The 228,300-nt window shown below is 67.4% G+C and carries 217 protein-coding genes and 1 pseudogene (2 of these 218 cut by a window edge); 81 read left to right on the forward strand and 137 right to left on the reverse strand.

The features are described 5' to 3' along the window. The 4 genes in view from ACWW1C_RS16625 to ACWW1C_RS16640 are tightly spaced (at most 43 nt apart) and all read right to left on the reverse strand, a layout consistent with a single transcriptional unit that may run on beyond the window. A protein-coding gene (locus tag ACWW1C_RS16625; protein WP_455979405.1) for a 5-oxoprolinase/urea amidolyase family protein crosses the window boundary here: on the reverse strand, positions 1 to 725 show its start. 1,417 nt of this gene lie to the left of the window's left edge; only the first 725 of its 2,142 coding nucleotides appear in the window; its start codon is at positions 723 to 725; the stop codon falls past the left edge of the window. 43 nt (positions 726 to 768) lie between these two features. Beyond that, the gene (locus ACWW1C_RS16630; RefSeq protein ID WP_455984320.1) at positions 769 to 1,413 is read right to left on the reverse strand and encodes an urea amidolyase associated protein UAAP2; all 645 of its coding nucleotides are present in this window, start codon (positions 1,411 to 1,413) and stop codon (positions 769 to 771) included. An 8-nt stretch (positions 1,414 to 1,421) separates the two neighbouring features. After that, positions 1,422 to 2,291, reverse strand: a complete 870-nt coding sequence (locus ACWW1C_RS16635; protein ID WP_455979406.1) for an urea amidolyase associated protein UAAP1 — start codon at positions 2,289 to 2,291, stop codon at positions 1,422 to 1,424. A gap of 34 nt (positions 2,292 to 2,325) precedes the next feature. Next, complete coding sequence (locus tag ACWW1C_RS16640) at positions 2,326 to 3,834, reverse strand: amino acid permease (RefSeq protein WP_455979407.1); 1,509 nt, start codon at positions 3,832 to 3,834, stop codon at positions 2,326 to 2,328. Positions 3,835 to 3,996: 162 nt separating this feature from the next. Here ACWW1C_RS16640 and ACWW1C_RS16645 point away from each other — a divergent pair, with 162 nt between their 5' ends. Next, positions 3,997 to 4,662 carry a TetR/AcrR family transcriptional regulator gene (locus tag ACWW1C_RS16645; RefSeq protein ID WP_455979408.1) on the forward strand — a complete coding sequence of 222 codons (666 nt, stop codon included), beginning with the start codon at positions 3,997 to 3,999 and terminating at the stop codon, positions 4,660 to 4,662. On the opposite strand, the gene hisI is transcribed toward ACWW1C_RS16645, so the two are convergent. From hisI to hisD, 8 genes are all read right to left on the reverse strand, one after another. Then, a complete protein-coding gene (gene hisI / locus ACWW1C_RS16650) occupies positions 4,659 to 5,009 on the reverse strand; it encodes a phosphoribosyl-AMP cyclohydrolase (protein ID WP_455979409.1) in 351 nt (116 codons plus the stop codon). The two genes, ACWW1C_RS16645 and hisI, sit on opposite strands and share 4 nt — an antisense overlap. A 110-nt stretch (positions 5,010 to 5,119) precedes the next feature. Further along, positions 5,120 to 5,929, reverse strand: a complete 810-nt coding sequence (gene hisF / locus ACWW1C_RS16655; protein ID WP_455984321.1) for an imidazole glycerol phosphate synthase subunit HisF — start codon at positions 5,927 to 5,929, stop codon at positions 5,120 to 5,122. Beyond that, on the reverse strand, positions 5,899 to 6,714 hold the full coding sequence (locus tag ACWW1C_RS16660) for an inositol monophosphatase family protein (protein WP_455979410.1): 816 nt from the start codon (positions 6,712 to 6,714) through the stop codon (positions 5,899 to 5,901). The genes hisF and ACWW1C_RS16660 overlap by 31 nt, the downstream gene beginning before the upstream one ends. Continuing rightward, complete coding sequence (gene priA, locus ACWW1C_RS16665) at positions 6,711 to 7,442, reverse strand: bifunctional 1-(5-phosphoribosyl)-5-((5-phosphoribosylamino)methylideneamino)imidazole-4-carboxamide isomerase/phosphoribosylanthranilate isomerase PriA (RefSeq protein ID WP_455979411.1); 732 nt, start codon at positions 7,440 to 7,442, stop codon at positions 6,711 to 6,713. Before priA ends, ACWW1C_RS16660 begins: the two co-directional genes overlap by 4 nt. After that, the gene (gene hisH / locus ACWW1C_RS16670) at positions 7,439 to 8,083 is read right to left on the reverse strand and encodes an imidazole glycerol phosphate synthase subunit HisH (RefSeq protein ID WP_455979412.1); all 645 of its coding nucleotides are present in this window, start codon (positions 8,081 to 8,083) and stop codon (positions 7,439 to 7,441) included. The genes priA and hisH overlap by 4 nt, the downstream gene beginning before the upstream one ends. Further along, a complete protein-coding gene (gene hisB, locus ACWW1C_RS16675) occupies positions 8,080 to 8,688 on the reverse strand; it encodes an imidazoleglycerol-phosphate dehydratase HisB (protein WP_020103224.1) in 609 nt (202 codons plus the stop codon). Before hisB ends, hisH begins: the two co-directional genes overlap by 4 nt. Continuing rightward, positions 8,685 to 9,803, reverse strand: a complete 1,119-nt coding sequence (locus ACWW1C_RS16680) for a histidinol-phosphate transaminase (protein ID WP_455979413.1) — start codon at positions 9,801 to 9,803, stop codon at positions 8,685 to 8,687. The genes hisB and ACWW1C_RS16680 overlap by 4 nt, the downstream gene beginning before the upstream one ends. Further along, complete coding sequence (hisD, locus tag ACWW1C_RS16685) at positions 9,800 to 11,119, reverse strand: histidinol dehydrogenase (RefSeq protein WP_455984322.1); 1,320 nt, start codon at positions 11,117 to 11,119, stop codon at positions 9,800 to 9,802. Before hisD ends, ACWW1C_RS16680 begins: the two co-directional genes overlap by 4 nt. Positions 11,120 to 11,176: 57 nt before the next feature. Here hisD and ACWW1C_RS16690 point away from each other — a divergent pair, with 57 nt between their 5' ends. After that, positions 11,177 to 11,593, forward strand: a complete 417-nt coding sequence (locus ACWW1C_RS16690; protein WP_455979414.1) for a nitroreductase family deazaflavin-dependent oxidoreductase — start codon at positions 11,177 to 11,179, stop codon at positions 11,591 to 11,593. Between the two features lie 50 nt (positions 11,594 to 11,643). On the opposite strand, the gene ACWW1C_RS16695 is transcribed toward ACWW1C_RS16690, so the two are convergent. Genes ACWW1C_RS16695 through nadA form a run of 4 tightly spaced genes read right to left on the reverse strand, consistent with a single transcriptional unit; the run spans position 11,644 to position 15,704 of the window. Then, positions 11,644 to 12,192, reverse strand: a complete 549-nt coding sequence (locus ACWW1C_RS16695; RefSeq protein ID WP_455979415.1) for a hypothetical protein — start codon at positions 12,190 to 12,192, stop codon at positions 11,644 to 11,646. 22 nt (positions 12,193 to 12,214) lie between these two features. Continuing rightward, a complete protein-coding gene (gene nadC, locus ACWW1C_RS16700; protein ID WP_455979416.1) occupies positions 12,215 to 13,072 on the reverse strand; it encodes a carboxylating nicotinate-nucleotide diphosphorylase in 858 nt (285 codons plus the stop codon). Further along, complete coding sequence (locus tag ACWW1C_RS16705; protein WP_455979417.1) at positions 13,072 to 14,670, reverse strand: L-aspartate oxidase; 1,599 nt, start codon at positions 14,668 to 14,670, stop codon at positions 13,072 to 13,074. The genes nadC and ACWW1C_RS16705 overlap by 1 nt, the downstream gene beginning before the upstream one ends. A 2-nt stretch (positions 14,671 to 14,672) precedes the next feature. Next, positions 14,673 to 15,704, reverse strand: a complete 1,032-nt coding sequence (nadA, locus tag ACWW1C_RS16710; protein WP_455979418.1) for a quinolinate synthase NadA — start codon at positions 15,702 to 15,704, stop codon at positions 14,673 to 14,675. A gap of 48 nt (positions 15,705 to 15,752) precedes the next feature. On the opposite strand from nadA, the gene ACWW1C_RS16715 reads away from it, so the two are divergent. Then, positions 15,753 to 15,914, forward strand: a complete 162-nt coding sequence (locus ACWW1C_RS16715; RefSeq protein WP_455979419.1) for a hypothetical protein — start codon at positions 15,753 to 15,755, stop codon at positions 15,912 to 15,914. A 3-nt stretch (positions 15,915 to 15,917) separates the two neighbouring features. Here the strand turns inward: ACWW1C_RS16715 and ACWW1C_RS16720 are convergent, their stop codons facing one another. Further along, complete coding sequence (locus ACWW1C_RS16720) at positions 15,918 to 16,601, reverse strand: hypothetical protein (RefSeq protein WP_455979420.1); 684 nt, start codon at positions 16,599 to 16,601, stop codon at positions 15,918 to 15,920. A gap of 269 nt (positions 16,602 to 16,870) precedes the next feature. Beyond that, on the reverse strand, positions 16,871 to 17,725 hold the full coding sequence (locus tag ACWW1C_RS16725) for an ATP-grasp fold amidoligase family protein (RefSeq protein ID WP_455979421.1): 855 nt from the start codon (positions 17,723 to 17,725) through the stop codon (positions 16,871 to 16,873). Between the two features lie 332 nt (positions 17,726 to 18,057). Between ACWW1C_RS16725 and ACWW1C_RS16730 the strand changes: the two genes are divergently transcribed. Continuing rightward, on the forward strand, positions 18,058 to 18,750 hold the full coding sequence (locus ACWW1C_RS16730; RefSeq protein WP_455979422.1) for an NUDIX hydrolase: 693 nt from the start codon (positions 18,058 to 18,060) through the stop codon (positions 18,748 to 18,750). Positions 18,751 to 18,837: 87 nt separating this feature from the next. Then, complete coding sequence (locus ACWW1C_RS16735; protein WP_455979423.1) at positions 18,838 to 20,166, forward strand: lipase family protein; 1,329 nt, start codon at positions 18,838 to 18,840, stop codon at positions 20,164 to 20,166. Here the strand turns inward: ACWW1C_RS16735 and ACWW1C_RS16740 are convergent. From ACWW1C_RS16740 to bioB, 3 genes are read right to left on the reverse strand one after another with little or no spacing between them, the layout of a single operon-like run. Then, positions 20,123 to 20,803: a DUF2567 domain-containing protein gene (locus ACWW1C_RS16740; RefSeq protein WP_455979424.1), complete on the reverse strand. Its 681-nt coding sequence runs from the start codon at positions 20,801 to 20,803 to the stop codon at positions 20,123 to 20,125. The genes ACWW1C_RS16735 and ACWW1C_RS16740 overlap by 44 nt on opposite strands. After that, a complete protein-coding gene (gene bsaP / locus ACWW1C_RS16745) occupies positions 20,800 to 21,039 on the reverse strand; it encodes a biotin synthase auxiliary protein BsaP (protein ID WP_020103208.1) in 240 nt (79 codons plus the stop codon). The genes ACWW1C_RS16740 and bsaP overlap by 4 nt, the downstream gene beginning before the upstream one ends. Before the next feature lie 11 nt (positions 21,040 to 21,050). Continuing rightward, positions 21,051 to 22,058, reverse strand: a complete 1,008-nt coding sequence (bioB, locus tag ACWW1C_RS16750) for a biotin synthase BioB (RefSeq protein WP_455979425.1) — start codon at positions 22,056 to 22,058, stop codon at positions 21,051 to 21,053. A gap of 61 nt (positions 22,059 to 22,119) precedes the next feature. On the opposite strand from bioB, the gene ACWW1C_RS16755 reads away from it, so the two are divergent. Further along, positions 22,120 to 22,707: a TetR family transcriptional regulator gene (locus ACWW1C_RS16755; protein ID WP_455979426.1), complete on the forward strand. Its 588-nt coding sequence runs from the start codon at positions 22,120 to 22,122 to the stop codon at positions 22,705 to 22,707. 183 nt (positions 22,708 to 22,890) lie between these two features. On the opposite strand, the gene ACWW1C_RS16760 is transcribed toward ACWW1C_RS16755, so the two are convergent. Genes ACWW1C_RS16760 through ACWW1C_RS16775 form a run of 4 tightly spaced genes read right to left on the reverse strand, consistent with a single transcriptional unit; the run spans position 22,891 to position 26,571 of the window. After that, a complete protein-coding gene (locus tag ACWW1C_RS16760; RefSeq protein WP_455979427.1) occupies positions 22,891 to 23,400 on the reverse strand; it encodes a 2'-5' RNA ligase family protein in 510 nt (169 codons plus the stop codon). A 1-nt stretch (position 23,401) separates the two neighbouring features. After that, positions 23,402 to 24,094, reverse strand: coding sequence for a dethiobiotin synthase (gene bioD / locus ACWW1C_RS16765; RefSeq protein WP_455979428.1), 693 nt, complete (start codon positions 24,092 to 24,094; stop codon positions 23,402 to 23,404). Next, complete coding sequence (locus ACWW1C_RS16770; protein ID WP_455979429.1) at positions 24,091 to 25,233, reverse strand: 8-amino-7-oxononanoate synthase; 1,143 nt, start codon at positions 25,231 to 25,233, stop codon at positions 24,091 to 24,093. The genes bioD and ACWW1C_RS16770 overlap by 4 nt, the downstream gene beginning before the upstream one ends. A 36-nt stretch (positions 25,234 to 25,269) precedes the next feature. After that, on the reverse strand, positions 25,270 to 26,571 hold the full coding sequence (locus ACWW1C_RS16775) for an adenosylmethionine--8-amino-7-oxononanoate transaminase (RefSeq protein WP_455979430.1): 1,302 nt from the start codon (positions 26,569 to 26,571) through the stop codon (positions 25,270 to 25,272). Between the two features lie 112 nt (positions 26,572 to 26,683). Here ACWW1C_RS16775 and ACWW1C_RS16780 point away from each other — a divergent pair, with 112 nt between their 5' ends. Genes ACWW1C_RS16780 through treZ form a run of 4 tightly spaced genes read left to right on the forward strand, consistent with a single transcriptional unit; the run spans position 26,684 to position 34,957 of the window. Continuing rightward, a complete protein-coding gene (locus ACWW1C_RS16780) occupies positions 26,684 to 28,843 on the forward strand; it encodes an acyltransferase family protein (protein WP_455979431.1) in 2,160 nt (719 codons plus the stop codon). A gap of 9 nt (positions 28,844 to 28,852) precedes the next feature. Beyond that, entirely contained in the window at positions 28,853 to 30,976 is a 2,124-nt protein-coding gene (gene glgX, locus ACWW1C_RS16785; protein ID WP_455979432.1) for a glycogen debranching protein GlgX, read from the forward strand. 5 nt (positions 30,977 to 30,981) lie between these two features. Next, positions 30,982 to 33,249: a malto-oligosyltrehalose synthase gene (gene treY, locus ACWW1C_RS16790; protein ID WP_455979433.1), complete on the forward strand. Its 2,268-nt coding sequence runs from the start codon at positions 30,982 to 30,984 to the stop codon at positions 33,247 to 33,249. Next, positions 33,242 to 34,957 carry a malto-oligosyltrehalose trehalohydrolase gene (treZ, locus tag ACWW1C_RS16795; RefSeq protein WP_455979434.1) on the forward strand — a complete coding sequence of 572 codons (1,716 nt, stop codon included), beginning with the start codon at positions 33,242 to 33,244 and terminating at the stop codon, positions 34,955 to 34,957. Before treY ends, treZ begins: the two co-directional genes overlap by 8 nt. Here the strand turns inward: treZ and ilvA are convergent. Continuing rightward, a complete protein-coding gene (ilvA, locus tag ACWW1C_RS16800; protein WP_455979435.1) occupies positions 34,954 to 36,237 on the reverse strand; it encodes a threonine ammonia-lyase IlvA in 1,284 nt (427 codons plus the stop codon). The genes treZ and ilvA overlap by 4 nt on opposite strands. 36 nt (positions 36,238 to 36,273) lie before the next feature. Here ilvA and ACWW1C_RS16805 point away from each other — a divergent pair. After that, positions 36,274 to 37,017: pseudogene (locus ACWW1C_RS16805) on the forward strand (hypothetical protein). Between the two features lie 28 nt (positions 37,018 to 37,045). On the opposite strand, the gene ACWW1C_RS16810 reads toward ACWW1C_RS16805, so the two are convergent. The 4 genes from ACWW1C_RS16810 to ACWW1C_RS16825 all read right to left on the reverse strand — a co-directional run bounded on the left by ACWW1C_RS16810 (position 37,046) and on the right by ACWW1C_RS16825 (position 40,679). Continuing rightward, complete coding sequence (locus ACWW1C_RS16810) at positions 37,046 to 37,897, reverse strand: patatin-like phospholipase family protein (RefSeq protein WP_455979436.1); 852 nt, start codon at positions 37,895 to 37,897, stop codon at positions 37,046 to 37,048. Beyond that, positions 37,894 to 39,354, reverse strand: a complete 1,461-nt coding sequence (locus ACWW1C_RS16815; protein ID WP_455979437.1) for an ATP-binding protein — start codon at positions 39,352 to 39,354, stop codon at positions 37,894 to 37,896. The genes ACWW1C_RS16810 and ACWW1C_RS16815 overlap by 4 nt, the downstream gene beginning before the upstream one ends. Before the next feature lie 299 nt (positions 39,355 to 39,653). Next, entirely contained in the window at positions 39,654 to 40,292 is a 639-nt protein-coding gene (locus ACWW1C_RS16820; protein WP_455979438.1) for a DNA-directed RNA polymerase subunit beta, read from the reverse strand. A 60-nt stretch (positions 40,293 to 40,352) separates the two neighbouring features. After that, on the reverse strand, positions 40,353 to 40,679 hold the full coding sequence (locus tag ACWW1C_RS16825; protein WP_455979439.1) for a hypothetical protein: 327 nt from the start codon (positions 40,677 to 40,679) through the stop codon (positions 40,353 to 40,355). A gap of 128 nt (positions 40,680 to 40,807) precedes the next feature. On the opposite strand from ACWW1C_RS16825, the gene ACWW1C_RS16830 reads away from it, so the two are divergent. Beyond that, entirely contained in the window at positions 40,808 to 41,143 is a 336-nt protein-coding gene (locus ACWW1C_RS16830) for an RNA polymerase-binding protein RbpA (protein ID WP_043400890.1), read from the forward strand. A gap of 65 nt (positions 41,144 to 41,208) precedes the next feature. On the opposite strand, the gene ACWW1C_RS16835 is transcribed toward ACWW1C_RS16830, so the two are convergent. From ACWW1C_RS16835 to cobN, 8 genes are all read right to left on the reverse strand, one after another. Further along, positions 41,209 to 41,970: a polyprenol monophosphomannose synthase gene (locus ACWW1C_RS16835; protein ID WP_455979440.1), complete on the reverse strand. Its 762-nt coding sequence runs from the start codon at positions 41,968 to 41,970 to the stop codon at positions 41,209 to 41,211. After that, a complete protein-coding gene (lnt, locus tag ACWW1C_RS16840) occupies positions 41,970 to 43,754 on the reverse strand; it encodes an apolipoprotein N-acyltransferase (protein WP_455979441.1) in 1,785 nt (594 codons plus the stop codon). The genes ACWW1C_RS16835 and lnt overlap by 1 nt, the downstream gene beginning before the upstream one ends. Further along, positions 43,747 to 45,363, reverse strand: a complete 1,617-nt coding sequence (locus ACWW1C_RS16845; RefSeq protein WP_455979442.1) for an amidohydrolase — start codon at positions 45,361 to 45,363, stop codon at positions 43,747 to 43,749. The genes lnt and ACWW1C_RS16845 overlap by 8 nt, the downstream gene beginning before the upstream one ends. A 21-nt stretch (positions 45,364 to 45,384) precedes the next feature. Continuing rightward, entirely contained in the window at positions 45,385 to 45,873 is a 489-nt protein-coding gene (locus ACWW1C_RS16850) for an FxsA family protein (RefSeq protein ID WP_455979443.1), read from the reverse strand. Between the two features lie 34 nt (positions 45,874 to 45,907). Continuing rightward, positions 45,908 to 46,300: a PPOX class F420-dependent oxidoreductase gene (locus ACWW1C_RS16855; protein ID WP_455979444.1), complete on the reverse strand. Its 393-nt coding sequence runs from the start codon at positions 46,298 to 46,300 to the stop codon at positions 45,908 to 45,910. A 4-nt stretch (positions 46,301 to 46,304) separates the two neighbouring features. Beyond that, positions 46,305 to 47,195 (reverse strand): formyltetrahydrofolate deformylase, encoded by an 891-nt coding sequence (purU, locus tag ACWW1C_RS16860; protein ID WP_455979445.1) that lies wholly within the window; start codon positions 47,193 to 47,195, stop codon positions 46,305 to 46,307. Continuing rightward, a complete protein-coding gene (locus ACWW1C_RS16865) occupies positions 47,192 to 47,572 on the reverse strand; it encodes a PPOX class F420-dependent oxidoreductase (protein ID WP_133760383.1) in 381 nt (126 codons plus the stop codon). The genes purU and ACWW1C_RS16865 overlap by 4 nt, the downstream gene beginning before the upstream one ends. Positions 47,573 to 47,637: 65 nt before the next feature. Further along, a complete protein-coding gene (gene cobN, locus ACWW1C_RS16870) occupies positions 47,638 to 51,222 on the reverse strand; it encodes a cobaltochelatase subunit CobN (RefSeq protein ID WP_455979446.1) in 3,585 nt (1,194 codons plus the stop codon). Positions 51,223 to 51,617: 395 nt separating this feature from the next. On the opposite strand from cobN, the gene cobG reads away from it, so the two are divergent. Genes cobG through ACWW1C_RS16890 form a run of 4 tightly spaced genes read left to right on the forward strand, consistent with a single transcriptional unit; the run spans position 51,618 to position 55,978 of the window. Beyond that, complete coding sequence (gene cobG, locus ACWW1C_RS16875) at positions 51,618 to 52,739, forward strand: precorrin-3B synthase (protein WP_455979447.1); 1,122 nt, start codon at positions 51,618 to 51,620, stop codon at positions 52,737 to 52,739. A 9-nt stretch (positions 52,740 to 52,748) separates the two neighbouring features. Further along, positions 52,749 to 53,375 (forward strand): precorrin-8X methylmutase, encoded by a 627-nt coding sequence (locus tag ACWW1C_RS16880; RefSeq protein WP_455979448.1) that lies wholly within the window; start codon positions 52,749 to 52,751, stop codon positions 53,373 to 53,375. Between the two features lie 28 nt (positions 53,376 to 53,403). Further along, positions 53,404 to 54,879 carry a precorrin-2 C(20)-methyltransferase gene (locus ACWW1C_RS16885; protein WP_455979449.1) on the forward strand — a complete coding sequence of 492 codons (1,476 nt, stop codon included), beginning with the start codon at positions 53,404 to 53,406 and terminating at the stop codon, positions 54,877 to 54,879. Positions 54,880 to 54,913: 34 nt separating this feature from the next. Then, positions 54,914 to 55,978, forward strand: a complete 1,065-nt coding sequence (locus ACWW1C_RS16890; protein WP_455979450.1) for a phosphotransferase family protein — start codon at positions 54,914 to 54,916, stop codon at positions 55,976 to 55,978. Here the strand turns inward: ACWW1C_RS16890 and ACWW1C_RS16895 are convergent. From ACWW1C_RS16895 to ACWW1C_RS16910, 4 genes are read right to left on the reverse strand one after another with little or no spacing between them, the layout of a single operon-like run. Beyond that, positions 55,965 to 56,687 carry a cobalt-precorrin-6A reductase gene (locus ACWW1C_RS16895; protein ID WP_455984323.1) on the reverse strand — a complete coding sequence of 241 codons (723 nt, stop codon included), beginning with the start codon at positions 56,685 to 56,687 and terminating at the stop codon, positions 55,965 to 55,967. The genes ACWW1C_RS16890 and ACWW1C_RS16895 overlap by 14 nt on opposite strands. A gap of 53 nt (positions 56,688 to 56,740) precedes the next feature. After that, positions 56,741 to 57,496, reverse strand: a complete 756-nt coding sequence (gene cobM, locus ACWW1C_RS16900) for a precorrin-4 C(11)-methyltransferase (protein WP_455979451.1) — start codon at positions 57,494 to 57,496, stop codon at positions 56,741 to 56,743. Next, positions 57,493 to 58,629, reverse strand: coding sequence for a precorrin-6y C5,15-methyltransferase (decarboxylating) subunit CbiE (gene cbiE / locus ACWW1C_RS16905; RefSeq protein WP_455984324.1), 1,137 nt, complete (start codon positions 58,627 to 58,629; stop codon positions 57,493 to 57,495). The genes cobM and cbiE overlap by 4 nt, the downstream gene beginning before the upstream one ends. 47 nt (positions 58,630 to 58,676) lie before the next feature. After that, entirely contained in the window at positions 58,677 to 59,435 is a 759-nt protein-coding gene (locus ACWW1C_RS16910) for an SDR family NAD(P)-dependent oxidoreductase (protein WP_455979452.1), read from the reverse strand. Between the two features lie 32 nt (positions 59,436 to 59,467). Between ACWW1C_RS16910 and ACWW1C_RS16915 the strand changes: the two genes are divergently transcribed. Beyond that, on the forward strand, positions 59,468 to 59,884 hold the full coding sequence (locus ACWW1C_RS16915; protein ID WP_073694168.1) for a F420-dependent biliverdin reductase: 417 nt from the start codon (positions 59,468 to 59,470) through the stop codon (positions 59,882 to 59,884). Positions 59,885 to 60,107: 223 nt separating this feature from the next. On the opposite strand, the gene ACWW1C_RS16920 is transcribed toward ACWW1C_RS16915, so the two are convergent. Further along, complete coding sequence (locus ACWW1C_RS16920) at positions 60,108 to 61,505, reverse strand: DUF222 domain-containing protein (RefSeq protein WP_455979453.1); 1,398 nt, start codon at positions 61,503 to 61,505, stop codon at positions 60,108 to 60,110. Positions 61,506 to 61,789: 284 nt separating this feature from the next. Here ACWW1C_RS16920 and ACWW1C_RS16925 point away from each other — a divergent pair, with 284 nt between their 5' ends. From ACWW1C_RS16925 to ACWW1C_RS16945, 5 genes are all read left to right on the forward strand, one after another. Then, entirely contained in the window at positions 61,790 to 62,686 is an 897-nt protein-coding gene (locus ACWW1C_RS16925) for a helix-turn-helix domain-containing protein (protein ID WP_455979454.1), read from the forward strand. A gap of 161 nt (positions 62,687 to 62,847) precedes the next feature. Then, on the forward strand, positions 62,848 to 65,346 hold the full coding sequence (locus ACWW1C_RS16930; RefSeq protein WP_455979455.1) for an Ig-like domain-containing protein: 2,499 nt from the start codon (positions 62,848 to 62,850) through the stop codon (positions 65,344 to 65,346). Further along, positions 65,343 to 66,554, forward strand: a complete 1,212-nt coding sequence (locus ACWW1C_RS16935; protein ID WP_455979456.1) for a cytochrome P450 — start codon at positions 65,343 to 65,345, stop codon at positions 66,552 to 66,554. The genes ACWW1C_RS16930 and ACWW1C_RS16935 overlap by 4 nt, the downstream gene beginning before the upstream one ends. Continuing rightward, positions 66,551 to 66,745 (forward strand): ferredoxin, encoded by a 195-nt coding sequence (locus ACWW1C_RS16940; RefSeq protein ID WP_455979457.1) that lies wholly within the window; start codon positions 66,551 to 66,553, stop codon positions 66,743 to 66,745. Before ACWW1C_RS16935 ends, ACWW1C_RS16940 begins: the two co-directional genes overlap by 4 nt. An 81-nt stretch (positions 66,746 to 66,826) precedes the next feature. Continuing rightward, positions 66,827 to 68,446, forward strand: coding sequence for an AMP-binding protein (locus tag ACWW1C_RS16945; RefSeq protein ID WP_455979458.1), 1,620 nt, complete (start codon positions 66,827 to 66,829; stop codon positions 68,444 to 68,446). On the opposite strand, the gene ACWW1C_RS16950 is transcribed toward ACWW1C_RS16945, so the two are convergent. The 8 genes from ACWW1C_RS16950 to ACWW1C_RS16985 all read right to left on the reverse strand — a co-directional run bounded on the left by ACWW1C_RS16950 (position 68,443) and on the right by ACWW1C_RS16985 (position 75,162). After that, positions 68,443 to 69,123 (reverse strand): hypothetical protein, encoded by a 681-nt coding sequence (locus ACWW1C_RS16950; protein ID WP_455979459.1) that lies wholly within the window; start codon positions 69,121 to 69,123, stop codon positions 68,443 to 68,445. The two genes, ACWW1C_RS16945 and ACWW1C_RS16950, sit on opposite strands and share 4 nt — an antisense overlap. 124 nt (positions 69,124 to 69,247) lie before the next feature. Further along, a complete protein-coding gene (locus ACWW1C_RS16955) occupies positions 69,248 to 70,258 on the reverse strand; it encodes a methionine synthase (RefSeq protein ID WP_455979460.1) in 1,011 nt (336 codons plus the stop codon). A gap of 10 nt (positions 70,259 to 70,268) precedes the next feature. Further along, positions 70,269 to 70,613: an ArsR/SmtB family transcription factor gene (locus tag ACWW1C_RS16960; RefSeq protein ID WP_455979461.1), complete on the reverse strand. Its 345-nt coding sequence runs from the start codon at positions 70,611 to 70,613 to the stop codon at positions 70,269 to 70,271. Continuing rightward, a complete protein-coding gene (locus tag ACWW1C_RS16965) occupies positions 70,610 to 71,098 on the reverse strand; it encodes an SRPBCC family protein (protein ID WP_455979462.1) in 489 nt (162 codons plus the stop codon). The genes ACWW1C_RS16960 and ACWW1C_RS16965 overlap by 4 nt, the downstream gene beginning before the upstream one ends. A gap of 76 nt (positions 71,099 to 71,174) precedes the next feature. Next, on the reverse strand, positions 71,175 to 72,242 hold the full coding sequence (gene mnmA, locus ACWW1C_RS16970) for a tRNA 2-thiouridine(34) synthase MnmA (protein ID WP_455979463.1): 1,068 nt from the start codon (positions 72,240 to 72,242) through the stop codon (positions 71,175 to 71,177). 2 nt (positions 72,243 to 72,244) lie between these two features. Further along, entirely contained in the window at positions 72,245 to 73,432 is a 1,188-nt protein-coding gene (locus ACWW1C_RS16975) for a cysteine desulfurase family protein (RefSeq protein ID WP_455979464.1), read from the reverse strand. Between the two features lie 33 nt (positions 73,433 to 73,465). Further along, on the reverse strand, positions 73,466 to 74,320 hold the full coding sequence (locus ACWW1C_RS16980; RefSeq protein WP_455984325.1) for a lysophospholipid acyltransferase family protein: 855 nt from the start codon (positions 74,318 to 74,320) through the stop codon (positions 73,466 to 73,468). An 8-nt stretch (positions 74,321 to 74,328) separates the two neighbouring features. Continuing rightward, positions 74,329 to 75,162 carry a GNAT family N-acetyltransferase gene (locus tag ACWW1C_RS16985; RefSeq protein ID WP_455979465.1) on the reverse strand — a complete coding sequence of 278 codons (834 nt, stop codon included), beginning with the start codon at positions 75,160 to 75,162 and terminating at the stop codon, positions 74,329 to 74,331. A gap of 108 nt (positions 75,163 to 75,270) precedes the next feature. Here ACWW1C_RS16985 and ACWW1C_RS16990 point away from each other — a divergent pair, with 108 nt between their 5' ends. Continuing rightward, positions 75,271 to 76,410 (forward strand): NDMA-dependent alcohol dehydrogenase, encoded by a 1,140-nt coding sequence (locus tag ACWW1C_RS16990; protein WP_455979466.1) that lies wholly within the window; start codon positions 75,271 to 75,273, stop codon positions 76,408 to 76,410. Positions 76,411 to 76,559: 149 nt separating this feature from the next. Here the strand turns inward: ACWW1C_RS16990 and ACWW1C_RS16995 are convergent, their stop codons facing one another. The 3 genes from ACWW1C_RS16995 to ACWW1C_RS17005 are packed head-to-tail and all read right to left on the reverse strand — an operon-like array spanning position 76,560 to position 80,371. Next, the gene (locus ACWW1C_RS16995; RefSeq protein WP_455979467.1) at positions 76,560 to 78,020 is read right to left on the reverse strand and encodes an aldehyde dehydrogenase; all 1,461 of its coding nucleotides are present in this window, start codon (positions 78,018 to 78,020) and stop codon (positions 76,560 to 76,562) included. Further along, a complete protein-coding gene (locus ACWW1C_RS17000) occupies positions 78,017 to 79,783 on the reverse strand; it encodes a flavin-containing monooxygenase (RefSeq protein WP_455979468.1) in 1,767 nt (588 codons plus the stop codon). The genes ACWW1C_RS16995 and ACWW1C_RS17000 overlap by 4 nt, the downstream gene beginning before the upstream one ends. Before the next feature lie 39 nt (positions 79,784 to 79,822). After that, a complete protein-coding gene (locus tag ACWW1C_RS17005) occupies positions 79,823 to 80,371 on the reverse strand; it encodes a sigma-70 family RNA polymerase sigma factor (RefSeq protein ID WP_455979469.1) in 549 nt (182 codons plus the stop codon). Between the two features lie 212 nt (positions 80,372 to 80,583). On the opposite strand from ACWW1C_RS17005, the gene ACWW1C_RS17010 reads away from it, so the two are divergent. Further along, positions 80,584 to 81,498, forward strand: coding sequence for an MBL fold metallo-hydrolase (locus ACWW1C_RS17010; protein ID WP_455979470.1), 915 nt, complete (start codon positions 80,584 to 80,586; stop codon positions 81,496 to 81,498). A gap of 65 nt (positions 81,499 to 81,563) precedes the next feature. On the opposite strand, the gene ACWW1C_RS17015 is transcribed toward ACWW1C_RS17010, so the two are convergent. The 9 genes from ACWW1C_RS17015 to ACWW1C_RS17055 form a co-directional block, all read right to left on the reverse strand. Then, positions 81,564 to 82,283 carry an SDR family NAD(P)-dependent oxidoreductase gene (locus ACWW1C_RS17015; RefSeq protein WP_455979471.1) on the reverse strand — a complete coding sequence of 240 codons (720 nt, stop codon included), beginning with the start codon at positions 82,281 to 82,283 and terminating at the stop codon, positions 81,564 to 81,566. Then, the gene (locus ACWW1C_RS17020) at positions 82,280 to 83,023 is read right to left on the reverse strand and encodes an SDR family oxidoreductase (protein ID WP_455979472.1); all 744 of its coding nucleotides are present in this window, start codon (positions 83,021 to 83,023) and stop codon (positions 82,280 to 82,282) included. Before ACWW1C_RS17020 ends, ACWW1C_RS17015 begins: the two co-directional genes overlap by 4 nt. A 96-nt stretch (positions 83,024 to 83,119) precedes the next feature. Continuing rightward, positions 83,120 to 83,779 (reverse strand): nitroreductase, encoded by a 660-nt coding sequence (locus tag ACWW1C_RS17025; protein WP_455979473.1) that lies wholly within the window; start codon positions 83,777 to 83,779, stop codon positions 83,120 to 83,122. Beyond that, positions 83,776 to 84,174 carry a cupin domain-containing protein gene (locus tag ACWW1C_RS17030; RefSeq protein WP_455979474.1) on the reverse strand — a complete coding sequence of 133 codons (399 nt, stop codon included), beginning with the start codon at positions 84,172 to 84,174 and terminating at the stop codon, positions 83,776 to 83,778. Before ACWW1C_RS17030 ends, ACWW1C_RS17025 begins: the two co-directional genes overlap by 4 nt. A 44-nt stretch (positions 84,175 to 84,218) precedes the next feature. Beyond that, positions 84,219 to 85,145, reverse strand: a complete 927-nt coding sequence (locus tag ACWW1C_RS17035) for an MBL fold metallo-hydrolase (RefSeq protein ID WP_455979475.1) — start codon at positions 85,143 to 85,145, stop codon at positions 84,219 to 84,221. 50 nt (positions 85,146 to 85,195) lie between these two features. Next, positions 85,196 to 86,086, reverse strand: coding sequence for a hypothetical protein (locus tag ACWW1C_RS17040; protein WP_455984326.1), 891 nt, complete (start codon positions 86,084 to 86,086; stop codon positions 85,196 to 85,198). A gap of 98 nt (positions 86,087 to 86,184) precedes the next feature. Then, positions 86,185 to 88,974, reverse strand: coding sequence for a helix-turn-helix transcriptional regulator (locus tag ACWW1C_RS17045; protein ID WP_455979476.1), 2,790 nt, complete (start codon positions 88,972 to 88,974; stop codon positions 86,185 to 86,187). Between the two features lie 93 nt (positions 88,975 to 89,067). Continuing rightward, positions 89,068 to 90,024: an electron transfer flavoprotein subunit alpha/FixB family protein gene (locus ACWW1C_RS17050; RefSeq protein WP_455979477.1), complete on the reverse strand. Its 957-nt coding sequence runs from the start codon at positions 90,022 to 90,024 to the stop codon at positions 89,068 to 89,070. Positions 90,025 to 90,071: 47 nt separating this feature from the next. After that, positions 90,072 to 90,872: an electron transfer flavoprotein subunit beta/FixA family protein gene (locus tag ACWW1C_RS17055; RefSeq protein ID WP_455979478.1), complete on the reverse strand. Its 801-nt coding sequence runs from the start codon at positions 90,870 to 90,872 to the stop codon at positions 90,072 to 90,074. Between the two features lie 332 nt (positions 90,873 to 91,204). On the opposite strand from ACWW1C_RS17055, the gene ACWW1C_RS17060 reads away from it, so the two are divergent. The 4 genes from ACWW1C_RS17060 to ACWW1C_RS17075 all read left to right on the forward strand — a co-directional run bounded on the left by ACWW1C_RS17060 (position 91,205) and on the right by ACWW1C_RS17075 (position 96,401). Beyond that, on the forward strand, positions 91,205 to 91,945 hold the full coding sequence (locus ACWW1C_RS17060; RefSeq protein ID WP_455984327.1) for a class I SAM-dependent methyltransferase: 741 nt from the start codon (positions 91,205 to 91,207) through the stop codon (positions 91,943 to 91,945). Between the two features lie 26 nt (positions 91,946 to 91,971). After that, on the forward strand, positions 91,972 to 93,504 hold the full coding sequence (locus ACWW1C_RS17065) for a 1,4-alpha-glucan branching protein domain-containing protein (protein WP_455984328.1): 1,533 nt from the start codon (positions 91,972 to 91,974) through the stop codon (positions 93,502 to 93,504). A gap of 92 nt (positions 93,505 to 93,596) precedes the next feature. Then, complete coding sequence (locus ACWW1C_RS17070; protein WP_455979479.1) at positions 93,597 to 94,826, forward strand: glycosyltransferase family 4 protein; 1,230 nt, start codon at positions 93,597 to 93,599, stop codon at positions 94,824 to 94,826. Positions 94,827 to 94,895: 69 nt separating this feature from the next. Then, positions 94,896 to 96,401 (forward strand): multicopper oxidase family protein, encoded by a 1,506-nt coding sequence (locus ACWW1C_RS17075; protein WP_455979480.1) that lies wholly within the window; start codon positions 94,896 to 94,898, stop codon positions 96,399 to 96,401. Positions 96,402 to 96,419: 18 nt separating this feature from the next. Here the strand turns inward: ACWW1C_RS17075 and ACWW1C_RS17080 are convergent, their stop codons facing one another. Continuing rightward, on the reverse strand, positions 96,420 to 97,157 hold the full coding sequence (locus ACWW1C_RS17080) for an acyltransferase (protein WP_455979481.1): 738 nt from the start codon (positions 97,155 to 97,157) through the stop codon (positions 96,420 to 96,422). 64 nt (positions 97,158 to 97,221) lie between these two features. Between ACWW1C_RS17080 and ACWW1C_RS17085 the strand changes: the two genes are divergently transcribed. After that, complete coding sequence (locus tag ACWW1C_RS17085) at positions 97,222 to 98,529, forward strand: outer membrane protein assembly factor BamB family protein (RefSeq protein WP_455979482.1); 1,308 nt, start codon at positions 97,222 to 97,224, stop codon at positions 98,527 to 98,529. Here ACWW1C_RS17085 and ACWW1C_RS17090 read toward each other — a convergent pair whose 3' ends face one another. The 8 genes from ACWW1C_RS17090 to ACWW1C_RS17125 form a co-directional block, all read right to left on the reverse strand. Further along, positions 98,530 to 99,225, reverse strand: a complete 696-nt coding sequence (locus ACWW1C_RS17090) for an esterase (protein ID WP_455979483.1) — start codon at positions 99,223 to 99,225, stop codon at positions 98,530 to 98,532. It abuts the gene before it with no gap. A gap of 102 nt (positions 99,226 to 99,327) precedes the next feature. After that, positions 99,328 to 100,533, reverse strand: a complete 1,206-nt coding sequence (locus ACWW1C_RS17095; RefSeq protein ID WP_455979484.1) for a THUMP-like domain-containing protein — start codon at positions 100,531 to 100,533, stop codon at positions 99,328 to 99,330. A 19-nt stretch (positions 100,534 to 100,552) separates the two neighbouring features. Next, positions 100,553 to 101,587 (reverse strand): class I SAM-dependent methyltransferase, encoded by a 1,035-nt coding sequence (locus tag ACWW1C_RS17100; RefSeq protein WP_455979485.1) that lies wholly within the window; start codon positions 101,585 to 101,587, stop codon positions 100,553 to 100,555. 70 nt (positions 101,588 to 101,657) lie between these two features. Beyond that, the gene (locus ACWW1C_RS17105; RefSeq protein ID WP_455979486.1) at positions 101,658 to 102,320 is read right to left on the reverse strand and encodes an enoyl-CoA hydratase; all 663 of its coding nucleotides are present in this window, start codon (positions 102,318 to 102,320) and stop codon (positions 101,658 to 101,660) included. Continuing rightward, complete coding sequence (locus tag ACWW1C_RS17110) at positions 102,320 to 103,147, reverse strand: NUDIX hydrolase (protein ID WP_455979487.1); 828 nt, start codon at positions 103,145 to 103,147, stop codon at positions 102,320 to 102,322. Before ACWW1C_RS17110 ends, ACWW1C_RS17105 begins: the two co-directional genes overlap by 1 nt. Then, positions 103,144 to 104,007 (reverse strand): ABC transporter ATP-binding protein, encoded by an 864-nt coding sequence (locus ACWW1C_RS17115; RefSeq protein ID WP_455979488.1) that lies wholly within the window; start codon positions 104,005 to 104,007, stop codon positions 103,144 to 103,146. Before ACWW1C_RS17115 ends, ACWW1C_RS17110 begins: the two co-directional genes overlap by 4 nt. Continuing rightward, entirely contained in the window at positions 103,944 to 104,609 is a 666-nt protein-coding gene (gene yczE, locus ACWW1C_RS17120; protein WP_455984329.1) for a membrane protein YczE, read from the reverse strand. Before yczE ends, ACWW1C_RS17115 begins: the two co-directional genes overlap by 64 nt. 65 nt (positions 104,610 to 104,674) lie before the next feature. After that, positions 104,675 to 104,818: a hypothetical protein gene (locus ACWW1C_RS17125; RefSeq protein WP_455979490.1), complete on the reverse strand. Its 144-nt coding sequence runs from the start codon at positions 104,816 to 104,818 to the stop codon at positions 104,675 to 104,677. A 62-nt stretch (positions 104,819 to 104,880) separates the two neighbouring features. Here ACWW1C_RS17125 and yczR point away from each other — a divergent pair, with 62 nt between their 5' ends. Then, entirely contained in the window at positions 104,881 to 106,332 is a 1,452-nt protein-coding gene (gene yczR, locus ACWW1C_RS17130) for a MocR-like transcription factor YczR (RefSeq protein ID WP_455979491.1), read from the forward strand. A 14-nt stretch (positions 106,333 to 106,346) separates the two neighbouring features. Here the strand turns inward: yczR and ACWW1C_RS17135 are convergent, their stop codons facing one another. The 3 genes from ACWW1C_RS17135 to ctaD all read right to left on the reverse strand — a co-directional run bounded on the left by ACWW1C_RS17135 (position 106,347) and on the right by ctaD (position 109,749). Then, positions 106,347 to 106,658: a hypothetical protein gene (locus ACWW1C_RS17135; protein WP_043987817.1), complete on the reverse strand. Its 312-nt coding sequence runs from the start codon at positions 106,656 to 106,658 to the stop codon at positions 106,347 to 106,349. A 94-nt stretch (positions 106,659 to 106,752) separates the two neighbouring features. Continuing rightward, on the reverse strand, positions 106,753 to 107,976 hold the full coding sequence (serB, locus tag ACWW1C_RS17140) for a phosphoserine phosphatase SerB (RefSeq protein WP_455979492.1): 1,224 nt from the start codon (positions 107,974 to 107,976) through the stop codon (positions 106,753 to 106,755). 75 nt (positions 107,977 to 108,051) lie between these two features. Beyond that, the gene (gene ctaD, locus ACWW1C_RS17145) at positions 108,052 to 109,749 is read right to left on the reverse strand and encodes an aa3-type cytochrome oxidase subunit I (RefSeq protein ID WP_071287776.1); all 1,698 of its coding nucleotides are present in this window, start codon (positions 109,747 to 109,749) and stop codon (positions 108,052 to 108,054) included. A 211-nt stretch (positions 109,750 to 109,960) separates the two neighbouring features. Between ctaD and ACWW1C_RS17150 the strand changes: the two genes are divergently transcribed. Beyond that, entirely contained in the window at positions 109,961 to 111,076 is a 1,116-nt protein-coding gene (locus tag ACWW1C_RS17150) for an iron-siderophore ABC transporter substrate-binding protein (RefSeq protein WP_455979493.1), read from the forward strand. Here the strand turns inward: ACWW1C_RS17150 and ACWW1C_RS17155 are convergent, their stop codons facing one another. From ACWW1C_RS17155 to ACWW1C_RS17205, 11 genes are read right to left on the reverse strand one after another with little or no spacing between them, the layout of a single operon-like run. Next, positions 111,077 to 112,114, reverse strand: a complete 1,038-nt coding sequence (locus ACWW1C_RS17155; protein WP_455979494.1) for an isopenicillin N synthase family dioxygenase — start codon at positions 112,112 to 112,114, stop codon at positions 111,077 to 111,079. It lies immediately after the preceding gene. Further along, complete coding sequence (locus ACWW1C_RS17160; protein WP_455979495.1) at positions 112,111 to 112,656, reverse strand: hypothetical protein; 546 nt, start codon at positions 112,654 to 112,656, stop codon at positions 112,111 to 112,113. The genes ACWW1C_RS17155 and ACWW1C_RS17160 overlap by 4 nt, the downstream gene beginning before the upstream one ends. After that, positions 112,653 to 113,666: an allantoicase gene (gene alc, locus ACWW1C_RS17165; RefSeq protein ID WP_455979496.1), complete on the reverse strand. Its 1,014-nt coding sequence runs from the start codon at positions 113,664 to 113,666 to the stop codon at positions 112,653 to 112,655. The genes ACWW1C_RS17160 and alc overlap by 4 nt, the downstream gene beginning before the upstream one ends. After that, a complete protein-coding gene (locus ACWW1C_RS17170; RefSeq protein ID WP_455979497.1) occupies positions 113,663 to 114,442 on the reverse strand; it encodes an aspartate/glutamate racemase family protein in 780 nt (259 codons plus the stop codon). Before ACWW1C_RS17170 ends, alc begins: the two co-directional genes overlap by 4 nt. After that, positions 114,439 to 115,731, reverse strand: coding sequence for an allantoinase AllB (gene allB / locus ACWW1C_RS17175; protein WP_455979498.1), 1,293 nt, complete (start codon positions 115,729 to 115,731; stop codon positions 114,439 to 114,441). Before allB ends, ACWW1C_RS17170 begins: the two co-directional genes overlap by 4 nt. Beyond that, positions 115,731 to 116,561 (reverse strand): N-acyl homoserine lactonase family protein, encoded by an 831-nt coding sequence (locus ACWW1C_RS17180; protein WP_455979499.1) that lies wholly within the window; start codon positions 116,559 to 116,561, stop codon positions 115,731 to 115,733. The genes allB and ACWW1C_RS17180 overlap by 1 nt, the downstream gene beginning before the upstream one ends. Beyond that, on the reverse strand, positions 116,561 to 118,165 hold the full coding sequence (locus ACWW1C_RS17185; RefSeq protein ID WP_455984330.1) for an ABC transporter substrate-binding protein: 1,605 nt from the start codon (positions 118,163 to 118,165) through the stop codon (positions 116,561 to 116,563). The genes ACWW1C_RS17180 and ACWW1C_RS17185 overlap by 1 nt, the downstream gene beginning before the upstream one ends. Next, positions 118,165 to 118,821, reverse strand: coding sequence for a cysteine hydrolase family protein (locus ACWW1C_RS17190; protein ID WP_455979500.1), 657 nt, complete (start codon positions 118,819 to 118,821; stop codon positions 118,165 to 118,167). Before ACWW1C_RS17190 ends, ACWW1C_RS17185 begins: the two co-directional genes overlap by 1 nt. Beyond that, complete coding sequence (locus tag ACWW1C_RS17195; protein ID WP_455979501.1) at positions 118,822 to 119,826, reverse strand: ABC transporter permease; 1,005 nt, start codon at positions 119,824 to 119,826, stop codon at positions 118,822 to 118,824. A gap of 50 nt (positions 119,827 to 119,876) precedes the next feature. Beyond that, complete coding sequence (locus ACWW1C_RS17200) at positions 119,877 to 120,746, reverse strand: ABC transporter permease (RefSeq protein ID WP_455979502.1); 870 nt, start codon at positions 120,744 to 120,746, stop codon at positions 119,877 to 119,879. Then, complete coding sequence (locus ACWW1C_RS17205) at positions 120,746 to 122,731, reverse strand: dipeptide ABC transporter ATP-binding protein (RefSeq protein ID WP_455979503.1); 1,986 nt, start codon at positions 122,729 to 122,731, stop codon at positions 120,746 to 120,748. Before ACWW1C_RS17205 ends, ACWW1C_RS17200 begins: the two co-directional genes overlap by 1 nt. 223 nt (positions 122,732 to 122,954) lie before the next feature. On the opposite strand from ACWW1C_RS17205, the gene ACWW1C_RS17210 reads away from it, so the two are divergent. The 3 genes from ACWW1C_RS17210 to ACWW1C_RS17220 all read left to right on the forward strand — a co-directional run bounded on the left by ACWW1C_RS17210 (position 122,955) and on the right by ACWW1C_RS17220 (position 125,123). Further along, positions 122,955 to 123,632, forward strand: a complete 678-nt coding sequence (locus ACWW1C_RS17210) for a TetR/AcrR family transcriptional regulator (protein ID WP_455979504.1) — start codon at positions 122,955 to 122,957, stop codon at positions 123,630 to 123,632. Between the two features lie 9 nt (positions 123,633 to 123,641). Further along, the gene (locus ACWW1C_RS17215) at positions 123,642 to 123,917 is read left to right on the forward strand and encodes a YciI family protein (protein ID WP_455979505.1); all 276 of its coding nucleotides are present in this window, start codon (positions 123,642 to 123,644) and stop codon (positions 123,915 to 123,917) included. Between the two features lie 156 nt (positions 123,918 to 124,073). After that, positions 124,074 to 125,123 carry an NAD(P)-dependent alcohol dehydrogenase gene (locus tag ACWW1C_RS17220; RefSeq protein ID WP_455979506.1) on the forward strand — a complete coding sequence of 350 codons (1,050 nt, stop codon included), beginning with the start codon at positions 124,074 to 124,076 and terminating at the stop codon, positions 125,121 to 125,123. Positions 125,124 to 125,190: 67 nt separating this feature from the next. On the opposite strand, the gene ACWW1C_RS17225 is transcribed toward ACWW1C_RS17220, so the two are convergent. Further along, complete coding sequence (locus ACWW1C_RS17225) at positions 125,191 to 125,541, reverse strand: DUF3349 domain-containing protein (protein ID WP_455979507.1); 351 nt, start codon at positions 125,539 to 125,541, stop codon at positions 125,191 to 125,193. Positions 125,542 to 125,662: 121 nt separating this feature from the next. Between ACWW1C_RS17225 and ACWW1C_RS17230 the strand changes: the two genes are divergently transcribed. The 3 genes from ACWW1C_RS17230 to ACWW1C_RS17240 all read left to right on the forward strand — a co-directional run bounded on the left by ACWW1C_RS17230 (position 125,663) and on the right by ACWW1C_RS17240 (position 127,917). Continuing rightward, positions 125,663 to 127,114 carry an LLM class flavin-dependent oxidoreductase gene (locus ACWW1C_RS17230; protein WP_455979508.1) on the forward strand — a complete coding sequence of 484 codons (1,452 nt, stop codon included), beginning with the start codon at positions 125,663 to 125,665 and terminating at the stop codon, positions 127,112 to 127,114. An 82-nt stretch (positions 127,115 to 127,196) separates the two neighbouring features. Beyond that, positions 127,197 to 127,391 (forward strand): hypothetical protein, encoded by a 195-nt coding sequence (locus ACWW1C_RS17235; protein ID WP_455979509.1) that lies wholly within the window; start codon positions 127,197 to 127,199, stop codon positions 127,389 to 127,391. Positions 127,392 to 127,437: 46 nt separating this feature from the next. Continuing rightward, the gene (locus tag ACWW1C_RS17240; RefSeq protein ID WP_455979510.1) at positions 127,438 to 127,917 is read left to right on the forward strand and encodes a hypothetical protein; all 480 of its coding nucleotides are present in this window, start codon (positions 127,438 to 127,440) and stop codon (positions 127,915 to 127,917) included. A 100-nt stretch (positions 127,918 to 128,017) separates the two neighbouring features. Here ACWW1C_RS17240 and nrdF read toward each other — a convergent pair whose 3' ends face one another. The 3 genes from nrdF to ACWW1C_RS17255 form a co-directional block, all read right to left on the reverse strand. Continuing rightward, positions 128,018 to 128,980 carry a class 1b ribonucleoside-diphosphate reductase subunit beta gene (gene nrdF, locus ACWW1C_RS17245; RefSeq protein ID WP_138231230.1) on the reverse strand — a complete coding sequence of 321 codons (963 nt, stop codon included), beginning with the start codon at positions 128,978 to 128,980 and terminating at the stop codon, positions 128,018 to 128,020. A gap of 135 nt (positions 128,981 to 129,115) precedes the next feature. Further along, entirely contained in the window at positions 129,116 to 130,627 is a 1,512-nt protein-coding gene (locus ACWW1C_RS17250; protein ID WP_455979511.1) for a flavin-containing monooxygenase, read from the reverse strand. 95 nt (positions 130,628 to 130,722) lie between these two features. Next, entirely contained in the window at positions 130,723 to 131,457 is a 735-nt protein-coding gene (locus ACWW1C_RS17255; RefSeq protein WP_455984331.1) for a TetR/AcrR family transcriptional regulator, read from the reverse strand. Between the two features lie 254 nt (positions 131,458 to 131,711). On the opposite strand from ACWW1C_RS17255, the gene ACWW1C_RS17260 reads away from it, so the two are divergent. Continuing rightward, complete coding sequence (locus ACWW1C_RS17260) at positions 131,712 to 132,890, forward strand: NAD(P)/FAD-dependent oxidoreductase (RefSeq protein WP_455979512.1); 1,179 nt, start codon at positions 131,712 to 131,714, stop codon at positions 132,888 to 132,890. Here the strand turns inward: ACWW1C_RS17260 and ACWW1C_RS17265 are convergent, their stop codons facing one another. The 3 genes from ACWW1C_RS17265 to ACWW1C_RS17275 all read right to left on the reverse strand — a co-directional run bounded on the left by ACWW1C_RS17265 (position 132,891) and on the right by ACWW1C_RS17275 (position 136,272). Beyond that, positions 132,891 to 134,603 (reverse strand): PE-PPE domain-containing protein, encoded by a 1,713-nt coding sequence (locus ACWW1C_RS17265; RefSeq protein ID WP_455979513.1) that lies wholly within the window; start codon positions 134,601 to 134,603, stop codon positions 132,891 to 132,893. A gap of 169 nt (positions 134,604 to 134,772) precedes the next feature. Next, on the reverse strand, positions 134,773 to 135,486 hold the full coding sequence (locus tag ACWW1C_RS17270; RefSeq protein WP_455979514.1) for a TetR/AcrR family transcriptional regulator: 714 nt from the start codon (positions 135,484 to 135,486) through the stop codon (positions 134,773 to 134,775). A 48-nt stretch (positions 135,487 to 135,534) separates the two neighbouring features. Further along, positions 135,535 to 136,272: a LysR family substrate-binding domain-containing protein gene (locus tag ACWW1C_RS17275; protein ID WP_455979515.1), complete on the reverse strand. Its 738-nt coding sequence runs from the start codon at positions 136,270 to 136,272 to the stop codon at positions 135,535 to 135,537. 290 nt (positions 136,273 to 136,562) lie between these two features. Here ACWW1C_RS17275 and ACWW1C_RS17280 point away from each other — a divergent pair, with 290 nt between their 5' ends. Further along, positions 136,563 to 136,949: a DUF5997 family protein gene (locus ACWW1C_RS17280; RefSeq protein ID WP_455979516.1), complete on the forward strand. Its 387-nt coding sequence runs from the start codon at positions 136,563 to 136,565 to the stop codon at positions 136,947 to 136,949. Positions 136,950 to 136,989: 40 nt separating this feature from the next. Here ACWW1C_RS17280 and ACWW1C_RS17285 read toward each other — a convergent pair whose 3' ends face one another. Further along, positions 136,990 to 137,196: a hypothetical protein gene (locus ACWW1C_RS17285; RefSeq protein WP_455979517.1), complete on the reverse strand. Its 207-nt coding sequence runs from the start codon at positions 137,194 to 137,196 to the stop codon at positions 136,990 to 136,992. Between the two features lie 441 nt (positions 137,197 to 137,637). Between ACWW1C_RS17285 and ACWW1C_RS17290 the strand changes: the two genes are divergently transcribed. Continuing rightward, entirely contained in the window at positions 137,638 to 138,519 is an 882-nt protein-coding gene (locus ACWW1C_RS17290; protein ID WP_455979518.1) for an exodeoxyribonuclease III, read from the forward strand. Positions 138,520 to 138,642: 123 nt separating this feature from the next. Beyond that, complete coding sequence (locus ACWW1C_RS17295; protein WP_455979519.1) at positions 138,643 to 139,038, forward strand: VOC family protein; 396 nt, start codon at positions 138,643 to 138,645, stop codon at positions 139,036 to 139,038. A gap of 13 nt (positions 139,039 to 139,051) precedes the next feature. On the opposite strand, the gene ACWW1C_RS17300 is transcribed toward ACWW1C_RS17295, so the two are convergent. The 8 genes from ACWW1C_RS17300 to ACWW1C_RS17335 form a co-directional block, all read right to left on the reverse strand. Further along, the gene (locus ACWW1C_RS17300) at positions 139,052 to 140,284 is read right to left on the reverse strand and encodes a PucR family transcriptional regulator (RefSeq protein WP_455984332.1); all 1,233 of its coding nucleotides are present in this window, start codon (positions 140,282 to 140,284) and stop codon (positions 139,052 to 139,054) included. A gap of 103 nt (positions 140,285 to 140,387) precedes the next feature. Beyond that, positions 140,388 to 141,248 (reverse strand): phytanoyl-CoA dioxygenase family protein, encoded by an 861-nt coding sequence (locus ACWW1C_RS17305; protein ID WP_455979520.1) that lies wholly within the window; start codon positions 141,246 to 141,248, stop codon positions 140,388 to 140,390. Between the two features lie 104 nt (positions 141,249 to 141,352). Then, positions 141,353 to 142,432 carry a Gfo/Idh/MocA family oxidoreductase gene (locus tag ACWW1C_RS17310; RefSeq protein WP_455979522.1) on the reverse strand — a complete coding sequence of 360 codons (1,080 nt, stop codon included), beginning with the start codon at positions 142,430 to 142,432 and terminating at the stop codon, positions 141,353 to 141,355. A 42-nt stretch (positions 142,433 to 142,474) separates the two neighbouring features. Beyond that, entirely contained in the window at positions 142,475 to 143,902 is a 1,428-nt protein-coding gene (locus ACWW1C_RS17315; protein WP_455979523.1) for an APC family permease, read from the reverse strand. Positions 143,903 to 143,904: 2 nt separating this feature from the next. After that, the gene (locus ACWW1C_RS17320) at positions 143,905 to 145,020 is read right to left on the reverse strand and encodes a Zn-dependent alcohol dehydrogenase (protein WP_455979525.1); all 1,116 of its coding nucleotides are present in this window, start codon (positions 145,018 to 145,020) and stop codon (positions 143,905 to 143,907) included. A gap of 60 nt (positions 145,021 to 145,080) precedes the next feature. After that, positions 145,081 to 146,436 carry an NAD-dependent succinate-semialdehyde dehydrogenase gene (locus ACWW1C_RS17325; protein ID WP_455979526.1) on the reverse strand — a complete coding sequence of 452 codons (1,356 nt, stop codon included), beginning with the start codon at positions 146,434 to 146,436 and terminating at the stop codon, positions 145,081 to 145,083. Then, positions 146,433 to 147,890: a class I adenylate-forming enzyme family protein gene (locus tag ACWW1C_RS17330; protein ID WP_455979527.1), complete on the reverse strand. Its 1,458-nt coding sequence runs from the start codon at positions 147,888 to 147,890 to the stop codon at positions 146,433 to 146,435. Before ACWW1C_RS17330 ends, ACWW1C_RS17325 begins: the two co-directional genes overlap by 4 nt. 101 nt (positions 147,891 to 147,991) lie before the next feature. Further along, on the reverse strand, positions 147,992 to 149,137 hold the full coding sequence (locus ACWW1C_RS17335; protein ID WP_455979529.1) for a saccharopine dehydrogenase family protein: 1,146 nt from the start codon (positions 149,135 to 149,137) through the stop codon (positions 147,992 to 147,994). Between the two features lie 257 nt (positions 149,138 to 149,394). Here ACWW1C_RS17335 and ACWW1C_RS17340 point away from each other — a divergent pair, with 257 nt between their 5' ends. From ACWW1C_RS17340 to ACWW1C_RS17365, 6 genes are all read left to right on the forward strand, one after another. Then, entirely contained in the window at positions 149,395 to 150,081 is a 687-nt protein-coding gene (locus ACWW1C_RS17340) for a TetR/AcrR family transcriptional regulator (protein ID WP_455979530.1), read from the forward strand. 458 nt (positions 150,082 to 150,539) lie between these two features. Next, the gene (locus tag ACWW1C_RS17345; RefSeq protein WP_455979532.1) at positions 150,540 to 151,766 is read left to right on the forward strand and encodes an MFS transporter; all 1,227 of its coding nucleotides are present in this window, start codon (positions 150,540 to 150,542) and stop codon (positions 151,764 to 151,766) included. 218 nt (positions 151,767 to 151,984) lie between these two features. Then, on the forward strand, positions 151,985 to 152,689 hold the full coding sequence (locus ACWW1C_RS17350; protein WP_455979533.1) for a transporter: 705 nt from the start codon (positions 151,985 to 151,987) through the stop codon (positions 152,687 to 152,689). 100 nt (positions 152,690 to 152,789) lie between these two features. Beyond that, positions 152,790 to 153,356, forward strand: coding sequence for an MspA family porin (locus ACWW1C_RS17355; protein ID WP_455984333.1), 567 nt, complete (start codon positions 152,790 to 152,792; stop codon positions 153,354 to 153,356). Positions 153,357 to 153,380: 24 nt separating this feature from the next. Beyond that, positions 153,381 to 153,956, forward strand: a complete 576-nt coding sequence (locus ACWW1C_RS17360; RefSeq protein WP_455979534.1) for a hypothetical protein — start codon at positions 153,381 to 153,383, stop codon at positions 153,954 to 153,956. A gap of 494 nt (positions 153,957 to 154,450) precedes the next feature. Next, on the forward strand, positions 154,451 to 155,839 hold the full coding sequence (locus tag ACWW1C_RS17365; RefSeq protein ID WP_455984334.1) for a flavin monoamine oxidase family protein: 1,389 nt from the start codon (positions 154,451 to 154,453) through the stop codon (positions 155,837 to 155,839). 100 nt (positions 155,840 to 155,939) lie between these two features. On the opposite strand, the gene ACWW1C_RS17370 is transcribed toward ACWW1C_RS17365, so the two are convergent. After that, entirely contained in the window at positions 155,940 to 156,920 is a 981-nt protein-coding gene (locus ACWW1C_RS17370) for an SGNH/GDSL hydrolase family protein (protein ID WP_455979535.1), read from the reverse strand. A 212-nt stretch (positions 156,921 to 157,132) separates the two neighbouring features. On the opposite strand from ACWW1C_RS17370, the gene ACWW1C_RS17375 reads away from it, so the two are divergent. From ACWW1C_RS17375 to ACWW1C_RS17395, 5 genes are all read left to right on the forward strand, one after another. Continuing rightward, entirely contained in the window at positions 157,133 to 158,704 is a 1,572-nt protein-coding gene (locus ACWW1C_RS17375) for a flavin-containing monooxygenase (RefSeq protein ID WP_455979536.1), read from the forward strand. Next, entirely contained in the window at positions 158,701 to 159,765 is a 1,065-nt protein-coding gene (locus ACWW1C_RS17380; RefSeq protein WP_455979537.1) for an alpha/beta hydrolase, read from the forward strand. Before ACWW1C_RS17375 ends, ACWW1C_RS17380 begins: the two co-directional genes overlap by 4 nt. A 135-nt stretch (positions 159,766 to 159,900) precedes the next feature. Continuing rightward, positions 159,901 to 161,253, forward strand: coding sequence for a CitMHS family transporter (locus tag ACWW1C_RS17385; RefSeq protein WP_455979538.1), 1,353 nt, complete (start codon positions 159,901 to 159,903; stop codon positions 161,251 to 161,253). A gap of 50 nt (positions 161,254 to 161,303) precedes the next feature. Next, positions 161,304 to 162,947: an ATP-binding protein gene (locus ACWW1C_RS17390; RefSeq protein WP_455979539.1), complete on the forward strand. Its 1,644-nt coding sequence runs from the start codon at positions 161,304 to 161,306 to the stop codon at positions 162,945 to 162,947. Beyond that, on the forward strand, positions 162,937 to 163,611 hold the full coding sequence (locus ACWW1C_RS17395) for a response regulator (RefSeq protein ID WP_455979540.1): 675 nt from the start codon (positions 162,937 to 162,939) through the stop codon (positions 163,609 to 163,611). Before ACWW1C_RS17390 ends, ACWW1C_RS17395 begins: the two co-directional genes overlap by 11 nt. On the opposite strand, the gene ACWW1C_RS17400 is transcribed toward ACWW1C_RS17395, so the two are convergent. The 5 genes from ACWW1C_RS17400 to nrdH are packed head-to-tail and all read right to left on the reverse strand — an operon-like array spanning position 163,550 to position 168,358. Next, positions 163,550 to 164,722 (reverse strand): threonine synthase, encoded by a 1,173-nt coding sequence (locus ACWW1C_RS17400; protein WP_455979541.1) that lies wholly within the window; start codon positions 164,720 to 164,722, stop codon positions 163,550 to 163,552. The two genes, ACWW1C_RS17395 and ACWW1C_RS17400, sit on opposite strands and share 62 nt — an antisense overlap. Then, positions 164,719 to 165,474: an NUMOD3 domain-containing DNA-binding protein gene (locus ACWW1C_RS17405; RefSeq protein WP_455979542.1), complete on the reverse strand. Its 756-nt coding sequence runs from the start codon at positions 165,472 to 165,474 to the stop codon at positions 164,719 to 164,721. The genes ACWW1C_RS17400 and ACWW1C_RS17405 overlap by 4 nt, the downstream gene beginning before the upstream one ends. 25 nt (positions 165,475 to 165,499) lie before the next feature. Beyond that, on the reverse strand, positions 165,500 to 167,668 hold the full coding sequence (gene nrdE, locus ACWW1C_RS17410; RefSeq protein WP_455979543.1) for a class 1b ribonucleoside-diphosphate reductase subunit alpha: 2,169 nt from the start codon (positions 167,666 to 167,668) through the stop codon (positions 165,500 to 165,502). Continuing rightward, on the reverse strand, positions 167,635 to 168,087 hold the full coding sequence (gene nrdI, locus ACWW1C_RS17415; RefSeq protein ID WP_138249859.1) for a class Ib ribonucleoside-diphosphate reductase assembly flavoprotein NrdI: 453 nt from the start codon (positions 168,085 to 168,087) through the stop codon (positions 167,635 to 167,637). Before nrdI ends, nrdE begins: the two co-directional genes overlap by 34 nt. Before the next feature lie 31 nt (positions 168,088 to 168,118). After that, positions 168,119 to 168,358, reverse strand: coding sequence for a glutaredoxin-like protein NrdH (gene nrdH, locus ACWW1C_RS17420; RefSeq protein ID WP_020104016.1), 240 nt, complete (start codon positions 168,356 to 168,358; stop codon positions 168,119 to 168,121). An 897-nt stretch (positions 168,359 to 169,255) separates the two neighbouring features. On the opposite strand from nrdH, the gene ACWW1C_RS17425 reads away from it, so the two are divergent. Then, on the forward strand, positions 169,256 to 169,915 hold the full coding sequence (locus ACWW1C_RS17425; RefSeq protein WP_455984335.1) for a cutinase family protein: 660 nt from the start codon (positions 169,256 to 169,258) through the stop codon (positions 169,913 to 169,915). 19 nt (positions 169,916 to 169,934) lie between these two features. On the opposite strand, the gene ACWW1C_RS17430 is transcribed toward ACWW1C_RS17425, so the two are convergent. The 7 genes from ACWW1C_RS17430 to ACWW1C_RS17460 all read right to left on the reverse strand — a co-directional run bounded on the left by ACWW1C_RS17430 (position 169,935) and on the right by ACWW1C_RS17460 (position 175,133). Further along, a complete protein-coding gene (locus tag ACWW1C_RS17430; RefSeq protein WP_455979544.1) occupies positions 169,935 to 170,312 on the reverse strand; it encodes a hypothetical protein in 378 nt (125 codons plus the stop codon). Continuing rightward, on the reverse strand, positions 170,309 to 171,241 hold the full coding sequence (locus tag ACWW1C_RS17435; RefSeq protein ID WP_455979545.1) for a metallophosphoesterase family protein: 933 nt from the start codon (positions 171,239 to 171,241) through the stop codon (positions 170,309 to 170,311). The genes ACWW1C_RS17430 and ACWW1C_RS17435 overlap by 4 nt, the downstream gene beginning before the upstream one ends. Further along, positions 171,238 to 171,576, reverse strand: a complete 339-nt coding sequence (locus tag ACWW1C_RS17440) for a cupredoxin domain-containing protein (protein ID WP_455984336.1) — start codon at positions 171,574 to 171,576, stop codon at positions 171,238 to 171,240. The genes ACWW1C_RS17435 and ACWW1C_RS17440 overlap by 4 nt, the downstream gene beginning before the upstream one ends. A 198-nt stretch (positions 171,577 to 171,774) precedes the next feature. Continuing rightward, positions 171,775 to 172,482, reverse strand: coding sequence for a Rieske (2Fe-2S) protein (locus ACWW1C_RS17445; RefSeq protein ID WP_455979546.1), 708 nt, complete (start codon positions 172,480 to 172,482; stop codon positions 171,775 to 171,777). Continuing rightward, positions 172,479 to 173,024: an RNA polymerase sigma factor gene (locus tag ACWW1C_RS17450; protein WP_455979547.1), complete on the reverse strand. Its 546-nt coding sequence runs from the start codon at positions 173,022 to 173,024 to the stop codon at positions 172,479 to 172,481. Before ACWW1C_RS17450 ends, ACWW1C_RS17445 begins: the two co-directional genes overlap by 4 nt. 108 nt (positions 173,025 to 173,132) lie before the next feature. Then, the gene (locus ACWW1C_RS17455; RefSeq protein ID WP_455979548.1) at positions 173,133 to 174,416 is read right to left on the reverse strand and encodes a PucR family transcriptional regulator; all 1,284 of its coding nucleotides are present in this window, start codon (positions 174,414 to 174,416) and stop codon (positions 173,133 to 173,135) included. A 177-nt stretch (positions 174,417 to 174,593) separates the two neighbouring features. Further along, positions 174,594 to 175,133 carry an NADPH-dependent FMN reductase gene (locus ACWW1C_RS17460; protein ID WP_455979549.1) on the reverse strand — a complete coding sequence of 180 codons (540 nt, stop codon included), beginning with the start codon at positions 175,131 to 175,133 and terminating at the stop codon, positions 174,594 to 174,596. Between the two features lie 147 nt (positions 175,134 to 175,280). On the opposite strand from ACWW1C_RS17460, the gene ACWW1C_RS17465 reads away from it, so the two are divergent. The 3 genes from ACWW1C_RS17465 to ACWW1C_RS17475 are packed head-to-tail and all read left to right on the forward strand — an operon-like array spanning position 175,281 to position 178,061. Next, entirely contained in the window at positions 175,281 to 175,871 is a 591-nt protein-coding gene (locus ACWW1C_RS17465; RefSeq protein ID WP_455984337.1) for a TetR/AcrR family transcriptional regulator, read from the forward strand. Between the two features lies 1 nt (position 175,872). Next, positions 175,873 to 176,907 (forward strand): DNA polymerase IV, encoded by a 1,035-nt coding sequence (locus tag ACWW1C_RS17470; protein WP_455979550.1) that lies wholly within the window; start codon positions 175,873 to 175,875, stop codon positions 176,905 to 176,907. Then, positions 176,901 to 178,061, forward strand: a complete 1,161-nt coding sequence (locus ACWW1C_RS17475; protein WP_455979551.1) for an AAA family ATPase — start codon at positions 176,901 to 176,903, stop codon at positions 178,059 to 178,061. The genes ACWW1C_RS17470 and ACWW1C_RS17475 overlap by 7 nt, the downstream gene beginning before the upstream one ends. A 3-nt stretch (positions 178,062 to 178,064) precedes the next feature. Here the strand turns inward: ACWW1C_RS17475 and ACWW1C_RS17480 are convergent, their stop codons facing one another. Together ACWW1C_RS17480 and ACWW1C_RS17485 are read right to left on the reverse strand one after the other, a co-directional pair. Further along, positions 178,065 to 178,937 carry an SDR family oxidoreductase gene (locus ACWW1C_RS17480; RefSeq protein WP_455979552.1) on the reverse strand — a complete coding sequence of 291 codons (873 nt, stop codon included), beginning with the start codon at positions 178,935 to 178,937 and terminating at the stop codon, positions 178,065 to 178,067. Positions 178,938 to 178,946: 9 nt separating this feature from the next. Next, on the reverse strand, positions 178,947 to 179,579 hold the full coding sequence (locus ACWW1C_RS17485; RefSeq protein WP_455979553.1) for a TetR/AcrR family transcriptional regulator: 633 nt from the start codon (positions 179,577 to 179,579) through the stop codon (positions 178,947 to 178,949). A 127-nt stretch (positions 179,580 to 179,706) separates the two neighbouring features. On the opposite strand from ACWW1C_RS17485, the gene ACWW1C_RS17490 reads away from it, so the two are divergent. Continuing rightward, positions 179,707 to 181,188 (forward strand): cytochrome P450, encoded by a 1,482-nt coding sequence (locus tag ACWW1C_RS17490; RefSeq protein ID WP_455979554.1) that lies wholly within the window; start codon positions 179,707 to 179,709, stop codon positions 181,186 to 181,188. 14 nt (positions 181,189 to 181,202) lie between these two features. On the opposite strand, the gene ACWW1C_RS17495 is transcribed toward ACWW1C_RS17490, so the two are convergent. The 3 genes from ACWW1C_RS17495 to ACWW1C_RS17505 all read right to left on the reverse strand — a co-directional run bounded on the left by ACWW1C_RS17495 (position 181,203) and on the right by ACWW1C_RS17505 (position 183,623). Further along, positions 181,203 to 181,685 carry a homocitrate synthase gene (locus ACWW1C_RS17495; protein ID WP_455979555.1) on the reverse strand — a complete coding sequence of 161 codons (483 nt, stop codon included), beginning with the start codon at positions 181,683 to 181,685 and terminating at the stop codon, positions 181,203 to 181,205. 154 nt (positions 181,686 to 181,839) lie between these two features. Further along, complete coding sequence (locus ACWW1C_RS17500; protein ID WP_455979556.1) at positions 181,840 to 182,643, reverse strand: Fic/DOC family protein; 804 nt, start codon at positions 182,641 to 182,643, stop codon at positions 181,840 to 181,842. Next, a complete protein-coding gene (locus ACWW1C_RS17505; RefSeq protein ID WP_455979557.1) occupies positions 182,643 to 183,623 on the reverse strand; it encodes a putative nucleotidyltransferase substrate binding domain-containing protein in 981 nt (326 codons plus the stop codon). Before ACWW1C_RS17505 ends, ACWW1C_RS17500 begins: the two co-directional genes overlap by 1 nt. Before the next feature lie 106 nt (positions 183,624 to 183,729). Between ACWW1C_RS17505 and ACWW1C_RS17510 the strand changes: the two genes are divergently transcribed. Beyond that, a complete protein-coding gene (locus ACWW1C_RS17510; RefSeq protein ID WP_455979558.1) occupies positions 183,730 to 184,479 on the forward strand; it encodes a sulfite exporter TauE/SafE family protein in 750 nt (249 codons plus the stop codon). On the opposite strand, the gene ACWW1C_RS17515 is transcribed toward ACWW1C_RS17510, so the two are convergent. Continuing rightward, on the reverse strand, positions 184,470 to 185,522 hold the full coding sequence (locus tag ACWW1C_RS17515) for a phosphotransferase family protein (protein ID WP_455979559.1): 1,053 nt from the start codon (positions 185,520 to 185,522) through the stop codon (positions 184,470 to 184,472). The genes ACWW1C_RS17510 and ACWW1C_RS17515 overlap by 10 nt on opposite strands. A gap of 101 nt (positions 185,523 to 185,623) precedes the next feature. On the opposite strand from ACWW1C_RS17515, the gene ACWW1C_RS17520 reads away from it, so the two are divergent. The 7 genes from ACWW1C_RS17520 (at position 185,624) to ACWW1C_RS17550 (ending at position 194,655) form a co-directional block, all read left to right on the forward strand. Then, the gene (locus ACWW1C_RS17520; protein ID WP_455979560.1) at positions 185,624 to 187,168 is read left to right on the forward strand and encodes a molybdopterin-dependent oxidoreductase; all 1,545 of its coding nucleotides are present in this window, start codon (positions 185,624 to 185,626) and stop codon (positions 187,166 to 187,168) included. A gap of 55 nt (positions 187,169 to 187,223) precedes the next feature. Continuing rightward, positions 187,224 to 187,586, forward strand: a complete 363-nt coding sequence (locus ACWW1C_RS17525) for a GatB/YqeY (RefSeq protein ID WP_455979561.1) — start codon at positions 187,224 to 187,226, stop codon at positions 187,584 to 187,586. A gap of 35 nt (positions 187,587 to 187,621) precedes the next feature. Beyond that, positions 187,622 to 189,145 (forward strand): ATP-dependent DNA ligase, encoded by a 1,524-nt coding sequence (locus ACWW1C_RS17530; RefSeq protein WP_455979562.1) that lies wholly within the window; start codon positions 187,622 to 187,624, stop codon positions 189,143 to 189,145. 44 nt (positions 189,146 to 189,189) lie between these two features. Continuing rightward, positions 189,190 to 191,472, forward strand: coding sequence for a carbon starvation CstA family protein (locus ACWW1C_RS17535; RefSeq protein ID WP_455979563.1), 2,283 nt, complete (start codon positions 189,190 to 189,192; stop codon positions 191,470 to 191,472). Then, the gene (locus tag ACWW1C_RS17540; protein WP_455979564.1) at positions 191,472 to 191,609 is read left to right on the forward strand and encodes a CstA-like transporter-associated (seleno)protein; all 138 of its coding nucleotides are present in this window, start codon (positions 191,472 to 191,474) and stop codon (positions 191,607 to 191,609) included. Before ACWW1C_RS17535 ends, ACWW1C_RS17540 begins: the two co-directional genes overlap by 1 nt. A 94-nt stretch (positions 191,610 to 191,703) precedes the next feature. After that, positions 191,704 to 192,816, forward strand: coding sequence for a DUF2235 domain-containing protein (locus tag ACWW1C_RS17545; RefSeq protein ID WP_455979565.1), 1,113 nt, complete (start codon positions 191,704 to 191,706; stop codon positions 192,814 to 192,816). A gap of 156 nt (positions 192,817 to 192,972) precedes the next feature. Next, positions 192,973 to 194,655, forward strand: a complete 1,683-nt coding sequence (locus ACWW1C_RS17550) for an acyl-CoA synthetase (protein ID WP_455979566.1) — start codon at positions 192,973 to 192,975, stop codon at positions 194,653 to 194,655. On the opposite strand, the gene ACWW1C_RS17555 is transcribed toward ACWW1C_RS17550, so the two are convergent. Both ACWW1C_RS17555 and sigI read right to left on the reverse strand, forming a co-directional pair. Continuing rightward, positions 194,656 to 195,024, reverse strand: a complete 369-nt coding sequence (locus tag ACWW1C_RS17555; protein ID WP_455979567.1) for an STAS/SEC14 domain-containing protein — start codon at positions 195,022 to 195,024, stop codon at positions 194,656 to 194,658. Between the two features lie 97 nt (positions 195,025 to 195,121). Beyond that, complete coding sequence (gene sigI / locus ACWW1C_RS17560) at positions 195,122 to 195,970, reverse strand: RNA polymerase sigma factor SigI (RefSeq protein WP_455979568.1); 849 nt, start codon at positions 195,968 to 195,970, stop codon at positions 195,122 to 195,124. 92 nt (positions 195,971 to 196,062) lie between these two features. On the opposite strand from sigI, the gene ACWW1C_RS17565 reads away from it, so the two are divergent. Then, a complete protein-coding gene (locus ACWW1C_RS17565) occupies positions 196,063 to 196,914 on the forward strand; it encodes an NmrA family NAD(P)-binding protein (RefSeq protein WP_455979569.1) in 852 nt (283 codons plus the stop codon). Between the two features lie 13 nt (positions 196,915 to 196,927). After that, the gene (locus ACWW1C_RS17570) at positions 196,928 to 197,371 is read left to right on the forward strand and encodes a nitroreductase/quinone reductase family protein (protein ID WP_455979570.1); all 444 of its coding nucleotides are present in this window, start codon (positions 196,928 to 196,930) and stop codon (positions 197,369 to 197,371) included. A gap of 25 nt (positions 197,372 to 197,396) precedes the next feature. Here ACWW1C_RS17570 and ACWW1C_RS17575 read toward each other — a convergent pair whose 3' ends face one another. The 5 genes from ACWW1C_RS17575 to fabG all read right to left on the reverse strand — a co-directional run bounded on the left by ACWW1C_RS17575 (position 197,397) and on the right by fabG (position 202,696). Next, positions 197,397 to 198,740, reverse strand: coding sequence for an MFS transporter (locus ACWW1C_RS17575; RefSeq protein WP_455979571.1), 1,344 nt, complete (start codon positions 198,738 to 198,740; stop codon positions 197,397 to 197,399). 88 nt (positions 198,741 to 198,828) lie between these two features. Then, positions 198,829 to 199,521 carry a GntR family transcriptional regulator gene (locus ACWW1C_RS17580; protein ID WP_455979572.1) on the reverse strand — a complete coding sequence of 231 codons (693 nt, stop codon included), beginning with the start codon at positions 199,519 to 199,521 and terminating at the stop codon, positions 198,829 to 198,831. Continuing rightward, complete coding sequence (locus ACWW1C_RS17585; protein WP_455979573.1) at positions 199,505 to 200,698, reverse strand: acyl-CoA dehydrogenase family protein; 1,194 nt, start codon at positions 200,696 to 200,698, stop codon at positions 199,505 to 199,507. The genes ACWW1C_RS17580 and ACWW1C_RS17585 overlap by 17 nt, the downstream gene beginning before the upstream one ends. 30 nt (positions 200,699 to 200,728) lie before the next feature. Next, on the reverse strand, positions 200,729 to 201,949 hold the full coding sequence (locus ACWW1C_RS17590) for an acetyl-CoA C-acetyltransferase (protein WP_455979574.1): 1,221 nt from the start codon (positions 201,947 to 201,949) through the stop codon (positions 200,729 to 200,731). Beyond that, a complete protein-coding gene (gene fabG / locus ACWW1C_RS17595; protein WP_455979575.1) occupies positions 201,950 to 202,696 on the reverse strand; it encodes a 3-oxoacyl-ACP reductase FabG in 747 nt (248 codons plus the stop codon). A 136-nt stretch (positions 202,697 to 202,832) separates the two neighbouring features. Here fabG and ACWW1C_RS17600 point away from each other — a divergent pair, with 136 nt between their 5' ends. Continuing rightward, a complete protein-coding gene (locus ACWW1C_RS17600; RefSeq protein WP_455979576.1) occupies positions 202,833 to 204,029 on the forward strand; it encodes an acyl-CoA dehydrogenase family protein in 1,197 nt (398 codons plus the stop codon). A gap of 12 nt (positions 204,030 to 204,041) precedes the next feature. On the opposite strand, the gene ACWW1C_RS17605 is transcribed toward ACWW1C_RS17600, so the two are convergent. After that, the gene (locus ACWW1C_RS17605) at positions 204,042 to 204,494 is read right to left on the reverse strand and encodes a MaoC family dehydratase (RefSeq protein WP_455979577.1); all 453 of its coding nucleotides are present in this window, start codon (positions 204,492 to 204,494) and stop codon (positions 204,042 to 204,044) included. Between the two features lie 379 nt (positions 204,495 to 204,873). Between ACWW1C_RS17605 and ACWW1C_RS17610 the strand changes: the two genes are divergently transcribed. Genes ACWW1C_RS17610 through ACWW1C_RS17620 form a run of 3 tightly spaced genes read left to right on the forward strand, consistent with a single transcriptional unit; the run spans position 204,874 to position 209,618 of the window. Next, complete coding sequence (locus ACWW1C_RS17610; protein WP_455979578.1) at positions 204,874 to 205,590, forward strand: hypothetical protein; 717 nt, start codon at positions 204,874 to 204,876, stop codon at positions 205,588 to 205,590. Further along, on the forward strand, positions 205,590 to 207,716 hold the full coding sequence (locus ACWW1C_RS17615) for an Rv1355c family protein (RefSeq protein WP_455979579.1): 2,127 nt from the start codon (positions 205,590 to 205,592) through the stop codon (positions 207,714 to 207,716). Before ACWW1C_RS17610 ends, ACWW1C_RS17615 begins: the two co-directional genes overlap by 1 nt. Before the next feature lie 12 nt (positions 207,717 to 207,728). Beyond that, positions 207,729 to 209,618: a putative bifunctional diguanylate cyclase/phosphodiesterase gene (locus ACWW1C_RS17620; protein ID WP_455979580.1), complete on the forward strand. Its 1,890-nt coding sequence runs from the start codon at positions 207,729 to 207,731 to the stop codon at positions 209,616 to 209,618. Between the two features lie 12 nt (positions 209,619 to 209,630). Here the strand turns inward: ACWW1C_RS17620 and ACWW1C_RS17625 are convergent, their stop codons facing one another. After that, a complete protein-coding gene (locus ACWW1C_RS17625) occupies positions 209,631 to 210,545 on the reverse strand; it encodes a hypothetical protein (RefSeq protein ID WP_455979581.1) in 915 nt (304 codons plus the stop codon). Between the two features lie 184 nt (positions 210,546 to 210,729). Between ACWW1C_RS17625 and ACWW1C_RS17630 the strand changes: the two genes are divergently transcribed. The 3 genes from ACWW1C_RS17630 to ACWW1C_RS17640 all read left to right on the forward strand — a co-directional run bounded on the left by ACWW1C_RS17630 (position 210,730) and on the right by ACWW1C_RS17640 (position 213,825). Next, positions 210,730 to 211,395: a ScbR family autoregulator-binding transcription factor gene (locus ACWW1C_RS17630; RefSeq protein WP_455979582.1), complete on the forward strand. Its 666-nt coding sequence runs from the start codon at positions 210,730 to 210,732 to the stop codon at positions 211,393 to 211,395. Between the two features lie 72 nt (positions 211,396 to 211,467). Further along, positions 211,468 to 212,700, forward strand: coding sequence for an acyl-CoA dehydrogenase family protein (locus ACWW1C_RS17635; RefSeq protein ID WP_455979583.1), 1,233 nt, complete (start codon positions 211,468 to 211,470; stop codon positions 212,698 to 212,700). Next, positions 212,701 to 213,825, forward strand: coding sequence for an acyl-CoA dehydrogenase family protein (locus tag ACWW1C_RS17640; RefSeq protein WP_455979584.1), 1,125 nt, complete (start codon positions 212,701 to 212,703; stop codon positions 213,823 to 213,825). It begins immediately after the preceding gene. A gap of 17 nt (positions 213,826 to 213,842) precedes the next feature. On the opposite strand, the gene ACWW1C_RS17645 is transcribed toward ACWW1C_RS17640, so the two are convergent. Then, positions 213,843 to 215,105, reverse strand: a complete 1,263-nt coding sequence (locus ACWW1C_RS17645) for an amidohydrolase family protein (RefSeq protein WP_455979585.1) — start codon at positions 215,103 to 215,105, stop codon at positions 213,843 to 213,845. Between the two features lie 24 nt (positions 215,106 to 215,129). On the opposite strand from ACWW1C_RS17645, the gene ACWW1C_RS17650 reads away from it, so the two are divergent. Next, positions 215,130 to 215,990, forward strand: a complete 861-nt coding sequence (locus ACWW1C_RS17650) for an AraC family transcriptional regulator (RefSeq protein WP_455979586.1) — start codon at positions 215,130 to 215,132, stop codon at positions 215,988 to 215,990. Between the two features lie 9 nt (positions 215,991 to 215,999). Here the strand turns inward: ACWW1C_RS17650 and ACWW1C_RS17655 are convergent, their stop codons facing one another. From ACWW1C_RS17655 to ACWW1C_RS17670, 4 genes are all read right to left on the reverse strand, one after another. Continuing rightward, positions 216,000 to 216,641, reverse strand: coding sequence for a nucleoside/nucleotide kinase family protein (locus ACWW1C_RS17655; RefSeq protein ID WP_455979587.1), 642 nt, complete (start codon positions 216,639 to 216,641; stop codon positions 216,000 to 216,002). Between the two features lie 64 nt (positions 216,642 to 216,705). Further along, positions 216,706 to 217,680: a hypothetical protein gene (locus tag ACWW1C_RS17660; protein ID WP_455979588.1), complete on the reverse strand. Its 975-nt coding sequence runs from the start codon at positions 217,678 to 217,680 to the stop codon at positions 216,706 to 216,708. A gap of 32 nt (positions 217,681 to 217,712) precedes the next feature. Continuing rightward, entirely contained in the window at positions 217,713 to 218,894 is a 1,182-nt protein-coding gene (locus ACWW1C_RS17665) for a type VII secretion target (RefSeq protein WP_455979589.1), read from the reverse strand. Continuing rightward, on the reverse strand, positions 218,891 to 219,508 hold the full coding sequence (locus tag ACWW1C_RS17670; RefSeq protein WP_455979590.1) for a WXG100 family type VII secretion target: 618 nt from the start codon (positions 219,506 to 219,508) through the stop codon (positions 218,891 to 218,893). The genes ACWW1C_RS17665 and ACWW1C_RS17670 overlap by 4 nt, the downstream gene beginning before the upstream one ends. A 93-nt stretch (positions 219,509 to 219,601) precedes the next feature. Between ACWW1C_RS17670 and ACWW1C_RS17675 the strand changes: the two genes are divergently transcribed. Both ACWW1C_RS17675 and ACWW1C_RS17680 read left to right on the forward strand, forming a co-directional pair. After that, complete coding sequence (locus ACWW1C_RS17675) at positions 219,602 to 220,576, forward strand: NADP-dependent oxidoreductase (protein ID WP_455979591.1); 975 nt, start codon at positions 219,602 to 219,604, stop codon at positions 220,574 to 220,576. Between the two features lie 92 nt (positions 220,577 to 220,668). Continuing rightward, positions 220,669 to 222,138 (forward strand): AMP-binding protein, encoded by a 1,470-nt coding sequence (locus ACWW1C_RS17680; RefSeq protein ID WP_455979592.1) that lies wholly within the window; start codon positions 220,669 to 220,671, stop codon positions 222,136 to 222,138. 14 nt (positions 222,139 to 222,152) lie between these two features. On the opposite strand, the gene ACWW1C_RS17685 is transcribed toward ACWW1C_RS17680, so the two are convergent. Further along, positions 222,153 to 222,920, reverse strand: a complete 768-nt coding sequence (locus tag ACWW1C_RS17685; RefSeq protein ID WP_455979593.1) for a DUF2127 domain-containing protein — start codon at positions 222,918 to 222,920, stop codon at positions 222,153 to 222,155. 81 nt (positions 222,921 to 223,001) lie between these two features. Here ACWW1C_RS17685 and ACWW1C_RS17690 point away from each other — a divergent pair, with 81 nt between their 5' ends. The 4 genes from ACWW1C_RS17690 to ACWW1C_RS17705 all read left to right on the forward strand — a co-directional run bounded on the left by ACWW1C_RS17690 (position 223,002) and on the right by ACWW1C_RS17705 (position 227,869). Further along, positions 223,002 to 224,372: a cryptochrome/photolyase family protein gene (locus ACWW1C_RS17690; protein WP_455979594.1), complete on the forward strand. Its 1,371-nt coding sequence runs from the start codon at positions 223,002 to 223,004 to the stop codon at positions 224,370 to 224,372. Between the two features lie 81 nt (positions 224,373 to 224,453). Further along, entirely contained in the window at positions 224,454 to 224,816 is a 363-nt protein-coding gene (locus ACWW1C_RS17695) for a GerW family sporulation protein (protein WP_455979595.1), read from the forward strand. Between the two features lie 135 nt (positions 224,817 to 224,951). Then, entirely contained in the window at positions 224,952 to 225,365 is a 414-nt protein-coding gene (locus ACWW1C_RS17700) for a hypothetical protein (RefSeq protein WP_455979596.1), read from the forward strand. 191 nt (positions 225,366 to 225,556) lie between these two features. Further along, the gene (locus tag ACWW1C_RS17705; protein ID WP_455979597.1) at positions 225,557 to 227,869 is read left to right on the forward strand and encodes an alkaline phosphatase family protein; all 2,313 of its coding nucleotides are present in this window, start codon (positions 225,557 to 225,559) and stop codon (positions 227,867 to 227,869) included. 69 nt (positions 227,870 to 227,938) lie between these two features. Here ACWW1C_RS17705 and ACWW1C_RS17710 read toward each other — a convergent pair whose 3' ends face one another. Further along, positions 227,939 to 228,300 carry the final stretch of an acyl-CoA dehydrogenase gene (locus tag ACWW1C_RS17710; RefSeq protein WP_455984338.1) on the reverse strand. The gene runs 1,402 nt beyond the window's last position, so the window shows 362 of its 1,764 coding nt (coding positions 1,403-1,764); its start codon lies beyond the right edge, outside the window; the stop codon is at positions 227,939 to 227,941.

Raw genomic sequence — 228,300 nt, forward strand, 5'->3', positions numbered from 1 at the left:
CCCGCCTCACCGCCGTCGGGCCGGGCCCACTGCGGCTTCGGGCCGACGAGGCGGATACCGGTGCGGTCCAGGTTGTGGTCCACCAGATAGGTGGCCTCATAGAGGCTTTCGATGTCGGCGCGGGTGAAGAACTCCGGCGCACCGTGCGGTCCCTCCGTGACCGCCAGGCGCCACTCGTGGCCGATCGACGGCACCTCCTCTTCGGTGAGCCGCCGCGGCCGTCCCACCGTGGCACCCAGATCCAGGCGGTCGCCGGCCGCGAGGGCCCGGCCACCGGCACCGAATCCGCCGAGCGTGAACGTCGAGCGGGAACCGAGGTACGCCTCTGCTTCGATGCCGCCGGCCACTGCGATGTAGATCCGCATCCCGACACCCTGCACGGCGCCGATCTCGAGCACGCCCCCGTCCGGGACCGCGATGGGTGCCCACTGCCGCGCCGGAACGCCGTCGAGCGTCACCGACACCGGTGCGCCGGTGACGCAGACGACGGTCGCCTCGTCGAATCCCAGTGTCGGACCGGCCATCGTCGCCTCGAGGCCCGGCGCCCCTTCGGAATTGCCGACGGCGAGGTTGGCCAGCCGCAGGGACAGATCGTCCATCGGACCCGACGGGGGCACTCCCACCTGCCAGTATCCGATGCGGCCCGGCCAGTCCTGAACGGTGGTGCTCGGCCCGGGCCGCAGCACGGTGAGGGTCCGGAGGCCGGTGGTCGTCGGTAGCGCCATGCGCGAATTCCTTTGTTCGAGAACGCGGTACGAGAGACCTGGATCAGGACGGGCGGGTGACGACCATCCGCACCGGCGTGGGATCGAAGCCGTTGCACGGGTTGTTGATCTGCGGGCAGTTGGAGACCAGGACGAGGACGTCGGTGTCGGCGCGCAGCGCTACCCGCAATCCCGGTGCCGACAGCCCGTCGACGATGCCCAGCGTGCCGTCGGCCTCCACCGGCACGTTCATGAAGAAGTTGAGATTCGGTGCCAGATCACGCTTTCCGAGGCCGTACCGGGCGCCTTCGATGAGAAAGTTCTCGACGCAGGCGTGCTGGTGACGGGTGTGGTGGCCATAGCGCAGCGTGTTGGATTCCTGCGAGCAGGCACCGCCGACGGTGTCGTGATTACCGACCTCGTCGGCCACCACGGTCATCAGTGCCGCGCCGTCACTGTCCCGCAACACCGTGCCGGTGCTGACGAACAGCGAGCGCTGCGCCGTGATGGTCGTCTGGGCGCTGTAGCGGCGGGAGGTGTCGTGGGCCCCATAGATCAGGGTGTCCACGGCCTGGTTGCCGTGCAGGTCGACGATGGTCAGGACGTCGCCTGCCGCGACGACCGCGGACCAGGGCCCGCGGGCCTCGACCATCTCGTCGAGGATGGTCGCGCCGGGCACCAGCGCGGGGACGGTGGTGATGGTGCTCATGCCCGTGCTCATCGGCCGGCTCCTTCGGTGAGATGCAGTGCGGTCCAGACGTCTTCGGTGTTGCGGTGTGCGCGTTCGTATTCGGGCCCGATCGTGTCGGCGCGGGCCGCCAGCTCGTCGAGGTCGGCGGGAGCCGACCAGGCCAGCACCTCCAGATCGGAAGTGTCGAACGTCGGCGCTTCGTCGAGCGGGTGTGCGGTGTTGGCGATCGCCACGATCACCGGAAAGTGCATGAGCAGTTCGATCGTCGCGCCGGCTCCGGCCGAACCGGTCGAGACGAGCCGGCCCGCGTCGTCGGCTCGGACACCGTGGAAGAACGACACGCCCGGGCCGACGTCGCGCGGACCCAGTCCGTATTTGAGCGCGGCGAGCACCAGCAGTTCCCGGCCCGCCGGGCTGTCGGAGTGCGCGGTGCCGGCCCCGTAGCAGGCTTCGTTCTGCGACCGGGTCGTGGTGCCGCACAGTGCATCGTGGTGTCCCGAGGTGTCGGCGACGATGGTCGCCAGGACTCTCCCCTGGTCATCCAGCAGCGGATGGCCGGTCCCGAGGTAGGCCTGCCACGGCACCTTGACGGTGTCGGCGGTGTTGAGCCGCTCCCAGGGCGCGTCGGCGCGCCACAGCAGCAGGTGCGCACACGCACGGCCGTCGATGTCGGTGAGCCGCAACCGGGTTCCGCGATCCAGCACCTTGTGGGTGTAGCGCCCGCCCGGCACCGTCTCGGCCCAGGTCAGACGTTCGGCTTCGACGCCGGCGGGCGGGGCCGGCCACAGCGATGCCGGTACGACGGGCATGGCCGCGGTGTGTGCGCCCGCCTGTGCGCGGGCGTGCGCGCGGGCGGCTGCGGTGGTCGACGTGGTCGAGGTGGACGAAGAACTCATGAGAATCCTTTCGGCAGTGGCTGATTGGTAGAGATCAGAGTGTTCCGACGGGGTTCGGATGGGCCCGGCGATATGGGAAACACAGCGCACCGAGTGCGACGATCGCGACGATGGTGAAGGGCCCGGCCCAGACCAGCAGCGGCATCGTGCCCGTCGGGTCGTAGATTTCCGGCCGTGGCCAGGCCAGGTTGATCACCATCGCCACGCCGTAGGCCACCGCGAAGATGTTGACCGGCAGTCCCCAACGGCCCAGCGAGAACAGTGGCCGACCGCCGGCGTCGGTAGCCGATGCGTCCCAACGCATTCCACGCAGCCGATGCGCCAGCAGGGGCGCGGTCACCAGTAGGTAGGCGATGTAGATCGCGATGATGCACACGCTGGCGAGGGTCGCGAAGATCGCGGAGTTGCCGACGTTCACCAAGAGCACACCGACACACGCGACACCGACCACGATCGCCGGCGGAATGGGCGTACCGGTAGCCGGATTGACGCGGGACAGGATCGACGAGAACGGCAGCCGCTGATCACGCGCCATCGAGAACATCAGCCGGGTGGCTGCGGTCTGGATCGCCAAGGTGCAGATGAAGATCGCGATCGCCACGTCGACGAGGAGCAGCGTCCCCCACGGCGAGGACAGCACGGCACCCAGCACGTAGGGCAAGCCCTCGGTTGCGAGCCGACCGTCGGTCAGGCTCGGCGCCGCCATCAGTGCGCCGATGATCATCAGACCGCCGCCGAGCGCCGACACGGTGAGTGCCGAGCGGATGGTGCGCGGCGCCACGCGGCGTGCGTCGCGCGTCTCTTCTGCGAGTTCACCGGCAGAGCCGAAGCCCACCATCACGTACGCGGCCATCAATCCGGAGGCGATCCAGGCCCAGCCATAACCCGGACCCGTTGCGCCGGTGTCGAACACGACCTGGGGACCACGCTGTGCGTGGGTGAAGAAGACCCCGACGACCGCGATGACACCGACGATCTCGCAGCAGACACCGATGGTCGCGACGCGCGACATCCAACGGACCCCGATGCAGTTGATCGTGGTCGTGAGCACGAGCAGCGCGGTACCCAGCAGCACGGCGTTGGCCGCACCGTCAGCAGAGGTCAGGGCGGTATCGGTGCCGATGATCTGGAATCCCGACCAGACCGACGGCAACACGACCTGCAGCGCGATGGCCGCGGCGGATGCCGTGATGATCTGGGCGACGATCATGAACCAGCCGCCGAACCAACCGACCACCTCACCGCCGAGGCGGCGGGCCCATTGGTAGATGGCTCCGGAGATCGGGTAGCGGGCCGCGAGTTCGGCGAAGCACAGGGCCACCGCGAACTGTCCGATGAACACGACCGGCCAGGTCCAGAAGAAGGCCGGCCCGCCGAAACTGTATCCGAGGCCGAACAATTGGAAGATCGTGGTCAGGATCGAGACGAACGAGAAGCCGGCCGCGAACGACGCGAACTTCCCCAGCGAGCGGTGCAGCTGTTGGTCGTAGCCGAACTCGGCAAGATCGTCGTGATCTGCCGGCGACGTGTTGGTCAATGTCATCCGATCCCGATTCTGGAGAGGCTAATACCTGTCAACTGACAGAATTGGGTGTGCCCATGACGCGGATGGGTCACCAACGTTTCCGGTGTGGGTCGCGGTGTAACAGTTGGGTTTCGCGCGAGCCGACCGTGCGCGAATGAGCGCAGATGGCACAGTGATGGCATGAGCCGCCCAGGCCGCCCCCGCCATCGCGACGCCCTCCGCCCCGGCAGTACCGCTGCCGAGCAGATTCTCGACGCCGCAGGCGAACTGTTCGTGACCAAAGGCTTCACGGTGACCTCGACGCGGTCGATCGCCGAGGCGGTCGGCATCCGTCAGGCGTCGCTGTACCACCACTTCCCCAACAAGGAAGCCATTCTCGAAGCTCTGCTCGACGCGACGGTGGTGCCGTCGCTGGAGTTCGCGCGGCGTGTGACGCGGTCTGTCGACGATCCGCGGACGGCCCTGTGGGCCGTGACGGCCGGCGACGCGGCCAAGCTGTTGTCCGTGCCGTGGAACCTGGGCCGGCTCTATCTGCTGCCGGAGGTCGACGGCATCGAGGGCTTTCATCGCCGCCGCCGCGAGCTGCATGCCGTGTACCGCGAATTGGCGGTCGACATCGTGGGCGGCGTCGACGACTTCCGCTGCAGCCTGCCGGTGCGCCTGACCGAGACCGTCATCGCGCAGCGCGTCGACGACCCGGACATCTCCGGCGACGAAGTGGCCGGAGAAAGAGTGGCAGAAGCCATCGCCGATGCCGCGCTGCGGGTACTTGGCGTCGACGTAGACGAGGCGCTACGGGCCGAGGGCCGGGCCCTGGTCGAGCGGCACCTGCTCGCGCCGAGTTAGGCCTCGGGGGCGAGCAACTGGTCGGCGTCGAAGCAGCTGTGGTCGCCGGTGTGGCACGCCCCGCCGACCTGATCGACCTCGAGCAGCACGGCATCGCCGTCGCAGTCCAGCCGCACCGAGTGCACGTGCTGCGTGTGGCCCGACGTCAGGCCCTTGACCCACTGTTCGCCGCGGGAGCGGGAAAAGTACGTCGCCTCACGGGTTTCCAGGGTGCGGGCCAGCGCGTCGTCGTCCATCCAGGCGACCATCAGTACGTCACCGGTGCCACGCTGCTGCACCACGGCGGTGAACAGCCCGGCCTCGTTGCGCTTGATGCGGGCAGCGATTCCAGGATCCAAAGCACTCATCGGATCGGACCTCCATTCGCCGATGTCGCTTCGCTCATCGAACGGGACCTCCATTCGCCGATGTCGCTTCGCTCATCGAACGGGACCTCCATTCGCCGATGTCGCTTCGCTCATCGAACGGTGATCCCTTCGGCCGCCATCGCTGCCTTCACCTGACCGATGGTCAGCTCGCGGAAATGGAACACACTGGCCGCCAGCACCGCATCGGCCCCGGCCTGCACCGCGGGTGCGAAGTGGTCGACGGCGCCGGCTCCCCCGCTGGCGATCACGGGCACGCTCACCGCGGCCCGCACCGCCCGCAGCATCGCCAGGTCGAACCCGGCCTTGGTGCCGTCGGCATCCATGGAATTCAGCAGGATCTCCCCGACCCCGAGTTCGGCTCCGCGCGTTGCCCATTCGACGGCGTCGATGCCGGTACCGCGACGACCACCGTGGGTCGTCACCTCCCATCCGGACGGGGTCGGCGCAGAGCCTTCCGCACCCTCGGGCACGGTCCGGGCGTCGACCGACAGCACGATGCACTGCGAACCGAACTGCCGCGACAGCTCCGACAGCAGCTCGGGCCGGGCGATGGCCGCGGTGTTGACCGACACCTTGTCGGCGCCGGCCCGCAGCAAGGTGTCGACGTCCTCGACCGAGCGGACCCCGCCACCGACGGTCAGCGGGATGAACACCTGCTCGGCGGTGCGGCGCACCACCTCGAGCATGGTCGAGCGGCCCGACGACGACGCGGTCACGTCGAGGAACGTCAGCTCGTCGGCGCCCTCCGCGTCATACGCGGCGGCCAGCTCGACGGGATCACCGGCGTCCCTGAGGTTCTCGAAGTTGACGCCCTTGACCACCCGGCCGCCGTCGACGTCCAGGCACGGGATGACTCGGGTTGCCAGGCTCACAGGTAATCCTCCGGAACCCCAACGGATTTCACGATCTCCAGCATCCTCTCGTGCACGCCGGGCGCGGCGGCCAACGCCGACTTCGACTCCACTGTCCAGGGCGCCCCGGCGAGGTCTGTGACGATTCCGCCGGCGGCCCGCACCAGCGCCACGCCCGCGGCGTGGTCCCAGATGTGGTGGCCGAAACTGATGGCGCCGCCGAGAATGCCGGCGCCGACATAGGCCAGGTCGAGGCCGGTGGCGCCGTGCATCCGCACCCGCGAACATTCCCGCGTCAGACTCGACAGGACCGCGTTGCGCCACCGCCCCGGGAACCGGCCCTTCGAATCGATGTTGAACGTCTGGATTCCGATGATCGAGTCGGCCAGTGTGCTCGGCGCCAACGGCGGCAACACCGCCTCCCCGTCACGGACCGGCCCATCCACGGTGGCGACGTACCGCTGGCCCATGAACGGCAGCCACGTCAGCCCCGCGACGGGCGTCCCCCGCCACAGCAGGCCCAGCAGGATCGCCGCCATGGGCGAACCAGCCGCGTAGTTGAAGGTGCCGTCGATCGGGTCGAGCACCCACACCAGTTCGGAATCGATGGGCTCGCCGCCGAATTCCTCGCCGTGCACACCGATCCCGGTCGCCGACGTCAGCGCCGCGACGACCTGGCGCTCGATGGCGAGGTCGATCTCGGTGGCGAAGTCGTTGCCCTTCTTCCGAACTGCCGCATCGGCCTGGTGGCCGGCGATGAACGGAGCGACAGCGTCGTCGAGGACGCCGGTCGCGGTCGCGACCAGCTCTGCCAACTTCGCCGATTCGATCACTTCACCGCGGCCAGGGCCTCGGGCAGCGTGAACCGCTCTGCGTACAAGGCCTTTCCGACGATGGCGCCCTCGACGCCCTGCCCGGTCAGCGTCGCGATCGCCCGCAGGTCGTCCAGGCTCGACACCCCGCCCGACGCGATGATCGGTGCCTTGGTGCGGCCGGCGACGGTGCTCAGCAGGTCCAGGTTCGGGCCGGTCAGCGTGCCATCCTTGGTGACGTCGGTGACGACGTAGCGCGAACACCCCTCACCATCAAGGCGTTCCAGCACCTCCCACAGGTCGCCGCCGTCGGTCTCCCAGCCGCGGCCGCGCAGGCGCCAGCTGCCGTTCTCGAACTGCACGTCGAGACCGACCGCCACCCGGTCGCCGTATTCACCGATGGCGCGCTTGCACCATTCGGGGCTCTCCAGCGCGGCGGTGCCGATGTTCACGCGGGCGCAGCCGGTGTCCATGGCCGCCTTGAGCGAGGCGTCATCGCGGATGCCGCCGGAAAGCTCCACCGCCACATCGAGTTTGCCGACCACCTCGGCCAGCAGTTCCCGGTTGCTGCCCCGCCCGAACGCGGCGTCCAGATCGACCAGGTGCACCCACTCGGCGCCGTCGCGCTGCCAGGTCTGTGCCGCTTCCAGCGCCGAGCCGTAATCGGTCTCGCTGCCGGCCTTGCCCTGCACCAGCCGCACTGCCTTGCCGTCGACCACGTCAACGGCCGGCAACAAAATCAAACTCATAGCCCCTCAACCCAATTCGCCAACAGCGTCGCACCTGCGTCGCCGCTCTTCTCCGGATGAAACTGTGTCGCCGACAACGCGCCGTCCTCGACGGCAGCGATGAACGGCACGTGATGCGTGGCCCACGTGACCTTCGCATCGGCATGGCCGCCCCACTGCTGGGCGGCGTAAGAATGCACGAAATAGAACCGGGTGCCCGCATCAAGCCCCTTGAACAGCGTGCTGTCGGCCGCGGCGTCGACGGTGTTCCAGCCCATGTGCGGGATCACCGGCGCATCAAGCCGGGTGACCTCGCCGGGCCACTGCCCGCAGCCCTCGGTCTGCACGCCGAACTCCACGCCCTTCGAGAACAGAATCTGCATACCGACGCACACGCCCAGCACCGGGTGACCCGCGGCGAGGCGATCGGCGATGATCTTCTCCCCGCCGATCGCACGCAGACCGGTCATGCAGGCCTCGTAGGCACCGACGCCAGGCACCACCAGTCCGTCCGCGGCGGCGGCGGCGGCCGCGTCGGACGTCACCTCGACGTCAGCGCCCACCCGCTCGAGGGCACGCTGCGCCGACCGAAGATTGCCCGAACCGTAGTCCAGCACAACGAGCTGCTTCCGGCGGAGCCGGACAGAAGGCTGCGGTGTCACAACGTGCCCTTGGTCGACGGCACCCCGGCCACCCGCGGATCGGGCTCGACGGCCTGGCGCAGCGCCCGGGCCACGGCCTTGTACTGCGCCTCGGTGATGTGGTGCGGGTCGCGGCCGTACAGCGTGCGCACGTGCAGCGCGATCTTGGCGTTGAAGGCCAGCGACTCGAACACGTGCCGGTTGATGACAGTGTGGTACGGCACCGACGAACCCGCGATGGTGAAGGACACCATCGACTCGGGCTCACCGGTGTGCACAAAGTATGGGCGGCCCGAAACGTCAACGGCCGCATGGGCCAGCGTCTCGTCCATCGGGATGAACGCGTCGCCGAACCGCCGGATGCCCTTCTTGTCGCCGAGGGCTTGGCCGAGCGCCTGACCCAGGACGATCGCGGTGTCCTCGACCGTGTGGTGGCCCTCGATCTCGACGTCACCCTTGGCGTGCACCGTCAGATCGAAGCTGGCGTGCGTGCCCAAGGAGGTCAGCATGTGATCGAAGAACGGCACCCCGGTGCTGATGTCGACCTGGCCGGTGCCGTCGAGATCGATCTCGACGACGATGCTGGATTCCTTGGTGGTGCGTTCGACGCGGGCGCGGCGGGTCATGAAACTCCTTGTGGGGCTGGTTCCGATGCGGCGAGCTTGGCGCTGACTTCCAGCAGGGCATCGTTCTCCGACGCCAGACCGACGGTGGTGCGCAGGAATCCGGGAATCCCGACGTCGCGGATCAGCACGCCGGCATCCAGGTAGCGCTGCCAGGTCGCCGCGGCATCCGCGAACTCCCCGAACAGGATGAAGTTGGCATCGCTGGGGATCACCCGGAAACCCAAGTCGGACAACGCCGCTGCCACCCGGTCCCGCTCGGCCGCCAAGGTGGCGACGCTGCTCAGCGTCTCGTCTGCATGCCGCAGCGCCGCGCGTGCGGCCGCCTGGGTGAGAACCGACAGGTGGTACGGCAACCGCACCAGCAGCATCGCGTCGATCACCGCGGGGTCCGCCACCAGGTAGCCCAACCGCCCACCGGCGAAGGCGAACGCCTTGCTCATGGTGCGGCTGATGATCAGTTTGGCCGGGTATTCAGCCAGCAGCTCGACACCGCTGGGCTGCGACGAGAACTCGCCGTACGCCTCGTCCAGGATCAGGACACCCGGAGTGACATCCAGCAGCCGCCGCAGGTCGTCGAGCGGCACGCTCTGCCCGGTCGGGTTGTTCGGGCTGGTCACGAACACCACGTCGGGCTGCTGGTCTCGGATCGCCGCGACGGCCACATCCACGTCCAGTCCGAAGTCGGTGGCCCGGGTCGCCGACAGCCACTCGGTCTGGGTGCCGTCGGAGATGATCGGGTGCATCGAGTACGACGGCACGAAACCGATGGCACTGCGGCCCGGCCCGCCGAACGCCTGCAACAGCTGCTGCAGGATTTCGTTGGAACCGTTTGCCGCCCACAGGTTTTCCGCCGTGAGCGCGACACCCGTCTGCGCCTGCATGTACGCAGCCAGATCGGTGCGCAGCGCCATGGCGTCGCGGTCCGGGTACCGGTGCAATTCAGCAGCGGCCTCGGCGACCGAGGCGGCGACGTCATCGATCAACGCCTGGGTCGGCGGGTGCGGGTTCTCGTTGGTGTTGAGCCGCACCGGCACCACCAATTGCGGTGCGCCGTACGGCGACTTGCCGCGCAGGTTCTCCCGCAGTGGGAGGTCTGCCAGGGAAATCTTCGTCACCTTTCGAACCTCCGACGCACAGCCTCACCGTGCGCGGGCAGATTCTCGGCATTGGCCAGCGTGATCACATGCCCCGCAACGTCTTTCAGGGCCGCCTCGGTGTAGTCGACGACATGGATGCCACGCAGGAACGTCTGCACCGACAGGCCGCTGGAGTGCCGGGCGCAGCCGGCGGTGGGCAGTACGTGGTTGGACCCGGCGCAGTAGTCGCCGAGGCTCACGGGCGACCAGGCGCCGACGAAAATGGCACCCGCCGAACGGATTCGGCCCGCGATCTCAGAGGCGTCGACGGTCTGGATCTCCAGGTGCTCGGCGGCATAGGCGTTCACCACCCGTACCCCGGCGTCGAGGTCGTCGACCAGCACGATGGCCGACTGCTTGCCGTTAAGCGCAACCGTCACGCGGTCGCGGTGCAGCGTCGTGGCAACCTGCGCGGCCACTTCGACATCGGTGGCGTCGGCCAGCTTCTCGCTGGTGGTGACCAGCACGCTGGCCGCCATCTCATCGTGCTCGGCCTGGCTGATCAGATCGGCGGCGATGTGCACCGCGTCAGCCGAGTGGTCGGCCAGGATGGCGATCTCCGTCGGGCCGGCTTCGGCGTCGATGCCCACCTGCGAGCGGCAGATGCGCTTGGCAGCGGTGACGAAGATGTTGCCCGGCCCGGTGATCATGTCGACCGGCGCCAACTCCTCGCCCGTGGTGTCCACGCCGCCGTAGGCCAGCAGCGCGATGCCCTGGGCACCGCCGACGGCCCACACCTCCTCGACCCCGAGGAGGGCCGCCGCCGCCAGGATGGTCGGGTGCGGCAGACCGCCGTGGTCCTTCTGCGGCGGGCTGGCAATCACCAGGGAGTCGACGCCGGCGGTCTGGGCCGGGACGACGTTCATCACGACGCTCGACGGGTAGACGGCGTTGCCGCCCGGAACGTACAGCCCGACGCGCTCCACGGGCACCCACCGCTCGGTGACGGTCGCGCCCGGTGCCAGGGTCGTCGTGGTATCGGTGCGGCGCTGGTCGGCGTGCACGGCGCGGGTCCGCTCGATCGCGACCTCGAGCGCCACCCGTACGTCGGCGGGCAACCGGGTCAGCGCGGCATCCAGCTCTGCCCTGGGGACGCGCACGGCCGCCGGCCGCACGCCGTCGAACGACTCGCCGTACTCCAGTGCCGCCACCGCGCCGCGTTCGACCACGGCGTCGACGATCGGGCGTACCTTGGGCAGCACCGAATCCACGTCGACACCGCCTCGGGGCAGCACCGCTCGCAATTGCGCCGCGGACAGCTGCTGACCTCGCAAATCGATACGCGCGAGCTTCACTGCACTGTTCACCCCACTATTCTCCCAGAGCAAGCCAAATCGAATACGGAGGCGTCAATGTCAAGCCGTCAGGACCACCCCAACAACGCCGCCGGCGTGCCGATGATCTTCCCGGTGTGGCTGGAGAACTTCCAGATCAAGTACATCAACCCGGCTCTGCGCCCATTGTCCAAGAAGCTCCCCGGGTTCTCGGTCATCAAGCACCGTGGCCGCACGTCGGGCAAGCAATTCGAGACGATCGTCACCTCGTACCGCAAGGGCGATGTGCTGGCGGTCGCGCTGGCCCATGGCAAGACCAACTGGGTCAAGAACGTGCTGGCCGCCGGCGAGGCCGACATCCATGTCTCGCGCAAAGACCTGCACCTCGTCAACCCCCGTGTGCTTCCCGCGGGCACCGATGACCCGTCGCTGCCGCGGATCGCCCGGATCGCGGCCAAGCGCACCGGCGTGTTCGTCGCCGATATCGCCCACTGACAAACCGGGGGCCACGCTGAAGCTCAGCGTGGCCCCCGGTCCGTCGACGGCTACTTGCAGATGTCGTTGATCTGCTTGCTGTCGGCGCCCGCGTCGTCCAGGCGCACCTTCTGCTGCGGGTCGTCGGTCTGAGAGCCGGATGTCGCCGCGGCCCCGATGTCCAGCAGGGTGTTCGCGTACTTGCGCGCCGCCGTCGCGAGGTCGGCCGGGGCGGCCGGATCGATCCGGTTCAACAGGTACTGGCCACCGGTGATGAGCGCCAGGCGGGCGTTGGCCGCCACTGCGAGGGCACCCGTCGTGTCGTCGGGGCCGCCGGGGACCGCCAGGTTGGTGTTGATCGCGATGCCCTTGCTGACGGTCTTCATGGCGTCACAGAGCGCGATCTTGGCCGTGTCCTGCTCGGCCTCGGTGTACGTCTTGGCCTGGTGCTTGACCTCGTACAGGGCGTAGCCGCCGATGGCGGCGGCGATCAGGCCGATGACCACGGCCGCAATCGCGATGATCTGGGTGACGGACGTCGAACCCGACGTCTCGTCGGTGTCTTTTGCGGCTTTGCTCAGCGTGGTGGTCTTGTCTTCGGTCTTCTCGTCTTCCGCCATGCTCGTGATAGTAGCGGCCGAGTCAGGTATCGAGGCCGACGTCGAGCACCCGCACCGAATGCGTCAGCGCACCGATGGCGAGGAAGTCCACCCCGGTCGAGGCATAGGCCGCGGCCGAATCCAGGCTCAGCCCACCCGAAGATTCCAGCTTGGTGCCGGGTGCCCGGGCGTCGCGGCGCTGTACCGCGATCTGTGTCTGCCAGACCGGGAAGTTGTCGAGCAGCACCAATTCGACGTTCTCACCGAGGATTTCGTCGAGCTGCTCCAGCGAATCCACCTCGACCTCGCACGGCAGATCCGGCGCGACCGCCCGGACTGCCTGCAGTGCCGCGAGTACCGACCCGGCGGCCGCGACATGGTTGTCCTTGATCAGCGCGGCATCGCCCAATCCCAGCCGATGGTTGACGCCGCCGCCGACGCGCACCGCGTACTTCTGCAGTAACCGCAATCCTGGCAACGTCTTTCGGGTGTCCCGGATGGCCGTGTCGGTACCGGTCACCTCCTGCACCCAACGGGCGGTTTCTGACGCAATACCCGACAGGTGGCAAACAATGTTGAGCATCGTGCGTTCGGCCGTCAGCAGGGACCGTGTCGGGGCTTCGACGGTCAGCACGGCATCGCCGGGCTTGACCTCGGCGCCGTCCTCGGCGCGGTCGAGGATCCGATAGGCGCCCTCGCCGATCACCTTGTCCAGCACCAGAACCGCGATGTCCAGGCCGGCGATGACGCCGGGCTGCCGGGACACCATCGATGCGACGGTGGTGGCGTCGGCGGGCACCGTCGCCACTGAGGTGACGTCGGGCCCGTACCGCAGGTCCTCATCGAGCGCGCGGTCGATGATCGCGTGCGCGTCGGCCAATTCTGCTGCTGTCAATGCCATCAGTTACATACTCCTATCGGCAGGGCGGCCACTGCGCGCCCGGCGGCGTCCAGCCGCACATCGATCGACACCCCGAGCGCCGGATCGCGGTCCGGTCGGTCGCCGCGGTGGTGGCAGCCGCGTGATTCGGCCCGCGCAGCCGCCGCCGCGGCCACCGCGGACGCCGTCACGGTCAGGGCCGCGTCCTCGACGGCAGTGCGGGCCGACATGGCGGTATCGCGGGCCCCGGTGAGCATCTCGCGCAGCTGCCCCAGTCCCGCGGCGTCGCGCACCACCGATGCGTACTTCGTCATACCGCGTTGCAGTGCATCCCGATCCAATGCGGGCCGCTTGCCCAGATCCGGTTCCGGTACGCGGTTTCCACCCGCTTCGCGGGCCTGCTCCGCCGCCGCGCGACCGGCCCGGCCACCGACCACCAGGCCTTCCAGCAGGCTGTTGGAGGCCAGGCGGTTACCGCCGTGCATACCGGTGCGTCCGACCTCACCGGCCGCGTACAGGCCGGCCATCTCGGTGCGGCCGTATACGTCCGTCACCACCCCACCGCAGCTGTAATGCGCGCCGGGCACCACCGGAATCGGTTGGCGCGCAGGGTCGATACCGGCGGCCAGGCAGGCGGCGGTAACCGTCGGGAACCGGGCGGCGACGTCGGGTACGCCGCGGGCATCGAGATAGACGAAGTCGTCGCCGGTGGCCGCGAGGCGGGCGTCGATGGCGGCGGCCACGACGTCGCGCGGTGCCAGGTCCCCCATCGGGTGCACGCCGTCGGTCACGGAGTCACCACGGAGGTCACGCAGGATGGCTCCTTCGCCACGCAGCGCTTCGGTGATCAACGGGCACCGGCCGCCGGCCGCGCCGGTGTACAGCATGGTGGGGTGGAACTGGATGAATTCGATGTCACGGAGCGGCAATCCGGCGCGCAGCGCGAGGGCGATGCCGTCGCCGGTCGAACCGTCCGGGTTGGTCGTCGCGGTGTACAGCTGCCCCAGTCCACCGGTCGCCAGGATGACCGACGGCGCCGTCAGCACACCGGGTCCTTCGGGACTCAGGACCAGCAGCCCGCTGACCGCTCCGTCGTGGTGCAGCACCTGCAGCGCAACGTGATTGGGCCGGATATCCAGCGTCTGGGTCGCAGCGGCCAGGGCCCGCTGAACCTCGGCGCCGGTGGCGTCGCCGCCGGCGTGGATGATGCGGCGGCGGCTGTGCCCACCCTCGCGGGTCAGGGACCAGTCACCGGGCCGGACCTCATCGAAAGCTGCACCGGCACCGACCAATTCGCGAACCGCGGCGTAGCCGTCGGCGACGATCGAGGTGACCGCGTCGACATCGCACAGGCCGGCCCCGGCCGCGACGGTATCGGCGACGTGCGCCTGCACCGAGTCGTCGGTATCGGGGATGACGACCGCGATGCCACCCTGTGCATAGGCGGTCGCCGTCTCGCCGGACTTGCCGACGACCACGACCCGGCTGCCGGCCGACTGCGCCGCGCGCGCCGCCGCCAGGCCGGCCACCCCTGTGCCGACGACGATGACGTCAGCCCGTTGGCGCCAGTAGCCACGGCCACCGCAGGCGGCCAGCCTCCTGGACGTGGAGGCACTCACCGCTACTCCCCGCCGCCGGGCTGCCCGATCCCGATCATGCGCTGCACGCTCAACCGAGCTGCGGCCGCGACATCTTCGTCGACGTGAACTTCGTCGGCACCGTCGCGCAGGCAGCGCAGCAGCGCGGCCGGTGTGATCATCTTCATGTAGGGGCAGGAGGCCCGATCGTTGACGGCGAGAAACTCGGTTTCCGGTGCGGCACGGCGCAACTGGTGCAGCATGCCGATCTCGGTGGCGACCAGGACCTGCTTGGCCTGGGTCGCGCGGGCGGCGTCGAGCATGCCGCCGGTCGACAGGATCTTGACCCGGTCGTCGGGCACGGCACCCTCGCCCGCCAGATACAGCGCCGAGGTGGCGCAACCGCATTCGGGGTGCACGAACAGTTCGGCGTCGGGGTGCGAGCGGGCCTGGTCGGCGAGTTCGTCACCGTTGATGCCGGCGTGCACGTGGCATTCCCCGGCCCAGATGTGCAGGTTGTCCCGTCCGGTCATCCGGCGTACGTGCGCGCCGAGGAACTGGTCCGGGCAGAACAGCACGGTCTTGTCCGCGGGGATCGAGGCGACGACCTCGACGGCGTTGGACGACGTGCAGCAGATGTCGGTCAGTGCTTTGACGGCCGCGGTGGTGTTCACGTAGGACACCACGACCGCGTCCGGGTAGTCGGCCTTCCAGGCCCGCAGGTCGTCGGCGGTGATCGAATCGGCCAGCGAGCAGCCCGCCCGCTGGTCCGGGATCAGCACGGTCTTGGCCGGCGAGAGGATTTTGGCGGTCTCGGCCATGAAATGCACGCCGCAGAACACGATCGTGTCCTCGGCGGCGTCCGCGGCGATGCGCGACAGCGCCAGCGAGTCGCCCACGTGGTCGGCGATGTCCTGAATCTCGGGCAGCTGGTAATTGTGCGCGAGGATTGTGGCGTTGCGTTCCTTGGCAAGGCGGCGCACTTCGTCCGCCCACTGCGCGTCGGCGACCACGTTGCCGTACGCGGCAATCCAGTCCGAGCCTTCGGGCTCGATGGTGCGGTCCAGAACCGTCATGGCCGTCTCCTTTGAACCTGGCCAGGTTTTCGACTTATGATCGAAAACATGCCACATACTAGCACTGCACACGAAATGTTCACCTTCGTGTACCGCAGGCAAAGGCGCAGTGCGTGGCTGCCGGCCCGCTTCGAGCCGCACTCCCATGGCCAGGTGATCACCACGCCGACCCGCTCGACCAGCAAAGACGGCGGCGACCGGCCCGGCTGAACCTCACTCAGCGGCGGACTCGGAGCGATTCCGGTAGTTCTGCCAGGTCTGTCGCGTCCGGACGGCGATGGCGTCATTCGCGGTTCCGCTGCCGTCCCACAGTCCCCGACTGGCGACCAGCACGATGGGCCAGAAGTACGCCGCGACGTCGCGCACCTGGCGGACCGGGATTCCCATGGACACGGCGGCGTAGTGCAGCCAGTAATCGTCCGCGCGGGGGCACACCTGAGCGAACGCTTCGCCCCGGTCCCGTAGCGCCCCAAGCAGTTCCGGCGGGTAGGCGACGCCCGATACGCCCGTCGCAAACACCGTTTCAGAGGCCTCGGTCGTGGTGCACATCGGCCAGGTGCGGTACGGGCCGTCGCCGCGGATACGCGCACGGAAAGCGGTGACCTCGCCGGGCCGGTGTGCGGCGAGCAGCTCGGCGAGCCAGGTGGGCGGGTAGTAGACGTCATCGTCCGCCGTGACCAGAGTGCGGGCGGGTTCGTCCGGCAGTATCTCGCTGAGATACGGGAAGTACTTCTTGTGCGGTCCGTAGTCGCGGCAATAACGAATTTCCAGCCCGCGTGCTTGCAATCGTCTCAATGTTGCCGGCGGATCGAGGTACGCGTCGTGGTCATCCAGCCACAGGATCAGCCGGCGCGGCTTGACGGTACCGGCACCGATGGTCTCGATTGTTTGCCACACCGTGGAAATCCGCTTGCCGTAACTCGTCAACGACACGTTTGCGGCAGCAGCGCCGACGACCAGCTCATCTGACCTGAGGTTTCTCACAAGTAGTCGCGGAGCAAGTGCGCCCAGCTCCGCGAGGGTGCATACCCACCCGAGCGGATCCGTTGGCAGAATGCCCATATTGCGCATGACGCCCACCGGCCTTTCCCCGCGGGACGAACACGAAGAGTTGCTGCATTCGAGCGTGAGTCTAACGGCGGGGCGGACTTTCTTCCTGCCGACGCCTACGGGCGACCGGGCTGAACCTCGTCCAGCGTCGGCAATTTCCAGAGCATGCCCTGCTCGAGATCGAAACTCATGGGCTTGTATGGCAACAGTCCACTGCCGGGATAGGGCGTGTATTCCCCGAACCACACATCGCCATCGACGGCGTAGAGGTCAATGCGAATGAAATCCCAGCCCGCGCCGAGGGCACGGGCGATATCAGACATCTTTTCCAGCTCCTGGGGGCGCGGCTCATCGACGACCAGTCGGTCGCCTTGGCGCACCGGAAACTGTCGCCACTCGGCGTCCAGGAAGGTGGCGGTCAGATTCTTGCCGAATCGGCCGCGATTGACCTGAATCAGCTCGATCCGGCCGTCGAAAACGAAGAACTTGTAGTCCGTCGGTGGCTTGCCGTCCGATGTCGGAATGCGTTCCTCGATGAGCAGCGAAGGACGGGCTTGGCTGTAGCCCCATTCCCCGAGCTCCATCGGCGTCTCGTGCAGCCAGGTTTCCGTGTTCTTCAGGAGCTCAGGCAGATTCACGGCCGAGTCCGGACCGAACAATGCATGTCCGCTGCTGTGGTTGGGTTTGAGCACCCACGGCGGCAGCGTCGCCAGGTCGGGGGCGTCCCGCAGGTCGGTGCCCGACCACAAGGTCTTCGCGATGCGCAAATCCGCGCCCCGGTACGCCTCCCGGGCCATCTCCTTCATCCACATCTTGTCGCAGGCTTTGACGATTCGATCCCGCCTGTCGTGCAGGATGCGCCAGTTCACCTTCTCGTTGAATGTCTGCGGATCGGCGAAGTTGCCGGTTGTCCCCATCACTGTCCGATACAGCACGCGGCGCATCAGCCGCTTCGGAATCATGTCGATCATCCAGCGACGAGCGGGCACCAACCACGCGGGCGTCCTCCTGTACCTAAGCGCCATTCCAGTTCCTACCCCCGACAATATATTTTCGTTGCTACCTGTCAGCAGAATGAGAGAGCGGCCAGTGCGAAACCGCCCCGCGACGGCGATTCATGCCTCGTGATCAGTACTTTCAGGTAAGTCACAGCAATATAGCAGTATTGTTTTAACCTGTTTGACACTTTCAATAGTTTGCTGCAATTCATCCGTTCGACCGACAGCAATCCCCGACGACCTGCAATCCACTTCCCCCGCCGGCCGCTTTTGATCTCCCACGTTTTCGACTTAAAATCGAAAACGTGACGGATGTGGGTACTGCACACGAAGTGCTCGCCGTCGTGTTCCAGGTGCGAGCCCTCGACAGCAAAAGACCGCAGCTCAGCGTCCTACTCTGGGAACGCGCCATGGAGCCGCAACGTGGCGCATGGTCCCTGCCGGGCGGTCAGCTACGGCACGACGAAGACATGGTCAGTTCGGTCCGGCGCCAACTGGCCGAGAAAGTCGACCTGCGTCAGCTGACCCATCTCGAACAGCTCGCCGTCTTCTCCGAACCCAAACGTGTGCCCGGCCCGCGCACCATCGCTTCGACCTTCCTGGGCCTGGTGCCCTCCCCGGCGACACCCGAGCTGCCGAGCGACACCCGCTGGCATCCGGTGTCGGCGCTGCCGCCCATGGCCTTCGACCACGGCCCGATGATCACCCATGCCCACACCCGGCTGGTGGCCAAGATGTCGTACACCAACATCGGATTCGCCCTGGCGCCAAAGGAATTCACTCTCACCACCCTGCGGGACATCTATGCCGCCACGTTGGGACACCAGGTGGACCCGACCAATCTGCAGCGCGTGCTCGCCCGGCGCGGCGTCATCACCCCGACCGGCACGACGGCCCGCTCCGGACGCAGCGGCGGTCGCCCCGCCGCGCTCTACCGATTCACCGACTCGACATACCGGGTTACGGACGAGTTCGCCGCGCTACGCCCACCTGGTTAACCTACGGGCCGTGACGTAGGTCACTTTCCGGCCACATTTTGCGAGCCAGAATTGGTTTTTAAGGGTTCCTTAAGACATGATTTCCCGATGACCATGGGCAATGCAGCCAGGGCGTTCGACGCCGAGTGGATCGGCCAGCCGTACCACGAGGAACTCCGATCCGGCATCCGCCCACTGCGGCCCAGCGAGGACACGTTCTACGTGCCGCCCGTCGGCTTCGAACTGACCGCACCCGGCACCGTCCTGCGGTCACGCGACGTCGAACTCGGGTTCATGGGCGCCATCCCCCAGGGCGTCACCGCCACCCAGTTGCTCTATCGCAGCACCGACCTCAACGGGAGCGCGCAAGCCGCGGTGACCACGGTCCTGCTGCCCGTCGGCCACACCCCGGACACCCGCTGCCCCATCGTGTCCTATCAGTGCGCCATCGACGCGGTCTCCGACGCCTGCTTCCCGTCCTACGCGCTGCGGCGCCGCGCCCGGGCCCTCGGCTCGGTCGCACAGCTCGAATACGTGCTCGTGGCCGCCGTCCTCGCGCAGGGCTGGGCCGTGTCCATCCCGGATCACGAAGGCACCGACGGCATCTGGGGCGCCCCGCACGAGCCCGGGTACCACATCCTCGATGGCCTGCGCGCCGCCATCAACACCGAGTCCCTCGGCCTCTACGCCGACGCGCCGATCGGCCTGTGGGGCTACTCGGGCGGCGGACTCGCCAGCGCCTGGGCGGCTGAGGAGTGCGCCAACTACGCACCCGAGCTCAACGTCGTCGGTGCTGCTCTCGGCTCCCCCGTCGGCGACCTGGCCGAGGTGTTCCGCCAGCTCAACGGCACCGCCAAGGCAGGCCTGCCCGCCACCGTGATCGCGGCGCTCATGCACATCTACCCCGGCCTCAAGCGCGTCATCCATGAGCACGCCACCGAAGCCGGTAAAGCCATGCTGCGCAACATCGAGGGCATGACGACCGCCGAGGCAGTCTTCCGGCACGCCGGACTGGACTTCGACAGCCTGCTGAAGTCGCCGTTGCAGGAGGTGCTGGACACCCCGGAGGTGCAGCACGTCTTCGAGAGCATCAAGCTCGGCAAGACCGCGCCGACCCCGCCGCTGCTGATCATGCAGGCCGTGTACGACCAGATCATCGCCGTCGGGAACATCGATGAACTCACCGACACCTACGTCATGGGTGGCTCGCATGTGACCTACCACCGCGACATCCTCAGCGAGCACATCGCGCTGCACCCGCTGGCTGCGCCGATGGCGCTGAACTGGCTCGCCGAGCGATTCGACGGCAAGCCGCTCGGCCCGACCGTACGTACCTCGTGGCCGGCCCTGCTGAACCCGGCGACCTACCTCGGCTTGCTCAAGCTGGGCGTGGTCAGCACGAAGGTTCTGCTGGGACTTCCGATTGGACGTCGGTAGCCGCAGGAGCGACGGTGGCCGGTAGCCGGACAGGCGCCGGCTCCACCCGTGGCCACGCACCGAGATCGTCGCGCCTGGTCGCCAGCGTGCAGAACAGATACACCAGCGCGGCGATGCCGGCCGGAAAGCACAATGTCGTCGCGATGATCCACGGCGAATGGCCGAAGAACACCGGCGGCGCCTCGACGAGGTAGCCCACCCGGTGCTCGGGAGACAGCGGCGCACCCGCGAGATCGGGCGTCCCGTAACGCCAATGAGCGACGACGGCGCCGACGCCGGCGAATGCGCCCGCGGCGGCCACATTGCCGAGCGCCAGCGCGCCGGCCAGGACCGGTCCGCGATGCGCCCGCCACTGCCACACCGCCGTCGCGGACACCACGGCGATCACCGTCAGCAGGCCGACGGCCAGCGCACCGCCCAGGAAAACCCGGTCCGACTCGTCGCCGAAGTACCCGTGAATGCGCTGACCCTTCTTGGTCAACGCGACGACCGCATCGACGGGCGGGGCGAGAAACGCCCACAGCACGCCACCGAGCGCGCCCGTCAGCGTCAGGCCGACGACGACCCGCAGCGCCGCGGCACCACGCGAAAGCTTCGGCCGCTCAAGAGTTTTGGCGCGTTCGACGCCGTCAGTCACCGCTGGGTCTCCAGGTCCTTCGAGTCCACCACCCCGTGCCGCGAGCACTTGGCCCACCAACCGTCGGGGCGCACCTGCACCACCATGCGCCGGCCGCATTCGGCGCACCACCGGGGTGCCTCCAGACCGAGCTGCGCCGTGGTCGGCATGACGGCGCCGTCGACGGCGTCGGCCGCGACACCGGTGTACACGTTGAACTTGCCGGCACTGACAGGTGCGGGCAATTCTCTGGTCATCACGTTCAGTTCTACAGGGTGGCGTTCAGAGCCTTGATCGGCATCTGCAGATCGTCCAGCAGTTCCAGATCGGACTCCGCGGGGCGACCCAGCGTCGTCAGGTAGTTGCCGACGATGACGGCGTTGATGCCACCGAGGATGCCCTGCTTGGCGCCGAGGTCGCCGAGGGTGATCTCGCGACCACCGGCGAACCGGAGCATGGTGCGCGGCATGGCCAGACGGAACGCGGCGACGGCGCGCAGCGCGTCGGCGGCCGGCAGCACCTCGAGGTCACCGAACGGGGTGCCCGGGCGCGGGTTGAGGAAGTTCAGGGGCACCTCGTGCGGGTTGAGCTCGGCCAGGTTGGCGGCGAACTCCGCACGCTGCTCCAAGGTCTCGCCCATGCCGAGGATGCCGCCGCAGCAGACCTCCATGCCGGCCTCGCGGACCATTTCCAGCGTCTTCCAGCGCTCTTCCCAGGTGTGGGTGGTGACGACGTTGGGGAAGTACGACTTCGAGGTCTCCAGGTTGTGGTTGTAGCGGTGCACACCCATGGCCTTGAGCCGGTCGACCTGCTCCTGGTCGAGCATGCCCAGCGAGCACGCGATCTGGATGTCGACCTCATTGCGGATGGCTTCGATGCCGGCGGCCACCTGGGCGAGCAGACGCTCGTCGGGCCCGCGCACCGCGGCGACGATGCAGAACTCGGTGGCACCGGTCTTGGCGGTCTGCTTCGCGGCCTCGACGAGGCTCGGGACATCCAGCCAGGCGCTGCGCACCGGCGAGGCGAAAAGTCCCGACTGCGAACAGAAGTGGCAGTCCTCGGGGCAGCCGCCGGTCTTGAGGCTGATGATGCCCTCAACCTCGACCTCGGGACCGCACCACTTCATGCGCACGTCGTGCGCGAGGGCCAGCAGGTCTTCCAGTCGGTCGTCGGGCAGCTGCAGAACCTCGAGCACCTGTTCCTGGGTGAGGCCTTCGCCACGCTCGAGCACCTGCTCGCGGGCTACACCCAATACATCGGTCGTGGCCTGAGTCATCGGCACTCCTTACTCCAGGCCGACTGCGGCCTACAACTTGAACGGTGTTTAGGATACAGACGTGCAACTGCACCGAAGCGACGTGGTGGCCAAGGCCGCCGAGATCCTGGACAACTACGGGATCGCCGACCTGACCATGCGCAGGCTGGCGCGTGAACTGAGCGTCAGCCCCGGCGCGCTGTACTGGCATTTCGCCGACAAGCAAGAGCTCCTGGGCGCTGTCGCCGATCGGCTGCTGGCGACCGCCGCCGCCGTCACGGTCACCGGCGCGTGGCCCGACCGCATCGTGGCCCTGTGCTCGTCGTTGCGCGACGCGCTGCTGTCCGCGACCGACGGCGCCGAACTGGTCTCAGCGAGTTTCTCCGCCGGCCGATCAGCCGAGCTGAGCCGCATCGTGGCGGCCCTCACCGACGCGTGCGTCGAATCGGGACTCACCGCGCACGATGCCGACCTCGCGGCTCGCACCATCGTCTACTACGTATTGGGCTTCACCGCCGACGAGCAATCCCGCATCCAATGGGACGCGGCCGGCGCGAAAGTCGCCGGTGGCGACACCGTGTGGACCGAAAATGCCGGCGGCCGTTTCACTTTCGGCCTGGACCTGCTGGTCGACGGGCTCGCGGCGCACGCCATCAGCCGGCGCGACTGAGTGACGCGCCCCAGCAAGTACGTGGTTGCGATCACGGTACGGATGTGGCGATGGTTTTTGCACTCAGGGACGCCTGACAGCCTGCTACAGTCCCTGGCTTCAATAAGTGTGGGTGCCGATGCCCCGTGATGAACCCAGGGAGATCCAGGCCAGGCCTGTGCTCTCTGCACCAACGGGGGCGAGTCAGCTGAGCTGAATCTCTGTGCGCTCGTTACCGTTCCACAGTCGCAGCCCACTGGCGGTCGCGCTGATCTCGGCAGGCCGGCCGGCGACGCCGAATGCGCGGGCGAGCCGGTCCGCCGGGACATGGCGCGCCAGGGTGACGTGTGGCGTCCAGTCGCCCGGTTCGGTGTGCGGCATGGGGCCCGGCCGCAGGTACGGCGCACTGAGCCGGCAGACCTCGGCGTGCAGGTCGAGCAATTCGATGCTGGGCACCACCAGGCGGGTCAGGATCGCGGCTTTTCGTCCGAACACCAGGGCCGCCCCGACGTGGACCCGGAACGGAAACCGCCCGGCGAGACCGGCCAGCGCAGGCAGAACGGCGTCATCGATCTGGTCCGCGACGGTCAAGGTGGCGTGCGGGCGCGCCGAGGGCGGTGGAGCGGCAATTCCGTTGTCGCGCAACTCGTCCCAGGCGCGTCTGATCAAGGCCTCGGTGTCGAGGTCGAACAGCAGCTCGACCGAGTGCACCATGTCAGCCGACCAGGCTCGAAACCCATTGCGGATCAAACGCTTTCGCACTCATGGTGGCGAAATCCCGGGGCGAGAAGCGACCGGCGCCGTCCGGCAGCACGGCGCGCACGGCGGCGATGTCCTCGAGCGCACCCCGATTGGACGTCTCCGCGAGCCCGGGCTCCTGCGGCCAGCTGCCGATCACCAGTCCGGCGCACGCGATGCCGTGCGCCGCCAGCGACTCGACCGTCAGGCCCGTGTGGTTGAGGGTGCCCAGACCCGGCGCGACGACGACCAGGACCTCCGCCCCGAGTTCGACGGCCAGGTCCCGCAGCGTCGTACCGTCGGCGCCGAGCTGGACGAGCAGTCCCCCGGCACCTTCCACCAGGGTCAGCTGGCCGGCGCGATCGACATTCCGGATCAGACCGAGCAAGTCGTCGCGCGACGGCAGCGTCATCCCGGCGAGTTCGGCCGCCGCGACGGGCGCCAGCGGCTCGGGATAGCGCCAGCCCGGCACGAGCGAATCGACGCTTGCCAGGCGTCCCACCTCGGCCAGATCGTCGTCACCGTGGCCGGCAGCCGGCGAGATGCCGGTCTGCACCGCCTTGCACACCGTGACGTCCAGACCGGCCTGCCGCGCGGCGCAGGCCAGCGCCGCGGTGGCGATGGTCTTGCCGACGCCGGTATCAGTCCCGGCGACCAGCAGCAGCGTCACGACTGCACCAGCGCGAGCACCTCGCCGAGAACCCGCCCGGCCAAATCCAATTCGGTGTCGTCGAGTGACGCGCGCGCCGTCAGGCGCAAACGCGACGTGCCGGCCGGCACCGACGGGGGCCGGAAGCAACCGACACGAACCCCGCGGTCCAGGCAGGCCGACGCCGCGGCCAGCGCGATCTCGGGGTCACCCAAGATCACCGACACGACAGCGGAATCAGGCGTGTCGACGGCGCCGCCGAACCGCGCCAGCGTCGCAGCGTGGGTCAGCACGGCCTGCGCCCGCCACGGCTCGGCGATGAGGACCTGCAGCGCAGCTTGAGCGGCGCCGACGGCAGCAGGAGCCAGACCGGTATCGAAGATGAAAGTGCGTGCGGCATCGATGAGGTGGGCGCGCACCGCGGCGGGGCCGAGCACCGCACCACCCTGGCTGCCGAGCGACTTGGACAACGTCGTCGTCACCACGATGTCGGGTTCGCCGGCCAGACCGACCTCGTGCACCAGGCCGCGGCCACCGGTACCGCGCACACCCAGGCCGTGGGCCTCGTCGACGATCAGCAGCGCGCCGTGCCGGCGGCACACCTCGTGCAGGGCGCGCAGCGGGGCCAGGGCACCGTCGGTGGAGAACACCGAATCGGTGATCACCACGGCGCGTTCCTCGGACCGGCTGACGAGCGCGGTCTCGACGGCGCCGACGTCGTTGTGCGGGGACACCACCACGCGCGCCCTGGACAGGCGACAGGCGTCCACCAGCGAGGCGTGGCTGTAGGCGTCGGACACGACCAGCGAGCCCGGCCCCGACAGCGCGGCCACCGCACCGATGTTGGCGGTGTAGCCGGACGAGAACACCAGCGCCGACTCGGCGCCCATGAAGCCGGCCAGCTCGGCCTCGAAGTCCTCGTGCAGTTCGGTGTTGCCGGTTACCAGGCGCGAACCGCCGGAGCCCGCGCCCCAGGTGTGCAGCGCCGTCACGCCGCCCGCGATGACGTCGGGATGCTGCGAGAGGCCGAGATAGTCGTTGGACGCCAGGTCCAGTTCGGTGGCCACCGCGGGCCGGACCCGTAGTGACCGGCGCAGGCCCGCGGCCCGGCGCTTGCGTTCGACATCGGCGAGCCAGGCCAGCGGCGAGTGATCCGTCATCGGCGCGCTCCTGACTCCAAGGCTATTGAACGGTGTTCAGGTTAACGCACGGGCGACGGCGACCACACCAGAGGTGATCCGGTCGATCTCTGCCGGTGTGCAGATGAACGGCGGCATGACGTACACCAGCTTGCCGAAGGGGCGCAGCCACAGCCCGTGTTCGATCGCGGTGACGGTGGCAGTGGACATGCCGGCCATGTTCAAGGGCTCCTTCATCTCGACGACGCCGATGGCGCCCAGCACCCGCACGTCGGCCACCGACGGCAGCTCCGCCGCCGGCGCCAGCCCGCGCCGCAGCCCGTCCGAGATGGCCGCCACCTGTGCTTTCCAGTTCCCACTCAGCAGCAGTTCGACGGCCGCCACCGACACCGCGCACGCCAGCGCGTTGGCCATGAACGTCGGCCCGTGCATGAGCGCGCCCGGCTCGCCGGAACTGATCACCCGCGCGATCTCGGCGGTGCACAGGGTCGCCGCCAGCGTCACATAACCGCCGGTCAGCGCCTTGCCGACACACATGATGTCGGGGCTGACGCCGGCGTGGTCCGCGGCGAACAGCTCGCCCGTCCGCCCGAAACCGGTCGCGATCTCGTCGAAGATCAGCAGCACGTCATGACGGGTACAGATGTCACGCAGCGCCGTCAGGTAACGCGGGTCGTGGAACCGCATACCCCCCGCGCCCTGGACCACAGGCTCGACGATGACGGCCGCGAGCTCGTCGACGTGCGCGGCCAGCTGCGCCTCGAAAGCCTCGACATAGGCCGGGTCGAATTCCGTCGGTACGCGCGGCGCGAAGATCTGGGGCATCAGGACGTCGGTCCAGATCGAGTGCATGCCGCCGTCGGGATCGCAGACGCTCATCGGGGTGAAAGTGTCGCCGTGATAGCCGCCGCGCCACGTCATCAGCTTGTGCCGGCCGGGACGGCCGAGGCTGCGCTGGTACTGCAGCGCCATCTTCGCGGCGACCTCGACCGAGACCGAACCGGAGTCCGAGAAGAAGACCGTATCCAGGCCGGCCGGGGTGATCTCCACGAGCAGCTGCGCCAACCGTGCCGCGGGCTCGTGGGTGAGGCCGCCGAACATGACGTGGTTCATCCGGCTCAGCTGTCGCGTGATCGCGGCGTCGAGCACCGGATGTCCATGCCCGTGCACCGCCGTCCACCACGAACTCATCGCGTCGATGACCTGCACCGGTCGACCCTCATGGATGAGGGTCAACATGATGCCGTGCGCCTCGGTGGCAACCACCGCCGGCAAAGCCTCCACGCCGATTGTGCTGTACGGATGCCAGATGTGGGCGGTGTCGATCGCCGAGATTTCGGCAGGGTTGAGCGCTGGCACGATGACCGAGCCTAATCGGCGTCCCACCCCGCCGGAACCGGCGTACTCAGCACGCGGACGACTCGCCGCTACATGAACGCGGCTTGGATCTTGGGTAGATTGACAGCCGACCATGACGACTCTTGCAGCACCGCGGCCGGCGTCGCCGCCCGGGTCGGGCAACGCCGCGCGCGTCACCGACGGCGGTGCGGACGCCGCTGCGCGCAACGCGCCGAACGCGTTCTACCGCCACGACCTGGATGGTCTGCGCGGCATCGCCATCGCCATGGTCGCCGCATTTCACGTCTGGTACGGCCGGGTCTCCGGCGGCGTCGACGTCTTCCTGGCGCTGTCCGGATTCTTCTTCGGCGGCAAACTCCTCCGGATCGCGCTGACGCCGGACGCGCCGCTGTCCCCCGGGCCGCAGCTGCGACGCCTGGTCCGTCGTCTGCTGCCCGCCCTGATCGTGGTCCTCGCCGCGGGTGCGGTGCTGACCATCGTGATCCAGCCCGAAACACGCTGGGAGACCTTCGCCGACCAGAGCCTGGCCAGCCTCGGCTATTACCAGAACTGGGAGCTCGCCGAGACGGCGTCGAACTACCTGCGGGCGGGCGAATCCGTCAGTCCGCTGCAGCACCTGTGGTCGATGTCGGTTCAGGGGCAGTTCTACGTCGCATTCCTGGCGCTGATCTTCGGCTTCGCTTACCTCTGCCGGCGCCGGCTGGGCAATCGGCTGCGACCCGCGTTCATCGCGCTGCTCAGCGTGCTGACCGTCGCCTCGTTCGTCTACGCGATCTTCGCGCACCAGGCCGACCAGGTCAGCGCCTACTACAACAGCTTCGCGCGCGCCTGGGAGCTGCTGCTGGGCGCCCTCGTCGGGGCGGTGGTGCCGTCCGTCCGGTGGCCGATGTGGCTGCGCAACGTGGTGTCGATGGTCGCGCTGGCAGCCATCCTGTCGTGTGGCGCCCTGATCGACGGTGTGCGGGAATTCCCCGGGCCGTGGGCGCTGGTTCCGGTCGGCGCGACGATGCTGTTCATCCTCAGTGCCGCGAATCACACCGACCGGCTACCGGCACCCAACCGGCTGCTGGCCACGGGGCCGTTCCTGTCGCTCGGCACCATGTCGTACTCGCTGTATCTCTGGCACTGGCCGCTGCTGATCTTCTGGCTTGCCTACAGCGGCCACAGCCGAGCCCACTTCGTCGACGGCGCCGCCGTGCTGCTGGTCTCCGGGGTGCTGGCCTGGCTCACCACCCGCTACGTCGAGAACCCGCTGCGCCGGCCGTCGAAGGCCGGATCCGGTGCTGCCGGGTGGGCGGTGCTGCGGCGGCCGACCGCGGTGCTGGGCACGCTCGTCGCCTTGATGGGTGTGACGCTCACCGCCACCGCGTTCACCTGGCGCGAGCACATGAACATCGAGCGGGCCAACGGCAAGGAGCTCGCCACCCTCAACCCCGTCGACTATCCGGGTGCGCGCTCGCTGCTTCGGCACCTGAAGGTGCCGAAGCTACCGTTCCGCCCGACAGTGCTCGAGGCCAAGGACGACGTGCCGGCCACGACGGCCGACAGCTGTATCGCGGACTTCGACGACCTGTCCATTCGCAACTGCTCGTACGGCGACACCGCCGCCGCCCGCACCATCGCGCTGGCCGGCGGCTCGCACGCCGAACACTGGATCACCGCGCTCGACATCCTCGGCAAGCGCTACCACTTCAAGGTCGTCACCTATCTGAAGATGGGTTGCCCGCTGTCGACCGAGCCCAACCCACTGGTGATGGGCGACAACCGGCCCTACCCGAAGTGCTACGAGTGGAACGAGCTGGTCATGCCGAAGCTGGTGGCCGACCGCCCGAGCTTCGTCTTCACCACCTCCACGCGACCCTGGAACATCAAGTCCGGTGACGTCATGCCCGGCACGTACATCGGCATCTGGCAGCGACTGTCCGATGCGAACATCCCGATACTGGCCATGCGCGACACCCCGTGGCTGGTGCGGGACGGTAAACCGTTCTTCCCCGCCGACTGCCTTGCCAGCGGCGGAAATTCAACGTCCTGCGGTATCGCCCGCTCCGAGGTACTGTCCGACCACAACCCGACCCTCGATTTCGTCGCGCAGTTCCCACTGTTGAAACCGCTCGACATGAGTGACGCGGTGTGCCGCCCTGACATCTGCCGCGCTGTGGAGGGAAATGTGTTGCTGTACCACGACTCTCATCATCTGTCCGCCACCTACATGCGCACCATGACCGCCGAACTCGGCCGCCAGGTCGGGGCTGCCACCGGCTGGTGGTGAGCTGCCTTCATGGTTGTTGGCGTCTGGCCGGGTAGCGCCTATCCCCTCGGTGCGACCTATGACGGTTCCGGCACCAATTTCTCGCTGTTCTCCGAAGTCGCCGAGCGCGTCGAACTGTGCCTGATCGCAAAGGACGGCAGTGAGGAACGAGTAAACCTCGACGAGGTCGACAGCTACGTCTGGCACTGCTACCTGCCTGCGGTGACGCCCGGACAACGGTACGGATTCCGGGTTTACGGCCCGTGGGACCCGGCGGGCGGGCACCGCTGCGATCCGAGCAAGCTGCTGCTCGATCCCTACGGCAAGTCCTTTCACGGCGACTTCGACTTCACCCAGGCGCTGTACTCCTACGACATGTCGGCGCCGTCCGCCACCGGCGAGCCGCCCGGGGTCGATTCGTTGGGGCACACCATGACCAGCGTCGTCATCAACCCGTTCTTCAACTGGGACAACGACCGGGTGCTGCGCACGCCGTACCACGAGACGGTCATCTACGAGGCTCACGTCAAGGGCATGACGCAGACGCACCCGGCGATCCCCGAGGAGCTGCGCGGCACCTACGCCGGACTCGCCCATCCGGCGATCATCGAGCATCTGCGATCCCTCGGCGTCACCGCGATCGAGCTGATGCCGGTGCACCAGTTCCTGCACGACCACCGGCTGCTGGACCTCGGCCTGCGAAACTACTGGGGCTACAACACGTTCGGCTTCTTCGCACCGCATTACCAGTACTCGTGGAACCAGCACGCCGGCAGCGCCGTCGCCGAATTCAAGACCATGGTGAAGTCGTTCCACGAAGCCGGCATCGAAGTCATCCTGGATGTCGTCTACAACCACACCGCCGAAGGCAACCACCTCGGCCCGACGCTGAACTTCCGCGGCATCGACAACGCCGCGTACTACCGGCTCGATGACGACGACCCGTCGCTCTACAAGGATTTCACCGGGACCGGCAACAGCCTCAACGCCCGTCATCCCCACACCCTGCAGCTGATCATGGATTCGCTGCGGTACTGGGTTCTGGAGATGCACGTCGACGGCTTCCGCTTCGACCTCGCGTCGACGCTCGCCCGCGAGTTCTACGACGTGGACCGGCTCTCGGCATTTTTCGATCTCGTGCAACAGGATCCGGTGATCAGCCAGGTGAAGCTCATCGCCGAGCCGTGGGATGTCGGCGAGGGCGGCTACCAGGTCGGCAATTTCCCAGGTTTGTGGACCGAGTGGAACGGGAAATACCGCGACACTGTGCGCGATTACTGGCGGGGCGAGCCCGCAACCCTGGGCGAATTCGCCTCCCGGCTGACCGGCTCCTCGGATTTGTACGAGGCCACCGGCCGGCGGCCGAGCGCGAGCATCAACTTCGTCACCTGCCACGACGGCTTCACGCTGACCGACCTGGTGTCGTACAACGAGAAGCACAACGAAGCCAACGGCGAGGACAACCGGGACGGCGAGAGCCACAACCGGTCGTGGAACTGCGGCGTCGAAGGCCCGACCGACGATCCCGAGATCATCGAACTGCGGGAACGACAGCGGCGCAACATTTTTGCCACGCTGATGTTGTCGCAAGGTACCCCGATGATCAGCCACGGCGACGAGATCGGCCGCACCCAGCAGGGCAACAACAACGCGTACTGCCAGGACAACCCGCTGGCGTGGATGGACTGGAGCAGTTGCGACGCCAACGCGGCACTCCTGGAATTCACCCGCACCGTGGTGGCGTTCCGGCGAAAGCATCCCGTTTTCCGGCGGCGCCGGTTCCTGGCCGGGCAGCCGGTTCGCAGCAGTGGGCAGGTCCGCGACATCGCGTGGCTGACCCCCGCGGGCGAAGAGATGACGCTGGAGGACTGGGATTCCGGTTTCGGCAAGAGCATCTCGGTGTTCCTGAACGGCGACGCGATACCCGAACCCAACGCGCGCGGTGAGCGGGTCACCGACGACTCGTTCCTGTTGTGTTTCAACGCCCACGACGAGGCGCTCGACTTCGTGATCCCCGGCCCGGACTACGGCGCGAGTTGGGCGGCGGCCCTGGACACCGCGGACCCGCACGGCCACACCGAACAGTTGGCCGCAGCCGGCGAGACGATCTCGCTGCAGGCCCGTTCGCTGCTGGTGTTGCGTAAGACGGCGTGAACACGATGCCGGTCTTGCCTGTTATCTCCACGTACAGATTGCAAATGCGCAGCGACGGAATGACGTTCGACGACGCGCTGGCGCTGCTGCCCTACCTCGACGAGCTGGGTGTCTCGCACCTCTACCTGTCGCCGGTGCTGACCGCGGCGGCCGGATCGACGCACGGCTACGACGTCACCGACCCGACGGCGATCTCGGCGGAGCTGGGCGGGCCGGAGGGCTTTGCCCGGCTGTCGGCGGCGGCGCGGGCGCGCGGCATGGGGCTGGTCATCGACATCGTGCCGAACCACGTCGGCGTCGAACACCCCGAGCAGAATCCGTGGTGGTGGGACGTCCTGACCTACGGCCGGGCATCGCGGTTCGGCAGCTTCTTCGACATCGACTGGGACCTGGACCCCGACGGCCGAATCGTGTTGCCGGTGCTGGGTTCCGACTCCGACGTCGACGATCTCGCCGTCGACGGTGACGTGCTGCGGCTGGGTGATCGGACCTGGCCGATCCGGCCCGGCACCGCCGCGGGCACGGCCGCCGAGGTCTACGCCCGGCAGGCATACCGATTGACCGGCTGGCAGTCCGGTTTCTGCGGCTACCGGCGGTTCTTCTCCATCACCTCACTGGCGGCGGTGCGCCAGGAGGATCCCGACGTGTTCGACGCCAGCCACGCCGAGATCGGGCGCTGGTTCCGTGAGGGCCGGGTGGACGGGTTGCGGGTCGACCACATCGACGGGCTGACCGATCCGGCAGGCTATGTCGCCCGGCTGCGCGAGTTGGCCGGGCCCGGCGCCTGGATCGTCGCCGAGAAGATCCTGGCCGCCGACGAGCCGCTGGACCCCGGTCTGCCCATTGCGGGCACCACCGGTTACGACGTGCTTCGGGAGATCGGCGGGCTCTTCGTCGACCCCGACGGGGCCGCCGCACTGACCAACCTGGCCCGCGAAACCCGCTGCGACGAACGGGAACTCAAGATCAAGGTCGTTACCGAGACGCTGGCCAGCGAGCTGGCCCGGCTGTGTCGTGCGATCGCGCGGGCCGCCGGGGGCGACGATCCCGCGCTCCCGACCGCCGTCGCCCAACTGCTCAGCCGCGTCGGCGTGTACCGCACCGACTACGCCGTCCTGTCCGCGGCGCTGCCCGAAGCCATCAACGAAACCATCAGCGCGGCACCAGAACTGGCATCGGCTCTGCAGCTGATCGTGACGGCCCTGGAGCAGCCCGAACCCGCGTCCCGGTTGCAGCAGTTGTGCGGTGCGATGACGGCCAAGGCGATCGAGGACACCCTGTTCTACCGCGACGCCCGCCTGGTGTCGCTGAACGAGGTCGGCGGCACTCCGGAACGCTTCGGTATGAGCACCGCCGAGTTCCACCAGCGCGCCGCCGCACGCGCACGGGACTGGCCCGCCGCCATGGTGACGCTGTCCACCCACGACACCAAGCGCGGCGAGGATGTGCGGGCCCGGATCACGGTGCTGTCGCAGTGCGCCGAGCTGTGGGCGCAGCGCGTCCGCCGCTGGAACACGGTGTGTGTACCACCTGACGAGGGCACCGGATTGTTCCTGTGGCAGAACATCATCGGCGTGTGGCCGGCCGCCGGCGATGTCGACGACACCGTCCGCGCACGGCTGCACGCCTATGCCGAGAAGGCGATCCGCGAAGCCGAGCTGCGCACCGACTGGGAGCAGCCGAACCGGGAATTCGAAGATGCGGTCCGCGACTGGATCGACGCCCTGCTCGACGGGCCGGTGGCCAATGAGGTGACCGCGTTCGTCGGACAGCTCGACGAGGCCGCGCGGTGCGATGCGGTGGCTCAGAAGCTGCTGGCCCTCACAGTGCCGGGCATACCCGACATCTACCAGGGCACCGAGCTGTTCGACGACAGCCTGGTGGACCCGGACAACCGTCGACCGGTTGATTTCGTACTCCGCCAGGGCGAGCTCGACGCCCTGAGCCACCCCAAGATCCGGGTGGTCGCGGCAGCGCTGCGGTCACGCCGGGAACGGCCCGACACGTACCTGTCAGGTGACTACACACCCGTTATCGCCGACGGACCTGCCGCCGACCACGTGATCGCGTTCCGGCGCGGCAGCGATGTGCTGGTGGTCGTGCCCCGGTGGACGTTGAAGCTCGACGAATCCGCTTGCGCCGTCACGGCCATCCCACTGCCCGATGGCGACTGGACCGACCGGCTGACGGGGCGAACCTGGTCTGGGACCGTGACCGCCGATGCGCTGTTCGCCGAATTGCCCGGTGTGCTGCTGGAGAAAACCCGTGCCTGACCACGAATTCTCGGTCTGGGCGCCCACTCCGCACGACGTCGCTCTCGAAGCCGACGGGCGCAGATACCCGATGACCCGCGCCCGCGACGGCTGGTGGCGCGTCACCGCCGACGTACCGGCCGATGCCTGGTACGGCTACGTCCTGGACGGCTCCCAACCGCTGCCCGACCCCCGTTCGCCGCGGCAACCCGATGGCGTGCACGGGCTTTCGCAGCTGTGGCCGTCCAACCCGCCGGCCCCCTGGAGCGGCCGTGCCATCGACGGCGCAGTGATCTACGAACTGCACGTCGGCACGTTCACCGCGGCCGGCACCTTCGACGCCGCCATCGAGCGACTGGACCACCTGATCGACCTCGGTGTCGACTTCGTGGAACTGATGCCGGTCAACGCCTTCAGCGGGGATCACGGCTGGGGCTACGACGGTGTGCTGTGGTACGCGGTGCACGAACCCTACGGCGGCCCTTCGGGTCTGGTGCGTTTCGTCGATGGCTGCCACCGGCGGGGCCTGGGTGTGCTGCTCGACGCGGTGTTCAACCACCTTGGCCCGTCAGGGAATTATCTGCCCAAGTTCGGGCCGTACCTGACGGTGGGCCGGACCCCGTGGGGCGAGGCGATCAACATCGCCGCCGCCGACTCCGACCCCGTGCGCCGGTACATCATCGACTGTGCCCTGCGCTGGATGCGGGATTTCGGCATCGACGGCCTGCGGTTGGACGCGGTGCACGCGCTGGTCGACACCACGGCCGTGCACCTACTGGAAGAGCTGGCCACCGAAACCGACGCCTTGGCAACCGAACTCGGCCGGCCGTTGTCGCTGATCGCCGAGAGCGACCTCAACGACCCGCGCCTGGTCACCCCGCGCGATCACGGCGGGTACGGCCTCGCCGCCCAATGGGACGACGACATCCACCATGCCATCCACACCGCGGTCTCCGGCGAACGACAGGGCTACTACGCCGATTTCGGCTCGATGCAGACGCTCGCCACCACGCTCGCCCGCGGCTTCTTCCACGCCGGCACTTACTCGTCGTTCCGGCGCCGCCGGCATGGCCGGCCGCTGGATACCACGCAGATTCCGGCCACCCGATTGCTCGCGTATACCTGCACGCACGATCAGGTGGGCAACCGCGCGATCGGCGACCGGCCGTCACAGAACCTCGATTTCGGACAGCTTGCCGTCAAAGCTGCGCTGGTCCTCGGATCGCCTTATACAGCAATGCTTTTCATGGGCGAGGAATGGGGCGCTTCGACGCCGTTCCAGTTCTTCAGCGCACATCCCGAACCCGAACTGGCGCGCGCGACGGCGGAGGGCCGCAAGGCCGAGTTCGCCGACCACGGCTGGGCCGCCGACGACATCCCCGATCCCCAAGACCCCGCCACGTTCCAGCGCTCCAAACTCAATTGGGACGAGGCCGGCAGGGGCGAGCACGCCCGGCTGTTGCAGCTGTACCGCGACCTGATTGCGTTGCGGCGCACCGAACCCGACTTCGCCGACGCGCGGCTGGACCACCTACACGTCGAGTTCGACGAAGCCGACCGCTGGATCGTCATGCACCGCGGGGCATTCGCCGTGGCGTGCAATCTCGGCGAGCAGCCCGTCGCGGTACCCGTCACCGGCGAGATGGTGCTGTCGTCGGCCGAGCCGCAGATCGGAACGGGCGCCACAACACTGCCCGGCCACAGCTTCGCGGTGCTACGCCGGATCTAGGTCAAGTACCGGTACGCCGGCGACCCCGGCTCCAAGGGCTCGACGTGGATGCCCGAATCGCGCATCCGGTCCAGCAGCCCATCGAAGCCCGCGGCCGAACCGAGTTCGATGCCGACCAGCGCCGCGCCGGTCTCCCGGTTGTTGCGCTTCACGTATTCGAACAAGGTGATGTCGTCGTTGGGCCCGAGCACCTCGTCCAGGAACCGCCGCAGCGCGCCGGGCTCCTGCGGGAAGTCCACCAGGAAGTAGTGCTTGAGGCCCAGGTGCACCAGCGACCGCTCGAGCACCTCGCCGTAGCGCGAGACGTCGTTGTTGCCGCCCGAGATCAGGCAGACGACCGTCGACCCGGCCTCGACACCGTTCTCCATCAACGCCGCGACCGACAGTGCGCCCGCAGGCTCGGCGATGATGCCCTCGTTCTGGTACAGGTCGAGCATCGCGGTGCACACCGCGCCCTCATCGACCGTCGTCACCGACACCATGTCGCCGGCCGCCGCGAGCGCCGCGTAGGTCAGCGCCCCGGCCTGCGCCACCGCAGCGCCGTCGACGAACTGGTCGACATGCTCGAGCGTCACCGGCTCGCCCTTGGCGAGTGCCGCGATCATCGACGCCGCACCGGCGGGCTCGGCACCGAGCACGGCAGTCGCCTTGGTGTGCGCGGTGAGGTAGGTGGTGATGCCGCTGATGCAGCCGCCACCGCCCACCGGCACGATGACGAGGTCGGGTTCGACGTCCAGCTGATCGAGGATCTCGACCGCGATGGTGCCCTGTCCGGCCATGGTGCGCAGGTCGTCGTACGGCGGCACCAGGGTGGCGCCGGTGCGTGCGACGTCTTCGAGCGCCGCGGCGGCAGCCAGGTCGTACGTGGCGCCGCCGACGATCAGCTCGATGAAGTCGCCGCCGTGGTAGCGGATACGGTCGCGCTTCTGCTTGGGCGTCTTCGCCGGGACGTACACGCGGCCGTGCACTCCCATCGAGCGGCAGGCCAGCGCGAATCCCTGGGCATGGTTGCCCGCCGACGAGCACACCACGCCGGCGGCCTTCTCCTCGTCGGAGAGCTGCATCAGCAGGTTGTAGGCGCCGCGCAGCTTGTAGGACCGCACCGCCTGCAGGTCTTCACGCTTGAGGTAGACCTGGGCGCCGGTCAGCGCCGACAACCGATCGCTGTACTGCAGCGGCGTGCGGGTCACCACCGAGGAAATTCGCCGGGCAGCCGCATCGATGTCAGCCGCGGCAAGCGGCGACGTCCTGTGGGTTCCCTGGCTCAGCTCGGCAGACACCGTCTAATGGTGTCATCTCGGTGCAAAACTGAGCGCATGGACCCCACTCCACAACCGTTGCCCCCGGCGGTCAGGTCATTCGTCGAGCGGGCTCAGCGTCTGACGCACAGTGCCGAACACCACGTGCCGTCGTGGCTGCGGCCCGGCGCCCCGGAGAACCGGCTGCCCGTGATCTTCGCGATCCTGGGCGCGGTGACACTGCAGTGGGCGGTCCCCGAGCAGTACACCGTGGTGCCCCGATGGCCGCTGATCGGCCTGGAACTCCTGCTCGTGGTGGTGCTGGTGATCATCAACCCGTTGCGGATGTCGCGCGAGACCACCGTCGGCAAATGGGCGATGAGACTGCTCACCGCGGCCATCACCGCCGACAACACGACGTCGGCGATCGTGCTCGACATCCACATCTTGTCCGGCCAGGTCTCCAACAATGCCGGGCTACTGCTGGGCAGTGGCGCGGCGATCTTCATCACCAACGTGATCGTGTTCGGCATCTGGTTCTAGGAGCTGGACCGCGGCGGGCCGTTCGCCCGGCGGGCCGGCGAGGACCCGTATCCGGACTTCCAGTTCCCCCAGATGAGCGATCCGCAGAACGCCGAACCCGGTTGGCGCCCAACGTTCGTCGACTACCTGTACGTGAGCTACACCAACGTCGTGGCGTTCTCCCCCACCGACACCATGCCGCTGACGCGGTGGGCCAAGATGATGATGACGCTGCAGTCGATGGTGTCGATCTCGACGACCGCACTCGTCATCGCCCGCGCCGTCAACGTACTGAAGTAGGCCCGCACACGCGAGGCGCACGGCGGATTCAGCTGCAGTCGCGATGCGGTTCCAGCAACTCGGCCTGCCCGACCTCGGGACGGGCGGTCGGCAACCAACGTCGCGTCGACTCGAGGGACCGTTCGATCAGGTCGCCCGAGTGGGAGAAGTCGACCGGCGACACCCGCACCGGACACAGCGGCGGGACCACATGCAGTTCGACCAATCCTTCGAACCGTTCCACGTCGGTGGCGAGCCGCCGGTTGATCGCCAGGGTGAACGCGTGCATCGCCATGGCCAACGCGGCCCGCGGTGGTTGTGGCATGGCGCACGAGTAGCCCGTCGGCAGGACCCACACCTCGGTCGCGCCGAGTTCCACCGCATACGACAGCGGTGTGTTGTTCACCACGCCGCCGTCGACCAGATCGCGTCCGCCGATCCGGACCGGCGGCAGGACCGCCGGGATGGCGGCGCTGGCGACGATCGCGTCGACGGCGTCACCCGAAGACAGCAGGACGTCCTGCCCGGACAGCACGTCGGTGGCCACCACGTGCAGCGGTGTCGGCGCGTCCTGTAGTCGCCGGAAACGCAGATTCTGCTGCAACAGACTGCGGATCCCGAGGTCGGAAACCAGATGCGGCCGACGCCCCAGAAACCCGAGCAGCCCCATACTCGGGCTGGTCGGGAACACTTTGCGACGGGACAGGGTCCGCCACAGATCGGCCAGCGCCAGGGCCCCGTCGTGGTCGGACCGCCCGGCGATCCACCCGCCGTTGAGGGCACCGACAGAGGTGCCGACGATCAGATCCGGCTTGATGCCCGCCTCGGCCAGACCCAGCAGCATGCCCACCTGGATGGACCCCAGGCTGCCGCCACCGGACAGCACGAACGCCGTCGTCATGGTCGTTCGCCGTCCTCCGGCGCGGGTCGTAGCGGAAGCCGCATGACAAAGGTGGTGTCGCGCGGCTGAGAGACCGCGAACAACTCCCCGCCGTGCCTGTTGACGACGATCTGCCGGGCCAGATGCAGGCCCAGGCCGGTACCTTCACCGAGCGGTTTGGTGGTGAAGAACGGGTCGAAGATGCGGCCGCTGACGTCGGCGGCAATCCCGGTGCCGGTGTCACTGATCTCGATCCGGACCGCATCGTCCTCGAAACGGCTGCGCACCGTGAGCGTCCCGGGGCCGGCCGGTCGCATCGCGTCGATCGCGTTCTCGATGATGTGCGTCCACGCCTGATTGAGTTCGGCCGGATAACAGAGCAATTCGGGTGTCGACGGATCGAAGTCTGTGATCACTTCTACCGGAGTACCCGCGCCGATCCGTCCGGCGAACATTCGCAGGGTACTGGTCAGCAGGGCGTCGACCGCCGCGAACTGGAACGGCGCGCTGTTCAGCTGGGTGTACTGCTTGACGTCGGCGACCAGGCCCGAAATCCGCTGTGCGGCATCATTGACCTGATGCGTCAGCAGTTCGGCCTCGGCCCGGTGCCGTAGCCACTTCATGGCACGGGGCACCCAGTCCGGCTGCTGGTCACCCGGCAGTAGCTGTCCGAGCCAGGCACAATCCAGTCCGATCTCGACGAACGTCGGCGCCATGTCCCAGGCGTCCGCGATACCTCGACTGGACAACCATTCACAGACCTCGTCCTCCAGGTCGCTCGCCCGCATCGCCGACAGCGGCCGCTCGGGCGCGGCGGCCACCTTCGCGACCACGTCGGCCTGCGCCGCCGCCAGGAAAGTCAGTGCCGCGCTGTCGAATTCGCCGTCCATCAGCGGCACCGTGAGAGCATCCAAGCGGCTGCGCAGGTCGGTCGCGGCACGGACAACGGCTGCCACCGGGTTGTTGAGTTCGTGCGTCAGTCCGGCTGAGAGCTGTCCGAGTGCCAGCATCCGGTCCCGTTCGTCGGCGACCCGGTGCTGCTTCTCCGCGGTCTCCGCCAGCCCATCGATGAGGTGGACCGCCATCGGGAACTGGGTCTTGACGAAGTCGCCGAACTCGCCGGCAGGCATGACGAAAAACCGACTCGGTCGCGTGGCCCGCACCGAGAACCGGTTCCGGTCGTGCCCGACGGGACTAAACGCCGACCGAGCACCGAAATAGACGCCGGGCTGCGACGTTCGATCGATCTCGAGTTCCCTGCCACCGGCACGCTTCGAGAGCACCAGTTCGCCGTCGATGAGGACCCGTAGCGGCGTGACGGGGTCACCTTCGGTGATGACCGAGCCCGGGCCGAAGACCTCGATGTGGCCGGCGTGACAGAGCTGCGCCAGCTGCTCATCCGTCAACGACTCGAAGAGGAACAGTGCCTTCAGTTCCTCTGGTGAGCACTGCTGCAGGCCACCGCCGACGTTTCCCACGCCGACACACTAAGCCCCGCCGAGCCGATGTGCTGCGGTCATACGGGTCAATCCGCGTACGAGTTCTCCAGCACCACAGCGATGTGCCCTGCCCCTACACCAACAGGTGGCATCGACGCCCGTGCCGCCCGTCACTGAATTGCTCGCCACCCCAGAACATCGGCTAGAGTGAAGACCGCCAGGCCGCAGTAACCCCGGGCCCCAAATTTCGCCGCCACGAGCGGCCTACCGCCGAGAGGCGTTCTGCGGTCTGGCTTTAACTTCTCAGGTGCATTCCGCCGACATCGTCGGCGACAGCATCAATCCAGCGAATTGCTGCGCCACAACCCGGCCGCGGCATGCAGCTCGTTGGCGATCCGGGTAAAGGTCACAGCGCGGTCGGTCAACTCCGCGGCACGCTCCGGCGCCGTCGTCGTCGCATCCTCGGCCAAGCTCGTGCAGCCGGCGGCACTCACCCGGCAGTACGCCGCCGCCCGCTCCAGCGCGACGGCGAAATCCCCTTCGAAAACGCCGCGCAGGATGCGATCGGCCAGTTCGCGGATCTCGGTCGGCCCGACGGGCGTCTCCGCACCGGCAACCACGGGGTCGATCGAGTGCAGCACCTCCGTGCCACGGCCGAACATCAGACTGGCCGAATACGGGTCGTCGCGGATCGACAGCCGCAGCAGATAGACCCGCCACAGGGCACCGGGCAGACTGCGCGCGCCGGCGCCCGCCCACAACTCGGCGATGGTCTCGATGCCGTGCTCGTCGGTGTACGCCACCAGCCGCGACACCACGTCCGGATCCGGGTAACTCCGGACCCGCTCCAGCAGCGCCGCGGCGGTCTCGTGGGCGATGCGGCTGTCCTGCACAGGATCCTCGACATCGTGGAACGCCTCGAAGCCGCGGCCGAGGAACTTGGTCGGCTTGTGAATCCGCCGACGGTCGTCAGTCATACACCAGTTCTTTCCCGTCGCTGCGCGCGCCGTCAGCCCTGTCGAGTCGCCGCGCTCGCCCTAACGCCAACCATCGGCGTCTTTCGCGGCCTGCAGCAGCACATCACACAGCTCTTTCAGTTCGGTCGGACCGGCGCCTTCGGCGACAGCCGTCGCGACGTCCTCGGCCGCACACCGTACCTGATAAACGCGGTCGGAGAGCGCCGCCGCTTCGTCGGCGCTGAGCACCACCGAGTCCTCGGCGAGGTTGGTCCCTTTGACCATCGCCCGCTGCTCATAGGCCCGCTGCCGGCACGACTGACGGCAGTACTGGCGACGACGACCCATCCCCGCGTCGGCCACCTCCCGGCCGCACCACCGGCACGGCTGCGCCTTCGAGCGCCTCATGTCCGCCTCACGGTCGTGACTGTATCCGGCGACGGTCAGAACCCCGGTATCATGGACAATCGAGTCGGGAACTTCACGGCGCTGGCCTGCGTTGATTCCCTGTCGCTATACCAAGGGAGTGATTGACGATGGCTGATCGTGTCCTGCGAGGCAGTCGCCTCGGAGCTGTGAGCTACGAGACCGACCGTAACCATGACCTGGCGCCGCGGCAGGTGGCCCGCTACCGCACCGACAACGGCGAGGAATTCGAAGTTCCGTTCGCCGACGACGCGGAGATCCCCGGCACCTGGGCGTGCAAGAACGGCATGGAAGGCACCCTGCTCGAGGGTGACGTTCCGGAGCCCAAGAAGGTCAAGCCGCCGCGTACCCACTGGGACATGCTGCTCGAGCGTCGTTCCGTCGAGGAGCTCGAAGAGCTGCTCAAGGAGCGGCTGGAGCTGATCAAGACCCGCCGCCGCGGCTGATCGCCTGAGCTACGAGAAAAGCCCCGTGCAGTGCACGGGGCTTTTCTGTTGCCTGCGAGCGGTGACTAACGGACGACGCCGCGGGCCCGGTCCAGCCGGCCGCGAATGCCCCACTTCGCCACCTGCGACATGGCCTCACGGATGTTCGAACCGCTCATCTTCGACACACCAAGTTCGCGCTCGGTGAACGTGATGGGCACCTCGACGACGGTGAACCCGGCGTTGATGGCGCGCCAGGTCAGGTCGATCTGGAAGCAGTAGCCCTTCGAATCGACATCGTCGAGGCCGATCTTCTCCAGCACGTCGTGACGGTAGGCGCGGTAACCGGCCGTGATGTCGTGAATCTTGACGCCCAGCAGCACCCGGGCATAGGTGTTCGCGGTGCGCGACAGGACGAGCCGGCGCCGGGGCCAGTTACGGATCGCGCCGCCGGGGACGTAACGCGAACCGATGGCCAGGTCGGCACCGTTGTCGACGGCGTCGAGCAGGCGGTACAGCTCTTCGGGCGCGTGGCTGCCGTCGGCGTCCATCTCGACCAGGACGCTGTAGCCGCGGCCCAGGCCCCAGGCGAACCCGGCGAGGTACGCGGCGCCGAGACCGCCCTTGCCGGCCCGGTGCATGACGTGCAGGCGGTCGGGATCGGCGAGCGCCAGCTCGTCGGCCAGCTGACCGGTGCCGTCGGGGCTGTCGTCGTCGACGACGAGCACGTGGACGTCCGGACGGGCGGCGTGCACCCGGCCGACGATCAACGGCAGGTTCTCGCGCTCGTTGTAGGTCGGAATGATGACCAGCGTGCGCTGACTCGGACGGTCCTCGCCCATGGTCATTACCCCTGTTCGTTCGCGGTGTCGGTGTCGGTGTCAGACCCGGCTGCGCTGCCGTCCTGATGCCCTGTCGCCGCCTGGCGGCGGCGCACGAGCTTCCTATTGTGCAACATGGCTGCCAGAAGAGCCGAAACGCCGACCCCGATCAGCACGCTGTTGATGACCGGCCCCCACCTCGTCGCGAGGGTCAGATCGGTTTTCAACCGCACCTGACGGTCCAGATAACCGGGCTGGAAGAACTCGGTGCGCTCGAGGACTTGGCCGTTCGGAGCGACCACCGCACTGATCCCGGTGGTTCCCGCGACGACGACGTAGCGGTCGTGTTCGACGGCGCGCAGCCGGGCGAACGCCAACTGCTGGACGCTCATCGGTTCGTCGAAGGTCGCGTTGTTCGCGGGCACCGCCAGCAACTGCGCACCGTTCAGTACCGACAGCCGGGCGGCGCGGTCGAAAATGACCTCCCAGCAGGTCGTCACCCCGATCGGTACACCTGCGGCGGTGACGACGCCGGTGCCGTGGCCCGGTACGAAGTAGCCGGCCCGATCGGCATACGGCGACAGCATCCGGAAGAAGCTGCGCCAGGGCAGGTACTCACCGAACGGCTGGACGATGGCCTTGTCGTGGCGCTCCCCCGGTCCATCCGTCCCGTTCCAGACGATCACCGAGTTGGTGGTCACCGGGTGCTCTGGCGTGTACTCCGGCGCTGTCAGCACGGTGCCCACCAGGATCGGCGCGTGGATCGCGGCGGACGCGGCCGAGATCAGTTCCGCGGCGTCGGCGTTGACCAGCGGGTCGATGTCCGACGAGTTCTCCGGCCAGATCACCACCGTCGGTTGTGGTGCGCGGCCGGCGCGGACTTCCTCGGCCAGTTGTTTGGTTTCGCGCACGTGGTTGTCGAGCACGGCGCGGCGCTGGGCGTTGAAGTCCAGTCCGAGGCGCGGCACGTTGCCCTGGATGGCGGCGACGTTGATCGCGGGGTCATCACCCGCACCGGCACCGGCCTTGCGGACATGCGGCCAGGCCAGCACGGTGAGCAGCAGGACCACGGCGATGCAGATGCCCGGGATGAAGACCTCCGGCGGGGCGGCGGCACCCGTGCGGTGGTCGTGACGCCAGTGCCTGACCGCCTCGAGCACAATGGCTGTTGCGCTGAAACCGATGAGCGCCACCGCGAACGACACCAGCGGCGCACCGCCGAGCTGCGCGAGCGGCAGCAGCGGGCCGTCGGTCTGGCCGAAGGCGACGACGCCCCATGGGAAGCCGCCGAACGGCACCGTCGACTTGAGCCATTCGGCAGACACCCAGAGTGCGGCGAACCACAGCGGCCAGCCGGGCAGGCGCCGGACGATGACCGCGGTGAGACCGAACACACCGGTGAAGAACGCCTCCAGGGCGGCGAGCATCAGCCACGGAAACGGCCCGACGAAATTGCTGATCCACGGCAGCAGCAGCGCGTAGAACACCATCCCGGCCAGCATGCCGTAGCCGAAACCGCCTGCGGGCGTGGTGCGTTCGTCGACCAGCACCCAGGCCAGCAGCGCCAGCGCGACGAGCGACAAGTACCAGAGGTCGAACGGCGGGAAGCTCGCGCACAGCAGCAGGCCGGCCACGACGGCGGCCGCCAGCCGGATCAATCGCGGCTCGAAGAACAGACGCAGACCCATGAGGATCCGTGCACCGCGCCCGGGTCCCTGCGGCTCGCCGGGTGCTTCGGGCGTGTCCGGCTCGGCCTCGGCCTGGGCTTCGTCCGGCACTTCGTCCTGTACCTCTTCGGTGCCCTCAGCCATGGATCAGCTCACCGCGGTGCACGGTCTGCAGACAGGTCGGCAGCTCGTCATCGGGCGCCAGTGCCGGCAGCGCCGGGACCCGCGACCGCGGATCGGTCGACCAGCGCTGCACGGCGTCGGCGGGGGCGGTGACGTCCAATGTCGAGGCACCTCCCGGCAGTTTCCATACGGCGTACGACGCGACGGCCCCCGGCACCAGTGTGCCGGTCATGCCATCCCGGACGCCGCCGGCCCGCCAGGCGCCGCGGGTGGCCGCCAGGAACGCCGACCGGGCCGAGATGGCACTCCCGGCCGTCCGGTGGCTGGTGGCCGCGCGCACGGATTCCCACGGATTGATGCTGGTGACAGGACTGTCCGAACCGAAGGCGAGGGGCACGCCTTGCGATGCTAACAGCGCGAACGGGTTCAAACCCTGCGCTCGATCGACCCCGAGACGCTGGGCGTACATGCCGTCGGCGCCGCCCCACAGGGCATCGAAATTCGGCTGCATGCTGGCGACCACACCCCACGAGCCGAGCTTGCGCGCTTGTTCGGCGTCCACCATCTCGAGGTGCTCCAGGCGGTGACCGCAGCGCGCCACCGCGGGCGCCCCGAAAGCCGCCACGGTCCGGTCCAGGGCGTCGACGGCAGCGGCAACGGCTGCGTCACCGATGACGTGGAATCCCGCGGTGATGCCGGCCTCGGTGCAGGCCAGCAGATGGGCGGTGACGGCGTCGGCATCCAGGTAGGTGTTGCCGCAGCAGCCCGGCGCATCGGTGTACGGGTCGTGCAGCCAGGCGGTGCGGGAGCCCAGCGCGCCGTCGATGAAGAGGTCACCGGCCAATCCGTGGGCGCCGGTCTGGGCCATCAGATCGCGCGCGGCAGCAGCACTGCTCACGGCCTCGCCCCAGTAGCCGACGATCTCGACGCCGTGATCGGTCGTGCGCAGGTCGGCCCAGTCGTCGAGGCCGCCGATCTCGGGACCCGCGCACTCGTGCACCGCGACGATGCCGTTGCGCGCCGCGAGGTCGAGCGCGGCGCGTTGGGCGTCGCGGCGTTGCGTGGCACTGAGCAGGTTGCGGGCCGCGGCCCGTACCCGGTGGTGGGCGTCGGCGGTCAGCGGCCCCTGCGCGGAGAAGCCCGCCGAGTCGGCAAGGCCGGGCACCAGCTGCCGCAGGCCGGTCGTCGCGATGGCCGAGTGCACGTCGACCCGGGCCAGGTACGCAGGCCGTCCGCCGAGCACTCCGTCGAGGTCCGTGGTGGTCGGGATGGCGCGCTCGGGCCAGCCTGATTCGTCCCAGCCGTGGCCCCAGATGACGCCGTCGGGGTGCCGCGCGGCGTGGTCGGCCAGCAGGGTCAGCAGGTGCGGCAGCGACGTCGCGGTGCGCAGGTCCAGTCCGACCACCGTGAGCCCGGTCGCCGTCAGGTGCACATGACTGTCGACGAACGCCGGCGCCACGAACGCGCCCTCGAGATCGACGACGGTGGCGTCCGGGTGCAGCGCCCTGCCGATGTCATCGGAACCGAGCCAGGCCACCACACCGTCGCGGATCGCGATCGCGGTGGCGTCGGGCGCGGCCGGGCTATGGATACGACCGCCCAGCAGCAGCGTCGTCGCAAAGGTCGTCACGAGGGTGACAGGTTAGTCCGTTCAGCCCGCCTGACGGTGCACAGCGACCGGTGAGCTGTCGATGACCTCGATCACTTCCCCGTCGATGTACTCACCGCGGCCGCGGTAGCGCTCATCGTGGTTGATGTAGATCACTTGGGTCGGGAAGTCCATCGGGGTCAGCTGCCGGCTGAACAGTGCCTTGGCCGCCGGCCGCACCGCACGCCGCGTGAACGGCACCAGCATGAGCGCCCCCAGCACCGAGCTGGCCAGCCCGGGAAGGACGACCAGGACGGTACCGAGAGCCACCAGCAGACTGTCCGTGGCCAGCGTGGGATCGGCGGATCGAGCGCTCAGCGCTTCCGCCAACCTGCTGAAATGCCGGGTGATCTGGGTACCCGCGATGGCCAGGCCCACAACGAATGTGGCCAGCAGCGCAAGTAACGTCCACGCCACACCGATGGTCGACGCCAGGGCGGCCAGCACCGCGACCTCGACCAAGGCATAAACGAGAAATAGTCGCATCGCCATGCACTGGACAACGCCGAAACGCCGGAATTGGTTCCTAAGCGCCGGGAACCGGCTCCACCTCGATGGCGGCGTGCACCTTCTCGACGCCGCCGCGGATGATGGCCTGCGGAATCCACCACCAGGCATGCCACCAGTAGCGCCTGGTCACCATGTCGAAGACGCGCTTGGTCTCGGACTTCGGCAGGTTGCGGGCGATGGCCTCGACCGGTTCCCCCTTGACCTTGCCCAGCGCACCGCATTTCCGGATGGTGACCCGCGGCGTGTTCTTGATGCGCTTGGTCTTCCACGAGCCGTCGTCGGTGCTGATCAGCAGCTTGCCCTCGTGCGGCACGCCCCAGACCGGAGTCGGCTTGGGCCGCCCGTCCTTCGTGAAGGTCGTCAGCAGCAGGTATTTCTCGCGGTACACGTCTTCGAACGTCGGAGCCATGGCTCTAGAAGACCACGGTTTCGTTGCCGTGGCGCAGGATCCGGTCCTGGCAGTGCCACAGCACGGCTCGGGACAGCACGGCCCGTTCCACGTCGGCGCCGAGACGCACCAACTCCTCGACGCTGTGGGTGTGGTCGACGCGGACCACGTCCTGCTCGATGATCGGACCCTCGTCCAGGTCCGCCGTCACGTAATGCGCCGTGGCGCCGACGAGCTTCACGCCACGCTCCTTGGCCCGCCGGTACGGCGTCGCGCCGACGAACGCCGGCAGGAACGAGTGATGGATGTTGATCAACGGGCACCCGATGGCGTCGAGGAACTCCGGCGTGATGATCTGCATGTACCGGGCCAGCACCACCAGATCGACGTTGTCCTTGAGCAGATCGAGCTGACGCTGCTCGGCCTGCTCCCGGATGTCCCGGGTGGCCGGGATGTGCACGAACGGCACCCCGAAGGCCCGGACCTGCTCGGCCAGGTCGGCGTGGTTGGAGATCACCATCACCACGGTCATGTCGAGTTCGCCGCGGCGGTTCCGCCACAACAGGTCGAGCAGGCAGTGGTCGGCCGTCGACGCCATGATCGCCACGCGTTTGGGTTTGGACGCATCGGTGAACCGGTAGTCCATGTCGAATTCCTGTGCCACTACCTGGAATTCGCGTTCCAGTTCGGGCTGGGCGGCGGCCAGGCCCGGCAGATGGAAGACGGTGCGCTGCAGGAAGACGCCGTCTTCCGGGGCCGTTGAGTGCTGGTCCAGCGAGATGATGTTGGCGCCCGAGCGGGTCAGGAACGTCGACACCGCGGCGATGACGCCGCGCCGGTCCGGGCAGTTCAAGAGCAGCCGGCCGATGTCCTTGTGGCGCGGCAACTTTGGCGCGCCGGCAGGGAATTGACTCACGCCGCCCGCAGCTCCAGCGCGACGTTGTTCTCCATGCCGCCGCGCAGCTTGGAGAAGAAGTTGAAGGCCTTGCCGATCAACCCGTAGCGCTTGCCGATGCCGTCGTAGACGGCGCCGACCTGCGACTGGTCCAGGATCGCCGCCTTGGCCTCGACGGCCTCGCTCTTCGGGTTGCCGCGCATGTCGCACTTGGCGACCGTCACGCGCGGGGTGTTCCGAATCCGCTTGACCTTCCAGGCCTTGGCTTCGGAGATGACCAGTAGCCGGTCCCCGTCGGGCACGGCCCAGACGGCGGTGGGCTTCGGGCGACCGTCCTTGGTGAAAGTGGTCAGCAGGATGTAGTTCGCGGTGGCGACATCGGCGAAGGTGAGGGCCATGGCGATCAGGCTAGTCCGGCGTCGGGTGCCCAGCGCTCTGAGATGGTTCGCCGGCCGCGAAACGCCTAGCCCTCCAGCTCGCCTTCGGTCTCCAACAGCACCTGCTTGAGCCCGTCCAGGGTCTCGGCCTCCGGCGCCGACCACATGCCGCGACCCGCTGCCTCCAGGAGCCGCTCGGCCATGCCGTGCAGCGCCCACGGGTTGGACTCGGACATGAACTTGCGGTTCTCCGGGTCCAGCACGTAGCTCTGCGTCAGCTGCTCGTACATCCAGTCCGCCATGACACCCGCGGTGGCGTCGTACCCGAACAGATAGTCGACGGTGGCCGCCATCTCGAAGGCGCCCTTGTACCCATGCCGGCGCATGGCGGTCATCCAGCGCGGGTTGACCACCCGGGCCCGGAACACGCGGGTGGTCTCCTCGGACAGCGTGCGGGTGCGCACGGCATCGGGCCGGGTGTTGTCGCCGATGTAGGCGGCCGGGTCCTTGCCGGTCAGCGCCCGTACGGTCGCGACCATGCCGCCGTGATACTGGAAGTAGTCGTCGGAGTCGGCGATGTCGTGCTCGCGGGTGTCGGTGTTCTTGGCCGCCACCGAGATTCGCCGGTAGGCCCGGTTCATGTCGTCGGTCGCCGGCGCGCCGTCGAGGCCGCGGCCGTACGCGAAGCCGCCCCACGCGGTGTACACCTGGGCCAGGTCGGCGTCGTCGCGCCAGTTCCGGCTGTCGATGAGCTGCAGCAGGCCGGCGCCGTAGGTTCCGGGCTTGGACCCGAAAATCCTTGTGGTGGAGCGCCTCTGGTCGCCGTGGTCGGCGATGTCCGTTTGCGAGTGGGCCCGGACGTAGTTGTCCTCGGCCGACTCGTCGAGCGCGGCGACCAACTGGACGGCGTCGTCGAGCATGGTCACCACATGCGGGAAGGCGTCGCGGAAGAAGCCGGAGATGCGGACGGTGACGTCGATGCGCGGACGGCCGAGCTCAGTCAGTGCGATCGGCTCCAGCCCGACCACGCGGCGTGACGCGTCGTCCCAGATGGGCCGAACACCCAGCAGCGCAAGCACTTCGGCAATGTCGTCGCCGGCGGTGCGCATGGCCGAGGTGCCCCAGACCGAGAGCCCGACCGACTCGGGCCAGCGGCCGTAGTCGGTGCGGTAGCGCTCGATGAGTGAATCCGCCATCGCCACACCGGTTTCCCACGCCAGCTTCGACGGGACGGCCTTGGGGTCGACGGAGTAGAAGTTGCGGCCCGTCGGCAGCACGTTGACCAGGCCGCGCAGCGGTGAGCCCGATGGGCCGGCCGCGATGAACCCGCCGGCGAGGGCGTGCAGGATCTGATCGATCTCGCGATTCGTCGCGCGCAGCCGCGGCACCACCTCGGTGGCGGCGAACCGCAACACCGCGGCGACCTCGGCGTTGTTGATGCCGTCCACCGCTTCGGCACATATGCGGTCCACGGCAGAAGCGTCCCAACCGGACGACTGCAGCGCGGCAACCAGTTCGCGGGCCTTCGCCTCGGCGGTGTCGACAGCTTCGCGCTCGGCACTGCCGTCTTCGGCCAGGCCCAGCGCCTCACGCAGCCCCGGCACCGACTGCTCGCCACCGAACAGCTGGCGGGCCCGCAGGATGGCCAGCACGAGGTCCAGCTCGGCCTCGCCGTCAGGCGCCTGACCCAGGATGTGCAGGCCGTCGCGAATCTGGACGTCTTTGATCTCGCACAACCAGCCGTCGACGTGCAACAGCATGTCGTCGAATACGTCCTCGTCGGGCCGGTCTTCCAGCCCCAGGTCGTGGTCCATCTTGGCGGCGCGCATCAGGGTCCAGATCTGCTGGCGGATGGCCGGCAGCTTGCCGGGGTCCAGTGCCGAGATGTTGGAGTGCTCGTCGAGCAGCTGCTCGAGTCGGGCGATGTCACCGTACGTCTCGGCACGAGCCATCGGCGGGATCAGGTGGTCGACCAGGACGGCGTGCGCCCGGCGCTTGGCCTGGGTGCCCTCGCCGGGGTCGTTGACCAGGAACGGGTATACCAGCGGCAGGTCGCCGAGGGCCGCGTCCGTGCCGCACGCCGCCGACATGCCCAGGGTCTTGCCGGGCAGCCATTCCAGGTTGCCGTGCTTACCCAGGTGGATCATCACGTCGGCACCGAAGTGCTTGTTGATCCAGTGGTAGGCGGCCAGGTAGTGGTGACTCGGCGGCAGGTCGGGGTCGTGGTAGATCGCGACGGGATTCTCACCGAATCCGCGCGGCGGCTGGACGATCAGCACAATGTTGCCGGAAACCATTGCGGCGATGACGATTTCACCGTCCGGGTCCTGCGAGCGGTCGACGAACAACTCCCCAGGGGCCGCACCCCAGTGCTCGGTCACGGCATCGGTCAGCTCGGCCGGCAGGGTGGCGAACCAGGCACGGTAGTCCTTGGCCGACACCCGGACGGGGTTGGCTTCCAGCGCTTCGGTGCTGAGCCAGTCGGGATCCTGGCCGCCCTTTTCGATCATGGCGTGGATCAGGGCGTCACCGTCGCCGGCGTCGACGCCGGGGATGTCGCCGATGCGGTAGCCGGCGTCGCGCATGGCGCGCAACAGCGCCACGGCGCTGGCCGGGGTGTCGAGGCCGACGGCGTTGCCGATGCGGGCGTGCTTGGTCGGGTACGCCGAGAACACCAGGGCGACGCGCTTGTCGGCGGGCTCGATGTACTTCAGGCGGGCATGCCGGACGGCGAGCCGGGCGACCCGCTCGCAGCGCTCGGGGTCGGCGACGTACGAGATCAGGCCCTCGCTGTCGATCTCCTTGAACGAGAACGGGACGGTGATGATGCGCCCGTCGAACTCCGGCACCGCCACCTGCGACGCGACGTCGAGCGGCGTCAGCCCGTCGTCGTTCTCGTCCCACTGAGCGCGCGAGCTGGTGAGGCACAGGCCCTGGAGGATCGGGATGTCGAGCGCGGCCAAGTGTGCGACGTTCCAGTTGTCGTCGTCGCCACCGGCACTGGCCGTGGCCGGTGTGGCGCCGCCGGCCGCCAGCACGGTGGTGATCAGGGCGTCGGCGGTCCCCAGTAGCTCGATGAGTTCGGGTTCGGCGGTGCGCAGTGAGGCGCAGAAGATCGGTAACGGACGGCTGCCTGCGTCTTCCAGGGCCCGGCACAGCGCGTCGATGTAGGCGGTGTTGCCGGCCAGCTGCTGGGCCCGGTAGTAGAGCACCGCGACGGTCGGTCCGGTCGCCTCGGTTTGCCGGTCCAGCAGCCCCCAGCTCGGGGCTGATTCGGGTTCACCGAATCCGAACCCGGTCATGAGGACGGTGTCCGACAGGAAGGAATGCAGATTCACCAGGTTGCTCACGCCACCCTGCGCCAGATAGACGTGTGCCTGCAGCGCGACGCCGGCCGGGACGGTCGAGTGACTCATGAGGTCGGCGTCGGGCGCCTGCTCCCCCGACAGCACCACCGTGGGGATGCCGCTGGCGACGACGGCGTCGATGTCGTCCTGCCAGGTGCGGTAGCCGCCCAGTACCCGAACGATCGCCAGGTCCGCGCCGGCCAGCAGTTCCTGCAGTTCACCGGCGATCAGCCGGGACGGATTGGCCCATCGGTAGTCAGCCCCGCTGGCGCGGGCGGTGATCAGATCGGTGTCGGACGTCGAGAGCAGCAGTACGGTCGGCACCGACTATTCGTACCGCACGGGCAGGGTCGCGCGGTCCCGGCCCTTGCCTGGACGGAAAAAGCGCAACGGGGCGGGTTGCTGTGCAACCCGCCCCGTCGGCGGTCTTCAACTACGGCGCTGGATCAGCGCTCGGTGGTCTGCCAGCGCGAGTACCACGTCTTGCCCTGGTAAGGCAGTCCGGCGGCCACGATGAGCGCGAAGACGCCACCAGCGTAGAGAGCGAAATCGGACATTGCGTCCCTCCTTATGTCATCCGAATGCGATGTAGCAAACGGAAGTTCGCGTTCCACGGTACGGACCCAGGCGGCCAACACAAGGGACTTGTAAGGCACGGAACAGCCCGGAAACGACAGTGACCCATCTCATAATCTGCGGTACAACGTAACGTGGACAAGGTGATTCGCACGCGTGACGACGACGCCTGCCCCGGTGCCCTGCAGGTGCACCAGGCGGCCGACGGTGGGCTGGCCCGCATCCGCCTGGCCGGCGGCATGATCACCGCTGCGCAACTGGAGGCACTGGCCCATGCGGCCGCCGAATTCGGTTCGCCGGCAATGGAACTGACTTCCCGCGGCAACATCCAGGTGCGCGGCATCCACGACGCCGCGGGGCTGGCCACGGCGGTCGAATCGGCGGGCCTGCTGCCCTCGCCCACCCACGAGCGCGTCCGCAACATCGTGGCGTCCCCGCTGTCGGGCCGCAGTGGCGGCCTGGGTGACATCCGTGACGTCGTGCGTGACCTCGATTCCGGTCTGCAAAAACGCCCTGACCTGGCCGAATTGCCCGGGCGGTTCTGGTTCGGGGTCGACGACGGCCGCGGCGACATCTCGGGCCTGGCCACCGATGTGAGCACCCATCTCACCTCTGCGGACACCGCCGCCGTGCTGGTGGCGGGCCGCGACACCGGCGTGCGGATTCCCGCCCCCCAGGCCGCCGACACGCTGCTGGACCTGGCCGGCACGTTCCTGAGAATACGCGGGAACCGTTGGCGGACAAGCGAACTGGACAACCCCGACGAGCTGCTGGCCACCACCGGGCTCCGTCCCACCGAACCGTCGGGTGCCACGTGGGCACCGGTCGACACCCCGCCGGTCGGCTGGATCACGCAGGACGACGGCCGGATCACGTTGGGCGCGGCTGTCCCCTTGGGTGTGCTGCAGGCCCGCACCGCCGAGTTTGTGGCCGCCATCACCGCACCGATCGTGGTCACTCCATGGCGCTCGTTACTCATCTGTGACCTCGACGAGGGCATTGCCGACACCGCGCTGCGGGTCCTGGCGCCCTTGGGTCTGATTTTCGACGAGCACTCCCCCTGGCTCGCGATCAGCGCCTGCACCGGCAGCCCGGGGTGCGCCAAGTCACTGGCCGATGTCCGCAGTGACGCCGCGGCGGCCGCCGAGACCGGCGAGCCCGCCGGGCGCCGGCATTTCGTCGGCTGCGAGCGCGCGTGCGGCAGTCCGCCGATCGGCGAGGTGCTGGTAGCGACCAATTCGGGGTACGAACCGCGCCACCCGTAGGGTTAGCGCGTGCTCGACTACGTCCGCGACGCTGCGGAGATCTACCGGCAGTCGTTCGCCACCATCCGCGCCGAGGCGGATCTGGCGCGATTTCCCGACGACGTCTCCCGCGTCGTCGTGCGCCTGATCCACACCTGCGGCCAGGTCGACGTCACCGAGCACGTCGCCTATACCGACGATGTGGTGGCGCGCACGCACGCCGCACTCGCCGCCGGAGCCCCGATCCTGTGCGACTCGTCGATGGTGGCGGCGGGCATCACGCGCTCCCGGCTGCCCGCGCACAACGAAGTGGTGTCGCTGGTCGCCGATCCGCGCGCGCCGGAATTGGCGGCGAAACTGGGCAGCACCCGGTCCGCGGCCGCCGTCGATCTGTGGGCGGACCGGCTCGGTGGTGCCGTGCTGGCCATCGGCAATGCGCCGACCGCCCTGTTCCGGCTGCTGGAGCTGCTGGACGAGGGTGCCCCGGTCCCCGCGACGGTCCTGGGCGGTCCGGTCGGGTTCGTCGGCTCGGCACAGTCGAAGGACGAACTGGTCGCGCGGCCGCGCGGTATGGACTATCTGGTGGTGACGGGGCGGCGTGGCGGTAGCGCCATGGCCGCTGCCGCGGTGAACGCGATTGCGAGTGAGCGCGAGTGAGGCTTGCCGAAAGAGCAGAAGGTAGACGATGACAGCAGGAGTTCTTTACGGCGTCGGCCTCGGCCCCGGTGACCCGGAACTGGTGACGGTCAAGGCCGCGCGGCTGATCGGTGAGGCCGACGTGGTGGCGTACCACAGCGCACGGCACGGCCACAGCATCGCGCGCCGCATCGCCGAACCGTATCTGCGTCCCGGCCAGATCGAGGAGCACCTCGTCTACCCGGTGACGACCGAGACCACATCGCACCCGGGTGGGTACGACGGCGCGATCGAGGACTTCTACGCCGAGGCCGCCGAGCGGATCGCCACCCACCTGGCCGCGGGCCGCAACGTCGCCCTGCTGGCTGAGGGCGACCCCCTGTTCTACAGCTCCTACATGCACATGCACACGCGGCTGACCGAACGGTTCGACGCCGTCATCGTGCCGGGCGTGACCTCCGTCAGCGCCGCGTCGGCGGCGATCTCGACGCCGTTGGTGCAGGGCGAGCAGGTACTCACCATCCTGCCCGGCACCCTGCCCGCCGGCGAGCTGCAGCGCCGTCTGGCCGACACCGACGCGGCCGTGGTGATGAAGCTGGGCCGTTCGTACCCGGCTGTGCGGCAGGCACTTTCGTCGGCCGGGCGGCTGGACGAGGCGTTCTACGTGGAGCGCGCAAGCACCGAGGCGCAGCGGGTACTGCCGGCCGCCGACGTCGACGACGCGTCGGTGCCGTACTTCTCGATCGCGATCCTGCCGGGCGTCCGACGCGAGGCCGATAGCGCCGGCAGTGTTCGGGTGGTCGGCCTCGGCCCGGGCGACCCGGAGTGGACGACGACCCAGACCCGTCGGGAACTGGCGGCCGCCACCGACCTGATCGGCTACGGCCCGTACCTGGACCGGGTGCCCGAGCGACCCGGTCAGCAGCGCCACCCCAGCGACAACACCGACGAGCGCGCCCGCGCCGAGCTGGCCTGCAAGCTGGCCCAGGAGGGCCGGACGGTCGCCGTGGTGTCCTCCGGCGATCCGGGCGTGTTCGCGATGGCGACCGCGGTGCTCGAGGAGGCCCGGCAGTGGCCGGGGGTCGACGTCCGGGTGATCCCGGCGATGACGGCCGCGCAGGCCGTGGCCAGCCGCGTCGGCGCTCCCCTCGGTCACGACTACGCGGTGATCTCGCTGTCCGACCGGCTCAAGCCGTGGGACATCATCGCCGAGCGGCTCACCGCGGCCGCCCGCGCCGACCTGGTGCTCGCGATCTACAACCCGGCATCGAAGACCCGAACCTGGCAGGTCGCCGCCATGCAGGACCTCCTGCTGGAGTACCGCGACCCGAACACCCCCGTGGTCATCGGCCGCGACGTCGCCGGACCGAAGGAATCGGTGCGGGTGGTGCGCCTGGCCGAGCTCGACCCGGCCGAGATCGACATGCGCTGCATGCTGATCGTCGGGTCGTCGCAGACGGTGTGGCATGCCACACCCGACGGCGACCGGGTGTTCACACCGCGGACGTACCCCAGCAGTCATTGACGCGTTACAACACGAGGGGCTAGCGTAACGCGCGATGACGGCCGTGGTTCCCATCCCGCGCAGCCCCGAGGACGTGACTGCACTCTGGCTCAGGCATGCGCTGGGCGTCGAGGTCGACGACGTCGCGATCAGCCCGATCGGCACCGGCCAGACCGGGGCCACCTACCGGGTGACGGTGCAGTACCGCCAAAGTTGCTCTCTTCCGGGAACTTTCGCGATCAAACTGCCGTCGCAGGATGAATCGGTGCGGGATCGGGTCGCCATCGGGTACCGCTCGGAGCATGCGTTCTACACCGAAATGGCGAAGCACGTCGCCATCCCCGTCCCGGTCTGCCACTACTGCGAGATCGACAACGACGGCGCCGACTTCGCGCTGTTGCTCGGCGACCTGGCACCGGCCGAGCAGGGCGACCAGTTGGCTGGGTGCACTGTCGAAGAAGCCGTGCTCGCGGTCCGGGCACTGGCCGGCTTGCACGGGCCCAGCTGGTGCGAACCGAAATGGGCCGACTTCCCGGGCATCTCGATGCCGAAGGCCACTCAGGATTTCGCCGACGGGCTAGGCGAAGTCGCGAAGATGGCCACCGAGATCACGCTCGAAAAACTCGGTGCCCGCATGTCGGACGCGGATCGGGACACCCTGCGCACGTCGATGTCGATGGTCACGCCGTGGCTGATGACCGAGCCCCATCGCCATGCGCTGCTGCACGGCGACTACCGGCTGGACAACATGCTGTTCAACCCCGGCCGTACCGAGGTCACGATCGTCGACTGGCAGACCATCGGCAACGGGTTGCCGGCCCGCGACCTGGCTTACTTCACCGCGACGAGCCTGACACCGGAGGTACGCGCGGCGGCGGAGCGCCAGTTGGTCGACGCCTATCACGACGAGTTGATGAGTTACGGGATAACCGATTACGACCGGGAAACCTGCTGGCACGACTACCGACTGGGTCTGCTCCAGGCGCCATTGTTGATCGTGTTGGGCACCGCGTTCGCGAATTCGACCGAGCGCGGTGACGACATGATGCTGGTGATGACGGCCCGCAGCTGTCAGGCGATCCGGGAGCTCGGGGCCATGGAACTGGTCAGCGCGCTCTGACCCACTCCGCGGCGTCGTCGACGGTGGCGACCGTCGCCACCCCGGCGGGCAGCGGCGGCCGGTCCACCATGATCACCGGAATCTTCAGCGCCGCAGCAGCGTCCAACTTGGCGCGCGTCATGCTGCCACCGCTGTTCTTGGTCACCAGGGCGTCGATGCGGTGATCACGCAGCAGCGCGAGCTCGTTGTCGTAGCCGTACGGTCCGCGGGACAGCAGGATTTCGTGGTGGGGCGGCAGGGTTTCGGGCTCCGGCGGGGTGACGGCGCGGATCAGGAACCAGGCGTCCGAGGTGCGGAAGGCCGTGGTGCCCGAACGTCCCGTGGTGAGGAAGACTCGTTGGTAGCCATGGTCTTTGACGGTCTGCGCGGCGTGCCGGTCGTCGGCGACGACGATCGCGTCACCGTGCGGCCACGCCGGCCGGGCCAGAACCAGGTGCGGCACCCCCACGCCGGCGCACGCCTGGGCGGCGTTGGCCGTGATGTTGGCGGCGAACGGGTGCGTGGCGTCGACGACGGCGGTGATCTCGTTGTCCTGCAGGTACGTTCGCAGGCCGGCGACGCCACCGAAGCCACCGATCCGCACCGCGCCGACCGGCAGCGCCGGGTCGGGGACGCGGCCGGCCAGGGAGCTGATCAACTCGACGTCGGGGTGCAGTCGCTTGGCCAGTGCCCGCGCTTCGGAAGTCCCGCCCAGCAGCAGCAGCTTCATCGGCGAGCGATCCCCCGGCTTCGTCATCAATGCCGCGTCCCGCGGCGGCGTCATCAATGCCGCGTCCCGCGGCGGCGGCCGCTGGAATACAGGTAGCTCTCGGCAAAACCCTGCGCGCCCAGTGCGTCGCCGACGAAGATGACCGCGGTCTTGGTGATACCCGCCGACTTCGTTCGCTCGGCCAGTTCGGCCAGCGTGCAGGTGATGACCTGCTCGGTCGGCCAGCTCACGAAAGCCACGACCGCGCAAGGGGTTTCCGGACCGTATCCGCCCTCGATCAGCTGCGGGACGATGTTGTCGATCTGCGCGGCCGCCAAGTGCAGCACCAGGGTGGCACCGGGCTTGGACAGGGACACCAGGTCCTCGCCGTCGGGCATCGCGGTCGACAGCGTCGCCACCCGGGACAAGGTGACGGTCTGGGCCACGCCGGGCACCGTCAGCTCGCGCCCGAGTGCCGCGGCCGCGGCGGCGAAAGCCGGTACACCAGGGACGATTTCGTAGGCGATTCCGAGCTCGTCCAGCCGGCGGCACTGTTCTGCCACGGCACTGTAGATCGAGGGATCCCCGGAGTGCAGGCGCGCCACGTCGAGGCCCGCCTCGTGCGCGGCGACCAACTCACCGACGATCTGTTCCAGGTTGAGCGGACCGGTGTCCACGACCCGCGCGTCCGGCGGGCATTCCGCCAGCAGATCGTCGGGCATGATCGAGCCGGCGTACAGGCAGACCTGGCACGACCGCAGCAGCCGCTGCCCGCGCACGGTGATGAGATCCGCGGCGCCGGGCCCCGCGCCGATGAAGTACACCGTCATTCTTTGACCACCGTCCACTGGGTTATCGGCAATGCCGGGCGCCAACCGGTGAAGCCGCCGATCGGTTCGCCGTGATAGTGCTGGAAACGGCGCAGATCGCCACCCAGCTTCGAATAGAGCTGCACCACAAAGGCTTCCGACTCTGCCGTCACCGCATTGGCGACCAGTCTGCCACCGGATTCGAGGGCGTCGTAGCAGGCTTCGAACAGCCCGGGCTGGGTCAGGCCGCCACCGATGAAGATGGTGTTCGGGCCGGCCACGTCGGCGAAACTCTCCGGCGCCGCGCCACGGACATCGACGCGGACGCCGAACATGGTGACGTTGGCGGCGATCCGCTCACGGCGCACGTCGTGGCTCTCGAACGCAATGGCGCGACCACCGGACGCCCGGCACCATTCGATCGCCACGCTGCCCGAGCCCGAGCCGACGTCCCAGAGGATTTGGTCCGGGCGGGGCTCCAGCGTGGCCATGGTCACCGCGCGGATGTGCTGTTTGGTGATCTGCCCGTCGTGCGCGAAAGCGTTGTCCGGCAACGCCGCTCCGACCCGCAGATCGGGGACGTACCGCACCGCAATGACATTCAGCGCGTCAACTTCCGGGTCTGCGATGTCCCAGTCCTCGGCGGTCACGGCGGTGGCGCGTTCGGCCGGCCCGCCGAGCTGTTCCAGCACGGTGAATTCCGATTGACCGCGGCCGGCTTCGGTGAGCAGGCGGGCCAGTGCCCGTGGGGTGTCGGCTCCCTTCGACAGCACGATGGCTTGTCCGCCCAGTCGCATCGCGGTGTGGGGTGCGGCATTGACGAGGCTGATCACCTCGGTGTCCTGGACGCTCCAGCCCAGCCGCGCGCACGCCAGGGTCACCGAGGACACGTGCGGCAGCACCGTGACGCGATCCCGACCGAACAGCCGGATCAGGGTGGCGCCGATGCCGTGCAGCATCGGGTCGCCGGATGCCACCGCGTGGACATCCCCCAGCCCGTCGAACACCGTCGGCAACGCCGCCAGCATCGGCGACGGCCAGGCCCGGCGCTCGGCGGTGACGGCCGCGTTCAGCAGGTCCAGTTGCCGAGGGCCGCCGAAAATAACTGTGGCGCCCAGGAGTTCGTCGCGCGCAGCCTGGCCGAGCCCGGCCATGCCGTCGGCGCCGATACCGACGACCGTGATCCTGCCTTCGTTCCCGCTCACCTTGGCATCTTCCGCCAGATCGCCTTCGGCACAAAACGAGTCGCGAAGATCAGTGGCCGGATCCCCCACGGTACCCAGACGGCGGACTTGCCCTTTCGCAGTGCTGTCGCGGCCGCCTCGGCGACCTGCGCCGGAGTGCTCGACATCGGCGCCGGGTCCATGCCCTCGGTCATCCGCCCGATCACGAAGCCGGGTCGCACGATGAGCAATTGGATGCCGGTGCCGTGCAGCGCGTCGGCCAGCCCGCAGGCAAAGCCGTCCAGACCCGCCTTGGCCGACCCGTACACGTAGTTGGCGCGGCGGACCCGCGCCCCGGCGATCGATGAGAACACCACCAGCCGACCCCGGCCGGCGGCGCGCATGCGCTGCGCGAGCAGCGTCAGCAGGTTCACCTGGGCCACGTAGTCGGTGTGCACGACGGCCACCGCGTGCGGCGCGTCGTCCTCGGCCCGCGCCTGGTCACCGAGGACGCCGAAAGCCAGGACCGCGGTGCCGATGGGCCCGTGTTCGGCTTCGATCGCGCTGACCAGTGCGGCGTGCGACTCCAGGTCGTCGGCGTCGAACTCGCACGTCTGCACCTCGGCGGCGCCTGCCGCGCGGACCGCCCGCACCTCGTCGGTCAGCTGATCGGCCCGGCGCGCGGCGAGCACCACCGTGTTGCCCGGCGCCAGCCGGAGGGCCAGTTCCAGGCCGATTTCGCTGCGGCCGCCGAAGATGACGACGACCTCGCCGCCGGTATCCGCCGTGTCGTTCACGGCTGCGATTATCACCTGCGCTACTTTTGACCATGATGGCGAAGGCAACGACACGGCTCACCAGTGACGCGCTGGCATTCCTCACCGAGCGTCATCTGGCGATGCTGACCACCCTGCGGTCCGACAATTCACCGCACGTCGTGGCTGTCGGTTTCACCTTCGACCCCAAGACCCACATCGCGCGCGTCATCACCACCGGCGGTTCACAGAAGGCACTCAACGCCGCCCAGCGTGGCGTCGCCGTTCTGAGTCAGGTCGACGGCGCCCGGTGGTTGTCTCTCGAAGGCAAGTCGACGGTCAGCAATGACGTCGACGACGTCCGCGACGCCGAGCTGCGGTACGCGCAGCGCTACCGCACCCCGCGCGTGAATCCCCGGCGCGTCGTGATCGAGGTCCGGGTCGAGCGCGTCCTCGGCTCCAGCGAGCTACTGGACCGCGGCGAGGCTTAGTCAACTTTTCAGGTTCTTCTCCGGCGACCTGCCGATCGTGGTGACGGTTCGACGCCCAGCGCAATCGCTCTGCTTTCCAACGGTTCCGGACGACGGATGTGCCGGTCCGCAGTCGACGCACTGACCTTAATACGTGCAGAACCCGCGGCACGCAGCAGCCGCAGCGCATGCGGCACCGCCGTCGCGACGTGGTGTCGTGTCATTGTGCGTCACTGACGCCGTATCACCTTGCAGGACTGTCACTTTCGCCGCCATCGTCTCCGTTCTCCGCCGGATAGAGCGTGGGGTGGTGGTAGTGGTTGGTTCGGGGTTGGCCGACGTCGAGTAGTGGTGGTGGGGTCCAGTGGGTGCGGCCGTCGGGGCCCATGGTGGTGCGCCAGCCGCCGGTGTCGGCGAGCCGGTTGTCGCAGCCGCAGGCCAGGGTCATGGTGTCGATGTTGGTGAGGCCGCCGTCGCGCCAGTTGGTGATGTGGTGCACCTGCGACCGGGAGGCGGGGGCGGTGCAGTTGGGGCGGGTGCAGCCCCGGTCGCGGGCGAACAGGGCCAGCCGCTGCGCCGTGCTGGCGGTGCGCGCGGCCCGGCCCAGATAGAGCGGTTGGCCAGTGTGGTCGTCGAACACCGCGAGGTAGTTGTCCGACCCCTGGGCAGCCATCCGTACCAAATCCTTCACCGGCAGTTTCGTTCCCGTGTGGGTCAAAGCCACTCCGGCACGTTTTTCCAACTCGGCGACGGTGCAGGTGCCGACCACCGCGACGGGGAAGCCGTTGTGCACCCCGGAGGAGGAGGCCAGCATCATCCGGCCCACGAATTTGAAGGCGTCGTACTGCCGCTGCGCCACAGTGCGCGTGTCGTTGTCGATCTGTTCCTGCGTCGGCGTCCCGGAGAAGCAAGGCTGCGGATCGGCGGGGTTGCACATCCCCGGGGCGGCGTACTTGTCGAACAACACCTCCCAGTAGGCCCGCCCTTCCGGGTCGAGTTGGGCGGTGACGTCGGTGCGGCCGTCGGGCCGCTGCTTACCCATGACAAACGAGCGTTTCGGGTCAGGCTCGTCGTCGTTGGGTTCGGGCCCGTCCTGATCCAACTCATACAAAAGTTTCTGCGCAGCGCGGCGCAAATCCTCGGGGGTTTTGACCCTGGCATCGGCCACCAGATCCGTCTCGCACTGCAACACCGTGACCGGATCGGCCGCCCACAGCGGCACCTTGGTGAAGAAGTTGGTGATCACCTGCACGTGCTCGCCATTGATCGCACCCTCGGCCAGGGCGGCGGCGACCAACTCCCACACCGGGCCCAACGGTTCGCCCGTGATGGCCGAGCGCGGACCGAGGTTGTCGCAGTCCCGCACCCGGCGGCGAGCCTCCTCCCGGCTGATGCGAAGCCGGATGTGCAACACCTCAGGCCAATCCTTGGCCCCGATCTCTTTCGCCGTGGCCTGAGTTTGGGCAGCGGCCAGGATCTGCTGATCGACCGCCTCGGCGGCGCACTTCACCGTTTCGCGGCGGGACTGCACCTCCAACAAAGTGCGAATGTCCAGGCCGGTGTAATCGAGGTTGTTCACCGCCGCGACCGCGTCCTCGAGCACCGCGTAGGCGGTCAGGACAGCGGCGCGGTCGGTAGCCATATTCGAACAATAGTTCGAACCACCGACAAGAAAACACCGGGAAGCGTGACGCTAGTTACCACTGTGACCAGCGCGAACAAAGTGATTAAAGTTTTTTGGCGCGCGACCGCTCAGGACAAGACCAACCTGATCGACGGCCAGCACCCGGTCGGCGAAATGTTCGCAGTCGCGACACCGAGACCGCAGCCATTCACCAAACCGACCATTACACGGGCTACGGTCCACAACTGCGACAACTATTCGTCATAAGATGCTCAGCGTCCCCCAGACCGGCAGGAGCATCGATGTCACGCGGCACTCCGCTGGAAGACGGCGCACGGGCGGGCTCACCGCCCACCGACCGCGTCGTCAGCATCATCGAACTCCTGGCGCAACAGTCCGAACCCAGTTCGGTGGCCTCCATCGCGTCCCGACTCGAGCTCAACCGCGCGACCGTGACCTCGATCCTGCTGGCCCTGGAGCGCGCCGGTTGGGTTGTGCGCCTTGCCGATCGGAGTTACACACTCGGCCCGGGCATGCTCGGGGTTGCCGCGGCCGTGCACAACGCCCTGCCCCTACCGGAGAACCACACCGAGGTCCTGCACGACTTGGCCCACGCCACCAAGTGTGGCGTGTCGCTGGCCATGGTCGGCACCACCGAGATGACGTTCGTGAGCGTGGTGCGCGGCGTCGGCCACATCCCGGGCGGTGTCGGCGTCGGTGTGCGACTGCCATTGACGCCGCCGGCGGGCGCATCGGTGATCGCCCGCCGCGACGCGGCCAGTCAACAGCAGTGGCTCGCGGGCGCACCGCAAGAGTTGCGCCCCGACTTCGGCAACATGCTCGATCAGCTGCGCAAGGACGGCGTAGCAATATTCGATTTCGGTGACTCCAACCCTGAAGTGCTGGGGGTGCTCGGCGACGTCGCCGAGCTGCTCTCCGAACACCCGCGGCGCAGTGCGCTCCGGCAGCGGGTTTTCGAGACACTGGTGAGCCTGGGCGGAAAGCCTTACAGCACAGCACAGCTCGAATCGCCCGAGCCGCTCGCCGTGAGCTATCTGAGCACCGCCGTGGACAACGCCGCCGGCCATCCCGCCTACGAGATTCAGCTCGGACCACTGAATCCGTCGGTCAGTGCCGCCGATCGGGCGCGATACATCCACGAATTGTGCTCGGCCGCAGCAAAGCTCAGCCAGCACTAGCCATCGCCAACCCGCGCCCCGTCGGCTGCCCGGCGGGCACTTCGATGACCCACTCACCGGGAATCAATGCTTGCGCCGCCACGATCCGGATGCATACCATCTGCCCGTCGCCAATTATTTGGCAATAAACTGACAATTATTCGTCATCATTGGGAGCGTAGATGGACACGGCAACGACGCTGCATCGCATTGGAAGCTCGGCCGGATCGGGACATGCCCGGTTTGTCGGTCGCATCGGAGCACTGGCGGTTGCCTTGGGCATCGGCGTAGCCGTCGCCAACAGTCCCGGCATTTGCCTGGCCGACACCGCCACGTCCGCGTCCGCGTCGTCCGCGGACAACCCGTCGTCAACCGGCAAGCAGAAGCCCGCCAAGAAGGTGAAAACGCCTAAGCGGCAGAAGGATTCATCGAAAAAGAACGACCAGACGACGTCGTCTGCCACGACGCCGGACAAGGCAGATGGTCGTGCGGCGCCCAAGCCCGCCGACGCAGCCGCCGCGGAACAACCGGCAACCGCCGTCCCGGATGAGAAGCCGGCCGCGACGACACCACTGCCCGCACAGGCATCCGAGACCGCCGTCGCGGCGACCACGAAGGCACGCCAGAGCCGGCGTCGCACCCCGGAGGCGACCAAGCCCGCGGCCACGGTCGCGCAGCCCGCCGCCGCAGCCCCGCGGCAGCCCACCAAGCCCATCACAGCCACCGCAACCGCACCGACGTCAGCGGCGACTGCACCGAAACCAGCTGCAGCTCAGGATGTTTCGGTCTCATCTGCCGTCACGACCGTGTCGTCGGCCCTGAACGCTGCGGCCACCTCCATCACGACCACGACACAACCTGTGTCGACGGCCGCAACGGGCGGAAACGTCGTCACCCAGGTGGTGTCCAGCCTGCTCGGCGCCATCGGACTGGTCCCGCACGCCGGCACCAGTCCCGCCGCTCCGCCGCAGGCGCCGGTGCTGTGGACCCTCTTCGGCTGGATACGCCGCGAGATCGGCAACACCTTCTTCAACGCCGCACCGAAGATCGCCTACAAGCAGACCGAGATCAGCCAGACCTTCGGTGGGGTCATCACGGGAAACCTCAACGCCACCGACGCCAATGGCGACAAGCTCACTTACACCGTCACCAGCGGCCCCAAGAACGGCACAGTGACGATCCGGCCCGACGGCACCTTCACCTACACCCCGACCGACACAACAGCTTTCACCGGTGGGACCGACTCATTCACCGTCAAGGTCGATGACCGGCCGGGCAATCCGTTCCACCTCAATCTGCTGAAGTTGTTCGCACCCGACGGCGGCGCGACCACCACGCAGGAAATAGCGGTCACGGTGAAACCGACGAGCCCGCTCGGCACCGCCGACCAGATCGCGCTGGAACAGAAGGCCCAGGAAATCGTCAACACCCCACAGGTGCAGGCCGCCATCGAAGCGCTCAAGCAAGCCTGGCTGGCGCACGCCCAACAGCGATTCGGCCTGGTCGGCGGCGTCGATGCCGAGAACCTGGCGCTGCTCGACCAAGCGGCGCGCGAGCAGGCGCTCAACGCCGCGATGACGGTGGTCAACAACGATCCGGACAACCCGTTGGTGATGGCCGTCGACATGCGCGGACACAGTTGGTACGGCATAGACACCCCCGGCGGACGGTTCATCTACGACAACCCCGACACCATCTACCGCACCATCCCGGTGCGCAGCGATTCGACGTACGTGATCAGCGGCAAGTACCTGGGCGGCGTGCCCGTCGACGGAAACTTCGGCGTCTACGCCGACATCAGCGACGCCAAACCGATCGGCAATCTGTTGGCGCAGAACCTCGTCGTCAACCCCGACGGCACGTTCACCATCACCGTCGACGGCAACCCCACCCAGCCGGGACAGACCAACCACATCTACCTGCCACCGGACGCCCAGCAGATCTTCGTCCGGTACACCATGGCGGACTGGAACGCCGAGTCCGCGCCGAGCCTCACCGTCACCCGGACGAGCGGCCCGGAGGGGTCGCGCGCGGAAAGCTTCGACGAGATGGTCGCGCACACCACCGACATCCTGGCCAATTTCGGCACCAGCGCACACAACACAGCACTCGACATCGTCACCGTCAACTTGCAGACCGGCCAGCTCAAGCCGCCCAACACGCTGACCCAGCCGTTCAACTTCCCGGGCACGCTCGTGTCGCAGAAGCAGAGCCTCGGGTACTTCCAGCTGGCTGACAACCAGGCCATGGTCATCACGATCAACCCCGGCAACGCGGGATATTTCGTGGTGCCGGTGACCAACGACTGGGAACTGTCACCCGGCGACGGCACCGCGCAGACGAGCCTCAACAACGTGCAGTCGGTTGCCAATCCGGACGGCACCTACACGCTGGTCATCTCCCCCGGCGACCCCGGCGTGGCCAATTGGGTCTCCACCGGTGGCCTGAACCAGGGCACCCTCTACATCCGGTTCCAGGCTCTGGACCCCAATTCCACTGCGGCACCGGCGATCGTCTCGCAGCAGGTCGTCACCCTCGATCAGCTCGGCACCGTGCTGCCGGACGGCACCAAGTACGTCACCGACGCCGAACGAGCGGCCCAACTCGCCGCCCGCTCGGACGGCTACAACGACCGCTTCGGCCCCTACCCCCAGATCACCACAGGAGCACAGTCCGCATGACCGCCACCGCCGTCACCTTCATCCCCGGTTCCGCCGCCACCTGGCGCAGCCCCTGGGCCATGTATGCCGCACTGCGCGAACATGATCCGGTTCATCACGTCATCCCCGAGCACGCGCCCGACAAGGACTACTGGGTGCTGTCGCGCTATGCCGACATCTCGGCGGCGGCGAAAGACCACGGCACCTTCTCGTCGGCCGAGGGTCTCACCTTCAACTACGACGACATGGAAGCCGTCGGCATCAAGGACAATCCGCCGATGGTGATGCAGGATCCCCCGGTCCACACCACCTTCCGGCGGTTGGTGGCCAAGGGCTTCACCCCGCGGCAGGTCACTGCGGTCGAACCCAAGGTTCGCGAATTCGTCGTCGATCGCATCGAGAGGTTGCGCGCCAAAGGCACCGGCGACATCATCACCGAGTTCTTCAAGCCGCTGCCGAGCATGGTGGTGGCGCACTATCTCGGTGTCCCGGAGAAGGATTGGGACCGCTTCGACGCGTGGACCGACGCCATCGTGGCCGCCAACGCCACCGGCCACCAGGCGGGCGCGGGACCGGCAGTTGCCGAAATCTTCGGCTACTTCAACGAATTGATCGCCTACCGCCAGGGACACCCCGAGGACGACACCGTCTCGCATCTGGTGGCGGCGGGCTTCGGCGCTAACGGCGACACCTCGGGAATCCTGTCCATCCTCGGTTTCGCGTTCACGATGATCACCGGCGGCAACGACACCACGACCGGAATGCTCGGCGGCGCAGTGCAATTGCTCACCGCGCACCGCGACCAGCGTCAGCTGCTGATCGACGATCCGGCGCTGATCCCGGACGCCGTCGAGGAACTGCTGCGGCTCACCTCGCCGGTGCAGGGGCTGGCCCGCACGACGACGCGCGACGTCGAGGTCGACGGCACCACCATTCCGGCCCATCGCAAGACCCTGCTGCTGTACGGCTCGGGCAACCGCGACCACCGGCAGTTCGGTCCTGACGCCGAGGAATTGAACGTGCTGCGCCGCCCCACCCAGATCCTCACGTTCAGCCACGGCAATCACCACTGTCTCGGCGCGGCGGCGGCCCGCATGCAGGCCCGCGTCGCGCTCGAGGAACTGCTGACCCGGTGCCCGGATTTCGACGTCGACGCCGACGCCGTCGAGTACGCCGAAGGCAGCTACGTGCGCCGGCCCACGCACCTTCCGTTCACGGCACAGCCATGAGCCGGGTCGAAGTCGACCGCGAGGTCTGCATCGGCATGGGCATGTGCGAGTCGATCGACAGCACGGTTTTCCAGGTCGGCGACAGCGGCACCGTCGACATCGGTGACACCACCGACGTCGATGTGCTGGTGCTGCGACGGGCGGTGGCGGCCTGTCCGACCGGGGCGTTGCGCTTGGCCGACGAGATGTAACGCGACCCCACAACCTGGCCCGGCACCGGCAACCAACCGGCATGACGCACGTCACCCCGGCATGGTTCGATCTAAGACGCCATGACTATCGCGAGCCCTTTCCCCGAGGTCCAGATCCCGACGACCGCGGTCCACGAGTACATCTTCGGTGATCTGGCCGAGTCTGATGCCGATCGCATCGCCATCACCGAGGTCGCGACCGGCGCGCAGTACACCTACCGCGAACTGACGACCCGGATCGAGGCGTTCGCCGGCGCGCTGGCCGCCCGCGGCGTCGGGGTCGGCGACGTGGTGGGCTTGCTGGCACCCAACAGCGCCGCATTCGCCGTCGCCTTCCACGGCATTCTGCGGTCCGGCGCCACGGCAACCACGATCAACGCGTTGTTCACCGCCAAGGACATCGCCAAGCAGCTGACCGATTCGGGCGCCGCCATGCTGATCACCGTCAGTGTGCTGGCGCCGCAGGCACTGCAGGCGGCCGGCGAGGTCGGGCTGGCCGCCGACCGCATCGTCGTCCTCGACGGTCCCGGCACCGCGGCCGACGGTCATCCGAACGCCGCCGAACTACTCGACGCGGCGCTGCCCGCCCCTCAGGTCACCTTCAACCCGGCGACTCATCTCGCGGCCTTGCCCTACAGCTCGGGCACCACGGGAAATCCCAAGGGCGTCATGCTCACCCACACGAATCTGGCGGCGAACGTGGCACAGATTCGGCCGATCCAGGGCCTGGTCCCGGACGACCGTGTGCTGGCGGTACTACCGTTCTTCCATATCTACGGCATGACGGTGCTGCTCAACTCCGTCCTGCACGCCCGGGCCCGGCTGGTCATCATGCCCAGCTTCGACCTCGCGCTCTTCCTCAAGACCATCCAGGACCACAAGTGCACGTTCGCGTTCATCGCGCCGCCCGTCGCGGTGGCGCTGGCGAAGCACCCGATGGTCGACTCCTACCGGCTCGATTCCCTCAAGGGGTTGATGTCGGGCGCGGCGCCGCTCGATGACGACCTCGGGATGGCGGTCGCCGACCGGCTCGGCTGCCCCATCGTCCAGGGCTACGGCATGAGCGAACTGAGCCCGGTGAGCCACTGCATGCCGTTCGACGGCGGCCGCGAACTCGTCGGCGCCGTCGCGCCATTGAGCTCGTGCGGCTGGACGGTGCCCGGCGCCGTCAGCAAGATCGTCGATCCTGACACGGGCGCCGAGATCAGCCGGCCCGAGCACGGCCTGAGCGAGGTCGGCGAACTGTGTTTCCGCGGACCCAACGTCATGGCCGGCTATCTCAACAACGACGCGGCGACCCGCGAGACCATCGACGACGACGGCTTCCTCCATACCGGTGATCTGGCCCGGGTCGACGCGAGCGGCTGTATCTACATCGTCGACCGACTCAAGGAACTCATCAAGTACAAGGGCTACCAGGTGCCGCCGGCCGAGCTCGAGGCGGTGCTGCTCACGCATCCCGGTATCGCGGACGCGGCCGTGGTCGGGGTCCGCGATCGGGATTCGGGCGAGGAAGTGCCCAAGGCGTTCGTCGTCCTGCAACCGGAGACCCCGCTGTCGGGTGACGAGATCATGGATTTCGTCGCCGGCCAGGTCGCCCCGTACAAGAAGGTCCGGCAGGTCGCGTTCATCGATGCGATCCCGAAGTCCGCGGCCGGCAAGATTCTGCGCCGCGAACTGCGCGAGATCCGCGAAGTCTAGGGCCGGATCGTCAGGCCGACATCGCGCGCGGCCTTGGCCTGGCGGTATCCGACCGCGAGCCCGACGAGCGGCATCAACACCAAACCGGCGAGCCCGAACAGGTCGCCGCGCAGCTCGAGCGGCTCGGCTGCGGCCCACAACGGGATGCCGGGGTGGTCGGCGGACAGCAGGTCCGCGGCGCCCTCCTGGCTCGAGGCCGACGGTGCGTGTACCTCGACGGTGGGCAGCGCTGCGCCGGAGGCAAGTGACCACGTCCGGGCCGCTGTGGTGCCGGTGTGCTGTTCGGCGACGACGACGGGCACCGGCGGGTTCGGCGGCGTGAACATCGGTGTCGCGGCGGGATTGTCTGAACCGCTGTTGGACTGGGCACCGGGCGCGGTGTTGCCGTTCCTCTTGCCGTTCGAGGAATTGCCGGTGTTCGTCTGGCCCGAGACCGACGCATTGCCACCGGAGTTGCCGCGCGAGCCGGTGCCACCGTTGCTGGTATTGCCGTTGCCCGCGTTGCCGCGCGGGGAACTGCTCTGGCCGGCGCTCCCCTTGCCGGAGCTGCTGTTGCCACCATTGCCGTGAGACCCGCCGGGATCGGCGGCGGCGATCGCCATCGAGGGGCCGGCCACCATCAGAAATGCCGATATCGACAGTCCGGCCACCGTCAGCAACGCATCGTCACCGCGCACGTCCGACCCCGATCACTTCCGCTGAGTGGCAACCCCCTTGCCACTCCGGACCCTCATCATGGCACGTCACCACGCCCGGGTTGACGATTTCGCAGTTCGCGCGGCAGGTCGGGGAAGCCGGAGCTCACGCGGCGTCCGGGTCCTGCGCAATGCCGTCGGCGGCCTTGCGCAGCAACGTCAACGCGGTGCGGGCCCACGTCTGTGTCGCGCCGGCGAGTCCGCACGCGGGCGTCAGTCCGATGCGGTCGCGCAGGACGGCGCGGGGGAATCCGAGCCGGTCGGTGACGCTCGCCGCCGTCGCCGCGACCTTCTCGACCGGCACCGGCCGCTCCGGCGCGACGCCCGGCAGCACGCCGAGCATGATCGTCCGGCCGCCTTCGACACACTCGCCGATGCCGTCGAGGTCAACCGCGGTCAGCTTGGCCGCGTCGACCGATATCGCGCTGAAAGCGGTGCGCGCCAAGGTTTTCCATGGTACTTCCGCAGCACACACGTGAATGCTCACCTGTCCCCCGACGGTTGCGATGCACTCGTCGAGCAGGCTCGCGGCCAACAGTGCGTCGACCGGTGCCACCGGCGACATCCGGGTGACGCCGGCGAGACGCCCGGCCAGGGCAGCGGGCAATGACGGTTCGTCGAACTGCACCACGACCTCGACATCGCAGCGCCGGGCGACCTCGGCGCGATGGTGCGCGACGCCCTCGGCGAGCGAACCGGCCAGGTCCCGCAGGGCGCCGGGATCGCTGATGGCCCGGTGGCCGCCGGGTAATTCGAGTTCGGCGGCCAGCGTCACCGGACCCGGAGCCTGAATCTTGATGGTGCGCCCGCTGCCACGCAGCCCGGCCTTCTCCCACGCCTCTTCGAGCGCGTCGACGTCTTCGTCGAGCAGGCCCGTGGCGCGACGCACGACGGAGCTGCGGCCGGGTGCGATGCGGTATCCCCGCGGGACGGTGTCGATGCCGATGTCGACGAGCAGCGCACCGGCGCGTCCGATGATGTCGGCGCCGATGCCGCGGGCCGGGAGTTCCACGAGGTGCGGCAGGGCGGGCAGTTCACCGACCACGACCGCCGCCGCTTCGCGGGCGACCGTCCCCGGCCACGAGCCGATACCGGTTGCCTGGGCGAAAACAGTCACGCGGCCAACACTATTCGATGGGTTCCTCGGCAGGATCTTCCACGTAGCTCCGCAGCCGGTCCAGCGCCCGGTCCCAACGCTTCGAGAGCGCCGTCAGGTACGCACTGGCCTCGGCGAGGGGGTCCGGCTGGATCCGCCAGATGCGCTCGCGCCCGTGCCGGCTGCTGGTCACCAGCCCCACCGCCTCCAAGAGCAGCAGATGTTTGGTGGCAGCCTGCCGGGTCACCGGGATCACGTGTGTCACTTGTGAAGTCGAACTCGGACCCGCTTCGCACAGCCGGGCGACGATACGCAGGCGGTTGGGGTCGCCGAGCGCGTCGAACAACGGCGCCCGGGTATCGGCCGCCGTACTCACACGAACTCGGCCAGGTACTTGCGGACCAGCTTGGTCTGGGCTTCCCAGCCGCCGCTGTTTGCTTCGAATGCCGCGGCGCGGCGCTCGGCCGGGATGCTGTCGAACCCGGATTCGACGATCTGCAACAACACACCGTCGGCGGTTTCGGTCAGGGTGAACTCGACCAGCGTGGTCGGCTCGTCGTCGTAGTCGGCACCCGGTTCGACGGCGTACGGGTGCCAGCGGAATGCGAGTCGCCGAGGTGGCTCGACCGCGACGATCTGCCATACCGAGGCTTTCCCGGCGTGTGGTTCCTGTGCGGCGGCGACGTCGTCGTCGACCTCGGTCGGGGTGATCACACCGGTCACCGATTCGCCCGCGACGAACGGGCCGTCGAATCTGATACCGAACCAGCGCCCGAACTCGTCGGCGTTGGCGATGGCACGCCACACCCGGTCCAGCGGCGCACGCAGAGTGACTTCTTTTTCGATGCGATCGGAACACATAAGCAACCTCCTGGTTGCCTATCACGCTACGACTGGACGGCACGATACGCAACCATTTGGTTGCCTTCGATTGGGGTCAGCGCACGATCGTGGCGCTACCGATGACCTCGTCACCGTCCGGATCGCGGCGGTACAGCACCATCGTCTGACCAGGCGCAACACCGCGCAGCGGCGTGCGGAGCTGCACGTCGACCACTCCGTCCCGGACCTCGGCGACCGCGTCGGCCAGTCCGCCGTGCGCCCGCACCTGGACCAGGCATTCGACCGGGCCCTCTGGTGCGGTACCGGACGTGAACACCGGGCGCTCGCCGGTCAGTGCGTGGATCTCGAGGTCCTCCGCACCTCCGACATGCACGGTCCCGGTCTCTGCGTCGATGCCCGTGACGTAGCGCGGCAGGCCGTCGGGACCCGGACCGGCGATGCCCAGGCCCTTGCGCTGGCCGATGGTGAAGCCGTGCACGCCGTCGTGCTCGGCGAGCTTCGTGCCGCCGGCATCGACGACCGCGCCGGGACGGATGCCGATACGCGCGCCGAGGAAAGCCCGGGTGTCACCGGACGGGATGAAGCAGATGTCGTGACTGTCCGGCTTGTCCGCGACGGCCAGTCCGCGATCGGCGGCCTCCTGCCGAATCTGCGGCTTGGGGGTGTCGCCGATCGGGAACAGCGCATGGCTGAGTTGTTCGGCCGTCAGCACCCCGAGCACGTACGACTGGTCCTTGTCCGCGTCGACCGCGCGACGGAGCCGGCCGTCCTCCAGGCGGGCGTAGTGCCCGGTGGCGACGGCGTCGAAACCGAGCGCCAGGGCCCGCGCCGACAGCGCCGAGAACTTGATCTTCTCGTTGCAGCGCACGCAGGGGTTCGGCGTCTCACCGCGGGCATACGACTCGACGAAGTCGTCGATGACGTCTTCCTTGAAGCGGTCCGCGAAATCCCATACGTAGAACGGGATTTCCAGGATGTCCGCGACGCGACGAGCGTCGCCGGCGTCCTCCTTGGAGCAGCAGCCCCGCGACCCGGTGCGCAAGGTGCCGGGCGCGGTGGACAGCGCCAGATGCACGCCCACCACGTCATGTCCGGCGTCGACCATGCGCGCCGCCGCCACCGAGGAGTCCACTCCCCCGCTCATCGCTACCAGAACCCGCATGACTACCTTCCCAACCCGGCACTGGCCAGTGCGGCCTGACGCGCCCGCTCGACCGCGGCCGGCAGCACGGCCAGCGCGGCATCGATGTCGGCGTCAGAACTGTTGTGCCCCAATGAAAATCGGAGTGATCCGCGGGCACTCGCCGGATCGGCGCCCATCGCGATCAAGACGTGCGACGGCTGCGCGACACCTGCCGTGCAGGCCGACCCCGTCGAACATTCGACGCCCTTGGCGTCCAGCAGCATGAGGAGGGCATCGCCCTCGCAGCCACGAAAAGTGAAGTGCGCGTTGCCCGGCAGCCGGTCTTCGCCGGTACCGCCGTTGAGCACGACATCCCCGATACCCGACAGCACGCCGTCGACCAGACGGTCGCGCAGGGCGCCGATCCGGGTCCGGTGATCCTCCAGGCCCGCCACCGCGACGCACGCGGCGGCCGCCATGGCCACCACGCCCGCGACATCCGGTGTGCCCGAACGTACGTCACGCTCCTGGCCGCCGCCGTGCAACAGCGGCACGCATGCGACATCGCGGCGCAACAGCAGCGCACCCACCCCGGTGGGGCCACCGAACTTGTGTGCCGCCACGCTCATCGCGGACAGCCCGCTCACGGCGAAGTCGACCGGCACCGCACCGATCGCCTGGATGGCGTCACTGTGCATGGGTACATCGAATTCTGCTGCGACAGCGGCCAATTCGGCGACCGGCTGAACGGTGCCGACCTCGTTGTTGGCCCACATCACGCTGACGAGCGCGACGTCGTCGTAGGTTGTGAGAATCTCGCGGAGAGCGTCGGCGGAGGTGGCGCCGGCCGAGTCCACGGGCAGCCAGGCCACCTCGGCGCCCTCGTGCTCGACCAGCCACTCGACGGCGTCCAGCACCGCGTGGTGCTCGACGGGCGTCGTCACGATCCGGCGGCGCCCCGGGCAACTGTCCCGGCGGGCCCAGAAGATGCCCTTGACGGCCAGATTGTCACTCTCGGTACCACCGGCGGTGAAGATCACCTCCGAGGGCCGGGCCCCCAGCTGCTGGGCCAGGGACTCGCGGGCCTCCTCCATCCGGCGCCGCGCGGTCCGCCCCGACGTGTGCAGCGAGGACGCGTTACCGCCGGCCGCCAGGACCGCCGTCATCGCCTCGATGGCAGCAGGGTGCATCGGGGTCGTGGCGGCGTGGTCCAGGTATGCGGGGCTCATGGCCTGTCCAGGATACCGGCCAGGCCAAACCGGTCAGGCGGCCTGCCAAACCGCCTTGGCGTGCCCGTGAACAGCGGGGACGGGCAGCGGACCGACCTGGTGCACGGCGGCCTGGCAACGGGCCGCCAGATCACGACGGTCGGTACCGGGCAACTGCAGCGACTGCACCTGGATGTGGCACACCGTCAGCCGCGCCGTGATGACGCGCTTGATCGACGTCAGCAGCGAATCGTCGCCGATGAACGCCGGAATGGTCGACTGCGCTCCGTCCCGGTGCCGGTAGGTCAGCTGCAGGGGCTGGACCGGCCGGCCGGTGTCGACCGCGGCCTGGAACATGGCCGGAGCGAAGGTGCCGTGGCCGAGGCCGCACCAGGTGGTGCCCTCCGGGAACGCGACGACCGTCTGGCCCGCGGTGAGCCGGTCCGCGACGGTGCGTACGACGTCGGGCAGCCGACGCAGGCTGTGCCGGTCGATGGGGATGACCTTGAGCAGCCGGGCGAGCGCACCCAGGGCCGGCCACTCGATCAGGTCGGCACGCGCCACGAAGGACCCGGGCATGACCGCGCCGATGGCGAAGATGTCGACCCACGAGACGTGGCCCGCCACCACCAGCACACCACTGAGGTTTCGGATGGGACCGCCGGAGACGGTGATCCGCACGCCCAGGCACCGCAGCACCAGCCGGCAGTACGCCCGCTGGATCCGCGAGCGGCCCGGCATCGGCACCGCCAGCAGCGGCAGCGTGGGCAGCAGCAACACCGTCATGATCAGCCGCACCGTCGTCCGCAGCGCGACCACGACAGGACGGCTGATCTGTGCGGCGTCCACCCGGATGCAGCTGGCGTCACACGACGCCTTCGGCAGCCACGGGTGCTCTTGCACGGTCACGGGCGTGGTCACTGCCCGGCCTTGTCGGTCGCGGCGGCGGCCGAACGCAAGCGCGTCAGGTAGCGGACGTCGGCCTCCCGCTTGTCCAGCAGCGCCGGGAAGTCACCGACGCCGAAGTCGGGGTCGTAGGCGGGATCGCCGCACACCTTCGCGCCGAGGCGCAGGTAGCCGCGCATCAGCGGGGGCACGGTGACCCTGGCCGGCGGCTCGATGTCGTCGAGCAGCTTGCCGTCGATGATCACCGGACGGTACGGGCGCACCTTGTACTCCGAGGCGTGCCGCTTGTTGACGAAGTCGCGCACACCGCGAATCTGGGTGGCCGGGGCCTCGTCAGGGCTGCCCTGGATGGGCACCGACACGCAGCCGGTGACGTAGTCGTAGCCGCTGTGGTCCAGGTAGGCCAGGATGCCGCCCCACATGAGCAGCACGACGGCGCCGTTGCGGTGGTCGGCGCGCACCACGGCGCGGCCCATCTCGACCAGCGAGGGGCGCAGGGCATCGAGCGCGCTGACGTCGAATTCCGTTGCGGTGTACAGCCCACCCGCCGCGATGGCGCCGGGCGGCGGCAGCATCCGGTAGCAGCCGACGTACTCGCCGGTGTGGTCCTCGCGGACCAGCAGGTGGTCGCAGAACTCGTCGAATCGGTCGGCGTCCCGGCCACTTTCGAAACCGGGACTGTCGTCGGTGAGGGTGTAACCCGGCTCCGAGGTGAACACGTGGTGACGAAGCCGTTGCGCGGCCTCGATGTGTTCGGAGTCGGCCGACAACAGCAGCGTGTAGCGCGGGGTGTCGGTCGATGAACTGGTGTCGTCAGGGGCGATGAGTACAGAACTAGTGCTCATGCTCAGCACGGTGACTGAGCCGTTGGGCGCGGCGGCATCAACCACGTAACGCGTTGATGACCGGTTGCGAAACATCACGGTCCGTTACATTCGGGCCATGATGCCGCGATGAGAAGCCGCGCCGCGATCGTCCGAGAGGTCGGCGGGGACTGGTCGGTGGAGGAATTCGAGCTCGACCCACCGCGCGCCGGTGAGGTGTTGCTGCAGATGGCGGCGGCCGGGCTGTGCCACTCCGACGATCACATCCGGTCGGGCCAGCTGACCGCGCCGAAAGGTGCTGCGGTGCCGAGCATGCCGCCCACGATCGGCGGTCACGAGGGTTCGGCGGTGGTGCTCGAGGTCGGGCCGGGCGTCACCCGGTTCTCCCCCGGCGACCACGTCGTGACGTCATTCCTCGCGGTGTGCGGGAAATGTCGTTGGTGCACAAGCGGTATGGAGTACCTGTGCGACGTCGGTGCCGGCACCCTGATACCCGGCATGCCGACCGACGGCACCTTCCGCCATCACAGCCTGGTCGGCGAGGAGTTGCGGCACACCTCGAAGATCGGTGCGTTCGCCGAACACACTGTGGTGGCGGCGGATTCGCTCGTGAAGATCGACCCGTCGCTGCCGCTGGTGCCCAGCGCGCTGCTGTCCTGCGCGGTGCCGACCGGCTACGGGTCGACGGTGCGCCGCGCCGGGGTACGCGCCGGTGACACCGTCGTGGTCATCGGTGTCGGCGGCATCGGCACCGCCGCCATTCAGGGTGCGCATCTCAGCGGTGCGGCACAGATCGTCGCGGTCGACCCGGTGGCATTCAAACGGGATTCCGCACAGTCGTTCGGGGCCACGCACACCGCGGCGACGGTCGCCGAAGCCGTTGCGGCGGTGCGGGATCTGACGCGCGGCGTGATGGCCGACGCCGTCGTGGTGTCACCGTCGATGATCGGTGACGGCGACGTCGCCGATGCGCTGTCCTTGACCCGCAAAGGGGGCACCTGCGTGCTGACGGGGATGGCGGCGCCGTCGGCCGGGGCCGTGCAGCTCGACCTGCAGGACCTCATCCTGATGAACAAGAACCTGTGCGGCACGCTGTTCGGCTCGTGCAACCCGACCACCGAAGTTCCCGCGCTGGCACAGCTCTACCTGGAAGGCCGGCTCAAGCTCGACGAGATGATCACGCGGCGCTACCGGCTCGATGACATCAACGAGGCCTTCGACGATCTGCTGGGCGGCCGGGTGATCCGGGCCGTCCTTGATTTCACCTAGCCCGGGACTGCGTTGATCCTGTAACCAGGGCAGTCGCCACTCACACAAATACGCCCCAGCTACAGGGTCAACGCCTTTCGCGCGCCACCCAACGTTGAGCCTGTAACCAGGGCTGTCGTTACTCGCACGAACCCGCCACAGCTGCAGAGTCAACGCGCGCCGGCGATGCCCCGGGCGACCAACTTCGTCTCCAGGTACTCCTCGAAGCCGGCCACTCCCATCTCCCGGCCGATCCCGGATTGCTTGTAGCCGCCGAACGGCGCATCCGGCGAGTACCAGACACCGCCGTTGACGTTGATGGTTCCGGTGCGCAGCCTCGATGCCACCCAGTCGACGCGGTCCTGGTCGGTGCCGACGACCGCGCCCGACAGGCCGTAGGGCGAGTCGTTGGCGATGCGCACGGCGTCGGCGTCGCCGTCATGGGCGAGCACGGTGAGCACCGGCCCGAAGATCTCCTCGCGGGCCACGCGGGCGTCGTTGGTGAGGCCGGCGATGACGGTCGGTTCGATGAAGAAGCCTCGGGTCCGATCTGCCGGGCGTCCGCCACCACACGCGAACCGGCCACCCTCCTCGATCGCCAGCCGCAGGTAGTCCTCGACCCGGTCGCGCTGTCGCGCGGAGATCAGCGGGCCGCACAACGTGGCAGGGTCGGTGGGATCGCCGAAACCGATGCCGGACATGGCAGTTGCCGCCGCGGCGACGGCCTCGTCATACCGGGCGCGGGGCACCAGGAGGCGGGTGGTGAAGGCACAGCCCTGGCCGGCATGCATCGCGACACCGGCCGCTGCGGCGGCGCAGGCCGTGGGCAGGTCGATGTCGTCGAGCACGATGTACGCCGACTTGCCGCCCAATTCCAGGAACACCTTCTTTATGGTCTGCGATGCCGCCATCATGACGGCCCGGCCGGTTGCCGTCGAGCCGGTGAACGACACCAGGTCCACACGCGGATCCTCGGTGAGCTGGGCCCCGATCCGGTGATCGCCGGACGTGACGACGTTGACGACCCCCGCGGGAAAGTCGGTGCGCTCATTGATGATTCGCCCGACTTCGGCCGCACACCACGGGGTGTCCGGCGCGGCCTTGAGCACGACGGTGTTGCCGGCGGCCAGCGCCGGGCCGAGCTTGGCGAAGTTGATCTGGTGCGGGAAGTTCCAGGGGCTTACCGCACCGACCACGCCGCAGGGCTCACGGACGACGGTGCGCCGCGTCGGTTTACCGAACGGTGCAGACTCGCCGAGATCGGTTGTCCACGAATAGTTTTCGGCAAGGTCGGCGACATAGCCCAGACCGTCGACCGGCAGCTGCAGATGGCCGCCGTGGGTGAGCGACACGGGCGCGCCGACCTCGGCGACGGTGATGGCGCGCAGGTGCTCGATCTCGTCATTCAGCGCATCGCGCAGCTGCCGCAGGCAGTGCACCCGCAGCGCCGTGTCGCGGGACCAGTCGGTGTCGTCGAATGCGGTACGGGCGGCGGCGATGGCGCGATCCATGTCGACGGCGTCGGCATCCGCCGCGTACCCCAGCGTCTCCTCGGTGGCCGGGTTGATCGTCGCGAACTCGCCGCCGCGCCCGGGCACGAGCTGCCCATCGATCAGCAGGGCGGTGCTCACGTGATGACCAGCCCCTCAAGGGTTTCCGCGTCCCGCCAGGCGGCGAGGATGTCGGCGTATTCGGTGGGGCCACCGAAGAAGAAGCTGTCCTGGTTCAGCCGGTCGCTGGGTTGCCCTTCGCGGTTGTAATAGCCGGGCGTACACGCCTCGCGCCGGCCGGAGATCACCCCGGAACGCGCCACCACGGTGTCGACCCACGCGGCCTCGGCATCGACCGATGCCTCGACTTCCCCGAGGTCGTTCTTGAGTGCCCACGCGATGACCCACGCGGTGTGCCGGGACTGGGTGTCGATGAGGTACGGGAAGTTCACCGTGAATCCCGACTGCGCGATGCTGGCGATGAAGCAGTTCGGAAAACCATGGACGTGCAGGCCGTGCAGGGTGCGCACGCCGTCGGACCACTTGTCGCTCAACGTCTTTCCGCCGCGGCCGATCACCTCGAAGCCCGCCCGCCGGGCATAGTCGGTGCCGACCTCGAAGCCGGTGGCGAAGATCAGGCAGTCCAGCGGGTACTCGGTACCGTCCACCACGACCCCGGCAGCGCTGATCTTCTCGACGCCGCGGCCGCGGGTGTCGACCAGAGTGACGTTCTCCCGGTTGAACGTCTGCAGATACTCGTCGTGGAAACACGGCCGCTTGCAGTAGTAGCCGTACCAGGGCTTGAGGCCGTCCGCGGTGGCCGGGTCGGTCACCAGCGCGTCGATGCGCGCCCGAATCTGCTCCATCTTCGCGAAGTCCGCCAGCTCGGCCGCAGACGCACGCGGGTCGGTACCTTCCTTCGCGATCGGCATGGCCTTCGCCAGGCTGGTCCAGGCATCGGCCACCAGGTCCTCGTCGGCCTGGCCACCCGCCGTGAGGATCTGGAAGTTCTCGATGCGGCGCTGCTGCCAACCGGGTTCCAGCGCCGCCGCCCAGGCCGGATCGGTCGGCGCGTTGGCCCGCACGTCGACAGTCGACGGTGTCCGCTGAAATACGAACAGCTCCCCGACCGCCGGCGCCAGGCGCGGCACACACTGGATCGACGTCGCGCCGGTCCCGATGATCCCGATGCGCTTGTCGGCCAGGTGCTCCAGGGCAGCACCTGTGTAGCCGTAGTCCCAGCGGCTGGTGTGGAAGGCGTGGCCCGCGAATTCGGTGATGCCCTCGATGCCGGGCAATTTGGGCTTCTGCAGATAGCCGTTGGCCATCGAGACGAATCGGGCCCGGATGGCGTCGCCGTGGTTGGTGGCGATCACCCACCGCGAATCGGACTGGTCCCAACGGATTTCCCGTACCTCGGTCTGCAGGCAGGCGTTGCGGTACAGGTCGTAGTGCTCGGCGATGGCCCGGCAGTGCGCGAAGATCTCGGCGCCTTTGGCGTACTTCTCGGTCGGCACGTAGCCCAGTTCTTCCAGCAGCGGCATGTACACGTACGACTCGACATCACAGGCGATGCCGGGGTACCGGTTCCAGTACCAGGTGCCGCCGACGTCGGCGGCCTTGTCGATCAGCCGGATGTCGGCCACCCCGAGTTCCCGCAGCCGGGCGCCGGTCAGCAGACCGCCGAAACCGGCGCCGATGATCGCGACATCAACCTCGTCGGTCAGCGGCTCTCGGCTGAAACCCGCTTCCGCCCAGGGGTCTTCACCGAACTCCGCGAACCGGCCGGCGATCTCCACGTACTGCCCGATGCCGTCGGACCGCAGCCGGCGCGCACGTTCCTCGGCGTACCGCTGCCGCAGTACATCCGGGTCGAATGTCACGCTGTCGCCGCCATGCGTCATCGATGCATACTGGAACACGTTTCAGTTTCTGGCAAGGGTTCAGGCACTTTGCCGATGCGCCAGCGCAACACGCAGCTGCCGCCGGCCGCGGGAGACCCGCGACATCACCGTACCCGTGGGCACTCCCATGAGCCCGGCGGTCTCGGCGTAGGTGTAGCCCTGAACCTCCACGTAGAACATGGCGGTCCGGGCGCCTTCGGACAGCTCCCCGAACGCGGCCTCGACATCTCCGTCGGTCATCAGGTCGAGCAGCTCGACCTCTGCCGAACGGCGGGCAGTCGACTTCTCGTGGCCACCCGCGGCGATCACCTCCAGCGGCACCTCCGGTGGGCGCGATGCCCGGTGGCGATGTCTGCTTACCCACCGGTTGTGCAAGATCCGGAAAAGCCAGGCATTGAGATTGGTGCCCTGCTGAAACGACCCGAACCCCTGGTACGCGTGTAACAGGGTGTCCTGCAAGAGATCTTCTGCGTCGGCTTCGCAGCGTGTCAGCCGACGGGCGCCGCGGCCGAGGGCGTCGAGCAGCGGCACGGCGTCGGCGACAAACCGGGCCGCAAGGTCAGCGTCCGGCACCGGCGCTGCCGTCACGATCGAGACTCCCCTCACCTGTGACAGCACCGGATGCGCCGCCGAACTCAGACTCGCCGAAAGCCGCCGGTGGCGAGCCATTGGAAGTACGTGGTCGGCATCGGAATCCGTAGTGCGCCGTGCGATGGATGACTTCGCGCGCCGGCCCGCGTTCAACCCCGCACAGGGTCAAATCCATGACGCTGCCGAATGATGCGCCAGAAGGAGACAACGTGAGTTTGGACAGCATTTCCCATCTCGACCGGACGGGACTCGACGAGTTGGTCCCGTCGCGCTACGCGGTGCCGGTCGGCGATATCGAGGTACTGGTGATCAGTGACGGCGTTCTGCCGATCACGGCGTCGACGCTGGGCACCAATGTCCCCCCGGCCGAACTGAAGGAATGGTTGGACGACAACTTCCTGCCACCCGAGATCGTCGACTGGCCGCTCAACATCGTCGTGGTCCGCAGCGGCGACCGGACGATCCTGGTCGACGCCGGACTGGGTCTGGAATTTCCGGACTTTCCGCGCGCCGGACAGACCGTCCAGCGACTCGAGGCCGCCGGTGTCGATCTCGGCTCGGTGACCGATGTCGTGCTGACCCACATGCACATGGACCACGTCGGCGGGCTGATCACCGAGGGCGTTAAGGAACGGTTCCGGCCGGACCTGCGCGTCCACGCCGCCACCGCCGAGGCCGAGTTCTGGGCGGCACCCGACTTCTCCCACACCGTCATGCCCGGGCCCATCCCGGACGTGCTGCGCCGCTGCGCCACGCAGTTCCTGGACCAGTACAGCGGCCAACTGCGGACATTCGAGACGGACTACGAGGTCGCGCCGGGCGTGCTCCTCAGCCGTACCGGCGGACACACACCGGGGCACAGCGTGGTGCGCCTGGAGTCGCGTGGCGAGAAGCTCACTTTCGCCGGCGACGCCGTTTTCGCCCCCGGCTTCGATAATCCGGAGTGGCAGAACGGCTTCGAGCACGACCCCGAGGAGGCGGCGCGTGTCCGGACGCGCCTGCTTCGGGAGATCTCGGCGACCGGTGAGGCCCTTGTCGCCACTCACCTGCCGTTCCCGTCGGTGTGCCATGTCGCGGCTGTCGGCGACGCGTTCCGCTGCGTGCCTGCGACCTGGGACTACTGACCGCTGAACACGAGAACGGCCCCCGGACCTGTTGTCCGGGGGCCGTTTTCGATGCTGCGGGGCAGTCAGGCAGCCGCTCCGCCGCCGTCGGCATGCAGCGTCGACCCGGTGATGAAACTCGACCGTGGCGACGCGAGGAACAGCACCGCCTGCGCGATCTCGGCCGGTTGTGCCGTGCGGCCCAGCGGCAGCGCACGCCCCAGTTCATCGTTGGTGTCGCCCCATTCGGCCGCCACCCCCGGCGTCGCCGTCGGCCCGGGAGCCACGCTGTTGACGCGTACTCCTTGCGGCCCGAATTCTGTTGCCCACGTGCGGGTCAGCGATTCCAGTGCCGCCTTGGACGCGCTGTAACTGGAGGCCCCGGGCACGCCTTTGAACGCGACCATGGAGGTGACGTTGACGATGCTCCCCCGTCCCCGGCGCAACATGCCCGGTACCAGCGCTGCCACCAGGAAGTAGGCGCCGCGCACGTTGGTGTCGAAGGTCGACTCGAATGTCGCCACGTCCTGCTCCACGGTGAGTGCGCCCGGAAAGCTGGCGGCGTTGTTGACCACGATGTCGACATCACCACATTGGCGGGCAAGGCTTTTCACCGATTCGAGGTCGGCCAGGTCGGCGACGATGAATCGCACCCCGAGTTCGGCGGCCGCCGCTGTGCCACGATCGGCGGAGCGTCCGGTGATGATCACCGACGCGCCCTCGGCCGCCAGCAGGCGCGCCGTCTCGAACCCGATACCGGCCGTCCCGCCCGTCACCAGCGCGGTCAGCCCGGTCAGCTCCGTCACCGGGTGGCCAGCCAGTCCGCCAGGTGCAGGTCGGAGATGATGGCGTCGCCGCTGGTGACCAACCCGGTGTCACCGACCTTGGTGCCGAAGTAGACGGCTGCCGGGTCGACCACGATCGGCAGGGTTTCGCCGCGGTGGGCCAGCGCAAGTTTGGCCAGACCCGCGAAGGTCAGTTTGTCCGGTCCGCCGATGTTGACGATGCCGTTGACCGGTGCGGCCTGAGCGACGCGAGCCACTTCGGCAGCCACGTCGGCTCCGGCGATCGGCTGGATCAGGCCCTCGGGCACGCGCACTTCACCGTCGACGGTCAGCGATGCGGTGATCGCCTCGGCGAACTCATGGAACTGGGTGGCGCGCACGATGGTGTACGGCAGCCCCGACTCGACGATGATGCGTTCCTGGGCGACCTTGGCCCGCATGTACCCGCTGTCGGGCAGGCCGTCGCACCCCACGATCGACAACGCGACGTAGTGGCCGACACCCGCGGTCTTCGCTGCGGCCGTCAGATTCGTCGCCGACTTGGTGAAGAAGTCCAGCACCGGTCCGTCGGAGAAGTCCGGCGAGTTGACGACGTCGACCAGCACGTCGGAGCCGGCCAGCGCGTCCGTCAGGCCCGCGCCGGTGAGGACATCGGCGCCCGAGTCCCGAGACGCCGCCACGGTCTCGTGCCCGGCCTCGCCCAGCAGGGCAACGACCTTCGAACCGATCTGGCCGCTGGCACCCATCACAGTGATCTTCATCAGACACACCCTTTCGATTTGTTTCGGTTGTGCGGCTTCCACACTGGCAGTCACCGCGGGCCGGCGGACCCCGGAAAGTCCGTAGTCCGTGGGCCGTCAGTCCAGGAACACCACGTTGTCGCCGATCGGATTACGCGGCGTGTCAAGGTGGTTCGCGGGAAAAGCCGGGTCGGGGTCACCGATGGAGATTCCGCACAGGACGGTGAGCTCCTCCGGAATGTCGAGCTGCGCACGTAACACCTCGGGGTAGAAACCGATCGACACCTGTACGCAACTCCCGAGGCCCCGCTCGGTCAATGCCAGCATCAGCGTCTGCAGGAACATCCCGACACCCATCGCGTCGACCGTGCCGAAATCGCGGTGCATGCACACCACCCCGGCGACCGGGGCACGGAAGAACTCCCAGTTCCGCCGCTGGGCCGCCCAGCGGCCTGCCGCATCGCCCCGGTCGATGCCCATCGCGCCGTACACCAGGGCACCGCTCTCGCGGCGCAGGTGCGCGAACCGGGGCGGCAGACCCGCCGAGCCGACCTCGGGCGGGTGGGCATCGACGGCCGCGAGCAGCGCGTCGACCAACCGTGCGCGCCGCGCGCCGGTGACGAAGTAGACGTGCCACGGCTGGGTGTTGGAGTTCGACGGCGCCCGGATCGCGAGCTCCAGCGCCGCGTCGAGCAGTTCCCGCGGAACCGGCTTGTCCGGCAAGAACATCCGGGCCGACCGGCGCGCCCGGACGATGTCGCCGAACCCGGTCGTCATCGGACTCGCCGGTCCTTACGGGCCTCGAGTTCGTCGTCCTCGACGACGACGAGCATCGGCACGCCCGGCGTGCAGATCATCGTTATGAGGAACCGCAGCGGCACATCGGTGCGGTTGTTGGCGTCCGAGTAGTGGATGATGTCGCCACCCGGCTCCCAGAACGCCTCGCCGGCCTTGATCACCCGCGGCGCTTCACCCTCCAACTCGAACAGCATCTCGCCCTCCAAGACATAACCGAACGACGGTCCTCCGGGGTGCCGGTGTGGCGGCGCGCCCGCGCTTCCCGCCGGCCACTCGATTATGGACGTCATCACGTGCGCATCGGCCGGAATGAACGGCGGCGTCACGGTCTGGATGGTCGTGATGGCCTTCATCAGGTCGGCACTATCGAACATTGTTGCTCCTCAGTTGAATTCAGTGATATTCACGGCATGCGGGTTCAGGATTCCCACACGGCCGGCACGCACCTGAAGGCGTTGCCCGCCGTTGCCACATGGCAGACCGACGGGAACGGCAGGTGTGTCGCCACCAGCGCCTCGCGGGTCGACGACAGCTCCTGCAGCAGCCGGACGCGCACGCGCGCCGCTTCCTCGGGATCGTGCTCGAAACCGTTGAACCAGTCCGGATGGTCGAAGCCCGCCTGTAGCACGGCGTCCCCGGCGAATGTCAGGCGGTCGCCGCCCGACGCCAGCCGAACGACACTGTGGCCGGGAGTGTGCCCGCCGGTGCGCCGAGCGAGCACCCCCGGCGCCACCTCGTACTCCGTCTCGTATGGCCGCAACACATTGCGGTACTCATCTAGAAACCTTGTGGCGGAGGATCGCATCGCGTCCTGCATCGCTTCGTTCACGTTGGTGTGGGAGAAATCGGGTGACTCCCAGAACTCTGCCTCGGCGGCGGCGGCGTGGATTCGCACGTCCGGGCCCAGCCGATCCTTCACCCCGTCGACGAGCAGACCGCCGACGTGGTCGAAATGCATGTGCGTGAGCACCACGTCGGTCACGTCGGCGAGGTCGACGCCGGCGGCCGCCAGACGCTCACCCCAACGGCCGGCCCGTGGCGTGAAGTCTAGGTAGTCGACGCCGACTCCGGCGTCGATGAGGATGGTCTGGGCCCCGTGCCTGACCACAACCTGGTTCAGCGGTAGAGCGAGTTCGTCGGACGGCAGGAACATGTCGTCCAGCCAGGCCGCCCGGACGTCCGGGTCGGCGTTGGTGGCCAATTGTGGAGCCCCCATCGGTAGCACGCCATCGCTGATCACCACGACGTCGATGTCCCCGACCGTCAGCGCGTAGTACGACGGCACCGGTCGATCGGGCTCCCGGCCATCGCCCGGTGCGCTGGATTCCACTGCCTGAAGCGTCATGTCGTCTCCCCTGTCACTGGACGTGGCCTGGACGGCCCTGTCGGTGGTCTTCAGCCTCGCCGCGACAGAGCCTGATCGGACCCTTGAAAGCCCGTAGTCGAAAGCGGATGGAGCCACTGCGCGATATTGGCGACGTACTCCTTGAAGACCGCCAATCGAGCCGGGTCTGCCGCGATCTGAGTGCCGGGAAGATCGGACACGAACGACGGCGCTCCGGCGGTGAGATCCCAGTTGTAGTCGGCAAAGTGGTGGAACGTGGACTCGGCGACCGCGCGGCCCATCAGCCGTCCGTCCGGGCATCGTTCACCGTCGACCACGACCGCGAGATTGAAGTGCCGGCCGGTCGCGGTACTGCGGCCCTTTGCGATGGCGCGGGCGAGCGGTTGATTCTCGGACACCATGCCCTCATGCGGATGCGCGGGGAACCATTCGATGTGCCCGCTGGCGGTGCGGTTGGTACGCAACAGTTCGTGCGGCTCGCCGTCGACCAACACCGGCTGGTAGTCGCCATTGGCGCCGGAATGGTAGTTGGGCCAGGAGATTTCCGGGTTGTCCTGGTCGTCGCACAGGTCACCGGGATCGAGGTTCGGATCGTGGAATTCGTTGACGACCCCGAGAAATCCGAGGCGGTTCAGACAGCATCCCAGGTCTTGGTGATCGCGCGCGGTGAGCACACCGCCGCCGCGCTCGCGGAACCGCCGGATGCCTTCGGCGTCGGCCGCAGTCAGGCCGTCGCCGACGTCGACCGCCAGCAGCCACACCTGGTCGAAATCCAGCTCATCCAGCCGGCTCAGCACCGGGTCGTCGGTGCTATATGACCGGTTACGCGCGGTCACGTGGTGGCCGCACGCCCGCAGTTCGTCCGCCACCATCGAAAACCGGCGGACGTCCCAATCGTCGGCGCACGCGGTGATCGTCGTCTGCAACAGGATGCGGGACACAGAACTCATTTCCCTTCAAGGGTTTTCGCGTGGTGCGATCAGCATGGCCGATCGCCGATCGCAGTGAACCCTTGGAAGTTCGTGGTCTGTGGTCCAGTTCAGCTCGAGGGGAAGAGCGTGCGCAGCTGTCGCCGCGACGTGATGCCGAGCTTGACGAAGACCTTCCGCAGGTGCCATTCGACGGTGTGCGTGCTGATGAACAGCTGCGCACCGATCTCCTGGTTGGTCAGACCGCCGGCGGCAAGTTCGGCGATCTGGGCCTCCTGCGTCGTCAGCTCGTCACCGGAACTGACCGGCTCCTTGCGGACCTTCTTGCCGGCCGCGATCAGCTCGCGGCGGGTCCGCTCCGCAAACGCCTCGGCTCCCATGCGGTTGAACATCTCGAACGCCGTGCCGAGGTGCTCCCGCGCTGCCACGCGACGATTCAAGCGGCGCAGCCATTCCCCGTAACACAGATGAGCCCGGGCCAGGAGGAAGACGACACCGGTGCGCCCGAGCCGTTCGATGGCCTCGCGGTACAGGACGTCGGCATCCTCGTCGTCGACCACCAGGGCACGCGCGTGTGCGACTGCCCCCAGACCCCAGTCGGTGCCGCTCACGCCCGCACGTGCAGCGAGCCGCTGGACCGCCCACTGCGCAGTTTCCTTGTCTCCGATGCGCGTTGCGGCTTCGACGAGCTCGACCAGACCCCAGCTGTAGAAGCCCAGATCGTCGTACTCACAACAGTTCCTGGCCGCGGCGAAAGCTTCGGCGTAACGCCCGAGCCCGTTGTAGAGAACAGCCGAAAGCATCCCCGTGACGCCGAGCACCCGGCCTTCGCCGCGTGCCGCCGCATCGCTCGCTGCGGAGTCGAGGGGGCCGACTGCGTCACCCGCGACCCCACGAAACGCCGCCAGTGACAGCGAGTGGTACCGCAACGGGGCGTAGTCGGTTGCCGCTGAGATCACGGCAGCCTCAGCGATGAGTGCTGCCGCCGTATCGAATTCGCCTGCCAGCAGATGCACGCCGGCCCCGAAGGCGAGCGCGGACGGAAGCACCGCCAATGCACCGGCATCGCGCGCCTGGCGGATCGCGGCGGTGGCCAGCAGCCGGTGGATGCCATCGTCCCAAATCTCGCCGACGGCCGATTCCTGAACGATGGCCAGCCCCAACGGCATCCACCGCAGGAATTGCCCGTCGGCGTCCTGCGCGTGCCGACAGATGAGCTCCAGCGCGGCGCGCATCTGTTCGGTACCGCCACCGGTGACGATCCGGCTCGCCACGCCACTCAGCAACAGATCCACCGGCCGGTGCAACTCCGCCGCATCGCCGAGGGCAGCCGCCGCGGCCGCTGCCACCTCCGGCAGCGTGTCGGGCCGGCTCAGCCGGCCGGCGTACATGGCCGCGGCGAGCGCCTCGAGGTATGTCTCGCGGGCAAGTCCGTCATCGAGCGTCTCGAGATCTCTGGCCGCGGCAAGCAGCTTCTGCACCGCATCGCTCAGCGGGGGCACGCCCGGCCCGCCGCCTCGACTGCGGGCGAACTGCATCTGGGCCCGCAACCGATCCACTTGTGCCCGTTGCAGATTCGTCAGCGGCCCGAGTTCGGCGACCGCCAGGAGTTCGTACGCCGCCGCCGGTGCCGCGGCGTCGCGCTTGGCCTGTGCCGCCGCAAGCGCCCGGGCCGCACGCAGGGCAGGGTCCGCGGTCAGCACCGTCGCACGTTCCAGGAAGGCCGCTGCCGCCGCGACGCCGCCCTTGCGCTGGGCCCGTCCGGCCGAGCGCTCCAGGTCCGCGGCCACCGCGTCGTCGGGCCCTGCTGCCGCGTGGGCGAAATGCCAGACGCGCCGGTCGGGGTCGTGCCGTGGATCGGTGGCCTCGGCCAGCGCCCGATGTACCGCGCGGCGCTCGTTCACATCGGCCGCACGGTAGACAGCCGAACGCATCAACGGGTGACTGAAACGAACCCGCGCGCCGAACTCGATCAATCCCGCCGCCTCGGCCGGCGCCAGCGCGCTGACGGACAGTCCCAAAACCGTTGCGGCCCGCTGGAACAGCGCGGCGTCCCCCACCGCGTCGGCGGCGGCGAGGAACAACAGCTGCTGGGTGGCCGGTGGCAGCGACTCCACGCGACGCCGGTAGCTGTCCTCCACCTGGCTCGTCACACTGCGCCCGGTGCCCATGCTCCAGAACCCGCCCGCGAGTTCGGCGGCATGAACGCTGTGCGGAACCTCGAGGAGCGCGAGCGGGTTCCCTCGCGTCTCGGCGACGAGACGGTCGCGCACCCGCGGGTCGACGCGCCCCAACAGCACCGAGTCCAGTAGATCCCGGGCATCGGCATCCGACAGACCCGTCACCGTCAGTTCCGGCAGGGTGCCCAGCGCCTCCGCTCCGGCGTCGCGGGCCGCAAACAGCAGCACGACGGGCTCGGCGAGGAACCGGCGCGCGACGAAGGCGAGGGTCTGCACCGACACCTGATCGAGCCACTGCGCGTCGTCGACCACACACAACAGCGGCTGATCGTCCGTAGCAGCGGCCAGCAGGCTGAGTACCGCGAGCCCCACCAGGAAGCGGTCCGGCGCCGCCCCGGCGCCACGGCCGAAGGCCACGTCCAGTGCTTCGCGCTGCGGCGTCGGCAGTTCATCGAGGTGATGCAGCAGCGGCGCACACAGTTGCTGCAGGCCGGCGTACGCCAACTCCATATCGGACTCGACGCCCGTCACCTGGACACAACGAAAGCCGTCGGCGGCAGCCATCGCGTGCTGCAGCAGCGCGGTCTTGCCGACCCCCGCCTCACCGCGCAGGACCAGCACCTGACTACTGCCCGATCGCGCGGCCGACAACAGGCCGCGCAGCGTCACGATCTCTTTGTCGCGGCCGCGCAAGACCGGCCCACGATCCTGACTCGACATCGGCACCACCGTATCTAGTTGCTGTCAGCAGTCTTGCCCGGACACAAAAGTGCCCCGGAACCGAAGTTCCGGGGCGCTCCTGCCAAACGGAAACTAGCCCTTGCGAGCCTTGATCGCGTCCGTCAGCTGCGGGCTGACGTTGAACAGATCACCCACGATGCCGAGGTCGGCGATCTCGAAGATCGGCGCCTCTTCGTCCTTGTTCACCGCGATGATGGTCTTGGACGTCTGCATGCCGGCACGGTGCTGGATGGCGCCCGAGATACCCAGGGCGATGTACAGCTGCGGGGCAACGGTCTTACCGGTCTGGCCGACCTGGAACTGACCGCCGTAGTAGCCCGAGTCGACCGCGGCACGCGACGCACCGACGGCACCGCCGAGCGAGTCGGCCAGGGCCTCGACGACCGAGAAGTTGTCGGCGCTGCCGACACCACGGCCACCGGCGACCACGACGCTGGCCTCGGTGAGCTCCGGACGGTCACCGGCGACAGCCGGCTCGCGCGAGGTGATCTTGGTGGCGTTCTCGGCCTGGGCCGGAACCTCGACGTTGACGACCTCGCCGGCGGCAGCAGCCGCTTCAGCTTCAATGGCACCCGGACGGACGGCGATGACGGGGAGCACGTCGTTGGCCTGCGCCTCGACGGTGTAAGCGCCACCGAAGATGCTGTGCACGCCGATGCCACCGGCCTTGACGTCGATGACGTCGACCAGCAGGCCGGCACCCAGACGGGCGGCCAGCCGACCGGCGACCTCTTTGCCCTCGGTGCTGGCGACGGTCAGGACCGCGGCCGGGCCGGCGGACTCGACGAGCGCCTCCAGCACGTCGACGGTCGGGGTGACCAGGAAGTTGGCCGCGTCAGCCGACTCGGCGACGTAGATCTTGGCCGCGCCGGCGGCCTTGAGTGCGTCGGTCAGCGGGGCGGCGGTGCCCGGGGCACCCACCACCACGGCGGCCGGCTCACCGAGCACACGAGCGGCGGTGATCAGTTCGGTGCTCACCTTCTTGAGGGCACCATCGGCGTGCTCGACGAGCACAAGTACTTCAGCCATGCGTATTTGCCTCTGTGTCTTTCGTGGAAGTTTCGGTGGGGTGGGGGCTAGATCAGCTTCTGGGCAACGAGGTACTCGGCGATCTTGTTGCCGCCCTCGCCCTCGTCGGTGATCTTCTCGCCCGCGGCCTTGGCCGGCTTCGGCGTCGACGACAGCACCTTGCTGCTGGCGTTGGCGACACCGACCTCGTCGGCCTCGACACCGATCTCGGCCAGGGTCAGCACGGTGACCGGCTTCTTCTTGGCGGCCATGATGCCCTTGAACGACGGGAAACGAGCTTCGCCGATGCGCTCGTTGACGCTCACGACGGCCGGCAGTGCGGCCTCCAGGCCGAAGACGCCCTCGTCGGTCTCACGCTCACCGGTGACCTTGCCACCCTCGACGGAGATGCTGCGCAGCGAGGTCAGCTGCGGCAGGCCCAGCAGCTCGGCGATGACGGCCGGAACCGCGCCACCCACGCCATCGGTGGACTCGTTGCCGCCGATGACCAGCTCGGCGCCCTCGATGGTGCCCAGCGCGCGGGCCAGGGTCCAACCGGTCTGGACGATGTCCGAACCCTTCAGCTGGTCGTCCTTCACGTGCACCGCGTTGTCGGCGCCCATCGACAGAGCCTTGCGGATGGCCTCGGTGGCCCGCTCCGGTCCGACGGTCAGCACGGTGACGGTGCCGGCGCCGCCGGCGGCCTCTTCCTTCTCCTTGATCTGCAGCGCGGCCTCGACGGCGCGCTCGTTGATCTCGTCGAGCACCGCGTCCGCGGACTCGCGGTCGAGGGTGAAGTCGCCGTCGTTGAGCTTGCGCTCCGACTCATAGTCAGGGACCTGTTTGATCAGGACCACGATGTTCGTCATGGGTGTGGTTCGTCCTCCTCGATGAGGCCGGCGGTCGGCCTGGCATTCACGATTAACGCAACGACCAACATGTTACTACTCGGTAACTTATGTGGCATGGCGCAGGAACACCATAGCTGGTCGAACGCGGCCCGAGGATGCCGCCTTTTTGTTTTCTTGACCACACTTGAGGCGGTTCGGCAACATGGCAGAACCAGCAGGTGGGACGGCCCAACCGATCAGGCATGGGATCATGCGGTACCACTCTGGGCTAGCCTGCCTATCTAATGAGCACTTTTCCCGAAACCCAGCCGGCGACGACCGAGGCCCCGGCTGAGACGCTCTTGCCAGTCATGCCACTGACCGGTGAGCGCACCGTCCCGGATCTGGCCGAGGAGAACTACTGGTTCCGTCGCCACGAGGTGGTGTACCGGCGCCTGGTCGAGCGCTGCCGCGGCCGCGATGTGCTGGAGGCCGGTGCCGGCGAGGGCTACGGCGCCAACCTCATCGCCGACGTCGCGCGCCGGGTCATCGGGCTGGACTACGACGAGTCCGCCGTGGCGCACATCCGCGCCCGCTACCCCAGGGTCGAGATGCTGCACGGCAACCTGGCCGCCCTGCCGCTCCCCGACGCCGCCGTGGACGTGGTGGTCAACTTCCAGGTCATCGAACACCTTTGGGACCAAGGCCAATTCGTCGCCGAATGTCTTCGGGTGCTGCGCCCGGGTGGCGTGCTGCTGATGTCGACGCCCAACCGGATCACCTTCACCCCGGGCAGCGACACCCCGCTGAACCCGTTCCACACCCGGGAACTCAACGCCGCCGAGATGACCGAACTGCTGACCGAGCAGGGCTTCGTCATGGAGGCCATGCTCGGGGTCTATCACGGCGCCGGGCTGCGCGAGCTCGACGCACGCCACGGGGGCTCCATCATCCAGGCCCAGATCGACCGCGCTGTCGCCGATGCGCCCTGGCCGGCGGACCTGCTGGCCGATGTGGCCGCGGTGACGATCGACGACTTCGATCTACTGGACGCCAATGACGCCGAGATTGACGACAGCCTCGACCTGGTAGCAATCGCGGTGCGGCCGTGAGTGATTCGTCCACGTCAGTACCGGGGATGTTCACCCTGGTACTGCACACCCACCTGCCGTGGCTGGCGCACCACGGCCGCTGGCCGGTCGGCGAGGAGTGGCTGTACCAGTCGTGGGCGACGGCCTACCTGCCCCTGACGCGCGTGCTGCGCACGCTTGCCGATGAGGGTCGCAGCCACCTGCTGACCCTGGGGATGACGCCCGTCGTCACCGCTCAGCTCGACGACCCGTACTGCCTGGCCGGCATGCAGCAGTGGCTGTCCAACTGGCAGCTGCGCGCCCTCGAAGCGACCACCGTCCGCGACGGTGGCGGCGCGCCCGAGACCTTCAATTCACCGGAAGCATTGCGCGCCTTCGGCATTCACGAACACCAGCAGGCCGGCGCGGCACTCGCCGAATTCGCCGACCACTGGCAGCACGGCGGCAGCCCGGTGCTGCGTCAGCTGATCGGCGCGGGCACCATCGAATTGCTCGGCGGTCCGCTGTCGCATCCGTTCCAGCCGCTGCTCAACCCCCGACTACGGGAGTTCGCGCTGCGCGAGGGCCTGGCCGATGCCGGCGCCCGGTTCGCGCACACCCCCGGCGGCATCTGGGCACCCGAGTGCGCCTACGCCCCCGGCATGGAGACCGGCTACGCCGCCGCCGGCGTCACCCACTTCATGGTCGACGGCCCGTCGCTGCACGGTGACACCGCGCTCGGCCGCCCGGTCGGCGAGTCGGACGTCGTCGCCTTCGGACGGGACCTGCAGGTCAGCTACCGCGTGTGGTCCCCCAAGTCGGGCTACCCGGGGCACCCGGCCTACCGCGACTTCCACACCTACGACCACCTCACGGGCCTCAAGCCGGCCCGCGTCACGGGCCGCACCATCCCGTCGGAGTCGAAGGCCCCCTACGAGCCCGATCGGGCCGGCGCCGCGATCGACGCGCACGTCGCGGATTTCGTGAACACCGTCCGGCGACGGCTCATCTCGGAGTCGGAGCGCACCGGTCGCCCGGCCCACGTCGTCGCCGCGTTCGACACCGAACTGTTCGGGCACTGGTGGCACGAGGGACCGGAGTGGCTCGGGCGCGTATTGCGCGCGCTGCCGGCCGCCGGTGTCCAGGTCGGCACTCTGTCGGACGCGATCAGCAAGGGCTTTGTCGGCTCCCCCGTCGAACTGCCGCCCAGCTCGTGGGGCTCGGGCAAGGACTGGCAGGTCTGGTCCGGTGAGCAGGTGGCCGACTTCGTGACGCTCAACGCCGAGGTCGTGGATACCGCGCTGACCACGGTGGACAAGGCCCTGGCCCAGGATTCGGCCTACCCGGCGCGAGACCGCGTCGCCGACCAGATCCTGCGGGAAGCCCTGCTGACCGTCTCGAGCGACTGGCCCTTCATGGTCAGCAAAGACACCGCGGCGGAATATGCTCGCTATCGCGCGCACCTACACGCGCACGCCACCCGGGAGATCGCCGGTGCCCTCGCGTCTGGACGACGCGATCAGGCCCAGAACCTCGCGGAGGGTTGGAACCGCGCCGACGGACTGTTCGGCGCCCTGGACGCGCGGAGGTTGCCGCGATGAGCGCTTGCGCGAAGAGCAGAAGGCACCGATGAGCGCTTGCGCGAAGAGCAGAGTGCACCGATGAGCGCTTGCGCGAAGAGCAGAAGGCAACGATGAAAATCCTCATGGTCTCGTGGGAGTACCCACCCGTGGTGATCGGTGGCCTCGGACGCCACGTCCACCATCTGGCCGTCGAGCTCGCCGTTCTCGGCCACGAGGTCGTGGTGCTGTGCCGCCGTCCCGCGGACACCGACCCCAGCACGCATCCCACGACCAACGAGGTGCACGAGGGCGTGTGGGTGATCTCCGCGGCTCTCGACCCGAACGAGTTCAAATTCGGCACCGACATGATGGCGTGGACGCTGGCCATGGGCCACGCCATGATTCGCGCCGGGCTGAGTCTGCGCGACTGGACCCCCGATGTCGTGCACGCCCACGACTGGCTGGTCGCGCACCCCGCGGTGACCCTGGCCGAGTTCTTCGACGTGCCGCTGGTCTCCACCATCCACGCCACCGAGGCCGGCCGGCATTCCGGCTGGCTGTCGGGCCCGGTGAGCCGGCAGGTGCACTCGCTGGAGTCGTGGCTCGTGCACGAGTCCGACTCGCTCATCACCTGCTCGGTGTCCATGGGCGAGGAGATCACCGAGCTGTTCGGGCCTGAGCTGCCCGACGTGAGTGTGATCTGCAACGGCATCGACACCGCCGGCTGGCCGTTTGCGATGCGCCGCAAGCACGACGGCCCGGCCGAGCTGCTGTTCGTCGGCCGGCTCGAGTACGAGAAGGGCGTGCACGACGTCATCGCCGCGCTGCCCCGCATCCGGCGGACCCATCCCGGCACGACACTGACCATCGCCGGCGACGGCACCCAGTACGACTGGCTGGTCGAGGAAGCCCGCAAGCACAAGGTCACCAAGGTGACGAATTTCGTTGGCCGCGTTGACCATTCAGGGCTACTGGAACTGCTGCACCGGGTCGATGCCGCGGTGCTGCCGAGCCACTACGAGCCGTTCGGCATCGTCGCGCTGGAAGCCGCCGCGGCCGGCACACCGCTGGTGACGTCGAACGTCGGCGGGCTCGGCGAAGCGGTGATCAACGGAAAGACGGGCGTCTCCTGTCCGCCGCGCAACGTCGGCGCACTGGCGTCCGCGGTCCGCAAGGTGCTCGACGACGCGCCGGCCGCGCAGCAGCGCGCCCTGGCCGCCCGGGACCGGTTGAACCACGACTTCTCCTGGCAGACCGTCGCCGCCGAGACAGCGGACGTCTACCTGGCCGCCAAGCGGGGCGAGCGCCTGCCGCATGCGCGTCGTCCCATCGTCGAACGGCCGCTGCCCGACCGCGGCTGAGTTTCCCGCGCGCGCTTGCGCGAGTGCCACCGCTTGACGGATATACCCCCCGGGGGTACAAACGGCAGGGTGTTCACTCGCCGTAGTTTCCTGATCGCCTCTGCCGTCACGGGCGCGTCCGCGCTGGCCGGCGTCGCCGCCTGCGGCAAGGCGCCGGCCCCCGTCGCGGCCGGCGGCATCGATCAGAAGGCCATCCAGAAGGCGATCGCCGCCGCCGAGGCCGCCCGCCCGCACACCGGACGCACCGTCTCGGTGGCGCTGCGCCCGCAGCCGGCCACCGTGGACCTCGGCGGTGTCGCCGTGCAGACGCTCGCATACGGCGACCAGGTGCCGGGCCCGCTGATCCGCGCATCGGTGGGCGACGAGCTGTCGGTCCGCGTGTCCAACGGACTCGACCATGACACGTCGGTGCACTGGCACGGCATCGCGCTGCGCAACGACATGGACGGCGCGGCGCCCGCGACACCGAACATCAAGCCAGGCAACGACTTCACCTACAGCTTCTCAGTCCCGCACGCCGGTACCTACTGGGCGCATCCACACACGGGCCTCGACGCGGACTATGGGCTGTACCTACCGGTGATCATCGACGACCCAGCCGAAAGCGGCCGTTACGACGCGGAATGGATTGTGGTCCTTGATGATTGGACATCGGGCGCGGGAAAGTCGCCACCGCAGATCTACGACGGCCTGCGCGCGATGGCCGGCATGGGCGGGCACGACATGAGCGGCATGGGCGACATGCCCATGGCGACGAGCACACTGCTCGGCGGTGACGCCGGCGACGTCAAGTACCCCTACTTCCTCGCGGGCGGCCGGATTCCTGCCGCACCAACCGTTTTCAACGCCAAGCCGGGTCAGCGCATCCGGCTGCGCATCATCAACGCCGGCGCCGACACGGCCTTCCGGGTGGCACTGGCCGGGCACCGCATGACCGTCACCCACACCGACGGCTTCCCGGTCGAACCGCTGGACGTGGACGCACTGCTGCTGGGCATGGGCGAGCGCTACGACGTCATCGTCACCGCGGGCTCCGGGGTTTTCCCGTTGGTCGCGGTGGCAGAGGGCAAGGACGGCGCCGCGCGCGCCCTACTGTCCACCGGCGCGGGCAGCGCGCCGGACCCCGCGTTCCGGCCGGCAGAGCTCAACCGGCGGGTCGGCACGGTCGCCGATTTCACGGCCACCTCGGCCGTCGACCTCGGCCCCATCAGGCCGGACGTCACGCTGGCCGCCGAACTCACCGGCTCGATGATGAAGTACGACTGGGGCATCAACGGGCGGGGCTTCGACGACCGTCAGGCCCTGACCATCCGCCAGGGACAGCGCGCCACCATGACCTTCACCAACTCGACGACGATGTGGCACCCCATGCACCTGCACGGGCACACCTTCCAGGTACTGCAGTCCGGCGACGGTGAAGTCCGGCGCGGCCCGCGCAAGGACACGCTCATCGTGCTGCCCAAGCAGAAGCTCAGGGTCGCGCTCGTCGCCGACAACCCCGGCGAATGGATGCTGCACTGCCACAATGCCTATCACCAGGAGGCGGGCATGATGACGACCCTCGCCTACGAGTGAGGTGCACTCGCAGAAGGACTACCGGGAGCTCTTCTTACGCTCGATGTCGGCCAGCGCCCGGGCGAGTTCCTCGCGCTCGGCGGCCGAGGTCTCCCAGTCCAGCTTGCGGTTCCTGACCACCTTGGCGGGGGCACCGACCGCGATGGAGAAGTCCGGAATCTCGCCCTTGACGACCGCGTGGGCACCCAGCACACAGCCGCGGCCGATGCTCGTGTTGCGCAGGATGGTCACCTTCGCTGCGACCCAGGTGTCCGGACCGATCCGGACCGGGCCCTTCACGATGCCCTGGTCCTTGATCGGCAGCTCCATGCTGTCCATCTTGTGGTCGAAGTCGCAGACGTAGCACCAGTCCGCCATCAGCGCCGACTCACCGATCTCGATGTCCAGGTAGGTGTTGATGACGTTGTCACGGCCCAGCACCACCTTGTCGCCGAAGCGCAGCGAGCCCTCGTGGCAGCGAATGGTGTTCTTGTCGCCGATGTGGACCCAGCGGCCGATCTCCATCTGCGCCAACTCAGGTGTGCACTGAATCTCCACGCCCTTGCCGAGGAACACCATGCCGCGCGTGATGATGTGCGGGTTGGCCAGCTTGAACTTGAGCAGCCGGAAATACCGCACCAGGTACCAAGGGGTGTACGCCTTGTTGTCGAGCACCCACTTCAGCGACTCGCGGGTGATGAAGCGCGCCTGCCGCGGATCGCGCAATCGCGAACCCCGCCATCGTTTGTGAATCGGTGCGCCCCACATCGTCGTCATGGCCGCACAGCCTACGCGAGGCGAAATCGGACATTCGCCGGTCTCGGGCTAGTCTCGGGACTCGATGCCTGCACACCGAATCCGCCGCCTCGCCGTCATTGCTGTCGCCGTGGTCACCCTGACCGTCGCCGGGTGCGGCAACACCGACTCCTGGGTCAAGGCGCATCCTTCGGACGGCTGGCCGGCACAGTACGGCGATGCCGCCAACAGCAGTTACACCGCGCTGGCCGGGGCGAGCAGCCTCAAGCAGGACTGGGCCCGGTCGGCCAAGGGCAATCTCGGCGCGCAGGTGATCCTCGGCTCCGGTAACTACCTCGCCATCAACGCGCAGTCGGCCAATGGTTGCTCACTGATGGTGTGGGAGAGCGACGAGCACGGCCGCCAGCGCTGGTGCACGCGGCTGTGGCAGGGCGGCGGCATGGCCAGTCCTCTTTTCGACGGCTTCGACAACATGTATGTCGGCCAGCCCGGCGCGATCATGTCGTTCCCGCCCACCCAGTGGATCCGCTGGCGCCAGCCGGTGATCGGCATGCCGACGACACCGCGCATCCTGGCGCCCGGCCAGCTCCTCGTGGTGACGCATCTGGGCCAGGTACTGGTGTTCGACGCGCACCGTGGCCAGACCGTCGGCGCCCCGCTCGATCTGGTCAGCGGTGTCGACCCCGCCGATTCAGCGCGCGGCCTGGCCGATTGCCAACCCGCCAAGGCCGGCTGCCCCATCTCCGCGGCCCCGGCGTACTCCCCGCAGACCAACATGGTGGTGCTGGGGCTGTGGCAGCCGGGCGCCGACGCGCCCGCCCTCGTCGGGCTGCGCTACCACGAGGGCCAGACGCCGCTGCTGACCCGCGAATGGAGTAGCACCGCGGTGGGCGGTGAACACGGGGCCGGCCCGATTGCCAGCCCGGTGCTGTCCGCCGACGGCAAGACCGTCTACGTCAACGGGCGCGACCAGCATCTGTGGGCGCTGAACTCCGCCGACGGCAAGGCCAAGTGGTCGGTCAGCCTCGGCTTCCAGCCGCAGACGCCACCGTCTGTGACGCCGGACGGCCTGGTGGTGGCCGGAGGCGGGCCACAGACCAAGCTCACCGCGGTCAAGGACAAGGGCGACAAGGGCGAGGTCGCATGGACGCGCACCGACGTCGAGCCGCTGACGACGTCTACGCGCGCCGGCAGCGACGTCGGGTACGTCGTGGCGCGCGACGGTGATCACGGTCAGTCGCTGCTGGTCTTCTCCCCCGCCGACGGCCACACCGTCAACAGCTACCCGCTGCCGGGGGCCACCGGATGGCCGGTCGGCGTGTCCGTCGGGCACGACAAGCGCGTCATCACGGCGACCAGCGACGGCCAGGTCTACGCGTTCGCTCCGGCCTGATCAGGCCAGCATCGCCTCGATCGGCGCCCGCGGCACCGTCACCTGCACCGCACCGGCGGATTCCGGCAACACCTGGCCCTGGCTGAAGAAGAAGATCAGCGAGTCGTTGGTGAGCGCGAAGTTCTGATACGTGTCGGGGTCCAGCCCGACCGCCGGCGGCAGCAGCAGCGGCTGCGCGGACTGCCTGACAAGCTCGCCCTGAACCATCGGCAGGATCACCGGAAACGGTTGTGTGCCAGGGGCGAACAGGTTCTCGATGGTGAGCGGTTTGCGCTGCACCTGGTCCCAGTTGAAGGACTTGTAGAAGGTCTGCGGGTGGGCGCCGCCGACGTCCTGGAACGTCTTGAACACCACCGACTGCGTGCCACGGGGCGGGATCGCCGCGCTGTACTGGGTCGCGGCGGTGTCCAGCTCGTACGACGTCTCGTGCGGCCCGGGCATCTTCGCCACATTGACGTAGCCGTCGCGCGTCTGCGTGATGTAGTCGACGACGGCTTGCTGGTCCGGGTAGTCGATCGGGTAGCTGATGTTGAGCGAATAGCCGCGTGAGGTGTCACGGATCTGACACATCCGCGAGCCGTCGACGACACCGGCCAGGTCCGAGCACTTCGCCGGGGTCGCGGCCGCAAGAGGCACGCCGAGCCAACCGACCGCGCCTGAAGCAGCGATCACTGCGGCGAGAGCGGGAAGGCGCATCTGGGGAATCCTCCGGGGATGAATGAATGGCGGCACGTCGCCGCCGGTTCCAGCGTACCTGTCAGCCCTACCTCTACCGGGCAGGAACTGCGATCAGATGATTCAGCGCGACGGGCGGCAGATGAAGGCCGTCGGCCGGGCCGCGGCCCCGGTGCCGATGCGCGTGATCACCACCGACAGCTGGACACCCGCACGCTGTAGCTTCAGCTTGGCCCGCAACGCATCCGGGTCGACATCGACGCCTCGAACGAGGATCTCGACGGCGGATGCCCCGTGCGCAGACACCGCGTGGCGGAGCCGCTTCTCGTTGTAGGCGATCTGCTCGACGACCTCGAAACCCCTTGTACCGCTGGGCAGCTCGTCGCCGGACAGGTAGGCGATCGCCGGGTCCAGCTGCCAGAGGCCATGCCGCGCCGCATAGTGGCGTACCAGGCCGGCCCGAACCACCGCACCGTCGGGGTCGACGATCCACCGCCCCACGGGCGCAGCGGGGCAGTCGTCGGGGTCGGCATCGGTGAATTCCTCGGCCACCTGGCCGGTCTTGTCCAGTACGGTGGCCCGGCGCGTGACGCGGGATGCGGCGAGCCCCGGCGACCACAGGCAGGCCTCCCGGACGCTGCCGGCCAGCGACGTGATCTGCACTTCGCCGCGGAATCCCAGTTCGGCCAGCTGGCCGAAATCGACGCCGGGCGCACATTTCACCACCAGGTCGCGGTCCCGGTACACCTCAAGCAGCTCGTCCAGTGGCGGCGCGTAGTCGCGGGGATCGAACTTGCGGCGCCCCGAACTGCGCCGGGCCGGGTCCACGACCACCACGGCGTCCCGAGTGACCGGGCGGAGCGCGTCCGCGCGGCACAGCTGCGCGCGGTCGCCCACGTTGTGGTGCGCCATGGCCAGCCGGACCGCGTCGAGGTCGCTGCCGATGAGCAGCGACGCCGAAGCACCCGAATCACTCAGCGCGGCGAGTTCGGTCCCGACCGAGCACGTCGCATCGTGCACGACACGGCCGGACAGGCGCCGCGCGCGATGCACCGCGACGGCCCCTGCGGTCGCCTGCTGCAGCGCCTCGTCGGTGAACAGCCAGGCCGTGACGTCGCCGAGCTCGGCGAGCTTGGCGACGGCCCGGCGCCGCAGCAGTACGGTCTCCACCAGCACCGCCGCGCGATCGCCGAAACGCGAACGCGCCCAGGCGATGTCGGATACCCGATGAGCATCGGTCAACGGCCGCGCGGCCACCTCGGCGAGCGCCTCCTGACCGGCTCCGGTCAGGTAGGCGACATCATCGAGTGTGAAGGCATAACCGCTCACGTGCGGAGCGTCAGGTCCGTCAGGACGGCTTGACCCCGGTGATCATCACGTTGTAGAACCAGCCCTTCGGCACCACACGGCGCCACACGTTGGCGTCGAACCAGCTCAGCGTGGTCCAGCCGCCGAACGCGAACTTGGCCCACTTGAAGCCGAGCTTGCCCTGGGGCACGGTCGACTCGAAGGTCCGCACCGGCCAGCCCAGCATGGCGGCGGTGAATTCCTCACTGGCGGTGGCGACTTCGACGGCACCGGCGTTGGTGGCCATGCGCTCCAGGTCGGCGGGATCGAAGGTGTGCAGGTCGACGATCCACTCCAGCGCCGCGGCACGCGAGTTCTCGTCGAGCTCCTCCTGCGGCCGGCGCCAGGACTCCAGGCCGGGCAGCTTCATGGCCGCGACGGTGGTCTTCCAGGTCAGGTCGGCGAGGCGACGGGCGTAGAAGTTACCGACGGTGGTGGGCTCGCCGGCGAAGATGAACCGGCCACCCGGCTTGAGCACGCGGACCACCTCGCGCAGCGACAGCTCCACATCGGGGATGTGGTGCAGCACCGCGTGCCCGACCACCAGGTCGAAGGTGTTGTCCTCGTAAGGGATTCCCTCGGCGTCGGCGACCCGGCCGTCGATGTCCAGACCGAGCGCCTGGCCGTTGCGGGTCGCCACCTTGACCATGCCCGGGGACAGGTCGGTGACCGAGCCACGGCGGGCGACGCCGGCCTGGATCAGGTTCAGCAGGAAGAAGCCGGTGCCACAGCCGAGTTCGAGCGCCCGGTCGTAGGGCAGCTCACGCTGGACCTCGTCGGGGACGATGGCGTCGAAGCGGCCGCGGGCGTAGTCGATGCACCGCTGGTCGTACGAGATCGACCACTTGTCGTCGTAGCTCTCGGCTTCCCAGTCGTGATACAGGATCTGCGCCAGCTTGGTGTCGTGGCGGGCGGCCTCGACCTGTTCGGCAGTCGCGTGCGGGTTGGGGGCCTGGTCAACAGCCTGGTCAACGACGTCGGACGCCTGGGTGGCGTCAGCGGCGGCGACCTCGGACGTCTGGTCGGTACTCGTCATGCAGGTCAGCCTAACTGCCCGGTCACCGGGAGTTCACATCCACGGTTGTGTACACCGCTCCGGCGCGGGCTCAGCGAACCCCGAACGCCGCCTTTGCTGTGGCCAGCGCCTCGGGCGCAGCATCCAGGAACCTGCGTGCCCAATTCTGCGCCTCGTCGTAGACGTGGTCGGGCGCCACCAGTTGATCGATCAGACCGAGAGATACCGCCTCTTCAGCGCCGGCGAATCGCCCGCTGAACACCAGGTCCTTCGCTCGGCTGTCGCCGACGGCCGCCGCCAACCGCGCGGCCGCGCCCTCGGCCGGTGCCCGGCCGAACAGGATCTCGGTCGACCCGACCTTCACGTTGTCACCGCTGATCCGCCAGTCCGCGGCCAGCGCCAGCGTCAGGCCACTGCCCAGCGCGTAACCGGTCACGGCCGCGACGGTGGGCCGCGGAATGGCGGCGACGGCATCAACGGCGGCGCGGCACACCGAGCCCGCGACAAGAGCTTCCACCGCGTCGAGCGTGCTGGTCTCGTGGTCGTCGTCACCGGTGCAGAACACCTCGTGGCCGCCGTGCACGATGACGGCGCTGACGTCGGACCGCTGACCCAGCTCCTCGGCCGCCGCGGCGATCTCCCGGCACATCTGGCGGGTCAGCGCGTTGCGCGGCGGCCTGGCCAGCAGCAGGGTGCCGACCCCGTCGGTGACATGGATTTCGACAAATTCTGCCGCGAATTCTCGCTTCGTCATCACTGCGCCCGGCCGCCGCGCGCCGCTTTGTACCGCTCGGCGTCGAAGAACTCGATGTCCCAGGTGCCCTCGCCCATGGTGAGGACCGGCTCGATCGGCGCGATGGTGCGTTCGTCCTTCATCAGTTCGGCGACCATGCGGCCATCGAGCGAGCTCAATTGCGTCCAGGTCGGCGGCAACAGGAACGAATGGCCTTGCGCGAACTCCTCCAGCGCGGCCGTCGGCGTCCGCCAGGCGACGTGGTCGCTCTCGGTGTTGTTGCCGTCGGCGCGCTGACCGGCGGGCAGGGCGCCGACGAAGAAGAAGGTGTCGTAACGGCGCGTGCGTTCTTCCTTGGGCGTGATCCAGTTGGCCCACGGCCACAGCAGATCGGCCCGCAGTACCAGGTTCTCGCGCGCCAGGAACTCGCCGAACGACAGCTCACGGCTCTCCAGCGCGACCCGCGAGTCGTGGTACACCGCGGCGTCGGAGACGATGCCGTCCGGATCGCCTGCCGGCCCCGCGAACAGCACGCCGCATTCCTCGAAGGTCTCGCGCGCGGCCGCACACACCAGCGCACCGGCCAGTACCGGGTCGACGCCGAACTTCTCGGCCCACCAGCTGCGTTCGGGCCCGGTCCAGGCAATATCTGCGTCGCCGTCGCCGGAGGCGACGAACAGGTCGTAGTCACGCTCGTCCACACCGCCGCCGGGGAACACCGTCATGCCGCCGGCGAAGTCCATCGACATGGTGCGGCGCATCAGGAAGACCTCGATGCCCGACGCACCGTCGCGCACCAGCATCACCGTCGCCGCGGGTTTGGGATGTAGCGGGTCGGGTTGGGTCATATACGCCTCCTGTGCGCCGCGCGACTGCGGGTACGACGGGCGAAGTACCGCCCTTCGATGTACTCCAGGGCGATCGACTGGCCGAAGGCCTGGGAGAGATTTTCGGAAGTCAGCACGTCGGGCAGGAGACCGGCGGCGACCACCTGGCCTTCGGCGAGCAACAGGCAGTGCGTGAAGCCCTCGGGTATTTCCTCGACGTGGTGGGTCACCAGCACCGTGGCCGGCGCGTCGGCGTCGGCCGCCAGGTCCACCAGCCGGGCCACCAGTTCTTCCCGACCCCCGAGGTCCAGTCCGGCGGCCGGCTCGTCGAGCAGCAGCAGCTCCGGGTCGGTCATCAGCGACCGGGCGATCAGCACCCGCTTGCGCTCGCCTTCGGACAGCGTGCCGTAGCGGCGGTCGGCGAGGTGTTCGGCCCCGATGCTCTCCAACGTGTCCAGCGCGCGGTTGTAGTCGACGTCGTCGTACTGCTCGCGCCACCGGCCCAGCACCGCGTAACCGGCCGAGACCACCAGGTCGCGCACCACTTCGTCGTCGGGTATCCGCTGCGACAGCGCCGAACTGCTCAGGCCGATGCGCGACCGCAGCTCGGACATGTCGGTGCGGCCCAGCCGTTCGCCGAGGACGAACGCGGTGCCCGACGACGGATGCTCGACGGCGGCCGCCATGCGCAGCAATGACGTCTTGCCCGCGCCGTTGGGGCCGAGGACCACCCAGCGTTCGTCGAGTTCCACCAGCCAATCGATCGGACCGACCAGGGTGGCTCCGCCGCGGCGCAGCGTGACGCCGGTGAATTGGATCAGGAGGTCTGGATCTGGCTCAACGTCGCGTTCTGAGGTGGTGTCGTTGAGGGCGCCGGGCACTCGCTCATCGTAGCCACGGCCGGTTCAGCATCCGATTGGCCGGCCCGGTCCCCCACCACGTGCGCCCATCCGCTGGCCGCGAGCCAGCGACCCGGGGTACACCGCAGCACCAGCTGCACCAGTGGCCCAATCCCCAAGGCATACACCACGGTTCCCACGCCGACGGTGCCGCCGAGCAGCCAGCCGGTGGCCAACACGGTGACCTCGATGCCCGTGCGAACCAACCGCACCGACCATCCGGTCCGGGCCACCAGCCCGGTCATCAGTCCGTCGCGTGGACCCGGCCCCATCCCGGCGCCGATGTACATCACCGTGCTCACCGCGTTGAGGACGACAGCGCCGACCATCATCGCCGTACGCACCGGCAGCGTCGTGGGCTGCGGCAGCACCATCAGGAAGGCGTCGACCGTGATGGAGATGACGATGACGTTCGCGACGGTGCCGACACCCGGCCGGTTGCGCAGCGGGATCCAGCCCAACAGCACCACGACTCCGACGAGCGCCGTGGCGCCGCCGATGGTCAGCCCGGTGTGCTTCGCCAGGCCCTGGTGGAAGACGTCCCACGGGTCCAGGCCCAGGCCGGCCCGCACGAAGAACGCCATCGACAACCCGTAGCCGCTGAGCCCGGCCAGCAGCAGGGCGGAGCGGACGACGGTGGACTTCGCTTTCACCGGTGGTCCTGGAAACGCGCACGGATGGCGTCCAGTTCGTGACGCACGCGGGCGGCGTCGAGGTCGCGGATGTCGGCGCGGTTGTCGCGCCGCGACCGGACGCGCTTCTCGGCCAGTTTTGATAGCCAGTTCGTTCGCATGACACCAGTTTCTCGACGAACTGGCTTGCCCTTCAATAGCCAGTTGACCCATACTGGCTTCAATGTCGATCGAGATGTCAGCCAGATCACTTGACGAAGTCCTTCTGGCACGCGAATTGGGCAACTGGCGCACCTCCAGCCTCAGTGGCCCCGCCTATCTGGGCCTGGCCGACGCCATCCGGCTGCTCATCGTCGACGGCCGCCTCCCCGTCGGCGCCCGGTATCCGAGCGAACGCGCGCTGGCCGACGCCCTGCGCGTCTCGCGCACCACCGTCACCGCGGCCTACGCCCAGCTCCGCGAGGACGGCTACCTCAACGCCCGTCGCGGCGCCCGCAGCATCACGGCACTGCCGCACACTGCGCCCGCCGGCGGGCCGGCACCCTCCGCCAGGACGGGCACCCTCAGCCTGGCTGATGCCGCGCCTTCCGCGCCGGCGGCTGCCACTCTCGAAGCTTTCACCCGCGCCGCGCAACGCCTGGGACCACACTTGCACGACATCGGCATCGAACTCACCGGCGTCGCCGAACTTCGTCAGGCCATTGCCGAAAGATATTGCGCCAGAGGGCTTCCCACCGACGCCGACGAAATCATGGTCACCACCGGGGCGCTACACGCGATCAATCTGGTGCTGGCCACCTACGCCCGGCCGGGCGACCGGGTACTGATCGAGCAGCCGACGTACCACGGAGCCATCTCCCTGATCGCCGCGTCCGGCGCTCGCCCGATGCCCGTCAGCATGGCCGAAGACGGCTGGGAACTGGACGCCGTGCAAGCCGCTATGCGGCAACTGGCCCCCAATCTGGCCTACCTGATCGTCGACAACCACAACCCCACCGGGCTGACCCTGCCTGCGGCGGGGCGCGAACGCCTCGCGCGGATCATCTCCGAGACCCGGACCCGCACCATCGTCGACGAGACGATCTGCGACATCTGGCTGGACGAGCCACTACCGCCGCCGCTGGCCTCCTACCTGGAGAGCCGGCGCGAGCTGGTGATCACCGTCGGCTCGATGTCCAAGTCGTTCTGGGGTGGCCTGCGGGTCGGCTGGATTCGCGCCGAGCGGTCCACGCTCGCCGCCATCGCCGCGGTGCGGCCGACGATCGATCTGGGCACCGCCATCGTCGAGCAACTGGCGTCGGCCGACCTGCTCCGCCAGGCCGACGCCGTGCTGCCCGCCCGTCGCGAGATGTTGCGTGCCCGCCGGGAACTGGTGAGTTCGCTTCTGCGGGAACAACTTCCAGACTGGACGGCGAGCCCGTGCCAGGGCGGAATGTCGATGTGGATGCGGTTGCCCGCACCCATGAGTTCAGCGCTGTCCGCCGCGGCTTCGCGGATGGGGCTCGTGATCCCGGCAGGTCCGCGATTCGGGGTCGACGGCACCTTGGAGCGATTCATCCGGGTGCCCTTCACCCAGCCTGATGAGCGCTTGCACGATTCGGTTGCGGTACTGGCTCAAGCGTGGCGCAGCGTCACCGGCGCAAGTACGCCCGACGCGCACGCCCTCGTCGTCTGAAGCGGTCCGGAAACTTACTGCTGGCTCTGGATGAGGCCGATGCAGGTGCCGATATGTTCGGGCGTGCAGGGAATGCCGTTGACCGTCTGCAATCCGCCGACCGACTGGGTGATCTGCGCACCGGTGCCGCTGTTGGACGTCTGCGGCGGCACCGCCTGCGGGCCACTGCCATTCGCCGTGCCCTTGACGCACACGCCTTCGAAATGGCTCGGCACGGTGCCCCAGGGGCACGCGTAGGCCGGCGCGGCCGCCGTCAGCGAGACGACCGACAAGGGGCCGGCAACCAACGCGACAGCACTCACACCGACCAGAACCGCACGCTTCATGTCACCATCTCCCACAGGCCTACGCAGCAAATCAATATCAACAGTCACCACTGTAACGTGACAGCGGCTCGAACGTGCCCTGGTAGGGAATCCCCTACGGAATATCGACCCGCCGCACCACACCGTCAACGGCGTCGGCGGCCTCGATCTCGCCCCGCGTGATGCCCAGGATGAACAACACGGTGTCCAGGTACGGGTGGCTCAGCGACGCGTCGGCGACCTCCCGCAAGGCGGGCTTGGCGTTGAACGCCACTCCGAGCCCGGCGGCCGACAGCATGTCGATGTCATTGGCACCGTCGCCCACCGCGACGGTCTGCTCCATGGGCACACCCGCCTGGTTGGCGAAATCGCGCAGCGCCTTCGCCTTGCCCGGGCGGTCGACGATCGGGCCGGTCACCCGGCCGGTCAACTTGCCGTCGACGATCTCCAGGTGGTTGGCCGCGACGAAGTCGAGCATCAGTTCCTCGGCCAGCGGCTCGATCACCTGACGGAACCCGCCGGACACCACACCGCAGTGGTAGCCCAGCCGGCGCAGCGTGCGCAGCGTGGTTCGCGCACCCGGGGTCAGCTCGATCTGGTCGGCGACCTCGTCGACCACTTCTGCCGGCAGCCCGGCGAGCGTGGCCACGCGTTCGCGCAGCGACTCCTCGAAGTCCAGTTCGCCGCGCATGGCGGCTTCGGTGATGGCCGCGACCTTGGCCTCGGCGCCGGCGCGCGCGGCCAGCATCTCGATGACCTCGCCCTGGATCAGCGTCGAGTCGACGTCGAACACGATGAGCCGCTTGGCCCGGCGGGCCAGGCTGTAGTCCTCGAGCGCGATGTCGACGCCCTCGTCGACGGCGACGCGGGCCAGCGCGGTCTGCAGCTGGGTGTACGCGCCGCCCACCGGCGGCACCGACACCCTCAGCTCCAGCCCCGTCACCGGGTAGTCGGAGACGCCGCGGATGAAGTCGATGTTGACCCCCAGCGCGGCGACCTCGCGGGCGACGACCGTGAACGCCTCGGCGGTGATGGGCCGGCCCAGCACCACGATGGTGTGGGTCGACGGTTCGGTCAGGACGGGCTGATCGTCACTGCTGTCGATCGCGACATCGAGGCCGAGTTCACCGATGGCCTGTTGCACGTCGGCTCGCAGCACCTCGCCGGCCACCTCGGGCGGCACCGCAACCAGCACGCCGAGTGTCAGGCGGCCACGGATGACCACCTGCTCGACGTTCAGCAGCTCGACGTTGTGCCGCGACAGCACGCCGAACAGCGTTGACGTCACGCCCGGCTGGTCGAGACCGGTGACGGTGATGAGCACTGATCCGTTTGGCATTCCTGCCTGCGTCATCTGTCAAGTCCCCTAACGCAGAACCGCCCGCGCCTTAGGCGCGGGCGGGTCGGCTGATTCCTAGTGGTGCGATCGACCGATGTGCGCTTCGGCGCGCATCCGCTCGACCATGTGCGGGTAGTGCAGCTCGAACGCCGGGCGCTCCGAACGGATCCGGGGCAGCTCGGTGAAGTTGTGCCGCGGCGGCGGGCAGCTGGTGGCCCACTCCAGGGAGTTGCCGTAGCCCCACGGGTCGTCGACCACGACGGGCTCGCCGTAACGCCAGCTCTTGAAGACGTTCCACACGAAGGGCAGCGTCGACAGGCCCAGGATGAAGGCGCCGATGGTCGAGACCACGTTCAGGGTGGTGAAGCCGTCGGTGGGCAGGTAGTCGGCGTACCGACGCGGCATGCCCTCGTCACCGACCCAGTGCTGCACCAGGAAGGTGGTGTGGAAGCCGATGAAGGTCAGCCAGAAGTGCAGCTTGCCCAGGCGCTCGTCGAGCAGCCGGCCCGTCATCTTCGGGAACCAGAAGTAGATGCCCGCGTAGGTGGCGAACACGATGGTGCCGAAGAGCACGTAGTGGAAGTGCGCGATGACGAAGTAGGAGTCCGTCACGTGGAAGTCCAGCGGCGGGCTGGCCAGCAGCACGCCCGACAGACCACCGAGCAGGAATGTGATCAGGAAGCCCACCGAGAACAGCATCGGCGTCTCGAAGGTCAGCTGGCCCTTCCACATGGTGCCGATCCAGTTGAAGAACTTGATGCCGGTCGGGACCGCGATCAGGAACGTCATGAAGGAGAAGAACGGCAGCAGCACCGCGCCGGTGGCGTACATGTGGTGCGCCCACACGGCGACCGACAGGGCGGCGATACCGAGCGTCGCGTAGATCAGGGTGGTGTAACCGAAGATCGGCTTGCGGCTGAAGACCGGGAAAATCTCCGACACGATGCCGAAGAACGGCAGCGCGATGATGTACACCTCGGGGTGTCCGAAGAACCAGAACAGGTGCTGCCACAGCAGGACGCCGCCGTTGGCGGGGTCGTAGATGTGCGCGCCCAGGTGGCGGTCAGCCGCCAGACCGAACAGCGCGGCGGTCAGCAACGGGAAGGCCAGCAGCACCAGGATCGAGGTCACCAGGATGTTCCAGGTGAAGATCGGCATGCGGAACATCGTCATACCCGGGCAGCGCATGCAGACCACGGTGGTGACCATGTTGACGGCACCGAGGATGGTGCCCAGACCACCGACCGCCAGGCCGACGATCCAGAGGTCGCCACCGGCACCGGGCGAGTGGATCGCGTCGGTCAGCGGCGAGTAGGCGGTCCAGCCGAAGTCAGCGGCACCACCGGGGGTGATGAAGCCGGCGATGGCGATCATCGCGCCGAACAGGAACAGCCAGAACGAGAAGGCATTCAGCCGCGGGAACGCGACGTCCGGCGCGCCGATCTGCAGCGGCAGTACCAGGTTGGCGAAGCCGAAGACGATCGGGGTGGCGTAGAACAGCAGCATCACCGTGCCGTGCATGGTGAACAGCTGGTTGAACTGCTCGTTGCTCAGGAACTGCAGTCCCGGCATTGCCAGTTCGGTGCGCATGAACAGCGCCATCAGGCCACCGATGAAGAAGAACACGAAGCAGACGACGCAGTACATGATGCCGATCAGCTTGTGATCGGTGGTGGTCACCAGCTTGTAGATCAGGTTGCCCTTGGGGCCCATACGCTCCGGGAACGGGCGACGAGCCTCGAGTTCTCCGATTGGGGGCGCTTCGGCTACCAACAGATCCTCCAAATGTTCCGGGCGAATAGTTCGAGCACACGGGGCATCCCATGTTGTCTGCCGGTGATCTTATCCCCCATTGCAGAGCCTTGCGGCGAGGGTCCTACAAACTGTCGTAATTGGCTGGACCGGCCGCTTGCCCGGGCGTGGCGCCGGCGGCCGCGACCGCGCCTCATCTGGGGCGGGCCGCTCGGGTGTTACCGTCGGCCACGTGCAGTTTCCGACTCCCCGTACCCGGTTGTCCAGCGCGAGCGCAGCGGTCCTCACCGCCCTCTGCGCGACGGCCACGACCGTCCTGACGGGCTGTTCGGGCCACACCAGCGACCCGCCGGCAGCGAACTCAGCACCCATCACCAGCACCACCCGTATCGCCACCGCGGGCGTGTTGGGTAACCAGCGCCGGCCCGACGACTCGTGCGCGCCCGCCCCGGCCGCACTCGACCCCGACCTGATTAGCGGCCCGCCCACCCGTTCGGTGCACCACGCGGCCGGCGACACCGACGTCAAGGCCGACCCCCAGCGCATCGTCGTGCTCTCGGGCACTGCGCTCGACGCGCTGTGCGCGCTGGGGCTGCAGTCCCGCGTCGTCGCCGCGGCGACCCCGACCGATTCGTCGGGCCAGACGTCATATCTGGGCACCGTCATCCACAACGTGTCCGCGGCAGGCACGCGCGGCGCACCCGACATGGCGGCGGTCAAGGCCGCCAACCCCGACCTGATCATCGGCTCGCAGGCGTCGGCCACGTCAGACACCTACGGCGCGCTGTCGGCGATCGCGCCGACGGTCCTCACCGGTCCGTCCGGCGCCGCCTGGGAAGACGATCTGCGGATGGTCGGCGCGGCAACCGGGCGCGGTGTCGCGGCGGGCGCACTGGTCGACGGGTTCAACGCCGACGCCACCAGGGTCGGCGGGCAGAACGACGCCTCACACTTCCAGGTGTCGGTGGTGCAGCTGACCGAGGGCACCATGCGGATCTTCGGCGCCAACAACTTCCCGGGCAGCGTACTGGCCCGCGTCGGCGCGGATCGCCCTGCGCCACAACGGTTCACCGACAAGCCGTACCGCGAGATCGACATCTCGAAGCTGCGGTCCGGCACCGATTTTTCGGCCGCCGACGGTGACATCGTCTACCTGTCGTTCGAGTCCCCGGCCGCCAAGGACAAGGCCGCCGCGTTGCTCGACAGTCCGGCCTGGAAGAAGCTCGCCGCCACCCGCGACAACCGGGTGTTCGTGGTGAACAACGAGGTGTGGCAGACCGGTCAGGGCATCGTGGCCGCGCGCGGCATGCTCGACGACCTGCACTGGCTCAACGCGCCCATCAACTGATCATTCGACACCCTGTAACGCCTGCTGGCCGAACTGTCCCAGCTCCAACGAGCCATCGGGCAGGACCAGTTCACCCGACTCGATGCGCTGCCTCAGGTAGGCGAACGTCTGCGCGGTCTGGGCGAACAGATGCTCCCCCGCGCGAAGCGCGGGACGGGGCTTGGCATCTGGCGAAGCGAACTGCGGCAGCGGTTTCACCTCGGTGTGATAGTCGACGTTGAAGAACAGCGGGAACGAATACCGCTCCTCGGCGACCTTGCGGACCCGGTGGCTGGTGGCCACGAACGCGCCGTTGGTCCACAGCTCCAACAGGTCCCCGACATTCACGACGAACGTCCCGTCCACCGGCGGTACGTCGATCCACTCGCCGGCGCCGTTGAGCACCTCGAGGCCGGGGGCCGTGGGCTTCAACAAGGTGAAGCATTCGTAGTCGGTGTGCGCGCCGATCCCGACGCTGTCATGTGCGTCCGGGTTGTACGGATAGTGGATGAGGCGCAGCTGACTCGGCGTCTTGGTCGCATGGCGCGAGAAGACCTCGGGGTCCTCACCGAGGGCGACGGCGAACGCCCGCAGCAGCCGCTGCCCCACGACCAGCACCGCCTGGTAGTAGGCGGTCACCGCGTCGGCGAACCCGGGTAGGTCCGGCCAGGCGTTGGGACCCAGCATGGGGTTGCCGGACAGGTAGTCCGGATCGTCGTCAGGAAGATCGAGCGCGGTGTCGAACGCCTCCTTCAGATCCGGGACGGTGCCCTCCAGACCCTCCTCCCCGACCGGCACGTACCCGCGGTGGCAGCGGGACAGCCCGATGTAGTCCCGCATCTTTTCTGCCACCGGAAGCGCGAAGTACTCCTTCACCGCTTCCAGCATCGCGCCGAACAACGACTCGTCGATACCGGTGCCACTGATGTAGAAGAAGCCGACCTCGGCTGCCGCCCTGCCGATCTCACCGGCGACGCGGTCCCGCTCGCCACGCTCGGGCGATGACAATCCGCTGATGTCGATGATCGGCACCGACGTGAATGACGTTACGCCACTCATGAATTCACATTCCCTTCCGATTCGTCCACCGTCCAGCGCACGCCGTTGGCCTGGATTTGGTCGCCGGCAGAAACGACGCCGGCGAAGTCGATACCGAGAGCTCGCTGCTCGGCGCCGCCCACGGTGCCGAGCACCACTCGAGTACGGTCGGCCCAGCCGAACACGGCGCCGGCGCGGACCAGTAGCGCCGACGCGCCGGCGGCCCCGGCCAGCCGCAGCGCGCCCGTCGGGCCCGCCTCGGCCGGGTCGCGGACCCAGTGCTCGACATAGTGCTCGTACACTCCCGTCTCGACGAGAATGTCGCCCTCCCAGTGCATTACACCGGCATCAGGATGCGGTCCGGGCGTCGTGGCGTCGTACTCGCGAAGCCACTCGAAGACATCGGCCTCCTGATGCAGGGTGCCGGCGAAGCCACGGGAGTCCACGTAGGCCGTCGGCCCCTGCAACCACAACACACCCGGCTCGGTATCGCGCGTGCCGTCGGTCTCGATCAACAGGGTGCGGCGCCACAGGCCGGCGCACTCGGTCAGCAGTGGTGTCATGACGATTCCTCCCAGCGACGCTGCAGCATTCGTAACCCCTGGGCGGTCGGCACCCCGACTGCCCGCACCCGGGCGATCCCGCCGTCCGGGTAGGCCTGCACGCGCAGTGCCGCCACATCGGCCACGTCAACCGAGAAGACCTGGCGCGCATCAGGGACAAGCCGCGTCCGGGGCAGCACCGGAACATCGAAAGCGACCAGCCCCCAGCCATGTTCACGATCGGGACGGCTACGGCTACCCAGCACCGACACCTCCAGGCTGGCGTTGAACACGAAGTACGAGGTGTCGACCTCGATCCGGCGCAGGTCGGCGGGCACGGCGAACGAGACGATCACCGCATCATGGGTGTCCGGTCCCACATCGCGGCGCCTGCGCGCTTCCCAGCCGTCGCCCATGTTGTGCGGCCGGTTCGGCACGATCAGCGACGTGGCGCTGGAATAGAAACTGTCGCTGCACCATTCGACCTGGCCTCCGTTTTCCAGACCGGACACCTCGACGGTGATATCGCTCCAGGATGCGGGGTCCGGCACCACCTCGCCATACGCCCGCAACCGTGCGACACCGCCGTCGGACTGCAACCGCAGCCGCAGATGTGTCCACCGCCGGGGGTCCGCGACGGCCAGCAGATTGTGCGAATCAGCCTTGAGCACAGTCTGTTCCACTATGGGCGTCCAGACCACGGCGGCACCGGCCGGATCCTCGGTGCGCGCCAGTACGCAGGCGTCCACCGCGCAGGCGCTCGGGTGATTGCCCGCGAAGAACCGGGTGTCCACGTCGATGGTGTGCAGCCGGCCGGGTGTGCCCAGCCGGATGATCGCCCAGTCGCCGGCGCGGCCGGCGTGGCGGCGGGTCTCCCAGCCGTCGACCACTTCGCCACGCAGGTCGAAAGTGCCGGGTACGAACGCGGGTTCGGCCGGGTCGACGAGACGCTCCTTGAATCCGAACGATTCGTCACTGGCGGCCACGACACTGCCGCCGACGCGGCGTGAGGCGAGATCGACGTCGGTCATAGGCCCAGCGCTTCCGATGAGCGCTTGCGCGAAGAGTCAATGGCTTCCGACAACGGCCAGTAGCTGCGTGGGTTGTCCGGCCCCGGCGCGAACACGCCGGCCTTGCTGGTGGACAGCCCCAGTCCGACAACGGCTTGCGCGAGAGCCACGGCGGCGGCCACCCCGTCCACCGCGGGCACGCCGAGTTTGGCCGAGATCGCCGCCGTCACTCCCGCCATCCCGGCGCAACCCAGGCAGATCACGTCGGCGCCATCCGCGCTGATGGCGCGCGCCGCTTCGTCGACGATCGCCTGCACGGCGCCAGCAGGGTCGGCGTCCACGTCTGCCGTGCTGAGGCCGCAGGCGCGCACCGAGGCGCAATGTGCGTTCAGGCCGGCAAGCAGCAACCGGTCCTCGATGGGCGGGATCGACCGGGCGAGCGTGGTGATCACCGAGAACCGCCGTCCGATCAGATGCGCGACGTGCGCGGCGCATTCGGCGATGTCGAACACCGGCACCGTCAGCATCTCGGCGAGGGCGTCGCGGCCGTGCTCGCCGAATCCGGCAAGCACGACGGCGTCGAAGTCGAAGTCGCCTGACCGGGTCAGCCGGGCCACCACGTCCATCACCCCGACCGCGGAAAGGTAGCTCTCGGCGGACGAGTCGATGGCCGCCGCGCCGAAATACGGCGACATACAGACGATCTCGGTATCCGCATGCGCCGCGGACCGCGCGGCGGCCGCGATCTCGGTAGTCATCGCGGCCGAGGTGTTCGGGTTGAGCACCAGGATTCTCATACCGGCTCCCCCACCAACGCCGGGACGCCGGCAACCCAGGTCTGTAGCACCGAACCGCGCAGCGTGACACCGTCGTACGGGCTCACCGGATGGCGGTGCCGCAGTGTCGCCGCCCGGACGGTGTCCAGGGCCCCCGGATCGAAGGCGCACAGGTCGGCCCGCAGTCCCACCGCGATCCGGCCGCGGTCGGCGTAGCCGGCCAGCGCGGCGGGGCGTTCCGACATCCACCGGCTCAGGTCGGCCAGCCCGAGGCCCCGTGCGGCGGCCTGGGTCCACACCGCGCGCGGGCTGAGTTGCAATGAGCTGATCCCGCCGAATGCCCGCCCGAAATCTCCGGCGCTCTTGAGTCGCGGCGCGCACGGCGAGTGGTCCGACACCACCAGGTCCAGGGTGCCGTCGTGCAGCGCGGACCACAGCAATTCGCGGTTGGCGCCCTCCCGGATGGGCGGGCAGCAGGCGAATTCGGTGCCACCGTCCTGGATGGCCTCGGCGGCGAATGTCAGGTAATGCGGACAGGTTTCGGCCGTCACCGGAATCCCGGCCCGCCTCGCTTCGGCCAAGCGGGACAGCACCGTGGCGCTGGAGACGTGCACGATGTGCGCCCGGGCCCCGGTCGCTGCTGCGGCGTCGATCACCAGTGCCACGGCATCGTCCTCTGCGGCGTCCGGGCGGGACGTCAGGAACGACCGATATTTCCGGCCCGTCGGCGGTGGGCCCGCGTCGATAATCCGATTGCTCTCGGCGTGGACCAGCAGCACCGATCCCAGTTCGGCGATGCGCCGCATGGCGTCGCGGAATTGTGCCGGGCTGAGGTGCGGAAAATTCGGGTTGCCCGAGTCCGCGAGAAAACACTTGAAACCGCGCACCCCGGCCTGCGCCAGGTCGGCCAGACCATCCAGGTTATCGGGCACCACCCCGGCCCAGTATCCGACGTCGACGCGGCAATTACCCGCTGCCGTGGCCTTTTTGGTGTCCAGCGCCGCGACACTGGTGGTCACGGGGTCGCAGTCCAGCGGCATGTCCACCACGGTGGTGATGCCGGCCGCGGCAGCTGCCGCGGTGGCGGTCTCGAACCCCTCCCAGTCGGTACCCGGGTCATTGATGTGGACGTGCGTATCGACGAAACCCGGCAACAGCACCACCGATTCGGGCAACCGGAGGTCTTCTGCCGCAGCGCAATCGGCATCGACCTCACCGACGAATGCGATGCGCCCACCGTCGATGCCGACCGCAGCCGGGACCTGGTGACCATCGACGAGCACCCTGCCGGCGCGCAGTACGCACTCCATCACGGTGCCCCGAATCTGTGGTGGAAATGCTCGGTGAGCTCGGGCCACACATGCGGGTCATGGCCGGGAATCAGCTGAAATCCTTTGTCGGCAGCCAGCTTCTTCAGTCGGCGGATCGGCTCGATGGTGTCCTGCGGGTCGACGCCGATGAAGCCGCCGATGGCGAGCTCGTGCTCGATGTTCTCCGTGAGGTCGGCGGCATCGAAGGCGAATACGAAACCGTCACCGCCGACGGACTGGTCGAGTTCGACGACGAAGCTCTGGTGCCCCGGTGTGTGCCCGTAGGTAGGTACCGCCGTGATACCCGGGGCGATCTCGGCTTCCCCATCGGCCAGGAGCCATTCGATGTTCGGGTCGTCAAAATCTATCCGATTGATCGCATTGCGTTCGGGCTCCGGGTGATTCGACAGCCCGTACTCGAGTTCACGACGCTGCGCGTGCACCGGGACCTTGCCGGCGAACAGCTTGAGTCCGCCGGCATGGTCATGGTGCAGATGGCTGACGGCGACGGTGTGGATCTCGTCGAAATCCACCCCGACCTCCGCCAGCCGCTGCTCGATCGGCTCGCCCGGTCCGGGCAGCACCGGGCGGTACTCGACAGTCGGGAAGAACCGCCGGTAGAGCGCCGGGTCCCGCACGAGCGCGGTGTTGAATCCCGTGTCGAGCAGTACCCAACCGCCGTCGGTCTGCAGCAGCACCCCGGGCACCGGCTCCCGCATGCGCTCCTCGGGCGGCGCGCCGTACACCGACACCGACTTCGGCAGCTCCTCCCAGCCCAGGGTCAGCAGGATGATCCGCCGCACCCCGGGCTTGCCGACCAGGGTGGCCATCAGCCGACCGAAAGGGCATTCAAGCGCAGTGAATTCGGGTTGGTGACCACGTGTGCCTGTTCGACGCCCTTGAGCCAGGGCTGGGCCACCATGAAGTCGTTCACGTCGGCGATGTTCAGCCAGCATCCGGTCTTGACGGCTTCCACACCGGCCGTGGAGAAGTCGGCCTCCGAATCGGTCGGCAGTCCCGCGGCCAGTGCTGCGGTGACCGGCGGCGCCGAGCACCCGAAGAAGTTGAGGCCGCCGTCGGCATCCCACGAGATGTGGCCCCAGGTGTACGGCGACGGCGCATCGGGCCAGCCGAGATAGGTCATGATCTCCGGCGCGGCCTGCCCGTCGGTGCCGACCCAGCCGTAGATCTCCGACGTGGGGTACGCCTGCACCTTGGCGGTCAGTCCCGCCGCGGCCAACTGGGTCTGGATCAGGTTGCCGATCAACTGGTTATCGGGGTTGCTCGAGTCGTAGCCGATGGTCACGGTCTTCTGATCGGCAGGCAGTGTGCCGGCGATACCGGACAGCGCCGACGCATCATACGGGACCGATTGCTTGCCGTACTCGGCGGCCATCATGTTCGGTGGGTAGATCTGCTCGGCCTTCTTGCCGCGCCCGAAGTACGTCTGCTTCACCAGTTCGTCGACGTCGATCGCCTGCATCACCGCGGCGCGGTTCTTGGCATCGGTCATCATGCCCTTGCGCGGGTTGATGTACGCGTAGTTCGACATCATGGTCGGCAGCGAGTAGTTGGCGAACGACTTGTTGTTCAGGTACGACTGCACCGCCGAGGACGGCAGGTCGTGCAGGATCGCCGCCACCTGGCCGTTGTTGAACTGCAGCTGTTGCGCCGACACGTCGGTGATGACGGGAAGCTCGACCTTCTCGAAATACGGCTTGGTGCCCCAGTATTCGCCGAAGGCGGCCAGCGCGTAGTGCGAACCGACCTGGGCGTCGGTCAGCACGAACGGCCCCGTGCCCAGATCGTGGGCGGTCAGATAGCCCTGCGCGTTGTCCGTGCCGGCGTTCTTCTTCAGGCCTTCGGGGCTGAGCATGCGGGGGCCGTAAGGACAAGCGAGGTAATCGAGGAACGCCGAGTTGGGCGCCTTCAGGGTGATGGTCACCCCGTAATCCCCTTGCGTGGTCACCGATTCCACGTCCTTGACCATGTAGGCCGGGCCCTGGTTGACGGCCACCCGGCGATCGAACGACGCCTTGACCGCCGCCGACGTGAACGGGGTGCCGTCGTGGAACTTGACGCCCTCGCGGAGCTTGAACGTGAACACCTTGTTGTCGGGTGACGCCGTCCAGCTCGTGGCCAGCAGCGGTTCCAGGACGGCCTTGTCGACACCGGCCTTGTATTGCAGCAGCCCTTCGTAGGTGTTGGTGGTCAGCAACAGGCCTTGGCCCGCGTAGTAGATGTCAGGGTCCGGCGGCTGCCCCGGGTCTTGCAGGAACGACAGGTGCAGCACCTTGTCGGTGGGCGCGGCGTTGGGCGTGCCGCCACCGGAATTCGAACCACCGCAACCACTCAACGCCAACATCGCGGCGGCACCGGCAGCGGCGACCCGCCAGCCTCCGCGCGCACGACCGGGGACCTTGTGGCTCTTCATCATCGGGCAGCTCCTTCGAGGGCGGGGTTGGACAATTCGGGCCGACACATATCGGAAAAGGCGGCGATGATCTCCTCGGTAGTGCGCATGGCACCGGCCTGCAGGTACTCCATGGCATCCAGGGCAGCGTCGTGGCGGTAGGTCGACGAGCCGCCGACACAGTCGGTTACGACCCGGACGTAGAAGTCACGCTGGTGCGCATCGGCGAAGGTGTAGTGCACGCAGACGTCGGTGAGTCCGCCGATGAGAATCAGCGTCGAGGCCCTCAGGCCGGACAGGACGATCTCGAAATCCGTTCCGATGAAACCGGAATAGCGGCGTTTGACGATATGGAACTCGTGGTTCGGCCCATCGAAGTCGGGCAGCAGCGCTGGATGCAGCGGCGTGCCCGGGCGGCCGTCCACGCAGTGCTCCCCCTCGGCGCCGTCGAGTTCGCGACCGAAGTCGATCCCGTTGGCGCGGTGCACCTCCTGGAAGAACACGATCGGGATTCGCGCGGCGCGGGCGGCCGCGATGAGGCGCTGCGCCCGGGCGATCCGGTCGTCGTAACCGGCCATGTGCTCGATGCCGACCAACTCGGCCGGCATGCCGCCGGACTCCTGCATGTCGACGACGACGAGGACTGGATTACCTACGATGAGCGGCTGTTTCGGCACTTAACCTCCTGTGACTGCGATACGTGGATCGGCGGCGGCCTGCAGGAGGTCGACAACCGTGTTGATGACGACATAGAGCGCGCCGAGCATCAGGGTGACGCCGGCGATCGCCGGGAAGTCCGCCACGGGAATGCTCTGCGCGACGTACTGCCCGATGCCGGGCCAGCCGAAGACCTGCTCGACCACCAACACGCCCGAAAACATCAGGCCCACTTGCAGCCCCGTCATCGACAGGGCGGCGCCGACCGAATTGCGCAGCACGTGCCTGGCCAGGATTCGGGTTTCGGACAGCCCCTTGGCGCGGGCCGTCCGCGCGTAGTCGCTGTCGATGTCGGCCAGCAGGCTGCTGCGCAGCACGCGGCCGATCGCGACGGCCGGCCCGATCGCGATGACGAATGCGGGCAGGACGAGATGGTGCGCGGCGTCGGCCACGACGTCGAGCCGCGCGTGGAGCAACCCGTCGACGGTCAGCAGGCCGGTCGGACCGGTCGGTGGATTCGGCACGGCACTGCGGCCGTTTGCCGGTACCCACCCGAGGTCTTGGTAGAAGACGATGAGGCCGAGGATGCCGAGCAGGAACATCGGCGCCGAGGAGCCCGTGAACAACACGGCCCGAAGCACATTGGCGCCGCGCCACTTCAAGGTCGTGCTGAACGCCAGCAGCACGGCCAGGGCGACGGCGATCAGCAGGCCGGCGAGTGCCAGCTCCAAGGTCGCGGGGACGAACGACGCGAGGTCGGACATCACCGCGTGCCGGGTCCGGTACGACGTGCCCAGGTCGCCGGTCGCGGCGCCTGCCAGGTAGTGCCAGAACTGGACCAGCACAGGGTCATTCAGCCCCAGCGCCGCCCGACGCGCTGCCACCGCGTCGGCCGATGCCTGCGCGCCCAACTGGGCCTTCACCGGATCCAGCGGCGAGATGTTCTGCAGGACGAACATCACTGCAGTGAGGGCGACCAGGATCGCCGCCATCGACCCCAACCGCGAGGCCACGAAGGTCTTCATGTTTCACCCACCTGTCTTCATGCGCTCATCACCAGCACCGGGTCGTCGGCCTACGTCGTCTTCATCAAGTTGCGCAGGCAATCGCCTGAGATGTTGGCGACCAGGGCCAGCACCAGCACGCCCAGTCCCGGCATGACCGGAATCCACCACTGCTGCAGGAAGTAACTCAGGTTGCGCGCAGAGTCGGCCCCGAGCTCCGGCGCGGGCGCGGCCTGCCCGAGCCCGAGAAAGGACAGGCCGGCCAGGGTCAGGATCAGCGTGCCGATGTCCAGACTGGCGGCGACCAGCGCGTTGGGGACCGCGCCCGGCAGCAGGTGCCGTCCGGCGAGCCGAAATCGGCTGACGCCGGCCAGTTTTGCGGCCTCGACGTGTGGGCGTGCGGCCAGCCGCGCCACCTCCCCGCGCACCAGCCGGGCGTAGAACGGCCACCAGACGATGGACACCGCGATGAGCGTGTGAAGGAAACTCGGCCCCAGCGCGGCGACCACGGCGATCGCCAGTACCGGAGCGGGCAGTGACAGGAATCCGTCGGTGATGCGCATCAACGTCGAATCGATCCAGCCACCGGTCGCCCCGGCGACCAGGCCAACGAGTCCGCCGAGCAGCAGGCCCAGCGCCACCACCGCCAGTGCGGCCAGCCAACTCGATCGCGCGCCGTAGAGCACCCGGGACAGGATGTCGCGGCCGACACTGTCGGTGCCGAGCAGGAACCCGTGCTCACCTGGCGCCTGCAGCGGCATCCCGACCGGGATGAGCGGGTCGTGCGGAGCCAGCAGCGGCACCGCGATCACCGCCAGCGTCAGCAGGATGACCAGGGCGAAGCCCGCTCTGTTGAGGATCGTCGAGCGCGGCTGCGGCAGGGCCAGGCGCAGTCGGCCCCGGCCTCGGGTCAGGCTCGGGGCAGGGATCGCGATGGCCATCAGCGCACCTTCTCTTCGATACACGCAACCTGGTGTGCGCCACCGGCGTTGCCCACGAGCCGGACGTCGAGTTCGTCGCCACTGCAGGCGTCGACCGCGACGGGGCACCTCGGATGGAACGCGCACCCGGTCGGCGGTGACAGCGGGCTTGCGGGTTCGCCTGGCAGGACCCGTGATTCGCGGCCGAGGTCGGGGATCGCGTCTACCAGCGCGCGGGTGTACGGATGCGTCGGGTTCCCGATGACCTGTTCGGCCGGCCCGATCTCCACGATGCGGCCCAGGTACATCACCGCGATGCGATCGGCCACCACGCGCGCCACCGACAGGTCGTGCGTCACGAACACCACGGACATGTCCAGACCGCTGCGCAGGTCCCTGATCAGGTTGAGCACCGAGGCGGCCAGCGACACATCCAGTGCGCTCGTGGGTTCGTCGCACAACAGCACAGCAGGTGGGACGACGGTGGCGCGGGCCAGCGAAACCCGTTGGCGCTGACCACCGGAAAGCTGGCCGGCGCGGGATTTCGCCACCTCTGGCGGCAGCCCGACCCGCTCGAGAACTTCGATGACGGCGTCGCGCCGCGCAGCGCGGGAGAGTTTCCGGCCCCGCAGACGCTCGGCGATCAACTCGCCAACCGACAGCCAGGGTGTGAGTGAGGCGCCCGCGTCCTGGAACACCATCTGCGGTCGCTGTTCCCCGGCCACCTCGACCGTCCCTGCGGTCGCCTTCTCCAGACCGGCGATCACCCTCAGCAGCGTGGACTTTCCCGAACCGCTCTCGCCGACGAGGGCCACCGACTCGCCGTGTCCGACCCGCAGCGTCACCCCGCGCAGCGCTTGGAGCTTGCCGCGCGGCGCCACGGTGAACGTCTTGGTCACGTCGGTCACCGTGACGGCGGCGGGCTGTTCCGTGGCAGCCGGAATGATCGGCTGTGCGGCAACAGGTTCCGCTCCGCCCTCGGGGCCGGCCGCTGGATCGTGCATCAGCTGCTCGGGAGTGAGCAGGCAGGCGCTGACCCGTCCGACACCGACGGAAGTCGGCTCGGGTGACGATTTCTCACAGTTGTCGATGGCCTGGTCGCACCGCGGACTGAATGCGCATCCGGGCAGCGGGGAAAGCGGACTCGGCACCGAACCCGGCATCGCCGCCAGCCGTCGGTCGCGGGCGGTCTCCAGCGTCAGCCGTGACCGCAGCAGTCCGCGCGTATAGGGGTGAGCGGGCGATCCCAGCACCTCGCCGGTCGGACCGATCTCGGCGATGCGGCCGGCGTAGAGCACCGCGATGCGGTCGGAAATCTGCGCCGCCACCCCGAGATCGTGGGTGATGAAGACGATGCTGCAACCGATTTCGTCGCGCAGTCGTTGCAGCAGCCTGAGTACCTGGGCCTGCACCGTGACATCGAGTGCGGTGGTCGGCTCGTCGGCGATGATGAGGTCCGGCGAGCCGGCGATCGCGATGGCGATCATCACGCGCTGCCGCAGGCCGCCAGAGAGTTCGTGGGGGTAGGCGCGCATCCGCCGAGCCGGGTCGGGGATGCCCACCGCGGTCAGCAGGCGCAGCGCTTCGTCGTCGCTGCCCGCGGCCTCGGCAACCTGCTTCCCGATCCGCATGGTCGGATTGAGGGACGTCATCGGATCCTGGAACACCGCGCCCAGCTCGAGACGGCGCACCCTGCGCAACGCCTTCGGGTCACCGTGCACCATGTCCGAGCCCGCGACCGAGATGCTGCCGTCGATCCGGGCGGACGCCGGCAGCAGCCCGAGCATGCCGAACCCCAATACGCTTTTCCCCGAACCTGATTCACCCACCAAACCGAGGATTTCGCCGCGCTCGACCGTCAGCGAGACGCCGCGCAGCGCATGTACCGCACGCCCGCTGCGCTGGAACGTGACATGCAAGGCCGCCACGGTCGCCACCGCGTCGAGTTGCGACGACGGCGACGGAGCCACCTGCGAGGCGTCCACCACAGATACCGCGGTGCCCATGCGTGCCCTCCTGCGTTCTGATCGCCATGCCTGGGCAAGTACGTCACCGCTGGCCTGTCAGTTGACAGTTTTCCCCCCGGATCAGCCCGCATGGTGTCGCCGAAGTAAGCACGATGTAAGCAACTGACGGCCGTAGGTAACCGGCCCATATCGCAGGTTTCTGTCGCGTGACAGATACTGGCCGCCGGTATCGATGACCGCCGCCGTGGACCACGATGAATGGATGTCGACTACCCGCACAGGAAGGCCTCGACTGCGGACACAGCGACGCCCGGGCATCACCGCACGAGACGAAATCCTCGATGCGGCAAGCGAATTGTTCACCACCTTGGGATACACGGGTACGTCGACGCGAACCATCGCCGATTCGGTCGGCATCAGACAGGCCTCGCTGTACCACTACTTCAAGACCAAGGACGACATTCTGTGCGCCGTGCTGGGCCAAACCGTCACGCCGACACTGACATTCATCCCGAGCCTGCTGAGCGCGATGCCGACGTTGACCGCCACCGAACACCTCCACGCCCTGGCCGCCTTCGACGGAGATCAATTACTCGGTGGCACTTGGAATCTGGGAGCGCTCTACCTGCTTCCCGAACTGCGTGCCGATCGCCTGGAGCCGTTCTGGTCCGACCGCGAACGCCTGCGACAGCACTATCTGATGCTGAGCCGCGCAGTACTCCAGCGGACGGGCGTCCATCCGGCAGCCGCCGATCTGCCGTTTCGACTGGTCGAATCGCTCGTCAACATGTGGTCGGTGCCGCATGGGCCCGATCGGTCCGACCTGCCCATGCAGGTCGCTGATGCCGGCGTGCGCGTGCTGGGCGTCCTCGACGCCGAGACACCGGCGCTACGCCGACGAACCAGGCAGGTCATCGAGCTGCACATCGGCCCCCGATAGCCTCATAGTGTGTTTCACGTACTGAACATCACTTACACGCAACCGTTGGACATCGTCGACCAGTCGCGCCCGGCGCACCTGGAATGGCTCGGCAAGCTGGTCGAAGAGCGCCGCATCCTGCTCGCCGGCCGACTGGAGTCCCAGGGCGGCGCCGTACTGATCGCCTCGGACATGTCAGCCGAGGAGGCCGACGCGCTCACCGCCGGCGACCCGTATGTGCACGCCGGCGTCGCCTCCTACGAGCGCGTGAGCTTCAATGCCGGTTTCCGCGCCGCTGGGCTCTAGCCGGAAATTCACAGCCGGATCCGGGATTAGTTCGGCGCCGGCCGCCGTTGAGTGTGGTCAGGGCCAGACGTATTGCCCCACATTTCGTTACCTTCGCTAATCTTTGTAGCGGGTAACCGCCGCTAGGCAAGCCGAGAATGAAGAGGACTGACAAGCATGACCACGACCGTTTCCGCCTACGCCGCGACCTCAGCGACCAGCCCGCTGACCAAGACCACCATCGAGCGCCGTGACATCGGCCCGCACGACGTGGCATTCGACATCAAGTTCGCGGGCATCTGTCACTCGGACATCCACACCGTCAAGTCCGAATGGGGCCCGGCCAACTACCCCGTCGTACCCGGCCACGAGATCGCCGGTGTCGTCACTGCCGTCGGCTCCGAGGTGACCAAGTACAAGGCGGGCGACCACGTCGGCGTCGGCTGCTTCGTCGACTCCTGCCGCGAGTGCGAGAACTGCCTGGCCGGCCTGCAGCAGTACTGCACCGGCAAGGGCGGCAACATCGGCACGTACAACGCCACCGGCCGTGACGGCACCCCCACCTACGGCGGCTACAGCACCGCCATCGTCGTCGACGAGAACTACGTGCTGCGCATCCCGGACAGCATCCCGCTGGACAAGGCCGCGCCGCTGCTCTGCGCAGGCATCACCCTGTACTCGCCGCTGCGGCACTGGAACGCCGGCCCCGGCAAGAAGGTCGCCATCGTCGGCCTCGGCGGACTGGGCCACGTCGGTGTGAAGCTCGCCGTCGCGATGGGCGCCGAGGTCACGGTGCTGAGCCAGTCGCTCAAGAAGATGGAAGACGGCCTCCGCCTCGGTGCGCACCACTACTACGCCACCAACGACCCGCAGACGTTCAAGACGCTGGCCGGCACCTTCGACCTGATCATCAACACGGTGTCGGCGAACCTCAACATGGGTGCCTACCTGAACCTGCTCAAGTCCGACGGCACGCTTGTCGAGCTCGGCGCCCCGGAGAAGCCGCTGGAAGTGCCGGTGTTCCCGCTGATCGGCATGCGTCGCACCCTCGCCGGTTCGTTGATCGGCGGCATCCCGGAGACCCAGGAAATGCTGGACTTCTGCGCCGAGCACGACGTCACCCCGGAGATCGAGATCATCGAGGCGTCCTACGTCAACGAGGCCTACGAGCGTGTGATCGCCAGTGACGTGCGGTACCGCTTCGTGATCGACACCGCGACCATCTAGCCGCGGGTTCTCTCGTCAGCGCCGAGGATTGCGGTCAAATACTGGCCGCGATCCTCGGCGTAACGCGTTATCGGCCGTCGGCGCCAGGGCGGACGTCGGGCAACTGGTCCATACCGGCCAAGGGCCACCCCGCGGCGGCCAGTTTGGCCGCCACCCGCGCGATGTTCTCCGGTCCGGCGTCATGGTGGGTGACGTCGGCGATGAACTCGGCGATGTCGTCGCGCTCGATGGGATCGTCGACGTCTGCGGGTGCTGCGGCCTCGGCGATATTGCGCACCACGTCGGCGACTTGCTCCTCGGTGAGCGGAGTGGCCCGCAGCAGCGCGAGCAGCGGTACCCGGTCGGGACCCGGGACCCCTTCCGGGTAGCCGGCACGCAGCCAATTCAGAACCGAGATCAGCAGCGACTTCGTCGACACCCGGTAATTTTCGCCGTTGCCGGGTCAACTCACCACCGGACGCGCCGACATCTGGGCGGTGAAACAATCCCACTGAGCACAACCAGTGGCCAGGCACCGCCGTCCCGGCATCCTCGGCACAGTGACCCGCGTTATCCGCTTCAACGCCTTCGACATGAACTGCGTCGCCCACCAGTCCCCCGGCCTGTGGCGCCATCCAGAAGATCAGTCCTGGCGGTACAAGGACATCACCTACTGGACCGAACTGGCGAAGTTGTTGGAGCGCGGTCGTTTTGACGGCCTCTTCATCGCCGACGTACTCGGCACGTACGACGTGTACGGAGCAAGCGATGAAGCAGCCATCCGCCAGGCAGCACAGATCCCGGTGGGCGACCCCATGCTGCTGGTGTCGGCGATGGCACTCGTAACCGAGAACCTGGGGTTCGGCATCACCACCGGGACCGGATTCGAGCATCCATATCCCTTCGCCCGGCGGATGTCGACGCTGGATCACCTGACCAACGGTCGTATCGGCTGGAACGTCGTCACCGGATATCTGCCTGCCGCCGCGCGCAACATGGGCCAGACCGATCAGCCCGCGCACGATGCGCGCTACGACCATGCCGACGAGTACCTCGAAGTGCTCTACAAGCTGTGGGAGGGCTCCTGGGAGGACGACGCGGTGGTTCGCGACGCCGAACGCGGGGTCTTCACCGATCCGGCAAAAGTGCACCACATCGGCCATGCCGGAACACATTTCAGCGTCCCCGGCGTCCATCTGGCCGAACCCTCGCCGCAGCGCACACCGGTCATCTACCAGGCCGGCTCCTCGCCGCGCGGGGTCCGCTTCGCCGCGGAGAACGCCGAAGCCATCTTCACCGCCGCCCCCACCAAAGCCATTCTGCGCGAGACGGTTTCGACGATTCGCGCCGAACTCGAATGGGCGGGCAGGGATCCGTACTCGGCGAAGATCTTCAACCTCACCACCATCATCACCGGCGCCACCGACGAAGAAGCGTACGCCAGGCACGCCGAGTATCTGGCGTACGGCGATCCCGAAGGCGCGCTGGTGTTCATGTCCGGGTGGATGGGTGTCGACCTGGCGCAATTCGGACTCGACGAGCCGATCGGCAACGTCGATTCCAACGCGATCCTGTCCGCGGTCAAGGCCTTTCAGTCCGCCTCGGACAAGGGCGGCGAGTGGAAGGTGCGCGATATCGCCGAGTGGGGTGAGATCGGTGGCATGGGACCGCGCATCGTCGGATCCGGCGTACACGTCGCGGGCACCCTGCAGGAGTGGGTCGAGGAAACCGACGTCGACGGCTTCAACCTGGCATATGCGATCACGCCCGGCTCGTTCGCCGAGTTCATCGAACATGTCGTGCCGGTGCTCACCGAGCGCGGCGCCTACCAGTCGGAATATGAGCCGGGCAGCCTGCGCAACAAGCTGCTGGGCAACGGGGATCGTCTGGCCCGCGAGCACCGCGGCGCCAGTTACCGTGTGGGCGGCCCGAATTCGACGATCATCGAGCGCCCGTCGACTGTGCCGTCGTCCTCGGCGTCGACGGCTGCGCAACCCGCGCGGGGCCGATAGCACTCGCCGACGAGGAAAGGACTCTTCACGGGATCGGCGGGTTTTCGCGTCTGCTCTCGACGAACCGGCGACAATCACCTGCATGTCCGACGAGCCGCTAGACGTCCTGCGACGCTGGGAGCTCGCCGGTGGCATCTGGCGGATCATCGGCCGCAGCGCGCACGAACTGACCATCGGGTTGTTCCAGTGCGACGGCGGCGAACGCGTCGACGTGATCCGCTCCGGTGACGCCGCACTGCTCGCCTTCGTCGGCGACCGGGAGTCCAACGCGGACTGACCCGCCCGGTTGACGGAATTTACCGTCACGCACTAATACTTTGATCATGACGTCCACTCGCCGCCGTGCTCCGCTGACCCAGTTGGCCCTTGCCGGCGTGGCCATCGCCCTGCTGCCGACGGGCGTCGCGCATGCCGATCCGGAACCGCCGCCAGCTCCGGTACCCGTGTCCGCCGGCGTCACCGGCGTCCTCAATGACTGGCAGAAAGCCGTATGTGCGCCAGGCAGTTTCAACCAGGACGATCCCGCCATCGCCGCCCGCGACTGGCCGGGCGCAGTCCGTGCGGGCACCTGCGCGAGCGCGGTGAACCCCGGGCTGACCAACGGCTTGTGGATCTCGCAATGGACCGCCAACAGCGACATGACCTCGGCACTACAGCGCAATTTCATGGCCCTGTTCGCCTCCGCGGTCAGCGATCAGACCGCGATCATCACCTTCGCGGTGGCCAGCCCTGAGGCCCGCAAGTCCCTTGAGCCGCTGACCAAGTTCGGCTTCGCCATCCAGCCGGTGCCGCCGCTGGCCTGACGGCCGTGGTCCGGACCGAGTACCGGCCGCGACCGCAACGCGGTGGCGGCAAACCGGCCCGAAAATCGCCGTGCGGTTGCACTCGCGAACAAGCGGGTTCTTAGAAGTCCCAGTCCGAATCTTCGGTGTTGACGGCCTTGCCGATGACATACGACGAACCCGAGCCCGAGAAGAAGTCGTGATTCTCGTCCGCGTTCGGCGACAGCGCCGACAGGATCGCCGGGTTCACATCGGTCTCGTCGCGCGGGAACAGCGCTTCGTAGCCGAGGTTCATCAGGGCCTTGTTGGCGTTGTAGCGGAGGAACTTCTTGACGTCCTCGGTCAGCCCGACGCCGTCGTACAGGTCCTGCGTGTACTCGACCTCGTTGTCGTAGAGCTCGAACAGCAGCTCGTACGTGTAGTCCTTGAGCTCGGTCCGCTTGGCCTCGTCGACCATCGCCAGACCACGTTGGTACTTGTAGCCGATGTAGTAGCCGTGCACCGCTTCGTCGCGGATGATCAGCCGGATCATGTCGGCGGTGTTGGTGAGCTTGGCCCGCGAGGACCAGTACATCGGCAGGTAGAAGCCGGAGTAGAACAGGAAGCTCTCGAGCAGCGTCGAGGCCACCTTGCGCTTGAGCGGCTCGTCACCCTTGTAGTACTTCATGACGATCTCGGCCTTGCGCTGCAGGTTCGGATTCTCCTCCGACCAGCGGAACGCCTCGTCGATCTCGACGGTCGAGCACAGCGTCGAGAAGATGTTGCTGTAGCTCTTGGCGTGCACCGACTCCATGAAGGCGATGTTGGTGTAGACGGCCTGCTCGTGCGGGGTCAGCGCATCGGGGATCAGGCTGACGGCGCCGACGGTGCCCTGGATGGTGTCCAGCAGCGTCAGGCCAGTGAAAACGCGCATGGTGAGCTGCTTTTCACTGTCGGTCAGCGTGCCCCACGACGGGATGTCGTTGGACACCGGCACCTTCTCGGGCAACCAGAAGTTACCGGTCAGCCGGTCCCAGACCTCGGCGTCTTTCTCGTCCTGCACGCGGTTCCAGTTGATCGCGGAGGCCCGGTCGATCAGCTTCATACCTTCAGACACCGTGACCCCGTTTCAAGCTGGAACTCTGTTTGCCGGATCGGCACCACCGACACTACCCCTGGTACCTGCCGTCGCCGAACACCGCAAGACATGGTGTTTTCGTGTCGCGTTCACCGGACCGATTCAGCGGATGAATTCGTACTCCGACGACCGGAATTTCCGGGTCTCGAGCCAGTACTGCCAGGTCATGCCGCTCCACAGGGTGCGATTGACCCCGTGCTCGTCCATGTACCAGCTGTGGCAACCACCGGTGCTCCACACCGTGCCGGCCAGATTCTGCTGCAACTCGGCGTTGTACTCGTCCTGTGCGCGCCGGCTCGGCATCAGCGCGGCGGCGCCCGCCTTGTCGGCGGCGGCGATGGCCTGCGCGGCGTAGCGGATCTGCGACTCGATCATGAACACCACCGAGTTGTGCCCCAGCGCGGTGTTCGGCCCCAGCAGGAAGAACAGGTTCGGCATGTTCGACACCGTGATGCCGCGGTGGGCCGCCATGCCCTCGCGGTTCCACCGGTCGACCAGATCCTCTCCCCCGAGGCCCTTGATGTCGACGTAGGTGTACGAGTCGGTGACGTGAAAACCGGTGCACCACACCACCACATCGACGGGATGTTCGACGCCGTCACGGGTGACGATGCCGTCGGCCGTCATCCGCTCGATGCCCTCGGTGAAAACCTGGGTCTTCGGGTTGGCGATACCACGGTAGTAGTTGTCGGAGTTCAGGATTCGCTTGCAGCCCGCCACGTAGTTCGGCGTCAGCTTTCGACGCAGCTCGGGGTCCTTGATGCTGCGGTTGATGTTCCATTTACCCAGCAGCTCACCGATTTTGAGCAGTCGCGGTTGCTTGGTCATCGCGAAGCCGACGCCTTCGTGAATCCAGTAGATGGCGTCCCGCATCAGCGCCCGGGTGCCCGGCACGCGGCGGAAGGCGTTCTTCATCCACTCCGGGAAGGCGTTGTTGGGCCGCGGCATGACCCAGGCCGGGGTGCGCTGGTACAGGTGCAGTTCGGACACCTGGTCGACGATCGCGGGCACGATCTGAATGGCACTGGCGCCGGTGCCGATGACCGCGACGCGCTTGCCGGTGATGTCGACGCTGTGGTCCCACTGCGCGGAATGGAAAGTGGCACCGGCGAATTGGTCGCTGCCCTCGATATCGGGCACGGACGGGATGTGCAGTCCGCCGGCCCCGGAGATCAGAAATTGCGCGACGTACTCCTGGCCGTGGCCGTCGTAGATGTGCCAGCGCCGCTCATCTTCGTCCCAGTGGGCACGGTCGACGTGGGTGTTGAACCGGATGTTCCGGCGGAGGTTGTGCTTGTCGGTCACGCTCTTGAGATAGTCGAAGATCTCGGGCTGGAACGACCACATGTGCGTCCAGTCGGCCTTCGGTTCGAACGAGAACGAGTACATGTGCGACGGGATGTCACATGCGCAGCCGGGGTAGGTGTTGTCACGCCAGGTGCCGCCGACCTCGTCGGCCTTCTCCAGAATCAGGAAGTCGCGCGCGCCGAAGCCCTGCTTGCGAAGTGCGATGCCCATGCCCAGCCCGGAGAAGCCGGACCCGATGATCACCGCCCGCGTCACGATCGGCTCGGTGCGGACCTCAATGTCGGCAGACTGCTCGGAGACCGTCATGAACCTCCTCTTTCCTGGGAACGGCGGTACCGGATATTTCACAGTGTCCGGTCAGGCCGCCCGGGTGTCAACGCACCAAGGTTGCTGAGGACGGCTCAGCCAACCGACTCTTCGCGTCGCACCGCGTCGTGCACCGGCAGGTCCAGGTCGAACCGGATACCGAGCAGCCTGGCGGTGCCGTTGATGGCGCCGATCATGATCGTGGTCATGTGCGCGACGAACTGGTCGCGAGGTAGCCGACGCGGAGTTTCGTCACTGCCGCCCAGCCACCAGTCGGTCGCCGACGCAGCGGCACCGAACAGCGTGAACGCCGCGAGCTCGAAGATGCTGGAGTCCAGGTCCATGTCCTTGAGCTCACCGCTGATCATGGCGGCGATGGCGAGGGTGATGTCGCGGCCCCGGTTGACGGTCGTCATCGCGGCGGCGGACTGGTCGGCGAACCGGCCCTGCAGCAGGAATCGCACCACGTTGGGATGCTGGTCGACCAGGTCCACATAGTGTTCGACGGCCCGGCCGATGATCTGCCCGGTCGAATCGTTCTCGATGTCGATGGACGGAATGACGGCCGCCCACAACATGTCCCGCATCCGCTCGCCGATCTGCGAGAACATGTCGGACTTGTCGGCGAAGTGCCGGTAGATCTTGGGCTTGGCGGTGCCGGCCTCTTCGGCGATCTCCCGCACGCTGACGTTGGGGCCGAGCCGGTCGATCGCGCGGAACGCGGCGTCGACGATCTCTTCGCGGACCTTGAGTCGGTGTTCGCGCCAGCGCTCGCTGCGGGCGTCCACCTTTTCGGGCGCACCCTTGGGCGGACTGACCTTCACCTGCACGGTGACCGACGGAACATTCACGCCCGGCACACCAGGAACTTTCACCCCGGCCTGGATGCCGGTGCGTGGAAGAGATGGCCTGCGCACCCCGCCACTGTACCGGGCCGGGCAAATCTGACCTGCTCAGACCGCTCGGCGCGGCGAACCTCACATTCGCCGGCGCGTGATCGCACCCAGCCGACAGCCAGCCTTCGCGCGTAGCATCGGCCTCAGGCACCGCCTGAAAGTACCGGCCGGACAGGGAACTTGATCACATGGCGCAGCGGTACGACGTCATCGTCGCCGGCGGAGGTCCGGCCGGATCGGCTGCCGCATGGCAGGCCGCACAGACCGGCGCGAGCGTGCTCGTCCTCGACAAGGCCACGTTCCCGCGCGACAAGCCGTGTGGCGACGGGCTGACCGCCCGCGGGGTCAGCTATCTGCAGAACATGGGCCTCGCGAAACAGGTCGCCGAGTTCCACCGGATCGATCGAGTCACGGTGTTCAGCCCACACCGATGGGAGCTGTCATTCCCGCGCCGGCCTGGCATGCCGGACCACGGCTGCACCGTCAGCCGTACTCACTTGGATGCCCTGCTGCTCGGTCATGCCGCTGCCGCGGGCGTGGAAGTGCGACAGGGCGCCGAGGTGGCCGGCCCGCTGCTTGACGGCGACGGCCGCGTCACCGGTGTGGTCCTCAAGGATGGCGAGCCGGTTCACGGCGACGCCGTGATCGCCGCCGACGGCGCCTACTCCCCGCTCAAACGGGCGTTGCACGTCGAGTCGGACTTCCACGGCTATTCCGCCATCGCCATTCGCGCCGAGATGCCGGCCGACCGCGCCGACTCCGATGCCCTCGAGATCTATCTCAAGCTGATGTTCGACGGTGATCAGCTTCCCGGTTACGGCTGGGTTTTCCCAATGGGCAACGGCGCCTTCAACATCGGGCTGGGTTACGTCAACAGCTACCGGAATTGGCAGGCCATCAACGCCACCCGGTTTCTCGGCGACTTCCTGCAGACGCTGCCACGCGACTGGGCGCTGCCCTCGATCGACGAGTTGAAGAAGAACAGGAGTGTCCGGGCCTGGCGCCTGCCGATGGGTTTCACCGCATGGCCACCGTGGCGGCCCGGCATCTTGTTCGCCGGCGACGCGTTGGGCGCCGGCAAGCCGGCCTCCGGTGCAGGCATCTCCAAGGCACTCGAATCCGGTTTGGCCGCAGGTGAATGCGCCGTCGCGACACTCCTGAACGCCGGTCCCGACAACTTCACCAATTACCAGCAGCGGATCGAGGCCGCGTGGGGCCGCGAATACCGGCGTGGCCGCTTTTTCCACAAGCTCGCCGGTATTCCGTGGGTGGCCGACGCCGGCCGCAGAGCGGTCGACAGCCGTGTCTTTCGCGATGTGCTGCTGAAGTCGCTGTACAAGAAAGCCGAGGGGCCGGCACATACCTGACTACGCCGCCGGCCGGGCACCCTTCCCCGACTGCGCGTGATCGGCCTTCGCGCTGGCAAGCGTGCTGGATTTGGTTGCGCCCCCGGTGGATTCGCTTCGCCGTTCATCGGCTTTGGCGGCCGGTGCGGCGGGCGCGGCCGGCGCGGCGTTGGTATCTGCGTGACCAGGTCCGGCGGGCTGCTGTCGCTGCCCGCGGGTCTGCCGCACCGGCGCGACGGAGTCTGCCGCTGGTCGCGCCGCTTGTCCGCGCTTCGCCGGTTTCCCGCGCGAGGCGCCCGGTGACGACGAGGCCACTGGTGACGACGGGGCCGCTGCCGTCGCCCCGGCGGAAGCCGAGACCGAGACGGAACCCGCCTCCGAGTTCACCGACTTCGCCGGTGCCAGCCGAGTTGTCGTCACCGAGAGGCGACTTCCGATGGTCGGCAACGACACCTGGGGTGTTACCGCCGAGACGACGGACGGGAGTGCGGTGCTCGGCGGCGTCGCCGACGTCGGCTTCTGTCCCCCGACCACCTGCAACAGCTTGGCCACCGGACGGGTGACATTCGTCAGCGCCGCAGTCAGGTTGACCACCGACTGCCGAATCGCCTTGCTCAGCGGTGAGTTGTCTACGGACTTCGCAGGGTGATCGGTGGTGGGTGTGGCCGGTTCGGTGGCATCTACCGTCGGTTGCGGCAAGGTCGGCGTGTAGCTGCCGGTACGGAGAATCTGCATTGACTGCGCGAACGCCCCGGGCAGTTCTTTTAGAGCGGCAGTGATCTTGGCCTGTGGCGTGGTCCAGCTGAACTGTTTGACCTGGCTGGGATCCGCGGTGCGGTCATAAGCGCTTTCGATGATGACGCGCAGGACCGGGTCCATGGCGTCGACAAGGCGCTGTGCCCCGATCAGGGACGCGGCAAGGCGCAGCGGCGCGAGCAGCGGCAGGCGCTGCGGGAAGGTCACGTACGTGGTGTTGCCGACGGTGGTGCTGACCGTGTTGGAACTGGTCTTGGGCTCCAACGCATAGCCGGGAAGGACATGTTCGAACATGATGCCCAGGACGGCGTTGACGACGGCCAGCGGGTTGAAATACGCAGGGAAATCAGCGAATCCGTCGTACTGATTCTGGTAGACCGTGGTTTGGAATGGGCTGTCAGACGGCCCCGGTCGCCCGAACGGAAACAGATCACCGAGAATCGGCATGCGATTCCACGCGGTGAAGCGCGACAGGATTCCGCCGTTCGGCTGGTACGGGTCGCCGATGAGGGTGAAGGTGTAGTCGCCCGCGTGGGCAACATAGGTCGGGTCCTTGGCCATGTGGGCGCGCGCGATCTCGGCGACCTCCGCGCCCTGGGACATGCCGAGGATGGTGATCTTCTGACCAGATGCCTGTTTGGCGATGTCCTGCTCGAGATATCCGGCACCTATGCGTTCGGACTGCTTCAGCGAGTGCGGCCAGTAGGGAACGCCAGACAAACCCGGCAGCGCGGAGATGATCGGCCATTCGATGTTGATCTGCCCCGGGTATGGCACGACATGGAATGAATCTCCTTGCGGGACAGTCGTTCCGTAGAAGAACAGCGGGATGCTCAGCCCGAAGGGGTCGAAGGATCCCCCGATGCCGATCGTGGTGTCGACGAGCCGTACCGCGGCTTGCGACACGATCGGAGCGGCCGGCGTCGACACACCGACCACTGCCGTCGCGGCGATACCGACCGCGACACCCCTCGCCAAGACCGTGGTCGTCCACCGCGATGATTGCCATTGTTGTGTTGAGTTGACCCCCATAGCCGCAGGACGCTATAGCAATCACAGGTTCCGAACAAGACCTCTTTTTAAAAACAAGAACTCTTGTCAAACCGCTGCGCGAACAGGATGCACCGAGGTATGGCCCAGATTTCGATCAGCGCAACGAGGCGGTGATCCCCGCCCTGACCACCGCCATGAAGCTCGTGAGATTCCCGATGAGAGTGTCGATGCTCGGCCGCGATTCAGCGTCGGGCTCGTAGTCGTGCAGCCAGTCGGCAACCGCCTCGAACAGACCGCCGACGGTCAGGACCGCCAGCGCGTGGAAGTCGAGCATGGCGTTGTCCGCGATCTCCGGGAACTCGCGACGTCGCCATAATTCTTCGACAAACGTTGCGGTCCAACGCCGATTCTCGCGGCGCTGACGCTCGACCCGTGGGGAGATGCCCGCGCATTCGCCGAACGCCACCACCGCGATCCTAGGGTCGTCGACCAGGGCGTGGGCGAACGCCGACAGCAGCCGCTCGACCATTTCGTCGTTGTCAGCGGCGGAGTCCTCGAGGATCTCGACAACGCGCCGCTCGATTCGCTCGGCGATCTGACGGAGCAACTCGATGTAGCAGTCTTCTTTGCTCTCGAAGGTTTCGTAGAACGCCTTGTTCCCCACGAACGCGTTCTGGCAGATCTGCTCGATCGAGGTGTTCGCGTAACCGTCGCGGGCGATCAGCTCGAATGCGGACGCCAGCAGTTGTTCCCGGCGATGGATTCGGCGCTGCTCGGCGTCGAGACCGCGGATCGTGCGCGGGCCCCGCGATGTCGCGGATCGTGCCGTGGTGGTGCCTTTGTCTGTGCCCGCCGACGGTCTGCCCATGGCCTGGGAGTGTAGTGGCGCTGAGCAAACGCGACGGGTTACGCCGCCTCAGCGTCGGCCACGCTGCGCCTTGCCCGGCTTTCGGGCAACCTTGCCTGTCGCAACCTTGCCCGCCGCGGCCCGCGCGGCCTGCTTGGCGAGGGTCTTCTCCCGCGCGCTGCGTTTCGGCGCCGGCTCGGCCTGGCCGCGAGACGAACTGGCCTTGCGGCCCCGCACGATGCCGATGAACTCCTCGACCAGCTCCGGCTGTTGCCCCTCCGGAAAGGCGAGTGCGACGGGGCAGGTGGGAGCGTCGGTGATCGGCCGGTAGGTGAGGTCCTTGCGGTGATACAGCCGCGCGAGTGACTGCGGCACGATAAGCGCCCCCATCCCCGCGGCGACGAGTTCTATTGCGCCCTCGGTGGTTTCGGGCCGGTGGTCGACAGGGAGGCCGGGAGCGTCTGCCCACGCGACCACGTGGTCGCGTGGCACGAGGATCGGCTCGCCCGCGAGGTCCGCGGCGGCGATCTCGTCGGCCGCGGTGAGCACGTGATCGGTCGGCACCACCGCCACCGTCGTCTCCTCATACAGCGAGATGACGGCCAGCCCGGTCGTATCCGCCGGCAGCCGGAGCAGCGCCACGTCGACGGCGCCCGCACGCAGCGCGTCGGCCGCGTCTGCCGCGGTGACGGGGTGCAGCACCAGCGCTGCCTCCGGATACCGCTCGGTCCAGATCCGCGCCCACTTCGCGGGCGTCCCGCCGGGGACGTACCCGAGAGTCAATGAGGCCGACGAGGACGGTGTCACGGCATCACGCTACCCAAACGCGCGTCGGGTGGGTCATTGTCAGCACCGATAATTGAGGCATGACCGGGCTCGGCATCTTCACGTTCCATCTCGTCGACATGCCCGTCACGGCGACAGTGCCGCTGCTGCGTCGACCACCGCAGCCCGGCCGGGGTGTCGGGGCTGCGCTACGCCGAGTGCCTGTCGTTGATGTGGCTCGGCGCTCCGACCATCACGAGATCCAGCGTCGAAAACTCCATCTCGCGGATCGTACGGGGTTACCGCATCGACGTACCGATAGGCTGATGCCCATGAGCAGGCCCAACGCGCAGTCCATGAAACCCGCCACCGCGGCGAAGAAGCTGGACGTGTACTTGCCCGCGACGCCTGCGGAGTTCCAGGAGAACGCGATCACCCGCGCCGAGCTCGCGGCCCTGCAGGCCGACCCGCCCGAGTGGCTCAAGGACCTCCGCAAGAACGGGCCGCACCCCAAGAACCTCGTGGCGGCCAAGTTGGGCGTCTCGATCGCCGGCCTCGCGCGCGGCGGCGTCGAGAAGGCGCTGACCACCGAGGAGATCGACGCGCTGATCGAGGAGAAGCCGGACTGGCTGATCATCGAACGAGAGAGCTACCAGCAGGTGCTGCGCGAGCAGCGGCGGATCAAGGCGCTGCACGCGGATCAGGCTCGCGAAGGCTGACGGACCGGTAGCCACCGGCCACCGGTCCTCACCGCGATACTCACCAGAGGTCGAAGCCGACGTTGGTGTTGGGATGGTGGCTGCTGAAGTTGTGGTTGATCCAGTAGTTCTTGGCGAGAAAGCCGGTGACGCCAGTGTTTGCGACATCGGTGTTGGTCTTCGAGTTGTTGACCTCGTAGGTGGCGGTGGGGCCGCCGACGCCGACCCGGTAGGCGGTGCAGATCGAGTGAATCGCCCTGTGGGGCAACAGCTGTCACGGTCTCGGTCGCACCGGGCGCGAGGAGCTTCCGGGGTCCGTCAACCCAGGAGCCGTTGGGACTCGTCCCGTCATTGAGCAGAAACTGAACCTTGTCGGTGTGGTTGGTGATCGTCATCGCGATGGTCGGCTCACCGGGATGAGTGACCGGCATGGTTCCGGCGTGGGCGATCGCGGCGAGGGACAGCGCGGCGGCGATCCCTGTTCCGGCGGCGGCGATACGAGCCGTCGTGATTTTCATGGGGCCTCCTGCGCGTGAATGTTGTTATCCGAGAAGGCGGTTGGTCCGTCTCTCTGACACCGACGACTATGCCGCGAATGGCGACGAGTCGGATTCCCCCGATCAGGCCATCTACCGGAGGAATCGCTTTCCACCGATCGGTGGACATCCCGGACCCGCCGGGGCCACGCTGGTCTGCTTTGGTAGAGCCGATGGCTGACACTCCGAACTCTCCGCTGGGCATCGCCACGTTCAACGTCAACGGGATCAGGGCGGCGCGCCGTCGCGGCTTCGACGCGTGGCTCGCCAACCGCGGGCTCGACGTGGTGGCCCTGCAGGAGTTGCGCTGCCCGCCCGAGCAGGTCGGCGCGTTCGACGGTTATCGCGCGGCAACCGACTGCGGCTCGATCCCCGGCCGTAACGGCATCGCGATCCTGACGCGCGAAGCGCCGTCGGATGTACGGAGCTGGATCTCGCATCCCCCGCGCACCCGGGGCCTCGGGACATTTGCGAACGAGGGACGGTACCTCGAGGTCGACCTCTCGAACGCTCCCCTCACAGTGGCGTGCCTCTACCTGCCGAAGGGTGGCCTGCCCGCGCACCTGCAGCGCCCCGGCGGCATGCGCGACCTGCCTGACGGCGGCGCCAAGTACGACCGGAAGATGCGCTTCCTCGGGGCGTTCGCGCGTGAACTGAGCCGGAACCGCCGCGCGGCACTCGCGGCGGGCCGCGAGTTCCTCCTGCTCGGCGACCTGAACCTGGCCCATCTTCCGCACGACGTGACCAATTGGCGGCCCGCACAGAAGATGGAGGGCTTCCTTCCTGAGGAACGGGCCTGGCTGGACGCACAGATCGGGCCGCGCACGCTCGTCGACGTGGTGCGGACGCTGCACGGCGACCGCCCTGGGCCGCTGTCCTGGTGGAGTTGGGCAGGCGAGTCGTTCGTCAAGGACGTGGGCTGGCGGATCGATCACCACCTGGCCACCCCGCGGCTCGGGCGGACCGCCGTGTCGGTGACCGTCGACAAGGAAGCCGAACCCGGCGCGCGGCTCTCCGACCACGCGCCCGTCGTCGTGCGGTACGCCTTCCCCTGAAGATGGCCTGAAGGCCGTCGACGTCGGTACTTCGTCACGCATGCGATGAGTTATACGCAGACCGGCTGTCTAACCCTGTGACGGCACCTGCGACCAGGCGCCGCAGACCCCAGGAGCTGCCCGATGCACGCCATGATCATCGTCCACCTGCCCGTCGCCGACGTCGCACGCTCGCGGCAGTTCTTCACCGGCCTCGGCTATCCGCTCAATGAGACCTTCAGCAGCGACAACGCCGTGACCCTGGTGCTGGGCGAGAACCAGTTCGCGATGCTGACGCAGCGCGATGTCTTCGACTCCCTGCACCCTGCCGAGACTGCCGACGCGTCCAAGACGAAGGAGTGCGTCGTCTGTCTGGGTGTCGACAGCCGCGAGTGCGTGGACAGGCTCGTGGACGGCGCCATCGCCACGGGCGCCACACCGGGCGATACCGACGACGAGGACTTCATGTACGGCCGCAGCTACCACGACCTCGACGGCCACTCCTGGCAGATCTTTTGGATGGATCCCGCCGCCGCCTGAACGCCGAATGGCCTCAGTGGCCCCCGCGCACACTTAGCAATGTGAGGGCGGCAGCCACCTCGATCGGGTTGCGGGCGAAGGGTTTCGGCAGCAGTTCGTCGATGCGGGCGAGACGCCGGTCGATGGTGTTGCGGTGGGTGTACAGCCGTTCGGCGGTGCTGGTGCGGTTAAGTCCCTCGTCCACGTAGGTAAGCACCGTCTGGTGCAACACCGGGCTGGCGTCCTTCAATTCACCGAGCACGTCCGCGACGAACTGGTCGGCCGACGACAGATCCGTGGACAACAGATCCACGAGGTGGACGTCTTCGTAGCGCACGATCGACAGCCCCGAGTCCAGGCGGGCCAGAAGCCGTTGCGCCGCAGCGGCATCCATGTGCGTCCGCCGGAAGCCGCTCATGCCCGCGGCCGGGCGGCCCAGAGCCACGCGCACACCAGGCCGTCTTCCCAGGCGCTCGGCAAGATCAGCAGCTGTCGGCGTTGCCTTCGCTGGTATCCACAGCCACAACGCAGCCGTCCCGGCGACCACCGTCAGCCGCCGGTCCGCGTCGCACGCCCGCATCACCTGTTCACTGGCGCGCTCGAGCAAGCCGACGTCCTGCTCCGAATCCACCCAGACCACTACGCCGATGTGCGAACCGGTCAGCGCGTAGCCGAGCTGAGCTTCAGCGCGCGATGGTGCGATGTCCGCGCCTTGGAGCAGCAGTTCGACAGTGGCGTAGCGCTGCAGCTGTGAGCCACCGGCGAACTCTTCTCGGACCCGGCCCACGTGTGCCGCCAGTTCCTCGATGGAATCGTCGACGAACGTCGCAAGCGAATTGCCCGTGATCTCGATGAGTTCACGAAGTTGCTCCGCATCGTCGGTCGCCTCGAAGCAGGCAACCAGCCACCATTTCCAACCGACACGTTGAGCGGATCGCCATGACGCGACATCGTCGGTGGTCAGGCCACGCAGGACCACATCACGTGCGTAGGTGCGCATGGCGCTTCCCGTCGCGGGAGCGACCCGGCGGCCCGGTTCGGCGATGTTGGACGTCAGCCAATGCTTGAGATTGGCGACCGTCAGACTTGCGTCAGCCTCCGCGAGTACCGGGTCGTCGGCGATCGCCCGGTACCGCGAGTCGCGCAGGGACGCCGCGGTCAAGTCGGCGACCACTTCCCCGGACCTCGTCAGCATCGTCTCGGCCAGTCCGCGGATCAACCGCCGAACAGGCTCGGATGCTTCGGGCCATAGCTGATCCAGCGCCATGCCCGGATTCTGCTCGTAGCCGCGTCCCGACGTCACGGAACCCCCGAAGATGTCTCCGGCCCGCGCGATGACCGGAGACATCGGTGCGACATCGCAGCGCCCGCTACAGGCCGAGGTGATCGGCGAGTTCGCGGTAGTCGACCATCCACAGGCCGGGCGAGCCCGTGGGGTACTGCGAGCGGAAGCCGAGGATGCGCTGAACGCGCTCCGGGAGGGTCTTCACCACTTCGCGATCGACCAGGAACGGGTAGGCCTCCTCCCCGACCAGGAAGCCCGGGTTGAACGCGAAGGACACCGCGCGGCGGTATTCATCCGCGGTGATGTTGGCGCCACCGCCGTGGGCGGTCTTGCCGCTGAAGAAGAGGGCATCGCCGGCGTTCATGATCGCGGGGACCGTCTGCTCGGGCGTGCCACGATCCTGGAAATCGGGCCACTTGTGGCTGCCGGGGATGACGCGGGTGGCGCCGTTCTCCTCGGTGAAGTCCGTGAGGGCGATGAGGAAGTTGAGGGTGATCTCCGGGCCGGCGGGGCCCATGCCGACGAACGGGTACCAGTTCTCGAGGTCGCGGTGCAGGAACTGCGGGCGGTTGCCGGGGCCGATCTCGATCACCTGGGCGGTCGTCATCCAGTATGTGCCCGATTCCTCGAGGAAGGTCGCATCACACAGGGCGTGCACCAGGTCGTGGTTGATGATCTCGTTCCGGAAGACCGGGCTGTGGGTGACCAGGTTCGTCAGGCGCTTGGTGTTGGCGCCGTGGAACTCGTTGACGATCTCGAGCTCGTGCTTGCCGCCGGGAGTCAGCGCGGTGAGGGGGGCTTCGATCTCGGCGTTGAATCGGGTGACCTGCTCAGGGGTCAGCAGGCCCTCGATGATCACCCCGCCGTCCTCGGCGACGACAGCGCGGATCTCCGCGACGTCCGCGGTGTGGGGAAGCTTCCTGAGGTTCGAAACAGCGGTGGTCATCGCGTTATCTCTTTCTGCAAGTTGAACTTTGGGGAGACGCCGAGCTGCTGGTGTGGCGTTCATCTCACTATCGCCGTTTCGCCGGTGGTGTGCCATGGCACCTCTCAACCAATCGAGCGGGCGGGCGGTGCATGTTGCACCATCGGCGAGAGTGCAGGTGCTTCGAGCAGCCGCGCACCTTTCGATGCCAGCGTGCGGGCGGGCAGGTCTCCCATGGACAGGAATCCGCTGGGCGCGTCGATCACCGCCGTCACGGCATTGACCGCCGCCGCGATGGTGCTGACGAAGGACTCGAAGCCGGTCAGCGATGTCACTTCGATCACCTGATCTGCGCCTTCGATGCGGTAATCGTCACCCGCGGTGAGTGAGTCACTCGGGTCGAAGAAGCCGAACATGATCTCCAGGTCGATCACCGCACGGCCGCCGCACAATCCGCGGGCGGCGTGGGTGACGGCCGCGATCTGGCCACGTTCGACGGTGACGTGCTCGCCGACGCGAGTGATCTCGCTGACCACCGCGGGCGACACCCGGCCAACCTCGATCGCGTCCAGGGTCCAGCCAAGGCCGCTCGCCAGCGCGCTGATCGATTGTTCGAAACCGTAGTGGCCGACCACCTCTCCGGATTCCTGTGCGGCACTGAACTGTTCGGGCGTCAGTCCCATGCCGAACTTCGACAGGATCGCTCCGTACCGGGACATGTTGGTGCGACGGCGGATGATCACGCGATCGACGCGCTGAGCGAGAGCGGTCAGCAGCAGCGGCAGGGTGTCCATGAGAACGCCGGGGTTGGCGCCGGTGCCCAGCACGGTCACGCCGTGCGCTTTGGCGGTGTCATCGAGACGACGCGAGATCTCGGGGTGACTCGACCACGGGTACGCCAGTTCCTCGCAGATACTCATCACGTTGTATCCACGCTCAAGTAGCGGCACGAGGGTGTCGGCGACGTGGTTCAGATCCGACGTCGTCGCGACGATCGCCAGGTCGGCCGGAGGCAGACTCGCGGGATCATCGACGACGGTCACGCCGGTCACCGCGCTGCCGACGAGCGTGCCGAGGTCGGTGCCGATCACCGCGGGATTGCGGTCGGCGGCACCGACGATCTCGACGTCGGTGCGACGCAGCAGGGATTGCGCCATGGCGCGGCCCGTGGCGCCCAGGCCTACCATCGCGATTCGTTGTGTCATTTTTCGCTGTCTTTCAGTGGGATTCGTGGTTCGGCAGTGTCGCTATTCCTGCCGGCCCGAGGCCGGCAGGAGCTTCCCCACAACGGGTCCGAGCGCGAAGGCGGCGATCAGGGAAACAATGATGACGACCGAGACCACGCGACTGTTCCCGGCGAGCAGATCGAGATTGAGCAGCATGATCGCCAGGATGGCGACCAGCCCCGCCATGCCGAGCAGTGGCGCGATCAGTGTCCGAGTCACCGGCGCCCCGTGCGGCTCGCGACGGAAGAACGCCAGCACCGCCGAGCAGGTGAGGATGAGCAGCACGACGTATCCGATCGACCCCAGACCCGATGTCCACGTGTAGATTTCGCTCATCGGGTCCAGCCCGATCACGATGCCGCCGGCCAGCACGGCGCCGGTGACGACCGCGACGGCCACCGCTCCGCGGTGCGGCGAGCCGTGCTTCGGGTGGCTCGCCGACAGCGGGGTCGGCAACAGACCCCGGGATGCCAGGGAGAAGGTGTAGCGGGCGAGGATGTTGTGCCACGTCAAGGCGGCCGCGAAGGTGCTGGTGACGAACATCGCCACGGTCAGGTCGGCACCGACGCGTCCGAGGTACTGCAGCGCCACAGCGGAGAACAGGCCCTCAGGGTCGGCTGTCGCCGCTTCGACAACTCGACTGTCGCCGACTCCGCTGATCACCGCCCACGAGGTGAACGTGTAGAAGAGTCCCACCACGACCACCGAAATGACCGTGGCTCGGCGTACCGTCCGGGCGGGATCGCGTGCCTCGTCCCGGAACACCGCCGCCGCCTCGATGCCGATGAAGCTCAGTACGGCGAAGATGAGGCCGACCCCGGGTGCGCCGCTGAATATCGTCTTCAGGGAGAACATCCCACCGGACAGGCCTTCCGGTCCACCGCCGCGCGCAACGATCCAAAAGTCCAGCGCGAGAACGATGCTCACCTCGGCGACCAGGAGGACACCCAGGACCTTGCCGGACAGCTCGACGTCCCGGTAGCCCAGGAACAACGTCAGCGCCAGTCCCACCCCGGCCCACAGCCACCACGGCGATGCCGGTCCGCCGTAGGACTTCACCAGCGCGTCGACACCGGTCCCGAACAGAATGAACAGCCCGATGAAGATGCACGTATACGACAACATGGCCAGATAGCCGGTGCCGATCCCGGCAGCTCGGCCCAGGCCCGCGTGCACGTAGGAGTAGAACGCCCCCGCCGAGCGGACGAACGGCGTCATCGTCGTGAAACCGATGACGAAGAGCAGCAGGACAACGAGGGTCGCCACGTAGCCGATGGGCAGGCCTGCGCCGTTCCCCAAGGCCAGGCCCAGCACCATCGGCCCGCCGACCACGCAGAGCGGGGCGGCCCCGGCGATGATCATGAGGGAGATCGAGCCGACGCCGAGCTTGCCGCTCAGGCGGGGCGTAGTACCGGGCTCAGCGGTGTTCGCGCTGGTGGTGATGTCCATCATCAGAACCTGATCACCGAGCGGATGCCGACGCCGCGCTTCATCTCGTCGAACGCGTCGTTGATCTCTGCGAGGTCGATGACGCGGGTCACGAGCGAGTCGAGATCAATGCGACCCCGCATGTAGTGCTCGACGAGCAGCGGGAAGTCGGTGGCGGGCTTGCTCGAGCCGTAGTTCGAGCCGATGAGGGAAAGCTCTTGATCCGACATGACGAACGGATCGATCGTGACCTTCATGCCGTCGGCCACCTGCCCCGCGACGACAGCGGTGCCGCCTCGGGCCAAGACCGCGTAGGCGGCTTCGATGGTCTGCGGCAGGCCGATGGCCTCGACGGCGACCTCGACGCCACGCCCGTCGGTGAGCTCCGCGATCCGGTCCGCCAGATTCTCCTGGGCGCTGTTGATGATGTCGGTGGCTCCGAAAACCCGTGCCTGCTTGAGCTTTTCGTCGGAGATGTCGGCGGCGATGATCTGCCGTGCACCGACCAGGCGCGCGCCCTGAATCGCGTTCAGCCCGACGCCGCCGCACCCGATGACCAACACGGTGTCACTCGGGCGCACCTTGGCGGTGTTGACCGCTGCGCCGACACCGGTGGTGACGGCGCAGCCGATCAGCGCCGACTGTTCGAAGGGGGCGTCCTCGCGGATCGCGATCGCACCCGATTCGGGCACCATGACGTACTGGCCGAAGGTGCCGACGCCGGCGAAGCTGAGGACGTCCGCGCCGTCAGCCGTGGTGATCCGGGACCGGCCGTCGAACGACAGGTGGTTGGCCGAATGTTGAGCGACCATGTCGCACAGGACGGGCCGGCCACTGATGCAGTACCGGCACCGGCGACAGGAGGGCGTCCAGGACAGCACGACGTGATCGCCCTTTTTCAGGGTCGTCACCCCGTCGCCCACGCTCTCTATGACGCCGGCGCCTTCGTGGCCGAGAATCATCGGGGTGGGGACGTCCCATTCACCGGCAAGAACGTGAAAATCACTGTGGCACACTCCACTTGCCTTGAGCCGCACGAGTACGTCGCCGGGCGGCGGGGTCGACGGGAGCGATACGGTTTCGATGGTCAGCGGCGCGTTCGGCGTCCTGAAGACGGCGGCGTCGAATTCGATGGTCATGGCAGGTGTCCTCTTGAGGGGTGGATGTGGTGGATCAGATGTGGCGGTGACGGTCGGCGGCTAGCCGCGAAGAGTGCGGATGAGCTTCTTGTTGGCGAACTCTTCGATGCCGGCCCGGCCGAGTTCGCGCCCGAAGCCGGATCGCTTGACGCCGCCGAACGGCAGTTCCATGCTGTCGAGGCCGACGCCGTTGACGAACACCATGCCTGCCTCGATCTGGTCGGCGACCCGCAGCGCCTGCTCAGGGTCCGTGGTGAAGACGTACGAGCCCAATCCGTAGGGCGTGTTGTTCGCCAGCTCGACAGCCTCGTCTTCGGACGCCGCTCGATACACGGTCGCCACGGGACCGAACAGCTCCTCGGTGGAGGACGGCGACGTCGGCTCTACGCCGGTCAGAACGGCGGGCGGGAAGTACGCCCCCTCCCGCGCGCCTTCGCAGACCAGTGTCGCACCGGCGTCCACGGCGCGCCGGACCTGCTGTTCCAGGCGCTCGGCGGCGGCGACCGAGGACAGCGGAGCCAGTGGCTCAGCTTGGGCCAGAACCTGTTTCGTGAACTTGTCGACGAATTCGTCGTAGAGCTCATCGGCGACGATGATGCGCTTCGCGGCATTGCACGCCTGACCCGTGTTTTCGAATCGGGCATCGATTGCGGCCTGGACGGTGGTATCGAGGTCATCGGATGACAGGACGATGAACGGGTCCGAGCCACCCAGCTCGAGTACCACCTTCTTCAGGTTGCGACCCGCCGTTTCCGCGACTGCCGCGCCGGCGCGCTCGGAACCGGTGAAGGAGACACCCTGCACCCTGGGGTCGGCGATGGCACCGGCGACCTGTTCATTGGTGGCATAGGTGTTGACATAGCAGCCTTCGGGAAAGCCGGCGTCGATGAAGATCCGCTGCAGGGCGGCTGCTGACTCCGGACACTGCGGCGCGTGCTTGAGCACGATGGTGTTCCCCAGGGCGAGATTGGGTGCGGCGAATCGGGCGACCTGGTAGTACGGGTAGTTCCAGGGCATGATGCCCAGCAACACGCCGATCGGCTGGCGGCGGATGAACGCAGTCCCTTCCCCCTCGATGAGCTCGATCGGCTCGTCCGCGAGGAACGTGGCGGCGTTGTCGGCGTAGTACTCGTAGATGGCTGCGCTGAACTCGATCTCGCCGACAGCCTGATCGACGGGCTTGCCCATCTCGCGGCTGATGATTTCCGCGAGTTCGCCGCTGCGCGAGTTGTGCAGCGCGGCAACATTCCTCAGCAGGTCGGCACGCTGAGTGACGGTGACCTGCCGTGACCAGTTCCGGTACGCGTCCGCGGCCGCGGCGAGGGCGGCCTCCACGGCCGCAGCTGTCGCTGTCGGGTACTCGCGTACCACTTCGCCGGTCGCCGGGTCGGTCACGGCATACAAGGGTGCGTTCATTTCGCGGGCTCCTGTTCGTGCTCAATCGATTTCGGTTGCAGTGCTGCTTCGAAGTCCGCACGCAGGGCCTTGCGATCGAACTTGCCGGAGGCGTTCAGGGGAAGAGCGTCGTACACGACCCAGCGGTCGGGAATCGCATAGTCGGGCAGGCAGGCGCGGAGAAACCCGACGAGTTCCTGCTCATCGAACGCCACGCCGGCGCGCGTCTCGATGGCGACGGCGACACGCTGCTGAAGAATGTCGTCGGCATACCCGAAAGCGCATGCCGCCGCGACTGTTTCGTGGCGAGCGATGTGGGACTCGACGAACGTGGGCATGATCTTCTCGCCGCCGCGGTTGATGACATCATCCGCCCGCCCGTGCAGCCACAGCAGGCCGTCGCCGTCGATCCGGCCGACATCGCCTGTGCGCAGCCACTGCCCGGTCATCTTCTCGGCCGTCAGCCGCGGCTCGTCCCAGTAGCCGAGCATGCGCGTCGGCCCACTCAGCCACACTTCGCCCAACCCGCCCGGCGCCACGTCATCGCCCGACTCGTCGACGATGCGTAGCTGGACGCCGGGCAACGGCAGTCCCACGGACTCGGCTTTCGTCGCCGCCAGGTCGCTGGGCAGGAACGTGCACACTGACGTGAACTCGCTCAGTCCGTACGCGTGCACCAGCTTCAGGTGCGGCCACCGCTGCTGCAGCTCCTGCACCCAGGCCTCGGGCATTGCGCTGCCGCCGTACATGATTGCGCGGACGCCGCTGAAGATCGCGTCAGCCTCGTCGTGGAGCATCAGCATTCGCAGCATGCTCGGTACCGCGGCGAGGAACGTGGCCGGGTGCGCCATCAGTTCTGCTGCCGCGTCACCAGTCCGGTAGCGCCGCAGGAGACTGGTGGTCCCTCCGGACGCGACCATGTGCGCCAATTGATCCGCGAAGCCCGTGTTGTGAAAGATGGGTACGACGATCAGGGTGCTGTCGGCCGGTCCCGTTTCGAAGTAGTCCGAGAACGCGTATGCCAGCTCGGCCATCGCGGCGCTGCTGATGACCGCGCCCTTGGGAGTTCCGGTGGTACCTGAGGTGAAGCTGATGAGGGCAGGGATGTCGCCCTTCTCTGAATGGTCGCTTGCGGCAACCGATTCGGCACTGCTGCGGCTGATTTCGCGCAGCAGCGCCGACAGCTCCAGGCACTGCGCACCGGTCAGGGTGGCGAGATCGGTTCCCCCGAGGCCGGCATCGTGAAGCACCAACTGGGCATCGACTTTCACGACCTGCGCGACGACCTGACTCTGCGCGAGACGGGTATTCATCGGGACGACGATCACGTGCGCGCGTTGACACCCGAGAAACGCGACAACCCATTCCAGGCTGTTTTCGCCGAGCAGCACCACGCGATCACCCATGCGCACGCCGCGATCGAGGAGCAGTACGCCGAAGCGCGTCATCGCGTCGTCGAGTTCCGACCACGTCAAAGTCGTTTCGCCGCAACGTAGTGCGGTGGCATCCGGCTGCGTGTCAGCCCAGTGAGCAACAGCGCCCGACAGGCTGGTGTGTCCGGTTTGCGGTGAGCGGATCATCGGCGTACTTCGGTCAGGGTTTGGATACCCGGCCCGAACCCGCCCAGCGACCGTCCGATGCGCTCGAACTCGCTGAGCGCGAACTGCCACGGAAGGACCTCCGGACCCCACGCCCCCGGCGGCGGACATTCGCGCAGCGCGGCAAGTGCGGCAACCGCGGCGCCGAGGCCGGTCCCGCGGGACATCGGGGCGTCGTCGATGAGTGCGAGCGCGCCCTGAACGCGAGCGCCGTCGAGAACCTGAATCAGCAGCGCTGTCAACGCTTTACCGGCCTTGGGCGCGGAGGAGGCCTGGTGGCGGGCCCACATCAGTTTCCAGAGGAACTCGGCCGGCTCGACATCGTGGCCGGCGATATCCACCAGGACGTCGTTGTGGCCGAAGCCGATGCGACCCAACGTCGAAAATGCCGCGTTGGCCCAGTCGGGCCGCAGCGATCCCTTACAGCTCGCGTTGCGCAGCTGGGGGAAGAATCTGCTGAGCGTGCGCGGCTCGGGGTGCGCGGTGTCGAAGGCATCGATGACACCGAGTGGTTCGGGAAAGGTGAATGTACCTACGGTTTCCGGCACAAAGCCCGGCGACTGCACCCACTGGCCGTCGCGCCACACCGGGCACGGCGTCACCGCCATGTGGAGCATGTGGCGCAGCGGAGCCAGCCCTCCCGGATCGCGCTCGTGTGTTGCCCACACCACCTGGACGCCGTCGCTGTCGGGAAATTCGTCGAGCAGGCGGGCAGCGCACCAGTTGGACACGCCGGGCGACCAGCCGGCACCGCTGATGAGCGCGACGCCGGCGCGCTGTGCCTCGGCATCCAGGGCCAAGACGGTTTCGGTCGCCTCGAGGTCGTCACCGATATCGATGTACGTCGTACCCGCGCGCAGCGCGGCCTGTGCCAGTCCGTCGGATCCGGCGAAGAACGGTCCGGAAAGGTTGAGCACCACGTCGACACCGTCGAGGTCCACCGACTCCGCGGTGACGTCGACGACGCGCCCCCGGACGCGCGCCGGATCGAGCGACTCCGCGCGCCGTACAGCTTCGGGCGCCCGATCCATCGCCAGGAACTGTGCATCCGGGAGTTGCTCGAGCAGAATCCGCAGCGCGGCGCTCCCCATCTGCCCCAGGCCGGCAATACCCACTGACACCATGTCGAACCTCTTCCAATACGGCAGGTTCACCTGCCAGACCTGCGCGAACGAACATTCGTTAAGCTAGCGTTGGCCATGGCTTCCGTCAATAGGTGGCGCCGAGTCAATTGCCGACAGCCCGCCCACGACACCGCGACAACCGCCGCGGCAGGCGAACATCCGCCCAGCACACAGACCGACGACACTGGGCACACCGGTGAGCCGGGTACGCACTCGAGCGCCGTAACCTTGGACTCAGCTGCTGACTAGGAGGACAGATGACCGCCGCACGAGGAACCTCGGCTCGGCCCGCCTCGAGCGCTTCGGAACTCGACCACTCAGCCGACATCGCGAACCTCGGCCGGGTCTTCGATCTGGATGTCATGCGCGAACGCATCCTGGCGGCGGCCATCACCAACGTCGCCGACCACGGATTCGGCGCCTTCACAGTCCGGGAAGTCGCGGCCGTCGCCGGCATCAAAGCGCCCGGACTCTACAGCCACTTTCCGTCGAAGGAGGCAATCCTCACCGAGGCCGTCTCCCGGGTACTGGCCGACTTCCTGGACAACTCAACGCATGTCGACGGTGTCGATCCCGAAGCAGACCTGCGCGAGACGGTGCGTCAGCACGTGCTCTACCAAATGCACAACATGCACATCGCCCGCGTGGCGGATCTGGTTCTCTACACCGCCTCCGCCGGCCAGTTCTTGTCGACCGACGACTACGACAGATTGCTGGCCCTGCAGAGTGCCCACCTGAATCTGGTGCGCGATCGCGTTACCGCCTTCGCGCCCGACGTGCCGGAAACCAAGGTCACCGTCGCCGCCATGGCGATCATCGCGATGTGTGATCGTGTCGCGAACTGGTTCCCGGCAGGCGGTGCCCTGGGCCCCGAAGAACTGGCCGAGCTGCATTGGCAGCTCATTCGCGCCATGCTGGTCGGACTGGGTCCGGATCACTCGTAACAGCGACGGTCACCGTACCGTCCGCCCGGGTCAGCCACCCGAGGCGATTCCACGTCCGCTTTGCCGTCAGAGCAAGCGGGCCGCCCGTCATCCATCTCATCGCGGCGAACCAGCACCGCACCCCTAAATCTCAAGGGCGCGAGCGTTATTCGTGGACCTCACCGAGAGTCGCCATCACTGGATCAAACCAACCGTTGACATGACTTTCGCGCGGCAGTAACCTACGTCACTCATACGAACGAATATTCGTTCGGTCACTCTCCCGCAGTCCGCCGGCGTAGTCGGGCGCAATCCGAATTTGATCAACAAAAGGACAGCAGATGAGTCTGCCCGAGTTGGCGGCCACGCGTGTCGCCGCCGCAGGTGCCGTCGCGTGGGTCGTGATTCGACGTAATACCAAACAGCGCAATACGTTTCATGCACATACCGCGTGGCCGATGAATGTCACGCAGGAACGAGTGAGTTCCGACGGCGCTCAGGACAGGCTCGAAAGCTCCCGCATCGTGGCGCACGCGAAGAGCCGGTGGTCCGTCTTCGCCGCATACGGACTCCTGGCCGCCGCCACCCAGGCGCTCGTGGTGAACTACGCGCCCGTGACCGGCGACGCGGCCCGGCATTTCGGCGTGTCGATCGCCGCAATCGGTTGGCTGTCACAGGTTTTCCCGCTGATCTACGTGCTGCTCGCCATTCCCGCTGGCCTGGCACTCGATCGGTTCTTCCGGCCGGCCCTCATCGCAGGCGCGGTGCTCACCGCGGCCGGCGCGTTCCTGAGACTGGTCGCCGGTGACTTCACCTGGACACTGATCGGGCAGGTGGTCGCGGCGGTGGGCCAGCCCTTCGTCCTCAACGCGATTCCCGGCCTCGCCGTTGGCTACCTCGCCATAAAGGACCGCGCCACCGGCATCGCCGTCGCGTCCTCCGCCACATTCGGCGGGATGGTCGTGGGATATCTGCTCGGCGCGTGCCTCCCGGGCGAAAACCACGTCCACACCTTGACCGTCATCACTGCGCTGCTCGCCCTCGACGCCGGGCTGTGTCTCCTTGCGGCGCTTCGCTTCGCACAGCCACTGGGCGGTCCAGAGTCCATTCGCACGACCGGAGGAATCCGGGCCTTCCGCACCGCATTCGGCAACCGCTATCTCCGGCGCTTGTGCGCGGTCGTCGCCATCCCGATGGGCACGTTCATCGCGCTCGCGACGTTCGTCCAGCCACTGCTGGAGCCTTCGGGCGTCTCGGAATCGACCGCCGGCCTTGTCTTGGCCGTCACTATGATCGCCGGCGTCATCGGCTGCGCCGTCGTACCGGTGTGGGCCGATCGACACCGCCGGGAAGTCCAGATCATGGGCGTCGGAATCGGTTTCACCGCGGTGGCGTGCCTGCACCTGGCACTGGCACCAAGTACGACGATGGCCTTCCTGACGCTGATCGGGGTGGGTTTCGTATTGCTGCCGGCGCTGCCCATCGTGCTGGCCCTGAGTGAGCGCCACGCCCCCGATGCCGAGAGCACCGCCGCGGGACTCATCTGGATGGCCGGCAATCTGGGCGGCGTCGTCATCGCCACCGTCGTCGGGCTGCTCGTCACGCATCCGGCGACAGCTTTCCTCACTCTGGCCGCGGCGACCCTCATGGCAATGCCGGCGCTTCGCTGGTTCGACCGACTACAGCGCCACGAAGCTGCCCCCTGAGCACCTGGGCGGCCGCCGACCAGAAGTGGGCCACACAGCGGGAATTCAGATATGTGCACCATGCACCACTCCGGGACCAAAAGGGGTGAGCACCGTCGTTGTGACCCAGCTCACCAGACGGCGACAGTAGTCCACCACCTGACGAGAAACGCCGGGAAGTCTTTCCCGTCACTTGCCGGCGTCCCGCCATCAACCGCACTTCGAGAGGAATCACCATCATGAAGGACCTCGTATTCCTGGCGGCCGCTGTATGGCTGGCGGCTGTCGGCTACTACATCGGATGGAAGTTCATCCGCGACTACGGCAACTACCTGCTCGGCCTGGAGTCCTTGATCGTCGGAGTTTCTGCCACCAATTTCCTCGTCGGGTCGCTGCTCGGCGCCACGGAGGGCGGGATCGCCTTCGACGTCTCCTTTTTCCTCGACGCGTTCTCCCGGTCGGTCGGTTTCACCCTGATCCTCGTCATGGGCCTGATGGCGGTCACCCACCGGTACAAGCCGACGGTCGCTGTCGAGGTCGGTGTCTTCGGACTGGCCGCCGTCGCCGCGATGTTCCTGAGGAAGTTCCACGACGAGACTCTCCACGTCGGACCGGCGACGTTCTACCTGATCGCCAATCTGCTGACGACAGCATTCCTGGCGTACTTCGTCAAGAAGGTCTGGGACGCCGGCGCCCAGAAGCTCGCCATCGCAACAGGTTTGGTCACTGCGGCCGCGACGGCCATCGCGATCACCTACGACTTCTGCCCGCTCCCCTTCGACGACCAGAACCGCACGCTCTTCTACACCGCCGCGCTGGCGACGTGGGGCGCCCAGGGGGTCATCTACCTTCTTGCCTACCGTGCACTGCATTCCGCCAACGTGGCCGCGGGCACACAGACGAGCTCGAGTCAACGAGCAGACCTCCGGCACAGCTTCGGATGATTTCGATACCCAAAATGAAAGGAACACAATGAGATTGAAGGTTGCACCCTCTCCCGCCCTTGCCGCTGCGGCAGTCGCTGCGTCGGTGGCGAGCCTGTGCATGGCACCCGCGGTACATGCCGCACCGGTCGACATGGCTCCGCAGGTCTACGACAAGGTCTCCCCGGATGGTTGGCATCTGAATCTGCAGATCAAGAACGAGGTCGTGAACTCCGTTCCCAATCTCGCCGCGGCGGCCAACTCCCGTGAAGCATTCGTCACCGCCACCGCGACCGCCACGGCGACCGGAGGCGGAAGTCCGATCCAGGACAGTCTTTTCATCCTCGGCTATCAATTGGGCTGCCAATCGGACGTTTCGGCAGGTCTGGTGATGGGCGGCACCGGCGGCGTCGCGGGTTCGGCCGGCGTGCCGTCCGGCGTCGGCGGCACCATCGGCGCTGCCGGATTCTTGGAAACCATTGTGCAGCCTGGCGTCATCGTCGATCTGCCGATGACCAACATGGCACTGAGCCCGGGCAACACCGCGTCACTGGGCGTCGACAACCTGCACATCAAAGCCGACGCCTGTGGCGGCGACGTCAACATCCGCTCGTACGCATACTTGCGGATCTCGACTGCCGCCAGCCATTTCTCGTACGCCATCTACGGCGACCCGATCAAGATCTGACCTGTCCCGAGAAAAGAGAGCTCTGTGTCACAACTCCGAGTCGGTCGATTCGTCGCGGGCGGCGCGATGATCCTCACGATGGGTTCAGTCTGCAGCGGTGTCGCGAGCGCGGACCCGATTCTGCCGTTTCTCCCGGGCACGCCGACCGCCCCCTATCCAGGGGCATATACCTACGAATTCGGCACGGGCGCATACACATATCCGCCGCACATGACCGACACCCGCGGGGTGAGAACCAGCGGACCCACAGCAGATCCGACGCAGACCAGCGTGAGCCTGCCCAACAGCAAGCCCGGTCCGTCAGCGCCGAATCAATCGTTCATCCTGAACTACACGAACATGCGCTACGGGGTGCAGGGCGGCATCGTGCCACCCGACAGCACCTCGGCCCTCCTGCAGTCCGACACCGGAACGCTACCGGGCATGGTCTCCAGCGCGGGGCCGTGGCCGCAGTCTCTGTTGGAAAGCCCCACCGGGACACCACCGAAGACCGGGGTGCCCACCGGCGAGGCTACGAATGCGGCCCCGCCGAGCTATCCGCAACTGGAGCCACCGACTCAGCCCGCACCCAGTGAGCAGCCCGCGGCACCGGGGCAATAGCGATGGCCACCATGCTCAGCTCAGTCCGGATCCGGGCGGCGGCAGTTCTTCTCGTCATCGGCTTGTTCACCGCGGACTGCGGCAACGACAACCCACCGGCTCCCAGCTCTCCTGCACCGACGAGCACCTCCCCTGTCCACCCCACAGAGACTGTCCACCCCACAGAGAAAGGTATACGGCCTCCCGAAGCTCCGCCCTTCACCTCACCACCGCCACCGACCGATCCCAACAGAGCCGTCACATCACCCTCTCGCCGATGATCAGGGGTGCACCGTGCACCCCTTCGCGCCGGAAGTCGGTGGCCGTTGTTGTGGCCGCGCCCAACGACCGCTGGCGACACTGAATCTGTCAGTAGCGAGATGCGGGAATTGCCAAGGTAATCCGCTGCGGGCGGCAGTTCATCATTGCACAGGCGCTGATCGACACTGCCGTCCGCTGCATCTCGCATCATCTCAACCGCGAGTGCGATGGAGGAAACCGTGAAAGAGCAGACCTTGTCGAAATCCCATGAGGGCGACGCCGAAGTCGCATCGGTCGATGTGGTGGTTGTCGGTGCGGGCTTCGCCGGCTTGAGCGCCGCGGATCGGCTCTCCAGTCAGGGTGTATCAGTTCTCGTCATTGAAGGCCGTGACCGGGTCGGTGGCCGTTCATACTCAGGAGAGGTGGCCGGAGTCAAGGTCGACCTGGGTGCGACGTGGGTTGCCGAGCGCCACACCGCGATCCGTGACCTGATGGAGCGCTTGGGGTGTTCGCTGACCCCTCAGTTCGATGAAGGCGTCAACCTTTTGTGGATGGCCGGGCAGCGTCGCCCTTGGACGGGCACCCTTCCGATGGTCGACCCGGTCGACTTGGAGGATCTGGGGCGCATCCAAGGGGAGATGACCAACCTGCTGGAGACCATCGATGTCAATGCCGCGTGGAATTCACCCAACGCCGGCGAACTCGACGCGATCTCGTTCGGCGAATGGCTCGACCAGCAGCAGGCCGTGACCAGCACTCGCGCGCTGATGTTCATCGTCACCAAGGTGCAGTGGGGCTGCAGCCCACTCGACGTGTCATTGCTGCATGTGTTGCGCTATATCCAGGCCGTAGGCGGTCTCGATCACATGCTCGCCGTCGAAGGCGGGCAGAATGAGTATCGAGTCACCGAAACCACTCAAGAGATTGCCAAGCGGCTCGCTGAGCAGCTCGGCGACCGAATTGTGTTGGACACCCGGGTCCGTCAGATCTCCCAAGACGATCACGGCGTCACGGTCTACACCGATACGGCGGTGATCAATGCCAAGTACGCCATCGTCGCGGCGGCCCCCCAGCATCGGGCTTACATCGAGTACCAACCGGCCTTGCCGCAAAAGATCGAGGGACTCACGACGAGTTTTCCAATGGGCGCGCTGAGCAAGGCGTTCGTCGCCTACGACAAGCCCTTCTGGCGGTCTGAGGGGCTTTCGGGTGAGGCAGTGACCGATACCGCGCCGGTGTTCATCACCTTCGACGTGTCACCCAGCGCTGACGGGCCGGGCATCCTGATGGTCTTCTGCACCGCTCGGGTGTACGACGGCTTCGGTCCGGACGTTCGGCGGAAACTGGTGCTCGACCAGTTGATCGACCTGTACGGCGAACAGGCCGGGAGCCCCATCGACTACATCGATCACTGTTGGGGCACAGAACCTTTCGCCCCGGGTGGCCCGCATCCGGCCGCACCGCCCTTCGCAACGGTGAGCTACGGCGAGGCCCTCACCACGCCACACGGGCGCATCCACTGGGCGGGCACGGAAACCGCGGGCGAGTGGGTCGGGACCATGAACGGCGCCATCCTGACCGGTCTGCACACCGCCGATCAGATCGCGCAACGACTGGGCGCCGTGGAAGGCGCCTCCGCGTAAACTCCGCACGCCCCTCGGGTACGAACAGACTGACCGATGCGAAACACCTTCGGCCGCTGCTCAATCCGAGGGGCGTCGCGTCAGCGCGGATCCCCGAGTCCTACCTCGAACCGAGGGTCTTGTTGATCTGCGCGGCGATTTCGGTCATGGCCCGCAGCGTCGGGTGATAGGCCATGGGCCCGTAATTCAGCGGACTCGCGGAAAATGTGTAGCCGTAAACCCACGGATCGGCCGCGCAGATGTCGTGCCCTCGGGTCAGGTCGGCTGCCGACACCAGCAGAGATCCCGTCGCGCGTGCAGCCTCATCCGTCTTGGCAACAAGCGTTTTCGCCAATTGTCGAGCCCTGTCGAACTGCGCGTCGGTGATGGGTAGCCTGGCAGGACAGTACCCGGCGTCGGGCAGGACGGTCGTGTAGTTGACGTACACGACCGTCGCCTTCGGCGCCCGCCGATGCGCTTCGGCACCCACTTCCGTCAAACTCGCACCCACCTGCGCGACAGCCTTATCGACGTCGGCGTCCGACTTCGCGTCGCACACGCCGAGCCGCCACGCCCACGACAACGCACCGGGATCCGTCGCGCATGACCATGCGAACAGGTTCGGCAGGTAGTAGATGTCATTGCCGCCCGCGGTGATGGTGACCAGCGTCGTGTTCTCCCGGACCGCATCGAGCTGGGGTGGCTGGAAGAACTGCCCACCGTGCAGCACGTTCTGCGCCGTTGCGCCCGAGCACGTCATATCCGTCAGGTTCAGATGACGCAGCGCAGCAAGCTGATGTGCGTAGTTGTTGCCGGACCGGATGCAGAGGGACGGACTCGTCGGGTCACGGTCGGGGACGCCCGGGCCGGCACCGAACGAACTACCGACGGCCACGTAGTCATGGTTGCCGGCAGGCGCCCGCTTGCCCTGGTAGTAGATCACCGCGACGGCCCCACCGATCAGCACCAGCACGACCACCACCAGGGCACCGAACACTTTCAGCGACAACAACAATGCCCGTTTCGACCGAGAGCCGGATGGCCGCCGTTCCGGTGCGGTATCGGACTCTTCGAACGACTCTCCGCGACGCTTCGCGTTCATTGCTGGCCCTTCCGGTTCGCCGACGTCCAGGGAGTATCGCCCAAACCGCCCGGATCAGCCAGTGCTGATCCGGGCAGCCCGCAACGCGGTGCGAATCACACCACCACCGAGTACAGGTTGTTGCATTTCGGTGTGGTGCGCACCACGCCGACCCCGGCAATCTGAGGCACATCGCAACGCGCGCCAGTGCCGGCGCAGGAAGGAAACGACAGATGAGCATCCCAGCACCCAACCCGGAGTACTACGACGTCGTGATCATCGGCGGAGGCATCTCGGGCATCGGCGCGGCGGCGTATCTCACGAAAGAGTTCCCGGCGAAGAAGATTGCACTGCTCGAGGGGCGCGCCGCGATCGGCGGGACGTGGGACCTGTTCCGGTACCCCGGCATTCGGTCCGACTCGGACCTCCACACCTTCGCCTACGAGTTCAAGAGCTGGCGCGACGAGAAGGCGATCGCGGACGCACCGCTGATCCTGGACTACCTCAAGGAGACCGTCGAGGAATACGGCCTCGACAAGATCATCAGGTACCGCCACCACGTCGTGGCCGCCGCGTGGTCGAGCGACGACGCGGAATGGGTGCTGACCGTCGAGGTCACCGATGCCACCGGCGCGGTGCACAGCGAGGTGATCAAGGCCGGATGGGTCTACGCCGGCACAGGCTACTACCGGTACGACCAGGGATACACCCCGGAGTTCGAGGGTCGCGACGACTTCGAGGGCGACATCATCCACCCGCAGTTCTGGCCCGAGGGCTACGACCACTCCGGCAAGAAGGTCGTCGTAATCGGCAGCGGCGCAACCGCAATCACGCTCGTCCCGTCGCTGCTCAAGGGCGACGGCACTGCCGACCACGTCACCATGCTGCAGCGCACGCCGACGTACGTCATGTCGCTACCGCGCGTCGACACGCTGAGCCTCAAGCTCACCCGTCTCCTCGGGGAACGGCGCGGCTACCTCGCGACCCGGTGGAAGAACGTGTTGCTCGACTGGGTGGTCGTCGAACTGATGACCAGGTTCCCGAAGACCGCGCGGCGCGTCATCCGCCACCTGAACAAAAAGCTACTGCCGGCGGGGTTCGACGTGGACCGTCACTTCAACCCGCCGTATGACCCGTGGGACCAGCGCCTGTGCCTCGCACCCGACGGCGACTTCTTCGCCTCGATCCGCGAGGGCGGCGCATCGGTGGTGACCGATCGGATCCGCCGCTTCACCAAGACTGGCATCGAGCTCGAGTCCGGTGAGCACCTGCAGGCCGACCTCATCGTCACGGCAACCGGGCTGAACATGCACCTGTTCGGCGGTATCGACCTGACAATCGACGGGCGCCCCGTCGAGCTCTCTGACAGTGTGGTCTACCGAGGAGCCCTGCTGTCGGGTATCCCGAACTGGATGATGGCGGTCGGCTACACCAAATCGTCCTGGACGCTGAAGATTTCGCTGCTCGGCAAGAGCCTCATCGAATTGCTGCGGTACATGGACACCCACGGGTACGACACCGTCGCCCCGTATGCGGCCGAGGGCGTCGGCTCCCGCTCGATCCTCGATCTGGATGCCGGATACATGCAACGCGCGAAGCGGACCCTGCCGCGTCAGGGCGACGCGATGCCGTGGCAGATGCGGAACGTGTTCTTGGAGGACCGGAAGATGTACCGGGGGTCGATCATCGACGACAACCTGCGCTTCAGCTCCCGACTGGAACGCGAACTCGCCGTCGGCGGCACGCAAAGCGAGACTCGCCGCGCTGAGATCAGCCAGGCAGCTTCCGGACGAGTCGCCTCATGACGACGACTATCACGCAGTCCACGTCACCGGACCGCCGATTGACTGGCCGCGAGTTGGCGCAGCGCACGCTGTTCACTGCTCTGGGCCGGGTTCCGCAAGCCGTCCTCCGCCGGCTCGTCCCGCCGACCGTCAACGCCGACGGCGACGTGATGGCACCGGAGATCGCACTGATGATGCGGGTTGCCGCCGACGGGCCTGATTTCAGCGACGGCACCGTGACCGAGGCACGGGCCATCATGGCGAACGACTGCCGGGTCTTCGCGGACAAATCCGCGAACGCGGCCGTGGATGTGGACCCCGATATCGTTCTCCCCGACGGCAATCGGGCCAGCCTGTATCGCCCGAAGGTGCACTCCAGCGGCCTCGTGCTGTTCCTGCACGGCGGCGGTTTCGTCCTCGGCAGTCGCCAGGATTACGACTCCCCCGCCCGCCTCATCGCGGCCCGCGCCGGCGTCAATGTGCTGTCGGTCGAGTATCGACTGGCTCCCGAAGCCCCGTTTCCCGCTGCGGTCGACGATGCCTGGGAGGCATGGCAATTCGCCGTCGAGCGCTGCACCGACTGGGGAGTCGATCCGGCGCGCATCGTGCTGCTCGGTGACAGTGCCGGCGCGAATCTCTGTGCGGTGCTGTCGAATCAACTTCAGGGCGAGGCACTTCGTCCGCGGATGCAGGCGCTGATGTATCCGGTCGTGGACGGCGCGGGCAACTACCGTTCGCGCGATGAGTTCGCGGACAACCCCGCCCTCACCGCCAAGCAGATCGAGTGGCTGTCCGAGCTCTACGTGCCCGAACCTGCCGACCGGTCCGATCCGCGGATGTCACCGATCCTTGCGGAGGACCTCTCCGGGGTGCCGCCGACGCTCATCACCGTCGCCGGTTTCGACACCTTGCGGGACGAGGCGATCGCATACGCCCAGCGGCTCAAGGACTTCGGCGTCCCGACTCGCCTGTTGCGGGAAGGCGGCCTGGTGCACGGGTATGTCTCCATGACCCAGATCAGCCCCGCCGCCCGCGATGCGGTGCACCGCGTCGCCGCCGCGATCCGGCACGCGGTGCGCTAGTCACCGCAGGCGCGCCGGAGCGCGATACCGAGCGAAACGCGCAAAAGCGCGACTAATACGTACAAGCTCGCGTTGTGATGCCGGTTACAGCGACCCTTCTGAGATTGCACCAGTCACACCCTCAGGAGATAGCTGATGTTGGTTGCCCTCGGCCTGACCATGGTCGCCGCCTTCATGGTCGTCATCATGACCAAGCGCGCCACGCCCATCGTGGCGTTGATCGCCGTTGCCGTGACCTTCGGCCTGCTGGCCGGGGCGGGCAGCGGAATCGGGAAGATGATCACCGACGGCATCAAGGACCTGGCGCCCACCGCGGCGATGCTGTTCTTCGCCATCGTGTTCTTCGGCATCATGATCGATGTCGGACTGTTCGACCCGGTGATTCGCACCGTGATCCGCATGGTGGATCACGATCCCGCGCGACTGGTGGTCGGCACCGCGGTGCTCGCGGCGGTGGTCTCGCTCGACGGTGACGGTTCGACCACCTTCATCGTCACGGTCTCCGCGCTACTCCCCCTCTACTTGAAGCTGGGGGTGAGCCCGGTGGTACTCACCGTGGTCGCCGGCTTGGCGAACGGCACCATGAACATCCTGCCGTGGGGCGGCCCGACCGCGCGCGCGGCGGCTGCACTGAAGATCTCTCCGTCCGAGGTGTTCGTCCCGATGATCCCGTCGCTGATCGCCGGGATGTTCATCGTGCTGGCGTTCGCTTGGCACCTGGGAGTGCTGGAGCGCAAGCGGATCGGTTCGATCGTGGTTCGCGAGCGGGTCCTGGCCGGCTCCGGTGGTGGGCTGGAACCAGTGGGGCTCAGCGGGGGCGACGCATTCGAGGGTGCCGCCGACGACTCGGGCGCGATCTCCGGTGAGTTCGCCCGGCCGAAACTGTTGTGGTTCAACGCGATCGTCACCACCGCACTGCTCGCGGTGCTCACCCTGGACATCCTGCCCATCCCGGTGCTCTTCATGATCGCCGCCGCGGTCGCCCTCATCGCGAACTTCCCGCAGGTGGCCGACCAACAGGCCGCGATCACCCGGCATGCGTCGTCGATCGTGTCGGTGGTGGGCATGGTGCTCGCCGCGGCCGTGCTGACCGGAGTATTCAAGGGCACCGGCATGGTGGAGGCGGTGGCCACCTGGGTCACCGGGATCATCCCGGAGTCGATGGGCCCGCACCTCGGTGTGATCACCGGTGTGCTGTCCATCCCGTTCACCTTCCTGATGTCCAACGACGCCTTCTACTTCGGCGTCCTGCCGGTGCTCTCGGAGACCGCGAGCCACTACGGGATCAGCCCGGCCGAGATGGCGCGGGCCTCGATCACCGGGCAGCCGTTCCACATGCAGAGCCCGCTGGTCCCGGCGATCCTGCTGCTGGTTGCGCTGGCCGGCGTCGGGCTCGCCGATCATCACAAGAAGGTGTTATGGCGGGCGGCGGTGGTCTCGCTGGCGATGCTGGTGGTGGGCGTTGCCCTCGGCCAGATACCGCTCTGACGCGCCGATCTGCGGCCGATCCGGCGTCGACCCGATTAGCCTCGACCGTCATGCCGAGGATCCGATTACGCACCCAGATCCTCATCCTGCAGATGGTGATCGTGACCGCCAGCCTGGCCGCCGGTTTCGGCATCATCATCCACCGCACCGACACGCAGACCCGGACCGAATTCGCGCGTCGCGCCCAGGCCATCGCGGAGACGGTGGCCTCGGATCAGGAGGTCCAGGCCGGTGCCGCTACCCAATCCGCGGCGCGTCGGGCCGGGCACCCGGCTTCGGCAGTGGAGCTGGCCGCCGCCCCGCTGCAACGGCAGGCCGCGGCCATCACCGCCCGCACCGGGGTGTTGTTCGTGGTGATCGCCGACGACGCCGGCTATCGCATCGCACATCCAGACCCGACGCAGCTGGATCGGCCCCTGAGCACCGATCCGTCCGCGGTCCTCAGTGGCGAGTCTGAGCTGACCGTGCAGCAGGGCACCCTCGGCGATTCGGTCCGCGCGAAGGCACCGATCCGCGGTCCGGACGGCACTGTCGTCGGCCTCGTCAGTGTCGGCGTGGCGATGGACACCGTCAATCAGGCCACCCACCGCACCCTGGTGCTCATGGTGACGTTGGTGGCGATTGCACTGACGGTGGGCGCGATCGGCTCGGCTCTGTTGACCAGGCGGTGGCGCCGCCTCACTCTGAGCCTGGAACCGGAGGAGATGGCCGAGCTGATCCGCGAGCAGGACGCGGTACTGCATTCGGGCGCAGAGGGAGTGATCGCGATTGATGCGAAAGGCATCGCCCGGGTGATCAACGAGCGGGCTCGGGAGTTGCTCGGTATCACCGCCGCGCCGGGGACGCCGCTGCGCGATCTGGGCCTCACGCCCCGCGTGTCCGCGGTCGCGGCGGAGCCGACGACGGTGCCGGTCGCCGCGGCCGTCAACGAACGCGTCGTGCTGGTGTCATCCCGACGAGTGCACCGCGACGGCGTCGATCTGGGCACGGTACTGACCGCCGTGGACCGCACCGACATCGAGGCGCTCACGCGAGAACTGGACTCGGTGCAAGCGATGAGCTCGGCGTTACGGGCACAACGCCACGAGTCGGCGAACCGCCTGCACGTGGTGGCGGGCCTGCTCCGCGACAACCGGACCGCCGAGGCGCTGCGGTACCTGGACGAGATCACCGGGCGAGCCGGCGAGGCCCCCGTGCCGGGTCTGGAACGCCTGGACGAACCGCATATGCGGGCGTTCGTCGGAGCCAAGGCCGCCCGCGCACACGAGCGCGGCGTCGTGCTGCGGGTGGGCGAAGAGACGGCACTCGTCGGCACGCTCGCCCACCCGGTGGACACCACCACGGTGGTCGGGAATCTCCTCGACAACGCAATCGACGCGGCGGCAGAGAACGCAACGCCGGACACGCACGTCCCGGCGGTAGAGCTGGACCTGCTGCGCGACGGACATGATCTGGTGATCGTGGTGACTGATACCGGACCCGGGTTCACCGTCGACGACCCTTTCCTCGAGGGGGTGACCACTCGGTCCGACCCGACAGTGCCGGGCGGGCGCGGTATGGGTCTGGCCATCGCACGGCAAGTGGCGCGCGGACACGGTGGGGACGTCACCATCGCCGCCCGCGGCGGCACGGACGGCGAGCCGACCACGGTGCTGGCCACGATTCCGGGAGGTGTTCTGGGCGATGACGCGTGAGCTGCGAATCCTGGTGGTGGACGACGACTTTCGGGTCGCCGCGCTGCACGCCTCGGTGGTGGACTCGATGGTCGGACTGGTCACGGTCGGCTCGGCGCGAACCATCGCGGAAGCCAGGTCGATCGTGGCCGCTGCCGATACCGCGCGGGCGCCGGTGGATCTGGCGCTCGTCGACGTCTACCTGCCGGACGGTTCCGGCATCGACCTGGTACGCAGCCTGCGTTGCGACGCGTTCATCTTGGGCGCCGCCGACGACGCGGCGAATATCCGGGCCGGGTTCGCCGCAGGCGCCCTGCACTATCTGATCAAGCCGTTTCCGAACACCGAGTTGGCACGGCGCCTGGCCGCCTACACGGCGTATCGGCGAATCCTCGACAGCCCACACCTGACTCAGGAGCAGGTGGACTCGGCGGTCTCGGCGCTGCGGTCCGAGCGGCCGGCAACCAAGAAGGACGACGGCGCGCCGCTGACCGAGCGCCTGATCGTGGACGCGCTCCGCGAGGCGAGTGAACCACTGCTGGCCGACGAGATCGCGCAACTGGTGGGCATCGCCCCGGCTACCGCGCGACGCTACCTCGCGGATCTGGTGCGGGCGGGGACCCTCACGATGGCCCTGCAGTATGGCTCTGCCGGCCGTCCTCGCCAGCGTTATGCCCTGGCGTGAGCAGGTGACCGGCCTTCAACCCTGATCCGGTGAGAACGGCGACGACGGTGTCCGCGGCACTGATCTGTCCGACTGCCCGCAACTGACGTAGCGCCGGCACAACCTGGGCGCTGGTGGGTTCGACGAACAGCCCGCTCCTGGCGAGCTCGCCCACCGCGGGAAGTAACTCGTCTTCCGGGACCGCGACAGCCGTTCCGTTGGTGCCCCGGATCGCTTGCAGCACTTCATGATCCCGCACCGGCTTCGCGATGGCCGTGCCCTCGGCGACGGTTGGCGACCACTGGCGTTCGGCGACCTCGCGCCGGCCTTGTTCGATGGCCGTGACGAGCGGACAGCAATTCTGCGGCTGAGCGACGAGAATCCTTGGTGCGCGCTCGATCTCGCCGGCGCGATACAGCTCGCCGAAGCCGATGGCGCAACCAAGAACCAGACTGCCGGCACCCGCCGGAACGAGAACCGCAGTGGGAGCACGGAATCCGAGGTCTTCCCAAATCTCGTAGGCGATCAATTTGATGCCTTGCAGGAAATATGGGTGCCAGTTGTGGCTGGCGTAGAACGTGGTGTCGGCGCGGCGCACGGCCGCGTCGGCTACCTCCTGCCGGGTGCCGGAGACCAATTCGATGTGGGCCCCGTGCCATCGGCTCTGGACGATCTTGTTCGGCGACGTCGCGGCCGGCACCAGGATGTGGGCTTCGATGCCCGCCGCCGCGCAGTACGCGGCGACCGAAGATCCGCCGTTGCCACTGGAGTCCTCGAGCACCCGCTCGACCCTCTGATGACGCAAGGCGGTCACCATCACCGCGACGCCACGATCCTTGAAACTGCCGGTCGGGTTCATCGACTCGACTTTGAAGCCGACGTCGATGCCCTCGATGGTCCGGTTGATCAACGGTGTCCGGCCCTCACCAAGGGTCGCCGGCTCGATGTGCGCCAAGGGATTTGGCAGCGCTGCGCGGTAGCGCCACTGCGAGTTGATCGCGGTGTCGATCTGCTCGCGGCCGAGGCCCGGCAGCGGTTCGAAGACCAGCGGGCTACCGTCGTCACCGCGCCAGCGGGGTTGGTCAGCGGGATACCGCTGGCCACTGCGGTCGATCAGGTGCGGTCGACTCAAGTCGAGTCTTCAATGCAGTACTGGCAGGTGTCTTTCTTGACTCCGCGATTTGTGTGGTACCTCGTATGCGCACTGCGCTTGCTCGACGGCATAGGCCGGCCCCTCCGAACCGCCGACATTTTGGCTCGTGTTTCCGCACTGGCACTTCGGCCAAAGTTCGGGTTGCCAGCACCTTTCATTTTTTCGGAAAGCTTGGCCTTGGCCTCTTCCGACATCACATGACCGAAACTGGGGTGGTCAGCACCAAACTTCCCATAATTCGGATTGTCAGCACCAACGTTCGTGCCCTTACGTGCGGCCGACCACTTCGCTCGTTGCTCCGCGGAGTGTTGCCCTCGATAGAACGACGCCTCTTCACCGAATCTGCTGGGAATCTTTCGACCGGTCGATCGAATCCTCGCTGCCTCCCGCATCTCCGCGGTCCACACAACGCCCGTCGGTCCGAGTCCGCCGTCCGAGAGGTTCAGCAGTGGATGCCCTTCCTGCCGAAGAAGCGCTATCCACGCAATCTCGGCCTCGCCTAGCTCGTCGAGCCCGTCTGTCCAGTCCAGCGGGTCCACGATCAGATCGTCGCGCTGCTGTTTTCGCAACCAGTCATAGAACGGCGTTTTTCTCCCGTCCCAAGCGACTTTCAGATGCTGCCGCAGGCGTACTTGTGCCGTTTTCGTCGTGAGGCCGACATAGCGATAAACGGACTCCGACCGGAGCCTGACCCCATAGATCAGGCCTCCGGTCGGAGTCCTACCAGTCATGAAATCCGCTGTCAGCGAACAATCACTACAACATGCAACTGACGCAACCCTCCACGGACGTACCTTCCAGCGCCATCTGACGCAGGCGGATGTAGTACAGCGTCTTGATGCCCTTGCGCCAGGCGTAGATCTGGGCCTTGTTGACGTCGCGGGTACTGGCGGTGTCCTTGAAGAACAGCGTCAGCGAAAGCCCTTGGTCCACATGCTGTGTGGCCGCGGCATAGGTGTCGATGATCTTCTCGTAGCCGATCTCGTACGCGTCCTGGTAGTACTCCAGGTTGTCGTTGGTGAGATACGGCGCCGGGTAGTAAACCCGGCCGATCTTGCCTTCCTTGCGGATCTCGATCTTCGACGCGACCGGGTGGATCGAGCTGGTCGAGTGGTTGATGTACGAGATCGAGCCCGTCGGCGGAACAGCCTGCAGGTTCTGGTTGTAGATGCCGTGCGTCTGCACCGACTCCTTCAGTGAACGCCAATCGTCCTGCGTCGGAATGTCAATGCCGGCATCGGCGAAGATCTGGCGGACCTTGTCGGTCTTCGGCGTCCACTCCTGTTCGGTGTACTTGTCGAAGAACTCACCCGATGCGTACTTCGACTTCTCGAACCCACCGAACTTCGTACCGCGTTCGATCGCAATGCGATTCGAGGCGCGCAGTGCGTGGAACAGCACGGTGTAGAAGTAGATGTTGGTGAAGTCGACGCCTTCGTCGGAGCCGTAGTAAATCTGCTCACGGGCCAGGTAGCCGTGCAGGTTCATCTGCCCCAGGCCGATGGCGTGCGAGTCGTTGTTGCCCTGCTCGATCGACGGCACCGACCAGATGTGCGTCTGATCCGACACCGCGGTCAGCGCGCGGATCGACACCTCGATGGTCTGCGCGAAGTCCGGCGAGTCCATGGCCTTCGCGATGTTCAGCGAGCCCAGGTTGCACGAGATGTCCTTGCCAACCTTGGCGTAGGACAGATCCTCGTTGAACAACGACGGCGTCGACACCTGCAAAATTTCCGAGCACAGGTTGGAGTGCGTGATCTTGCCGTCGATCGGGTTCGCCCGGTTCACCGTGTCCTCGTACATGATGTACGGGTAGCCCGACTCGAACTGCAGCTCGGCAAGGGTCTGGAAGAACTCGCGGGCCTTGATCTTCGTCTTGCGGATGGCGCCGTTGTCGACCATCTCGTAGTACTTCTCGGTGACATTGATATCGGCGAACGGCAGCCCGTAGACCTTCTCGACGTCGTACGGCGAGAAGAGGTACATGTCCTCGTTCTTCTTGGCCAGCTCGAACGTGATGTCCGGGATGACGACACCCAGCGACAGCGTCTTGATGCGGATCTTCTCGTCGGCGTTCTCGCGCTTGGTGTCGAGGAAGCGGTAGATGTCCGGGTGGTGCGCGTGCAGGTAGACCGCACCCGCGCCCTGGCGAGCACCGAGCTGGTTGGCGTAGGAGAACGAGTCCTCCAGCAGCTTCATGATCGGGATGACGCCCGAGGACTGGTTCTCGATGTTCTTGATCGGCGCGCCGTGCTCGCGAATGTTGCTGAGCAGCAACGCAACTCCACCGCCGCGCTTGGACAGCTGCAGCGCCGAGTTGATCGAGCGGCCGATGGACTCCATGTTGTCCTCGATGCGCAGCAAGAAGCACGACACGGGCTCGCCGCGCTGTTTCTTGCCCGAGTTGAGGAACGTCGGGGTGGCCGGCTGGAACCGGCCGTCGATGATCTCGTCGACCAGCTTCTCGGCCAGCTCGGTGTCGCCGGCGGCCAGGGTCAGGGCCACCATGACGACGCGGTCCTCGAAACGCTCCAGGTAGCGCTTACCGTCGAAGGTCTTCAGCGTGTAGCTGGTGTAGTACTTGAACGCGCCCAAAAACGTCGGGAAGCGGAACTTCTTGGCGAAGGCCCGGTCGAGCAGCTGCTTGACGAAGTTGCGGCTGTACTGGTCGAGCACCTCGCGCTCGTAGTACTCCTTCTCGATCAGGTAATCGAGCTTCTCGTCCTGGCTGTGGAAGAACACCGTGTTCTGGTTCACGTGCTGCAGGAAGTACTCCCGCGCTGCGAGCACGTCCTTGTCGAACTGGATCTTGCCGTCCGCGTCGTACAAGTTGAGCATCGCGTTGAGAGCGTGGTAGTCGCTCTCGCCGGGCAGCGCATGCGTGGTGGCGGCTACCGGTTCTGCAGCTGTGACGGTTGGTGGCACGACAGTTCCTTCCAGAAATCTTCCAGACCCTCACGAACAGCGATGACGTCGTCCGGGGTTCCCATGAGTTCGAGGCGGTAGAGGTACGGAACACCGCACTTACGGGAGACCACATTGCCCGCGTAGGCGAATTCAGCACCAAAGTTGTTGTTGCCCGCGGCGATGACGCCGCGGATCAACGACCGGTTGTGTTCATTGTTGAGAAAGGCGATGACCTGCTTCGGGACGTAGCCACCGTCGTTGATATCCGGGGTGGCACGTCCGCCGCCATAGGTCGGGAGTACCAGAACGTAGGGCTCGTCGATGACCCCGTCCTCGATACGTCCGTGAATCGGGATGCGAATTGCCGGTATCCCCAGCTTCTGGACGAAGCGGTGGGTGTTCTCCGACACGCTGGAGAAGTAGACGAGATTGCTCACTGTTCCTTCTCCTCCCCCGGCTGGTTGTTTTCTAGGCGGTGACCGCCACGGTGCTGAGCGCCTTGATCCGGTCCGGGCGGAAGCCCGACCAGTGCTCGCTGTCGGTCACCACGACCGGGGCCTGCAGGTAACCGAGCGCCAGCACGTACTCACGAGCTTCGTCATCGATGCTGATGTCGACCTTCTCGTAAGCGATGCCCGCCTTGTCCAGCGCCTTGTAGGTGGCGTTGCACTGCACACATGCCGGCTTGGTGTACACGGTGACGGTCATCTCGGTACGACTCCTCTTCGAAGGCCTGGAAGCTGAACTGAACATGGCTGGCAACTGACGGGGTATCGCTTTCCGCTGATATCCCCATCCGGATCAGCGGCCCGGCAACCCTTGAAATTCCCGCATCTCCGGTCGTCCCGAGCCGCCTGGTCAGCGTGTCGGAGAATCACTCGAAATCCCCGTCCGGCTGACTTTCCGGCCCCGGCCGACCCTCAATTCGTTGGGGGCCTGTCGGTCCGTCAAACACTACACCTAGTGGGCGACAAACCGAACAGATACAAGATGTTCTGAACAACATTCGTGAAATTCCCAGGTCGCAAGGCCGAATCCGAGACACCCTCTCGGCGTGTCGCACATCACACCCAGGGGCGTGTCGTGCTCCAACTACCGGTTTAGCACCAGCCACCGACAAGTTGCGGCGACGCGCCGCCTGCGACGCGCCGGGCGTCGGCCCGACGGAAGTCACCAGCTACGCCGATTTCCGCGCGACGGAAGCCACAGCTGTGGTACACGCGTGACGAACGTGACAAATGCGACTTCTCACCCGCGCGTGTCGCGTACTGCCCACACCCCCGCCGCCAGTACGGCCGCCACTTCGGCGGCCGCACTGAGGACTGCATACGGTACCGACTCCCAGCCCGTCTCCACGAATCCGAACAATCGCCCGTTCGCGACAGCCCGGCTGTATTCGACCGGCACCACGGCCAGAGCGGCCTGCGCGCATCCCGCATGACCAGAGTCGGCTCCAACTCGCTGCGTACTATCGCAATCAGGCAATCGGCATCCCGAAACGACGAAACGACGCAGAGGTTCGCCATGCACTCTTTCGATTGCGCTGACGCCCCCACGGTGCCCCACCGGCGCAGCAACCGCAGGCTCACGAGCGTGCTCACCCTGATGGCCGGCACGCTGGCCCTCATAGCCGCGCCGGCTCCGACGGCCGCCGCCGACCCATGTCCCGACACCGAGGTGATATTCGCCCGCGGGACCGGCGAGCCACCAGGTGTCGGCGGCATCGGCCAGGCATTCGTCGATGCCGTGCGGGCCAAGAGCGGTACCAGATCGGTCAGCGTGTACCCGGTCAACTACCAGGCCAGTGCCGACTTCGGCGACGGCATCCAGTTCGCGATGACCGTCATCGACGGAATCCGCGACGCCACCAACCACATTCAGGCAGTGGCGGCCACGTGCCCCGCCACCAAGATGGTGCTCGGTGGATTTTCCCAGGGCGCAGCGGTCGCCGCCTTCACCACGGCAGCCGACATCCCACCGGGCGTCCCCGCCGCCTTCGTGCCGCCGCCGATGCCGCCCGAGGTTGCCGGTCACGTCGCAGCCGTGACGCTGTTCGGGAAACCCTCGAATCGGTTTCTCGGCGACGCCGGCGCGCCGCAGATCGCCATCGGCCCGCTGTACACGCCCAAGACGATCGATCAGTGTGCGAGCGGCGACACCATCTGTAACGGTGCTCCCCCAGGGCAGCCCACCGCCGCGCACAACTCCTATATCGCCAACGGCATGGTCGCCCAAGCCGCGCAGTTCGCCGCCGGCCGACTGTAGGCGTCAATCGGTCGGGTCCTCATTCGCCCGGCCCCTGCCGACGCGTCTGCACCATCCAGGCGGCGACCGCCAGCACGACCGCAGTTTCGGCAACAGCGCTCACCAGTGCGTAAGGCGCTGGTTCCCAGCCTTTTTCGACGAATCCGGCCAAACCGACAGTACGGGACAGGGCGAACGCCCCGAGCGCGCCGGCCGAGAACAACCCGGCGGCCCACAGGAACCACGACGGACCGCCGACCAAGATCAGCACGCCCACGCTGCAGAACACCGCGGCCTGGACGAGGAAGCCGGCGCCGACCGTCGGTATGTGACCGTAGCCGTGCAGGTAGAGATAGGCGTGCACACCGCCGCTGACAACCATGGCCGTTGCGATGATCAGGCGGTAGACGAGATTCACTGCAGGGTCCGTTCTTTGAGCGCGAGAGTGTGCTGACCGGACTGGTAACTGACCTCACGGATACCGAGCGCGTCGTGCAGTTTGCCGGCCGGCAGCGTCAGGGGTTTCGGCGCCGGACCGTCACCGGGATGCGGCAGCGGATACGCGGTGGTCGTGCCGCTGTGGAAGGTGATGTTGCCTTCCGTCTTGGAAAACACCTGGTGCACATGGCCGTTGAGGCAGGTCACCGACGCGAACCGTTTCAGGTAACTCAACGCCTGGGCCGAGTCGTCGGTCCCCCAGCCCCAATCGGGATACATCGCGAACAGTGGGATGTGGCTGAACACCACGATCGGCGTATCACTCGATAACCCGGCGACGTCCTTCTCCACGAACTCGAGCTGATCGACCCCGAGATGGCCGAGCTTCTTCAGGTTCAGCGTGTTCACCAGCGCGATGACATGCACGCCCGCGATGTCGAAGCTGTACCAACCGTCGCCACGGGTGCCCGCCCCGAAGACCTGGCGGTACTTGGCGCCGGCATCGTCGGCCGAATCATGTTCGCCCGGAACGGTGAACACGTGCGGCGTGTGCAGACCGGTCATCATCTGCCGGACCTGATCGAACTGCTCCGGGGTGGCCAGATGTGTCAGATCACCGGTGTGGATCACGAAATCCGGGGTGTAGCCCAGATTGTTGACGGTGTCGATGGCGTGGGTGAACGAGCCGGCCACATCGGTGTTGGCCGCCCCGGTGAAGCCGATGTGGCTGTCACTGACCTGGGCGAAGCGCAACGTCGGCTGCTGCGCCGGGGCGGACGAACTGCCCGCGACGTGCGACAGCACTTCCCCACCGACCACCGACAACCCGACAGCGGCACCGAACCATGCCGTGTGCCGCAGCAATTGGCGACGGTTCATCTGTTGCGGGTCGGCTTGAGAGTCGCTCATTTGACGACCACCGTTCCGTGCATGAAGGGGTGAATCCCGCAGACGTAGGTGAAGGTGCCCGGCGTCGCGAAGACATAGCTGAAGGTCGCACCGGAACCCATTGTCGGAGAACGGAACTGACCACCTTCGGCGACGACGTTGTGCGGATCCTCGTCGTGGTTGGTCCAGGTCACGGTCGTCCCGGCCGGCACCGTCAGCTCAGCCGGCGCGAAGGCGAAATTGTCGATGTTGACGGCGTTGGGGCCCGCAGGCGCCGGCGCCGGATGCCCCGGTTCGGGCGGGGCCATGGTCATCGACCCCATGGCGGGGCCGGGTCCGGAACCCGAGCCGGCCATACCGGGCGTGACGCCCGAGCTGAAAACCGGTGTTGCAGTGGTGCTTTGCGGCGCTGTCGAGGTGCATCCGGCCAGGAGCAGGGCGGCGCCACAGAGCACCACCAGGGATCGTCGCGACACGACGGGAACCTCCGTAGTCGTCGGGTACGGGTGCGCCTGCGCACCCTCACCAACAGATACGGCGGCGGGTTACACGCCTCAGGCCGGCTGACTCGGCGGCGTCGGCGCCAACACCTCGATCACGCCACCCACCTCGCGAACATCGAACTTCGGCAAGGGTTTTGGCGCGATCGGCAACTGATGAGTCAGGACGTGACCGTCCGTGGCGAACGACGTGGAATGGCACGGGCAGCGCAGCCGGTCGTCCGGCCCGTCGAACCAGAGCCGGCAGCCCTGATGTGTGCAGACCCCCGAGATGCCCTGCACGTTCCCGTCGACCCTGCGCACGAACCCCACGACCGAGCCCAGGTCGAACGGATGCACCGCCCCCTCCGACACGTCGGAGCTGTCGGCGACCTTCTGCCACGTTCCCGCCGACGGGACCAACTCCTGGCTCGCGGTGTCCTGCTTGCCAGGCCCGCTGCGGCCCACCAAAGCCCGGTCGACGGCCACCGCGGCCACCGCGGCACTGGCGGCCGCCGACGTCCCGACGATCACCTGACGGCGGTTGGCGCGCAGCCAACCCGGCTTCGGCGCCGCCGCTTCGTCGCCGTCGAACTGGGCGGCGAGCCTGTTCTGCAAATCGGCAAGGAATTCCGGGCGCGGCTCATCGGCGCCGGGCCGGGCGGCCTGCAGGTCGATCGCGGTCCGCATCTGCGCCGCGTCGAAGTCGTCGGGGGCGAACCCGGACGGCTTGCGCCCGCGCAGCAGATCGTCGAGGTACCGACGCAACCCGCGCGCGTTCATGGCTCGCCCTTCTCGTTGATCTGTGCCGCCAGCCGTAAGGCCCGGTGTTGCAACACCTTTGCGTTGGCGACGGTGACACCGAGCTCTGCCGCGGACTCCTTGATCGACCTGGTCTGGAGAAATCGCAGCTCCAGTATGCGTCGATAGTTGTCCGGCAGGGCGTCCAATACCGCGGCGACCCGGTCCGGCGCGGTACTGATGGACTCTTCGGCTTCCGGCGGCGCTTCGATATCGAGGTCGATACAGGTGATCTCCCGCCCCATCGTCTCGCGCCAATGCGCGGCGAGCACCGTGCGTGCGGTGCTCCGCAGGTACGACCGCACCTCTGCGGCACTCGCCGTCAACCGCAGCGGCCGCAGCGCGGCGAGGAACACCTCGGCAGTGAGGTCCTCGGCGTCGGCCTGGTTGCCGACCCGCGCGTAGATCGTGCGGTACACCCACTTCGCGTTGTCCTGGTAGACGGACTCCCAGTCGGGATACCGGGAATCCGACGAGACCACGCGCAGCGGGGGTCGGTGCACAGGATCACGCTGTGCAGACACATCGGCCCCGTCTCATCGGTGCGGCCCGGCACGCCCCGGGTCCACTTCGAGAAGTAGATAGCCATCGGGGTTACACGAATCCGCCGCAGGCGACATCATCTGCCGCTCTCACCCGCCGTCGTCCGCCGGGTCCAGGAGCCGGTCACCGAACTGACTGCAGAGCAACAGCGCCACTTCCACATCGAGGCGGTCGTCCTCGATGGGCCGGCCCCGGCGTTCGATCGCCCGCTGCACCCGGTACTTCACCGAGTTCGTGTGCAGATGCAGTTCTTCGGCCGCGGCCTTGTTGCTGCCACCCGCCTTGAGGAACGCCTGCAACGTCTCGCGCAGTCGCTGATCGCTGACGGTCGAACAGGCCAGCGGGCCGAGCACTTCCGTGGCCCACGCCGACAGCGCATCGACATTCGACCCCAGCAGCGCCGCGAGGGCGACACCGCGGTGGCCGAACGCGGTGAACCGGCGCCGCTGCGGACCCGACGCCACCGCGACGGCGCGGGCATCCTCGGCCTGCCGGTGTGACAACCGGAAACCGGCGACGCCCGACTGCGGGGTGCCGACGGCCACGTACGGCCCCTCGGCCGGTACCAGACTCCCGAGCCATGTCACCGCCTCACCGACGGCAGCCGCGGGCACCGCCACCCAGGCCCATGCGGTGGCCCGATCGACCGAGACGAACAACGGCGAATCTGCCGCGCCGATCGACGCGGCGAACTGCTGGATGAGCCGCTCCATCTCGGCCAGCCGATCCTCGGAGTCATCGCACCACAGCAGCACCGCGAGATGGGTGCGCTGCAACGGGTACCGGATCGCCACCGCCGCGGCGTCGATATCGACGTCACCCCCGGCCAGCAGCTCGCGAATCTCCGTGATGCGCACGCTGTTCCGGTTTTCCAGCCAGCTCTCCCGAGCCTGCTGATACACCTCGACCACCTCTTGGGCGATCCTGTCGATGTAGTTGAACGAGATCGTCGACATCACGTCGAAGACGTCCAACGCCAGTCCGGGCTCGAGGCCCGCGGCCCGGATCTCCTCCAGGACGGCTTTCAGTACGCCTTGGTGGCCGAGGCGGTAGGACCGCACCAGCACATTGGCCGAGATGTCCCGCTGAGCAAGTCGGCGCGCATGCTCGAGCGCGGCCGCGGGGGCATGCAGGAGGTCGATCGAGATGCCATGCCGGGCCGCGGCGAAGAACGCATCGATGTTCGCCGAGACCGAATCGGCCAGGACCTGTTGGAGTTGCTCTTCGTCGCGCAGCTCGGCGATATCGGCCACCAGCAGCTCTGAGACCGTGCGCGTGATGTCGGTGAGCCGGGCGTCCAATCGCGTGCCGATTCCGGCCACCGCGTGCGTCAGCGCGTCACCCGCGCCGGTGGGGTCTGCGCCACCGGCCACGTCAGCTGCCTGTTTTCCCGGTCACTCCCAAACCGTAGTTCGTCGTCAGTCCTTTTGTCCCCGAAGGACGACAGCGCTCGGATATTTCGCCGCGGTGGTCGTTCAGCGTCCACACAGCATCGGAGCCGCCGATATCCGTTCACGGATACCGGCGGCCCCGATGCTCATTCGAGGTGCTCAGCCGACCTCGGCGGCCAGCTTGGCGACCACGCCACGCACGCCGTCGACCACCTCGGCCGCTTCGCGCGGATGCTTGCCGTCGAATGTCGAGGCCGGCAGCGAAAGCTTGACGTCCACCACGTCGCCACCGGCGATGCCGAACGACTTGCGGGTCTCGTCGTGCGCCCACACGCCGCCGTACTGTCCGAGTGCGGTACCGATCACGGCCAGCGGCTTGCCGGAAACGGCGCCGGCGCCGTAGGGGCGCGACAGCCAGTCGATCGCGTTCTTCAAGACGGCGGGAATGGTGCCGTTGTACTCCGGAGTGACAGCCAGGATGGCATCGGCGTCGCCGGCGATCTGGCGCAACGCGACCACCGCATCAGATACCGACTCGTTGTCCAGATCTTCGTTGTAGAACGGCAGGTCGCCCAGGCCGTCCGCCACCCGCACCGTCACGCCCTCCGGCGCCGCCTCGACGGCTACCTCGGCGAGCTGCCGGTTCAGCGACGCGGCGCGCAGGCTGCCGACCAGGACCAGGACTTTGGTGTCTGCCATTTTCTATCCCCTTTAGCGTGTGTGTGGTCGGTTCCGGCGAACCGATCCTCGCACACGTCAACCGGACCACGGTCCGATTCATTCCGGCTGAGTTAAAGTTTTTTCATGAGCGACGGGGTGGCGCAGCTGCGGCCCACTAACCTGCCCATGGCCGGCCTGCCGATGACCGCCACGGCGCCGGTCGAGCGCGGCGACGCGGCACGCAACCGGCTTCTTCTCCTCGATGCCGCTCGCCGACTCATCGCCGCGCGCGGCGCCGAGGCCGTCACCATGGATGACGTCGCGACCGAGGCCGGTGTCGGCAAAGGGACGTTGTTCCGACGGTTCGGCAGCCGGTCCGGCCTGATGCTCGTGCTCCTCGACGAGGACGAGCAGGCCCTGCAAGCGGCCTTGATGTTCGGCCCGCCCCCACTGGGCCCCGGCGCGCCGCCGCTGCAACGGCTGATCGCCTACGGCCGCGAACGGCTGACGTTCACCTGGCAGCACCGGGCCCTGCTGTCCGATGCGCTGCGCGACCCGCAGAGCCGGTTCGGCGCCGCGGCGTCGGTGCAGCGCACCCACGTCAGGATGCTGCTGCAGTCCGCCGGCACCAGCGGAGACCTCGACGCACAGACCGACGCCCTGCTGGCCCTGCTCGAAGCCGACTACGTCGGCCACCAGCACGACGACCTCGGCCACAGTCTGCAGGCGCAAGGCGACGCCTGGGAAAGCCTGGCGCACAAGCTTTGTGGGACCTGAGATGACGTGGGTGCTGCACGTCGACCTCGACCAGTTCCTGGCTTCCGTCGAACTGCGCCGCCACCCGGAGCTGGTCGGGCAGCCGGTCATCGTCGGCGGTAGCGGCGATCCCACCGAACCCCGCAAGGTCGTCACCTGCGCGTCGTACGAGGCAAGGGAGTTCGGCGTCCACGCCGGGATGCCACTGCGCACCGCCGCCCGTAAATGTCCCGATGCCGTCTTCCTGCCGTCGGATGCGCCCGCCTACGACGAAGCCTCCGAACAGGTGATGGGCCTGCTCCGCGACCTCGGACACCCCGTCGAGGTGTGGGGCTGGGACGAGGCGTATGTCGGTGCCGCCGTGGCTGATCCGTTCGAACTCGCCGAGAAGATTCGCGCCGTGATCGCGGCCGAGACCGGCCTGTCCTGCAGCGTCGGCATCAGCGACAACAAGCAACGCGCCAAGGTCGCCACCGGATTCGGCAAGCCGGCCGGGGTTTTCGCGCTCACCGCCGAGAACTGGATGACGGTGATGGCCGACCGGCCGGTCGACGCGCTCTGGGGTGTCGGCCCGAAAACCGCGAAGAAGCTGGCAGAGCTGGACATCACCACCGTCGCGGAGCTGGCCCGTACCGACGCCGAGCTCCTCACCTCGACCTTCGGGCCGACCACCGGGTTGTGGATCCTGTTGCTGGCCAAGGGCGGTGGCGACAGCACCGTGACGGCAGAACCTTGGGTGCCGCGCTCACGCAGTCATGTCGTGACGTTCCCGCAGGACCTCACCGACACCGCTGACATGGAAGCCGCCGTCACCGACCTGACGGAGCGGACGTTGGCCGAGGTCGTCGAGCAGGGCCGCGAAGTCACCCGGGTCGCGGTGACCCTTCGCACCAAAACGTTCTTCACCCGCACCAAGATTCGCAAGTTGCCGGTGGCCGGTACCGATCCGGAGACCATCACCAGGACCGCGATCGATCTGCTGCACGACTTCGAACTGGACCGGCCGGTGCGGCTACTCGGGGTCCGGCTGGAACTGGAGATGCCCGCCAAGTGCTGACCACCATCGCCATCCGGGGCTACCGGTCGCTGCGCGAGATCGTCCTGCCACTGTCGGAGCTGACTGTGGTGACCGGAGCCAACGGCACCGGCAAGTCCTCGGTGTACCGGGCACTGGGACTGCTGGCCGACTGCGGACGCGGCGAGGTCATCGGGTCCCTGGCCCGCGAAGGCGGATTGCAGTCGGTGCTGTGGGCCGGCCCGGAGAACACCAGTGGCGCGCGCCGGACCGGCACCACCGAAGGCACCAGCCGGACCCGGCCCGTGTCACTCGAACTCGGCTTTGCGGCAACCGATTTCGGCTATTTCATCGACCTCGGGCTGCCGCAGGACCCCGGCCACAACTCGATGTTCGGTCAGGACCCCGAGATCAAGCGGGAGACAGTGTTCGCCGGACCGTCTCCGCGGCCCAGCAGCGCGCTGATCCGCCGGACCCGGACGTACGCCGAGGTGGCCTCCGACTCGGGCCGCGGCTTCGACGAACTGACCCGCGCCCTGCCCAGCTACCGCAGCGTCCTGGCCGAGTACGCGAATCCCGAGGCGCTGCCCGAGCTGGCGGCGATCCGGGATCGATTGCGCGACTGGCGCTTCTACGACGGCTTCCGAGTCGATCGGGAGGCGCCGGCCCGCCGGCGCCAGGTGGGTACGAGGACACCGGTGCTCAGCAACGACGGTAACGACCTGGCCGCCGCCGTCCAGACCATCCTCGAGGCCGGGTTCGACGATCTACCACGAGCGGTCGCCGATGCCTTCGACGGCGCCGAGATATCGGTGAGCTCCGACGGCGGCTTGTTCGAACTACAGCTGCACCAACGTGGCATGCTCCGTCCGCTGCGCTCGGCCGAATTATCCGACGGCACACTGCGATTCCTACTCTGGGGTGCCGCCCTCCTGTCGCCGCAGCCGCCTGCGCTCATGGTGCTCAACGAGCCGGAGACGTCCCTGCACCCCGACCTGGTGGGCCCGCTGGCGGACATGATCGCCGCTGCCGCACGCAAGACGCAGGTTGTCGTCGTCACCCATTCGGCACGGCTGCGCGAGCGACTGGCCGCGTGCGACGCGAGCGAAGTCGAGCTGGTCAAGCAGTGGGGTGAGACCCAGATCGACGGCCAGACCATGCTCAGCGCGCCGCCATGGGACTGGGGAAAGCGCTGAGGCTCAGCGGGGTCGGGACTCCACCCGCTTCGGCCGCAAGGCACGCGTGAACAACACGTTCACCTGGCGCATCGACACACTGTAGGGCCACCAGGCCAGCCGCTTGAACAGGTACAGCGCCCGGATGTCGGGAGACGTGTAGATCATGAACCGGTTCTTGGCCACACCGGACAGCAGCTTGTCCGCGGCCTGCTCGGGCGACACCGCGTGCCCGGCGAACCTGGCCACCCAGCGCTGTACCTGCGGGTCGTCGCGATCCACACCCGCGATCTGAACCGTCTGCACCAGCGGCGTTTTCACCGCGCCGGGCACCACGACCGACACCCCGATGCGATGGCGCGCGAGATCGAAGCGCAGCACCTCGCTGACCCCGCGCAGACCGTACTTGCTGGCGCTGTAGGCGGCGTGCCATGGCAGCGCGACGATGCCCGCCGCCGAGGACACGTTGGCCAGCCGCCCGCCGCGCCCGGCGGCCACCATGGGCGGGACCATGGTCTCGATGACGTGGATGGGCCCCATCAGGTTGACGTCGACCATCGAGCGCCAGTGCTCATGGGTCAGGGTGCTGACGGTGCCCCACGCCGAGATACCGGCGATGTTGAGCACCACATCCATGGCCTCATGCCGGCTGTGGATGTCCGCGGCGAAGGCCGCGACCGCGTCGTAGTCGGAGATGTCCAGCGCGCGGTATTCGGCCACCGCACCGCCGAGCGCACGGGCGTCGGCGACAGCCTGTTCCAGCCCGGTGGCGTCACGGTCGGTCAGATACAGGACCGCGCCCTGCTGGGCCAGCTTGAGCGCAGTCGCCCGGCCGATGCCGCTGGCCGCCCCCGTCACGAAACACCGCTTGCCTGCGTAGCCGCTCCATCGCGTCATGGCCCGACCCTACACAGGCAGGTCTCCACCGCCCCATAACGCGCTCAGCCACAGGCGTTCGACGATGTCGACGGCGCGCTGGGGGTCTCCGTCGCGTCCGATGAACGCACTGTCGCGCGACAGCGTGTACGCGGTCGTCGACACCAAGATGCGAACCAACGCAGGCAGGTCGCCGGAAATCGGGCGGCGGCCGGCGTCCTGCTCGACGAGCCCGACGATCTTGTCGATCACGCCATCCTCGAAGTCGGCCATCAAGTCGCGGATTTCGGCGTCGGTGTTCTGCGCGGCGGTGCACGCCGCCATGATCGGGTCGTTGATGGCATAGACCGCAGCCGCGCTGCCGACCATCCGTTTGGCGAAGGACGCCGGCGTCTCGTCCGGTTCGCGCGGCGCGAAGTTGTGGGTGAGTTCGTCGAGTTCCTCCATCGCCTCGGACACGATCCGGGCCAGCACGGAGTACTTGGAGTCGAAGTAGAAGTAGAAGCCGGACCGCGCAACGCCGGCCCGGGCACTGATGGTGCTGACGGACAGGTCGGCGAACGGCCGCTCCTCCAGCAGTTCGCGAACGGCCTCGATGATCGCGTCGCGTTGCTTGTCGCCGCGACTGCGGCCCTTGTCGGCCGTCTCGACTTCAGCGCTCATGGCGCTCACGATGTCATCGCCGACACACCAATTCAAAACTTGACACGCGTCAAGTATGGCAGCCAAGATGACAACAGGTGGTGACTTTCACCACATACATGTCTCGAGAGCAGACAGGAATCCCTGGATGGCGACTATCAGCACCCCGAATTACCTCCTCGATCAGGCCATGCGGCGCCTGAAGCCCACGCCGGTCACCGTGCCGGGAATGGGCATCATCGAACGGCGTCTGAGGGCCACCGACTGGGACCAGTTCGTGCTCTCGCAACCGCCCGCAGGCAGCGGTCTCAAGCCGATCATGGGCGACGCCGGATTGCCGATCATCGGCCACCTGATCGAAGTGTTCCGCGGCGGCCCCGACTACGTCCTGGATCTGTACCGCAAGCACGGCCCGCTGTACTTCGCGCAGACCCCCGCACTGTCCCAGGTCATGGCGCTGGGTCCGGACGCGACCCAGGCCGTGTTCTCCAACCGCAACAAGGACTTCTCCCAACGCGCGTGGGACCCGGTGATCGGCCCCTTCTTCGAAGGTGGCCTGATGCTGCTCGATTTCGACGAGCACATGTTCCACCGCCGGATCATGCAGGAGGCCTTCACCCGGTCCCGGCTCACCGGCTATGTGGCCCACATCGATTCGGTGGCCACCAAAGTGCTCGCCAACGACTGGGTCCCCAACGACCCGCGTTTCCTGTTCCACCCCGCGGTCAAGGAACTGACCCTCGACATCGCGTCCGAGGTCTTCATGGGCCATCCGGCGGGCACCGATCACAAGCTCGTCACCACCATCAATCAGGCCTTCACCACCACGACCCGCGCCGGCAACGCCATCATCCGCAAGCCGGTGCGCCCCTTCGCCTGGTGGCGTGGCGTCCAGGCCCGCAAGACGCTCGAGGACTACTTCTCCAGTTCCATCGCCGAGAAGCGTCGCTCCGGCGGCACCGACATGTTCAGCGTGCTGTGTCACTCGCAGGACGAAGACGGGCAGAGCTTCACCGACGACCAGATCGTCGCGCACATGATCTTCCTGATGATGGCCGCGCACGACACCACGACATCGACGCTGACGACCATGGCCTACCACCTGGCGGCCAATCCGCAGTGGCAGGACAAGCTGCGCGAGGAGTCCGAGCGCATCGGTGACGGACCGCTGGACATCGAGTCCCTGGAGAAGCTGGAAACCTACGACCTGGTGATGAACGAGTCGCTACGGTTGCAGACCCCGCTGAGCTTCAATTTCCGCCGGGCTGTCCGCGATACCGAGCTGCTGGGTTACTACATTCCGGCCGGCACCGACGTGGTGACCTGGCCCGGCATGAACCACCGCCTGTCCGAACTGTGGACCGACCCGATGCGGTTCGACCCCGACCGGTTCGCCGAACCGCGCAACGAGCACAAGTCGCATCGCTACGCTTTCGCCCCGTTCGGTGGCGGTGCGCACAAGTGCATCGGCATGGTCTTCGGGCAGTTGGAGATCAAGACCGTGATGCACCGACTGCTGCGCCAGTACCGCTTGGAGCTGACCCGTCCGGGCTACGAGCCGTGGTACGACTACGGCGGCATGGCCGTGCCGGTGGACGGTATGCCGATCGTGTTGCGGCCGCTGCGCTGATTCACCGCATTCAGCTAAGCGTGTAACCGGTTGGCGCACGCGATCATCGCCCGCAGGGCTGACTGGACCGGGTCGCGGGCCCACCCCATGGCCCACTCCGCGCGCACGCCGTCACTGCCGTGGATGAAGGTCGCGATGCCGCCGCCGACAGCGGGCAGTTGATGGAACTTGATCATCTCGACGGCCATGCCGCGCTCGTGCAGCATCGCGGTCAGGGCCGCGACCGGGCCGGTCGCGGCGGCGGTGGCGGTCGAGATGCGGTCGCCGACGGCGATGCTCGCGCGATACCGGCGTGCGCCGGTGCTGCCGCGGCGCGGGCCGTCGTCGCCGATGCTGTCCCAACTGCCCAGGCGGACCGGCCCACGCTCGTGGCCGTAGTGGTCGAGGAAGGTGTCGTGACACATCGTGTCGGCGTGTTCGCGCAGTTCACGCGGCACGGGGCGGTCAAACAGCTCCGCGAAACGCGACGTGGTGGAGATGGCGGTGGAGGTGAACATGCGTCGGTCTTTTCTGCTCGAAAGAAGTGACCGACAGGTAGTAGCGTCCGACCCACAGCGAGGGGTCGGTCAGGATCAGACCCCGCTGTGGGTGCTGGCTACTACGAGCATGTGAAGCATGGTCGCCGAGGTTAGTCCGCGACCGCGCCCCGGGTCAAGGCGATTTGACGGCGCGGCCCAGCAACCACAGGAACGGCCGGTGGCTGGGCCGCCCATCCCGGTGCAGCGGCATGCTGTCCCGCGCGGCCGAGTACCAGGCGGCACGGGTGGCGCCGGTGAAGTCCAGTTGCCGCCCGCACCGGCCGACGAGCGCGTGCAACAGCAGCATGCCGGTACGTCCGTTGCCTTCCCGGAACGGGTGAATCTGGTTGTACCGGGCATACAGCCGGGACAGCTCCCAGGCCAGCCTCGGGTTGTCGAACCCGCTTCCGACGTCGGCCAACGCCGTTGCGGCGAGCTGGAATTCCGCCAGCCCGGCAGCGACGTCGACCTGCCAGGTGAACACCGAGTCACCGCGGCGGATGTCGACGGTACGCAACTCACCCGCCCACTCGTACACGTCGCCGAACAGTTCGCGGTGCAGGGCCCGGACGTCGATCTCCGACTCCGCCGCGGATTGCCTGCTGTGCCACAGCACCATTCGGCCCGCTGTCACCTGAAACTCCACTGCCGCCAGGTCCGGTCCGTGCTGTATCCCAAAGTTGTTGCGCAGCACTGATGTTCCGGGTATCAGGTACGGCGCCCGGCGTCGGAGGAACCGGCGCCGCGCCGGGGTCGGCGGATACTGCTCACGACACCGCGCGAGGTAGTCGCGGAAATCGAGGGCACCGGTGGCCAGTGCACCGAGCTCGACGATATGAGCGGGCTGGGGCTCCCAGCCTTCGATGCACTGGGCGACGAGCGTCTGCTGCACCGCGCGCTGCGCCGCGAGCGCCGTCGCGGTGGCTTCGGCCGCCATCAGTGGAACGCCGACGTCGACGCGAGATAGGTCAGTTTGCGGCTGACGCCGGCGATTTCTCGGGCCACACCGCGCAGCGTCGCCCGCTCGTGCGGCGGCAGCTCGGACAGCACCACCTGAGCGCCACCGGCCCGCGACATCCACCGAAATCTCAGTAGCGCGCTGAAACACTCGCGCAAGCTCGAAACATCATCGGCGTCAAGCACATTCGCGGCTCCCGCAGCGTCGAGCCGGCCCGGTGTCGACAGCGCCGTCGCACCCGCCGACAGCGCCGCCCACCGGGCGATCTTCACCAGTGGATCGATCGCCGCCAGTTTGAGGTCGACGGCGTCAGACTGGTTCGCGAGCATGCGCAGCCGGGACGGGAACGTCGCCCGGAACGTGGTGGCGTCCTGCAGCAGGTACTGGCGAGCCGGATAGTTCTCGACAGCGGCCCGGACCACCTGGGCGCGCAGCACATCCTCGGTCATCGCCCCGTCGGTCAGGTGGACTGCGTGGGAGTCGGCCAGCACGCCGGTCATCACCACGCCGCGGTCCTGCCGCGGATCGGCCGTCCAGTGCGCGATGCCCTCCGACCATTCGCTCGCCGTCCGGCAGAACCGCGGCCGGCTGGCGAGAACCCCGTTGGCGTCGGCGCGCACCCCACACCGCTCCAGCACGGCATGCACCACCGCGGCCGCCGCCAGCGCCTCGTCCCGTGCGGCGGCGTCGTCGATCACGACCAGGGTCTCGACGTCGGAACCCGCCACCGCCTCACCCCGCGCGACACTGCCCGAGACGAACCACGACCAGGACGGGCCAGGCGTCAGCCGCACGGCCGCGGCGACGCCGGACCGGAGCACCTGCGACCACGCGGCGGCGACGTCACCGGCGGGAGCCGACGCGCGCGCCGCAGCCCGCACCGCCTGCAGGCCCTGTTCGATGCCTGCGCGCAGCTCGGCCTCGTCCTCCGCCTCTTCGACGGCGCCGATCGCGTCCATACCGATATTTCTATCGAACGACAGTTACCTCCGCGTTTCGTGCACAATTTTCCGCGGTCAGCGCGGATTTTCGTGCACAAATCACGAGGTTGTAGGGTGTGCCGCGATGAGCTGGCAGCACGCACTACTTCTGCTCGCCGCCGGTATCGCGGGCGGCCTGACCGGGAGTATCGCGGGGCTGGCATCCGTCGCGACGTATCCGGCCCTACTGATGGCCGGGCTACCGCCGGTGGCGGCGAACGTGACCAACACTGTCGCGCTGACCTTCAACACCATCGGATCGGTGTGGGGTTCGCTCCCCGAACTCGACGGCATGGGGCCGTGGCTGCGCCGGGTACTGCCGGCCGCCGTACTCGGCGGAGCGGTCGGGGCCGCACTGCTGTTGGCCCTTCCCGCAGAGGGATTCGAGGTCGTGGTCCCGATACTGCTCGGCCTGTCCTCGGTCACCATCGCCATACCGCAACGGCGCGGGTCCGGCACCGAGCCCGGCCGAGCGCGGACGGCGCTGATCACCGTCGCGATCTTCGTGATCTGCTTGTACGGCGGGTATTTCGGGGCCGCGGCCGGCGTGGTGCTGCTGGCCCTGCTGCTGCACAGCGGCAGTGAGTCGATGGCCCACGCCAATGCCGCGAAGAACGTCATCCTCGGCGCAGCCAATGGTGTTGCCGCCGTTGGCTTCATCGCGCTCGCGCCGGTGCACTGGATTGCGGTGGTGCCACTGGGCATCGGGTGCCTGGTGGGGTCCCGTCTGGGCCCGGTCGTGGTGCGGCACACCCCGGCGACACCGCTGCGATTGACCATCGCGGTGGCCGGGCTGGCACTGGCCGTCAAATTGGGTTGGGATACCTACCGATAAGCGAACGGGTTGTCGCCCTTGGCAACCCGCACACCCAGCTGGATCAGCTCGGTGGCCGAGGCATGCAGCTTCTCCCCTGCCTCCCGGTCGGCCAGCCCCGCCAGGAATCGCGACCAGGTTCCTTCGATGACGATGCCCAACTTGAAGCACGCCATCGCGATGTACCAGTCCAGCTGCCCGGCCGGCCGCCCGCCCGCCGCCAGGTAGGCGTCCAGGAGCTCATCCCGACCGGCCAGGCCCCCTGCCTCGGCCAGCGCGGCGCCGACGACGATGGCATTGGGCGCTGTCGGCCAGCACACCATCATCCAGCCCAGATCCAGTAGTGGATCACCGATGGTGCACATCTCCCAGTCGACGAACGCCGCCAGCTGCGGCCGGTCGTGACGCAGCATGACGTTGTTCAGATGGCAGTCACCGTGCATGATGCCGGGCTCGCCATCGGGCGGCCGGTTGTCGGCGAGCCAGGTCGCCAGTTGCGCAACCCCGTCCAGTGATTCGGGGTCGTAGTGTTCATGCCGGTAACTCTGCAGCAAGCCGACGAACTGCGGAACCTGTCGTGCCACAAACGATCCCGGTTTCCGGATGGCCGCCAACGGGCTGCCTTCCCAGGCGACGTTGCCCAGCTGCGCCAGGCTCGCCGCGTACGAGAGCCCGACGTCATGCCGAAGACCGGCGTCGGCGGCGTAGGCCGGCGACAGTTCCTCACCCGGATTGAAGCCGTCGACCTCGGCCATCAGATAGAAGACGACGCCGAGTACCGACGGGTCCTCACAACCGGCGATGAATGCGGGATGCGGCACCGACGTCCCGGCCAGGGTCCGCAGCACGGCGATCTCGCGCTGCATGGTCTTGTCGCTCGTCGGCCGCGGATGCAGCGGCGGACGGCGCAGTACCGCGGGCCGGCCGTCGATGCGCAACCGCACCACGATGTTCTGGGTGCCGCCGGTCAGCGGCTCGACGTCGGTGAGTTGCTCACCCAGCCCTTGGTCGCGGATCCAGTCCTGGACAACGTCTCGGTCATGGTCGGTCAGAGTCGGCTGCATGATGCAGTGATTCTGGCCCGCAATCCGCCGGACGGGCAGCCAATTCTTACGATCCGTTTTCATTTGGGGTCGGGGTACCGGGCGCGTCGTACTGTGAAGGTGTGGCAGATCGACTGGACCCGCACCGACCGCTCGCCGGCCTTGCTGCCGCAGCCGTCGCGCTCGGTGTGGCTGCGCTCCTGGCGATTCCGCTTGGGCCACACTCCGATTCCCGCACCGCGGTGGGGTCGGTCGTCATCGACCTGACCCCGGGGCCGGTCAAGGAATGGGCGATCCAGACCTTCGCCACCAACGACAAACTCTTCCTCAGCGTGTCGGTACTGGTGGTCATCGCGGTGGTCGCCATGGTGACCGCACAGTTCGAGGACCGGAAGCTCGGCAGCATCACCCTGGGCCTGGCCGGCGTCCTGGGCGGCGCCGCCGTGCTGTCCCGCACCGGCGCCCACCCGGTAGACGTCGTCCCGTCGCTGGTCGGCGCAGCGGCCGGCATCGCGGTGTTGCGACTGCTGGTCTCTGATCGCCTCGGTCCCCCGACCCCGGAGGCAGACTCAGACACAGACACCCGCGCCGCCCCCGACCCCGGCCGGCGTCGCTCGCTGGCGGCACTGGGTTTCCTGGCCGCCGGCACACTCGCCGGCGTCATCGGGACGGTCCTGGGCCGCGCCGCGTCGTCGGTCGCGGGTGACCGCAGCGCCTACACCCCACCCGCCCCCAAGATGCCTGGCCCCCCGATACCCCCCGAGGTGCAGCCCGCCGGTGTCGACCTGCCGCCCTTCATCACCCCGAACGCCGACTTCTACCGGATCGACACGGCACTGTCCGTTCCTCAGGTGGAACGGCAGGACTGGCGGCTGCGGATCCACGGGATGGTCGATCGCGAAGTCACCTTCCGATTCGACGAGCTGGCCCAGTTCGAGGCGATCGACAAGGTCGTCACGCTCACCTGTGTGTCAAACCCCGTGGGCGGCAACCTGATATCGAACGCCACCTGGACCGGCTACCGGGTGCGCGACCTGCTGGCGCGGGCCGGCGTCCACTCCGACGCCGACATGGTGCTGTCCAAGTCCATCGACGGGTTCACCGCGGGCACGCCCGTCGAGGCGCTGACCGACAACCGCGACGCGCTGCTCGCTGTCGCCATGAACGGCGAACCGCTGCCGACCGAACACGGCTACCCGGCGCGGCTGGTGGTGCCCGGCTTGTACGGCTACGTCTCGGCGACCAAGTGGCTCGTCGATCTCGAACTCACGAGATTCGATCGGGCCCAGGCCTATTGGACACGGCTCGGCTGGTCGGCCCACGGCCCGATCAAGACCGAGTCACGCATCGACGTGCCGCGCGCCGGGTCCGCCGTGCCGATGGGTACCGCGACATTCGGCGGCGTCGCGTGGGCACAGCATCGCGGGATCCGCACGGTAGAGGTGCGCATCGACGACGGCCCGTGGCGACCGGCGACGCTGGGCGCCGCATATTCCGCCGACACCTGGCGGCTGTGGAGCTACACCTGGCAGGCAGACCAGCCCGGGCGCCACACCATCACCGTCCGTGCCACCGACAACACCGGCGCGGTCCAGACCTCCGATGTCGCCGGCGCCGTGCCCGACGGCGCGACGGGCTGGCACTCGGTGCCCTTCACGGTCGCCTGACGGGAGTCCGAAATATTCGGTTGGCGGGGCGGATCCGCGTCACTACGGTGACCGGATGACCGAACCCGCCCACCAGTGGCGCATCGATCTCCGGGCCCGACTGATCGCGGCGCGCAAGTCGAAGGACAGCGTTTCCACCGCGGCGATCCGCAGTGCGCTCAGTGCCATCGACAATGCCGAGACCCCGGACGTGCCCCTGCCGCGCGCCGGCGCCATTGCCGACAGCGCACACGGTCTCGGCGCCGCCGAGGTCGCCCGTCGGTGTCTGACAGAAGACCAGATCCGCGAGCTGATCCAGGCCGAAGCCGACGAACGTCGAGCCGCCGCCGAACACCTGAGGTCAGCCGGCCACGACGACCGTGCCGAGCAGGTCCAGGCGGAAGCCGCCGTACTGCGTCAGCTACTCGGCACCGACTGAGCATCCTTGTCGGACCCCCGTGCAAAGCTGGGCTCGTGCTCCTCGCCGACGTCGCCGCTACTTCAGCCGAAGTCGGCGCGGTGTCTGGGCGGTTGGCGAAGATCAGCCGGATCGCCGCTCTGCTCGGCGCCGCGGCCGACGATCCGGCCACTGCCGCCATCGTCGTCGACTGGCTGTCCGGTGAGCTGCCGCAGCGACAGATCGGGGTCGGCTGGGCAGCCCTGCGCTCGCTACCGTCACCAGCTGACGATCCGACGCTGACCGTCACCGAGGTCGACGCGGCGCTGACGGCCATCAAGGCGGTCGCGGGCCGGGGTTCGGGCGCCGCGCGCACCGAGCTGCTCCACGCCCTGTTCGGCGCGGCCACCACGATCGAGCAGGCTTTCCTTCGTGGGTTGCTCAGCGGCGGACTGCGCCAGGGCGCGTTGGCCGGAGTGATGGCCGACGCCGTGGCGAAGGCGGCCGGCATCCCGGCCGCCGACGTACGCCGCGCCGCGATGCTCAGTGGTGACCTGGCCACCGTCGCGGCCGCGGCGATGTCCGACGGCGCCGACGGCCTGCGGCGCTTCACGCTCACCGTCGGCCGCCCGGTGGGTCCGATGCTGGCCCAGACGGCGACCGGTGTCGGCGACGCCCTCGAAAAGCTCGGTGGCGCTGCGATATTCGAGACGAAGCTCGACGGGGTCCGGCTACAGATTCACCGGGCCGGCACCGAGGTGTCCGTCTACACCCGCAGCCTGGACGACATCACGGCCCGCGTGCCCGACGTGGTGAGCGCGGTGCTGGCACTGCCGGTGACGAACCTGATCGCCGATGCCGAGGCCCTGGCGATGCGCCCCGACGGCCGTCCGCACCGGTTCCAGGTCACATCGTCACGGATCGGCAAGCGCTCCGACGATGGGGCACAACCGCTTTCGGTGTTCTTCTTCGATATCCTGCATCGCGACGGCACCGATCTGCTGGATCAGCCGGCCGACCTCCGCCGCCGGGCACTCGACGAGGTGGTCCCCGAGCCCCTCCGGGTACGACGCTGCGTCACCTCGGATTCGGTTGTCGCCCAGCAGTTCCTCGACGAGACGTTGGCCGCCGGCCACGAAGGCGTGATGGCCAAGCACCCGGCGTCGCCGTACGAGGCGGGCCGGCGTGGCGCCGGCTGGCTGAAGGTCAAGCCGGTGCACACCCTGGACCTGGTGGTGCTCGCGGTCGAGTGGGGCTCAGGGCGGCGCACGGGCAAGCTCTCGAACATCCATCTGGGCGCGCGTGATCCGGCCACCGGCGGTTACGTCATGTTGGGCAAGACCTTCAAAGGGATGACCGACGCGATGCTGGACTGGCAGACCGCACGGTTCACCGAGCTCGCTGACGGGCCGCTGGACGGTTATGTGGTACGGCTGCGGCCCGAGCAGGTCGTCGAGATCGCGTTCGACGGCGTACAGGGCTCGAGCCGTTACCCCGGCAAGATGGCCCTGCGGTTCGCCCGGGTACTGCGCTACCGCGACGACAAGCGTCCCGACGAGGCCGACACCATCGACACCGTCCGGTCGCTGTACGAACGCTGAGGGTTACCCCGCGATCCGGAACCACCGATGACAGGATGTGGGGCATGTCACCAGCCACCGCGCACCCCGACGAGTCCGTCGGTGACGTCACCTACGTGCATACCGACCCGGACCTGCCCCCGGTCGCGATCATCGACCGCTCGCCCATCACCGCCCGGCATCGGGCGATCTTCGGCGTCATCGCGGTGCTCGCCGCAGTGGCGTGGGCCGTCATCGCTTTCGCCCGTGGCGAGGCGGTCAACGCGGTGTGGTTCGTCATCGCCGCGATCTGTACCTATGTCATCGGATACCGGTTCTACGCGCGGCTGATCGAGATGAAGATCGTCAAACCCCGCGACGATCACGCGACCCCGGCCGAGCTCCTCGAGAACGACACCGACTACATGCCGACCGACCGCCGCGTCCTGTTCGGCCATCACTTCGCCGCCATCGCCGGCGCCGGCCCGCTGGTCGGACCGGTACTCGCCATGCAGATGGGCTACCTGCCGGGCACCATCTGGATCATCGTCGGTGCAGTCGTCGCCGGGTGTGTGCAGGACTACCTGGTGCTGGTCATCTCGACGCGGCGCCGTGGCCGGTCCCTCGGCCAGATGGCGCGTGACGAGCTCGGGCCCATCGGCGGCGTCGCCGCCATCGTGGCGGTACTGGTGATCATGGTGATCCTGCTGGCGGTGCTGGCGCTCGTCGTGGTCAACGCGCTCGCCGAAAGCCCGTGGGGCGTGTTCTCCATCGCGATGACCATTCCGATCGCCATCTTCATGGGCCTGTACCTGCGGTTCCTACGGCCCGGCCGGGTTTCCGAGGTGTCACTGATCGGTGTCGCACTGCTGCTGTTGGCTGTGGTTTCCGGCGGCTGGGTCGCCGAAACATCCTGGGGTGCAGACTGGTTCACGCTGTCCAAGGTGACGCTGTCATGGTGCATCATCGTGTACGGCCTGGCCGCGTCGGTGTTGCCAGTGTGGCTCCTACTCGCGCCCCGCGACTATCTGTCGACGTTCATGAAGGTCGGCACCATCGCGCTGCTGGCTGTCGGCATCCTGATCGCCGGCCCCGTCATGGCCGCTCCCGCGGTGTCCCAGTTCGCCACGCGGTCCGACGGTCCGGTGTTCGCCGGTGCGCTGTTCCCGTTCCTGTTCATCACCATCGCGTGCGGCGCGCTGTCGGGCTTCCATTCGCTGATCTCGTCCGGCACCACGCCGAAGCTGCTGGAAAAGGAAGGGCAGACACGGCTCATCGGCTACGGCGGCATGCTGACCGAGTCGTTCGTCGCGATCATGGCGCTGATCACCGCGGCGATCCTCAACCAGCACCTCTATTTCGTGATCAACTCCCCCGGCGCCGCTACGGGTCCCAGCGCCGCGACCGCGGCCACCTACGCCAACGGGCTGGGCCTGGCCGGCGCGCCGATCACCCCGGCCGAGATCACCGCCGCAGCCACGGATGTCGGTGAGCACTCGATCGTCTCCCGTACCGGCGGCGCCCCGACACTGGCGCTGGGGATGTCCGAAGTGCTGCACCAGGTGTTCGGCGGCTCGAACATGAAGGCCTTCTGGTACCACTTCGCGATCATGTTCGAGGCGCTGTTCATCCTCACCACCGTCGACGCCGGCACCCGCGTCGCGCGCTTCATGTTGTCCGACGCTCTCGGCAATCTCGGTGGGCCGCTGCGCAAGCTGCGCGATCCGAGCTGGCGCATCGGCGCGTGGGCCTGCAGCCTGATCGTCGTCGCGGGTTGGGGCAGCATCCTGCTGATGGGCGTCACCGACCCCCTCGGCGGCATCAACACGCTGTTCCCGTTGTTCGGCATCGCCAACCAGCTACTCGCGGCCATCGCACTGACGGTCGTCACCGTTGTGGTGATCAAGAAAGGCCTGCTGAAATGGGCCTGGATTCCAGGGCTGCCACTGTTCTGGGACGCCCTGGTCACCCTCACCGCGTCGTGGCAGAAGATCTTTTCCCACGACCCGAAAATCGGTTACTGGCAACAGCATTCGCAGTACCTGGCAGCCAAGGCCGCCGGCAGGACAACGTTTGGCTCTGCCAAGAACCCCGACCAGATCGACGCCGTCATCCGGAACACGTTCATCCAGGGCACGCTGTCCATCGTGTTCGCCGTGCTGGTGGTGATCGTCGTCCTGGTCGGCATCGTCGTCGCCCTGCAGGCCATCCGCGGCGGCGGCCGGCCACTGACCGATGACGAGCCGGTGCCGTCACGGCGATTCGCCCCGCGCGGACTGATCGCCACCGACCGGGAGAAGGAGGTGCAGAAGCAATGGGACGAGCTACCGAGCTCGCGCGCCAGTTCAGTTGGTACTGGTCATCACTGATGGGCGACAACCACTACGCGCGGTACCTGGAACATCACCGTCGCACGCACGCCGGGGAACCGCCGCTGAGCGAGCGCGACTATTGGAAAGCCCGGCACCGCGCCGCCGACGTCAACCCGCAAGGCCGCTGCTGCTGACTTTCGAACCGCCCGCGTAACTCGAGACAAACCGCATACCGCACGCGCAGAATCTCTGGCAGGGCGTCCGTCCGGCACACGGGAGGGAATGCTGATGGGGAAACGCATCGTGGTGTGTTGTGACGGCACCTGGAATACGCCCGACGAACTGCGACACGGCCAAGCCAGCCCGACGAACGTCTGCAAGCTCGCCCTCGCCGTGGCAGACCGCGCGGGCGACGGCAAAAAGCAAGTGACGTACTACCGCAGCGGGGTCGGCACGATCCGGTCCGAAAAGTTCACCGGCGGCGCTTTCGGTGTCGGATTGTCGCGCGACGTGATGTCGGCGTACCGGTACGTCGTCGCCATGTACGAGCCGGGGGATCAACTTTTCCTGTTCGGTTTCAGCCGCGGCGCCTTCACCGCACGTAGTGCGGCGGGATTCATTCGCAACTGCGGCATCCTGCGCCGTGAGCACGCCGACCGGATCGACGAGGCCTACGCGCTCTACCGCAGCCACCACAGCGCCACCAAGCCGCGGGGCATCGAGTCGACGCTGTTTCGCCAGGCGTATTCGCATGAAGCGTCGGTCTACTTCATCGGCGTCTGGGATACCGTTGGCTCACTGGGCATTCCATTGGTGGGCAATCCGCTGATCAACCTGATCAACAAGCGCTGGCAGTTTCACGACACCGACCTGAGCTCCACGGTCAGTTTCGCCTACCAGGCCCTGGCCATCGACGAACAGCGTCGCCCCTTCCAGCCCACCCTCTGGACCCAGCCGAAGGATGCGCCGGCCCAGAAGCTCGAACAGGTCTGGTTCTCCGGTGTCCACTGCGACGTTGGCGGCGGCTATTTCACCCACGAACTCAGCGACATCACGCTCAGCTGGATGACCGAGAAGGCCCGCAGGTGCGGCCTGCATTTCAAGCCCGGGGCCTTCGCCGTGCACCCGCCGGTCCCCCCAACTTCCGCCGACACCGTGCCAATTGTCGACGCGTACACCAGCATTCAGCCCAATCCGCTGGGCGAGAAGCACAATTCCATGACGCTCATGTACCGGCTGCTGGGGCGCTACGTCCGACATATCGGCGAGAAGGATCCCGAGCACGAATACGTGTCCGCCACGGCGATCACCCGAGAAAGGAAGGACCCCGAGTACCGCCCGAAGCCGCTGGCGAAGCCGCCCGAGGGCGGGTTCCCGACCATGGATGTCGGCGGGGACTGAACGATGTCGGGGATCACTACCGTCACCCATCTCCACGAGTGCCTGACCGCCTGACCAACCTTCCGCACAGTGGACGCATGCGGCTTCCGGCACCTCACCGGGTGGTACCAAAAGAGACGATCCTCACTCCGTGGTACTAAATGAGTGTATGGACAGATGTCCAGCTGTTGCCCCACCAGCCTTAGGAGAAATGTGCTGTTCACGGTTTCCGACGTCACCGACGCCGTCGCTGCAGCCATCCCGGACCGGACCCTCGTCATTCAGGGCGATCGCCGCCTCACCTACGCCGAGGTCGTCGCCCGCGCCAATCGGCTGGCCGCCTACCTGCACGCGCAGGGTCTGGGCGTGCACACCGAGCGCGATCAGCTGGCGGGCCACGAAGTCGGGCAGGACCTGGTCGGCATCTACGCCTACAACGGCCCCGAGTTCGTCGAATCCCTGCTCGGCGCGTTCCGGGCACGGGTGGCGCCGTTCAACGTCAACTACCGCTACGTCAAGGCGGAGCTGCAGTACCTGCTGAACGACGCCGGCGCCTCGGCGCTGATCTACCACGCCGCGTTCGCACCGACGCTGGCCGAGGTGCTGCCCGACCTGCCGAACCTCAAGGTGCTGATCCAGATCGCCGACAGCTCGGGCAACGGGCTGCTGCCCGGCGCCGTCGATTACGAGACCATCGTGACGGCCGATGTCCCGCCGCCGCCGGTGGCGCCGTCGCCCGAAGACCTCTACGTGCTCTACACCGGCGGCACCACCGGCATGCCCAAGGGCGTCCTGTGGCGTCAGCATGACATCTTCATGGCCTCGTTCGGCGGCCGGAACGCGATGACGGGCGAGCCTGCCCAGTCGGCGCAGGAGATCGTCGACCGGGCCTCGGCCGCCGGCGAGATGCGGATGATGATCCTGCCGCCGCTCATGCACGGCGCCGCACAGTGGGCCGTGATGACCGGCATCAACAACGGCCAGACCATCGTGTTCGCCGAAGACGTCGAGGCCTTCAACGCCAAGGAGATCGTCGAGACCATCGCCCGCGAGAAGATCGCCGTCGCGACGGTCGTCGGTGACGCCATGGCCCGGCCGCTCGTCACCGCCATCGAAGAAGCCATGTCCGACGGCAGCCACGACCCGACCTCGCTGGTCGTCGTCGCCAACGGCGGCGCGCTGTTCACCCCGGCCGTGAAGGGCCGGCTGGTCGCGGCACTGCCGAACGCCATGGTCATCGACGGTGTGGGTTCGTCGGAGACCGGCGCCCAGATGTCGCATGTGTCGACGAAGGCCAACGTCTCCAGCGGCACGTTCACCGCCGGTCCGGCCACCCGGATCGTCTCGGAGGACTTCTCCGCGCTCCTGGCCCCGGGCCATGAGGGCAACGGCTGGCTGGCCCAGGAGGGTTACGTACCGCTCGGCTACAAGGGCGACGCGGCCAAGACGGCCAAGACGTTCCCGGTGATCGACGGCATCCGCTACGCGGTACCGGGCGACCGGGCCCGACTGCTGGAGGGTGGCACGGTCGAACTGCTCGGCCGCGACTCGGTGACCATCAACTCCGGCGGCGAGAAGATCTTCGCCGAAGAGGTCGAGTCCGCCATCGCGTCGCACCCGTCCGTGGTCGACGTCGTCGTCGCCGGACGCCCGAGCGAGCGCTGGGGCAACGAGGTCGTCGCGGTGGTGGCGCTCGCCGACGGCGCTGCCGTCGATGCCGCGGAGCTCATCAACCACGCAGCGGAATCCATCGCCCGCTACAAGCTGCCCAAGGCCATCGTGTTCCGGCCGGTCATCGTCCGCAGCCCCGCCGGCAAGGCCGACTACCGCTGGGCCAAGGAGCAGGCGCTCCAGGACTGACTAGCTCCCAGCCCACTGCTTGGCGCGGTCGAGTTCGTCGAGCCCGAAGACCTGGAGTTCGCCCGGAATCATCCAGGCGACGGCGTGCAACGTGTGCGCCACCCAGGCTTTGTCGGACACCACCGCGATGCGCTTGAAGGCCGAGTGGTGCTTGAACAGTGCACCGAACCCGACCTTCAGATCCTCGGCCAGTCCCCCGGGCCCGAAACCTTCGTAGTCGGAGGCGATGACCTCGACGATCCTGATCTCGCCGCCGACGACAAGATCGTCCATGGTGGGCTCGAATTCTCGGATGTCGTCACCGCTCACCCGACCCGAAACCCGAATGCCGGTCACGCCCTGAGGCATGTCTGACAGCACTTCGATCATGTCGCCAGCCTACGTCGTCGACCTACCTCGCGAGCAGACGTAAAACTGTCGTTTTCACCCGGAAAATGACAGTTTTACGTCTGCTCACGAGGAGAACTCAGGCCCCGAACCGCGCCAATGGATCGGCGGTTGCCTCGATCTTGGCGACGAGTCCGTCGCGAATGGTCAGGACCACCACTGCGAAAAGCTGCCGGTTGGCGAATGCCAGCAGTACGGGTTGTCCGAGCGGGCCGGCGACCACGGTGGTTCCCGGACCGAGGTACAGCATCAAGTTCTCGGCGACGAGCTGGGGGCCGTGGTTGACGATCGGCGGTATCGGCGGATCGGTGAGCACCGTGCCCACACCCCAGACCGTCGGATCCAGTACCGCGGCCAGTGCCTGCACGTCGCCGCCGGCGCAGGCCGTGATGAATTTCTCGGTGACGAGTTGATGTTCGGCAGCGACGATGTCATCGGATTTCAGGTCGGGGTTCGCCACCTTGGCCCGGGCCCGGCGCGCCAGTTGCCGGCAGGTGCCGACCGGCCTGCCGACCGTCTCGGCGATCGACTCGAACGGGACGCCGAAGACGTCGTGCAGGATGAATGCCACCCGCTCGCCGGGACTCAATTGCCGCAGCATCCGCAGGAGGGCACCCGACACTTCGTCGTCCAGAGTGACCCGGTCTGCCGGGTCGGGCTCGCTCGACGTCCGCGGCGGCAACTCATCGTGCCCGGTCGGTTGTTCCCGCCGCGCCCGCGCCGACCGCGCCAGGTCGAGACACAGCCGGCCGGCGACGGTGGTAAGCCAGGCACGGACATCCTCGATTTCACCCGGCCCCGTGCGAGAAAGCCGCAGAAAAGCTTCCTGCGCAACATCTTCGGCGTCGCCGACGTCACCGAGCATCTGGTAGGCGAGATTGACCAGATACGGGTGGTGGCTGTGCCAGGCCTCGTTGATTTCTGCCATGAGTTGATGACGATCCAGGGTGGTCAAAAGTTACCGCACTGCCCCATCATCCCGCGATGTAACTTTTCCCGACGGCGCGCCGTCCTTGTTTCATGACCATTCTCATCACCGGGGCCACCGGCAACGTCGGCCGCCCCCTCGTAGCCCAGTTGCACGCCGCAGGCGTGAAAGTCCGTGCCGTCACCCGCAATCCATCCGCGCACTTCCCACCCGGCGTCGAGACCGTGCCGTCCGTACGCGACGGTCTGCCCGGAGCCGGCGCGGTGTTCCTCAATTCCCGCGCCCTCGGACCCGACCTCGCGTGGACGGTCGAGGCCGCGAAAGACGCCGGCGTCACCAAGCTGGTGGCGCTGTCGGCCATCAACGCCGACGACGACTTCTCCCGCCAGCCTTCGCGGTTCCGGGGCGACCGCAACAAGGAAGTCGAGCAGCTCGCCGTCGACTCCGGACTGCCATGGGTCAGCCTGCGGCCGGCGTTGTTCGCCACCAACTTCATCGGCATGTGGGCCGGGCAGCTGCAAGCCGGTGACGTCGTGGCCGGCCCTTACGCAGCCGCGTCCAGCGCGCCGATCGTCGAGGCGGATATCGCCGCTGTCGCCGCACACGGCCTGCTCACCGACGACCTGGTCGGTCGCAAGATTCCGCTGACGGGTCCGCAATCGCTCACCAACGCCGAACTGCTGGCCATCGTCGGTCAGGTGCTGGGTCGTGATCTGCGCTACCAGGAAATCCCGGTCGAAAAGGTCCGCGAGCGGTTCGTCGCGATCGGCTTTCCCCCCGAATTCGGCACCGCTTACACCGCCCTGCTGGCCGAAACAGTCGGCACCCCGGCACCGGTCAGCGACGAGGTCCACCGCATCCTCGGCCGCACCGCGCAGACTTTCGCCGACTGGGTGGGCAGCCACCGCGCCGTGTTCGCCCGAACTCTGCAACCCCAACTCTGAGAGGAGCATCGACATGACTGATCCCCGACCGCCGCGCTACCTCAAGCCGATGAACAAAGTCGTTGTCGCCGTAGGCAAACTCGGCATCCCGGTGGGCCCCGCGATGGTGTTGACCGTGCCCGGCCGCAAGACCGGGACGCCCCGGAGCACCCCGATGACGCCGTTCGTCGTCCACGGCGCGATGTATGCGGTGGCCGGCTATCCGGGCGCGCACTGGGCACTCAATGCCCGTGCCGCCGGTACCGGCACCTTGACGCGGGGCCGCAGGTCCCGGCCCGTGAAGATCACGGAGTTGACGGTCGACGAAGCACGCCCGGTGCTGCGGGAGTTCCCGGTGCAGGTGCCGGTCGGCGTGAAATTCGCCAAGAGTTCCGGCATGGTCACCGAGGGCACGCCCGACGAATTCGAGTCGCTGGCAGGCAGACTCGCGGTCTTCCGGTTCGACCCGCTGGGCTGATCCGGAGAACACAACCCGCGTGCCCTCAGCGGTAGGCGCTGCCCTGCTCGTGGTCGAGGTAGGTGTCGGACTTGTTCTTCAAGACGAACAGGTACACCGCCAGAGACACTGCGATGCAGACGGTGACGTAGCCGATGAACAGCGGCACCTCGTTGCGCGCCTTGAGGGCCTGGTAGATCAAAGGCGCGGTACCGCCGAAAATCGAGTTGGCCAGCGCGTAGCCGACGCCGACGCCGAGCGCCCGCACGTGAGCGGGGAACAGTTCGGACTTCACCAGCGCATTGATCGAGGTGTATCCGGTAAGAATGACGTACGCGACGGCCACCAACAGAAACGACATGACGGGCGAGTGCGTCCGGGGCAGATAGGTGATGAGGATGTACGTGTAGACCACGCCGCCGAATCCGAACCACAACAGCAGGGGTTTGCGGCCCACCCGGTCGCTGATCATTCCGCCGAGGGGCTGGATCAGCATCAGGAAGATCAGCCCGATCAGGTTGAGCCAGGTGGCGGTCATGGGTTGGTTCTTGTAGGTCGCCTTGACCATCGCGGGTGCATTGACGCTGTACGTGTAGAACGCGACGGTGCCGCCGAGGGTGATCAGGAAGCACAGCAGCAGGGGCTTCCAGTAGCGCGTGAACAGTTCACGCATGGACCCGGCATGCGGCTCCTTACCTTCCTTGACCGCCTCGAGGGTTTCCTTGGAGAGCGATTCATCCATGCTGCGTCGCAGCCAGAACACCACCACTGCCGCGACACCGCCGACCGCAAAGGCGATGCGCCAACCGAATTCGCCCACCTGCGCGGTGCTGAACACCGTGAGGATGATGAGCAGCGTGAATTGGGCGAGCACGTGGCCACCGACCAGCGTCACGTACTGGAACGAGGAGAAGAACCCGCGGCGATCCCGCGTCGCCGCCTCCGACATGTAGGTCGCCGACGTGCCGTACTCGCCGCCGGTGGCGAACCCTTGCACCAGCCGGCAGATGATCAGGATGATCGGCGCCGCGATACCGATGCTGGCCCGCGACGGAACCAGTGCGATCACCATCGAGCAGGCGGCCATCAGCGAAACACTGACCATCAGTGCGGCGCGGCGGCCCCGGCGGTCGGCGAAGCGGCCGAAGAACCACGACCCGATCGGCCGGGTGATGAACGTGACCGCGAAGATCGCATATACGTAGATCGTCGAATTCTGGTCGGCCTTGTCGAAGAACTGGCTTTCGAAGTAGGTGGCGAAGACGGTGTAGACGTAGACGTCGTACCACTCGACGAGGTTGCCGGACGACCCCCGGATGGTGTTCCAGATCGCGCGGCGGGTCGCCGCCCGGCCCGACGGCGTCGGCGTGTCCTCGGTCAATGCGGTCATGCTGCGCTCTCCAACGGTGGGCAACGAATCGGTCGTGGGGTTCCTGATTCACGGATTCACACAGACCGTACCCTCGGGCGACACCGGCTCAGCGGGTTTGGCCCTCGCGGATCACACCGCGGTCGGAGAGGTGTTCGGTCAGCGGCTGGACGCCGACCTCGAAGTGCTCGGCCATCGCCGTCCGGGCCGCATCGCCGTCGCCGGCCTGCAGCGCGGCGATCACCCGGCGGTGGTCCCGGATCGACAGATCCGGCCAGCCCTCCAGTGTCGGGAACACGGCTTCAGGCGCGTAACGGGTTATGCCCGACATGAATTGGGTCAGCTTGGGTGAGTCGGCGACGACGTTGATCAGCCGGTGGAACTCGTGGTTGAGCTGCACCATGCGGTCGACATCGGTGTGCTGGTACGCCTGCTCCAGCGCGTCCTGGATGCGAGTGAGCTCGGCGACCTGCTCGGCCGTGATGTTCTCCGCGGCCCGGGCCGCCAGTTCACCGCCGACGAACGCCTGCACCATGGCCACGTCGGACACGTCGCGGGCGGTCACCTCCAGCACCATGAACCCTCGCCGCGGGTGCTGCACCAACAGCCCTTCGGCCCGCAGGTTCAGCAGCGCCTCCCGGACCGGGGTGACACTGACGCCCAGTTCGGTGGCCAGCTGGTCCAGTCGCAGGTACTCCCCTGCCGGGAAGCCACCGCTGAAGATGCGGCGGCGGACGTACCGGGCCACATCGTGCGAAAGCTGTGCGGGCGCGGCGAATTCGGGTTCAGATGCGGTATTCATTGAGCACGCTCTTGCTGATGATGGTCTTCTGGATTTCGCTGGTGCCCTCACCGATCAGCAGGAACGGTGCGTCCCGCATCAGGCGTTCGATCTCGTATTCCTTCGAATATCCGTAGCCGCCGTGGATCCGGAAGCTCTGCTGGGTGACCTCCGAACAGAATTCACTGGCGAGGTATTTGGCCATACCGGCCGCGACATCGTTGCGCTCACCCGAGTCCTTCAGCCGGGCCGCATTGACCATCATCAGATGTGCCGCTTCGACTTTGGTGGCCATCTCGGCGAGTTGGAAGGCGATGGCCTGGTGGTCGGCGATCGGCTTGCCGAATGTCTGCCGCTGCTGGGCGTACCGCACCGCCAGCTCGAAGGCCCGGATGCCGACACCGCAGGCCCGCGCCGACACGTTGACGCGCCCGACCTCGATACCGTCCATCATCTGGAAGAAGCCCTCCCCGGGCTTGCCGCCGAGGACGTCGTCGGCGCCGGCACGGTAGCCGTCGAAGATGAGCTCGGTGGTGTCGATGCCCTTGTAGCCCAACTTGTCGATCTTGCCCGGGATGATGAGGCCGGGTTTGACCTCACCGAAGCCGGTGGGCTTCTCGACGAGGAACGCGGTCAGGTTGCGGTGCGGTTTGTCGGCTCCCTCGTCCGTTTTCACCAGTGCGGCAACCAGAGTCGAGCTACCACCGTTTGTCAGCCACATCTTCTGGCCGGTGATGGTGTAGCCGCCGTCCGCGTCCCGGGTGCCCCGGGTCCGGATCGCGGCGACGTCCGACCCGAGTTCGGGTTCGGACATCGAGAAGGCGCCACGCACCTCGCCGGTCGCCATGCGGGGCAGATAGCGCTGCTTCTGGTCATCGGTGCCGTGCTGACGGATCATGTAGGCGACGATGAAATGCGTGTTGATGACGCCCGAGATACTCATCCACCCGCGCGCCAGTTCCTCGACACACAGCGCGTACGTCAGCAGCGACTCCCCGAGCCCGCCGTACTCCTGCGGGATCATCAGGCCGAACAGACCCATGTCTTTCATCTGGTCGACGATGGCTTGCGGGTAGGAGTCCGAGTGCTCGAGCTCCTGGGCCGCGGGAATGATCTCGCGGTCGACGAATTGCCGCACGGTGGTGACGATTTCGCGCTGCAGCTCGGTGAGACCGGCGGTCTGGGCCAACTTAGTCATGTGTGATCCCGCTTCGCTTCTCGCTGTCCGTCATGACTCGATCCGTTCGAATACGGCGGCCAGCCCCTGGCCGCCTCCGATGCACATGGTTTCCAGTCCATAGCGGCCATCTCGCAGGTGCAGTTCGCGTGCCAGGGTCGCGAGCATCCGGCCGCCGGTCGCGCCGACGGGATGACCGAGCGAGATACCCGAACCGCGTACGTTCGTGCGCTCCCAGTCGGCATCGGTGAACTTCCATTCCCGCGTGCACGCCAGCGCCTGGGCGGCGAAGGCCTCGTTGAGTTCGATCAGATCGATATCAGCAAGAGCCAGCCCGGCTCTGGCCAGTGCGACCTCGGTGGCCGGCACCGGGCCGATCCCCATGACGTTCGGCGGAACCCCGGCCACGCCCCACGACACCAGCCGCACGAGTGGCTGCAGCCCGAGTTCGGCCGCGCGCGCCGCGGTGGTCACGATGCACATGGACGCCGCGTCGTTCTGCCCGCTGGAGTTTCCGGCCGTCACGGTGGCGTCCGGATCACTCTTGCCCAGAACGGGTTTGAGGTTGCCCAGTGCCTCGACGGTGGTATCGGCACGAGGGTGCTCGTCGGTGTCGATCAATTGGTCGCCGGTGCGGGACGACACTTGCACCGGGACGATTTCATCGGCCAGCACCCCGCTGCGTTGCGCCGCAACGGCTTTCTGGTGCGACCGGACCGCCAGCGCGTCCTGCTCCGCACGGGAGATCGCGTACCGGCGGCGCAGATTCTCCGCGGTCTCGAGCATGCCGCCCGGCACCGGGTAGTTCTTGCCACCGGCGGTGGTCCGCCCGCGCGCCAGCCCGTCATGCACCGTGATGCCGCCGCGCGAGCCACCCCATCGCATATCGGTGGAGTGGAACGCGACGTTGCTCATCGACTCCGCACCACCGGCGACGACGAGATCGTTTGCGCCACTGGCCACCTGCATGCAGGCCTGGATGACGGCCTGCAGCCCCGAGCCGCAGCGCCGGTCGACCTGCATGCCCGGGACCGTGACCGGCAGCCCGGCGTCGAGCGCCACCACGCGGCCGATCGCCGGGGCCTCACTCGACGGGTAGCAATGCCCGAGAACGACGTCCTGCACCGCCTCGACCGGAATCCCGGTGCGCTGCAACAGGCCCTGCAGCGCCGCGACGCCGAGTTCGACCGCGGTCAGCGACTTGAACATGCCGCCGTAGCGGCCGATGGGGGTACGGACCGGCGCGCAGATGACAGGACTGGTGACGGTCATCTAGATGTGCCGTCCCCCAGTGATTTCCAGGACGCAGCCGGTCATGTACGACGACATGTCCGAAGCCAGGAACGCGACCACCGATGCCACTTCGCTGGGTTCGGCGGCCCGTCCCATCGGGATCTCCGCCAGCTTCTGGTCCCAGATCCGTTGCGGCATGGCCTCGGTCATCGCGGAGCGGATCAGGCCGGGCTGCACGGCGTTGATCCGGACCCCGAGGTGGGCGACCTCTTTGGCGGCCGCCTTCGTCAGTCCGACGATGCCGGCTTTGGCCGCCGAGTAGTTGGTCTGGCCGATCAGCCCTACCTTGCCCGAGATCGAGGAAATGTTGATGATGGCGCCGCTGTTGGCCTCGCGCATGACGCCCGCGGCCAGCCGGGTGCCGTTCCAACAACCTTTCAGATGGACATCGATGACCTGGTCGAACTGCTCCTCGGTCATCTTGCGCATGGTGGCATCGCGGGTGATGCCGGCGTTGTTCACCATGACATCGATGGTGCCCCGGCCTCCGAACTCGACGGCGGCATCGATCAGTGCCTGCACGTCGGCCGCAGATGTCACGTCGCAACGGACGGCTTTGGCCACTTCGGGGCCACCGAGTTTGGCGACGGCCGCTTCGGTCGCGTCGAGATTCAGGTCGCCGATCACGACCCGGGCGCCTTCGGCGATGAAACGCTCCGCGATCGCGTATCCGATTCCCTGGGCACCGCCGGTGATCACCGCGATACGTCCGTCCAGCAGCGCCATGGTCGCGCACTCCTTCTGATCGATTGACCCGGCTGTCGGCCTGTGCCGCGGCACCCACCAACCGGTGTCATACATAAAATATGATATTTCTTGCATCAAACCAGAAGCGCCCCCGTGTTGCACAAGGAGACCCGACATGGCCGAACCCGTTGGTTCACCCGCCACCGAAGTCAGCGATCAGGATTTCCGAGACATCCTCGACGCGACCCGCCAGTTCGTCCGTACCGCGGTGGTGCCGCGTGAGCTGGAGATCGCGAACGACAACCGGGTACCCGACGACATCCGCGATCAGGCCAGGAGCATGGGTCTGTTCGGCTACGCCATCCCCCAGGAATGGGGCGGCCTGGGACTGAATCTCGTCCAGGACGTCGAGATGGCGATGGAGCTCGGCTACACCACGCTGGCGGTGCGCTCGATGTTCGGGACCAACAACGGCATCGCCGGGCAGGTGCTCGTCGGGTTCGGCACCGACACGCAGAAGCAGCGCTGGCTGGAACCGATCGCCACTGGCGAATGTGTTGCGTCCTTCGCATTGACCGAGTCCGGCGCCGGCTCCAACCCCGCGGGCCTGCGCACCAAGGCGGTCCGCGACGGGGACGACTGGATCGTCACCGGCCACAAACGATTCATCACCAACGCGCCCACCGCGAATCTGTTCGTGGTGTTCGCCCGCACCCGGCCTGCCGACTCCGACGGACCCGGCATCGCCGTGTTCCTGGTCCCCGCCGACGCTCCCGGCGTCGTGGTCGGGCCGAAAGACGCGAAGATGGGTCAGGAAGGGGCCTGGACCTCGGACGTCACGTTCGACGACGTGCGGGTCGGTCCCGACGCCCTCATCGGCGGTAACGAGGACATCGGCTACCGCGCCGCGCTGACGTCATTGGCCCGGGGACGGGTGCACATCGCGGCGGTAGCCGTGGGCGCGGCACAACGCGCCCTCGACGAATCGGTGGCATACGCCGCGACCGCCACCCAGGGCGGCACCGCGATCGGGGAATTCCAGCTGGTGCAGGCGATGCTGGCCGACATGCAGACCGGGGTGATGGCCGGCCGGGCCCTGGTCCGCGACGCCGCGCAAGCCTGGGTCAGCGGCGCCGACCGTCGCATCGCGCCATCGGCCGCGAAGCTGTTCTGCACCGAGATGGTCGGCAAGGTCGCCGACCTGGCCGTGCAGGTGCACGGCGGCAGCGGATACATGCGCGACGTCCCCGTCGAACGCATCTACCGCGACGTGCGCCTGCTCCGGCTGTACGAGGGCACCAGCGAGATTCAGCGGTTGATCATCGGCGGCGGATTGGTGAAGTCCGCGCAGCGCGCGGCCTCCGGCCGCTGACCGCTCCAGCAATCAACCGATGATTCGCACGATCGACTCGACCACGGCAGCGGGCTTCTGCGAACCTTCGATTTCGACCGTGATCGTCATGGTCGCTTGAACGGCGCCGTCGAGCTGATCGATTTTCGAAATGACGGCACTGGCGCGGACATTTGCTCCGACCTTCACCGGTGTGATGAATCGCACCTTGTTATAGCCGTAATTGACGGCCAAAGCGACGTTGTCGACGCGATACATCTGGTGCGTGAAATGCGGTAGCAGTGAAAGCGTCAGCAAACCATGTGCAATTGCGCCGCCGAACGGCCCCGCGGCAGCGCGCTCAGGATCGACGTGAATCCACTGGTGGTCGTCGGTGGCGTCTGCGAACAGATTGACCCGATCCTGGGTGATTTCCATCCACTCCGTCGGCCCAAGCTCGCTACCTGCTGCTGCGACGAACTCGTCCAGATTGCCGAAGACTTTCACGCTTACTCCTCTCGGGCTCGGCCCCTTCCGGGCCGTGCCGCTAATACTTCTAACGCCTCGGCCGGGCCGGCACAATGCCCAGATTTTGGGCCGGCCTCCCCTAGTTAGCTGGTCAAAGTTCGCCATATTCGCGTACTGTCTGCGCTAACCTGCAAAAATACAGACGTCTGGGATTGCCAACGTCCGTCGCATCAGCACACTCGTTATGGCCAATTCTTCGGCACCCCGAAGGTCGACAGACAACGTTTCACCACTAGCTGGATGCCGGACCCCGACAACCCCGATACTGAATTAAGGAATGCAGTCCGCGCGAGATGCGTTTATCGCAACCGACTGCCAACTGACGTTGCAGTGACTGCTGGGAACGAATGGGGCAACGATGTCGGTGGAGTATGTCGAATACGAATCCAACGTCGATATTCGCTTTGCCGAAAACGTCACGTGGCCCGACCGCGACACCGGATGCACCGTGGTGCTGTCGCAGCCCGACACCGACCCAGAACTCTGGCACCGCTACCTCGATGCGGCGCAGCAAAGCTATCGCCGGCACGGCGTCGAAGCGGTCGTGGATGCCATCTCGATCCGCGACGGCGCGGACACCGCGCTGTTCTGGGCGGTCCTGGACCGCCGCGACAACATGGTCGGCGGCCTCCGCGCCAAGGCCCCGCTCAGCTGTGCCGATGATTCGCACGCGGTGGTGGAGTGGGACGCCCAACCCGGGCTGGCCACAGTGCGCAAGATGATCAGCGATCGGGTGCCCTTCGGCGTCATGGAGATGAAAACCGCCTGGGTGTCCGACAATCGCGCGAGCCAGCACGCCATCACCAACCTCCTGGCCCGCACCGCCTACCACGCGACCAGCGTGATGGGCGTGCAGTTCGTGATGGCCACGGCAGCCCAGCATGTCCTGGAGTTGTGGAGATCCGGCGGCGGTGTGGTGGCGCCCATTCCGGCCACGCCGTACCCCGACGAGCGCTACCGCACAAAGATGATGTGGTGGGATCGACGGACCATGGTCAATCATTCTCAGCCGGAGCAGATTACGAAGGCGCTGCACGAGATCGACGAGATATCAACCAGGCTGGTCGCCGGTTGATGGCAGCTCTGGACGCTCATCGCATCTCCATCCTCGACCCCCACCTTGCCGCCGACGCGGAATCGCTCGAAGAGCTGCTGCGCGACCCAGCGGTGAACGTCATCGACACCTGGGCCGACCAGTTCGCCGCCCTCGCCGAACTCCGGCCGGCACCCACAGCGGACCTGCTCGACGAGCCCGCCCGCTGGGTCTACTACCCGTGGCGCGCTGCGGTGCTGAAGCTGCTCGGGCCACGCTCCTATCGCCGGCTCCGCCTGGACCGCAACCGGCATCTGGCCACCAGCGCCGAGCAGGACCGCCTCGGCCGGCTGCGCATCGGCATCGTCGGGCTCAGTTCGGGTCACCTCATCGCTCATTCGCTCGCCGTGGCGGGTTTCTGCGGCGAACTTCGGCTGACCGATTTCGACACGCTGGGAGTGTCCAATCTCAACCGCATTCCCGCAACGGTTTTCGACATCGGCCTCAACAAGGCGACCGCCGCCATGCGCCGGATCGCCGAGCTCGATCCCTATCTCCCCGTCCGGCATTCGACCGCCGGGTTGAGCGCCCAGTCCCTCGCGCCGTTCCTCGACGGGCTCGACGTGCTGGTCGAGCAGTGCGACTCGCTGGAGATGAAGCTGCATCTACGTCATGGCGCCCGGAGCCGCGGCATCCCGGTGCTGATGGCCACCAGTGACCGCGGCCTGATCGATGTCGAGCGCTTCGACCTGGATGCCACCCGGCCCGTCTTCCACGGACTGCTCGGCGACATCGACCCCGACACGATGGCGGGCCTCTCGATCGCAGACAAGCTGCCGTACCTCATGCAAGTCTTCGACCCGGCACGGGTTTCCCCGCGCATGGGCGCGTCCCTACTCGAGGTGGGCCGCACGCTGTCGGCGTGGCCGCAACTCGTCGGCGATGTAACCGTCGGAGCAGCAACCGTTTTGGAGGCCATCCGCCGCATCGGGCTGGGCGAACCCCTGACGTCGGGACGCACCCAGGTCGACATCAGCGGTCTGCTCGGCGAATTGGCCGAACCGACCGGGACCGCCCCACCTGGTGACGTCGACCTACCCGCGGCCGGTGCGGTGTCCACCGGGCTCGGTCAGGTCATCGACGCCGCCGTCGACGCCGCGATGCGTGCGCCGTCCGGTGGAAATTCCCAACCATGGCAGATCGCGGTGTCGCCCGACCGCATCGTGATCCGCATCGATCCCGCCCGGACGTCGGCCATGGACGTCGGCTTCCGAGGCAGTGCCGTCGCTGTCGGGGCCGCGGCGTTCAACGCCCGAGTTGCTGCCGCCGCCAAGGGTTTTGCGACCGAGGTGACCTACACCGAACCCGACGGCGAACACCCGTTGCAGATCGCCCTGCGCCTGCGGCCGGGGGATGCGCCCGAACTCGCACGGTGGTACCCCGCGGTGTTCGAACGCGAGACCAACCGCCACCGCGGGTCGGGCGCCCCGCTGCCGCCGGAGGTGGTCGAGGCCCTGTCGCGGGTGGCACGGCAGTACGGCGCGCGCCTGCACACCATGGTCGACCGCGACGAGATCGCACGCGCGGCAACGGTCTTCGCCGACGCCGATCGGATTCGCTATCTCACCCCCAGACTGCACCGCGAGATGATCTCGGAACTGCGCTGGCCCGGCGACGACATGGACTTCGGCATCGATGTCCGTTCCCTCGCACTCGATACCGGCGATCTGGCCGTGCTGCCGCTGCTGCGCCGGACCGACGTGGTTGCGGCGCTCGACGACTGGGATGCCGGAACGGTACTCGGGGAGGACACGCGTGACCGCATCAATGCCAGCAGTGCGGTCGTCACCGTGTTGACCCAAGGATCAGCGCTGAGCGACTTCGCGCGCGGCGGTGCCGCCGTGGTTGCCGTGTGGATGGCGGCGCAGGCCCGCGGACTCACCGTGCAGCCGATGTCGCCGCCGTTTCTCTACGCCCACACCGGAACCGAGCTCGGCGAACTCTCCAGGAAGTATGCCGACGAACTCCGCCGACTACAGGGCACATTCGACGCGGCGACCAGCAAAGGACAGGACGAGGCGATGGCACTCACGCTCCGAATATCGGATGCGCCACCGGCTTCGGTACCGAGCCGCAGGAGCACCGCCTTTGAGGTCAGCGGGGGTTAAGCTGGTCGTCTCATGTCCATCGACGAGTCTCCCCCTTCACTGGATCGCGTGGTGACAGAGGTTGCGACGCGGTTGATGGCGGCAGACTCCAGCAACAGCACCAAGGTGTACACAGACGTTCTGGAGATCCTCGTCAACTACTTCGGAGTCGACGTCAGCTTTCTCCGCCGCAATGATCATGAGATCGGCGCCTCGATACTCGTCGCGGAATGGCCACTGCGGCCGGAGATTCCGGACCCCGACCCCCTGCGCGTGGTCTACTTCGCCGATGCCGACCCGGTCTTCGCGGAGACCGAGCATCGCAAGACCCCGCTCATCGTGCGCCCGGACCCCGAGCCCGACGACTACCAGCGCCGCATCGAGGCGGACCGCAACGTCCCCCAGATATCACTGGCAGCAACGCCTTTGGTCTCCGGCGAGCGCACCACCGGCGCACTCGGCTTCGTCAAGTACGGCAACCGCGAATGGCTCACCGAAGAGGTCAACGCGCTGCAGGCCATCGCTTCGCTGTTGACGCAGGCCCAGTCTCGGGTACTCGCCGAGGAGCAGCTTCGATACCTGGCCGAACACGATGACCTCACCGGGCTGAACAACCGCCGCGCCCTCATCGCCCACCTCGATGCCCGGTTGCAACCAGGACAACCCGGGCCGGTGACCGCCCTCTTCTTCGACCTCGATCGGCTCAAGGCCATCAATGACTACCTCGGGCACAGTGCCGGTGATTCGTTCATCCGTGTCTTCGCGCAGCGCCTCACCGAGGGCGTCGACAACAAGACCGTGATCGCCCGGCTCGGTGGTGACGAGTTCGTCGTCGTCCCAGCGGAACCGATATCCGCGAGCAAAGCCGAAGCCCTCGCGTATCAGCTCCAGGATTCGTTGCGGCGCCGGGTCTGGATCGACGGCGAACGGCTCACGCGGGCAGTGAGTGTCGGCGTCGCCTCCGGGATCCCGGGCTCCGACAACTCCTCGGACCTACTGCGCCGAGCCGACCAGGCCGTCTTGAGCGCGAAGTCGGCGGGCGGCGACCGCGTCGCGGTCTTCACCACCGCGATGTCCCTGGAAACGGCCTACCGCAACGACATCGAGCTGCATCTGCAGGACGTCATCGAAAACGGTGCACTGCTGCTCAACTACCTGCCTGAAATCGACATGCGCACCGGCAAGCTGCTCGCCACCGAGGCGCTCGTTCGGTGGGATCACCCCACCCGTGGGCTGCTCCCCCCGGCCGCATTCATCGGTATCGCCGAATCGATCAACCTGGCAGGCGAATTGGGCCGCTGGGTGCTGCGCACCGCATGTCGGGAGTTCGCGCGGTGGCGCGAGGACTTCCAGGCGGCCAGAGCCGGCTCTGGTGATTCCGATGATCGCGACGACTTCGAATTGCGGGTCAACGTCTCCCCGGTGCAACTGGTCACCGACGGCTTCGCCGAGTCGGTCGCCGACATCCTCGATGAATTCGGCCTGGACCGCGGTTCGGTGTGCCTGGAGATCACCGAGAACGTCGTCGTCCAGGACAGCGAATCCTCCCGCGCCACACTGGCCGACCTCCGCAGAATCGGGGTGCGGTTGGCGATCGACGACTTCGGCACCGGATACAGCGTGCTGTCGCACCTCAAGTCGCTGCCGGTCGACATCTTGAAGATCGACCGGAGCTTCGTCACCGACCTCGGGTCCAACCCGGGCGATCTGGCGATCGTCCGGGCGATCATCGCACTCGCCGACTCGTTCGGTCTCCAGATCGTCGCCGAGGGTGTCGAAACCAAGGCTGCCGCAACGACATTGCTGCGCCACGGCTGCCACCGCGCGCAGGGGTTCCTGCTGTCGCGGCCCCTGCCGGGCGATCAGATGGCGACGCTGTATCGCAAGGGGCGGGTGCCGGTCCGGTTCACCAGCGAGATGTGATCCCGAACAGCGTTACCGCGCAACAAGTTCCACACGGGCGAACCGGCTTGCCGGATGGCCCACGATACAGACCTCGAGAGTGCCGTCCGGCAGGGCGCCGGTCTCGGCGGGTGCGCCCACATCGGTGAAATCGGGCGAGATCACCACACCGTGGCGGGCTCGCACGAAGTACAGGCCGTCCGGCGTATTCAGCTCCGCTCCGATGATTCGGCGGTCTTCGAAGAGCAGCGACTGCAGCGTGCTGGCCGAGCTGACCGCAATGTCGCGCTCAGCAGCAGCCGCCGCCAGCCAGTCGAACAGATCGTCCAGCCCGTCGCCGGCGTGCCAGTCGATGGCGCCGAGAGACGCGAGGCGAAGCGTCTTGCCTGCCGAATCCCGCAGGGTCTCCGAGGACCAGCCGCGCACCGTGCTGTAGAGCGCACCGGTTGCGGAATCCAGGCACACCCGGGCCCAGTCGAGCAGACCCGCACCGAAGAACGTCTCGATGGTGCGGGTATGAGTTTCGGACTCGGTCAGCGCACGCACCACACGCGCCGGCACAGATCGGCCGTCCGACGGGCGGGCGCTCGCGTCGACGTCGACTTCGGCAGTCACCGCGGCGAAATAGACGGCGGTGGTATCGAGTGGCTCGCCGGTTCCCGGCTCGACCGTCTCGACCTCGCCGGGCCCGACCGGTCCGTCGGATTCCGGCTCGGGCTCGTCGTCAGGGATACCCCGCGGCACCCCGGACTCCTCGATGCGCGCATCGAGGAGGGCACCCAAAGTGCCGCAGTGGACTTCGCCGCCGCGCACCCAGCGTCCGTCATCGACGCGCAGCGCTCCGGTCACCATCACGTCTGCGGCGGCGTCGACCGCGGCAATGGCCGTCGCCAGGCCACCGATACCGGCGCCGACGCACAGCACGTCAACTTCTGCGTCCCAATCCAACCTGATTCCCTGAGTCGAGCCTCGACGAATTGCAAACAATCCGACTGGCAGGGATCGACTTCGCCGTTCGGCTACTTTACATACTCTCGGAATGAACGACACCATCAACGGCTGAGGTTATGGCACCCTTAGGATGACTCGGGGGGCCTGCATTGACCGCGCGCTGATGGAAGGTGATCGACGAATGGGGCGCCAGCCGCGATCCGAAGTGACCCGACGCAAGATCATTGACTCTGCTGTCGATTTGATCAACGAGATCGGTTATCCCGCCGCCGGTTTGGCTGACATCATCGAACGCGCCGAACTGACCAAGGGTGCGCTCTACTACCACTTCGATTCCAAAGAGGCGCTGGCCACTGTCATCATCGAAGAGGCAATGGTGTTGCTGCACAACGTGTTCCAGTCCGCTCGAGACTCGGAGCACAACGCGATGGAGTCGTTGATCGTGGGCACCTTCACCACCAGCGACCTGCTGGCGACCAACCGGACCGCTCAGGCGGGAACCAAACTCCTGCGCACATTCGCGGGGTTCAACCCGACCGCGCGGCACAGCTATGTCAATTTCGTCGACCAGTTCACCTCTGACATCAAACGGGCCGAGGCCGACGGCGACCTCCGCCCGGGCGCGAACCCCGCCGCCGTAGCCAACACGCTGGTGGCCTGGATCCTCGGCGCCGAGCTGATGTCGAGCGCCGCATCCGACGGTCAGGACCTGCGGGACCGCTTCACCCAACAGTGGCGGGTCCTGATGCCGGCGATCGTCACCGCGGAAAGGCTCGATCATCACCTCGCCTTCATGGCCACCGCGTCGACCAAGCAGACGAACAGCGCGGAACGCACCGCCACCTGAAACCCACATCGCTAACTAAGTTCACTTCTTTATTGCTAGGCTGCGATCAGCCCAAGCGACAGAGGAGTCTGCATGGACCTCAATTGGTCGGCCAGTGATCTGGCATTCCGCGATGAAGTACGCACGTTTCTGCAGGAAAACCTGACGCCGGAGATCCAAGAAGCCGGCCGCCTGATGACCAGCGTCTACAGCGATCACGACGCGAGCCTGGCGTGGCAGCGCATCCTCCACGAGCGTGGTTGGGCGGCGCCGGCCTGGCCGGTCGAATACGGCGGCTGCGACTGGAGCCTGACCCAGCACTACATCTTCAGCCGGGAGTCGATCCTGGCCGGGGCGCCGTCGCTGTCCCCGATGGGTATTCGGATGGTGGCTCACGCGATCGTCCGATTCGGCACCACCGAACAGAAGGACTACTTCCTGCCGCGCATCCTGACCGGCGAGGTCTTCTTCTGCCAGGGCTACTCCGAGCCCGAGGCCGGATCCGACCTGGCCGCCCTGACCATGGCGGCCGTCGCCGACGGCGACGACCTGGTGTGCACGGGCAGCAAGATCTGGACGACCCACGCCACCGAGGCCAACTGGATGTTCGCGCTGGTGCGGACCACCCGCACCGCGAAGAAGCAGCAGGGCATCACGTTCGTGCTGATCGACATGAGCACACCGGGCATCGAGATCCGGCCGCTGGTGATGACGTCCGGCGAAGAGGTCCAGAACCAGGTGTTCTTCGACGAGGTCCGGGTTCCCAAGAGCAATGTGATCGGCCAGATCGACGACGGCTGGACCGTCGCGAAGTATCTGCTCGAGTTCGAGCGCGGCGGCGGTGCGGCGGCCCCGGGTCTGCAGGTGCTGGCCGACGAGATCGCCACCGCCGCCGCAGAAGCGCCGGGCCCTGACGGCGGCCTATTGGTCGACGATGCCGCGTTCTCCCGCAAGCTCGCCGATGCGCGGATCCGTACCGAGGTGCTCGAGATTCTCGAATACCGGGTGCTGGCCGCGCTGGCCGGCGGCGGACATCCGGGCGCAGCATCGTCGATGTTGAAGGTGCTCTCCACCGAGCTGAGCCAGACCCTGACCGAACTGGCCATGGAAGCCGCCGGACCCCGCGGTCGCGCGTACCAGCCGCACGCCACCCGCCCCGGTGGTCCGGTCGCCGAATACACCCCGCCCGCCGACGGTTACGTCAGTGGCGAGCCATGGCAGGCGGTCGCACCTCTTCGGTACTTCAACGACCGTGCCGGGTCGATATACGCCGGCAGCAACGAAATTCAGCGCAATATCCTCGCCAAAGCAGAATTGGGGCTGTAGATGGACTTCACCTTCTCCGCAGAACAGGAACTTCTCCGGGACGGCCTGTCGAAGTTCTTGGCCGGCCGGTATGGCCTCGAAACCAGCCGGGCGGCAGCGAAATCCGGCACCGGCTGGCAGCCCGACATCTGGCAGTCGTTCGCCGAGGAACTCGGCATTCTCGGCGCCGCACTGCCCGAGGAGGTCGGCGGCATCGGCGGCGGCCCGGTGGAGGTGATGCTGATCGCCGAGGCGCTGGGGCACGCGCTGGTCATCGAACCCTACGTGGACACCGCGGTGGTCGCCGCCGGTCTGCTGCTGCGCTCCGGTAGCGCGGCTGCCGGCCCCGTGCTCGAGGAAATCGCTTCCGGCACAGCCGTTGTCGCACTCGCCGCGGCCGAGGCCCAGAGCGGCGACCGGTGGCAGGACGCCCAGACCAGCGCATCCCGGGACGGCGACGACTGGGTGCTCACCGGCGACAAGATCATGGTCGTGAATGCGCCGCTGGCCACCCACCTGCTCATCACCGCCCGCACGGACAACGGCATCTCCCTGTTCCTGGTCGACGTCACGACGCCACCCGCCGGACTCGCCCTGCATGGCTACCGCACCGTCGACGACCGTCGCGCCGCTGATCTGGAGCTGCGCGAACTTCGACTGCCGGCCGACGCGCTGCTCGGCGCCGAGGGCGAGGCCTGGCCGTCGCTCGCCCAGGCCCGCGATGAAGGCGCCGCCGCGGTGTGTGCCGAGGCCGTCGGCAATATGCGAAAGGTGCTGGCGGACACCGTCGAATACGCAAAACAGCGTCAGCAGTTCGGTCAGCCCATCGGGAGCTTCCAGGCTCTGCAGCATCGCATGGTCGACATGCACATGGAGCTCGAACAGTCCGTGTCGGCGGTTTATCTGGCCGTGCTCAACCTGGAAGCCGACGCTCACACGCGGGCACGTGCCGTGTCGGCGGCCAAGGCCACAATCGGCCGGGCCGCACGGTTCATCGGCCAGAACGCGGTGCAATTGCACGGCGGCATGGGAATGACCGAAGAGCTCGCCATCGGCCATTACTTCAAACGGCTCACCGCCGTTCAATACGAGTACGGCTCGACCGACCACCACGTGACCCGCTACGCCAAATTGACCCGCGGCTGAGTCCGGCCGGCGCCGGATCAGGTGAGCGTCATCTGCTTCCGCGCGTACAGCTGCGCCCATTCGGCACGCGGCCGGATCGACACGTCGACATCGGTGGCCTTGGCGCGCAGCGCACCTGCTGTCGCCTGGCCCTTCGGAGTCACCTTGAACGGATCCCAATCGAAGAACCGGCAGGAGTTCTCCCAGGTGATCTTGTTGATGTCGGAGTCCGAGGCCCCGGCCGCGTTGAGCTCGGCGAGTACCTGCTCGGGAGCGTCGGGCCAGAAGCAGTCCGAGTGCGGGTAGTCGCACTCCCAGGCAATGATGTCGATGCCGATCTCGTGCCGCAGCTTCAGTGAGGTCTTGTCCGTGACGTAGCAAGCGAGTGAGTGCTCGCGGAAGACGTCGCTGGGCAGCTTGTCCCCGAAGTCGCGGCGCAGCCACTTCTGGTTGGTGTAATGCCGGTCGCTGCGATCCAGATAGAACGGGATCCAGCCGATACCGCCCTCGGAGAAGGCGAATTTCAGGTCCGGATAATTGCGCATCGCCGGACCCCACAACAAATCCTGCGCACACATCGCCGACACCTGCGTGGCCAGGATGATCAGATTGTCGATCGGGGCATCCTTGGCCATCGAGATGGCACCGAAGCCGGTGCCGATGTGCAGGCACATCACCACGTTCTCCTCGGAGAGGGTCCGGAACACCGGGCCCCAGTAGTCCTCGTCGAAGTAGCTGGGCAGGCCTTCCAGATGGGGCAACTCGGGCATCGTCACGGCTCGGCAGCCCTTGGCGGCCACCCGGCGGATCTCACGGCACATGGCCTCGGGATTCCACGTCGGCATGATCGCGATGGGGATGAATCGGTCCGGGTACGAACCGGCCCATTCGTCGATGTGCCAGTCGTTGTAGGCCGAGACCATCACCAGGGTGGCCTCTTCGCGATGCATGTTGAGGTGCCGTGCGGAGAAACCGGTGAACGTCGGGAAGCACATCGACGCGAGGATGCCGTTGCGGTTCATGTCCCGCACCCGCTCATGCACGTCGTAGACGCCGGGGCGCATCTCGGCGAAGCCGGCGGGGTCGCGCCCCCATTCCTCTGCCGGCCAGGACACGACGGCGTTGAGTCCGCTCACGCCCTGTGGACGACCCTGGTACATCCACTGGTCGACGCCCTTGTCGTCCGTGACGACGATGGGCGCCTCGGGCTTGTACTTGTGCGGAACATGGTTGACGAACATGTCTGGCGGTTCCACGACGTGGTCGTCGATGCTCACGAGGATGAGGTCGTCGGTCTGCATGTCTCAGTAGTACCGTCTATAGGCGTGACCGTCTCTGCACTTTCGGACAGAGGTTTATCCCGAACGGCCAAGACTGCCGACCGGCCGGTGATCGAGCTGCGCCGCGGCGGTCGCGCTCTGGGCGGCAGCTACCTCTACGAAGGCGAAGCGCTGATCACCGGCTGGCACTCACATGAGGTGCACCAGATCGAATACGCACTGCACGGCCTGGTCGAGGTCGAAACCGATGTCGCCCACTACCTGCTGCCGCCGCAACAAGCCGCCTGGATACCGGCGGGCCTGCCGCATCAGGCGGTGATGAATCCGGACGTGAAGACCGTCGCCGTGATGTTCGATCCCGGCCTGATCTCGGACCGGTCGGACCGGGCCCGCATCATCGCCGTTTCCCCACTGATCCGCGAGATGATGATCTACGCGTTGAGGTGGCCCATCAACCGGCCCCACGGCGATGCCGTCTCGGACGGCTTCTTCCGCACCCTGGCAGACCTCGTGGCCGAGGCGCTGGACCACGAAGCGCCATTGAGCCTGCCGACGTCCGAACACCCGGTCGTTGCCGCGGCGATGGCCTACACCAAAGACCATCTGGCCTCGGCAACGGCCGAGCAGGTGAGCCGCGCGGTCGCGGTGTCGCAGCGGTCGCTGCGCCGGCTGTTCCAGGAGTCCATCGGATTATCCTGGCGCACTTATCTTCTCAACGCCCGGATGCTCCGCGCGATGGCCTTGCTGACAGAGCCGGGACAATCGGTGCAGGCCACTGCCTCAGCTGTCGGCTTCGAGAGCCTCAGCGCGTTCACCCGCTGCTTCACCCAGTTCAGCGGGCAGTCACCGTCGAGTTACCGCCGTCAGGCTGCGGAGACCACCCGATCGCCGCACGAGTCCCGGTGAGAGTCGAGATCACCGCCGCACGCCGGCATCCATGTCCCAGGTGCGATCACATCGCCCCTCGGTCTCGGCGATGAGCCGCGCATTCGGTTCGTCGACCGCACGCACCCAGTGCTCGGCCGCGATCAAACTGCGCCCGCCGGCGATGTGCCGGGCAAGCAGCCGCTTACGCCGCGCATCGTCGGCGCCCCTGAGGTAATACAGCCGGTCGATCAGCTCACGCGCACCCGCAAAGCCAGCGGACGGCAGCGCAAGGTAATTACCCTCTGTGACCACCACCCGAGCCGCTGCCGGCACGACCAGGCCGGCCGCGACAGACTCTTCGAGTCTCCGATCGAACTGGGGCACATACACATCAGCGGCCCGATAGGCGTCCCGCACCCGGGCCAGCGATACCAGAAAGCCGGCCGCGTCGAAGGTATCCGGGGCGCCCTTGCGACCCTTTCGACCGAGCCGTGTCAGCTGCGCATTGGCGAGATGAAATCCGTCCATCGGCAGCAGGGCGGCGAAATCGCGCTCAACGGCGTTGAATTCACCAACAAGGCGCTCGGCCGCGGTCGACTTGCCGACACCCGGGGGCCCGGTCAGACCGACGACCACGCGGCCCGACCGCTCCTCGAGCAGTCCGGCGACATCGTCTGTCAGCGTGGCCATTCCGCGCACACTAGCCGCTCGGCGCGCCCAAGTCGACGACGCGTTGTGCCCGGCATCGACATTGTCACCGGCGCTGAGGCTCAGGCGCACATGCGGTCAGCAGATCCTTGCCGTCCTTACCGACGACGTCGGCGGGATCGAGCCAACCGAATCCCTGAAACCAGTACGTATCCGGCGCATGGTGGCCCGATTCGGCGACAGCCGGACCGAGGTCGGTGGTCGTGGTCCACGGATCGCCGTTGGTGCGGTAGACCCGCAACTGCACCGTTTTCGCTGCCCGCCAGTCGAATCCGCTGGGCAACGGCCGCACGACAGCAAAGCCGTGATACGGCCCGGTGGCAGACATGGAGTCGAACGACACCGCATTCCGCGAGTCGGCAGCCAGCACCAAGTCCGCCTGGCCGGGCTGGAACGTCAGGATCACGTCGTCCACGGGACCGCAGTACCGGCCGGGCCAGATTCGCAACGCCCCATCGGTGACGCGAACCCCGAAAACCCTTGGCAGATGCTGACCTTTGGCGGGATCACGCGAACAGAGCGCCAAGAACTTCTTGCCGTCCTGCGCGCCGATGGTCTGCGGATCAAGCCAGCCGGCGCCCGGGAACCAGTAGCTGTCCGCTGGATGCCGGGCGGACTCTCTGATCGCCTCGGCCAGCGCGCTGGTGGACCCGCCGAACACGGGTGCGCCCGTGGGAAAGAAGGACACGGTGTCTGCGGTGCGCCAATCGAACCCAGCTGGCAGCGGCGTGACCACGTCGAACCCCGGGTACGGCCCGCCGACGGTGAAGTACTCGACTTCGGCACCGGGATTTGCTGGGACATGTGCAGAGCCAACAACTTTGGGCAACGGGCTCGCCTCGAGCTTCAATTCCGCCTTGTCCCGGTGATCCGTGTTGAACGTGACGTCGATGGCCGTCGTGCCGCGACATGGCGATCCGGTCCAGATCCGCAGCGTGCCGTCGGTCACCCGGATACCGAACTCCTGTGGCAGCGACGGCTTCCCCAGTGGATCACAGCCCGACAATGCCATCAGTGTCACGAAAGCGACACCGAGGCAGAGAATTCGACGAATCACGGATAACCCCCGTCGGACGCACCGGCATTCGTCTCGAACGGATTGCGCCGCCCCGTGAGCTTTTCGGCGCCCAGGCTGATGGCGTACTGCTTGGCGAATTCGACCGGCCCGAGCGTGGCCCACTGTTCCGAATGCCGCTCCTCATGGTGCAGGATGCGATCGATGTCGAGGCCACCGGGCTTGGCGCCGTCTGGTTCGTCGTACCACATCCGACCCGACCCGATGATCTTGCGGAGTTGATCGCCCGCATCCGTCGGGTGATCAATGTTGATGAGGAAGACGTCTCCATAGGTGGACCCGCCTTGCTGGCTCAGTTGGTTCTGGACAAAGCCGCCACCCAGCCCCATCAGCATTCCGTTGGGCGTGGCGGCGAAGCGCCCACCACTGTTGGCGAGTCGCGGAACCTGTTCGTAACTCCAGGAGTTCGATGCCTGCCGGTCGACGATGCGCCGCACCTCGGTCGCCGTATACGGCGTCTCGGCGAAATCCGTTGTCGGGTTTCCCTTTTTGTAGCTGGTGCCCGCGTTCAGGATGTACGTCATCAACACCACCTGACGGGCGTCGTCGGCGCTGGTCCCGGCAGGCAGGAGGAAGTAGGTGTTGTCGTCGCTGGGATCACTGCTCGTGCGGTTGTTGTCGACGACACGCTCCATGCCCTCGAGGACGTCGAAACTCGCCGGCGTGATGTGCTGCTGCCGCGCGATGTCGACAATGACCTGGGGCGGCACACCCTTTTTCGCCGCATTCTGCAACCACTCGCGGTAGTACCCGGCACTCGTTCCGCTCAGTAGCCCCGCGTCGCGCAACGCGTTCTCGTACTTGTTGACGGGGTCGTATCCGGGCTCCCCGGGGTCGTCACCGATCCGCGCGTCTTTCGCTTCCGGCACGTCGAACGGGATACGTTCGGCCGCCGCGCGATCGCCGTGTTCGTACCGGAACGCAGCCGCTTCGAGCTTCCCCGCCAAGGCGGACATGCCCTGCCCGAGCGCCTGCGAACAGCGGAGGAACGCATCTCCCACCTCGCTGCACGCCTGCCCGCTGTTCAATCCCGCCACCGGCCTCGCGGCGGCGGAGAGCTGCGGACCACCGGCATCGTTGAACAGGCCGCTCGCCAGGTCCGCGAGCTCCGCCGCGGTTTCCCGCAGCGAGGCCACGACGACGGTCAACGGCGCGGTCATGCCAACTCCCAACCGACCTTACGAATCTGATAACCGGTGTCCCGGTCCGCCGCTTCGAATTTCGCCAGCAGCAGTTTGATCGCGTTCTCGACCTCGATCCGCTTGGCCGCGATCTGCAGTGCCTGGACGGGCGAAACCCTCGCGTACCAGCGCAGCCAGAATCCGGGCGTGACCCCGCCATCGTCGGCGACGTCCCACTGCGCCGCAACGGCATCGACTGCCTTTTTCAGGTGTGTCCGGAGCTCGGTCAACTGCGCACCGCCCGTCGCCAACGGCTCGGCCACCGCGTAGAGGTGGTCTCGATAGGCGGTCTGCTCGTCGAGTGATTCGCGGCCCTGCTTTTGTGCGGCGTCGGCGGCCGTGCCGGTCCAGTCGTCGGCAAGGTGGGCGAATTGTGTTCGCGCCCGGTCGATCTGAGCTCCGACACGCTGAGCTGCGGCCCTCGCACCGAGGGATGCGGTCAACAGAGATTCCGGATCGGAATTCACCACCTGCGACACCGTGTACGGCATGGACCGTCCCCCGTTCAGTCGGTCACCCCATTGTCCCCCACCGAACTCGGACCACCGGTCACCAAAATCGAACCCCTCGGCGCCGTTCAACCGACGTGTCACCGAGTGGGAACCAGCCTTCCACGGGCCGCGCGGGCGGACTAATACCGAGTAATGACCTCGCACACCGCTCCCCCGCCGAACACAATGCAAGCAATGGTGCTGACCGAGTTCGGCGGACCCGATGTGCTTCACGCCGCCGAGTTGCCCACCCCGGTTCCGGGAACCGGCGAGGTGCTGGTCGAGATCACGTGCACCAGCGTCAACCCGGCGGACTGGAAGACCCGCGAGGGCAAGCTCTCCGGGTACATCGACTACCACTTCCCGTTCGTGCTTGGCTTCGACCTGGCCGGCGTCGTCGCGGCCGTCGGGCCCGGAGTGACTCGCCGACAGGTGGGTGACCAGGTCTTCGGCATGTCCAACCAGCGCAACGGCGCGGACGGCACGTACGCCGAATACTGCCTGGCGTCGTCCGAGCTGCTCGCACCGCTGCCCGAGGGCTGGAGCCACGTCGACGCCGCCGGCTTGCCGGTGGCGGGCAGCACCGCCTACGGCGGCATGGTCGACGCCGGCGAGCTGCAGGCCGGCCAGACCGTGCTGATCAACGGCGGTGCCGGCGGCGTCGGCAGCATCGCGATCCAGATAGCCCGCGCGCTGGGCGCACGCGTCGCGGTGACATGCAGCCCGAAGAACTTCGACTATGTCACCGAACTCGGCGCCGACCTGGCCATCGACTACCGGGGCGGCGACGTCGTCTCTCAGCTGCGCGCCTGGGCCCCATCGGGCGTGAATCAGGTGCTCGACGCGGTCGGTCTGGACACCCTGCTGCCGCACGCCGAAGAGCTCGTGGCTCCCGGCGGCTGCTACGTCGAGATCGAGACGCTCATCTCGCGCGCCGACGAGGCGCGGGTCGCGCGCGCTGCGGAACACGGTGTGCGGATCGTCTCCAACATGATCGCCGTCCAGCGCCAGCCTCAGCACCTGGTGGAATTGGCCGCGCTCTGTGCCAGCGGCGCGATCCGGCCGCCGGCGACCGAGGTGCTGCCGCTGGCCAAAGTGGCTGACGCTCACCGCCTGGTAGAGGCCGGGCATGTCCGCGGCAAGGTCATCCTCGCCACGCAGACCGACTGAGACGCTGTGCCAAAACCCTTGGGACGGACAAGTATCCGGTCGCCGGGCTGGTAGCGTGAGGCCAACGTTCAGGCCGAGACACGGGAGGCGTTGTGGGGCACGGTGAATTGCTCCATCACCTGGTGTCCGACTCCGCCGCCCTCGTGCCGGATCGTCCGGCCATCATCGCCGAAGACGGCACCGTCACGACGTTCGCGCAATTCGACCGGTCGATCACGGCGGTCGCCGGCTGGATCGCGTCCCGGACAGCACCCGGCGACCGCGTCGCCGTGATCGCCGACAACGGCCCGGACTACGCGACGCTCTACTACGCGGCACCCCGCGCCGGATGCATCCTCGTCCTGATCAATCAGCGGCTCAGCGCCGACGAGCACGCCGCGCAACTCGCCACCGCGGCGCCCGCCCTGGTCCTGGGTGACGCCCGCTATCTGGCAGCACTGCACCGGCCCGACGCGATCTCGTTCGACGACGAACAGTGGACCGCGGCAACGCAATCGACCGGGTGGCCCGTGCCCGAGGAGCCGCGCGCAGACGACCCGGTCTGGCTACTCTTCACCAGCGGGTCCACGGGGACACCGAAAGGTGTTGTCCACACACATCGTTCGATCACGACGGCAGTCCGGGGCAGCATCGCCGGCAGGTCTGTCCGTCCGGGTGGCGTCTACCTGCTGCCGTTCCCCATGTGTCACATCGCCGGGTACAACATGCTGGTACACCATGCCGCACAGTCGACGGTGCTGCCGGTGGCGGCATTCCGGCCCGACGCCTTCACCGCCGCGGTGAACCGGTACCGGGTGACATCGTGCTCATTGGCCCCCACCATGCTGCACAGCCTGCTGGCCCATCTCGACCGGACCGGCAGCGACCTGCCGTCGTTGCGCGACATCGCCTACGGCTCGTCAGCCATCCCGGCCGACCTCCTCCGGCGCGCCCTCGACCGTCTCGACGTGGGATTCCACCAGGGCTACGGGATGACCGAAACCGGCGGCAACGTCACGTTTCTCGGCCCCGAGGACCACCGCGCGGGCGCTGCCGGTGACACTGCCGTGCTCGCCACGGCCGGCCGGCCCCACGCGGACGTTCAGATCCGGATCGCAGCCAACGGCGAAATCCTGGTGCGTGGAGACCAGGTCGCAGCCCGATACTGGCCAGATATGCCGACGACCGACGCCGGCTGGTTGCACACCGGCGACGTCGGATACCTCGACGACGACGGTCGGCTTGTGGTGTCGGACCGGCTGAAGGACATCATCATCACCGGTGGCGAGAACGTGTCCTCGCGGGAAGTCGAGGACGTCCTGTCGTCGCACCCCGACGTGGATCAGGTTGCGGTCGTGGGCGTTCCCGATCCGTACTGGGGCGAGGCGATCTGCGCCGTCGTCGTGCCCACCGCCGGCACTCGGCCTGATGCGGACGTCCTGACCGCGCACGTGCGCGAACGCATCGCGGCGTTCAAGCGCCCCCGGCACGTCGTGTTCGTCGACGCGCTACCCCTCACGACCAACGGTAAGATCGCCAAACAAACACTGCGCCAACAACTCCGGGAACAGTTCACCGAATAGACCGACCCGCCGGTTCAGGGCGTCGCCCCCGCCAAGCCTGCCCGCTCGACGCTCATCAGACTCTCGGTCTCGTGCTCTTTTCGGTACGCCGCACCACCACCATTGAGGCCGAACAGTCGCTTGCTCCACAACAACCACAGCACCGCGATGATGTTGACCAGCAGCATCGCCACCCGGAGCGTGGTGACCTTCTCCGTCAGCTCGTAGATTTCCAGCGGCAGGAAGATGCCGGTGGCCACCACCGCGAAGTACTCGCCCCAGCGCCACATCCCCCACAGCCCGACGGCTTCCACCAACTCGATCAACGCGTACACGGCGATGCCGATGCCGATCAACAGCAGGGTGTTGCCCGACATCGTGAATGCGTCGTTGATGTGCCGAATGATCTTGGAGCTGTCGATGTTCCAGCCGATCTGGTCTGCCAGCGGCCGTAGCAGAGGCAGGTCCTTCTCGAACATGTCCCGCAGGTGCACGCGCGCCGCACGCACTCTGAACACCCCGTAGGACATGGCAGCCAGCAGCAGGAATCGGAAGACGCGCTCGACGGCGAGCACCCGCATCAGCACCCGGTCACGCAGGAGCCGCCCGCGTGGCACCTCGGGTGCCGATTCCGCCGGCCCCTTGCCTCTTGGCGGCCCGACGACGAACGTCTCGCACCGCAGGCATCGCCAGGCCTCACCAACCGGCGTCTGCACATGCAGACGGGCAGCCAGCTCCGGTTCGTCCGGGGCGAATGTGGCATGGCCACGGAGGCCACAGGACCGGAGGGCGAAATCCACCATGCCCGTACCGTATCGACACCGACCGAGCGGAGCACGCGAATCGGTTCGCCACAGCGACGCCGGCCATACGAAGATGGACCTGTGCCGTCCTTACTGTGGTTCCGTCGCGACCTGCGGCTGCATGACCTTCCGGCCCTGGCTGCCGCCGTCGACCAGGACCGTGACGTTCTCGCATGCTTTGTGCTCGATCCGCGGCTCGAGGCGTCATCGAGTGCGCGCCGCCTGCAGGTCCTGGGCGACTGCCTGAGCCAGATGCGCGCAGAACTGGACGGCCGGCTGCTGATCACCCGTGGGCGTCCGGAAGAGCGAATTCCGCTGATCGCCAAAGAGATCGATGCCAGCGCCGTGCACATCTCGGCAGACTTCTCTCCGTTCGGCCGACGCCGTGACGGTCGGGTCCAGGAAGCCCTTGATGGCATCTCACTGGTTCCCACCGGCTCCCCGTACCTGGTATCGCCCGGGCGGGTCACCAAAGACGACGACAGCCCGTACCGGGTCTTCACGCCGTTCTTCCGGCGCTGGCGTGACCACGGCTGGCGGCAACCGGCCGGTACCGGTCCCCAATCGGCACAATGGATCGATCCGAGCAGCTTGACTGCCGCCGCGGCCAAGCCCGCCGACGACCCGGACACCGGGGCGCCGGCCTGCTTCGCCGCCGGCGAGAAGGCCGCTCTGCGCCAGTGGCGACGATTCGTCGATGCAGGCCTGGACGACTACGCCGAACACCGCGACCTGCCCGGCATCGACGGCACCAGCCAATTGTCGATGCACTTGAAGTTCGGCGCGATTCACCCCCGCACCATGGTCGCCGACCTCGACCTGCGCCACCGCAGTCACGTTGCGTACTTGCGTCAGCTGGCTTTTCGCGATTTTTATGCCGCCGTGCTGCACCACTGGCCGAACAGCGCCTGGCACAACTGGAACCGCGACTTCGACGTCATCGAGACCGATACCGACGACACGGCCGAGCGACACTTCGAAGCCTGGAAGGCCGGGCAGACCGGATTTCCGTTCGTCGACGCGGGCATGCGGCAATTGGCCCAGACCGGCTTCATGCCCAACCGGGTGCGGATGATCACGGCGTCCTTTCTCGTCAAAGATCTGCACCTGCCGTGGCAGTGGGGGGCCCGCTGGTTCTTGGAACAGTTGGTGGACGCCGACGTCGCCAACAATCAGCATGGCTGGCAGTGGTGCGCGGGCAGCGGCACCGATGCCGCGCCCTACTTCCGCGTGTTCAACCCGACAGCGCAGGGACAGAAATTCGACCCCACCGGTGCCTACATCCGCCGCTGGGTTCCCGAGTTGGCCGACGTGGCTGATCCCCACCTCAAGTCAGGATCGCCGCCGCCGAACTACCCGGCGCCGATCGTCGATCACGGCGAGGAGCGCGCCGAGGCCCTCCGGCGGTATCAAGCGATCGGTGCCCACCGCAACGCGGCGCCGAAACGGTAGCGATACCGCGGCCCGTGGCCGTAGTCGGCGAAGGTCTGGCACATCACGGGCCGATCGCCTTACGCTGGCCACTATCGCTCGATGCATGCGGAGGCCAGGTTGCAGAATCCGGAAGCTTTTCTCGACCAGTTCGCCGATGACGCAGCTGGGCGAGTGTTCGCCGAGCCGTACCACACGCCAGACGGATCGACTGTCATCCCCGTTGCCAAGGTGGGCCGCGCCGGTACCGGGACGACGGCAAAACCACTGGGTATCTTCGTGATTCGTGACGATGGGACGACCTGGGTGCCGGCGGTGGACGCCGACCGCATCGCGTTGGTCGGCGTCGTGACGGGCCTGGTCACCGCGGTGATCGGCTGCCTGGCGATCTTGCGGCGCCCGCCGTGGCCGGACCTGTCCAATCAGGGCCATCTGGCGCCGCATCGGCGCCGATTCAATTCATAGCTCCCCACATTGCGTGGTTTCGCGACGCCGCACCCGGGTATCTGGTGTTGCGGGGGTCGTGGAGTTGTTCTGCCGCGGGACAGCGCGGAAGAGCGATTCCTCTTTCATCACGAGCACACGCAAGGAGTTCAACCCATGACCTTGAAGAAGACCGCAGCGCGTGCAGTCGCGACCAGCATGCTCGGCCTGGCAGGACTCGGCGTCGGGGCCGGCCTCGCCCAGGCGGATCCGGTCGGTCCGATGCCGACACCGCCATTTCCGTCACCCAGCGTCCCCGGCCCCGGCGTGAATGCCGGCGTGCCCGGTAATCCGCTGCCGGCGGGCCACGGCTACCTGCCGCCTCCTGGACACGGCGGACCGATGCCGCAGGACCGCATCCCGTTCACGGCGACGCCGTCCTGGGTCCTGGTCCCGGTGGTGCCCCCGATGGGCACCCCACCGGCGCCGGCGCTCCCGGACTGGGCCGCCGGCATGCAGGTGGTCTGGAACCCTGCCCTCGGCGCTTGGGGCGTCTGGGACATGCAGGGCAGCTCGTTCATCCGGCTCTAGAAGCACGATGCGGCCGCCACTCCGTCGCGATGACGGGGTGGCGGCCGCCTCTGTAGTGCCGTTATCCACAAAGTCCCCGCAAACTCTACGGATACTCCCAGGTGCATCCCAGGCGGAAATGCTAACTCCGGCGTCAATTCTTTCTACCGTTACCGCGGACAGTCAACAGCGGACGCGCGGAGGGAACGACCATGGGGTGCTCACGGTACATCGGCCGGGTCGGAGCGTTGGCAGTGTTTCTCGGCGTCGGCGTCTCGATCACGACGGGGCAGACGATCGCCTACGCCGAACCGACATCGACATCGGCGGACACCGCACATGCCACGGAAGCGGGTCCCGGCAAGCCGGCGCCGAAACACACATTGGCTCCGGCGACAGCCACGTCGCCCGACGCCACGCCGGCATCGACATCGGACGACTCCGCGCCGTCCCCCGCCCCCAAAAACAAGCAGCAGCCCGGCAAGGGCAGCAACAACAAGAGCAGCGACGCATCCAACCGGCACCGTAACGCCAATCCCAAAGCTCACACCGAAAGCGTCACCAAGACCGCATCGATCTCGTCGCCCACGAGCGACGAATCCAGCAGCGCCACAAAGAAGATCAGTCAGCCGCAAGCCACCGCCGCGGTGGTCAGCCACGCCCCCGCACCGTCGATCGTCACAACAGCTGCCGTACCGGCGACCGCCTCGACAGCCCACACCGCGGCGGCGGCGCCAGTGGCGGCACTCGTCACCCCCACTGTGTCCGCCCCCACCGCGACCAACGTGATCGGCCAGATCGTCACCGCGGCAAAACAACTCATCAGCATCGCGCTGAAGCCACTGGTATCGGTCCTGCCGTCGAACGTGCCCGCGAACTCGCCGGCCCTGTGGACGGTGCTCGCGTGGGTACGCAGACAGATCGAGACGAATCTCCTGCCACCCCATGTGGTTTCCGCGTGGAACGTGACCAGCCCGAACCTGCTGACCAACCCCAGCGCCGAGTTCGGTGACCCATCACTGTCCGGCGGCAGTACCGTGTCCATTCCCGGCTGGACCGTCACCGGCACGCCGACTGTCATCAAGTACGACACCGTGCGCCAGATCCCGCTGGGCCTGCCGACACCTGGGCCGACACTCCCGGCCATCTTCAACTTCCCCAGTGACAGGCCCACCCCGGGCGACACCCAGTTCTTCGGCGGCGGCAATGTCGCGACCTCCACACTGACCCAGACCGTCGATCTCAGTGGTGCCGCATCGGGCATCGACGCCGGCACGACGCCGTTCAAGCTGAGCGGGTTCCTGGGCGGCGCCATGATCGACCCGTCGGCCGCGTCGGTCAAGGTCACGTTCCTCGATGCCACCGGGACGCAACTAGGGGTCGGGAAGGTCGCACCCGTCGGCCCCCTCGAGCGTTGGTTCCAGACCGGACTGCTCGAACGCAGCAGCGAAGGCACCATCCCTGTCGGCACCCGCACCGCGCAGGTGGTCGTCACGCTGAAGGACTCGAACCCTCTGACCGGTGGCTACAACAATGCCTTCGCCGATGATTTGTCCTTCACCGTCGGCGCGGCGCTGCCGGCACCACCGCCGCCCACCCCGCCGAAGTCCACGGTCGGCGCGCTCGACCACGTCTTCATGGTCTATCTGGAGAACAAGGGCTACAACGACATCGTCGGCAGCCCCAACGCGCCGTACCTCAATGGGCTGATCAACACGTACGGCGTCGCGACCGACTATTACGCGCTGACGCACCCCAGCGACCCCAACTACTACCCGATCCTCGGCGGCTCCGACTTCGGCCTGAGCTACAACTGCGCGACCAACTGCATCGATGCCACCAACCTCGCCGACAGAATCGAAGCCGCGGGCAAGACGTGGGCCGGGTACGCGCAGGGGATGTCCGCGGCCGGGCCTTACGTGTCGACAAGCGATTACGCGCCCGACCAGTTGCCGTTCCTGGCGTTCAAGGACATCTACAACGACCAGGCTCGCGCCGACGCGCATCTGCATCCGCTGACTCAGATGGCGACCGATCTCGCGTCGTCGGCCACCACACCGAACTTCGCGTGGTTCGCGGCCAACGAGGCCAACAACGGCGAAGGGCCACTCGACTTCCCCGGCGGCTACCTCAACTACATCGGCGCACTGCTCACCAACCACCAATACAACGTCAAGGCCGCCGACCAGTTCGCAGCGCAGACCATCCCGACCATCCTGAATTCGGCGGTGTGGAACGACCCGACACAGAAGTCGGCCATCGTCGTCACGTTCGACGAGGACACCGACAATCTGTCGCTGGGCTTCGGCAATGGCGGCAATCGCGTTGTCACCGTGGTGATCCCGTCACCCGGCGCGGTCAGCGCGGGAATGCGTGCGGGCAATTTCACCGATACCAGCTACGCCAATCACTACAGCCTGCTGCGCACCATCGAGGATTCGTTGAAGCTGGCGCCGCTGACCAACAACGACGCCTACGCCCCACCGCTCAACGACTTCTGGGGCACGCCACCGGTCATGCCGTAGCCCAGAACCGAAACGTCGGACCCGAGGAAACCTCGGGTCCGACGTCTACTTCCGGGCAGGAGCGGCAGGTCAGAACCAGTCGACCTGCGCCTCGACGGTGGTGCGGTCCAGGCTGGCCAGCAGGTCCAGCTGAGTCGTCACCTTCGGCAGCTCGTAACGGAAGAAGTACTGCGCGGCAGCACGTTTCCCGTCGTAGAAGTTGCCGGTGTTGCCGCCGGCGGCATTGAGCTGTTCCAGCCAGATCCAGGCCATCACGATGTGGCCGGCGGCCTCCAGGTAAGCGGTCGAGTTCGCCAGGGTGGTCTCGGCGTCGCCGGCTGCCCACAGTGTCGCGGTGACCTCGGCCAGACGCTCGGTCTGCGCCTGCAGTTCGCGGGCGTAGCCGGCAGTGGCCTCCGACTGCAGTGCGGTCTGAACGGTTTCGCCGATCC

Source organism: Mycobacterium sp. HM-7 (assembly GCF_053852335.1).

Coding starts and splice junctions, on each gene's coding strand:
- ACWW1C_RS16630 (WP_455984320.1), bottom strand. CDS start 1,413: ATGAGCACCATCACCACCGTCCCCGCGCTGGTGCCCGGCGCGACCATC.
- ACWW1C_RS16635 (WP_455979406.1), bottom strand. CDS start 2,291: ATGAGTTCTTCGTCCACCTCGACCACGTCGACCACCGCAGCCGCCCGC.
- ACWW1C_RS16640 (WP_455979407.1), bottom strand. CDS start 3,834: ATGACATTGACCAACACGTCGCCGGCAGATCACGACGATCTTGCCGAG.
- ACWW1C_RS16645 (WP_455979408.1), top strand. CDS start 3,997: ATGAGCCGCCCAGGCCGCCCCCGCCATCGCGACGCCCTCCGCCCCGGC.
- hisI (WP_455979409.1), bottom strand. CDS start 5,009: ATGAGTGCTTTGGATCCTGGAATCGCTGCCCGCATCAAGCGCAACGAG.
- priA (WP_455979411.1), bottom strand. CDS start 7,442: ATGAGTTTGATTTTGTTGCCGGCCGTTGACGTGGTCGACGGCAAGGCA.
- hisB (WP_020103224.1), bottom strand. CDS start 8,688: ATGACCCGCCGCGCCCGCGTCGAACGCACCACCAAGGAATCCAGCATC.
- ACWW1C_RS16690 (WP_455979414.1), top strand. CDS start 11,177: ATGTCAAGCCGTCAGGACCACCCCAACAACGCCGCCGGCGTGCCGATG.
- ACWW1C_RS16695 (WP_455979415.1), bottom strand. CDS start 12,192: ATGGCGGAAGACGAGAAGACCGAAGACAAGACCACCACGCTGAGCAAA.
- nadC (WP_455979416.1), bottom strand. CDS start 13,072: ATGGCATTGACAGCAGCAGAATTGGCCGACGCGCACGCGATCATCGAC.
- nadA (WP_455979418.1), bottom strand. CDS start 15,704: ATGACGGTTCTGGACCGCACCATCGAGCCCGAAGGCTCGGACTGGATT.
- ACWW1C_RS16715 (WP_455979419.1), top strand. CDS start 15,753: ATGCCACATACTAGCACTGCACACGAAATGTTCACCTTCGTGTACCGC.
- ACWW1C_RS16725 (WP_455979421.1), bottom strand. CDS start 17,725: ATGATCGACATGATTCCGAAGCGGCTGATGCGCCGCGTGCTGTATCGG.
- ACWW1C_RS16735 (WP_455979423.1), top strand. CDS start 18,838: ATGACCATGGGCAATGCAGCCAGGGCGTTCGACGCCGAGTGGATCGGC.
- bsaP (WP_020103208.1), bottom strand. CDS start 21,039: ATGACCAGAGAATTGCCCGCACCTGTCAGTGCCGGCAAGTTCAACGTG.
- bioB (WP_455979425.1), bottom strand. CDS start 22,058: ATGACTCAGGCCACGACCGATGTATTGGGTGTAGCCCGCGAGCAGGTG.
- ACWW1C_RS16760 (WP_455979427.1), bottom strand. CDS start 23,400: ATGGTGCACTCGGTCGAGCTGCTGTTCGACCTCGACACCGAGGCCTTG.
- ACWW1C_RS16770 (WP_455979429.1), bottom strand. CDS start 25,233: ATGACGGATCACTCGCCGCTGGCCTGGCTCGCCGATGTCGAACGCAAG.
- ACWW1C_RS16780 (WP_455979431.1), top strand. CDS start 26,684: ATGACGACTCTTGCAGCACCGCGGCCGGCGTCGCCGCCCGGGTCGGGC.
- glgX (WP_455979432.1), top strand. CDS start 28,853: ATGGTTGTTGGCGTCTGGCCGGGTAGCGCCTATCCCCTCGGTGCGACC.
- treY (WP_455979433.1), top strand. CDS start 30,982: ATGCCGGTCTTGCCTGTTATCTCCACGTACAGATTGCAAATGCGCAGC.
- ACWW1C_RS16810 (WP_455979436.1), bottom strand. CDS start 37,897: ATGACGACGGCGTTCGTGCTGTCCGGTGGCGGCAGCCTGGGGTCCATC.
- ACWW1C_RS16820 (WP_455979438.1), bottom strand. CDS start 40,292: ATGACTGACGACCGTCGGCGGATTCACAAGCCGACCAAGTTCCTCGGC.
- ACWW1C_RS16825 (WP_455979439.1), bottom strand. CDS start 40,679: ATGAGGCGCTCGAAGGCGCAGCCGTGCCGGTGGTGCGGCCGGGAGGTG.
- ACWW1C_RS16830 (WP_043400890.1), top strand. CDS start 40,808: ATGGCTGATCGTGTCCTGCGAGGCAGTCGCCTCGGAGCTGTGAGCTAC.
- ACWW1C_RS16835 (WP_455979440.1), bottom strand. CDS start 41,970: ATGACCATGGGCGAGGACCGTCCGAGTCAGCGCACGCTGGTCATCATT.
- lnt (WP_455979441.1), bottom strand. CDS start 43,754: ATGGCTGAGGGCACCGAAGAGGTACAGGACGAAGTGCCGGACGAAGCC.
- ACWW1C_RS16850 (WP_455979443.1), bottom strand. CDS start 45,873: ATGGCGATGCGACTATTTCTCGTTTATGCCTTGGTCGAGGTCGCGGTG.
- ACWW1C_RS16855 (WP_455979444.1), bottom strand. CDS start 46,300: ATGGCTCCGACGTTCGAAGACGTGTACCGCGAGAAATACCTGCTGCTG.
- ACWW1C_RS16865 (WP_133760383.1), bottom strand. CDS start 47,572: ATGGCCCTCACCTTCGCCGATGTCGCCACCGCGAACTACATCCTGCTG.
- ACWW1C_RS16885 (WP_455979449.1), top strand. CDS start 53,404: ATGACAGCAGGAGTTCTTTACGGCGTCGGCCTCGGCCCCGGTGACCCG.
- ACWW1C_RS16890 (WP_455979450.1), top strand. CDS start 54,914: ATGACGGCCGTGGTTCCCATCCCGCGCAGCCCCGAGGACGTGACTGCA.
- ACWW1C_RS16895 (WP_455984323.1), bottom strand. CDS start 56,687: ATGAAGCTGCTGCTGCTGGGCGGGACTTCCGAAGCGCGGGCACTGGCC.
- cobM (WP_455979451.1), bottom strand. CDS start 57,496: ATGACGGTGTACTTCATCGGCGCGGGGCCCGGCGCCGCGGATCTCATC.
- cbiE (WP_455984324.1), bottom strand. CDS start 58,629: ATGGCCGGGCTCGGCCAGGCTGCGCGCGACGAACTCCTGGGCGCCACA.
- ACWW1C_RS16915 (WP_073694168.1), top strand. CDS start 59,468: ATGATGGCGAAGGCAACGACACGGCTCACCAGTGACGCGCTGGCATTC.
- ACWW1C_RS16920 (WP_455979453.1), bottom strand. CDS start 61,505: ATGGCTACCGACCGCGCCGCTGTCCTGACCGCCTACGCGGTGCTCGAG.
- ACWW1C_RS16925 (WP_455979454.1), top strand. CDS start 61,790: ATGTCACGCGGCACTCCGCTGGAAGACGGCGCACGGGCGGGCTCACCG.
- ACWW1C_RS16930 (WP_455979455.1), top strand. CDS start 62,848: ATGGACACGGCAACGACGCTGCATCGCATTGGAAGCTCGGCCGGATCG.
- ACWW1C_RS16935 (WP_455979456.1), top strand. CDS start 65,343: ATGACCGCCACCGCCGTCACCTTCATCCCCGGTTCCGCCGCCACCTGG.
- ACWW1C_RS16940 (WP_455979457.1), top strand. CDS start 66,551: ATGAGCCGGGTCGAAGTCGACCGCGAGGTCTGCATCGGCATGGGCATG.
- ACWW1C_RS16945 (WP_455979458.1), top strand. CDS start 66,827: ATGACTATCGCGAGCCCTTTCCCCGAGGTCCAGATCCCGACGACCGCG.
- ACWW1C_RS16965 (WP_455979462.1), bottom strand. CDS start 71,098: ATGTGTTCCGATCGCATCGAAAAAGAAGTCACTCTGCGTGCGCCGCTG.
- mnmA (WP_455979463.1), bottom strand. CDS start 72,242: ATGCGGGTTCTGGTAGCGATGAGCGGGGGAGTGGACTCCTCGGTGGCG.
- ACWW1C_RS16975 (WP_455979464.1), bottom strand. CDS start 73,432: ATGAGCCCCGCATACCTGGACCACGCCGCCACGACCCCGATGCACCCT.
- ACWW1C_RS16985 (WP_455979465.1), bottom strand. CDS start 75,162: ATGAGCACTAGTTCTGTACTCATCGCCCCTGACGACACCAGTTCATCG.
- ACWW1C_RS16990 (WP_455979466.1), top strand. CDS start 75,271: ATGAGAAGCCGCGCCGCGATCGTCCGAGAGGTCGGCGGGGACTGGTCG.
- ACWW1C_RS17000 (WP_455979468.1), bottom strand. CDS start 79,783: ATGACGCATGGCGGCGACAGCGTGACATTCGACCCGGATGTACTGCGG.
- ACWW1C_RS17020 (WP_455979472.1), bottom strand. CDS start 83,023: ATGAAGATCACTGTGATGGGTGCCAGCGGCCAGATCGGTTCGAAGGTC.
- ACWW1C_RS17025 (WP_455979473.1), bottom strand. CDS start 83,779: ATGACGACCGGGTTCGGCGACATCGTCCGGGCGCGCCGGTCGGCCCGG.
- ACWW1C_RS17030 (WP_455979474.1), bottom strand. CDS start 84,174: ATGTTCGATAGTGCCGACCTGATGAAGGCCATCACGACCATCCAGACC.
- ACWW1C_RS17035 (WP_455979475.1), bottom strand. CDS start 85,145: ATGACGCTTCAGGCAGTGGAATCCAGCGCACCGGGCGATGGCCGGGAG.
- ACWW1C_RS17045 (WP_455979476.1), bottom strand. CDS start 88,974: ATGTCGAGTCAGGATCGTGGGCCGGTCTTGCGCGGCCGCGACAAAGAG.
- ACWW1C_RS17050 (WP_455979477.1), bottom strand. CDS start 90,024: ATGGCTGAAGTACTTGTGCTCGTCGAGCACGCCGATGGTGCCCTCAAG.
- ACWW1C_RS17055 (WP_455979478.1), bottom strand. CDS start 90,872: ATGACGAACATCGTGGTCCTGATCAAACAGGTCCCTGACTATGAGTCG.
- ACWW1C_RS17060 (WP_455984327.1), top strand. CDS start 91,205: ATGCCACTGACCGGTGAGCGCACCGTCCCGGATCTGGCCGAGGAGAAC.
- ACWW1C_RS17065 (WP_455984328.1), top strand. CDS start 91,972: ATGTTCACCCTGGTACTGCACACCCACCTGCCGTGGCTGGCGCACCAC.
- ACWW1C_RS17070 (WP_455979479.1), top strand. CDS start 93,597: ATGAAAATCCTCATGGTCTCGTGGGAGTACCCACCCGTGGTGATCGGT.
- ACWW1C_RS17080 (WP_455979481.1), bottom strand. CDS start 97,157: ATGACGACGATGTGGGGCGCACCGATTCACAAACGATGGCGGGGTTCG.
- ACWW1C_RS17085 (WP_455979482.1), top strand. CDS start 97,222: ATGCCTGCACACCGAATCCGCCGCCTCGCCGTCATTGCTGTCGCCGTG.
- ACWW1C_RS17090 (WP_455979483.1), bottom strand. CDS start 99,225: ATGCGCCTTCCCGCTCTCGCCGCAGTGATCGCTGCTTCAGGCGCGGTC.
- ACWW1C_RS17100 (WP_455979485.1), bottom strand. CDS start 101,587: ATGACGAGTACCGACCAGACGTCCGAGGTCGCCGCCGCTGACGCCACC.
- ACWW1C_RS17105 (WP_455979486.1), bottom strand. CDS start 102,320: ATGACGAAGCGAGAATTCGCGGCAGAATTTGTCGAAATCCATGTCACC.
- ACWW1C_RS17110 (WP_455979487.1), bottom strand. CDS start 103,147: ATGACCCAACCCGACCCGCTACATCCCAAACCCGCGGCGACGGTGATG.
- yczE (WP_455984329.1), bottom strand. CDS start 104,609: ATGGCGTTCTTCGTGCGGGCCGGCCTGGGCCTGGACCCGTGGGACGTC.
- ACWW1C_RS17125 (WP_455979490.1), bottom strand. CDS start 104,818: ATGCGAACGAACTGGCTATCAAAACTGGCCGAGAAGCGCGTCCGGTCG.
- yczR (WP_455979491.1), top strand. CDS start 104,881: ATGTCGATCGAGATGTCAGCCAGATCACTTGACGAAGTCCTTCTGGCA.
- ACWW1C_RS17135 (WP_043987817.1), bottom strand. CDS start 106,658: ATGAAGCGTGCGGTTCTGGTCGGTGTGAGTGCTGTCGCGTTGGTTGCC.
- serB (WP_455979492.1), bottom strand. CDS start 107,976: ATGCCAAACGGATCAGTGCTCATCACCGTCACCGGTCTCGACCAGCCG.
- ACWW1C_RS17155 (WP_455979494.1), bottom strand. CDS start 112,114: ATGAGTGGCGTAACGTCATTCACGTCGGTGCCGATCATCGACATCAGC.
- ACWW1C_RS17160 (WP_455979495.1), bottom strand. CDS start 112,656: ATGACACCACTGCTGACCGAGTGCGCCGGCCTGTGGCGCCGCACCCTG.
- alc (WP_455979496.1), bottom strand. CDS start 113,666: ATGACCGACGTCGATCTCGCCTCACGCCGCGTCGGCGGCAGTGTCGTG.
- ACWW1C_RS17170 (WP_455979497.1), bottom strand. CDS start 114,442: ATGAGAATCCTGGTGCTCAACCCGAACACCTCGGCCGCGATGACTACC.
- allB (WP_455979498.1), bottom strand. CDS start 115,731: ATGGAGTGCGTACTGCGCGCCGGCAGGGTGCTCGTCGATGGTCACCAG.
- ACWW1C_RS17180 (WP_455979499.1), bottom strand. CDS start 116,561: ATGGCCACCCTGGTCGGCAAGCCCGGGGTGCGGCGGATCATCCTGCTG.
- ACWW1C_RS17185 (WP_455984330.1), bottom strand. CDS start 118,165: ATGAAGAGCCACAAGGTCCCCGGTCGTGCGCGCGGAGGCTGGCGGGTC.
- ACWW1C_RS17195 (WP_455979501.1), bottom strand. CDS start 119,826: ATGAAGACCTTCGTGGCCTCGCGGTTGGGGTCGATGGCGGCGATCCTG.
- ACWW1C_RS17200 (WP_455979502.1), bottom strand. CDS start 120,746: ATGGCCATCGCGATCCCTGCCCCGAGCCTGACCCGAGGCCGGGGCCGA.
- ACWW1C_RS17205 (WP_455979503.1), bottom strand. CDS start 122,731: ATGGGCACCGCGGTATCTGTGGTGGACGCCTCGCAGGTGGCTCCGTCG.
- ACWW1C_RS17210 (WP_455979504.1), top strand. CDS start 122,955: ATGTCGACTACCCGCACAGGAAGGCCTCGACTGCGGACACAGCGACGC.
- ACWW1C_RS17220 (WP_455979506.1), top strand. CDS start 124,074: ATGACCACGACCGTTTCCGCCTACGCCGCGACCTCAGCGACCAGCCCG.
- ACWW1C_RS17235 (WP_455979509.1), top strand. CDS start 127,197: ATGTCCGACGAGCCGCTAGACGTCCTGCGACGCTGGGAGCTCGCCGGT.
- ACWW1C_RS17240 (WP_455979510.1), top strand. CDS start 127,438: ATGACGTCCACTCGCCGCCGTGCTCCGCTGACCCAGTTGGCCCTTGCC.
- nrdF (WP_138231230.1), bottom strand. CDS start 128,980: ATGAAGCTGATCGACCGGGCCTCCGCGATCAACTGGAACCGCGTGCAG.
- ACWW1C_RS17250 (WP_455979511.1), bottom strand. CDS start 130,627: ATGACGGTCTCCGAGCAGTCTGCCGACATTGAGGTCCGCACCGAGCCG.
- ACWW1C_RS17260 (WP_455979512.1), top strand. CDS start 131,712: ATGGCGCAGCGGTACGACGTCATCGTCGCCGGCGGAGGTCCGGCCGGA.
- ACWW1C_RS17270 (WP_455979514.1), bottom strand. CDS start 135,486: ATGGGCAGACCGTCGGCGGGCACAGACAAAGGCACCACCACGGCACGA.
- ACWW1C_RS17280 (WP_455979516.1), top strand. CDS start 136,563: ATGAGCAGGCCCAACGCGCAGTCCATGAAACCCGCCACCGCGGCGAAG.
- ACWW1C_RS17290 (WP_455979518.1), top strand. CDS start 137,638: ATGGCTGACACTCCGAACTCTCCGCTGGGCATCGCCACGTTCAACGTC.
- ACWW1C_RS17295 (WP_455979519.1), top strand. CDS start 138,643: ATGCACGCCATGATCATCGTCCACCTGCCCGTCGCCGACGTCGCACGC.
- ACWW1C_RS17300 (WP_455984332.1), bottom strand. CDS start 140,284: ATGGCGCTGGATCAGCTATGGCCCGAAGCATCCGAGCCTGTTCGGCGG.
- ACWW1C_RS17305 (WP_455979520.1), bottom strand. CDS start 141,248: ATGACCACCGCTGTTTCGAACCTCAGGAAGCTTCCCCACACCGCGGAC.
- ACWW1C_RS17310 (WP_455979522.1), bottom strand. CDS start 142,432: ATGACACAACGAATCGCGATGGTAGGCCTGGGCGCCACGGGCCGCGCC.
- ACWW1C_RS17315 (WP_455979523.1), bottom strand. CDS start 143,902: ATGGACATCACCACCAGCGCGAACACCGCTGAGCCCGGTACTACGCCC.
- ACWW1C_RS17320 (WP_455979525.1), bottom strand. CDS start 145,020: ATGACCATCGAATTCGACGCCGCCGTCTTCAGGACGCCGAACGCGCCG.
- ACWW1C_RS17325 (WP_455979526.1), bottom strand. CDS start 146,436: ATGAACGCACCCTTGTATGCCGTGACCGACCCGGCGACCGGCGAAGTG.
- ACWW1C_RS17335 (WP_455979529.1), bottom strand. CDS start 149,137: ATGGTGTCAGTGGGTATTGCCGGCCTGGGGCAGATGGGGAGCGCCGCG.
- ACWW1C_RS17340 (WP_455979530.1), top strand. CDS start 149,395: ATGACCGCCGCACGAGGAACCTCGGCTCGGCCCGCCTCGAGCGCTTCG.
- ACWW1C_RS17350 (WP_455979533.1), top strand. CDS start 151,985: ATGAAGGACCTCGTATTCCTGGCGGCCGCTGTATGGCTGGCGGCTGTC.
- ACWW1C_RS17355 (WP_455984333.1), top strand. CDS start 152,790: ATGGCACCCGCGGTACATGCCGCACCGGTCGACATGGCTCCGCAGGTC.
- ACWW1C_RS17370 (WP_455979535.1), bottom strand. CDS start 156,920: ATGAACGCGAAGCGTCGCGGAGAGTCGTTCGAAGAGTCCGATACCGCA.
- ACWW1C_RS17375 (WP_455979536.1), top strand. CDS start 157,133: ATGAGCATCCCAGCACCCAACCCGGAGTACTACGACGTCGTGATCATC.
- ACWW1C_RS17380 (WP_455979537.1), top strand. CDS start 158,701: ATGACGACGACTATCACGCAGTCCACGTCACCGGACCGCCGATTGACT.
- ACWW1C_RS17385 (WP_455979538.1), top strand. CDS start 159,901: ATGTTGGTTGCCCTCGGCCTGACCATGGTCGCCGCCTTCATGGTCGTC.
- ACWW1C_RS17390 (WP_455979539.1), top strand. CDS start 161,304: ATGCCGAGGATCCGATTACGCACCCAGATCCTCATCCTGCAGATGGTG.
- ACWW1C_RS17395 (WP_455979540.1), top strand. CDS start 162,937: ATGACGCGTGAGCTGCGAATCCTGGTGGTGGACGACGACTTTCGGGTC.
- ACWW1C_RS17405 (WP_455979542.1), bottom strand. CDS start 165,474: ATGACTGGTAGGACTCCGACCGGAGGCCTGATCTATGGGGTCAGGCTC.
- nrdH (WP_020104016.1), bottom strand. CDS start 168,358: ATGACCGTCACCGTGTACACCAAGCCGGCATGTGTGCAGTGCAACGCC.
- ACWW1C_RS17425 (WP_455984335.1), top strand. CDS start 169,256: ATGGCCGGCACGCTGGCCCTCATAGCCGCGCCGGCTCCGACGGCCGCC.
- ACWW1C_RS17435 (WP_455979545.1), bottom strand. CDS start 171,241: ATGAGCGACTCTCAAGCCGACCCGCAACAGATGAACCGTCGCCAATTG.
- ACWW1C_RS17440 (WP_455984336.1), bottom strand. CDS start 171,576: ATGGCCGGCTCGGGTTCCGGACCCGGCCCCGCCATGGGGTCGATGACC.
- ACWW1C_RS17445 (WP_455979546.1), bottom strand. CDS start 172,482: ATGAACGCGCGCGGGTTGCGTCGGTACCTCGACGATCTGCTGCGCGGG.
- ACWW1C_RS17460 (WP_455979549.1), bottom strand. CDS start 175,133: ATGGCAGACACCAAAGTCCTGGTCCTGGTCGGCAGCCTGCGCGCCGCG.
- ACWW1C_RS17465 (WP_455984337.1), top strand. CDS start 175,281: ATGGCCGGCCTGCCGATGACCGCCACGGCGCCGGTCGAGCGCGGCGAC.
- ACWW1C_RS17470 (WP_455979550.1), top strand. CDS start 175,873: ATGACGTGGGTGCTGCACGTCGACCTCGACCAGTTCCTGGCTTCCGTC.
- ACWW1C_RS17480 (WP_455979552.1), bottom strand. CDS start 178,937: ATGACGCGATGGAGCGGCTACGCAGGCAAGCGGTGTTTCGTGACGGGG.
- ACWW1C_RS17485 (WP_455979553.1), bottom strand. CDS start 179,579: ATGAGCGCTGAAGTCGAGACGGCCGACAAGGGCCGCAGTCGCGGCGAC.
- ACWW1C_RS17490 (WP_455979554.1), top strand. CDS start 179,707: ATGGCGACTATCAGCACCCCGAATTACCTCCTCGATCAGGCCATGCGG.
- ACWW1C_RS17495 (WP_455979555.1), bottom strand. CDS start 181,685: ATGTTCACCTCCACCGCCATCTCCACCACGTCGCGTTTCGCGGAGCTG.
- ACWW1C_RS17500 (WP_455979556.1), bottom strand. CDS start 182,643: ATGGCGGCCGAAGCCACCGCGACGGCGCTCGCGGCGCAGCGCGCGGTG.
- ACWW1C_RS17505 (WP_455979557.1), bottom strand. CDS start 183,623: ATGGACGCGATCGGCGCCGTCGAAGAGGCGGAGGACGAGGCCGAGCTG.
- ACWW1C_RS17510 (WP_455979558.1), top strand. CDS start 183,730: ATGAGCTGGCAGCACGCACTACTTCTGCTCGCCGCCGGTATCGCGGGC.
- ACWW1C_RS17515 (WP_455979559.1), bottom strand. CDS start 185,522: ATGCAGCCGACTCTGACCGACCATGACCGAGACGTTGTCCAGGACTGG.
- ACWW1C_RS17525 (WP_455979561.1), top strand. CDS start 187,224: ATGACCGAACCCGCCCACCAGTGGCGCATCGATCTCCGGGCCCGACTG.
- ACWW1C_RS17535 (WP_455979563.1), top strand. CDS start 189,190: ATGTCACCAGCCACCGCGCACCCCGACGAGTCCGTCGGTGACGTCACC.
- ACWW1C_RS17540 (WP_455979564.1), top strand. CDS start 191,472: ATGGGCGACAACCACTACGCGCGGTACCTGGAACATCACCGTCGCACG.
- ACWW1C_RS17545 (WP_455979565.1), top strand. CDS start 191,704: ATGGGGAAACGCATCGTGGTGTGTTGTGACGGCACCTGGAATACGCCC.
- ACWW1C_RS17550 (WP_455979566.1), top strand. CDS start 192,973: ATGTCCAGCTGTTGCCCCACCAGCCTTAGGAGAAATGTGCTGTTCACG.
- ACWW1C_RS17555 (WP_455979567.1), bottom strand. CDS start 195,024: ATGATCGAAGTGCTGTCAGACATGCCTCAGGGCGTGACCGGCATTCGG.
- sigI (WP_455979568.1), bottom strand. CDS start 195,970: ATGGCAGAAATCAACGAGGCCTGGCACAGCCACCACCCGTATCTGGTC.
- ACWW1C_RS17565 (WP_455979569.1), top strand. CDS start 196,063: ATGACCATTCTCATCACCGGGGCCACCGGCAACGTCGGCCGCCCCCTC.
- ACWW1C_RS17570 (WP_455979570.1), top strand. CDS start 196,928: ATGACTGATCCCCGACCGCCGCGCTACCTCAAGCCGATGAACAAAGTC.
- ACWW1C_RS17575 (WP_455979571.1), bottom strand. CDS start 198,740: ATGACCGCATTGACCGAGGACACGCCGACGCCGTCGGGCCGGGCGGCG.
- ACWW1C_RS17580 (WP_455979572.1), bottom strand. CDS start 199,521: ATGAATACCGCATCTGAACCCGAATTCGCCGCGCCCGCACAGCTTTCG.
- ACWW1C_RS17585 (WP_455979573.1), bottom strand. CDS start 200,698: ATGACTAAGTTGGCCCAGACCGCCGGTCTCACCGAGCTGCAGCGCGAA.
- ACWW1C_RS17590 (WP_455979574.1), bottom strand. CDS start 201,949: ATGACCGTCACCAGTCCTGTCATCTGCGCGCCGGTCCGTACCCCCATC.
- fabG (WP_455979575.1), bottom strand. CDS start 202,696: ATGGCGCTGCTGGACGGACGTATCGCGGTGATCACCGGCGGTGCCCAG.
- ACWW1C_RS17600 (WP_455979576.1), top strand. CDS start 202,833: ATGGCCGAACCCGTTGGTTCACCCGCCACCGAAGTCAGCGATCAGGAT.
- ACWW1C_RS17610 (WP_455979578.1), top strand. CDS start 204,874: ATGTCGGTGGAGTATGTCGAATACGAATCCAACGTCGATATTCGCTTT.
- ACWW1C_RS17615 (WP_455979579.1), top strand. CDS start 205,590: ATGGCAGCTCTGGACGCTCATCGCATCTCCATCCTCGACCCCCACCTT.
- ACWW1C_RS17620 (WP_455979580.1), top strand. CDS start 207,729: ATGTCCATCGACGAGTCTCCCCCTTCACTGGATCGCGTGGTGACAGAG.
- ACWW1C_RS17630 (WP_455979582.1), top strand. CDS start 210,730: ATGGGGCGCCAGCCGCGATCCGAAGTGACCCGACGCAAGATCATTGAC.
- ACWW1C_RS17635 (WP_455979583.1), top strand. CDS start 211,468: ATGGACCTCAATTGGTCGGCCAGTGATCTGGCATTCCGCGATGAAGTA.
- ACWW1C_RS17640 (WP_455979584.1), top strand. CDS start 212,701: ATGGACTTCACCTTCTCCGCAGAACAGGAACTTCTCCGGGACGGCCTG.
- ACWW1C_RS17645 (WP_455979585.1), bottom strand. CDS start 215,105: ATGCAGACCGACGACCTCATCCTCGTGAGCATCGACGACCACGTCGTG.
- ACWW1C_RS17655 (WP_455979587.1), bottom strand. CDS start 216,641: ATGGCCACGCTGACAGACGATGTCGCCGGACTGCTCGAGGAGCGGTCG.
- ACWW1C_RS17665 (WP_455979589.1), bottom strand. CDS start 218,894: ATGACCGCGCCGTTGACCGTCGTCGTGGCCTCGCTGCGGGAAACCGCG.
- ACWW1C_RS17675 (WP_455979591.1), top strand. CDS start 219,602: ATGGTGCTGACCGAGTTCGGCGGACCCGATGTGCTTCACGCCGCCGAG.
- ACWW1C_RS17685 (WP_455979593.1), bottom strand. CDS start 222,920: ATGGTGGATTTCGCCCTCCGGTCCTGTGGCCTCCGTGGCCATGCCACA.
- ACWW1C_RS17695 (WP_455979595.1), top strand. CDS start 224,454: ATGCATGCGGAGGCCAGGTTGCAGAATCCGGAAGCTTTTCTCGACCAG.
- ACWW1C_RS17700 (WP_455979596.1), top strand. CDS start 224,952: ATGACCTTGAAGAAGACCGCAGCGCGTGCAGTCGCGACCAGCATGCTC.
- ACWW1C_RS17705 (WP_455979597.1), top strand. CDS start 225,557: ATGGGGTGCTCACGGTACATCGGCCGGGTCGGAGCGTTGGCAGTGTTT.